The organism is Chryseobacterium sp. KMC2 (assembly GCF_016756935.1).
GTDB classification, from domain to species: Bacteria; Bacteroidota; Bacteroidia; order Flavobacteriales; family Weeksellaceae; genus Chryseobacterium; species Chryseobacterium rhizosphaerae.
On sequence record NZ_JAESIT010000005.1, the window covers coordinates 57,672 to 288,357 of the forward strand.

Here is a 230,686-nt window from a genome sequence, read left to right on the forward strand (position 1 = left end):
ACGAAAAACCTTTTTGAGTTTATTCCACAGGAACATTCGCATAGTTCCGATTTGGGATTGTTCAGCCTGTTACCCGATGCACAAAGAGTGGATTACGAAGAAGAACAGTTTGCTAATCGGATGAAGAAAAAGAAGAAAGGGAGGAGATTGTAAGCCCTCCATTTCAGAGGAGTTGGATAGTATATTAAGTAAATTTTTATTCTTTCTCTAACCCCATTTTTAGAGCCTCAACAGCCTGTGTCAGTTCTTTTTCATCCATCGAAGCAAAACCAAACCGAAATGCGTTTTGTTCCGCATTCCACCTGATAATTTTAAACTGTGTATTGGCAACAAGTCGAGCAATAGAATAGTCAGGATTTAGTTTGATCCAAATAGCCATTCCGCCTGTCGGCAACGTATAAGAAACGTACTTGCCTAATTTTTCTTTCATCAACGCATCTAAAAAATCTCTGCGTCCGTGATAACATTTCTTTGCCTTTTTCAGATGTCTTTTAAGTTCGCCTTCTTTTATCAATGTAGCCAAAGCATTCTGCATATAGCCATCGCCACCTACGTCTATTATTTTTCTGAAAGCCGTACATTGTTCAATAAAATTTTTCGAAGCTACCATAAAACCAATACGTAAAGCAGGGTCTAATAGCTTGGAAAAAGAGCCAATATAGATCACATTCCCATTATGATTGCCACTTGCCAAAGGCAGGTAAGGCGAAGATGTATAATGATAATCGTAGTCGTAATCATCTTCGATAATGGCAAACGAAAATTGTTTGGAAAGTTCCAGTAATTTCACTCGCCTTTCTACGCTTAACGTTACGGTTGTAGGGTAATGATGATGCGGAATTACATACACAGCATCAATCTTTCTCCGTTTGCATATCTTTTCAATGGCATCTGTGTCAATGCCCTTGTGTTCAGTTATATAAATTGTATCATTACATCAAATTGGCAAAGCAGTGGTTGTTGAGCGATTTGTTTGTTCACCCCGATTACAGAGGAAAAGGGCTTTCGGTAGCATTGATAGACCAGGCAAAACAATGGTGCGATGAGACTGGGGCTTGCGGATTGATGCTTGAAACCGAAAAAATAAACGACATAGGCAACAAGCTCTATCCACGTTGCGGATTTGAGTATGACGGCAATCACAATTATTACTATTGGTGGAAATAGCGGACAGGCGGACTTAATCGGTTCGCCTTTTTTCATAAAGTTAGCTAAATGAAATTATTTGATGTTTATAAAAGAATAAAGATTGTAAAAAGAAGCAGAACTATTTCATCAGCAATGGAAAGTAAAAACAATTATACAAACTACAATTGATAACAAATTTGATTATTTGTTATTCATCATTGGAATGCTTTAATAAAACCTTTCCCCACTCGTTCAATTGCCAAAGCACCTCTACTAACTGTTCGCCAAGCGGAGTAAGTGAATATTCTACTCTTGGAGGTAGTTCGTTAAATGATTGTTTGGTTAAAATTCCGTCTGAAACCATTTCGTTCAATTGTTGGTTCAAAACACGTCTGTCGACCTTGGCTATACCTCTTAACATTTCGCTCGGACGTTTTTCGCCTTCGTTTATACGCCATACAATCGGGATTTTCCATTTTCCGCTAATGGCATTTACAGCTATTTCCAGCGGGCAAATTTTTTCTTCTATCGCTCGTTCCTTTGTTTTCATAAAATTGACTTTTTTGTCCCATAGAGGCAATTATGTGTGGTATTGTAGCTCTCAATTTAAGCACACATATTTGCAAAAATAGAAAATTTAATATGGTAAACTTAGCAAAGCAAATAGAAGAACTAAATGAAAATTTAGCAAAACAACTTCCTGCAGAAGTTTTAGAGGTATTCGGGAAATCTATTCAGGATTTTAAAATCAAGAACATCGAAGAAAACAACATCACCACAGGCAATACGTTTTCTGATTTTAGTCTTCCAAATACAAACAATGAAATTGTAAAGTTAAAAGAGCTTCTACAAAGCGGAAAAGTAATTGTAGTTTTTTTTCGTGGCAGTTGGTGTCCTTTTGGCGACTATTCTGTTTTCTTTATGCGACCTGGGCAAAGTGCATCAGCTTACACTAGAACAAGGGAACAAGGGATACTTAATACAGTTTAATCGTGAATTTTATACTCCAAAAGAAAAGCCCGTTAATTTCGTTTTACGGAAAGTAAGCTATAAAAATCACTGCCCAATTAGTTGGATCAAGACCATAGTTCTTTTCCCATGAATCAGGTATGCCATCCTGATCTGAATCTTATGGTGCAGGAAATGTGTTAGCGTAGGATTTAAAGAGGACGATCTTAGCTTTTTTTCAGGTTAGCCCGAATCAAACGTTTAAGCATACTCCTTACCACTATGCTATGAAAAAGTTCAATTGAGTAAAAATAGAGGTATCCAAACCAGTTATGAAAGTGGACAATAGTGCATACAGTAACTCTTTTCAGGTCGTCTTCTGCTTCTGCTATTGAAATTGATACATACGCCTTCAAATGCTTATCATCCAATAAAAGGATGGTTTCATTTGGAGATCTATCCGAAACCGAAGCAATATGATGGCTAGTACCTTTTTCGATACATGCTGCAATACTTCCAGTATCTTCTTTTCTTGAGGTTTTTAAACCAAAAGGTTTGACCAACATGTTACGCAATTTGAATAATGCTTTTATCCAACTTTTTTCTGATCCCCAAAAAGCAACCTGCAAATGGTCGGGAGTTACATGATTAGAAATCGGAGCGATACATTCAAAGGCATCAGCATAATTTGCTGGAAGATATTTATTGACTAAAAACGCCTTATCTACGTTAACCTTATTTACTTTTAAATTCATACAATTATCTCAAAATGATTACTTACCATTAGACCTTTTTATCCGTTTTATTTTTAATAAGAATTTGATATAACTCATTAAACTCATCTTTTGATATATCAGGAAGTAATTGTTGTATTCCTATTAACGTTCCATATTGCACGATTGCGGAATTTTTAGCTTGTTTTGGATCTAGACCTTTTTGAATATTTAAATCAGTAAGATATTCCATTCTCATATCGTCAACCTGTTTTACATATTCTTTCACAGTTTCATTCGAGAAGCTCCACGCACGGATCACCTGCTCGACTTTATGGGATGAGGAGCCAGCCAAATCATTCAGTATGAAATATTTCGTCTGAATATCAGATTGTTCTTCAGTATGTTTAATAAATTCAAGTGTGTTTTTATTCTGCCAATATTTCATCAATGCTTCAATGTAGCCCTCGGTATTTTTAAAATGGTGGTAAAATGAGCCTTTGGTTATTTTCAAAGACTTGCAAAGATTGTCTATGGTAATTCGCTGGAAACCTTCTGTTTTCAAGACTTTAATTCCATTTTCAAACCAATCTGTTTTTTCTATTTTTTTCATGTTCTATTTCTTGAATTAATTAAACATAATGTAAAGCAAAGTGTTGCGGATAGTAAGCAGGTATAAGCCAAGGGATGGAAGTAAATCACCGCAATAATGGATGCTATAACCGAAAGGAAAATATTTGCAAAAATAGCAGACCTATTAGGTTGTTTAATCATAAATGTTTGAAAACCAAATGAAAAAAGCATAAATCCCATCATGACACTGAATCCCGTATAGAATTGCATCACGGTATGCTCTCCCATAAAATCAAATGTCGTCCTTTCCATTTTTAAATAGATTTGCATTACATTTTCAGGACGCTTTGGTGCACTAATTAAATAAACAAGATGTAATGCACCCAGCAACATATAAGATGACGCTCCGATTTTAAAATAGTTCAACCTTTTCATTTTACTTTGAATTACCATACCATATCTTATGGTATACTTTGCAAATGTATTATATTTTATTGAACAATTACTTAAACTGATTCAAAAATATCTGATTAGTTTAAACCGGCGCCTCATATACCTAAATTAAACTGATTTTTGATTTACGTTAAATGAATTCATAAATACCAAGTACAGTTACAGTATAAGTTTATGGTTGTTTTTTGCGTAGTGTAGTATTGCATTAACAGCTATTTCCAGCGTACAATTTTTTTCTTTTACCGCTCGTTCCTTTGTTTTCATAAAATTGACTTTTTTGTCCCATAGAGACAATTATATGCGGTATTGTGGTTCTGAATTTAAGCACACATATTTGCAAAAATAAAAAATTTAATATGAGGGATTTAGAAAATCAAATAGAAGAACTAAATGAAAATTTAGCAAAACAACTTCCGACAGAAGTTTTAGAGGTATTCGGGAAATCTATTCAGGATTTGAAAACCAAGAACATCGAAGAAAACAGCATCGCTATGGGCGATACGTTTCCTGATTTTAGTCTGCCAAATACAAACAATGAAATTGTAAAGTTAAAAGAGCTTCTACAAAACGGAAAAGTAATTGTGGCTTTTTTTCGTGGCAGTTGGTGTCCTTATTGCAATCTTGAATTGAAAGCACTACAAGACAGCCTAAAACAGATTACCGACAGAAAAGCAACACTTGTGACAATCTCACCGCAAACGCCCGATTATAGCGAAGAATTAAAGGGTAATCACATTTTAGATTTTGAACTATTGATGGACAAAAACAATGCTTTGGCTAAACAGCTTGGCATTTCATTTGGTCTTCAGGATTATGTAATTCCGGTTTATAATAGTTTGGGAATTAAATTATCCGAATACAACGGAAATGATAATAACGAATTGCCTGTTCCTGCCGTTTTTGTAATAGATACGGATGGTAGCATTACATACAAGTTTGTTGATACCAATTATATGAACAGGATAGACATCCAAGAATTGATTGAACAATTATGACAGAAATAAAAAGAAAAGGAGCAAGAAGCACAAAGGATATTCCAACAGATATTTTAGTACAGCTGAATCGTGGGGAAATTGAAACAGCCAATCTCGTAGAGTGGTTGGCTGTTGACCAACGGCTTTTATTGGAAAACTTACTTGTAGAACATCAAAGAGCGGATTATTTAAAACCTATTCTATTTAAAATCGACCAACTGAAAAAGCAAACCGTCAATACGATAAATGAAGCTATCGGAACAGGACTATTTGAACAGGCAATACAAAATAATGACAAAGAATTTTTAGCAATTATATCAAAGCATAGTGCCGATTTAGTTCGTTGTTGGGCAACTTATACCATTGGTAGAAATGAAAAGCTGAACATTACAGAAATGCTTAAACAAATTCAATCTTTTTCAGCTGACAAACATTTTGGCGTAAGGGAGATAAATTGGTTGGCTGTAAGAGCGAAAATTGCTCAAAATCTCACCAAAAGTATTGATATACTTTCTGCGTGGACATCAAACCAAAACGAAAATATAAGAAGATTTACCACAGAAGCAACCCGACCTCGTGGTGTTTGGTGTGAACATATCGAAGAACTGAAACAAACCCCCGAATTGGCTTTGTCAATTTTAGAACCTTTAAAGTCAGACACATCAAAATACGTTCAGGATAGTGTAGGTAATTGGTTGAACGATGCAAGTAAAACGCAACCCGAATTTGTACAGAAACTTTGCCAATGTTGGGAAAAAGGAAGCGGAACAAAAGAAACGAAATACATTATCAAAAAGGCATTGAGGACTATTAACAAAGAATAGACAATATTCAAGTAGCTATACGAATTTTTATGCTTCATATAATCCATTTTACCACATATTAAATAAATAAACCACCTGAAATGGCATCTTTCATTAAATAATATCATCTCGGAGATACGGCGAAAAGAAAACGAAATCTCGCTGTCTGCAACCAATATAATTGAGGAAGCGTACCAAATGACTATAACCTACAAGAATTCTTGGGGTCGATAAGAGAGGATATTACGAAAAGCATTAAAAACCATTGGGAAGAAATCAATTTCTTTTGCAATATTAAGTCATATATCCTCTCCAAACTTATTTACCACAATAAGATATTTCGTATACAGACCGCTTGTCCTGTTGATGGAGAGAAAATGTATGTAAGTTATTTTTCAGAACAGTTACAGGAATTAAAACAGGAATACAGTGAGCATATCTATTATTCAGATTTTTACAGATATTATCGTTGAGGAAGAACCGACCGTGATGAAACCTATTTTAGTACGCTCTTTATGCGAATGGTTCTCCTTTCTATGGTAAAGTAGGAATACGAAAAATCAGTTTGACTTTAGAAAAACTGTTTCAGATTACCTTAGGGTATTGCATAATTCTTTCCACCGAATGAAATATCGTACCGGTACCCAAACTGTATTTTTAGACCAACTGAAATCTTCTTTGGAAGAATATATGGGCAAGGATTTATAGAAGTTTCAAAAACAAACAAAAAGGGAACAACTAGGACGGAAGATAGGGTTTGTCCTATTTATACAATAAAAAAAGGGCTTGTTTGCAATGCCCCCAAAAAGTTAGACACTTTCTGGGGGCATTTTTATGAGAAAAAACAAAAAACATAGTTGGGTATTAAAAATATTTGTATGAATTTGAGAAAAATAAATTTTGTATATTTGCTATGAGCGAACGGAAACACGTTGAAAAACAAAGCAATAAGCACCGTTACTAAATCGTTACCTGACTTTTTTGATTATCCTTATAAAAGCTTAGTATTCAACCGATACAGCTTTTTCCTGAAAACTTTAAAATAAAAATACCTGCAGGTTTCATCCGCTTTTAACAGAAAATCCCCTTTTCTGTATGTTTTGGATTCTAAACCTGAAACAAGTCCGTTCATCACTTCCTCTTCTGGTTTTAAGATCTTCTCAATGGTCTGGATAAACTGGGTATGAGGCATAAGAATAGTCTGTTTGAAAAAAATAAAATTAGTAAAAAAGCTCTTATATTTTATGGGATACCTCAAAAAAGAATTTTAGCTTTGTTGAAGCAATATGAACGACCATTATCTTAAAAAACTAGATCGGGTAACCGCTATTCTCACCCAGCTTCAGTCTAAACCTATTGTCAGGGCACAGGATCTGGCAATGAAATTTGATGTCAGCATCAGAACAATTTACCGTGACGTAAAGACGCTGGAAAATGCAGGTATTCCTATTATAGGAGAGGCCGGAAACGGATATTCCCTGATGGACGGTTACAAGCTTCCGCCTGTGATGTTTACCAAAGAAGAGGTGCTGAGCTTTATTACTGCAGAGAAACTCATGCAGAAATTTTCTCATCAGAGCTTAGGAAACCACTATCAGAAAGCGATGGAGAAAGTACGTTCAGTACTGAGGCATTCGGATAAGAGCTTGATTCAGAATATTGAAAAACAGATTGATGTTTTTAATTTTCATGCCCACCCGGAAGATTCTCTTAAAAATGTTATTCCTATTATTTTAGAAAGTATTGCAGAGAAAACTCAGCTCGTTATAGAGTATAAAACGGTGGATTCTACGGTGAGTAAAAGAACAATTGAAACTGTTGGAGTCTTCTTTGAATTCAATTTCTGGTATATCATGGCATTCTGTACCTTGAGAAAAGATTTCAGGCAGTTTAGGGTAGATAGGATTTTGCAGATCTCCAAAACAGAAACTCCTTTTTTACAGGAGTACGGGCAGGTGAATGATTACCGTAAAAGATCGAATGTAAATAAATCTATTGCAAAACTATTAGTAGATAGAAAAATAATGTCTCATCTGGTCAATTCAAAAAAATATTATGGACTGATTAATGAAGTGGAAACTGACAACGGTGTGGAGCTGACTTTTGAAACAGAATGGATCAATGATGGTTTCCCCCGATGGTTAATTACTTTTGCCGATTACGCTACTGTTTTAGAACCTGAAAGTCTTCGGATAAGGCTCAATGAGTTGCTGATAAAAATGACGGAAAGACATCAATAAACCTCAACATGACTGCTGAGGTTTAATATAGGCAAAAAGATGAAATGGTTATAAAATGAAATTGAGAATGTTATTAAAAATAAAATAACCTTCCTGGTGTATTAAAATCTCTCCCAGAAGAAAGGTGGTTCAATTCCCAAAGCTCTCAGGTAAACGTATCCCTGTCCACGGTGGTGAATTTCATTGTCCACAAAATAAAGAACATTCTCATATACCGGGAATTCATACTGTCCGAATAAATTGAAAGTTTCCTGGAAACGCTCTTCTGAAATCTGACCAAAATAGTGATTGATTACTTCTGTTTCTTCATCCCATTTCTTTAAGATATCTTCTTTAGTTTTTGGAATAAAGCCCTCCTCATTATAAGCTTCCGTATTTTTTTCAACAATTCCTTTTAAAGCAACTCCGCCAATACTGATCAGCTCTACTGCCAGTTTTGCGAAAGGTCTCATACCCCCTATTGAAAATTCAAATAATTCTTTTTCAGGAAAGGCTTCAATAACTCTTCTTGTAAGATTTCTATGCCCTTGCCAGTGCTTTAATAATTGTTCAGTTGTCATAAATTGTTTTGTGGCTGTTGCTGTAGTTGTCATAATTGTATGGTTTTTGTTTGTTATTGTTGAAACAAAGGTAAGACCGGGTTATGACAACAGTTTGTCAGTAGGATTTTTTGATCCTGAAAAATATTTTATTCCTTTGTTAAAATATCTTGACCTACTTTTCCGTTAAAGGAAAAGTATAGTAATAAAAAAAGAAATTGATCATTAGAATTATGAAGAAGTATATTTTGCCAGTTATTACTGTTCTTTCATTAGTTTCATGTAATAAAATTGAAGAAAAAATAGACCAGACCGTCCAAAAAACAACGGAAACGGTACAGCAAAAAGCCCAGCAGGCAGTAGAGGAAACAGTCAAAAAAACAGTCAGCGAATCTATCAACTCATTCACAAACTCTCAGGATGTTAAGTTCAGTGAAGTTTTTCCGAATGCCGGAGCCGGTATAGTTTCAGAAGAAAAAGGAAAGAAGTTCAAATTTCCCAATGGTACTGAAGGCTATATTTTTAAATATAAAGCAGATATCGCTGCCTTATTACCTCTTTTGGAAGGGCAGCCTACAAGGGATGAAAGTAAGTCAGATAAAACAGCCCGCAAAATTGATGGACAAAGCCTTATTGATAAAATAAGTTTTATTTCGAAATTTCTTCCTGAAAATACCTTTGATACAGGTTTTTTAGAAGATATTAAGAATGACAAAAGTATAGAATATTATAAGTTAAAAAGATTCCCAAACAGTAGTACTATTATCTACAACCCAAAAAATCAGACCATAATACAATATGTAGAGGTAAATAAATAATTTGGATTGGCCGGCTTTTGCCGGCCATTTTTATGGTCATTGAGAGCCATAGCTGATGCAATTTTAATCTATTTAAATTGATTATCAAAAAAAGAATAAAATTATGTTTATTTGTAATTTTAGTTAATTATTTTTCATATAGAATAGGAAATTGTTACTGTATTTCTTTTTTAGATTATTAATAAGCAATTTTATACTTTTTAAATTATTTCTCGTTTTTGTAAATTAGTAATGTTTTATTGATTATTGAATATAATTCTTATTATTTATTTTGTTTTTATGTTTAGTATTTAATTTTTTTATAAATTTATTTAATTATTAATACTTGACATGAAAAAGAAAATCTTTAAAAAGAAAATCTATGCATTAGTTTTAAGCGGAGCCGGTACTATGGCATATGCTCAGGAAACTGTAAAAGAAAACAATATAGATGAAGTTGTGGTTACTACGGGGAGAACTAAGCCCAGAACCATAATTACCTCTGCAATTCCTATTGATAATATTTCAGCTGTACAGCTAAAATCTACAGGGCAGGTTACCTTTGATAAAGCTTTGACGTATGCTGTACCCTCTTTTAATTCATCACAGCAAACCGTTTCTGATGCAACAGCTCATTTTGATCCTGCAGATTTAAGAGGATTAGGACCTTCCAGAACATTAGTTTTGGTGAATGGGAAAAGAAAAAATCAAAGTGCTTTAATTTATGTAAATGATACACCGGGAAAAGGTGAGGTAGGTACGGATCTGAAAAGTATTCCATCTGCCGCTTTACAGAATGTAGAGGTATTGAGAGATGGAGCATCTGCACAATATGGTTCTGATGCTATTGCAGGAGTAATTAATATTATTCTTAAGAACAGTGTTGGAAAAAGTACAGTCAATCTTTTTTCAGGTATTACTTCAAAGGGAGACGGCTTTAATATCGGAGCAGATTTTAATACAGGAATCCGAGTTGCAAAAAATGGAAGTTTGAACCTTACATTGGGGTATTCTTCCCAAAATAAAACTAACCGTGCAGGATCTACTACAAAAGATGAACTTTTTGGGGTAGAGAATGCCTGGACTCAAGCCAATCCGGGATTAGGAATGACTATAGGACAGCCAGAGACAAAAGTTGCCAATATGTTTGTAAATTTTGAATTGCCAACAGGTGAAACGGGCAAATTCTATGCTTTTGGAGGGACAACTTACAGGAATGGGACAAGCTATGGTTTGTATAGAACGCCCTATTGGGTAACTTCAGATTTTGGTTTATTAACTCCAAAAGGACAGCCTTATAATGGATTTCAACCAGAATTTAAAACAGATGTTTATGATTATAACTTAACCTCCGGGTGGAAAGGCATGTTTGGAAAATGGAGTTTTGATGGGAGTGCAACCTTTGGCTCTAATGCAGTAGATTATGTTGTAGGAAATACCATTAATACATCTTTGGGTGCCAATTCACCAACCCGTTTTAAAGCAGGTGGTCATCAGTTTAGTAATATTATAGGAAACATAGATATCAACCGAAATTTTGGAACGTTTGTTTTAGGAGCTGGTGTTGAAGTACGCAATGAAAACTATCAGGCAAAGGCAGGAGAGGAAGCATCCTATATAGGAACTGGTGCAGAATCATTTCCAGGGCTGCAGCCTCAGAATGAAGTCAATAAAAATCGTCAGAATATTGGCGCTTATGTGAATGCTGAATGGGATATTACAAAAAACTTATTACTTGGAGGAACTGTGAGGTATGAAAACTTTAGTGATTTTGGAAATAACGTTTCCTGGAAAGGAAATGCAAGGTATAAGCTGTTAGATGATAAATTAGTTTTCCGTGGGTCTGTTTCTACAGGATTCCGTGCGCCTTCATTACACCAAATTTATTATTCTAATGTTCAAACCAAAATTACAGGGAATACTGTAGCTAATCAGGGTACTTTTAATAATGACTCTCAAATTGTAAGATCAGATCTTGGGGTACCAAAATTAAATGCTGAAAAAGCCTTTAACATTACTGGAGGATTTGCCGTAAAACCTTTTAAAAACCTTACTGTTACAGCAGATTATTATAGAATAAAAATTAAAGACAGAGTACTTTTCTCAGGAGATATTGGTTACAAAACCGGGGCTCCTGGTAATCCGGATACAACAAACCCTGTAGAAGTAATATTAGACAATAATAAAATAACCTCCTTGAAGTTTTTCACCAATGCTGTAAATACAGTTACTCAGGGAGTAGATTTTGTAGCTAATTACTATACTTCCGCCATTGGTAAAGGAAGATTGGGAATTATTGCTGCTTTCAATTATAACGAAACTAAAATAGTAGATAATATTGCAGTTCCACCTATTTTGGCTGAAAATGGGTACTCAGAAAACTTTTTTGATAGAAAAGAACAATCCAGAATTATCTCTGCAAGGCCAAAAACAAAAACTATTCTTAGTCTTTCGTATGACATTTCAAAGTTTAATTTTAACCTTAATAATACTTATTTTGGTTCTGTTACATGGCAGCATGCTACTGATCCTGCCAAAGATCAGACATTTTCAGGTAAGGTAGTTACAGACATAGTTTTAACATATAAAATCACTCAGGATCTTAAAATTTCCGGAGTCGTAAATAATTTATTTAATATTTATCCGGACGTAATAGATAGCAAAGGAGATATAGTAACAGATCTTGGAGGAAGGTTCAAATATCCTTGGGAGGTTAATCAGTTTGGATTTAACGGAACAACTTTTCAGCTCAATGTTAATTATACTTTTTAATCTATAAATAAAGGAATTGGAATTTGCTTTGTCTTGCTTAGCAAAGGACAAGCAATCTCAAAACATATAAAACCACGTATGCAAATATTAACTGACATTAGCTCCTAATGTCAGTTAATTATTTTTTCAGATAGAATAGGGATTTATTACTACGTTTTACTTTTCAAATTGTACAAAAAAAAGTATTTTAGTAGTATGAAAATTTATACCAAAACAGGAGATAAAGGCCAGACGGCACTTTATGGCGGAACAAGAGTTTCCAAAGCCAGTGCAAGGGTAGACAGTTATGGAAATATAGACGAATTGAATTCATTTATCGGAATTTCAAAAAGTCATATTGAAGATGAAGAAGTATTAAGACAACTGAAAAAAATACAGTTTGATTTGTTTACCGTAGGCTCGGAAGCCGCTACACCAGTAGATAAACTCATGTTGGCTAATGGAAAATCCCGCCTTCCCATCATTATTTCAGAAACAGAAATAGAAGAACTGGAACAATGGATGGATGCTTTCGATGAAAAACTGGAACCGCTTCAGTATTTTATCCTTCCCGGTGGAGGAAAATCAGCTACTTTTTTGCATGCTGCAAGAACTATCTGCAGAAGAGCAGAACGGTCATTGGTATTTTTGAATGAATCGGAAGAAGTACGTCCTGAATTAATTAAGTATTTAAACAGACTATCCGATTACCTTTTTGTATTGGCAAGGTATGTTTCAAAACTGAACAACGAACCGGAAGAATACTGGAACCCGAATGAGAGATAAAGTATTGCTTTTCATCAACGGAGATGCTCCGAAATCTTTACCCAATCCTGAAAATTATGGTTTAATTGCCTGCACAGACGGGGCTTTTCACTATCTTAAAAGAATGGGCTTCCCTCTGGACAAGCTGGATTTTATTTCCGGTGATTTTGATTCGCATTCCGGATCAGATGAAGATATGTATCAGGAGAAATTTATACTTACACTGGATCAGGATAAAACAGATTTTCATAAGGCTTTGGAAATCATTATAGAAAAAGGTTTCTCTGATATAGATGTTTTTGGCGGAAGCGGAGGAGAACAGGATCATTTTCTTGGAAACCTTAGCGTTGCCTATACATTTAAGGACCGTATGAGCCTCAGGTTCTATGATGAGTTTTCAGAATATTATTTTATTCCTAAAAATGTTACACTGAAAGGGGTGAAGAATAAGATGATTTCTCTGTATCCTTTTCCGTCAGCGGATAATATAACAACTAAAGGGCTGAACTGGCCTTTAACAAAGGGGAATTTAAGCATTACTACAAGAATAGGGACCCGGAATTTTGCCGTTGAAGAGGAAGTTTCAGTGGAATATGAATCAGGGGATCTGCTTATTTTTGTAGGGATTAATGAAATAGAATATCCCTCAATATATTAAAAATAATCTTTTACCGATAACTGATAACTATTAATGGAAACGGGCTTTGGCCCGTTTAACCGTAAATGACCATTCCAAAACTTTGGAATTTTAAGTTAAAAAAAAATTGTAACTTTTGTGGTGAAACAAAAGAAGTATTGAATAAGTTTATCAAAATATCACTGGTCAGTCTTTCATTATGCTGTATTTTCTCCTGTAAAACACAGCATAATGAAGCACCGGAGTATGGAAAAAATGAAACAGAGAAAGCGATCAGGATCAAAAAGGTGATTAACTTCCGAACGGTAGGAAATATTAAAAACACGGAAGGGCGTACCTTAAAACAAGGCTTCTTTTACAGAAGCGGGCATCTTCATAAGCTTAAAAAAAGTTCTTTTGACGAAATCCAAAATCTGGGAATAAAAGAAATTATTGACCTTAGAAATTCAAAAGAAATTGCCCAGAAACCGGATCATCTTCCATCAGAAATTAAGTACAAGAATTATTCGGCCTTTGAAGATCAGGGTGATCAGCTGGATCAGGCTAAAAAACTGGTGCTAAAAGGAAAAGTAAATGGTGCTGATGCAGATAAAAGGATGATAGATTTCTACCGGGAGTATGTCACAGAAAATCCGGAAACCATAAAGACCATTATTACCGAGATTCTGGAATCCAATGAACCTGTTCTCTACCACTGTACTGCCGGGAAAGACAGAACGGGGATTACTACAGCTCTGATCTTAACGATCTTGAAGTTTGATAAAGAGACTATTTATAATGAGTACCTTTTATCCAATAATTTTAGAAAAGATCTTGTGCAGAAAAGACTGAGACTGGCCAATAGTCTTCATTTTATGTATCCAAAGATGGATGTGCAGGTTTTAGAAAAGCTGAGCTGGGTCGAAAAAAGGTATCTGGATGCAGCTTTTGGGGAGATCAATAAAAAGTATGGCTCTATGGATGCCTATATTCAGCAGGCCCTGGGAATTTCTGAAAGTAAAAGGAACGAATATATTCAAAAGTTTACGTATTGATTATCAGAGAGAAAAATATTTATGGGGTAAGATCATCTTATTATAGAAAATTATAATAAATTTAACACCCAAAAATCAAACTTTTTTAGCAATTTTGCATTTCTTAATTCACTTGTTTAGAAATGAAAATAAAGTACTCGGAACTTATTGATCAGACATTATATTTTCCTACAGAGGAGTTTAATGTTTCTGAGAACAATTTGTTGTTCCATGATGTCCCATTGATGGACGTTGTAGAACAATTTGGCACTCCGCTAAAGATTAGCTATCTGCCGAGAATTTCTCAAAATATCCAGAAAGCCAAGAGCTGGTTTAAAGAAGCTTTTGAAAAAACCGGATATAAAAAGAATTACACCTACTGTTACTGTACAAAATCCAGTCATTTTAATTTTGTATTGGAAGAAGCTCTTAAAAATGAAATTTCTATAGAGACTTCTTCTGCTTATGACATGGATATTGTAAAAGCTCTTTATGAAAAAGAGAAAGTAGATAAAAATATTGAAGTGATCTGTAATGGATTCAAAACCGATGATTATCTGACGAAGATTTCAGATATGATCAATAATGGTTTTGAAAATATTACTCCGATTCTGGATAACTACCGGGAGTTGGATAAACTTACGGAAAGTATAGATTCTACTTTTAATATAGGGATCAGAATAGCTTCGGAAGAAGAACCGAAGTTTGAATTTTATACTTCGAGATTAGGAATCGGATATAAAGATATCATTCCTTACTACAGTCAGAAAATAGCTGAACACCCGAATGCAAGATTGAAAATGCTTCACTTCTTCATTAATACGGGGATTAAAGATACTTCATACTACTGGAACGAATTGTATAAATGTCTTCGTGTATATGCACGTTTGAAGAAGATTGCTCCTGAAGTGGATTCCCTGAATATCGGAGGTGGTTTTCCTATTAAAACTTCTTTGAATTTTGATTATGATTACCAGTATATGGTAGAGGAAATTGTTTCTCAAATCAAAAAATTCTGTGAAGAAGAAGGAGTAGAAGAACCTAATATTTATACTGAATTCGGAAGCTTTACAGTTGGAGAAAGTGGAGCGAATCTTTATAAAATTATTTCCCAGAAACGTCAGAACGACAGAGAAAAGTGGAATATGATTGACTCTTCTTTCATGACTACACTTCCTGATACCTGGGCAATTTCAAGACACTTTATTATGCTTCCGCTTAACCGTTGGGAAGATTCTTACGAAAGAGTATTCTTAGGAGGGCTGACGTGTGATTCAGATGATTATTACAACTCTGAACAGCATACCAATGCGATTTACCTGCCGGTTTTCAGTGATATAAAACCTTTATACATTGGATTCTTCCATACCGGAGCTTATCAAGAGACTATCGGAGGTTACGGTGGAGTACACCACTGCCTTATGCCTCAGCCGAGACACGTCCTGATTCAGAAAGATGAGAACGGTGAGCTGCAGTATGAAATTTTCCGTGAAAAACAGGAACCTGAAGATGTATTGAAACTTCTTGGTTATAAATAGTTTTACGATCAATAGGCTTTAGCCAAAACTTATACAAAACAAAAGCTCTCAAATTTTTGAGAGCTTTTTATTTTAAAAATATTTTGAAATTTTATCCAGTTCCAATTCTTCATAATCCGAAACTACAGTATCTGCTAATGTATAATCCTGATTTTTTGAATGTGGACTTCTGTAAGCAGCACAGAAGATTTTAGCCCGATGTGCCGCCAGTATTCCGTTGGTAGAATCTTCAATCACCATACAGTTTTCTACCGGTTCACCTGCCATTTCTCCGGCCAATAGAAAAACTTCAGGATGAGGTTTTGATTCTTTTAAATCTGCACCACTGATTTTCCCGCTGAAGTATTTTTCAAGTCCGAATTTATCAAAAACCATATTGATAGTCGTCATGGTTGCAGAAGAAGCCAATATCAGCTTTATACCGCTTTCATGATAATGCTCAATCAGTTTTCTTACTCCCGGAATTAAATCAAATTCATCATCGTTATAGAAATAATCCTTAAAATGAGATCTTTTGATCGCTGAAATAGCTTCATGCGTCTGGTTAAGATGATATTTCTGAATTAATGCTTCACAAACTCTTTTGGTAGAAGCTCCGGTAAAAGAAGTATATAAATCTTCGGAGACCAGAATTTCCAATTCATCAAAGGTTTTGAAATAAGCTTTTCTATGCAATGGTTCTGTATCTACAATAACTCCATCCATATCGAAAAGAACAGCTTTTAAAGACATATTCTAAGTTTTTCACAAAAATAGGAATTTGAGTTGAAAGAGGAAAGCTGAATAAGGCTGGAAGTCTGAAGAGGGAAGCTGGAAGTTATTGTAGCGTAAGTTTTACTGTAACTTTGATAAATGAATTGAAAAAAATTAATAAAATGGAATTCAATTTATTTTCTTGACCTTTATGACTTCCCACTTCCAGCCTCCAGCTTCCTGGCAAATATTTATGGCTCAGATTAACGGATAATTATCATTTACAAACTCTCCCAGCTCTTACTCTCCAACTCGTAAACTCTTCGTATCTTTGCCATCAATTACAACATTAAAATTTTTAAATAAAGCATGAGAACATACGCAGGAATTCCCGAAGAAAACGCAACGTTAGAGAATTCGAAAGTAATGTTGGTAACGGTTCCTTATGATGGAACTTCAACATGGGGAAAAGGAGCTGATAAAGGCCCTGAATTATTCTTAGACGCTTCTGAAAATATGGAGCTTTATGATATTGAAACAGGTACTGAACCTTACCTTGAAGGAGTATATTTGGCTGGAGAAGTTTCTGAGAATTCTAGTCCTGAAGCCATGACTGAAGCGGTTTACCAAAAAACAAAAGAGCTTTTGCAAAATGAAGGAAAAGTATTTACCCTTTTCGGTGGAGAACACTCTGTGTCTATTGGATCTATCCGTGCAGTAGGGGAGAAATATGAAAATTTAACTGTTCTTCAGTTGGATGCTCATACAGATTTACGTCCTGAATTCCATGGATCAACATCTAACCATGCTTGTGCTGTTTTTGAAGCTAACCAGAAACATAACCTAGTTCAAGTGGGAATCCGTTCTATGGATGCTGAGGAAGCTGAATACCTGCCTGAAGGAAGAGTATTCTTTGCTCATGAAATTGCCAACAATGAAAACTGGATCAATGATGTATTGGAAAAAGTATCAGGAAATGTGTATATCACTATTGACTTAGACGCTTTTGACCCTTCAATCGCGCCGTCAACAGGAACTCCTGAACCAGGTGGATTACAGTGGTATCCAACATTGGAATTATTAAGAAAAGTATTTGAAAAATGTAACGTAGTGGCCTTTGATATTGTAGAATTAATGGATTCTCCAATGGCCAAACCAACAGCTTTCTTGGCAGCTAAGTTATATTACAAGATGCTTGCTTATAACAATATTTATAACAACAACTAAATTCCGCAAGAATCGGATTTTTTCTGCCGTATATTCTTAGGAAATTTGTGAGGTAAAACAGAATAAAAATGTCCACACAAAATCAAATAGATTATAACAGAATTGCCAAAGCGATAGAATATATCCAGAGCAATTTCAGGCTTCAGCCAAGTTTGGAGGAAGTGGCAGAGAATATTCACTTGAGTCCGGCTCATTTTCAGAAGATCTTTACAGATTGGGCAGGAACAAGTCCGAAGAAATTTTTGCAGTTCATCAGTCTTGAACATGCTAAAAATTTATTGAAGGAAGAAAAGGCAAGTTTATTTGACACCGCATATGAAACAGGGCTTTCCAGTACCAGCAGACTTCATGATCTGTTTGTAAAAATAGAGGGAATGTCTCCTGCAGAGTATAAGAACGGAGGAAAAAGTCTTGTCATTAATTATAGCTTTTCAGAAAGCCCATTTGGAAATATAGGGGTTGCTTCCACAGAAAAGGGAATCTGCTATATGGCTTTTGAAAACGATAAAGAATCAGCATTAGGGAATTTGAAACATAAATTTCCTAATGCTTCTTTTTTTGAAAAGCAAGATGCACTTCAGAAGAATGCATTGTCCATATTCGATAAAGACTGGACAAAACTCAATACCATCAAACTTCACTTAAAAGGAACTGATTTTCAGCTTAAAGTTTGGGAAAGTTTATTGACTATTCCGATGGGGAAGCTATCTACGTACGGTACTTTGGCAGAAAAAATAGGAAACCCAAAAGCTTCCAGAGCGGTAGGAACTGCCATAGGAAGTAATCCGGTAGCATTTCTTATTCCTTGTCATCGTGTTATTCAGTCTACCGGACACCTTGGTGGGTACCGATGGGGCAGTGAGAGAAAACAGATGATTGTGGGCTGGGAAAGCTCACAGCTTTACTCCTAAGTGTTTTAGCCACCATAACCTATTTACAAAAACATTACGTAATTTGTATTAACAAAAACAGAAATTAATGCTCAGCCTGTTCGACGAAACACCAAATTATCCTTTAAGCCTTCTTCCGTATGACGGAACGGTTCATTATTATGGAAAGGTCTTTTCAAAAGAAGAATCTGATGTGTATTATGATTATCTGTTCAATCAGATTCCCTGGGAACACGATGAAGCGATGATCTTCGGCAAACTGATTCTTACCAAACGAAAAGTGGCCTGGTTTGGGGAAAAAGCTTTTGAATATACCTATTCAAAGAGAACAAAATATGCAAAATACTGGACCCCTGAGCTGCTGGAATTAAAAAAGAAGTGTGAAGAAGTGACAGGTGAAACGTACAATTCATGCCTGCTTAATTTATACCATGACGGAAGTGAGGGAATGGCTTATCACAGTGATGGGGAAACCGACCTTAAGAAACATGGTGCTATTGCTTCTCTTACCTTTGGAGCGGAGAGAAAGTTTTTATTTAAACATAAAACAACAAAAGAAAAAGTAGAAATCTTCCTTGAACAGGGAAGTCTAGTGGTTATGAAAGGAACAACTCAGGATCACTGGCTTCACAGGCTTCCCCCAAGTACAAAAGTAAAAACCCCCAGGGTGAATCTTACCTTCAGAACCATTGAAGATTAAAAGAAATCACACCTATTGATCAGATGCGTAATATCAGTTCAATCTGCAGGTGATAAAAAATAAAAGCTGTTCATCAGAACAGCTTTTTCTCTTTATTTTAAAATCTCAGCTTCAATAGAGCTGTCATCATAAATTTTGATTAATGCTTTAGTATAATCTTCTTTAGTAGCAAAATTAGGATTATCCAGGAACTTCTGTGGATTAACAGCAAAAAGAGGAAACCAGGTACTGCTGATCTGGATCTGGATTTTATGTCCTTTTTTGAAAGTGTGAACAACATCCTGAAGTCTGAAGTTGACCGCTGTTTTCTGATTCGGAACTAAAGCTTCTCCTTTTTCTCTTGTATTTCTGAATCTTGCCGGCATAATTTCACTTCTTACCATCTGATGATAGTTTCCATAGATTACCCCGTCTTTCTTCTCTGCAGGTTTGAAATCTTCAGGATATACATCAATCAGTTTTACGGCAAAATCAGCATCTGTGGAAGTAGAGGCAATACTAAGCTTAGCCATAATTTCCCCGGCAAAAGTAATATCATCTGTCAGTACATCAGTGGTGAACGTCAATACATCAGGTCTTCCTTCTGCAAATCTCTGATCTTCCGACATATAATTTTTAGGCGTAAAGCCATTAAAATCTTTTAAGTGATCGGAACTTAAAACCGGGTTTTCGGGATCACTGTAATATTCTGAATATCCTGAGCCGGAAGTTTTCTTTAAGGTTTTGTCTGATAAATAGAAATTAACCTTCTGTGCATTTTTAGGAGGATAGGAAGCAAATTCTTTCCATTCTTTGGCTCCGGTATCATACATTAAAGCTTCAGGAAGTCCTGCATCTTGTTTTGTATTTCCTTTCAGGTAGTGATTGAAGAATTTAGTTTCAATATTTTTCTGATAATACGTCGCAATGCTGTCTCCGAAATAAGTTTCACTGTGGAAATGTTTTCCCTGTTCCTGAGACCAACCCCCATGAGAGAAAGGTCCCATTACAATAGTGTTTTTCGCTTTTGGACTTGTTTTTTCAATCGTTTTGTAAATATTCAAAGGACCGGAAAGGTCTTCTGCATCAAACCATCCTCCTACGGTCATCACGGCATGATTGATGTTTTTCAGGTGAGGAAGAAGGTTTCTTTTCTGCCAGAATTCATCATAGTTGGTATGGTTCATAATTTCTGTCATGAAGAAATTATTTTTGTAATATTTTTCATAAGCATCTTTTAGGGTACCAAGGTCTCTGTAGAACTTGAGGCCATCTTCAGAAGTTTGCTTAATGAATGAATCCATATACCAGGCTTGTTTTTCAGGTTGTGTTTTCTGAACCCCAAAAACAGGGAATGTTCTGAAATAGCCTAGCATAAATCTTCCGTTATGAAGGAAATCGTCGTTCCAGAAATCCGAGATCGGAGCCTGAGGAGAAGAGGCAACCAAAGCAGGATGCTGTGCTAATGTACCTACAGCAGTATAAAACCCCGGATAAGAAGTTCCAAACTGTCCCGCTTTACCATTATTATCTTTAACGTTTTTCAAAAGCCATTCTATTGTATCATACGTATCGGTACTTTCATCCACATCTTTTTTTGTTTTACGTTCTACCTGAGGAGTCATATTGGTAAAAGTACCTTCACTCATATATCTTCCGCGGACATCCTGATAGACGAAGATATATTTATCTTTCATCAGATAAGTATTAGGGCCTACCTTTGTTTTATATTCATTTTCTCCATAAGGAGCAATGCTGTAGCAGGTTCTCTGCATCAGAAAAGGATATTTGTTTTTAGTTGAAATATCTTTCGGAATGTATACTGCTGTGAAAAGCTTCACCCCGTCACGCATAGGAATATAAAATTCTTTCTTGGTGAAATTATCTTTAACGAAATTGTCTTTCTGCTCTGTTTTTTGAGCTTTTCCAAGAAGGAAAAAAAGAATACATAAAACTGAAATATGGAGTTTCATAAAAAAAATTTACGGCTAATTTAAAAATAAAAATACGTTTATTACTAAATCTTCTTTTAAAAGGTTTTTATCATAAACATTTACGTGAATAAGCATGAGAGGATATTTTTAAACCACCTTGTCAAATTTTCAATTGGCCACCCCTCCAGAGGAAGGGATTCTCAGGTCTTCAATTGTAATATTATTCAAGATTACAATTCTGTATGTTCATAAAAATAGCCGGAAAGAACCGGCCATGATCAAAATGATATATAAAAATATAGTCTTGCTTTATTTCCTTTTTTTACCGGCAAATTTATTAAGTTTCATACTCAGCGAAAACATAATGTACCGTTTCAGGATCAGATCTTCACGATCTTCAAAATAAGAATCTGTGATGGTTCTCCTTACACTTTGATTCTGATTTAAGACATCATAAATTTTCACTTTTGCTGTCAGCTGTTTTTTGAAAAAAGAATAGCCCAGACTGGTATTCCAGAAATAAAAATCCTTTTTGAATCCGGGAGCGATATTGGAGTTGGTATTGTATTCAAAATCATTTCCGAAAACCAGCCTGCTCTGGAAAAGATAGTTGGTAAGTTCCAGTTTTAATGACTGATTGGTGGTATTGACTCTGTCGATATTGTAATTGGAGTATTTTGATATATTATATCCGATCCTGTATGAGGGTTTAATGCTAAACTTTTCCTTGATCTCAAAGCTGAGGTTAAGTCCAGGATTAAAACTGTATGAGTTGCTTTTGAAAGCCTGTCCGTTGATAAAACCATTATTGTAATTGTAATTCAAACTGAACCTTGGGGTGATGGTAAGTTTCTTGTCCTGCCACTTAAAAATCTTAGTTAAACCTGTACCCACCGTAAAATTTTTATTTCCACTTATATTATCATATGTGACAATCTGCTTTCCGGCGTCATCATATTTAGTATAATTAATAACATCATTATTTCTGTAGATAAAGCCTACGTTGATATAATAGTTGAAATTTTTGATAATATTAAATCTGTTAAAAGAAACATTGCTGTTTGTCATCCAGGTGTTCTTTAAATCGGGATTTCCTGTATAGGTAACCAGCGGGTCTGATTCATCCTTATAAGGAGTCAGCTGTCCTGCCCCGGGAATATTGAAGCTGGAAGAATTGGATACGGTAAGTCTGGTACGCTCAGAAAAAACATACTGAAAACTCATAGTATATCTGGGAAGGACAAAGTTTTTCTGAAGATCATACTGCTGTCCTTTGAAAACAGAACTTACCGTCATTTCCGAAATGTCAAGATTGGCAACGCTCCAGAGATTAAACTTCTTTTTGAAAAGAGAAAAAGAAAGTTCAGGTGATAGCTGGTTGATGGTTTGGTTCATACTGTTGGAAAGAACAGTATTGTATTTGGAATATTGTCCTGTAACAGGATCAAAATCATTGAAATCTCTGGAATTCCGGGATACTTTTGAACTGTATTCCAGCTGAAGGCTTACAATTGCTGAATCTGAGATAGGTTCTGTATATCCCGCACTGAAGCTATAATTATTATTTTGGGTCTTATTCTTCTGCAGCTGGTCACGGTTATCTGTGGTTGTGCCGGTTTGGTTATAAAATGTATTTTGTGACTGGTTGATATTATTATCGTTGGACTCAGAAATACTGGTGTTGATGGTAGCGGAAATTGACCTTCCTTTTTTCTTTAAGTTTTTCGAAAAATAAATATTCGGGCTAAACGTATTGCTTTCTCCATTGGTACTGCTGGAGGATGTACTTTCATTAAGCCGTTTATCATCTCTTAACGTTGAAGACTGTGATCTGTTGAAACTGAAGTTTTCCGATTTTGAAAAAGATGGAGATATATAAATATTGGTTAGAGAATCCAGTTTTATTCGGGCTGAGCTGTCAAAATTATACTGTCTGGTTTCATTGTCACCATTGCTTTCAGAGTTGGTTTTGAGTGTATAGCCGGGAAGAAGGGTTGTTCTTGAAACTTTAGACCGGGTTTCCAGGGTAGAATTGGAGTATTTTACACTGAGGTTATCAAGATCTGCGTCTCTCCCCAATTTGTCATTGTAGTTAAGACCAATAGTGGTAGATCTTTGGATTCCATTGCCTCCGGTTTGGGTCCCGGCACCTCTGATGCGCCCCATATTATCAAAAACATCATCAGCAGAAACACTTTTAGAATTGATATTGTTGGAAGAAGCCAAAATACTGATTTTAGTGTCTCCTTTAAAATAACTTAGAAGCCCGCTACCTTCATATCGTTTATCAGAACCATAGCCCAGGGTAAGTCTTGAAAGAAATCCTTTATTCTTCTTTTCATCAATATTAAAATTGATCGTGGTATTCTGAGATTTGGGAGGCTTTCCGCTAAGTTCTTCTTCTTTTGTTTTTGTTGTCGTAAACTGAATATTTTTAATAATATCTGCCGGAAGATTTTGTAAAGCCATTTTACCATCTTTATCAAAAAATGGTTTGCCATTGACCATAACCTGATCTACATCTTTTCCATTCACTGTAATTTTATCATCATTACCGACTTCCACTCCGGGGATCTGTTTTAAAAGCTCCAGAATTTTGCTGTCGGGGCGTACTTTGATTGCTGATGCATTAAATTCTACGGTGTCATTTTTTATTTTTACAGGAGAGACCGTAATTTTGACCTCATCAATATTGATTACGGCTTTTTTCTCAAGCTGAATATCACCCAACGATAAAGACTGGTCAATTTTTTCAAATCGCTTAGAATAAGATAGGTTTTCAGCATCAATTCTCAGAATAGATGGTTCTTTGAGCTCATCCATTTTTAGTGAAAATTTTCCCTCCTTATTGGTAGCAGTATAATTGACAATAGATGAATCTTTTGTCTTCAGCAGATATACCGTTAGATTTTCTACAGGTTTCTTTCCCAGATCCGATACTTTTCCGTCAATATGCAGTTTTTGGGCATGTACAATCACAATATTGCATACAAAGAGCAATAGCAGTAAGACTTTCTTCATTTAGTTTTTCAAAGACGTAAAAATAGAAAAACATCCCAATATAGGGATGTTTCTCAGTATATTTCTGAAATTAATTTTTGTAAAATTAATTAAGCTCTCAAATATCTTGAATAAGCATATCCTTCCTGACCGTCAGCAGTTTTCACTTTCCACCAGTCATCAGAAGTCTGCTCAATTAAAGTTACTGAAGAACCTTTTGCCGCTTTTCCTACAACAGCAGCTTCCGTAGAAGGCTCTTGTCTGATATTCAGGTTAGAATCTTCTGTTGCGATCGTTAAAGAAGCACCTGCAGCAAGACCTGCTACCTGTACATCAATATTGATATCTGAAGAAGAATATGTAGAATCAATAGCACCTAAAGCATTCCATACTGCATCTTTTGCAGCAGTGTTTGAAGCATTTCCGGAAACATAAAGAATTCCGTCCTGCTCCTGAACCTGAAGGTTTGAAATTCCTGCAGACTGAGCTGCTGAAACTACACTTGAATATTTATCTTGTAATTCGCTCATCTTAAATTATTTTACAGTTAGGTTATTGTTATATTTTCCAATTTTCAGAGCATCTACAGATTCTTTGATCTTTCTAGCCTGTAAACCTGAAACATTTCCTGTAAGGGTAAGTTGTCCGTTTACAACTTCTACTTTTACAGTTGGGAAATCTTTTACAGCATCCTGAACTTTTTTCTGAACAGCAGGATCTACAGCAGAAGTTGTTTCAACAGGTGCCGCTGCAGGCGCAGGTGCTGCTATAGTAGACATATCCATTACGTCTTTTACTCCACTGATCGCTTTTAATTGTGTGATCATTGCATCCTTAGACTGCTGATCTGCAAAAGTTCCGCTTAAGTGAGCTACGCCTTCTTTTACTTCAACAGAAGCATTGGGATTAGAAGTTACTACAGTTGTAGCCTGAGTCTGAAGATCGGCATCAGATACTTTCTTTTTACAAGAAACTGCTCCGAAAGATACAGCTACAGCTAATGCAGCCATTGCGATAGTTTTTTTCATATTGTATATTTATTAATGTTGTTATACAATCAAATGTAATAATAAAATTTGTACCAAAAGAATAAAAAATCAATAAATGTTTCTTAAATTTTTTACAATATTTTATAAACCAGGGATTTAATTTTTAAGTGTTATGCATCTTTTCTAAGGTCTTTCCGATCTTTTTTGTTTAGGATTATTAAACAAAATGTTCAATAAAGAATTTCCACTTCATTGGAGAAAACATGTAAACAGCCCTCTTGTTTGTTACAGAATGTTTTACTGTTCAACTATTGTAAGTGAATTATAGGCCCCACTTCCTGAAGTATCAAACTGGCTGACTGTTCCATCAAATGCTACTGTAATCCAGATAAAAGGTCTTAATTTGTCTCCTTTATTTAAATACACACTTACTGTACAAGCTGAGCCTACAGGTACTGCATTAGGACTTCCTCCTGTATCAGAAGCATATCCATTATTTGTTTTTACTCTTTGGGTAATAGTACCCGCTGAGTTTCTAACTTCCCAAATTGCCTCTGTTTGATTATTGGCTCCAGTATTCACCTGGCTGGATTGTAATGCGAACGTAAAAGTCGCAAAGTATACACCGTCACGTGGTGCTATGAATTCACCGGTAGCCGGGTTAAAATTTGCAGTCGGAACACCCGAATCAGAGTCTAATTTCTCAGCCCAGTTAGTTAAGTATGAAGATCTTCTTTGAACCACCCCGGATTTAGTTCCTATTTCCGAAGGTACTGCACTTTCAAATACGTATGTATCCTGAGTAATCTTACTTGCCATTACGATGATACGAGGTTTTCCTTTTGGGAAAAAACTAACCCAGGAAGAACCGTCGGAAAATTCTAAATAGCCTTTTACCCCAATAGCAGGACTTGCAACATATCGTAAGGTACCTGCACCTGCTTCGGCAGCTGTTTTCGTAGTATTCCCGATAGCCACAGACCCATTGGTGCCGCCACGCAGATCCATAGCTACCTTCGGATTAGCTACCAGCACACCCATTCTTCCGGAAGGGTCAACCACAATATTACCCGCATTTGTTTTAATTTCTACAGGATTTGTCGGATTGGGTACTCCAATTCCTATTTGAGCATTTATATAGCTTACTTTAAGTGATACAATAAGTAAAGTACTAATACATCTTTTTATTTTATTTTTTGATACCATCATTAAGTGTTTTTATAATTCGCTAATGCTTAAATTATTTAATTTGCTGTCATTTAGTGTGTTTCGCGCGCTGCCAATATTATGCCTTACGCTAAACTTTATAGTATCATCTTTCTTGAGATTGAAAATAGCATTACAATTTCCACTTATATAATTGCTTACTGCACCAGCCTGAAAAGCGGGATAAGAATTTATTGTTTTAAATACCGGAATATTATTAGAGCTTTGGCTGCTTTCTATGGCCGTTTCTATAAATGTATTTTTAGGGATATTTCCATTAGATAATGTGATGCTGAAAGAAACCAAATAAAAACCATCGCGTGGAGCTTTGAAAACTCCGCTGGAAGGATCGAAATCCCCACCGGTGCCAGCACCTAAATCAACTGTTTCTACCCAACCGGTAATGACCGTTGATGCAGCACTCGGAATGCTTTGGGCAGAGCTTTTATTAGCGTTTACAAGGGCCTTGGTAGGGGGAGTAAGTGGTAATGCTATCCATTGTTCACCATCAGAATACTCTAAAAATCCACCGGAATTGTAACGTATGGCACCTCCACCTGCGGTAGTAGAACTTTGGGTATTACTGCCCAAACCGATAATTCTTTCGTTACTTGAAGATCGAAGATCAACTTTAGTAACCGGATTTAAAAGGCCAACACCTAACTGACCGGTTGATGTAACGACGATGTCGTTAGATATTTTTGTTGCATCGGGTGTGGAACCATCATCTTTTCCTGCGTCAATGTGTAAAGGCTGTGCAGGATTCGGGATAAAAAACCCTACCTGTGCAGTAGTTTTTATGATAGAAAAAACTAAAATACAAGTGAATAATTTAATTATATTGATTTTCATATTCTATATCTTAATGTTCTATTACGGTTAAATTATTAAATCCATCATCAGGATTTGCGGGATTCAGAGGGTCGGTGGTAACCCGAAGTGGAATAGCACTTGAGGCAAGGTTCTGATATAATCTGACACTTACTCTGGTACCTGCATCCAATGTGAGTGTAACAGTACTTGAGCCTCCAGCCTGTGTGGAGCGTGTAGCATTGGCATCATCAGATGAACCCGTCATAGATTGGCCAAAAGTTTTGTAGACACTGGCCAGAACCGTGCTTGTAGCAGGATTATAAAACTGTGATTCCACTCTGGAGCCATCAGTAATAACAGTACCGTTAAAATTAAATGTTAGTAAAAAAGTATAGGTTCCATTGCGGGGAGCTGTAAATTCACCCGAACTAGGGTTAAAGCTATTGCTCATGTCACGTACCTCATTCCAATTAATAATAGTTGTTGCCGAAGCTGTAGGTATTGACTGACTTACAATTTTCCGAACTACGACCACAGCCTTTTGAGGGGCAACGTAAGCTTTATGCCATACTGTACCATCAGACACTTCAATTTTGGCTCCTACCGGCGTATTATTTACATCATAGCGTACCGCACCTGCCCCTGCTGCATTGGCCAACATACTCGTAGTACCGATACCCAGAGAATTTTCATTTGCTGTTGATCTCATATCTAATTGGACCTGAGGGGTAAGAACTCCCGCTCCAATAAAGCCTGTTACTTTATCGATCACAATATCATTAGAAAGTTGTGCCGGAGTTGGCGTTCCTGAAGTTGGATTATCCTTGGCACCGTCTACGTGGAACATTCCTTGTGGATTACCTGTGCCTATACCAATTTGTGCATTAAATATATTGATAAAAAAACATAAGGGAAGTATCAATATTTTGTATTTTTCTTTTTTCATATTCTCATGTAGAATTTCAAGCAATTAATTAAATGTAGTAAGCGTTAATCATTACCTGTCAATCAGCTTATTTTAAAAATTTCATAAACTGGTTTCAAAAATCAAAAAATGTACATTAAATCTCATGGATAGTATTTTGATTTTTAATGATGCAGTACCTTTAAATGGTTGCGTTTGAGGGAATAAGCAAAATTTAAAGTTTAAAAATTAATTGTACTGCATGCTCTTAAAAACAGATATAAGTTTCATCATAATAAATTTAATTTCTTATAAATTAATGTGTTTTTAGAATCTTATTAATGTAAACGTTAGGTTCTAATCGTTTTATAATATATTTTATGCAAAACTGATAATTTTATGCAATCAATCAAAAAATAACGAATCGATATATTTCGAGACGTTTATAGATTTTAGTATTGCAATTAAGGGCGTTTTAATTGATTGATGGTTAGTTGAATAGATTGTAAACTGTCTATTGTTTTTTTTATTTTCAAAATACCCGACGGGTTATTAAAATTCTACTCTAAAATTAATCCGTTTTGAAGAAAATCTTATGCCAACTGAAAAACCATTATATTTGCGCAAATTGAACTATATATGAAAGGACAGAATAAACTTTTTATAGCAATTATCATTGCACTTATCCTGGGAGTAGGAATTGGAGGAATAGTACATGTAAAATATCCGGAAAGTGCGGAACCTTTTTCCAAGAATATAAAATTATTGGGAACTGTTTTCATCAGATTGGTACAGATGATCATTGCCCCATTGGTATTTACCACTTTGGTTGTTGGAATAGCCAAAATGAGTGATATCAAAATGATTGGAAGAGTAGGGACAAAAGCCATGCTTTGGTTTATTTCTGCTTCTCTGATTTCCCTTTTTATAGGCTTGATGCTGGTAAACTGGCTGGAACCGGGACATGTAACAAAGCTACCAATCCAGGATGTTGCTTCTGCTGAAGACCTTCTTAAAAGCAGCAAAAGTTTTTCTTTGGAAGACTTTGTGAAGCATATGATTCCTAAAAGTTTATTTGAGGCTTTTGCAACTAATGAGGTATTACAGATTGTAGTATTTGCTATTATGTTTGGAGTGGCTTTGGCAAATTTAGGAGAAGAATATGCTCAGCCGGTCGTTAAACTTTTCGACATTATTGCGCACGCTATCCTTAAAATGGTAGGATATATTATGTGGTTTGCTCCTCTGGGAGTATTAGGAGCTATTGCAGCAGTAGTGGCTACCAATGGGTTTGAAATATTTAAAGTCTATGCCATTTATTTAAGAGATTTCTTCTTCGCATTAGGAGTTCTGTGGCTCGTTCTTTTACTGGTAGGATATATGATCTTAGGAAACCGTCTTTTTGATCTATTGAAAAGAATTAAAGAGCCTTTATTGATTGCATTCTCCACAACAAGTTCGGAAGCTGTATTCCCAAAATTGGTGGAAGAGCTTGAGAAATTCGGATGTAACAGCAGAGTAGTATCTTTTATTCTGCCTTTAGGATATTCTTTCAACCTGGATGGAAGTATGATGTATATGACATTTGCCTCTATCTTCATTGCCCAGATCTACGGTATTGAAATGACACTGGGGCAGCAGATCACGATGCTTCTGGTATTAATGCTTACTTCGAAGGGTATTGCCGGAGTTCCAAGAGCTTCACTGGTGATTATTGTGGCTACCTGCTCGATGTTTGGTATTCCTCCGGAAGGAATTGCTTTAATTCTGCCAATTGACCACTTCTGTGATATGGGAAGAAGTATGACAAACGTATTAGGAAATACACTGGCTACTTCTGCAGTCTCTAAGTGGGAAGGACAGTTAACCGAGCCCTTAGATAAAATTTAAAGATTTATCAATGAGTTTAAAAAACTTAGAAATATATAAAAGCCATATTCTTGAATATGGCTTTACTGTTATAAACACTATTTTTTCTCCTGAGGAAATTGATAAAATAAGCTGTGTTCTTGAAAATATAGATACTTCAAAAGAAAATTTCAGGAAATCTGAAGACCTGTTTGCTATTAGACAGTTTTTAAAAGAACTTCCGGAAATAAAAGACCTCATCTTTAATGAAAATATTCAAAGAGTGGTTAAAGAAATTTTTGGAGAAAAATATTTTGTGGTAAAAAGTATTTATTTTGATAAGCCAGAAACCTCTAACTGGTATGTAGCCTATCATCAGGATCTCACTATTTCTGTAGATAAAAAATTGGATGTACCCGATTTCGGCCCCTGGACCACAAAACAAAACCAGTTTGCCGTTCAGCCTCCGCTACCTATACTGGAGAATATTTATACCATCAGAATTCATCTGGATGATACGGATGAAAATAATGGAGCCTTAAAAGTGGTTCCAAAATCCCACTCCAAAGGAATTTACAGACCTGAAACTATCGATTGGAAGGTGGAAACTGAAGAAATATGCAATGTGGAAAAAGGGGGAATCATGATTATGAAACCTCTTACCCTTCATGGTTCCAACAGGACCACCAACGGTAAAAAGAGAAGGGTGATCCATATAGAATTTTCTGACATGGAACTTCCGGGGGTCCTGCAATGGTCTGAAAGAATGTATTGAGATAAAAAACAAACCCCTCTTCAAATTCTGAAGAGGGGTTTGTTTTAGCTTTAATCAGAGTATAGTATTTCGCTGTCAGGATCTTCAATACTTTCCTGATCGTAACAGAAAAACAATAGAAATTCTTTTTCTCGTTTTATTTTGCAGAGATTTCATCAATAAAGATATAAGCATCTCCACCGGCGCCCTGATGCCATTCCGGAAGCTTCCCGAAATAATAAGCTTTTACTTTGAGATATCTGGCTTCGGTAGGAAGTATTTCCGTTGTAAAGTCTTGTATCTGAACCTTTTCGTCTTTAGGATCGATCGTATTATCTATTGTTTTCAAAAGAATAAAGTCTTTACCATTCATAGAAACATAATATTCCACTTTTTTGGGCATCAGGATCCAGGCTTTACTGTCCTGAAGATAGGTGGAAGATAGTTTTGTGATCTGCTGAGGAGATTGGAAATCAATAATTGCTTCGAAATTCTGCCCCTGATATCCATGCCATTCCCCTTTTCGCCAGTTGATATCTCCTCTGATTCCGTCAATTAATGCCAGTTTTCCATTAGCTGTATACTGAGGCGTGGCTTTTGAAAGAATATGGATATCCCAATAATTCGGTCTTCTGTTAAAATTGGCTACTGTCGCAGAGCTTTTCTCACCATTTTTTTCGGCATATGCGAGAACCTGAGTCGTTTTTGTGATAGAGAAAGGTCCTTTGTAAGGAATGAATGTTTTTCTTTTATTGGCATCACTTTCATCCATAGTCATATAATACACTTTATCACCGGGGTGTAATGGAGTAATCTCAACCTTTGTAGAAAAGTCAAAAATCCGGTCAGCTGAAATTATAGGGGAAGCTGTGATCTGATCATACTTAAAATCTTTAAATGATTTTACATTTTCAAATCCCAGTTTTTTAAGTTCTGCCTTACCTGTATTTTTGGTAATGGTTTTCGTAGTTCCGTCTTCAAGATGAATTTTAACCTCATCAAAATAAGGAGTAGTTGTTGCCCATTCAGGTAATCCCGGGGTTACAGAATAAATTCCCATCGAGCTTAGCACATACCAGGCACTCATCTGTCCGCAGTCTTCATTTCCAATAAGTCCGTCCGGTGTATTTTTATAAAAATTATCAAGGATATATTTAATTTTAGCATCTGTTTTTTCAGGTTTATCTACAAAATTGTAGAGATAAGCAATATGATGACTCGGTTCATTTCCCTGCGCATACTGCCCCATTAACCCTGTAATATCTACCTGTTCTCTGCCTGTTGTCTTATCCGGAGCAGCGAAGATGGCATCAATGAATTTTTCAAATTTCTCTTTTCCGCCATGAGCTGCAATAAGACCGGGAATATCCTGTTGTACGGAATACGAATAATGCCATGAATTTCCTTCTGTATAATTATTGTTTACCTCTCTCGGATCGAAAGGTTCATACCATTTTCCATTCTTTCTGGGTTGCATAAATCCGTTCGTAGGATTATAGAGGTTTTTCCAGTTTTGAGAACGTTTCATGAAATACTGATAATCTTCTTTCTTACCTAAAATTTTAGCCATTTGAGCAATACACCAGTCATCATAGGCATATTCTACTGTTTTGGAAACACTCTCAGACTCATCATCTATGCTGATGTAATTATTATGCTTGTAGGCATTTAACCCAAAAATATCCAGCATGGCAGAATTCTTTGACGCCTGAAAAGCTTTTTCATAATCAAATCCCTGAATTCCTTTAGCCATAGCATCGGCAATTACAGAAACAGCATGATAACCGATCATGCATTCTGTTTCATTGGAAGCCAGCTCCCATACAGGAAGTTTTCCTCCCTGCTCATATTGTTTGATAAAGGTGTTGACAAAATCGGCGGTTCTTTTTCTGTCGATTAAAGTCATCAGAGGATGTGCTCCCCTGAAGGTATCCCAAAGCGAAAACACGGTATAATAATCGAAGTCTTTGGCTGTATAAAGCTTATTATCACGGCCTCTGTATTTTCCATCAGTATCCATATTGATATTAGGCTGTGTAAAAACATGGTACAATGCCGTATAAAAAACAGAGAGTTTGTTTTTATCCTCAGACTTTACCTCTATTTTTGAAAGCTCTTTATCCCAATCTGTTTCAGCCTGTTTTTTTACTGTTTCAAAATCCTTCGTCTGTCCTTCTGCCAGCATATTTTTTTCTGCCCCTTCATAGCCTGTAGGGGAAATGGAAACTTTTATATTGATTTTTTCTCCCTTTTTAACCTCTGCAGAAAATGCCAAAGCCAGTTTTGTTCCGGTATAAAGGTTGGCCTCCTGTTTTCCGTTAACTTCCTTCTTAGAGATTTTCATAGGTTTAGAAAATTCAATTCTGGAGTAGATATACTGATTGGTTGCCCAGGCTTCACTTCTTCTGAAAACTTCAATGGTTTTATCATCAATGATTTTTACTTCACCTTCCAGCAATTTGTCTCTATGGTTGAGGTCCAGAATAATATTAGCATTTCCGGCATTATTGAAAGTATACTCGTGATAGCCAACTCTTTTGGTAGTGGTAAGGCGGACGTTGATGTTGTTTTTATCTAATTTTACAGTATAAAATCCGGCAGTAGCTTTTTCGTTTTTATGTGAAAATTTTGAAGAATAGTCTTTACTATTCAGACTTGGATTGCCCATCGTAGGCATAAGCATAATATCTCCGTAATCAGAAACCCCGGTTCCATTCAGGTGAGTATGGGAAAACCCATAGATCACCGAATCCGAATAATGATATCCGCTGCATCCGTCCCAGCTTCCGTCTATTCTGGTATCCGGAGAAAGCTGTACCATTCCGAAAGGAACTATAGCGCCCGGAAAAGTGTGACCATGACCTCCTGTCCCTATAAACGGATTGACATATTGTGAATAGTTCTGAGCAGAAATAATCTGGGTAACAAATAAAGAAAACGTGATGAGCCCTTTTTTCATATTCTAATTTTATAATAGCGAATATATTGAAAAACAGCAAAACAGATGTAATAAAAGAATAGTATAGCTTGTCCTATAAAAAACGATCATAATTCATGAAGAGAATATTTTTGTCAGGAATACTCCTACTTCCGGCAATTGCTTTTTCACAAAGTATAACGGGAAAAATCACACAAACCGGACATGAGGTTTCCTACGTTGAAGTAGTAGCTGTAAAAGGTGAGAAGAAACAAACTGTTATTTCGGATGAAAAAGGAAATTATTCACTGAAACTTTTGGAGAAAGGAAATTACCATATACAACTTATACAGGAAGGAGTGGAAGTATTCAATAAGGACATTACGGTAAGTGGAGATCTGAAACAGGATTTTTTTATTGAAAAAAAGAAAGAACAGCAGATCGAAGGAGTTAGTCTTACCGCCAGAAAAAAACTGATTGAGAGAAAGGCAGACCGATTGGTTTTCAATGTTGCTAACTCCATTGCCTCACAGGGAATGGATGGGGCAGATGCTCTTGCAACAACACCATTGGTTAAAATAGATGATAATACAGGAGTTTCCATTGTTGGGAAAAATGGGGTAGCGGTAATGGTAAACGACAGGATACTGAACTTTTCACCCACCGAGCTTGTAACCTACCTTAAGAGTCTGCGATCTGAAAATATCGAAAAAATAGAAGTCATTACCTCACCGCCTGCCAAATACGAAGCACAGGGAAATAGCGGACTGATCAATATTGTGTTGAAGAAGAATCAGAACCTGGGATGGAGCGGAAGTTTTACGACAAGTCTTCAGCAGCAAACGTATACAGGAACATCCAATAGTGTAACCGTCAATTATCAGAACGAAAAGCTCCGTTCTTCATTGAAATTAAGACAGAATAAATATGACAAACATTCATATGAAAATTACTGGATAGAAGGTGCAGATGGTCTTAAAAGTAACGACAACAGAAAAGATTTCGGTGACGGGTTGGGTGCTAATCTAAGTATTGACTATCAGTTGGGGAATAAGTCTAATATAGGCTTTATCTATGATTATGGATTCGGGCATTCCAATATGAATATCACAAATACGTCGAACTATTTTCAGAATGACAACTATACGAATACACTACTTACGTATGCAGAACACAGAGCAACAGGGAAGCAGCATACGGCAAGTGCCTATTATGATCTGAAATTCGGAAAACAGGATCATAAGCTGAGCATTACAGGAAATTATTTTTCCAATGTTCCTGAAACGACCATTGATTTTACAACAACGGAGAACCTGGGAGACCGCTTTGTGGTAAAATCTCCTTCAACGGTAGATTATAAAATCTATTCCGGGCAGGCCGATCTTACCTTACCTTATCAGTTTGCAAAAACCGAAACAGGTGTGAAGTTCACTAATTTTGATAATAATTCCAATATATCCTATCAGAATCTGATCAATGGAAATTATGTGACAGATCCATTAAAAAGCAATCAGTTTGAATATAATGAGAAAAACTATGCCGCCTATATCAGCTTTGAAAAATCTTTCAATGAAAAATGGTCGGCAAAAGCTGGGCTTCGCTATGAATACGCTGTTGTTAACGGAAATTCGTTAACCTCAGGACAGCAGACAGAGAATTCTTATGGGAAATTTTTTCCAACGGCTTATGTCACCTATAAAAGTAATGAAAATCATACCTTCAATCTTAATTATTCCAAAAGGATCAACAGGCCTGGATTCCGGGCGATCAATCCATACCGCTGGTACATCAATATCAATTCTTACTTTACGGGGAATCCGTTTCTGAAACCTTCTATCAATCACAATTTTGAACTGTCCTATGTCTACAAAGGAAAACTGTCAGCATCTGCTTATTTTCAGAGAACTTTGGACGCATTTGGTCAGCTGGCGAACCTGAAAAATGAAAACAGGATCAGTACTTTTGAAAACTATTACAATCAGAACAGTATGGGAGTTTCCCTCAACTATTCAGATACTTTTTTCAAAATGTGGGAAGCGAATTATTCAGCCAATTATTCTTATATGAATACGGATGTTTTTGCAACCGATGCCGCTTCCAGAAAAGGAAACAGCTATGATTTCGATGTTCAGAATACTCTGGGACTTACTAAGAGCAAAACAATTCAGCTGATTCTCAATTACTGGTTCCGTTTACCTTCAAATTCAGGAAATGTGTATATGGATTTTGCCGGAGTTTTTACGTCAGGGCTTAAGTTGAACTTTATGGAAAGGAACCTTCAGGTGAATGTAATGGTTTCCGATATTTTTAAGCAGGGAAAAAGTATTGGTAAAATTTATTATACGACAGGAACCCATTCTTACAATAATTATTACGATGCCAGAAGACTAACAGTATCGGCCACTTATACTTTTGGAAATAAAAAGGTAAAAGGAGCCAGCCGTCATGTGAATTTTGATGAGAAGAACAGAGCGAATTAGGAAAGGAAGTTAGAAAAAGGCCATTATTATTGGACTTTTAAATTGCTGAAAACTATAAGTTATTAGGATACTCCTTTGCATTCAAATCTATAGGGTTTCGCAAAAATAGCTTTCAAAAAATCCGGAGTAATATCTATACTTCTCCCTCAAAGAAATCTTGAAGATACAGCTCCTGATCATTCTCTCTTCTTTCTGTTCCCAGGTATTTTTTCCATGCCCGGGATTCATAATATACAATTCCCATTTCCCAGACACAATAAGTGGGGAGATGGGTTTTATTTCTGTCCCATATTTCAAATGTTCCCGAACCATCATAGTATACACTTTCCCATAATTCATTTTCACTTCGCCATGTGCAGACCAAAAGAAGATAGTTTTCTCCACACCGATGCATGATAACAAAGCCAAGATCATCGATATCCTGAAAATTTTCACCTGCATTTTCTATTGCAAGTTGGGCATTTTTGATGTCTTGGGAAGAAATTTCGGAAAGATTTCCGGCAAGGTCATACCATTTGAACCTGGTCTTTCCAACGTTGAAAATTCCTTTGGGAGAAGCGTATTTGGATGGGTAAGCAGTATTTTCCATACATTATTTTGTGTGACGGAGAAAAAGCCAGAATGAAAAAATAGAATAAACAACATTTTTAATCATCTGATTTATCACCTGATATTATAGATTTTATTGATTCTAAATTACCGAAAAAATCCGTAAATTTGTAAACAATTTATATTTATATGTTGACGAAAGAAAAGGTTCAAAATTTCCTTAAAGAAATAGAAGTAGACGATTTAGTGAATAATTTTCAGATTATGGGTGAAGATGTTTATATTGACATGACCGCTCATTCGCCTGCAATGCATGAAAAGAAAAAGCTGGAGGCTGCAATGAAGCAGGCTTTTGCCAGTGAGTTTGGAGAAAATGTTCATTTAAAACTTAAAATCGTTTCTCCGGAGCCTAGTGAAATTCAGCAAAGTCAGATCAAAGGAAAACAGATTCCCGGGATTCAAAATATTATCGCTATTGCTTCCGGAAAAGGAGGAGTAGGAAAGTCTACTGTTTCTGCAAATATGGCAGTAACATTGGCTAAAATGGGCTTTAAAGTTGGGTTATTGGATGCCGATATTTATGGACCATCAGTACCTACCATGTTCGATACAGAAGGAGCAAAACCCATTTCTGTAGATGTTGGTGGTAAAAGCATGATGAAACCTATTGAAAATTATGGGGTGAAAATGCTTTCTATAGGATATTTCTCAGGAGCTAATCAGGCTGTGGTATGGAGAGGTCCAATGGCTTCAAAAGCATTGAATCAAATGATCAGAGATGCAGCGTGGGGAGAATTGGATTTCTTATTAATAGATCTTCCTCCGGGAACAGGTGATATTCACTTATCAATTATCCAGGAAGTTCCTGTTACAGGTGCTGTAATTGTAAGTACACCTCAGCATGTAGCATTGGCAGATGTAAGAAAAGGTATTGCAATGTTCCAGATGGAAAGTATTAATATTCCTGTTCTTGGATTAATCGAAAATATGGCGTATTTTACACCGGATGAACTTCCTGAGAATAAATATTATATCTTTGGAAACCAGGGAGCACAGTACCTTGCTGAAGATCTTGGAATTCCGGTGCTTGGAGAAATCCCTTTGATCCAAAGTATCAGAGAAGCCGGAGATGTAGGAAGACCTGCAGCCCTTCAGGAAGGTTCTAAAATTGAAGAAATCTATACAGAAACAGCAAGAAAGATGGTTGAAAGCTTAGTAGAAAGAAATAAGAATATTCCTCCTACTGAAGCTGTAAAGATCTCAACAATGGCAGGGTGCTCACCAAAAGCAAAATAATAATAACTTTCAATCAAATTTGAAAAAACCGAATTGAACTGAAAAAATATGGAAACAAATATAACGCACGAAGATACAGTAACAAGAGTAATGGAAGCTCTGGAAAGCATCAGACCGTTTCTGAATAAGGACGGAGGTGATATTGAGCTTATTGATGTGAAAGATAACCAGGTTTTTGTGAAACTTTTAGGTAACTGTTCCGGATGTTCATTGAACTTTTCAACCCTTAAATTAGGTGTTGAAAATACCATTAAACAACATGCCCCGGAAATTGAAAAAGTAATCAACGTAGAGTAAAAACTACATCGGAGATATTTTTAAGACAGATCTTTTTTAAAGGTCTGTCTTTTTTGTTTTCTTTTTTATTTATCATTAGCTACCAATAAACCTCACAGGTTTCTAAAATCTGTGAGGTTTGGGTCTGGTAAAGATATTATACCGGGATGTAGGTATGCCCTACAGGAATAAAAAAACCTGGCAATTATCCATTGCCAGGCCATTAAAACAATAGTAGAAAAATATAAACTATGAATGCTGAGTTAAAAACTTTTTATAGTTTTCCTCATTTTCAAAATAAGCCACCTCACCTTCATCACTTATCATCACAATATAGGCATTGGCTTTATCTACTGTTTTGCCGGTATACGGATCTACAGCTTCTCTTACAGTTTTGTCCTTGGGAATACGTTCTACACACATCTCACAGCAGCCGTAATATATTTTTCCGTCGTGGGGAACTTCTATTTGTTTTTTACCCATATAGGCATTGTTCACCATACAAACGGTTTCATTAGGAACTTTGTCCCCTTTTGCATATCTTCCTGAAGCTACAGGCTGCATTTTTTGTATTGTAGAAGCTTCCTGACTGTTCTTTTTAGGTTTTTCATTGCTGCATGCAGACCAGGTAACAGCACAGAAAATAATGATGAGTGGGTTTCTGATAATTGTTGTCATTATTGATATTATTTAATTATACTTCCTTCTAAAATTTCTTCACTTCCTTTCTTAATAATTTGATCACCTTCAGACAGATCACCGAACACTTCGATGGTGTCATTTAGAATCCTTCCCTTTTTTACAGGGATGAACTGAGCTTTCCCAGCCTCTTTTCTGATGATATAAATTCCCATATTGCTTTCTACCAGAGCTGACCTTGGGATGAAGAATGTAGCTTCATTATTTTGTAAAGGGATCCTTGACTCTGCAATCATAAAAGGTTTCAGCTCTCTGGAATGATTAATGAAATCAGCTTCTATTTTCTCAGAACGAAGCTTCATATCTAAAGAGCCTGATTTTCTTGATATCCTGGCTTTAAAACTTTTTTCCGGAAGAGCATTGATTCTGAATGAAATGGTATCTCCCAGATTCAAGTAAGGAACATTAGCTTCGGGAACGGATAAACTGAGACGTAATTTCGAGGTGTTCTGTATCACCATCAGTGGAGCTCCTCCCATAGGGCCAACATAGGCTCCCACGTCTACATTTCTTTCTGTAATGACTCCGCTGAAAGGAGCACGGATAACCAGATATTGGTTGATATCCTGAATTTCACGGTATGCCGACCTTGCTGCATTAAGCTGTGCTTCATCAGAAAGTTTGCGCGCAGTGATCTGATCCAGGGCATCTTTGGCAATTGCTCCTTTGGTTTCATTGGCCCTGTACGTTCTGTCATAATTGGATTTTGTGGCAGTATATATGGCCTCCTGGGCCTGCCATTTAGCTTTTGCATTGGCTGCCTGAGACTGTATTTCCGGTGCTTCCAGAATCATAAGGATTTGTCCTGCATTTACATAAGAACCGATGTCCACATTAATTTTCTTGACATAGCTCTGTATTTTGGCAAATAAAGCAGTTTCCTGATCCGGAACAAGCTCACCGGGAAGTGTAAGATCAACTTTTGGATTACTTTTTTTTATCTCCACAGTTTCCATGGCAGGCATCATCATAGATTTTGTTTCCTGCTTTGGCTCAGTTTCCGTTTGATCTTTGCAGGAAGCCGGAATAACGATAAGACTTAAAGTAATGGCGGTATATAAAATGTTTTTCATTGGATATAAAAATTATGGATTGGGATTAGAATAATGGATACTTTCTTTGTCTTCAGGATCTAACGAAGGAGAAATAATGCTGGTATTTTTTTGCATCCATCCGAAAACAAGAGGAAGGATAACCAGAACAGAGAACGTAGAAAAAATAAGTCCTCCGATGACAGCCCGACCTAGTGGTGATACCTGATCACCACCTTCTCCAAAACCGATAGCCATAGGAAGCATTCCGGCAACCATAGCTAGTGTGGTCATAATGATAGGACGGATACGCAATCTGGCAGCTTCAATACCTGCTTCTAAAGCATTTCCTGTTGATTTCCTGATTGTTTCAGCATTACTGATTAATAAAACAGCATTGGCAATGGATACTCCTACAGACATAATGAGTCCCATATATGACTGCAGATTTAAAGTAGAGCCTGTAAGTTTCAGTAATGCCAATGAACCGACAATTACAAATGGAACGGTTGTCAGAATTACCAGAGAGACTCGGAAAGACTGGAAGGTAGCAGCAAGCATCAGAAAAATAACTGCAGCAGCAATAAGCAATCCCGAAGAAAGGCTATCCAATGTTTCATGCAATACCGGAGACATTCCCGCCACTTCAATATTAACTCCTTTTGGAAGATCACCGAGAGATTCAATTGCTTTTTTCACATCTTTGGAAGCCTGCTCCAGATCTGTTTTGTGGATATTGGCTGTCACGGTAGTGTAGCCCATCGTTCCCAAATTGTAGCTTTCGCCTAATTCTTTTGTGGGGGTAATGGTGGCTACATCTCCGAGAACAGGTCTGTCAGAATTTTTTGACAGTGGAAGGCTGGCCAGCTCTTCTTTGCTGTTCAGAATATTCTGGGGAGTCTGAACCTGTACATCATAGGCAATCCCCATCATTCCTCCTACCCAGAAGTTTTTATTGGTATAGCGGGTGGAAGCTGTGGCTGTTACCAGTGATTTTGCAATATCCTGGGCATCCAGTCCTAATTGAGCAGCTCTCGTTCTGTCTATATTAATCTGTAAAGCAGGGTAATTCATCGATTGAGGAATTTGCTGATCACGCATGTAGTCTATATCTTTCAGTTTTGCTAAAAGTTTTTCGGCATACATACGGTTCATTTTTTTCATCATTCCGGAAATCCTTATTTCTACAGGATTATTGGTTCCCTGGCTCAGAATTTTTTCTGTCAGTTCTATAGGCTCAAAAGAGAGCTGAAGATCCGGCATTTTTTCCTTGTAATATTTTCGTAGCTCATCTTTGAACTCGTCTGAATTTCCGTTGAATTCTTTTAGGGCAACCTGCATCAATGCTTCATGTGGGCCGGCATTATACAGATAGATAGGGCTCACCGCAAATGTAGAAGGATGCTGCCCGATAAATACGGAAGAAATAGCAATATTGTCTTTTCCTACTTTATTTTTCAGATGTTCCAGAAATTTTTTCACTTTGATTTCAGTCACTTCAATACGGGTTCCTTCAGCCGCTTTTATACGAACCTGAAACTGGTGTGAGTTGGCTGTCGGAAGGACATCTTTTCCTGTACCCTGATAAAGTCCGATTCCGATACACAAAATAACCGCAAGACTTAGACTTACTATGATCCTTCTTCGTTTCATCAGTGAAGATAAAAATCTGGCAAAACGGTCCCGGAAACGGGTAAACCAATTGGGTTTATGATTCTCACAGACTTGTGGATCGTGTTTCATCATCCAATTGGCCATTACCGGAACAAAAGTTTGGGATAAGATGAAAGAAACAATCATTGAAAAACCAATAGCCATCGCCAGTGGCATAAATAATGATCCCGGAATACCACTCATCATAAAGGCCGGAGCAAAAACGGCAAGAATACAAAGCATGATTAAAAGCTTCGGAAAGGCAATCTCCTGACAAGCATCCCATATTGCCCGTGCCCGGGTTTTACCCATTGCAAAATGCTGATGGATATTTTCAATGGTCACCGTACTTTCATCAACCAGGATTCCGATGGCTAAAGCAAGGCCTGATAAAGACATGATATTAATAGACTGTCCGAATAATTTCAGAAATAATACTCCCGAAATAATGGATATCGGAATAGTCAGAACAACAATTAGCGCAGCACGGCGGTCATTTAAAAATAACATCACCATAAGCCCGGTTAGTAAAGCTCCTAAAATACCTTCTATAACTAAACTTTTTAAAGCATTTGAAATATAAACGGACTGATCAAATTCATAGGAAATATTGACATCATCGGGCATATTCCGTTGTATTTTAGGCAGGGATTTTTTCAGCGTATTGACCACTTCCAGAGTAGAAGCATTACTAGCTTTGGCGATATTAATATAAACGGATCTTTTCCCGTCTATCAAAGCATATCCTGTTGCGATATCCGCCCCGTCTTTTACGGTAGCTACATCCCGGATATACACATTATCTGCTGTCCCCTTGAAAAGAGGAATGTCTCCAAGTTCTTCAACCTTTTTTACAGTATTGTTGGTGGGGGTAAGATAATTGGTTTCTCCTATATACACATTTCCCGAAGGTGAAGTGATATTATTTCGGCTTATGGCTTCCACTACCTGTTCCGGAGACATATGGTGCGCCCGGAGTTTAACGGGATCTACATTAACCTCTATGGTACGCGGACTTCCTCCGAATGGCGGAGCAGTAGTAAGCCCGGGAATAGCAATTAAAAAAGGACGTGCATTGAAATTGGCAATATCCTGAAGTTCATTATTGGTTTTTGTATTGCTTCGGAAAACCAGCTGTCCTACAGGTTGTGAAGAGGAGTCGAACCGGATAATAAACGGTGGTGGAGCTCCGGGAGGTAAAAATACCTGAGAACGGGTGGAAAGCGCATTAATCTGTGCAATGGCTTCCCCCATATTTGTTCCTTCATAAAAATTGACTTTCATTAAGGTGAGCCCCTGAGTGTTTTTAGATTCAATACTCTTGATTCCGTTGGTAAATAAGAGCATATTCACATACATTTTTGTGAAGTATCCTTCCATCTGCTGTGGGGTATATCCATTAAAAGAATGGGCTACATATACAACGGGAAGATTCATTTCCGGGAGGATATCCACTTTAACGTCTTTAGCGGCTTTTATTCCAAAAAACAGCAGACCCAATACCAATACCATTACAGATATCGGTCTGCGTAATGCAAACTTTATAAGATTCATGTTTAAATTTTTGGTTAGTGGGTAATTGCTTTTGTAATGATCGAGATGTCACCTTTTGAAGCCGCAATAAGGATTACTGCCTGCCAGGAATTATTTTGTGCAATTTCATAATTGATCTCAGCACGGTTCAAAAGATAGAGAGCCTGGGTGAAGTCTACAATGGTTGTCAAGCCATTTTCATATAAAGCTTTTTGTTGTTGAAAAGCGTCTGTGGCAGCCTGCATCTGTATTCGGGACTCTTTTACTTTTATAAGTGCATTTTTATACTTTGATTCAGAAAGGCTCTGCTGGTTAGATAACTCCTGTTGTAGTTGCTGATAATCAAAATCCAATGCTTTTGTGATCAGTTTCTGTTCATGGACTTTGAAGCTGGTTCTGTAGAAGTCCGTAAGGTTCCAGCTGAGGTTTAAGCCAACAATGTAATTCATTCTGTCTACTCCGATTCCTTTTAGGTAAGACGATGAAAAAGCAGCATTATCCTGAACATAATTCCATCCAAAACCTGATCCACGACCCTGAAATACTCCAAAAAGTGAGAGTGACGGAAGTTTCAATGTGTGTAAATGGTCTTCCTGTTTCCTGCTTTTATTCATTTTCTGAGCAATAAAAAGCATGCTTGGATGCATTTCAGAAGATGATGCAGTTTCCTGAGTCAGAGATGGGGTATTGCTACTGAAATAATGATCCAGCTGATAATCTGTAAAGTCTTCCACCAGCAAATCAGCTAGTTTTTTGTTGTAGTCCAGTACGTGATCATTAGCATTGATCGTTGCTGTCTGGGCACTGGACATTTCCGCTTTGGCGAGTGAGGCATCTACTTCCGGAATTAATCCACTTTCTGCTCTTGCTTTCGCGATGGTATAAATGACTTCTGAACGGGTATGATTTTCGTGCTGAACCTTTTCAAGGCGTTGGCTGACAAGAAGATTGAAATAAGCGGCGGCTGTTTTGATCTGGTGTTGGAAAATTTCCTGGTGCAAATCTGCTTGATGAACTTCTGTATCGGCGATTTCTATATTTTCTTTGGAGGCAAGCTTTCCAAACGTGTAGATATTCCAGTTGACATTAGTAAGATATAAGCTTCCAAATGCAGCATTCCAGTTCTGTTCTGCCAGCGGCATTGATGTAGCGGCTGTGCCAAGTCCCCCCTGGCTGTACATAGGTCCGTTTTGTGCGTTAATAGTCCCAAAACTCTGTTGAGCCATTAACGTAACTTCCGGAAGGTAGTAGGTTTTTTGAAGCTGAAGCCTTTCCTGAGAGGCCTGTATATTGATTTCCTTTTTTTTGATGGACTGGTAATTTTTTTCGGCCCTAAGTAATACGTCTTCTAAGCTCGTTAATTGAGCAAAGGACAGGGCAGGGCAGCCCAGCCATAAGATGAGTGCTCTGAATGATAAATTCATATGGTATATTTAGAATTAAAATTGAAAAATAGTTGTCCCTATTGGGATCATAGTATGATTCAACAGTATTCTAAATTCTGTAAACGCAATGAAGGATGAAAAGGGAAGGGTAGTTGAGATGGTATTTTGAAGGATCAAAATAAGAAGTATGATTCTCAGGATCAGCAGCAGGTGCACTGTCAAATACTGTCCCTAAGTTATAATAAGGAATGGATGCTGATAAAAATTTAACCGGAGAGTTTTTGTAAGAATGTGGCAGGTTGTCTTCTTTACAGATTTTTTTAACTTCCAGCTTACAGCATCCACTATGATTTTTTTGTTTATTGGCACTGCATTTCGGGCAGTCCAGATCAGAAAGCTTTTTCAGTCCTACATGGATTTCACTTGAATTTCCTTTGCATACATGTTTGCTGGTAGTAAACCCTGAAGATACCACCATATAAAGAAAGAGAAATAATATGTGAAAGACGCTTTTCATTTCGCGTGATAAAATTAGCCTGATTAGCGTTGATGATATTATAGAATTATGGAAAAAGTTTATACTTTATGGGAAATAGGTCTCATTTCTATGGATAATCATTGTTTTTAACCATTAAAAAAGACCCAAAGATATCTCTGAGTCTTAATTAATTGTTTAGTTATAGTGATACCGTTCGATTATTTATTGTTTCACAACCTTATTTCCCACTCCTGTAAGAGAGGCATTAGGCTTTCCTGATTTTGTTCCGGAAGTTCTGTAGTATACTGTATTGTTGCCACCTTCTATGGCAACGTTATCCACTTTATCAATGTATATCTTGTTACCGGTTCCTGAAACAGAAACCTTTCTTGCGCTTCCTTTAACTGTTACTGTATTATCACCACCAGAAACCTCTACATTTCCACCATTAAGGGTATAATTTAGAGTATGTCCAACGCCATCTACCTGTATTGTTTTACCATTAGACTGTTCTACCCCTTTCATGGATTCTGTTTTTCTGGATTGAGAAAATGCAGTACCTCTTCCTAGTAACAGGATAGCTAAAATACCTGCTGTTTTAATACTTTTCATATTGAATTTGGTTTTTGTTGGAGGTAAATATAAGTACAAAATAATTTTCTCATTGTTAATCAAAAGTTAAATGATTGCTTTTTTTGGATGTGAAGAGAATCTGTCTCAAAAGTCAAGGGAAGATTCCTAGGCGACATCCTTGGATATCCTTGTCAAGGTTTTAAACCTCTCTTCTTTAAGTTAAAATTATAAACAAAAAAGCCTCTAAAAATAGAGGCTTCGATCAAATCGTAAAATGTAGATTACTTGATAATAATTCTTTTAAGATGTCCTTCAGAAGTTTTCATAAGGTAGACTCCTGTAGAAAGACCGGAAGTATTGATGGTTAAAGCGTTCTTTTCTTTTCCAATCAGTTTTCCTGACATATCATACAGCTCATAATCCTGTTTTCTGTTAAAATAAAGGGTATTTCCTTTATTTACAGGATTAGGGAATACATTGAATGTTGCAGTTTCAGGTTGTATTTCGCCCGTTCCCAGGGTTGGAGCCTGGGCTACCTCATAGATCGATAAGGTACCACTGATCTCATTGGCTACAATGACATACCCTTTGTGGGATGTCGTATTTTCAGGAGCGATATAAATAATACCCTCAGGCCCGTTATCACCACCATAGGCAGAAGTAGAACGGGAATGTTTATAATCTGTAAAAGTAGGATTGTTAGGATCTGTAATATTGTAAACCATTACTCCTCCTGTTCTTTCCAAGGTAATGAAAGCGAAGGTTTGCCCGTTGATTGTCCCTAAGGTAACTCCTTCCGGCTCCGGACCTTTTGCACGGCTTCTGTTTTTAATGGCATTGGATTCATTATCCACATTGAAAAGCATTGGATAATAGGTTGCAATGTATCTTTCAAACTGGTCTCCACTGTCATAGACTCTTTGTTTTGTATCTGCATTGAAAATGGAGAATGAGCGTGCTCCTAATGCTGCTATTTCCTCAAAATCTGTATCTCCGTCTGCATTCCCTGTAGCCGATGAAACTCTGAATCTCCCTAAATTATGAGAAGCTTTTAGTATGGCTGACTGAGGAAAAGCAGTTGGATCTAAAGTGTAATTATTAGCACCTACAGTGGTTCTTTCGCTGTATCCTGAAAGGTCTTTCTCATCCCCTTCATTGGCTGTTACAATATAATGGGTATTTCCTACTTTATAGTTCTGTACAGCATCAGGAGTGTAATAAGCTTTTACAGGCCAGTTGGCAATTAATACCTCTCCATTGTTATCAGAGGCATCAAAGCCATTCCCCGGTAGGCTCATGTCCTTTTTACCTAATCCCCAAATCCCTGTAATAGATTTGGTGGTAAGGTCAACTTCTGCAATAGCATTGTTTTCCTGAAGTGTTACCCAGGCCTTTTGGCTGTCTGCACTTACGGTGACATATTCAGGTTCTAAATCCTGAGAAAGGGTATTGTTGGTTCTTACTTTTCTTAATCCGGTTGCTGTTAAGGCTGAAACCTGAGAATCAAAACTGTTAAAATTAAGAGTAGCTACATGAGTTTGGGTAAGGTTACCAATTCCTCCTGATATATCAATGATGCTGACAGTACCTTCAGGGTCTACCGTATAAGCATCGTTTGGCTCTCCTTCATTGGCTGTAATCACTTTTGTACCGTCAGGAGTGAAGGTAATCATATCGGGTAAAGCTCCTACGGTAACCTGTTTCAGAAAGTTTCCGTTAATATCGAAAAATACTACAGAACCGTTCTGTTGAGGATTGGTGTTTGGAGATGCTGCCGCTATGATTCCGTTTTTCACAGCGATACTTGTAATTCCGCCGTAAGGAGCCATATTGACTGTTTTGATAACTGATGGAATGTTAGGATTACTGAAATCAATAATATCAAATACATCGGTAATGGAGCTGATTGTAAATAAACGCTGTGTAGAAGGATCGTGAACTACAATTTCTGTGGAACTGTTATTATTTCCTGAAGGATCAAAACTTCCGATATAATTCAGCTGGATCTGATTGGATGGAACAGGGGCCGGTTTATCATTGTCTATAATATAAACTGTTGCAGAATTATCTCCCGAAATGGTTGCTCCGGTTGGGTTTTCAAGGCTTACCACAAAATATTCTGCGTGCTGCTCTTCCGTTGCATCATCAATAATAGGAATATTGACAGTATAACTTGTTGTGGAAGGCGTAATAGTAATGGTCTGGTTAGCTAAACTAAAATCATTACTGTCTGCTGTACTGAATGGAGCAGGTTTAACCACTACATTAACTGTTGCCGTTGAGGGATTGGCTACGTTAATTTTGAAGGCCAGGGTTCCTATATTTTCATTGACTTTAATGAAATTCTTATCTAATGAAATTGTAGTTCCTGCTGTTGTAAATGTACTGGATGTAACTGCTGTGACTCCATTATCGCTGAAATCTTCAATTGTATTGGGTTTAAGAGCTACATAATAAGTCTGCCCCGGCACTAAGCCGGAAGTTGGGATGACGGTAATGATGTTGTTGCTGAAGGCTGTAGTAAAGGGAACTTGTGTACCAGTAGAGTTTCCCAGATGAAACTCTACCAGATTTTGTGCATTAGAATCGTTAATCGCGGAATTGTCTGCCCATCTTACATTTTCATTAAAAGAAATAGTAGGGTTGACAGTTGTTGAAGCATTATTTGTGTTGTTTATAGGAAGATAAGTGACGGTGGGGGGAGTAGTGTCAGCACTTCCTGTGGAAGTCGCATCTACCGTAAAATTATCAAAGCGATTGTTTCCACCTGTTCCTCCACCTGTTGCAGAAAATTCAACTTTTAATTTAAAATTCGGGTTATTGGAAGCTCCTGCTACAGCCGAAAAGTCAAAGGTAATGAGCTGTGGGTTGATATCCTGAGGATTTACAGTCTGGTAGGGGATAAAGGTGGTTCCATCCGTGGAATAAGACCATGCCTGTGTTCCTGCTCCCTGACCTGATCTTCTTGTCGTGAATTTTATATTCACATTATTATAACCTGTTGTAGGAAGGTTGAATTGTAATGCACCCCCAATAGGATTATTAAATCTTAAATGGGTTCCGGATGGATCTCCATTTCGGGCATTCAGATTAGCCGGATCGAAGTTTTGTCCTGTACCATTTGCAAAATCTATTATACTGCTGCCACCTGCTAAAACATTCAGTGAGCCATTAGTAAGTGTAGAAGTAGGTGTCGTGATGGAAGCTGTGGAAGCATTATTATTAAAATTCCAGTAATGAATAAGGGTTTGCCCGAAAAGTCCGCTCTGAAAAAAGAATGCGGCAATGACAGATCCTTTTAATAGGTAGTTGTTGATCATTTTTTACTTTTATTAGATAAATGCAAAAATGAACTTTATGTTTGTTAACTATTTTAATGGAATTTTAAGAAATGTTTAAGAAACAGGTTCATACCATACCCAATATGCAATAGAGGATAACCTATTATAGAATTTACTTACTGACAGACTTACCGGAAAAATTGAGAATAGTTCCGGATTTATTTCCTTCCAGAGGGTGTTGCTGCATGTAAAAAAATCCTGAAACTGCAGTCAGGAGCAAGAGTACAAAAATAACCAGAACAATTCTTTTTAACATGTCTCTCATATCGCTAAATTTTTAATATCTCTAATCTCTAAAGTGGAGGTTGGGTATCCTTTTTGTACAGCATTGATCATAGCTTTCCCCACTTCGTGTAAAGATAATGATTTTGACGGTAAAAAAATAGGAAAAAACCAAATAAAAGGTTTGAAAAACCATTTTACATTCAATTGACCTTCAACGGGTTTCATAAATCCAGGACGAAAATTATAAGCGCTTTTGAAATTCATCTTTTTTAAAGCGTTTTCTGTTTTCCCCTTCACTCTTGCCCACATTAGCTTTCCACTTTCCGTGCTATCAGTCTGAGCTCCTGAAACATAGGTGAAGACCATTTCCGGATTCTGATTCAGAACAGCTTTTGCCAAATGCAGAGTGGTATCGTAAGTAATTTTAGTATAGTCTTCCTCATTCATCCCGACACTGCTGATCCCGGCACAGAAAAAACAGGCATCATAGCCTTTCAGGTTTTCATCATCGATATGTATTGACAAAAAGTCAGAAACAAGATATTCCTTTAGTTTTGAATGCTTTTTTCCGGAAGGTTTTCTGCTTATGCTCAGTATTTCAGAAACGTTCGGGTTTTCCAGGCATTCCAGTAAAACACCTTCACCTACCATTCCGGTAGCTCCTGTAAGAATTATTTTGATTGGGTTCATTGTTTTGCTATTGATAGTTGTATGACGGATGAGGGATCGGGTTTACTTTAAAGTTAGGGATTTTTTTTGTTTAAAAGATAAAAGATAAAAGATAAAAGATAAAAGATAAAAGATATTGGATATTAAAATTCAATAGGAGCGGACTTTAGTCCGCTTTCATAGATAAATACAATTCATTGGGCTTTAGCCCAAACTTAAATTTTAGATGATGAATGAGAATTTCATAGCCCTGATTGCAGCGATATCCTTTTTCCGGAATGGCTTTTAAAAGTGGCTGTAGAAAAAGATACAGCGGAAAGCAGGAATAGCTTCAAAAAAAGAAAAACCGGACCAATACGGCCCGGTTTTCAAATATAATATTGTAAAAATTATTCTTTATGGTGTAGCTGACTGTAAATATTCTGGATCAATCCATCTGCCACAGAGATCTTAGGAACGAAAATCCTGTTGATATCGGACCATGACATTACATTGTTGAAAATGCGTAAGGCAGGAACTAAAACATCTGCTCGGTCTTCTCTCAGGCTATAGTTTGTCATCCTTTCTTCTACTGAAAGTTCATTAAATTCCTTATATACCTTTTTAAGATGAGATAAAGACATTGGTTTGCCTTCTTTTGTTTTGCTCATGGAGAAAATCTTGTTGATATTTCCTCCAGAACCTATAGCAACAATAGGTTTTTTACTGACAATATTTTTTTTGATCTCTTCTTTCATCTCTTTCCAGTTGTCTGCCGTGACAAGGTCATTAAGCAGACGGATGGTTCCGATATTAAAGGATCTTTCGTAGAGCATTTTACCGTTTTCGTAGAAGGTAAGTTCTGTAGAACCTCCACCTACATCGATGTATAAATAAGCAAAATCTTTGTCGAGCCCTTCAGCTACGTGGTTTTCATAGATCAGGGTAGCCTCTTCATCTCCGGAGATAATTTCTATATTGATTCCGGATGTCTCCTGCACCTGTCTGATGATTTCATCACCGTTTGCCGCATCACGCATGGCACTTGTAGCACAAGCCCTGTAATGGTCTACTTTATAGATCTTCATGAGGTCGCTAAAGATCTTCATGGAATCGATGACCATTTTTTCTCTTTCGCTGCCTATTTTTCCAATGGTGAACACATCCATTCCCAGCCTCAGAGGGATTCTTAAGAGGTTGAGTTTAATGAATTCAGGTTTTCTATTATTTATTTTTACTTCATTAATAAGAAGTCTGGCTGCGTTACTTCCTATGTCTATCGCTGCGATCTTCATTTTTTGTTGGTTTTAGCTTTTAAATATTTATAGGTTTCTATTTGAGAGCGACATTCTTTCTTGTCATTTCTTACATATTCGTTGCTCAGTTTCTTATCTAAAATCCGGGCTTTTACATTGTCTCTGAGCTGAATGTCGAGAATATCTTTTATTTCTTTTTTTAGATTTTTATCTGTAATTCTTGCTGCTGCCTCAATTCTGTAATCGAGGTTTCGGGTCATCCAGTCTGCAGAAGAGATGTAGATGTCCTCAGAGCCTTTATTGTAAAAATACATTACTCTGGCATGTTCCAGATATTCATCAACGATACTTATCGCTTTTATTTTTTCTTTAAAGTCTTTTTGATTGACTGCGCAGTAGATTCCTCTTACAATAAGCTTTGTCATTACTCCTGCTTTTGCGGCCTCATAAAGTTTTTCAATTAAAGATCTGTCACTTAGAGAATTGGCTTTAACAATAATTTCGGTTTTTCTTCCGGCTTTAGCCTCTTCAATTTCTTTATCAATATGGTGAATGATTTTTTCACGCATAAATTGTGGACAAACCAATAGATTTTTGCAGGTTTTCAATACCGGAAGATAATCATCTTTTGGTTTTTTCAGGACATTGAAGACTTTATTGATGTCTGCCATAATGCCACGGTCAGCTGTCAGCAATAGATGATCTCCATAGATTCTGGCTGTTTTTTCGTTGAAATTTCCAGTGCTTACAAATCCATACTGAATGGTTTTGTTATGGGCTCTTTTTTTGATCACACAAAGTTTGGCATGCACTTTTTTGTTGGGAAGTCCCACCAGTACTGTAATTCCTTCGGGTTCCAGCATGTCTTTCCATTTCAGATTGGATTCTTCATCAAATCTTGCCTGAAGCTCCAGCATGACCGTTACTTCTTTGCCATTTCTTGCGGCATAGATCAACGCATTGATGATCTTTGAGCTGCTTGCCATACGGTAGGCTGTGATCTGTATAGATTTTACATCCGGGTCCATAGCAGCTTCACGAAGAAGATCGATGACCGGATTATATTTATGGTAAGGAAAAGTAAGCAATATATCTTCTTTTAAAATGACGTCTGTTACCCTTTCACCGTGTTCAAAAGCCTGATGGGTGAAAGAAGTTCTTTCCTCGGGTCTTGCATAGGTCTCAAAAACATCGGGAAAGTCCATGAAATGTTTGAAGTTATGGATTTTTCCTCCCGGAATAATACTGTCTTTTTTGGTAAGGTTAAGCTTTCTGATCAGGAGCTCCAGGAGTGCCTTATCCATATCTTTATCAAACACAAAACGGGTAGGTTTTCCTTTTCTCCTGTTTTTGAGTCCTTTTTCTATTTTTTCTGCGAAGTTGGTACGGATGTCATTATCAAGGTCCAGTTCAGCATCTTTTGTTACTTTAAAAGCATTGGCTGCAAATTCGTCATACCCGAAATAAGAGAAAATATGGGGTAAGTTGAAGGTGATGACATCTTCCAGCAGCATTACATTTTTCTCTTCCGGATCTTCAGTAGGAAGCAGTACAAATCTTCCGACAAATCGTGAAGGAATCTCAATAATGGCATAGTTGCTGGAATACTGCCAGTCTTTTTTTCTCATGGCAACACCCAGATAAAGACTTTTATCTCTTAGATAGGGCATGGGAGTATTCTCATGAAGCAGGATAGGGATCACATTAGATTCCACCACTTCATCAAAATAATTTCTGACAAATTCCTTTTGTTTGGCAGTCAGATTTTTAGAATTCTTAATGAAAACTTTATGGTCAGCCATTTCTGCCTGGATTTTTTTCCAGGTTTTATCAAAATTCAGCTGGTGTCTCATCACAATGTCGTTAATGTGCTGAAGAATTTTGGAAGGAGGCTGATAGAAAGATTCAGCAATCACTTTTTCCTTAAAATCCATGGCACGCTTTAATCCGGCAACACGTACTCTGAAAAATTCATCCAGATTATTGGAAAAAATGCCGAGGAAACGTATTCTCAAATGAAGAGGGACTTTTTCGTCCATAGCCTCCTGTAAAACTCTTTCATTGAAGGCAAGCCATGTAATATCTCGCGGATTAAAGTGTAATGACATTCTTAAATGTATATAATTTATCAAAAATAATAATTCGTAAAGTTTCTGACTCTATTTATAAGGTTAAACTTTGATTAATTTTTAAGGAAGAGTGAATTATTGCTCCTGGGTTGATAGTAATTATCCGGAGATCATTGTGAATCAGTGTGTTTTTTATATTTTTATTTTCTAATAACCAAATATCATGAAAAAAACAATTGTACTGAGTGTATTACTTTCTGTGGGGTTAATGAATGCCCAGCAAAAACAGAGATACGGTCTTTTTGCAGGAGTAAATATCAGCAGTCTTTCAGGCTCTGATGCAGAAGGTTTCTCTTCCAGAACAGGATTTCACGCCGGTGGTTTTATCTGGAATTATCTGTCTGATAAAATTTCTATCGATGTAGAACTGGCCTATTCACAGATGGGATCAGATTTTAATGCCAATATTCCTCATAAGATCAATGATATGAACCCTTCCTCATTTTCATTAAGTGGGAAATTAAAAGCAGATTATCTGAGACTGCCCGTATTGTTCAGTTATCATCCGATAAATGACCTTTCTGTTTCTTTAGGACCGGAAATTGGGATTTTAATCAACAAGGAACTTGAATATAACCAGAGCATCAATGGGACAACGAAACAAAAACCGGATAATATGCAGCAATTTGATGCCGGAATAAAAGTAAAAGCACAGTATATTTTCGCAAAACATTATCTGGCCTCAGTGGGATATTACTTTGGAATGACAAAAATTTATAAAAGCACTGCAGTATATGCTTCCAATTCTTTGAATTTTCAGGATGCCCCTAAAATATATAATTCCAATCTTGGAATATCTGTAGGCTATGTTTTTTAAATTTTCCCGCACGAATGCAGGCTATTGTCTGCTGATTATCTGAAAAAATTTCCATATTAATCTATAGAAAACCTCGATGTAACGGGGTTTTTATTTTTATTGTGTCATTTTGTCACAAATCTTTGAATGGTACAGATATTGAGAAATTGAGAGTGTAAATTAAACTTAAAAATTAGAAAAAATAAAATATTATGAGTAAAATAATTGGAATTGACTTAGGAACAACCAACTCTTGTGTTGCTGTTATGGAGGGTAAAGACCCTGTTGTTATCCCAAATGCAGAAGGTAAAAGAACAACACCTTCTATTGTAGCATTTACAGAAGATGGTGAAAGAAAAGTAGGTGATCCTGCAAAAAGACAGGCTGTAACGAATCCAAAGAAAACTGTATACTCTATCAAAAGATTTATCGGAACTCACTTTAAAGAAGATGCTAAAGAAATCTCAAGAGTACCATATGAAGTAGTAAGCGGACCAAACGATACGGTAAAAGTAAAAATTGACGATAGAGAATATACTCCACAGGAAATTTCTGCAATGACTCTTCAGAAAATGAAGAAAACTGCTGAGGACTACCTTGGACAAGAAGTAACAAGAGCGGTAATTACTGTTCCTGCATACTTCAATGACGCGCAAAGACAGGCTACTAAAGAAGCTGGTGAAATTGCAGGTCTTAAAGTAGAAAGAATTATCAACGAACCTACAGCTGCAGCGTTAGCATACGGTCTTGATAAAAACCATAAAGATCAAAAAATCGCAGTATATGACCTTGGAGGTGGTACTTTCGATATCTCTATCCTTGATTTGGGAGATGGTGTATTTGAAGTATTATCTACAAACGGAGATACTCACTTAGGAGGTGATGACTTTGATGATGTGATCATCAACTGGATGGCTGATGAGTTCAAAGCTGAAGAAGGTGTAGATTTAAAAACAGATGCTATTGCTCTTCAAAGATTGAAAGAAGCTGCTGAAAAAGCAAAAGTTGAATTATCTTCTTCTGCTCAGACTGAAATCAACTTACCATATATTACAGCTACAGCTACAGGTCCTAAACACTTAGTGAAATCTTTAACTAAAGCTAAATTTGAGCAATTATCTGCTGATTTGGTAAGAAGATCTATGGAACCGGTTGCTAAAGCATTAAAAGATGCAGGTTTATCAACTTCTGATATTGACGAAGTAATCTTGGTAGGAGGTTCTACAAGAATCCCGATTATCCAGGAAGAAGTAGAAAAATTCTTCGGTAAAAAACCTTCTAAAGGTGTTAACCCGGATGAGGTTGTAGCAATTGGTGCAGCTATCCAGGGAGGTGTATTGACAGGAGACGTAAAAGACGTATTACTTCTTGACGTTACTCCACTTTCTTTAGGTATCGAAACTATGGGTTCTGTATTCACTAAATTAATTGAAGCGAATACGACAATCCCAACTAAAAAATCTGAGGTATTCTCTACAGCTTCTGACAATCAGCCAGCTGTAAGCATCAGAGTAGGACAGGGAGAAAGATCTATGTTCAACGACAACAAAGAAATCGGTAGATTTGATCTTACAGATATTCCACCAGCACCAAGAGGAGTTCCTCAAATTGAAGTAACTTTCGATATTGATGCAAACGGTATCTTAAGTGTATCTGCTAAAGATAAAGGTACAGGTAAAGAGCAAACAATCAAAATTCAAGCTTCTTCAGGTCTTTCTGACGAGGAAATTGAAAGAATGAAAAAAGAAGCTCAGGAGAACTCTGCAGCGGATGCTAAGAAAAAAGAAGAAGTTGAAATTTTCAACAAAGCTGACGGATTGATCTTCCAGACTGAAAAGCAGTTGAAAGAATTCGGTGAAAAGCTTTCTGCTGACAAAAAAGCAGCTATTGAAGCAGCTCACACAGAATTGAAAACAGCTTTCGAAGCTAAAAATGTTGATGATGTAAAAGCTAAAACTGAAGCTTTAGATGCAGCATGGATGGCCGCTTCTGAAGAATTGTATGCAGCAGGTCAACAACCGGGTGCTGATGCAGGAGCAGGAGCTCAAAACCCTGGAGGTAGCAATGCAGGAGGTGAAGATGTACAGGATGCAGACTTCGAAGAAGTAAAATAATCGATGTAGTAAGAAATACGAACATCTATTTATAAATAAAAACCGCAGTAAACATTGTTTGCTGCGGTTTTTTATGATTGATAATAAAGGTCTTAATGTGTAAATTTATTTTACAAGGGCTGCGTAAATAATCAGATTTAAAGAATTTCAACTTCTTCAGGAACAATAAAGAGAATCGTACAGCCATTTTCAGAGGTCACGGAATGCTTAAAAGTAGGCGGAGTATATAGATAATCTCCTTTTTCCAAATGGGCACCCGCTATATGGGCACTTCCTTTTAAGATGAAAAGCTCTTCTCCGGCAGGGTGATTGTGATAAGGATAACTTGCTCCGGGTTCAAATTTTAAAAGAATAGTGGTAGAGCGGTTTTTCTCCGGATCAAATTTCAGCGATTTTACGAAAATACCTTCGTAATGAATTCCTTTTTCAATGAGAGGTTGCCATTCTTTCTGTTCTGTTTTTACGATATAATCGTGAATGTTTGTGTTCATAATATTACATTTTAAATTGTTATTGAGGTAGAAATTGTTCTAAGGTCCATTTGTAATGGGAGAAAGTGCTTAGCAGGAATGCCCCGGTACTGAAAACAAAAACCGAATAATCCAGGGGTTCTTTAAGTCCAAAGGAAATACTCATGGCAACAGCAAATAATAGGGTGAGTATAGATGCACAAAAGGCAACTTTCTTGATACGGTATCCTACAAGAAGTAAGATCCCGATCAATACTTCGGCAACTGTGGATAATACTGCAATGCCCGGCGCAAGAGACTGAGGTAAAAAAGAATTGGTTTCTGCGGTATAGTGTACAAAGTTTTTCCAGCCGGAAGATTGAGATCCCCAAAGGTTTAATCTGCTTGCTGTCGCCGATAAAAATCCTGCGGCTAATGCTATTCTTAATGAAAAGACGGCTATGTCCTGTTGAGTTTTCATACTTATTTTAAGTCTTAATTATAAGTACAAAGTTCAGGGAAAGAGACCTTCTAAAGAATAGAGAATTCCGGGAAAAGCATATAATATTTTAGTTTTTCACTGCTTTCTGATAGTCTTTTGGAGAGTGAGAAGTATGCTTTTTAAAGAAATTGGAAAAATAAAAAGGATCATTAAACCCAAGCTGGTAAGCAATTTCCTTTACACTCAACTTTTCATAAAGTAAAAGTCTTTTCGCTTCGGAAATAACAAGGCTGTAGATGACATTCTGTGCCGTTTTATGGGTATGCAGTTTTGAAACCTCATTCAGTTTAGCTTCAGTAGTCCCTAATAGATCGGCAAAACGAGATACCGGATAATTGTCAGCAAAATGATTCCGTACGCTTTCAAGGAATTTTAAAAACAAAGCGTCGGGTTTCCAGATTTCATCTCCGTTGGCAATTTTACTGCGGTTGATTTCTACTAATAATAGTTCAATTAAGGAGTGGGTGGAGATCAGATATTGATAGGGCTTTTCTTCAATTTCTTTTTCAATCCGGCTGAGGGTTTCTGTAAAAAAAGATGGATGCTGAATACTGATCATTTCATTCATTCCAAAATGACAAAAAAGACCGTTGTGGAAAATAAGTTCAATATCACGGTCACTTTTACTGAAAAAATCCAGAGTAAATTCCAGGACAGTCAGTTCTCCTTCTGCCATCATGAGCTGGTGGAACTGTCCGGAAGTAATCGTGATGGTCTGTCCGGCTTTCAGGATAAAGATGTTTTCATCAATCAGAATTTCTGCACTTCCGCTTTGGCACCAGAAGAGTGTATATTTTATAACCCGTCTTGGCTCAGGATGTCCCGCCTGATGTGAATATTTTTTTATTTCAATCATAATAGGAATATATCGATAACTTCTGATTTTCAGTCTTTGGTTTAGCTCAGACTAAATTACAAAATTGCTCATGTAAAGATCATATATACCCATTATTTTTTAAACTTTTTCATGAAATAGCTAAGTTGCTTTTATAGCTGTTGAAACTTCAGTTGGAGCCGTAAAAGATGTTGTAGTATTTTTTTTTATGTATTTAATTATTTGATATTCAGTGTTTTTCATGTTTTTGATGAAAATCATAATAATGAAATCAATTATCTACGTTTAATTTATATATTTGTTTTTATTTAGAATAAATAAAAAATATTAATATAAAAAAATAGAAATGGCATACAATCCCTGTGAAATAAGGAATTCATGAACAAGTAGATTATTTGTTATCAAAAAAATAAACTAACAAAATTTTAAAATTACTACAAAAATGGCTGCCGGGCATACTTAAAAAGTGTAATTCCCTATGTGAAATGCAGCTTACGCTTTAAAAACTAAAAAAATTATGGAACAACAAAGCAAAAGGATCCTGGCACTGGATTTAATAAAAGGAATGAGTGTTATAGGAATGGTGATTATACATACCTTACTCATATTTGCAAATGTAAAATCACAATCAGAGTCGGTTATTGGAAGTTTTATTGTGTTTTTGGGAAGAGGAACTTCCATCTTTCTGATCTGTATGGGAATAACGTTTATGACGTCGAGCCATCAAAGCCTTAAGAGTGCATTAAAGCGCGGGGTTTTACTCGTATTTGCAGGCCTTTTTATGAATTTCATGAAGTTTATGATTCCTGTGATTTTTAATTTTGCTCCGGATAATTTTATCCAAAAATATGGCTGGCACGCTCCCATAGAACAACAATATGTGTACCTGGTACTGCTGGGGGATATTTTACAGTTAGCCGGGATGTCCTTATTATTCGTAGGCTTTATCAGAGAATATGTCAAAAATAAATATGTAATTCTTGCGATAGGATTATTGGTAGCGCTTGTATCCCGGGAAGTAAGTGGAATCAATATGGATTATCCTGTTATTAATTATGTTTTAGACCTTCTTTTTAATAATGATTATCCTGCCTATGTTTATTTTCCTGTTTTCCCATGGATGTCTTTTATTATTATCGGGATGTTTTTCGGTAAATGGTTTCTGGAACTTAATCATAACAGCAGGCAGCTGTTTAGAAATATGCTATATGTGGGACTGTTGTTTATAGCCATTGGGGCTCCTTTGGTTTTCTTATACGGTAAATACCACTACAATGGTTTTTATCACATGGGACCCGGAGGTGTTATTTATTTTGCAGGATGGACATTAGTTTTTCTGTGGCTTATTTTTAGGATCACCTTACATACGAAAGAAAATAATGCGATCAGAATTTTAAAATACTGCAGTAAAAATCTAACATCAATGTATATGATACAATGGATATTAATTTCCTGGGGTAAAGGTATCTTCGGGTATAGACAACATGGAATTGGGTATGTGCTTGTACTGATCCTGTTTTATATTGTCCTCACATTTGCTGTTCAGATTTCATTAGATATACTAAGAAAGAAGAAAACATTAGTTCTCTTTAGAAGAGCATCAATGGATGAAACCGCTCTGAAATAATACTGAATGCTTATTGGGTTTCGGAAAAAAGGGATACCACACCGGATATTAATATTTTACAAGAAATACAATAATGTGATTATCATATTTCTTGTAAAATACTTACATTCGTGTAGATAAAAAACAAAAGTATTAATGAAATATTCTAAAATTATTGTGGTGGCAGCCTTACTGTTCTTTCAGTTAGGTCTGGCACAGGAGAAGGCAGGTATCGTATTAGACAAAGCGCTTAAAGAAGCTAAAGTAAGCCATAAAAATGTATTGCTGGTGTTTCATGCTTCATGGTGCAAGTGGTGTAAAGTTATGGAGAAAAATATGAACCTTCCGGAAACCAAACCTATTTTTGAAAAGAATTTTGTTACTGCATATGTAGATGTTCAGGAAAGAGGAGAAAAGAAAGCACTGGAAAATCCGGGCGGACAGGAGCTGATGAACAAATACAAAGGAGAGAATGCCGGACTTCCTTTCTGGCTGATCTTAAATCCTAAAGGAGAAGTGCTTGCCGATTCTTTTGATGCCAAGAAACAAAATCTGGGGTCACCCTCTACCCCTGAGGAAGTTGCCATTTTTAGTGCAAAACTGAAGAAAAGCTCAAAACTGAGTAAAGAAGAACTTCAGATCATTGAGAATGTTTTTACTAAAAAAGATAATTAGAAAAATCCCGGGTTAGACGCCTGGGATTTTTTATGTTCCTTCCCTAATTTCCATAAAATATAACTCCCCGAACAACTAAAGTTGTCCGGGGAGTCTTTTCAAATTAAACTATTTTATTTACCAAAGTAGATCTGATCCTGTTTTTGCTGTTCAGTATAGATGATCTGGAAACTTACGGGCATATAACGGTAAAGAAGCTTCCAATGCTGGATTTTAGCATGCTTTTTAAAGCTCTCAAAAGACCTGATGAAGATATTTTCGATCATCGTTCTTACATAAGAATTTCCATTCCTGTAAAGCCCGTCCATAAGTTTGATGTGGTGAGCTATAATGCTGATCTTCGATTCTTGCAAAAGACCCTTCAGGTAATTAACGGTAGCCTGCATGATTCCTGCAAAATTATCCTGAACAGATAACTGTGTGATTTCCCTGCGAAGGGGCGGATAGAAAAATTTTAAGTATTCAACAGCTATTTTTTGATTAATAGTTTGCATTTGTACTTTCATCATAATTTAGAATTTTTCAAACACTTAGTATTGCAGCGAAATGTATACCAAAATTTATAAACATGCTGCAAAAATGAAAACACTTACGATCACAGCAATGTGAGTGAGTAATATCTCGGAATTATGTTTGTTAGTCGTGGTTTTCCAGGTTTTCCAATCTGAAATTTTTCTTATTTTATTTTTCATAATCTATTGATTGTGAGTTATTTTGATTTTTGTTTAATTTAAACACTTTGTAATGAAACGGGTCAAAAATGTAATAAACTTATATCCCGTGACTGTAAATTTGTCTTGAATAGATCTTTTGTAGGTCTATGGAAATATGACTAAAGATCATTTTTTTATATTCTTCACTGCAGAATGCTGTAAAATTGTCCAGAGAATAGATAAAAGTATGCTCAATCGCATTTTTTAGGACTGTATCTCCATCGCTGTACATTTTGTCCATCTTTTGTAAACTCCTCAGCAACAGATTTCTGTCATTCTGGCGGATCATATTTTTAATACGTTCGGTGAAAGCCCGGACTATAGCATAAGGATTTTGATTTTTCTCCTCTTTCAATTCACGTTCAAAGTCGGGAACGAGTTCTGTGATTTCCTGTGCAGCCTGTAAATAGTTCATATTATTATGATTTTAATGATTTTGTTCCAGTATTTTGATGATAGCACCAAAAATAAAAACGGTTAAAAAAGCAAAGAAAAGCAGATGATAGGGTTTCAGCCATTTCGGAGTTTTTGGTCCTCTGCTTTTTAATCTTCTCAACTTGTCTATTCTGTTTAATGTTTTTAAGTCCATTTTTGTATGTTTTGAAACTAATGATGCCAAGACTGTTCCTTTGGGGTTTTATTGTGTTTATTTGATTGTAATACAGTTTGTTATATTGGTTTTATCGAGCTTTTGGAATTGAAAAAGCATGTCAAAATGATAAGGATTTTATCAAAATGAAATAAATTTTCTAAAGTGAAATTTTATTTTTGATGAATTCAAAAATTAGAGTTGTTTCTTCCATCGATGTTTGTTCAATTCTAAAGTACTGAATCACAGAAACCTTGATAAATTCTATAATTACTTGTTTCAGAAGGATTTTGCAATTTGTCATAAAAAGTTTTCTGGAAAAGTATTTTTTGACTAAAATTTTAGAAAGGACACAAATTCAATAATTCAATTTATTGATAATCAGTGTTTTAATTTTTATTTTGTAAATTTGATTGAAATGGTGGAGTGGGTATTTGTTTGGTTGTCAGTTTGTTGCTGTTTTGATCGGCCATTTTTTTGACCCATTTTTGTGACAATTTTACACAGGTGTATCTATATGATGGAAAGAATAGAATGAATATCTTTGCAGTCCAAATATTCAGAAGATGTTTTCAAAAATTATAGTACACAGAGTCGGAAATAAAATCAATGGAGATTCCTTAACGCTTTCCCAGGAGGAACTGAAGCTGGAGGAAGGAATGGCAGAATTGCTTGAAGATTACTTTTTAGGATCATTCAAATCAGAAGAAACTTTTCATTTTTACAGTGATACCTATCTGGTAAACAATCCGGTTTACAGTGCGGTTTCTGAAATTTTTGAAGATAAGGCCAAATTTATATGGGAATCTGAAAATATTGCAAAACACCTTTTCGAAGCAGCGGAGAACCCTAGAGTTCAAAGTGGAGAGCTGTTTATTGTACTTTTTGAAGATGAAAGTGACCGTCCGGACAGAGTGGATAAGATAGGAATCTTTAAAACCGAAAAAAGAGAATCTTTCCTGAAAATTAATCCTATAGAAGAAACATTTGATATTGAAAAAGATCAGGGAATCGGCTTATCCAAAATTGATAAGGCAGCTTTAATCTATAATAATGATAAAAATACAGGCTATGTACTTTCGGTAGTTGACAACAACAAAAACGGAGATATGTATTACTGGTTTGAAGATTTCCTGAAAGTAAAGCAGCGCGATGATGAATATTTCCATACTCAGGAAGCGTTGATGGTTTATAAAGATTATATCACCAAGCAACTTCCACAGGAATTTGAAGTTTCTAAGGCTGATCAGGCAGATTTCCTTAATAAATCTATTAATTTCTTTAAGGAGAAAGAAGAGTTTAAGCTGGATGAGTTTGCCAGTGAAGTATTGGGAGACGAACACGTCATTGAAAGTTTTGTGAATTTTAAAACAGATTATGAGCAGGATATGCAGGTGAATATTGCTGAGGAATTCCCCATCAGTGAAGCCGCTGTAAAGAAAACTCAGAGACATTTCAAAAGCATTATTAAACTTGATAAAAATTTCCATATCTATATCCACGGGGACAGACAGAAAATTGAAACAGGAGAGGATGATAAAGGAAAATACTACAGACTTTATTTTGAAAAAGAAGTATAATAGAAATCAATTCATTAAATAATATCATAACTTTATTGCTGATTACAAAATAGCAGTTATGAAATTTATGATCGTTTTCTGGGGAGCTTTCCTCTTTTTCTTCTGCGTACCTTTTCCGATTTTCATTTATATGGTGACGGAGGAAGTCGCAACAGGACCGAGAAATTCATTAGCGGTGAGCTATGGATATCTCGGTCTTTCTTTATTACTATGGGGATATATTCTCGTATTCTTCATTAATACTCTTTTCATTAAAACTTTTAAGCAGAGGAACACCATTCATTCCATTCTGAGAAATGGTATTCCCAGAGAGGCTAAGGTGATGCGTTACCAGCTTTTAAAATACTTTCCGAAAACCAATATGAATGCTATTCAGATTGTTCTTTCATTTCCCAACCTTAGGAATACCATGATTGAACATGAGATGATGTTTCATGATTCCAAGCCACAGGAAAAAAGGTTTGATGTAGGAAATCATGTGAAGGTATTGTTGAATCCTAATGTTTCACAGGAACCTTACTTCATTTTAAGTGATCAAAAGGTTAGTTTCAATGCATCGGGAATGGTTTTAAGAATAGTATTTATCATATTGTTAATCGCTTATATTATCGGTCTGTACTCTTATTTCTATAGGCGGGAATCCTTTGATTTTGGCTGGCAGTTTCTCACTTTTATGCATCCTATTATTTTCAGTGGAGTGATGACCCTTATTTATGTATTGGTTTTTCAGCTGATTATAGGGAAGTTTTTTAAGAACAAAAAAGAAGAACGTATCCTCTTTGTGGGAAGAAGTGCCGAAGCACAGATTATCAGTGTGAATCAGACGGGGCTGACAGTTAATGACCAGCCGCAGATTATGTTTCAGGTCAGTTTTAAGGATTTTAGGGGAAAAGAACATATTGCGGTCTATAAAAAGGTGATCAGACTTCTGGACCTTTCCTCAATTCCCAAACAAGGTGCTGTTGAGATCTTATATGATGAGAATGATCCGGGTACAATTACGATTCCCAGAGTTTAAATAAAGGAATACTACAGCATATTGAACCTGGAAAACCCATGTTCAATCTAAAGATAAAAAAGAGCGGATTTGTAATGGACAAATCCGCTCTTTTTATGATGATTTTTTTGTTCACTTATTTTTTCTGAAAAAACAGCGACCTGTTGTATTCAAAATTCATTCTGGCGATATTGAGTACAGAAATTCCCTGTGGACATTCTACTTCACAGGCTTCTGTATTGGAACAATGTCCGAATAATTCGCTGTCCATCTGGGCTACCATATCCAATACCCGTTTGCTTCTTTCCTCTTTTCCCTGAGGAAGCAGAGCCATATGGGTAATTTTTGCTGAGGTAAATAAAGCGGCACTTCCATTTTTACAGGTTGCCACACAAGCACCACACCCGATACAGGCTGCAGAGTCAAAAGATTCTTCAGCAGTCTGATGGGTAACCGGAATGGCCGTGGCATCAGGAGCCTGACCGGTATTCACAGAAACGAAACCTCCTGAAGAAATAATTCTGTCGAAAGCGGAACGGTCTACCTTTAAATCTTTCTTCACTGGAAAAGCGCCTGCCCGGAAAGGCTCTATCAAGATTGTTTCCCCATCTTTAAAAGATCGCAGGTGAAGCTGGCATGTAGTCGTATTTTTTAAAGGGCCATGAGCGATACCATTAATCATCATTCCGCACTGTCCGCAGATCCCTTCACGGCAGTCGTGGTCGAATTCTACGGGCTCATCTCCTTCAGTGATCAGTTTTTCATTTAACGTATCAAGCATTTCTAAGAAAGACATGTGAGAATTTAATCCTTTCAGGTCATAATTAACCAGTTTTCCTTCACTTTGTCTGTCTTTCTGTCTCCATATCTTAAGGTGTAAATCCATAATTTTTTGTTTTTTATTTGTAGCTTCTTACCGTTGGCTGTATTTCTTCGAATATCAGGGGCTCTTTGATCAGTTCAGGTTCTTTGTTTTCGCCTGCCCAAGCCCATGCAGAGATAAACTGATATTCTGAATCGTTTCTCAATGCTTCACCATCCGGTGTTTGAAATTCTTCCCGGAAATGAGCACCACAGGATTCATTACGGGTTAATGCATCATAACACATAAGCTCGCCAATCTCAAAATAATCAGCAACACGGCCTGCTTTTTCAAGTTCGGAATTCATTTGATCTCCCTGTCCGGAAACTTTTACTTCTTTATAGAATTCCTGTTTCAGTTTTCTGATCTCCTCGATGGCATATTTCAGACCTTCCTCATTTCTTGCCAGTCCGCAATAGTCATATAATAATTTTCCTAATGTTTTATGGAAATGATCTACGGTTTTGGTTCCTTTGATATTGATCAGGTCCCGAATCTGGTTCTTAACTGCATTTTCGGCCTGTTCAAACTCAGGCGTATTCGGGGATATTTTTCCGGTATGAATCTCATCTGCCAGGTAATTGGCAATGGTATAAGGAGCAATAAAGTATCCATCTACAGAAGCCTGTAAAAGGGAGTTTGCTCCTAAACGATTGGCGCCATGATCTGCAAAATTGGCTTCTCCCAATGCAAAAAGTCCCGGAACGGTAGTCATCAGCTCATAGTCTACCCAAAGGCCTCCCATTGAAAAGTGAGCAGACGGAGAAATCATCATCGGTTCTTTATATGCGTCATATCCTGTTATTTTAAGATACATATCGAATAAATTTCCGTATTTCTCTTTAATCTTATCTTTTCCCTGTTCCTTAATAGCCTTTGAAAAATCAAGATAAACAGCATTCTTTAACGGTCCGATCCCATATCCTGCATCGATTCTTTCTTTTGCAGCACGGGAGGAAATATCTCTTGGCGCCAAATTTCCAAATGCGGGATATCTTCTTTCCAGATAATAATCCCTTTCGTTTTCAGGAATATCGTTAGGCTGTCTGTTTTCATCCAGTTTAGCAGGGACCCAGATTCTCCCGTCGTTACGCAGAGACTCGGACATCAGGGTTAATTTAGACTGGTAATCTCCGGATTGCGGAAGGGAAGTAGGGTGCACCTGAATCCAGCTTGGAGAAGCCATTAATGCTCCTTTTTTATGAGCTCTCCAGATGGCAGAGCCATTGCATCCCATAGCCAATGTAGAAAGGTAGTAGATCTTTCCGTAACCTCCTGTTGCCAGTACTACAGCATGGGCTGCATGTCTTTCAATTGCTCCGGTATCTAAATTCCTTACGATGATTCCTCTTGCTTTGCCGTCAATAGTCACCAAATCGAGCATTTCATGTCTTGAAAAAAGTTCTACAGAACCTTTTCCAACCTGTCTCATTAAAGCCTGGTAGGCTCCTAAAAGCAACTGCTGTCCGGTTTGCCCTCTGGCGTAGAATGTCCGGCTCACCTGAACACCACCAAATGAACGGTTGTTGAGATAGCCTCCATACTCACGTCCAAAAGGAACGCCTTGTGCTACGGCCTGATCGATGAGGTTTAAAGAACATTCAGCCATACGGTAAACATTGGCTTCACGGGCCCTGAAGTCTCCTCCTTTCAGGGTGTCTACAAACATTCTGTAAACACTGTCACCGTCATTTTTATAATTTTTGGCGGCATTTACCCCTCCCTGTGCAGCTACGGAGTGAGCTCTTCTCGGACTGTCCTGAAAACAGAATGACTTGACATTATATCCCATTTCTCCCAAAGATGCAGCAATAGAACTTCCTGCCAATCCTGTTCCCACCACAATCACGTCCAGTTTTTTACGGTTGGCAGGGTTTACAAGTCTGGCTTTCTTTTTATAATAATCCCATTTTTGTTCTAATGGGCCTTGTGGTATTTTTGAATCTAAAATCATAACGGGGGTTTTAATGATAAGTAAAGAATACATAAACCGGCATCAGGGCAAAACCTAAGCTGATAATGATTGAATAAGCAATTCCAATGGTCTTGAACCACTTTACAAATTTAGGGTGATACAATCCCAGAGTTCTTACCGCACTGTGTATTCCATGAATCAGGTGATAGCAGAGTGCAATCATAGATGCTACATAAATGAGCACATACCACCACTCTTTAAAAACTGTAACCACCAGAATATACAGGTCTTTATTTCCATTCTCGTCCAAAGGTGGATTTCCGAATTTGTAGACATACCAGAAGTTTTGAAAATGAATCACCAGGAAGATTAAAATCAATGTTCCCAGGATTCCCATATTCCGGGAAGCCCATTGGCTGGCTCTTCCACGTCTGTCATTCCGGTAGTCTCCTCCTGATTTTCTATTCTTTAGAGTGATCACCAATCCGTCTACGGCATGCAGAATAATACTGGCATATAAAACGTAAGACACTATTTTGATAATGATATTTCCGGATAAAAAATGGGAATAGGCATTAAACTGAAGATGTGCCTGCTCCTGAGGAAGGAACAGTTGGAGATTTCCCAGAAAATGAATCAGCAGAAAGAATCCCAGAAACAGTCCCGTAAGACACATCAGCATTTTTCTTAACAATGTTGATAACATAAATTTGATTTTATAATTAATAATATCCTAAAACTTTCATCCATAATCCTCCTACAACCATGTAGATAATTAATAATACAATCCCTATTTCGAGACCTCTGAGCCACCAGACTTTCAGGTCTACATATCCGCTTCCGAAGAATACCGGAGCAGGGCCGTGTCCGTAATGTGTAAGTACACCATAGATTGAACCTAAGAAACCAAGCATCATGGCAAGTAACATGGGTGGAATTCCCAAAGAAACACCTACTCCCAGTAATGCAGCATACATCGCTGCAACGTGAGCTGTAGCACTGGCAAAAATATAGTGACTGAAAAAATACACAACGATAATGACAGGAAAGGCTACCTGCCAGCTGAGACCTCCGATTTTCATTTTGATAAGGTCACTGAACCATCCGATAAAGCCTAATTCATTCAAAGAACTTGCCATCATTACCAGCACAGCAAACCAGACAATAGTATCCCAGGCTCCTTTTTCCCCTTTTACATCTTCCCATGTCAGAACTGAGGTCAATAACAAGAGAGTTAATCCAATAAATGCTGTTGTAGTAGCATCAATAGATAAGGTTCCCCCAAATATCCAAAGCGCTAAAAGGATGAAGAACGCCAGCAGCATCAGCCATTCGTTTCGGGAGATAGGTCCCATTTCTTTTAATTTCTGAGCAGCCATTTTCGGGGCATCTCCTGTTTTTTTCAATTCCGGCGGATATAATTTGTATAAAACCAAAGGAACGACAAAGAATGCTACGGCACCAGGCAAGAAACCGGCTGCTGCCCAGGACATCCAGGTAATATCAATGCCCAGGTTGGCTGCAAATTTCTGACACATCGGATTACTGGCCGTACCTGTCAGAAACATGGAAGAAGCGATGAGGTTCATATAGTAGCTGTTCAGCGTTAAAAAAGAACCTAATTTTCTATGGGTTTCGGGTTTTTCAGGAACGGAATCGAAGCTTATGGCCATAGATTTCATAATAGGGTAGATAATTCCGCCACCTCTTGCCGTATTACTCGGAATAGCCGGTGCCAGGCAAACATCTGCAAGGCCCAACCCATATGCTAATCCCAATGAGCTTTTTCCGAAAACCCTGATGAATAAAAAGGCAATGCGATTTCCAAGGCCTGTTTTGATAAATCCTCTGGCTATAAAGAATGAAATCCCAATCAGCCAGATCACTTTATCTCCAAAACCTGAAAGGGCTTTGGTGATTGATTTTCCGGCATCTCCCGGAGCCACCACCTGTGTAAGGGCCGTAAATGCGATAGCCATCATACACATTGTGCCCATGGGAGCAGCTTTAAGGATAATTCCTAAAATGGTTGCAGCAAAGATGGCGAACAGGTGCCATGCATCCTGAGTAACACCTTCGGGTACAGGAATGAACCATATAATCAATGCCACGATAAATGTAATCGCTACATTTTTGATATTAATTTCTTTCATGATAATAACTATTTAAAGGTTTAGAATCTACTCTGTACCTGAACAATGAATAGATTGTTGTTGTATTGTGAGGTGTTTGCCACCTGATATTTGTAACGGTCAAACTGCACTCCCAGCTGGATTCTTGCTCCGTAATTTTTCAGAAACTCCAGTCCAACCATTGGGGTGATCGTCTGTCTTGGGTTGGAAGCCAATCTGAAGTTGGTATCCAGATATTCATAGCGGCATGAGAGTTCAAAAGCGCTGAGGTTTTTATGGTTAATCTCATATCTTAGATTAGGAAGAAAGTAAACCCCGCGAACCAGGTACTGATCCGGGTTTTCAGGTCTTACTTCAGGGGCTATAGAATTGTATAAAACGTGATTGGTAGCTTGTTTGGCTTCCAGTTGCATATCAAGGCTCCATCTGGGATCAAATTGTACCAAAGAGTTCAGGTCAACTCCTAAAGCATATACTTTTTTACTGAATACTTCACCAATACCTCCATTAAGGCCTACGTTGAAATTGTATTTTTTAGACAGTCCAAAGACCAGGCGGGTAGAATACTGCTTTCCGTTGTCATTGTCATTGACCTGGTTTTTTCCGTTTCCATTCACTACGGACACGGCATACTGGAAGGGGACTTCTCCAAGCTGAAGCTGCCCGGTTGCAGACATTCCGATCTGGAAACTTGTCCAGCCCAGCTTTCCAAATTCAGAATACTGATTAGACCAGTCCAAAGATTTAATAATATCGATAGGGTAGGTTTCCTCGATCCCGAACCAAGGTCTGAACTGTCCGACTGTAATCGCTAATTTAGGATTAAAAGTATACTTCAGATAAGCGTTTTCTAGGACCCTGCTTTTAGGATCATTTTTAAAATCTGCAAGGTTGGCCAAAACAACAACTTCAGTACGTTTACTGATCTGCGCCCGGACCTGAACTCTCATGTATTTGAGCATGAAATTATTGCTGGTTCCGGAACCATCTGCGTGATGAAGTCCGTTTACATCCACATCTTTGCTCATGCCTACCAGATAACGCGCCTGGAAAAGGCCTTTGATCTGAAGCTGCGGGTATTTTACATTATCTTCTTCCGGTTGTGGTTTGGTCTGTAAAGAATCCTGTATCTGCGCATGAGCTGAAAACCAGCAGGCAAGCATGCAGAGCAACAGGCTTCTCTTTTTGAGTGAAAAAAAGGCCATATCTTTTTGTTTGTTTTTTGTTTAAACCCACCTGTCAACTCTTCGAATTACCACATCTCCCAAGGAAGAGAATGGTCACCTATCAAGTAATTGTCTTATAGACAAACCTCTGATATGAAGAAAGGGGGTGTATTTCTTATGTGTTGAGGTGAGCACTTAAATGACTTAAGTGTTTTATTATTTTATGGTCTTGGGATAGTTTTTATTCTAATCCCAGAAATTTGAATGGTATTGATTCCTTGAAATCCGTATTGGATTTCCCATTATAGGTATGAAAGCTGCCCAGGTCCAGTTTCATTACTTTTCCTTTTGGGCTGAGATCAAAATCTTTAAGATCTACCCAAAAAGTATTAGGAGTGAAAACGGTTTCAAAATAGTAAACCAGATTCTTTTGATCCGAAACAGAGCGCCATCTTGTGGAAGAGATATTAGGTTCCGTTGCTGAGGTAATTCCATAAGGTACAGAACAGTTTCTGATGACACTGAAAACACTGGCCACTGCCGTACGTGTATCAGCACTTCTTGGGATCGCATTGATATAATAAGAGGCTCTTACAAATCTGTCTGCAGCGCGGTTGGTACCCGGAAGCATAACGTTACCGGGAATCCCTTTCCAGTAATTATTAAGGGCCAGCTGCTCCTCAAAGATCGGAGAGTTGGTCATCACCGTATAGGAAGGGTCATGGTGAATCACCAGTTTTCCATTGATATACTCAAATACCGCGTTGTCTCCTGAAGCATCAGAAATGGAAAGGTGTATGGTGGTGAATTTTTCGGTTCCGGGAATATAATCGCTTACAATAACGAAAGGCTCCTTTTTTGAAAATTCTACCGCTTCTTTTACAGTGGCAAAATTATCGAGATAATATTGTGCCCATAAAGAAATGGCAAGTCCCTTTTTATTTCCTTTAGGATCGAATTTTGGGTACTGGGATTCACCAAGCCATAGCATATTGGCAACCAGTCCTTTTTCATTCATTCCGTCTGCTGAGGCAATATCCCAGCTGGAGCTGATGATACTTCCGTATTTTGAAGTCCATTTTACAGATTTAGGCCCTGTTTGTCCGGTATGTTCTATTCCTTTTGGAAAAACCCACAGATTGGCTGGGATTTCATCACGCCAGTCCATAGAACGGGCTGTCAGAATAGTGTTTTGTGGACCTTTGTAGACTACACGGGTACATGCTTCAGACGGATTCCATAATCCTATTGAAAGGACAAGAGAAAATAAAATTAATGGGAACTTTTTCATAATAGTATTATTTGAATTTAAATTTTATATTGAATTTATTGTGAATAATTCAATGAATTTTTCATCATATTCATTATTTGGTGATATAAATTTAGTTAAAATTGTTTAAATGTCACAATTATTTTAACTGATAATGTGTAATTCATGTTATGAATCATGAAGTATGGATGGTTAACATTATTATTAGATTTTTTTTTGTATATTTTAGAGATATCTTATTAAAACAGGGGTAAAATAAAGAATGTTTCAAAGTGATTTGTAGTGAGTTGAGAAGCATGACAGATAGAGATTATAGCCTGAAACAAAGGAAAATAGATACCACACAGCTCCCGCTGTAGAAAAAAAGACCTATCTTTGATAGATTGACTGACAGACATATTATGAATTTTGTAGAGTGCCATGAGGAACCCATCCATATTCCAGGCTATATACAGAGTTTTGGCTATTTGATTGGCATTGATGCGGAATCCCATTCCATTACTTTTTTCAGCAGGAATATTTTGGATATATTGAATATTGAGAGTTCAGATGAACTTTTCAACAGAAAACTTACGGACTTTCCTGAAAGTTTTCAAAGCATTATTGATTCAGATATTTATACTTCGCTGGATAAATTTACCAGAAGGGAGAATGAAACATATTTCGATAAGATTTTTATTGATGATAAAGAATATCACTTTTCTGTTTTTAAAAGCGGAGGGTATATCTTTTTAGAATTTGAAGAAGTCCTGATCAATCCCAATAAGCGGATATCCAACAAATATGACAATTTTTATACTATAGATAACCAGCAGGAGCTTTGGAATCATCTGTTGGAAACACTTTCCAAGGTTGTGAATTATGACCGGATGATGGTGTATAAATTTATGATGGATGGTTCGGGAAAAGTGATCGCAGAAAAAAAAGGGGATACTATGGAAAGCTTTCTGGGACTTCATTACCCGGAATCTGATATACCCAAGCAGGCAAGGGAGCTTTATCTTAAAAAACGAAAAAGAATATTCAGCAATGTTGATGCTGAAACGGTTCCTCTTTTAAGCAAAACAGAGAAATATATTGATCTCAGTTTTGCGGCTTCAAGGGGAATGTCTCCTATTCATGGGCAGTATCTTAAAAATTCGGGAGTATCTTCCAGTTTCAGTATTTCCATTATCATTGATGATCACCTTTGGGGGCTGGTTACCTGTCAGAATATTGAGGCCAAGCATATTGACCTTGAAGACAGGGTACAGGCCGGTATTTTTACGGCTCTGGCCGCGAATGCCTATTCATCTTTTAAATCTAAAAATGAACTGAATTACCGCCTGGAACTGAATGAGAAATTATCCCATCTTAAAACGGATTTTTTAAAACATAATAATCTACTGGATTCGCTGTCCGAAAATAAAACGGAAATAAAGGATTTGCCGGAAGCTGATGGTCTTGTGGTTATTTCGGATGAAAATATAGTGACAGACGGAATAACTCCGGATTATGAGACGATCAATACCATTGTAGAATGGGCTTTTGAAAACTGCGAAAACACGATTTATATAAGCCGAAGTTTTCTGAAAGATTATGGTGAGAAATTAGGTTTGTCTGAAAATGAGGCAGGCGTGATTATCTATTTTATTGACAGGGACAAAAAAGAAATGCTGATCTGGTTCCGGAAAGAATTTGATGAGCACATTAACTGGGCAGGAAACCCTGAAAAGAACATCGGGGTATTTTCTCAAAATGGGGAAGAAAAACAGATTGTTTCTCCGAGAACTTCTTTTCAGATTTTTACAGAAAACATAAAAGGTCATTCTAAAAGATGGAATTCCCGAAATATAAGTTCTGTTCATGCAATCCGCGACCTGATCCTGGAAAGTTCCCACAAAAATTATATTGCAATCAAAAGACTGAATGATGAGCTTAAAAAAGTAAACGAAGAGCTGGACAGTTTTTCTTATACTATCTCTCATGATTTAGGAACTCCTCTGACCGTGATGAAGCTTAATGCACAGATGCTTTTGGGAAATTTAGCTGACGATTCTGAAAAAAGTAAAGGGAAGATCCATACGATCATTGAGGAAATTGATACTATGGCGGAGATGATGCATGATGTATTGCAGCTCAGCCGTGCCAAGCACAGTGAGATCCAGCTTGAAACCCTGAAAACCGGACATACCATTCATAAGATTTCTGAAAATGCTAAGATGACGTATGGAAGTTCGAAAAGTGAAATCATCATTAAAGACTGCCCTGATGTAATGGGGGATAAAACCATGCTTCATCAGGTATTTTTAAATATTATCAACAATGCTGTAAAATACTCTTCCCATAAAGATCAGCCAAAAGTGGAGATTGAAGGGGTAGAGGATGGTTCTGCTATTGTGTACCGAATTTCAGATAACGGTATCGGAATTCCTGAGGAGGAGAAGCATAAAATGTTTAAAATTTTCAACAGGATGGAAAATGCGAAGAAATTCAAAGGAAATGGAATAGGGTTGTCTATTGTTCATCGGATTATGAAAAGAATTGGTGGGAATGTAGATTTTGAGAGCAATAAAGAAGGGACTTCTTTCATTTTAACGTTTAAAAAGCCTTAAATTTGAGAAACTTTTAAAACGTTATTATGGTATCAGAATATTTAAAACAGAATACAGCCAATTATCACGATGCAGCAGAAAAGCTTTTTAATTCTGAAAAAATTTTTAATAAAACTTTCACTTTAGAAGATTATAAAAAAATCATTCATACCAATTATCTGATGCTTCTTCACAGCGAGGATAAAATATTCACCAGTCTTTCTGAGAAATATTCGGAAAAACTTCAACTCAACGAGAGAAAGAAACTCTCTCTTATTGAAAAAGACCTTAAAAGCCTTTCCCTGAACAATCAGGAAGTTTCCCATGATCTGGAATTTAATAATGAACATGAAGCGTTGGGAGCAATGTATGTAATTGAAGGTTCTACATTGGGAGGAAACGTAATCGCCAAGCAGCTTTCTAAAACAGAGGGTTTTGATGAGGTTACCTTCAATTTTTTCGGATGTTATCAGGAAAATACAGGACCTATGTGGAAGAATTTTAAGGAGGTGCTGGATACTGAAGTTCGTGAAGAAAACTACAATGAAGTCCTTTCCGGCGCGAAAAAATTATACTCGTTTTTACTGAACGTCAATTAATTTCTTTTAATACCTAATAAAATTCCTGAAAAATTGCCCACTTTTTCAGGAATTGTTAAATTTGGGGAGTTTCAATTTTAAACTTAACTTAAAAAATAAATAATTTAAAAAGTATACAATATGAAAGTAACTGTAGTAGGTGCAGGCGCTGTAGGAGCAAGCTGTGCAGAATACATCGCAATGAAGAACTTCTGTTCAGAAGTAGTTTTAGTAGATATTAAAGAAGGATTTGCTGAAGGTAAAGCAATGGATTTGATGCAGACAGCGTCGCTGAACGGATTCGATACAAAAATTACCGGTACAACAGGAGATTACAGCAAAACTGCAGGTTCTCATGTAGCAGTGATCACTTCAGGTATTCCTAGAAAACCTGGAATGACAAGAGAAGAGTTGATTGGTATCAACGCAGGAATCGTAAAAGATGTTACTGAAAATTTAGTAAAACATTCTCCGGAAGTAATCATCATCGTAGTTTCTAATCCAATGGATACGATGGCTTATTTAGTGCATAAAACTTCAGGTCTTCCTAAGCACAAAATCATCGGAATGGGTGGTGCTTTGGATTCTGCAAGATTCAAATACAGATTGGCTGAAGCATTAGAAAGCCCTATTTCTGATGTGGACGGAATGGTAATCGCTGCTCACAGTGATACAGGTATGCTTCCATTATTGAGCAAAGCGACAAGAAACGGGGTTCCTGTAACTGAATTCTTAGACGAAGAAAAACAAAAATATGTAATTGAAGAAACTAAAGTAGGAGGAGCTACGCTTACTAAACTATTAGGAACTTCAGCTTGGTATGCACCAGGTGCAGCTGTTTCTGTAATGGTTCAGGCTATTGCATGTGACCAAAAGAAAATGATCCCTTGTTCTTTAATGCTTGAAGGTGAGTACGGTCAAAACGATATCTGCTTAGGAGTTCCTGCTATCATTGGAGCAAACGGAGTAGAGAAAATCGTAAACGTTACTTTAACTGCTGAAGAGCAATTGAAATTCGCTGAAGCTGCAAATGCAGTAAGAGAAGTGAACGGAGATTTGAAATTCTAATCATTAGATTTTACATAAATGAGAACCGCACCTACAGGCTGCGGTTCTTTTAGTTTACTATTTATTGAGACTTGCTAAATTTGTTGAAAAACTCTTTTCTTCCTTTTTTATCGTAAACATAAGGATCAATAAAATTTTTTGTCCAGTTATTTCTGATTTGGGGAAAGTCTCTTCCAATAAATTTTTCAAGTTCAGTTTTTTTAACATCAATCGCATACACTTTATTTTGGAACGGGAGTGTAATTTGTACTTCATTAATAAAATCAAGGTTTTTCATTAGTCTTACCGATCCATCTACTAGTGCTTTTTGAATAGCATCTCCGCTTGACCAGTATCCTTTTAAATCATCTTCACTTAGATTAGATTGTGGGTTTAATTGTTTGTATTCGGCATAGTTTTTTACATAGGTAATTATTGCTATTCCATTTTTAAATTCAACAGTTTTAATTGAACCTCCCCCCCTTAATCTTGATACCTCTGTTTTCAATTGTTCTAAATTTGATTCTTTTGGGTGAGATTGGATTGTAATTTTAGAATCTTCAGATCTTTCAGTTTTTTTATCAGTGTTGCAGCTTGCTAGTATGCATAAAGTAATAGTTAAGAATATCTTATTCATTGTAGGTTAAGTTTTCAGATTGTCTTTGTTTGTCTATTGAACCATTATATCTTATTTGATTTCAGATCTTTGAGTAATGCCTTCCCAATTATTTTTCTCATAGTAGTCTAATTGTTTTATAGCACCTCAAAACTAAAAAAAAACTGTAATAATTAATTACGGGAAACCATAACCAGAATCAGCGCGGCCGAAGGCCGCGCTGATTCTGGTTTACAATAAATAACTTATTTCATTCTATGTACAAACTCTCCAATCGTATTCACAAACTCTTGGTTTTTCTCATAATACAGCAGGTGTCCGCCATCAATGGAAGCTATTTTCTGATTGGGAAACTGAAAGGTTTGATAATGCTTTGTTCCTACGGCTTTATCTTTTTTTCCTGTAATAATTAATACCGGGACTCTGATGTCTTTTGTAAGAAGAGTGTAGTCCGTATAATATTCAGGGTATTCTTTGGGCTTTGTAATCACAGCCATCCCGAAATCGATGATCCTTGGATGAAGAGAGTCTATTTTATCCATTTGTTTAATGGTTTCAATATCATCGGTAAGAAATTTATACCCGATACGCTTTTTTCTCATTAAGCTGCTGACTTTTGCAATTTCTGACTGAAGGCTGTCTTTAGAAATATCTTTGGCAGGAGTGTGGAGAAGTTCATTTCCATATTGAATCTGTTCTTTTAGTGATTCATCATTGAGAAAATGTAACGTGACATTGGCTAGGATAAGTCCTTTTGTATATTGAGGATATTTTTTAGCATAATTCACCGCAATAATCCCTCCAAAAGAATGTGCCAGTAAGAAAACCCTGTTCAGTTTCATATGTTGTCTCAGCTCTTCAATATCCTGGATCATTTTGTCAAGGTGATAATCTTCTGCCTGAGCTGATCCCCCGGAGCCGCGCTGATCCATATAGATCATTTTCATGTTTTTTTCAAGGTTATTTCCTCCCATCAGTTCAAATGAGGGATATCCCTGTCCGGGTCCTCCCGGAACATAGATGCAGGCTTCTCCTTTTCCGGAGACTTTATATTTTATTTTGATATGGTCGGAGGTTTCAAAAAAGCCTTCAGAACTGTTGCCTTGGGCGGAAACAGAAATGATAGATAAGAAGAAACAGAGAAGTAGCGAGATGGTTTTCATATACTAATAACAGTTGAGAGAACCTGTTTATTACTTTTTTTTATGAATTATTTTCTTAAAAAAGACTCAACGGTGAAAGTTGAGCCTTTTTCTAATTATTGATGATATAATTACAGAACGGCTAAATATTTGAGATAGGGTTCCAGAATATCTTTGTTGATCAATGGGGGATATGGCATATCACTGTCCTTTATAAAATCGAGAGTATTTTCTGCATCATAATAGTATGTGTTTTTATATACCTCTTTTAAAGTTGCTTTTCCATATACTTTATCTGTGAACATTCCCAATAGAGGGTATAGTGGATCTTCCTCATTATTTTTCCATGTATCCAGCCATTCATTATAGGGAAGGGGTTTCATATCAAATCCGAAGTATTGATTGATCCTGTCAAAAAAATCTGTGATAGAAACATCTCTTTCGGCTAGAGGAGTCAGATGGAATTTCTTGCCCAAAGCATTTTTCTGTCGGGATATATGAACAATTGATTTGGCCATATAATCTACCGGAACCAATTGAGATTTGAAGCCTAAAATAGTAGGGTAAGCCTTATTGGCGATACAGCTTTTTACCAATGCTCCCCACCATTGATAGACGGCTGTAGAGCCTGTCTGTGAATTACTCAATGCGTATCCCAGTCGGAAAACAATCACCGGAACTCCTTTTTCCTCTGCCTTTTGCATAATCTGTTCCATTACCCATTTACTTTGTACATACCCCAAATCTCGGCTTACCGCCTGTAAATCCTGGTGGATATCATCATTTTCATACACCCATTTTTTATGGGTAAACTGATGGCCAAAGCTAAAGACTGCACTTGTAGAAAATAATGAAACCGGTTTTACTTTTTCAGCTGCTGCAAATTTAATGACTTCCTGAAGTCCCAGAATATTAGCTTTTCGGATAATGGAATAAGGTTCAATAAAATTCACAGAACTCCCTGAATGATAAATACAGTCTATTGTTTTTGCTAAATAATTAAATTGTTCCTCTCCAAGACCCAGTAAAGGGTTGTTTAAATCTCCGGTTACCACTTTTATCCTCCCTGTTTTCAGCCAATGGGTAGGAAGTAAAAATTGTTCAAATGCCTGGTGTAAACGTTTTAATGCAATCTGTTCATTTTCTCCCCGAATAAGGCAATAGACAGTGGCTTCGGTTTGCTTCATCAGTTCATCAATAATATGCACTCCCACAAAACCATTGGCTCCTGTCAGCAGTACATTTTGAGGAGAGTTCATTACTGAAGCATCTATATCACCATCGGTTACAGAGATTTCAGGGACAAGCTGGGCATCTTCTAAGAGCTGCTTGATCATACTTTCATTTTGAGCATCATCCTGATGAGAAATATTCTGCATGGTCCTGTTTTCTATAATATTTGCTTGTGATTCAATTGTTTTGTGAATAAACAGATCCTGTAGTGATATTCTGTCACGATAAGAATCGGGTAACCTGTTATAGAGTTTAGCCAGGAGTAAAGAATGGCCCCCCAGTTCAAAAAAATTATCAGTGACTTCAATGAATGGGTATTGTAAAATTTCTGTCCAGATTCCGAATACTGTTTTTTCATAATTGTTTCTGAACTCTTTTTTCTCGTCTACAGAAACGAATGCTTTTTTATAATTGTCCAATAAAGCCTTCTTGTCAATTTTTCCATTCGAATTTATAGGGAGTTTTTCCATGATCACAAAGTCATGGGGAATCATATAAACAGGTAGGGTCTGTTTAAGCTGCTCGCGGAAGTTTTTGATCAGCAGATTTTTATTTTTATCATCAAGGGGCATTCCGGGATATTCTAAAAATCCGATTAATTTTTTATCATAATCGCTTTCAGGTTTTACTTTTACCACTGCTTTTCCTACACCTTCCAGTTTTGAAATATTTTCTTCTATTTCCTGAAGCTCAATACGGTATCCCCTGATTTTAACTTGATCATCTATTCTGCCTGCATATTCTATTTCTCCGTTAGGGACCCATTTGCCAAGGTCACCTGTTTTATATATTTTTTCTCCTTTTTTTAATGGATGGTCTATAAATTTGGAATCAGTGAGTTCCTGATGTCCAAAATATCCTCTGCTTAGATTTATACCACCCACACAAATTTCACCGGTTTCGTGGATAGGTAGAATTTGATCATTTTCCATAATATAAATATCAGTGTTGGCAATAGGGCCTCCGATGGTCATAAGGTCCTCTTCTGACTTTATAATTTTTGACGTTACCCAGATCGTGGTTTCTGTGGGTCCGTAAACATTACATATGGTGTGTTTTCCTTTTAATAATGTTTTGCCTAATGCAGGGGATAAATACTCTCCGCCACAAATGATCATCATGGGTTCTATTTTCTCCCAATTTACGGTTTCTGCCAGCATAGACCAGGTACTCGGTGTGGTCTGAGCTACCGTGATTTTATATTTTAAAAGTAATTCGACTATAGCTTCGGGATTCAGCTGATCTTCCTGTGAAGCGACAACCAGTGTGTTTCCGGTCATGAGTATTGAAAATATTTCCAGAACAGAAATGTCAAAAGCGTAGGTGCTTACAGCAAGCATATGTCCTGCAGATCCGGGAATTACCTTTTCTATGAAATAACTTAATGCATTAACCACATTGATATGTTCCACGGCTACTCCTTTGGGTCCTCCTGTAGAACCGGAGGTAAACATAACGTACATCAGATGATGGGGTTTCAATGTTCTTTCAGGTTTTTCTGCAGACATCGTTTCCCAGTATACATTTTCCCAGCATAAAGATTTTTCAGCCACTTCCTTTGCGGTCTTTTCAAAAGCATTTTCAGTTAGTAACAGTGATATTTTACTTTCACTGCTTATATTTTTCAATCTGTCCTCAGGGTATAAAGGAGGCATCGGAACATAGGCTGCTCCTGTTTTCATAATAGCTAAAAGTGAAATAATAAGCTTTTCACTACGGTCAATCATAAGGCCTATACGGTCATCTGGTTGTATGGAAACGATCCTCATCATATGGTTGGCTAGCTGATTGGCCATTTCGTCCATTTCGCGGTAAGTAAGTTCTTTGTTCTGGTAAATGATGGCAGTTTTATCCGGAACCATTTTTACCTGTTCTTCTATCAAATCTATAATAGTTTTGTGTAGAGGATAAGTGTCATTTGAGGTGTAATTGAATTCAAGGATCTGTTTTAGTTGTTCATCCTGAATAAGTTGTCCTTTGATCATTTTTGGATCAGGTAATGCATTTAAGTTCATGGTTTGTGATATGGGTTTTTAAAAATATTGATAAAAGATATGCTGTACTCTTAAAAAGTAAGAGCAGAATCAGTATGTTTTAATTAATGAAATGATAGAAAAATGCTGAGTCAATCAGTTATTTTATTTATTGACTCTATTAATTTTAAACGTCTGAGATAAAATGATGGGTACTGAATTTAAATTCAGAAAGTATTTTCAGATTTTCATCTCTTATGGGATTGTGTATCATCTTTTTTTGTGGTTTTCATGGTTAGTGACAGGAAATAGTAACAAAAAAATGAGTGTTTCTGTAAGAATAAAATAGAATTTTTTTCGCTGGAAAATTAATGAAGGATAAAGTGAAATTCGCGATCACTTAAAGGGAATATTCACATTTTTATTCTTAGAAAGAACGGGGTACAATCTTGATTATTTAATGATATGTAAATGTATTGATAAAAATTATAATATTTCTATTAATATTGATTTATTTTTCAACATATTTGTTTTATGATTTAAAAATAAATAATTATTATTTAAATAGGAGGTTACTTCTGAAAAATTATGAGATTAGAATCTGGAATTACTTTTTGTAAAATTAGAGCTGGTTTTTATTGTCATGACTTAAACAATCATGTAGTATTAAATTGTCGGTTATATAAGATTTAAGCAAGCTCAGCAATTTTTTTAAACAACCCGGGATAATGGATAACCAATCCGTCTTCATCCACTAAGATGTCAGCTTTAAAGTCGGTCTCAATATTTTCGTACAGATATCCTGTAGGGCTTGTTTGGGTATACTGTTGCTTGGCTGGTTTAATATGATTGTTTAAAATATCAATATAAATAACTTCGATCTTCTGCGGATGGTTTTCAGTTAGAATCAAATTATTTATTGGCAGTGTATTGGTAAAAGGGGTTAAAGAGATATCGATATATTTAAACCCTTTCAAATCAGGATGTATAAGGTCGTTGATCTCCCAATGATCCTGTTGTTTTTTTCCTATTATCTTAGTCTTTATGGTATTGACTTCAGATTCAATTAAAAATTCCAGCATTGTCCAATCTTTATTAAGGATGAGTTGATAATCTACAGTATACATTTTATCCTGGTAACAGCCGATGATTTTTGATGTTACGGTGTAGTTTTTATCATCCTCCTGTATATTGAAATATTCGAGAGACTGATAAATTATTCCTTGCCATATTAATGTTTTCATTTTACTTTGGTGTATTGTATGATCTGTTTTAGAATGTATTGAACAAAATATTGATTAATGGGAGATTCTTCGTTTTCTGATCCTGCTTAATGTTTCCCTTGCTACACCTAAGAAAGATGCCAGTTGGGTAAGTGATATCCGCTGTAGCATTTCTGGGTATCTGTTTTCAAGATATTCCAGCCTTTCCTGAGCAGAATAGAGTTTGAAAAGATTGGAAAACTCTTCCTGTTTTGTGGCAAACTGACGGATACAATGCCGTCCCAGGCTTTCAATTTCATGAGATTCTTTAGCAATTGTGAACAGTTTTTCTTTATTGAAAATAACCGTATGTACTTCTTCACATGCAGCCATATTGAACTCAGATGGCTGTCCGCTGCCAAAGCTGCTGATATTGGTAGCTATTTCATTTTCAAAGAAAAATCCGGTGTTCTTTGTCACTCCATTTATCTCATAATACGTTTTAGAAAATCCTTTATCAATAAAGAACAGAGAATGGCAAACCTCTCCTTCCTGCAGCATAAGTTCATTTTTTTTAAAACTTTTTTCAGAAAGGGCAGGCTGGAGCAAAGACCAGCTTTCATCAGAAAAAGGAGTGAGAGAACGGAGATAGCTTAATAGGTTTTCCATGCTTAGTTTTTTGCTCTTAAAATTATTAAAAGATTAATATGATTTACTTCCTATTATTCCAGATCCAATGTCATAAAAAGGGCAATCTCGTCGGAATTATTATACAATCTTGTGTTCATACCGGTAATATTGAAGCCCATTCTTCTGTAAAATTGTATTGCAGGATAATTGGTATTCTGGGTTTCAAGTTCAATAACGCGGCAGTTTAATCTTCTGGCTTCTTTAATGGCATTTTTGATCAGCTGTATCCCTGCGCCCTGTCTCCGGTGTTTCTCATGGATCAGAATGTTTTCGATATAAAAGCTGTTGTTCCAGGTTCTTTGCTCACCAATAATCCAGCCTACCAGCTCATGATTCATATACGCTCCGAAAGAATTTCCTTTTTCAATGACTGTATTAAGGGCTTCAAGCTCATCAAGTTCTGTTTCCCATAATTTGGTATAGGAAAACGCTTTTTCTTTTACCGTAAATTCAAAAACACCGGCATATTCTATAGAAGAGACAGAATATATGGTATCCGTAGTATAGCCATTGTGCCCCCAATTTGTGGTGGGATTGTTGGTGAGCTTTTCCAGTTTTTTTATTTCCATAAGATAATTTTAATAGGAAGTTTATGACATTTCGGTGCAGATCTCTACCAGATAATTATCCAAATCTTTGATGTAAGCTGTTTTTTGTCCCCAGGGTTTTACTGTAATATTCTCATATAGAATGGCACCATTTTTAACGGCTTTTTCTACCAATGTTTCCACATTATCTGTAATAAAACCCAGTTCTATCCCGAAAGGTTTAGTTTCCGATTTCGAGGATAAAAAACCTTCTTTTAAATTGGAACTGGCCAGACTGATCGATGCAAAAGAAATAGTAGTTTCTCCGGTTATCAGCTCACCATAGTCCTTTTCTGGAGTGATGAATTTTATTTCTGTATCAAAAGTATTTTTGTAGAAATTCATTGATTTTTCTACCTCTTCTACATACAGGATGACATATTTAAATTTGATCATAGTATAGGTTTAACAATTGTTGGATAAAATTATTTTTTCTTAATAATATAGTCTTCATCTACCATGAGTTCGATATGAGGCCCATTCAGCGGATAATATTTCATACCTCCAAAATGACCGAAGCGAAACGGGTATTTTTGGCTAAGTTCCCTTATTTTCGTTCCAAAGGAATTAATATCAACGTCTATACTCTGGTCTTTATACTGTCTGCCATTGGTAAAGAAGAGCATCAGATTACACTGATCATTAAAGTCGAAATCGTGGTAATAAAATACGCTGAGGTTTTCTTCACGGCATATTGCAGCTAAATCACTAATACAATCTTTTTTGCATACCAGAGGAAGGTTACAGTCAATTCTTATTGAAAAATTTTCAGCGTTATTCTGCCTGAAGTCAGAACCTGTCATCTGAATAAACCGATGTTCTATAGTCCAGAATATTTCTCTTTCCGGATCATAGTTTTTGGTATACTGAACTTCAAAAGGAATATGTTCATCCAAAAGTACTGCATTTTGATCTGTCAGTAGCTCTTCCATTTCAGCAGCTAACTGAAAGTAATAATCAAAAAGCTGATCGTCTCCGATGGTAATCATCACCTGATTGCCATTGATTTTTAGCTGTAAATAGGTTTGAGGGAATTTTGCTTTCAAAATTTCCAGTCTGTTGAGGAAATTTTTAATATCATCCACCTGAACTTTTGTCTCCAGTTCGGCAAGACTATCGGTATGACCACCATATCCCTGCATGAAGCTGAAAAATTTGAAATGATATAAATTTTCAGGAAATTTAAAATACCAGTATACTCCTAAAATCATGGATGAATTGATTGGTGAATTGAATATTGATCAAAATTAAATAAAATTTCACACTCCAAAACATTCAAAACCCTTAAATTTGTGGTCAATAAAAATTTACTTGGATGCTTAGGAAAATTTCAATTGCGGCAGCTGCTGTTTTGTCCGTAGTTACAATCAATGCGCAGAAGAACAAAAATACTCAACTGGAAAGACCGAAATTAGTAGTAGGTTTGGTAGTAGACCAAATGCGTTGGGATTATTTATACCGTTTTTATGGTAAATATGGAAATGACGGTTTCAAAAGGTTGCTGAATACAGGATATTCTTTAAATAATGTACATATTCCTTATGTTCCTACGATTACCGCTTTGGGGCATACATGTATCTATACCGGGTCTGTACCTGCCATCCACGGAATTGCAGGAAACGACTGGACAGATAAGGAAACAGGTAAAGGAGTGTACTGTACGGCAGATGACAGCGTTCAGCCGGTAGGAACTACCAATACTAAAACAGGAAGCCACTCTCCAAAAAATCTATGGTCTACCACAGTAACCGACGAGTTGAGGCTGGCAACGAACTTCCAGGGTAAGGTAATAGGAGTTTCTCTGAAAGACCGTGCTTCTATTCTTCCGGCAGGACATACGCCGAACGGAGCTTTCTGGTTTGACGACAGTACCGGGAACTTTATTACAAGCACATGGTATATGAAGGAGCTTCCACAATGGATCCAATCATTCAATGCTCAGAATTTACCTGAAAAATTGGTGGCTAACGGTTGGAATACCTTACTTCCAATCAATCAGTATACAGAAAGTTCACCTGACAATTCTTCATGGGAAGGTCTATTGGGAAGTGCAAAAACACCTACATTCCCATATACCAATCTGGCGAAAGATTATCAGACAAAGAAAGATAATATCCGTTATACTCCTTTTGGAAATACATTGACATTAAAACTGGCTGAAGCTTCTGTAGAAGGAGAGCAGTTGGGTGGAGACAATATTACAGACTTCTTAGCTATCAATTTGGCTTCTACAGATTATGCCGGTCATAAATATGGACCGAATTCTATTGAGGTTGAAGATGTTTATATCAGACTGGATCAGGATTTGGCTCAGTTTTTCAGCTACCTGGATTCAAAAGTAGGAAAAGGGCAGTATACTGTTTTTCTTTCAGCTGACCACGGAGGAGCTCATTCTGTAGGATTCCTTAAAGAGCATAAAATTACTACAGGCTTTTTTGGAGAAGGAATGGAAAAAAATCTTAATCAGAAACTGAAAGAAAAATTTGGGGCTGATAATTTAATCAATGCTATAGACAATTATCAGGTATATTTTGATAGAAAAGTATTGACAGATGCTAAACTTGAACTGGATGATGTGAGAAACTTTGCGGTAAAAGAGCTTGAAAAAGACCCTACTGTTTTATATGCTGTTTCTGTAGACAGAGTTCAGGAAGCCAGCATTCCGGAGCCTATCAAACAAAGAATCATCAATGGGATCAACAGACAGAGAAGTGGAGATATTCAGTTAATCTCTCATGACTCTATGCTTCCTCCTTATTCTAAAACAGGAACTACACACAGTGTTTGGAACTCTTATGATTCCCATATTCCATTGATTTTTATGGGTTGGGGAGTTCAGCATGGGGAAAGCAATAAAGAATACCATATGACAGATATTGCACCTACGGTTTCTTCTTTATTGAAGATTCAGTTCCCAAGTGGAAATGTTGGAAATCCAATTACAGAAGTGATGGGTAAATAATTAAATAACATCAGTATATATAAGTGGCTGCCTTCAACTATTGGAGGCAGCTTTTATTTTTATAGTATTCATAAAGGTCAGGTTTTATAAAGGGTTTCTATGTTTGAATTTTTCTACACCTTATTCATACGCCTTCATTTTTCACCCGGTATTTCACTTTTTGTCTAATACATTTAAAAAGCTATCTTTGCAAAAATTATGGTTTCCAATATATTGGAATGAAAAGGGAATCGGGTGGAACTCCCGGACTGTCCCCGCAACTGTAAATCGCAACAAAAGTTTCTGTAAAAAACCACTGTGTAAAAACGGGAAGGTACAGAAGGCGAAAGTCAGGAGACCTGCCAGAATAATAATCAAAATATATATTGCTTTCGGAGGAAGAGTAAATTAGTATGGATATAAAAAGATCTTTAGTACTGCTTTTTTCGTCTTATGGCTGCTTTCTTTTTGGACAAGAGAAGGCCTTAGATACTATTTATATATTCGACAGCCAGATGAACAAAGTAAAGCTCTTCCATCACGTAACGAATATTACCAATGAAGATGCTGAAAAAAACTCAACTAACCTTTCCGAATTACTGAGATTTCAATCTTCAGTCTATATCAAAGAAAATGGACGGGGTGCTGTTTCTTCACCTTCTTTCAGGGGAACTACCGCCCAGCAGACTGCTTTTGTATGGAATGGAATTAATATTAACTCCAGTTTTTTAGGACAAGGGGATGTCAATAATATAGCCTTGTTTGGATATGACCAGATCGGAATTAAACCTGGTGGAGGTAGTGTCATTTACGGCAGTGGTGCCATCGGGGGAAGTATTCATTTGAATAACAGCCTTGATTTTAATAAAGGGTTCCATGCTGCTCTGTTTTCAGAATTTGCATCTTTTAATACTTATAATAATGTTGTTAAAGGTTCTTACAGCAATGATAAGTTCAGCTTTAAAGTTTCCGGAAGCCATTCAATAAGCCAGAATGATTATGAAGTAGAAGAAGCGGGCGGAAAGAGGTATACGAATGACAACGGAAAATACTATAATACCAATTTCAATATAGCAGCAGCTTATAAAATTGCTCCCCATCATCAGATATCATGGATATCAGAGACTTTTAACGGAAAGCAACATTATCCTGTTCGTTTTGGTGACCTGGAAACCAAGACAAAGTACCATACCCAGAATTTCAGAAACCTGATGGCCTGGGATTGGAATACTACGCGTTTCAGCAATTCATTTAAAGCAGCTTATACTGAAGAAAATTTTCAGTATTTTGGAGATATTGCAGGACCAGAAACCAGTGGAGGTGCCGGAAAGAATTATATTTTAAAAAATGATTTCAATTACTTCCTCAATTCAAAATGGAATATCAATATTATCGGGGAATTTCAAGTGAATAAAGGTAAGGGCGAAGGAAGTTCAAAAATAGGTGATATCAGTAGAAATGCTGGATCTATTGCCGGATTACTTCGTTATTTTCCTACCAAAGACTTAAGGTTTGAAACCGGAATCAAGAAAGACTTTGTGGAAGACTTCAGCTCGCCGGTCTTATTTTCTTTTTCAGGAAAATGGAATGCCAACAAATGGTATGATGTAGGGCTAAGTATTTCAAGAAACTTCAGAGCTCCTTCATTTAATGATCTTTACTGGACTCCAGGAGGAAATCTGGATTTAAAACCTGAAACTTCTTATCAGTTTGAATGGAGAAATCAGTTTAAATTAGGAGACTTTAAATTATCTGTAGCTCCTTACTATATGAATATCCGTGATATGATCCGGTGGCTTCCAACAGCTTCAGGATATTACGGAGCGACCAATACCAATAGAGTAGAGTCTTATGGAGTAGAGTCGCAACTGGAATTTGAGAAAAAGTTTGGAAAGCATATGTTGAAATCAAATCTTGGATATTCTTATACAAAATCTAAAGACCTTGATGTTCAGAAACAGCTGATGTATGTGCCTTTCCATAAATTTACAGGAGGTATAGACTACCAATATGATTTTGTGAAGGTATATGTACAGGGAATGTTTAATGGGCTTACCTATACAGATTCCAATGAAAAAAGAAGTGATGCTTTAGATCCTTATTTTGTGATGAATGCCGGTGCCGGAGCTACATTTCTTACAAATTATACCCTCGGTTTTAAAGTAAATAATATTTTAAATGAAACCTATTATACGATGCTTTCCTATCCGTTACCCGGACGAAATTACAGTATAAGCCTTACTATCAATTTTTAAAATAAATTAATTATATGAATATCAGAAAAATTTTACCTCTTGCGTTTGCTTCCATGTTACTTTTCAATGTTTCATGTAGCAGCGATAGCGACATTGTAGAGCAGCCAGTTACTTACGAAGCCGGAGTGCTTATTTCCAATGAAGGCGGATTTACAACCACTACAGCTGAAGTTTCTTTTGTGAGCAGCAATCTTGCTAATCTGTATGACAAAATTTATGCTTCTAATAACAATGGTGAACCTCTGGGGAAAGTTCTTCAGAGTATAGGTTTTCAGGGAGACCGTGCTTATTTAGTGTCTAATGTTCCCAATAAAATTGATATCGTAAACAGATATACTTTCAAAAAACAAGCTACTGTAACCGCTAATCTTGATGGCGCAAGATATATCGCTTTCTCAGGAAACCAATATTATGTAACCAACAACAACTTTACAACTAATAAAAGAAAGCTGAATGTTTACAATACAGGAGATAATTCTTATGTAAAGAGTATTGATTTTACAAATGCTGCTGAAAAAGTGGTGGAAGCTGAAGGAAAAATTGTTGTACAGACTGATGGTACAGGATATGACGCGAGTTGGAATCCAATTGCAACAGGATATACTATCTCTGTGGTAAATCCGTCTACAAATACAGTGAGCCAAACAGTAACTCTTCCTGCCAACGGGATTATTAAAGATCTTATTTCTTATAAAGGAACTGCTTATGCATTGGCTTCCGGGGATACCAATTCTTATATCTATAAGATCAATACTGCAGATGGAACGTTTACAACAACAACTCTTCCTATCCCTAAAGTTCAGAAGCTTAGAGCAGAGGATAATAAATTCTATTTTATTACAGATACCAACAAAATATACGGAATGACTATTGGTGCTGCTGCTGTACCAACAACTCCTATTATGACTGCTACAGGTAATGTATATGGATTTGATGTAATTGATGGCAGAATCTTTGCCTCAGACGCAAGTTTTTCAGCAGACAGTAAAGTGAATGTTTACAGTGCAAGCAATGGAACTCTACTGAGAAGCTTCACAGCAGGAATCGGAACAAACGGTTTCTATAAAAACTAACATACAAGGCTTTGGCCTGTATACATAAATTTTATTTTTTCATCATTTGTGTTTTTTTTCGGTCGGTCTCATAGAGCCGGCCGATTTTGATTCACATATTAAAATAAAAACCCCGGGCTGGAAATCTTTCCAGCCCGGGGTTTTATGATTTAAACTTATATTTTTAATCCTAATTTTTCTGCTTCAGCAATCACAAATTTTGTTGCCTCGTCTTTTTCATTAGGAATTTCTCCTTCAAGAATAGCTTCCTTTACCTTCTCTTTTAAGATACCGATTTCACGGCCTGGTTTAAGCTGGAACATTTCCATGATCTCTTCTCCGGTAATAGGAGGCTGAAAATTCCTGACCTGATCCTTTTCCTCTACTTCTTTGATTTTGACAGCCACATATTCGAAATTCTTTTTAAACTTATCCTGCTTTTTAGAATTTTTTGTGGTGATATCGGCCTTACAAAGAGTAAAAAGATCTTCAAGGTTTTCACCGGCATCAAATAACAATCTTCTTAATGCCGAATCAGATGCATCATCCGTGATCAAGGCAATAGGTCGGGAGGAAAGCTTTACCATTTTCTGAACATACTTCATATCGCTTCCTAAAGGTAATTTAAGTCTTTGAAAAAGAGCTTTTACCATTTTTGAACCTAAGAATTCATGTCCGTGAAATGTCCATCCTGTTCCTTCAACAAATTTTTTAGTAGGAGCTTTTCCCACATCGTGAAGAAGTGCTGACCAACGCAACCAAAGATTATCTGTATTCACAGAAATATTGTCTACAACTTCTAGGGTATGGTAAAAGTTATCTTTGTGAGTCTGCCCTTCCACTTCTTCCACTCCCTTAAGCTCTATAAGCTCGGGAATAATAAGTTTTAAAAGGCCTGTTTGTTCCATTAAACTTAATCCTACAGAAGGTCTTTCAGACAGCATGATTTTGTTAAATTCCACCATGATTCTTTCCATGGAAACAATTTCAATTCTTTTGGCTTCCTGCTTGATAGCCTCCAGAGAATTTTCTTCAATGGTAAAGTGTAATGTAGAAGCAAACCTTACTGCTCTCATCATCCTCAACGGGTCATCAGAATAAGTCTGTGCAGGCTCTAGCGGAGTTCTTAAAATTCCTTTTTCCAGATCCTCAATTCCATGAAAAGGATCAATCAGTTCGCCGAAATTATCTTTATTTAAAGAAATGGCCATGGCGTTGATGGTAAAATCCCTTCTTTTCTGATCATCCTCTAATGTTCCACCTTCTACTTCAGGCTTGCGGCTGTTTTCAGTATAACTTTCCTTTCTCGCTCCTACAAATTCAAGATCAAGGTCCTTGTATTTGATCATAGCCGTTCCATATGTTTTAAACACAGAAACTTTTAGTTTAGGATCAATATCCTGAGCTACAGTCTGAGCAAGCTCAATACCATTTTGTTCGGTCACAAAATCTATATCTGTAGAAGCTTTTCTTTTCATTAAAAGATCCCGGACATAGCCCCCAACAATGTATACGGACTGATTATTCTTTTCCGCAGCCTCAGAAATTATTTTGAAAAGTTTTAAATTTTTATTTTGGTTAAGATTAATTTTCATCGTTAGTAAATAGCGTCAAGTTGTACTCATATCACCCATTAATCATAATGAGCATACATTTTATTAATTTTTCCTTCTTCATTAAAAAACATGACTTCAACAGCCTGTTTGTCCATAATAGATTTGTAGAATAATGCAACAGAATCAACTCCTGCAGTAGATTGTATCAGCTCGAAGTGAAGATTAGGAAACTTTTTCAGCGCCTTTCTCCAGTAATCACGAACGGATTGTTTTCCCTGCAGTGAACTTTCCTTTCCTCCTGTAGCCATCGAAATCATTGGAGTGGTGATTTCAATATCATCAGAATAGTGGGATAGAATAGCTTCTAAATCATGAGAATTCCAGACATGTATCCACTCCCTGGCAAAATCTTTATGGTTTATCATATATTGTAATGAGTTGGAATTTTGCAAAGATAGAACTAAAAAAAGAAATCCTGCCGATACGAACAGACAAGACTCTAAAATAAACAGATCAATATATTTTATTCACGAAGAACTTTGATTCGGTTGTCACTCCATATTTTGATTACCGAAGATCCTGAATATTTTGACACTTTATCTCTATCTTCTTCCACAGCATAATCTACAAGACTGATCATCTCATTTGAAATATCTGAAAACTTCAACGGACTTTTCTCACCACTGAAATTAGCTGAGGTAGAAACCAACGGTTTATTCAGTTTTGTAATTAATTTTTTACAAAAGTCATTTTTTACCAATCTGATACCAATACTGCCATCTTCGGCAAGTAATTCTTTGGGCAATCCGCGGGGATTTTCATAAACAATGGTAACCGGCTTTTCACTAAGATCAATAATTTCCCATGCCATTTCCGGAACATCCACCAGATCCTGAAGTCTTTTTTCAGACTCCACTAAAATGATCATGGATTTATTTTTTTCACGCTTCTTAATGTCAAAAATTTTATTGACAGCCTCTATATTGGTAGCATCACAACCAATTCCCCAAATAGTATCTGTAGGATAAAGAATTGTTCCGCCGGATTTTAATACTTCGATAATATGTTCCATAATGGTATTGAATTCAAAACAGTCTATAAAGGTAGAGAATCTGGGAATTTCAGACAAAAAATTGAGGAGTAAATGATATGGTAATTTAATTTTTTAGGCTTTGGCTAAAGCCAATGGAAGATTTTTTCATAGGAAAACGGGCTAAAGCCCGTTCCTATTGATGATGGAGATGTTTTGTATTAATGATTTATGATTCCAGAATGAAATAGACATTTTCAAAATGGTTATACATTATGTATTGAATTCAATAGAAATGGGCTTTAGCCCATTTTAACAAAGGATATATGCATTTGGCTTTAGCCAAAACTTATTCCTTAAAATTATATTTTTCAATAAACTCTTTGTATTCCTCAATAAAACTCTTTTTCTGATGATGTCTTTCTTGATTTTTAATATAATTCCTTACCTGATCTACCATTGATTCAGAAATGGAAACTGCAAAATATTCATCCTGCCATGAAAATTTATCTTTTGTAAGCTTGTTTTTATTGATCCAATGAGAAGATTCACCTTTTATTAATTGGGTTATTTTCTCAATATTTTGATCCGAACCCAACGAAATAAGACAATGACAATGGTCAGAATATCCATTAACCACATCTAGAAAGATTCCTTTTTCTGTAGTATATTCTTTAATATGTTTCCATACTTTTATTCTTATGTCAAAGGTATTAAGGAAGGGGGCTCTATTTTTTGTAGAGAAAACAAGATGAATAAAAATTTTGATAAATGACATTTGTGTTGTTTTAACCAAAAATAATGTTTTTTCAGGTTTCGGCTCTAAAGCCAATGGAAGTTTTTTTAATAAGAAAACGGGCTAAAGCCCGTTCCTATTGATGATGGAGATGTTTTATATTAATGATTTATGATTCAAGGGTGAAATAGACATTTTCAAAATGGCTAGATATTATGTATTGAATTCAATAGAAATGGGCTTTAGCCCATTTAACAGGAAAATAAACATGATATGGTTTTAGCCAAAACTATACGGGTAGAGAATCAGGGAATATCAGACAAAAAATTGAGGAGTAAATGATATGGTATTTTAATTTTTTTTAGGCTTTGGCTAAAGCCAATGGAAGTTTTTTTTAATAAGAAAACGGGTTTTAGCCCGTTCCTATTGATGATGGAGGTGTTTTGTATTAATGATTTATGATTCCAGAATGAAATAGACATTTTCAAAATGGTTATGCATTATGTATTGAATTCAATAGAAATGGGCTTTAGCCCATTTAACAGGAAAATAAACATGCATCCGGCTTTAGCCAAAACTTAGAAAATTCTTATGGATATAATTACATCCATCCCAACTTAGATAAATATCTTTCCTCAATAATATTCAGATGATGATAGTTGTGCCCAACGATCAATTTTCCAATGGTTTCTACTGAAATTTCGTTGCCATTAGCGATTCCTGTGTTTTGTAAAGCAGAGGGATTAAGACTTTCTAATAAGATCTGAGAAGATTTTCTTACCAGTTTATATTCTTCGATCAGAGACTCTGGTGTTCTTTCATCTGCGAAAGAGTTATTGGCATATTCATTTTCATCAAATCCCGGAAGATTGTTTTTGTCACCTCTTGCAAAGGCTAATATTCTGTATTGAAAAACTCTTTCGGTATCTGATAAATGCAACAGAAGTTCTTTCAGTGTCCATTTGCCTTCGGCATAAGCAAACCTGGATTGTTCTTCCGTAAGGTTGGAATAAATTCCTACTGTTTTCTCTTCTGATATTTTTAATTCTGCCAACCAGTTTCCTGTTGGCACCTGATCTAAATATCTTTGAATATATTTTTGAAAATCTGTCATGTTTTTAATTTTTTTAAGTTAGATAGACTGTACATTATACAAAAAATCATGAATTGCTCCACTCATAGAAATTGACGGAATCATACAATTCAAAACCACAGGCAGGGTATAATTGATTTCCGATATCATTACTTTTACCTGTTTCCAGTAATATACCACAGGCTTTTGATGATCTGCATAGTTCTTTAGATGCTTCGATCAGTGCTTTAGAATATCCTTTTCCTCTGTGATTTTCATTGACGTATAAGTCATTAAGTAGCCAGTAACGCTGCATTCTTGTGGATGAAAATAGGGGATATAATTGTACAAAACCTGTCAGTTCACTGTTCTCCTCTGCAACAAAAATTTCAGAGTCTTTATTTTCAAGTCTTTCCTGAAGAAATTTTTCTGCTGAAGGAATATCTGATTCTTTATGATAAAAAATCCGATACTGGTCAAATAATGCAGCTAATTGAGGAAGGTCATTAGCGACCGCTTTTCTTATGTTTTTCATAAATATTTGGTGATAATAGGTAAATAAAAAGGAGTATTTTATATGATAAATACTCCTTTTTACTATTGTATGTTAAGAAAAAGCTTTCTCTAAATCTGCAATAAGATCTTCTGCATCTTCAATACCAACACTTAAACGAACCAAGTCATCTGTAATTCCTAATTCAGCACGTTTTTCTGCCGGGATAGAAGCGTGAGTCATTAAAGCCGGGTGATTGGCTAAAGATTCTACACCACCTAAAGATTCAGCTAAGGTAAATACTCTTACTTTTTCCAAAAACTTGATGGCATCCTCTTTTTTTCCGGATTTGAAAGTGAATGATACCATTCCTCCAGATTCTTTCATCTGAGATTTTGCAAGCTCATACTGTGGGTGAGATTCTAATCCAGGATAGATCACTTTATCTACAGCAGGATGTGTTTCAAGATATTTTGCTACGGCAAGACCGTTGTCAGAATGTCTCTGCATTCTTAATGCTAAAGTTTTAATCCCTCTCAATACAAGATAAGAATCATGAGGTCCTAAAATACCACCGCTTGCAAACTGAATAAAGTGAAGTTTTTCTCCCAATTCAGCATCCTTAGCGATCAGTGCACCTGCAATCACGTCAGAATGTCCTCCTAAATATTTCGTAGCAGAATGCATCACAATATCAGCTCCTAAATCAATTGGTCTCTGGATGTAAGGTGTAGCAAAAGTATTGTCTACAGCTACTAGAATATCTTTTCCTTTAGCAATTTCTACTACAGCTTTGATATCTACCAACTTCATCAATGGGTTCGTTGGTGTTTCTACCCAGATTAATTTTGTTTTATCTGTAATTACGTCAGCAATTTTAGAAACATCATCAAAATTCACGAAAGTAAACTTCAGTTGATATTTTTCAAAAAGCCTTGTAAACATTCTGTAAGTTCCACCGTAAAGATCATCTACAGCAATAACTTCATCGCCTGGGTTTAATAATTTTAAAACACAGTCGATAGCAGCAAGACCTGACCCGAAAGCTAAACCTCTTGCTCCATTCTCAATGCTTGCTAAAGAGTCTTCCAATGCCTGTCTTGTAGGATTGGCAGCTCTTGAATATTCATATCCGGAATGCACTCCCGGGCTTTTCTGTGCAAATGTAGACGTTAAAAATACAGGTACATTTACAGAACCTGTTGCAGATTCATGATGCTGCCCTCCGTGAATTACTTTTGTATTAAAATTCATATTTATATAATTTGATACTTTAAAAATGGGGTAATTTGAAGATGAGATAATGGTTTTTGATTGTATTATGATCTCATCCTATTTTCAAATTATCAAAGAACCCTATTTTCAAATTGTTTTTATTTTATTGCCGACTTTACTGCAAATTCTTCTGCAATTTCTTCCATCCACTGCGCTACATCCTCCTCTCCGGTAGCTCTCTGGTATGTACTTCCTAAAGATACTAAGATCTGGTGGATAAACATCTTCATTTGATCTACAGGCATTTCTTTAGTCCAAAGGTCTATTCTCAAAGCTTCCATTGCTTTATCATCCCATACAGAGATCATGGTTGCTTTAGTTTCTTCCTTTTCAACTCCGCCATCCTGTGCATTCCATGTTATACTTTCAGGGATGTGGTTTTCATCCAGCTCTACATCTATCGTAATCTGAGTCTTTCTCATTTTTCTATTTTTCTAAATTCTAAATTTTCTATTATTTAAGTTTCGGTTTATAACCGGACTGATTAAAGATTGTTGTCGCGTCCATTTTAAGGAAAGCAGTCAGTTTTGTTTCAGGTTTTTCTTTAAGATAAGCTTTACAAATCTGCCATCCTGTAAAAATTCCAATTTGTGGTGAAGATTCATTATCAATCTCTGTATAAAATTTGGAGAAGGGTCCCGGAGCAATAAAACGTTCTCCTAACCTTGGATCATCCCCAAAAAGCAGATTGCTTTCCACAAAATAATTCCAGATATTCGCTTCATTTACCTTAGCCCATTCATATTGTTTCTGGGTATAATTCATTTTAAGGTAATCAGGAAAATCCGGTAAGAAAGCATCCTGAAGAGTCATTACCTTTCCGTTCAGAATCACCTGGTCAATAAATTTCTGGTGATCCGGAGATTCTGTAACAATATTTTCAGCAAATAACTGTGAAACCTTAGGAACAATATTCTGAGGATTCATCGATTTCTGGAAATACAGTTCCAATCCTTTGTAATGAGGATTGCCATCACCCATAAAACCAGTAATATCTATAAACAACAGATTCCCTTTTTCATCATAAAAAATAGGATCCTGTACCATCTGTAATGCAGATGAAAAAAGATATACTTTAGGACTTTTGAACTGTGGAAAATAATATTTGATATGTGAAAATAAATCCTGCAGTTCCTTCTGAAGTTTTACTCCATCAATTTTTCCAATCGCTTCTTTATAGATTTTTATTTCTTCAGTATCAGCTCTTCTTTTCTGAAAGTCAGCATCAGAAACACTTCCCTGAAACCAAGGAAACTTAGCTTTAAACTGATCTAACGGAATTCCCGGATTGTAAAATTCTTTTGAAATATCCGTCACTTCAACTTTTTCAGCGGTATTGGTTATTTCTACCTTCCATTGATTTTCCGGTTCTTTTTTACAGGAATCTAAGCCCAAAACTAAAACAGAAGAAAGCGCAATAAATCTAAAAATCTTCATTATTTTTACATGAAATTAAGTTTACAAAAATAAGGATTAAAAAGACAATTAATGATGAAAATTAAAATATTTACAGCACTATGTCTTATTTTGGGATTTTCTTTTTTCTACGGTCAAAAGCTTGAGTTTAAAGATAAAAACTTTGAAAAAGCAGTCCTTGAGAATTTTGATCTGAATAGGAATGGAATATTGGAAAAGACCGAAATAAGTATGATCACAAACTTATTTTTAGTTCAGAAAGGAATAACATCAGCAGAGGATTTACGTTTTTTTGAGCATGTAAAAATGGTTATTCTGGATGATAATATTATTTCCAATATAGCGATAAGCAATATGGATAATCTGGAACTGTTCTCATGCACAGGATGTAAGGTTTCCTCATTCAGTGCTGAAAACCTGAAAAGTATGACCTCGTTATATCTTGACAATAATCTTTTGGAAACAATTTCATTAAAGGCAGCGCCAAAAATTAATCAATTAACATTATCTTTAAATCAACTAAAAACTATCGATTTGACTTCATTTAAAAAATTAAGAAAGTTGAATCTTGAGCATAATAAACTCCAAAAACTGGATATTTCAGAAAATACTGATCTTCAGACAGTGAACGTTGGCGGAAATAAAATGAAAGATGCAGATATAAAGAAGGGAATGAAAACCAATATTACTATTTTTGGAACCGAAGAATAAACTAATGATATGAGAATAGAGACGGATCGACTGATTTTAAGACAGCTTGAGGATAATGACTGTGAACGGATGTTTCTTATGGATTCTGATCCTGAGGTGATGAAATATCTTGGAACACCGGTAGCAAGCATCCAGGAATCAAAAGAGATGATAAAAATGATTCAGAAGCAGTATGAGGAAAATGGAGTGGGAAGGCTTGCTGTTATAGAAAAAGAAAGTGGGCTAATGATAGGGTGGAGTGGACTGAAATTATTAACCCAACCCATCAATAACCATGTCAATACATTGGATCTTGGATATCGTTTCATCCCTGAATTCTGGGGAAAAGGCTATGCCATGGAAACAGCGATAGCTGTTCTTCATTATGGTTTTCATCAATTGAATGCAGATGCTATATACGCTTACGCAGATTCCGGAAATACAGGATCCAATTATATTTTAGGCAAATTGGGGTTTGAACGAACCGGAGAGTTTGAGGATTCTGGAGTACTCTGCTGCTGGTATGAACTGAAACGTGAAAAATATCTTTAATATAAATATGACAATACGCAAAGAGGAAGAAAAAGACCATAAAAAAGTATTTCAGCTTATAGAAGAAGCTTTTAGGAATATGGAACATAGCGACCATCAGGAACATTTTCTTGTTGAAAAATTAAGAAAATCGGATGCTTTTATCCCCGAACTGTCTTTGGTAGCAGAAGATGAGCAGGGTGAAATTACCGGTCATATTCTCTTCACAAAAATCAAAATAGATAATGGCCCAGAATCTTATGAATCATTAGCATTAGCTCCTGTTTCAGTAAAACCTGAGTTTCAGAATAAAGGAGTGGGTGGCAAACTTATTCTTCAAGGACACGCGATAGCCAGGGAACTTGGCTATTCTTCAATTATACTTATCGGACATGAGAATTATTATCCAAGATTTGGTTACGAAAAAACCAGTAATTTTGGGATCTCTTTTCCATTTGATATTCCGGAAGAAAACGGAATGGCTATTGAGTTGACAGAGAATGGATTAAAAAATAAAAAAGGGGTGGTGAAATACCCTAAAGAATTTGGAATAGACTAAAAAATATAAACAATGCAGACACAAAAAGTGATAGATCATATTGTAAGCTGGTTAAAAGATTATGCAACAAAAGCTAAAGTAAACGGGTATGTATTAGGTGTTTCCGGAGGCGTAGATTCCGGAGTGGTTTCGACTCTGGCGGCAATGACCGGTCTGAAAACATTATTGATCGAGATGCCTATCCGTCAGAAAGCTGATCAGGTAGATAGAGCAAGGGAACATATGAATGATTTGAAGTCAAGATTCCCGAATGTGGAAGTGATGTCTGTGGATCTTACGCCTGCATTTGAAGAACTTTATAAAACTTTTGATGTAAAAGATGATTTATATCCCAATGAAAAATTAGCTTTTGCCAATACAAGATCCCGTTTAAGAATGCTTACCCTTTACTATTATGGGCAGCTTAACGGACTTTTAGTATGCGGAACCGGAAATAAAGTTGAAGATTTCGGAATAGGATTTTATACAAAATACGGAGATGGCGGTGTAGATGTTTCTCCCATTGCAGACCTTTATAAAACAGAAGTTTATACCCTTGCAAAAGGATTAAACCTTATTAAAAGTATTCAGGAAGCTATTCCTACGGATGGACTTTGGGATGTAGACCGTACAGACGAACAGCAGATTGGAGCTACATATCCGGAACTGGAAAAAATTCAGAAAGAATATGGATCCAAAACGGCAGAAGATTATGAAGGAAGAGATAAAGAAGTCTTTTTAATCTTCGACAGAATGCATAAAGCAGCCAAACATAAAATGGATCCCATTCCCATCTGTGATATTCCGGAAGAGTGGAGAGGCTAGTAAAATTGTTGTATTATTAATAGAGTATTACCATGAACAGTAAAATAAGATCAGTTTTTTTTATATGCCTGGGACTTCTTTTTGGAATGTCTGTCATGTATATTTACAATAATTTTATTGCAGATAAAAAAGACCAGGCCGCTACAAAAAAAGAAACTGTAAGCTACGGAAGTACATCTGCTCAAGATGGGTACACTAACGGAACATCATCAGCCCAGATTTCCATTGATAAGTTAACAGAAGAAAAAACCGTTATTACCTATGTGAAACAAAACCATAGGCTGCCTGATTACTATCTTACAAAAAATGAGGCCCGAAAACTGGGATGGAATCCTTCAAAAGGAAATCTTTGTGAAGTGCTTCCCGGGAAGGCTATTGGAGGAGATAAATTCGGAAACAGGGAAGGACGGTTGCCGGGTGGCGGAAAATACTTTGAAGCCGATGTTAATTATCAATGTGGAGGTAGAAATGCAGACCGAATCATATACACAGAAAATGGCGACGTCTACCTTACTAAGAATCATTATAAGAGTTTTGACAAACAGTAAATAGTCATTGCTTTATCACTTACGTTCCTCGCCATGACAATGGATATATTGTATTTTAAATTATTGTATTAATTTTGAAAAATAATAATCTCTTTTATCTGCTATTGGCTTTGCTCCTGATTATCTCATGTTCGGAAAAACAGAAGATGAAGATCAAGGAAAGGCATAAACCCGCGATTACCATTCTTATACAGCCATTTAAAGATGTTAAACCTGAAAGTTTGGAAACCGTGGCAGAAGGAATTAGGGAGGTTTATCCGAATGTCAAAGTGCTTGATGCTATAGATTTTCCGGAAAATACTTATTATAAAGAGAGAAACCGGTACAGGGCTGATTCAATTATCAAGTTCTTGAGTAAAAGGACAAAAGAAGGTTTTGTAACGATAGGATTAACCTCGAAAGATATTAGTGCTACCAGAGGGGAAATCAAAGACTTTGGAATCATGGGATTGGGATATACTCCCGGAAAGGCCTGTGTAGCATCAAAATTTAGGTTAAGTAAAGAAAATTCTGATGAACAGTTTTTTAAAATAGCCATTCATGAGCTTGGCCATACGCAGGGGCTTCCACATTGCCCGGAAAAAATGTGCTTTATGAGAAATGCAGAAGGTAAAAACCCTACCAATGAGGAAACCGGGTTCTGCAAGAAATGTAAAAGTTTTTTAATCAAAAAAAATTGGAAATTCAGTTCAATATGAAGACAGTATATATAGATTTTACAGACATAGGCGATTATGAAGATTTTTACGCCCAATTAAAGGAAAAAATTCAGCTTCCTGAATACTTTGGGGATAATCTTGATGCGCTTTATGATACCATTACAGGAGACCTGGAAATGCCACTCCACATTGAATTCGTAAATATGACAGTAGATCAGCTTGAAATTTTCGAAGATCTGCTTACCAGTTTAGAAGATGCTGAAGAAGAAGTTGAAGACTTTAGTTTCAGTTATTATCTGGAGCAATATGAAGATGAAGACGATGAGGATGTAGAATCAGAAGAAGAAAAATAAACGAAAAATAGAAAGAGGTTGTTTCAAAAATAGAAACAGCCTCTTTTTTTGATCTGTGGTTTTATTTACCATGTGATGCAAAATTGATTAAAAAATAAAAACCTGCAGAGTTTTCTGCAGGTTTTTATAAGTCTATTTGTCTTGTTACAGATTCACTCTTTCTTACAAGAACGTTGAATCAAAATAAAAAGGAAGAAGATCTTTTACGGCGTGTACTTTTACAACCTCATCATTCATGCTTGAAAAATAGAGATCAATGTCTTCACTTTGTTTTGTTTCATATTCTATTAAACTCTGACGGCATGCTCCGCAAGGAGGAATTGGCGGATTGCTTTCATGAAATTCTTTAGGACCTCCTACGACGAAGATCTTTTTTATTTTCACATCCGGAAAATTAGCAGCTACCCAAAAAAGAGTGGTTCTTTCAGCACAAAGTCCTGATGGAAATGCAGCATTCTCCTGATTATTGCCGGAATAGATTTCTCCATTTTCCAATAATACGGAACACCCTACCAAAAATTGGGAATAAGGTGCGTAAGCGTTTTCACGAGCCGCTTTGGCTCTTGCTAATAATGTATTTTCTATATCACTCAGCTCACTGCTATTTTTAAAATATTCGTAACTGATCTGTATGTCTTTTTTCATATATTGTAGACTAAAAAAGGGGGGTAAAATTACTTCTTTTTAATGAAGTGGGCAATATTTATTCTTCTGGAGTTAAGTTGAATTTTTTTAAAAAGATAAAATGTTATATACACCAATACAATTCAGAAATGTAGAGCTAAAAAACCGATGGGTAATGTCACCTATGTGTATGTATTCATGTGAAAACGGAATGGCCAATGATTTTCATTTTGTACATTATGGAAGCAGAGCACAGGGAGGCACAGGACTGATTGTGATAGAGGCTACAGGAGTAGAACCCCGGGGAAGGATTACCAATCATTGTATGGGAATCTGGAATGATGAGCAGGCGGAAAAACTACAGAGAATAGTAGAGTTTGTACATACCCACTCAGATTCCAAAATAGGAATCCAGCTGGCACATGCTGGTAGAAAGGGCTCTACCTGGAACAATCATCAGATCTCTATTGAAGAAGGCTGGGAAACGATTGCTCCTAGTCCTATTCCTTATCATCCTTCAGAAAGAATTCCACATGTGCTGACTACTGATGAGGTAAAAGGGCTTGTGCTCAACTTTAAAGAGGCAGCAAGAAGAGCTGTAAAAGCAGGTTTTGATATTATTGAACTTCATGGGGCACACGGATATCTTATCCATCAGTTTCTTTCGCCACTTTCCAATATAAGAACCGATGAATATGGCGGAAGTTTTGAAAACAGAATCCGTTTTCTGTTGGAGATTGTAGAGGCCGTAAATGAAGAACTGAATGCAGAAACGGCACTTTTTGTAAGGATTTCCGGAACAGAATATGCTGAAAACGGATGGGATATTGAAAGCAGTGTGGCTTTAGCTAAAGTTTTAAAAGACTATTCCGTTGATCTGGTAGATGTATCGAGTGGAGGAAATATTCATGGAGCTAAAATTTCAGTTTTTGATGGCTATCAGGTTCCATTTTCTTCACAGATAAGAAATGAGGCCGCTGTTAAGACAGGTGCTGTAGGTTTGATTACTGAAGTCGAACAGGCTGAAGAAATCCTTCAGAATGGAAATGCCGATCTTATATTTGTAGCACGGGAAATCTTGAGAAATCCATACATAGCGGTTCAGGGGTCATTTGAGATGAAAGAAGAATGTTTTTTTCCTCATCAATATACAAGGGCGAAAATCTCATCATAAATACGTGTAATATAGTTTAATACTGCAGAAATGGATATTGAAGATTTCATGCTGACCTGTCCCAGTAAAAAATTTCTGGGAGTAGAATGCCTTGGGTGTGGTGCTCAAAGAGCTATTGTGCTGGTATTTGAAGGAAAGTTTTCAGAGGCTTTTCATATGTATCCTGCCGTATATACTTTATTATTGTTTTTCTTTACCCTTGGCTGGAGTTTCATCGACAAGAAAAGAAAATATGGTGTTGCTTTAGGGATTATGGTGGTAATCAATCTTTTAATTATGATTGCCGCTTATATTTATAAACATAATATTTTTGAAACCGTTTAACGTTTTGTAATTAATTGTTAATCATTCTTATAATGGTCTACAGAAGACTGAAAAATCCAATATGAAAACTTTCCTGTTGTTTGTTTTGTTTCCGGTGATTCTATTTTCACAAACGAGTACCATGATGAAGAATCTGGATGATACTCAAAAGAAAATTCTTTTGAACCTGGTAAAAGAAGATGCTAAAGTATCCATTTTCTCTATACAGCATCAGCAATACCTTGATTCCATTCTTATTATTTTACCTAAAGAAGCCTTTTTCTGGCAACAAAAAGCAATGCCGCTGTTCAAACAAAAAAAATATGAATTGGGTATGGTATATCTGAATAAAGCCGTTGAATTAGATAAAACCAATCACTACAAAGAATACAGGGCATTTATAAAATGTGTATTTCAAAAAAATTATACGGAAGCCCTGAATGAATTTAAAGCTCTTTCAGAAGAAAATGAGAATGGAGTTATTATGGATCATCCCTATACGTTTTGGATGGCTTTATGTTACCTGCAGTTAAATCAATTTGATATATCCAAAAGATATATGGAAAAAGCTGTTGCTTTCGGAAAGAAATACAATGAGGTGAATCCTTATGAAATGTTTTATCTGGGAGTTATAGAATATGAAAAAGGTAATTATCAGGAAGCCATAAAAAATCTGGATATATCCTTGAAGTACTATAAAGATTTTGCTGATGCTAAATATTATAAAGCTTTGTCATTAGCCAGAACTGACAAAAAAGAAGAAGCCGGCAAATTACTTCTGGAGTCAAAAGAGAATTTTGAAACAGGAAAATCTTTCAATGAAGGAAATTCTTTATACGAGACGTTTCCCTATCAGGTTTCCAGGCTTAGCTACATCAGTATGGAGGCATTGTAAAAGAAGAACAGCAAATCATCAATAAAAACATATGAAATTATTGAATGAAATATAAGCTTAAAATCACAGAGTTAGAGGAGAAATCCTCTTGAATTAGAATTCAAAATCCGGCAAAAAGTCGTAGAACTACTACAATTTATGAAACTGTTGCTTAAAAACTTTTTAGATTAGAACATGAACTCTATCTTTGTTATATAAATCCTATATACGGGAACAATCATTAAGGATAAAATTTAAGAAATGGCAGGAAATTCAAGAGGAATCTTAAAATTCAATGGAGGTGAAGGTCAAAAGTTATTAAAGCTTAATTACAGCGTATCAAGAGCTACAGATGTTTCAGGACGTGTAGCATCTGATCCGACAAACGCCCTTATTAAAGTAACGATTGAAGCAACAGAAAAATCTGATGTTTTGGAAAGCTTACTCAACAGCAAATACAAGCCTACAAACGGAGAAATTAATTTCAATAAATCTCATGAAGAGGGAACATTGATCTCTTTAAAATGGGAGAATGGATATGTGATCCAGCACGAAGTAGATTTTGATGCTTTAGACAGCAACAATATGCTGATCAGCTTTGTCGTTAGTGCAGAAAGTATTACGTACGGAAATTCATCTTATGACGGACTTTGGCCTATGAGCTAGGTTCTCAGTGTTGAGATATAAAAAGGCTGTCCTCTTAAGACGGTCTTTTTTTACCTATTATAAAACCTGATTTCAGGGATTATTATTTACTAAGTCCCGTTTTATAAAAAAATTAAAAACCTTAACAAATCACTACAAAATATGTCAAACACATCTGGAAGAAGTGCAGGATCTTTTCGTCCGACACAAAATGCAGACGGTGTATCTGAAAATCACCATACTGGAATTAACCGCCTGGTAAAGCTTTCTTTGGTTATAGAAGGAAAGATGATCAAATACTATAAACACTTTAAACTTAAGCAAAGTACAAGACGCCACCATGAGTTTACCCTTACTCTGGCACATGATGCGCTGGGAGACAGGCAAACCCATTCACTGGAAGAGGCTAATAAGTTTCTGGGTAAGCGTCTTACGGCAGTACTCTCCTATAAAGACATAGACAACAGTCCGGAAAGAACTTTTGTGGGAGTTATTACGGGAGTAGGATTCAGCCAGGAGAAAATGAGTCTGGGAAATGTCGTGCTTACGGGTTGTAGCCCAACCATTCTGCTTGATGGGGCACCACATATTCAGAGTTTTGGAGGTACTCAGCCTGTTAATATGGGAATTATTGCTGATGAAGTGATTAAACAGGGGATTGACAAAGGTCGTTTTGATATCAGGGTGGATGCCAATAATTTTTCACAGATTATCTACAGCAGCCAATATGACGAAACCCATTACAATTATCTGGCGAGGATGGCAGAAGCCTATGGAGAGCAATTCTATTACGATGGGGAAGTGCTTCATTTCGGAAAACTGCCTCCACAAAACAAACCTATTGTATTGACTTATGGAAGCAGTGCCAATGATATAAAGGTTGACCTGAAAGCTGTTCATACCCGACCGCAATTCTATGGCTACAACAGTAATAAAGATGAAAAGCTGAGTTCAGGATCTACCCCGATTAAGCATGTAGGGGATCTGGCTAAAACAGCATACAGCCATAACGATTCTATCTATAAAACTCCTGCATTACAAATAGCTCCTGTAAAAGCAGCTACGCATCTCGATGTTGAATATTCGCAGAAAAGCGCTTCAGGAAGTGAAGCGGTAAATGTTTTTTCTGTCTCAGGAAATACAACGGTTCCTTTTCTGCATCCCGGATGTGTAGTAGATATGCAGATGCGTAAACCGGATTCTAATGAAACCTCTTATTTCACTAGAATTATGATTACAGAAGCAGAACATGAAATTGATACTATAGGTCATTATCAGGGAAGCTTTGTAGGAATAGCTTCAGATACGGGATTTCTTCCCAAACCGGAATACACGGTTCCAAAAGCAGAGCCACAGACCGCAACGGTAATCTCCAATACGGATCCTGAAGGACAAGGAAGAATACAAGTGAGATTCGACTGGCAGACCAATGACACTACCCACTTTATCCGAATGATGAGCCCTGATGCCGGAGGAACGGATCAGATTTCTCAAAACAGAGGATATGTAGCCATTCCTGAAGTAGGAGACCAGGTGATGGTTAATTTTGTTCACAGTCATCCGGACAGACCTTTCGTAATGGGAGGAATGTTCCATGGAGGGGTAGCGTTAGGGGGAGGTGTTAATAACCATTTGAAATCAATACAAACCCGAAGTGGGATCAGAATCTTAATGAATGATCAGGAAGGAAGTGTAACGATCCTTGATCCAAGTGGCAATAGCTATTTTATGGATGGTAAAGGAAATATCAGCATGAAAGCTCCGAAAAATTTCACGTTAAATGCCGGTGAGAATATCAATATCAGTGCAGGAAAGGAAATCTCTGTGAGTGCAGGGGCAAGCATTACCAGTACTGCCAATGAAGATATTATTTCTACCGCAGGAAAAGATATGAAGCTAACGGCATCGGGGGATATCACAGAATCTTCGGATACCAGAACAGAAATGGTGGAAAAAGAATTTAAAAGACAGTCTGAAACGTCTAATGAAATAGCCGGTGAAATTTCTATGTTTAGCGAACTTGAGAATATGACCATGCAGAGCGGAAAAATTGTAGAATTCAACAGTGCTGAAAAATCAAAATTATTCTGATATGGCCATTATTAAGACAGCAACCAATATAAAAATAACGGTCAAAGATTCTTATCATCTGAACGTGGGGAAAAAAGTTGAAAAAATAGCAAAGAAGATCAACGTTGAAGCACAAAGAGATAACCTTGTGTTAGCAAGTAATAAGAAAATCATGTCTCATGGGAATAAATAAATTCAAAATACTGATTCTTTTCGTTGTATCTACTTTCTCATTAATAAGTTGTCAAAATAAAAAAATGGAAGAAAAATTTAAATGGACCGGAACATTATCGGCTCCTAAAGAATACCCAATGCAGGCCTATTATGGGCAGATTATCGCAGATGATTATCAGTTTCCATTTTCTGACATCTGGGGAATAGTAGATGGAGGTTGGGGAGAACCCGGAAAATATGGTGGTGGAACAGATAACCTGGTAAAGATTCCCCATACTTTGGAGTTTACCTGGTATTCCCTGGCAGAAAATAAATTTTATGCCGGACATTGGGAGCTTGATACCAAAAAAATCACACACCTATTTAATGAAGGGTTCAGTCAGACCTATTTTGATTCCTTAAAAAAAGGAACTTATGATACGTTTGTAATCGGTTTGGGTCCAGAAGGAAAGCTTATTCTTTGGTTGTATGGAGATGGACATCAGGTAGAGGTAGGAACTTTTAAAGGAAAAGAAATAAAAATTACAAAGGAAGAGGCCTACGACAAGTTTAAATATATATTTGAACCCAACTATAGAGAGGATATCCTGAATGATCCAGGGATAGTAAACCCTATTATAGCCAAGAAAATAAAAGAAGAAGGCTATCCTGATCCTAAGTTATATGAGACTTTTAGAGAAAAATTGAACTGGAGTCCTAAAATTATCCTGCCGGAAGGAAGTACGCTTGAGAAAAGAAATTTGTACATGGCCAACGGGGAACGTGAAAGTACATTGCAGGATCATCCCGAACTTAGCTTACCTTATCAAAAAAGGGCGGTACCTTACCTTTTGTATTTCCAGTGGAAAAATAAAGATGGGAAAAAACAAAGCTCCCAAATTGTATTTACAGGAAACCAGCAATATACCAAAGAAGCCAATACCATATTTAATGGAACCTTTCTTCCGTTGGATTTCGAAAAAACAGATATGTTCAAAACATTTAATGAAAAGCTGGATAAAGAAGCCAATACAGATATTGTAGTGGATATAAGTAATGGAAACGATGTGGAAGTGTATATAGACCAAAATGGTAAGAAGTTTCCTGTAATGCAGACTGCTAAGTATATTAAATATGTTAAACAGCATTAATAAAAGCCTATGTCGAATATAGTTTTTGGAAATTATAATCCCGTAGAAGAAGAACAAGATGAATCAATAGATGCTGTTTTTGGACTTTTCTTTGATGGAACACTTAATAATAAAGTGAACACCAAAGAACGAGAAAGTAATACAAAGATTTATCAAAAACATGGGATTAAGAGTTGGTCTAAAAGACAGCTTAGTGAGAAGAAGGATACCAGCTATGACAATGACTGGAGTAATGTAGCCCGGATGTCAGAAGCTTGTAGTTCAGATTATGGAATTTACATTGAAGGAATCGGAACCGAAAACCGCGGAGAAGATGCCAATGGTGGTTTCGCTTTTGGTAGCGGAGATACAGGTATTCGGGGGAAGGTAAGGAAAGGATGCGAAGAAACCGTTAAGAGAATAAAAGAAAAACTGGGAAGCAAAACTACTGTAAAAGTGCTGACACTGGATGTTTTTGGTTTTAGTAGAGGAGCAGCGGCGGCCAGAAACTTTGTATACGAAGTCAATAAGACAAAATATGCAGCCAAAAAGAAAACATACAGCAAAAGAAGGGTAAATGTTACTTTCTATAGCGATGATGACGGGAATGAGGTTCCTATCAAAGAACTTCCGCCAAGAGGACATTTTGGGTTAAAATTAAAAGAAGCAGGAATTACTGTGGAAAGAATTGTAATTCGTTTTTTGGGAATATATGATACCGTATCCTCTTATCATCCTAATTTTTCTGTAAGCCCTAATTTCAGTAATGATATTGAAGAATTACATCTTGATGACATTACTGCAGCAAAAAAAATAGTTCATTTTATTGCTACAGACGAGCATCGGGAAAATTTTGATCTTACGAATGTTGCTTATGATAAAGACGCTCGTGGTAAAAAACAAGTCCCTGTTTATTATGGGGAAGAAAAAACCTTTCCGGGAGTACACTCTGATATTGGTGGAAGTTATTTATCAGAAACAGAATGGGTTCGGGAAATTGAAACAACATGGACTAGTTTAAATAATCTCAAACCTTTGGAAGATAGGCTTGTCGCTGAGGGCTGGTATACCAGAGGACAGTTGTCCTATATTGGAGGAAATGTGTATTGGGCATTAAAAGGAGTCCGCGAGTTGTTACAGACATATAGTTTTATCCCGTTGACATTTATGACAGAAAAAGCTAATAATGCGAATTGTGTACAGATTTCGATGATTAAGATCAAGAAAGGATACGACTTTTCAAAAGATGCATTATTGGTTCGTGTTGAAAAAAAATTGCGGGAATATGTATTTAAAAGTGGGAACCCTTATGATTTTAAGTGGGTTGCTGATTTAAATAAAAAATACAATAACAACAAAACAAATCCGGACTATATAAAAGAACTGTCAGAACAGAAAGATCTTAGAGATCTAAGAAACAAATACCTCCATTGGTCCGCAGACAGATATGCCATTGGAATGGATCCAAGGTCTAACAGAAAAAGAGTAGTACATTAAATGATCTGAACTGATCAATAATGTGTTTTTGAAGCAGGATAATTATGCAGAAATTTAATAAACATATCGTTCAACAAGAAGAAACTTTAAAAAGCATTGCCGCTTTTTATGACCTGGATACGGATGCTTTAAAGCTATTTCACAATAATCTTTGTCAGGTAAAAGATATGATCCTCATAGAACTGACCGGGCAAAAGGAGCTCTTTATTCCAAGAACGGCAGTAGCAGACAAAACTAAGCTGGTGAAGTTCGGGAGAGGAAACAGCCTGATTTTTCAACCAGGTAATTCATTTTTTAAATATGGGGTGATCATTAATCTGGAAACAGGAGATCATAAAAATGAACTGAAATACGAAACCTCAGTACGCTGGCTGAAAAGTGAAAATAACCTGCATTTTTTTGAAATTGACCGAACCTCTAATCTGTTTCTGAATGCAGAAGAAGTAAATGAGATTGCTGATACCCTGGCCTATAAAACATCAAAAGTTTTATATCCTTTACAGGTAAGTGTAGATCAATATGGAAAATTCAGTGCAGTTGAAAACCTTTCCGTTTTCAGTGAGCGGTGGCCGGATGTTAAAAATGAAGTCTATAAAGAATTTGAAGGAGAAATAGTGGATGAATATTGCAGAAAGATTGAAGCAATACTGGATGAGCCGGATGTAATCAGCCTGTATCTTAAAAATGATTATTTCATCAGAACACTATTCTTCGGAGTCTATCAGCGTTTTGGACAGAATTATCAAATTGAGGGAACAGAAAGTTTTCCTGTTGTAAATAACCCTATAGAGCCCCAGTATAAAATAAAACTGGAGATCGACCCGCTGAAGGATGAATACGATCTTGTGAATATTGGAGGAGAAGGAAAATTGCATGATGAAAGAGATGTATATGACTTTATCAACGAATCACCTTTTTCATTAATTATTGATGATAACCCAACAATCAATCACCAGGGGGATTTCAGGATAAAATATTATCTCAACGGAAAACTCCAGCTTCCCGAATCCATGTATATGGAGTGCAGTATTATGCTGAAGGAAGAAAAAAAAATATCAGTAGTAGTATCCGCCCTGACGGAACAGTAAAAAACAAAATAAAATGAAAATAAAATTAAATCATAAACTTCTTACACTGCTTTTTATGGCCTTTTTTGGCATGTGCTTTGGGCAGAAAGTAGAATTTACCGTACCTAAAAGTATTGAAACATTACAGAATTCTATATTTTATTTCAGTAATGACTTTACAAAAGATGAAGCCAAAGCGGCAGCAGCATCTGATGACAATTTTTCAACGACTGTTGATCTTTATAATTTAAAATACGATACAGACTACAAGAACCCTTATCTGAAACTGGCATTGAAAAACGGAGCAAAACCTAAGCAGTTTATTCAGCAGGCAGTATGGAATGTAACCATGAAAAAAGTGTCCGGGAAAAGTACGAAAGTCAGTGTTTTCCTTGAAACTGTTACTCCGGACCGTTGGTCAAAAAAAGATATTGATGTAAAACAAACCCAGTCTACAGGAAAAGTAGAACAGGAAATCAAAGAATTTCTTTTAAATTATAATGAACCAAAGGTTTCTGAAGCTTTAGAAGCAGCGGCAGATGCAGCTGACGTAGCCGCTACAGAAGCTATGGCCACAGCTCAGGTTGCTGATTTTGAAGCCAGAAATTCAATAGAGAAGGTAACATCAAAAAAATTGCAAACCTTATTCGGTAAAAAGCAGTTTATTTCTCTGCCCGCAACATCCGGAACCTTTACGAAGCTTTTACAGATCCAACCCAGCGAACTTGAATGTGGAGATTGTAAAAACGGGAAATACTCCAGTTGGGATTTTGATGATTTTAATATGATCTACACTCAGATGACGACAGGATTAGAATATTATGCCCTGCAATATTATGGCAGTCAAAAAGTTTCAGGACTACCATATGGTCTGGTATTCAATGAAAGTTCACCCACAGAATGTAAATCAAAATTTGCAAGATATAATGCCCAGCTTTACCAGACAACGGTGGATACCGATGAAAACTCATCAAAGGCACTTACAGTAGTTACTTTTAAGATCAACACCAGTTTTGTTCGTCTTGAATTTGGAAATGAATATTTAACCAGACTTGTTATCTCAAATAAAGAATTCTAACCATGGCTGAAAAACATATTGTAGTACAGGGCGCGATGTGCAAATGTCAGTTTGGACAGGCCCCGGATAAACTCAAGGTGCTTACGCACCAAAAAGAATATGCAAACGATAAAAGTGCATCCAAAAAACTGATCGTTACCACAAAGGAAATAGGAGGTGCCACTTTTGAAAAAAATACATTCGGAAACTGTACAAAAAACGGGGGACCACCACCGCCATGCAAAATAATGGTTACCGAATGGCAGAAGTTTTATGATAAAGTACAGCTTAGTAATGGTGGATTTATCATCCTTGAAGACAGTAAAGCGGTCTGTGCTGTGGCAGGAACTCCATGTATTGAGATTATAGACCATGGGCAGAGAGCCGAAGCCGGGCAGCAGAATTTTAAGAATGCTGATAAAGATGTACAGCAGCAGATCAATCCTTTGGTGAATGCTGAAGAAATGTATAAAAAAGAACCTGTTTATGACACATCAGGTGATAATTCAAAGAATACGGGATGGCAAAAGGAATAAAGAAAATAAATATAGCTACGACTCAGGACAATACAAAAGTGGTAGTCACCCAGGGCGACTTTATAGGAGTTGAGCCCGGAAAACCTATTTGGTTTAAAGTTTCAGAATGGTTTCCCGGTACCCCTGAAGCAGACAAAAAAAAGGAAGTGATCTGGATACGGCAAGACAGTGCACGGCAAAAAGTGATTAACCAGCTTAGAAGACCTGCAGGCTATATATACTGCTATACATTCAGTAAAAAAGAATGTGGAGTTCTCTCTTATTATATAGAAGCAAGCCTGGGAGGAAAACCGGATAAAGTAAATAAAGTAGGAAAATATATCTTTGGACATTGCCCTCCGAGGATTGTAGACTCCAGATGGAGTACTCAGGAAGGGGGAAAAGATGTCAGACAGACATATTATTTCAGCTATGGACATATTATTCACCTTTACCTGGGAACAGAAGGGCTGAATGGAAGAAAAGATCTTATCGTTGAAATCTACAGAAGAATCAGAACAGGAGGAGGAGCAAAAGATGATCCTATGATGAGAAGATGGACAGATGTGGAGGTCAATAATGGGGAGATTAATGTGAAAGTTCAGAATACATCACAATGGAAAGGAACCATCAAGAATATAAAAAATATAGAAGAGCTGTATGTAAAAGTTAAAGATCCCAAGACCGGAAAATATATTGTAGATGATAATAATGATGACATCCACGCAAGGTTTTTAAGGATGCAAAATAACTTGGTGGCTGAAGCACCTCAGCCGCCTCAGAATGTTGTTCCTACCAAAATCTATGCACCGGATAAAAACCTGGCAAGGTATGAACCCTGCAAATTTGAAACAATACAGATCAGCGACATTGTTTTTGAAAAAGATAAAGAAGTTAAAAAGCCAATCATGCTTTTTAATAACGGGGTTGGCGTTAAAAATATAGCAGAAAGAGAAACCATACACGCGACTATTTTTTATGAATTCAATTCTGCAATCATTGAAGGTGACGGAGAAAAGAAACTGAATAATATTCTTCGTTTTTTACTGGAACACCAACATTCTACAATAACTGTAGATGGATATGCCTGTGTGATTGGTAAAATGCAGTACAACCAAAGCCTTTCTCAGAAAAGATCAGATATTGTAAAGAAATTTTTTACGGACGGAGGACTGGACAGCAAAAGAATAAAATCCCTGGGAAAAGGAGAAGTCCATGCTACAGATGATAAAAACGGTAAGGACAACATCAAATATAAAGACGAAAAAGAATATAAAAATAACCGAAGAGTAGATATTTATTTTGATTATTATCCACATGATGCGAATACCATTATTTATCATACCATTGCACCATCTTCATCCACCAAAAGGAATATAACGATAGATGTTTCGGCATTTGATACAAAAGCCTGTTTCAGGAATAATGATCTTCATACCAAAGAAATAAGATTACTGGATGTAGGTCAGGCTATTGATGCCGGAGATAAGGAGAAAAAATTTGCCCCACCCACATTCGATTATCCGATATATTCAGATTTATCCAGAGCAAATGCTCTTCCGCTGCAGTATATCTGGCCGGAAGCAACCACTCCGAATAAAATACAGATGTATGCCCATAGCTGTAGATTTTATAGCAATAAAAAACGTACGACGGTTTTAATAAAAGCCTATCCTGATATCAAATGGGATTTCCATTTTTTCCTGAATCTGAGTAATGATCTAAGCGTTAAATGGCAAAATCTTTCTGCTGCAAAGCATAAGGAGATGCAGAGCAAAGCCGGAAAAATAGGAGCAGAAAAAAGATGGAAACAGACCGAAATAGATTTTGGGGTAACAATGGAAGCCAACTGGGACAGAACAGCCGCGGATAAATATAACGGTCATGCTGATGCCACCTTAAAATTTGAGGATAAAATAAAGTGGATGTATAAAGTCTTTAGCTCACTGAAAGAATTTTCAAAAGGAGTGACAGACCAGACCAAAGGTAAAATCAGGAAAAATAGTTTTACCAGTAAAATGCCGTTAACAATAGAAATGAAACCACCCAATTTCTGTCTGGGAGCAGAATGGATGCTGGAAAGAGGGAAGAAAAATAAAAAATCCCTTTCTACTATTGGAACAGATCTGGAGTTTTATTTCAAAGCTTCTCCGATTGTAGGTATTGAAATGACTATAGACCTCCTTGATATGCTGATTCAGGCCGGAGTAGGAGTGGTAAGCGGAGGAACCGCCAATGTGGCCGCAAAACTGATCCTTGATGAGGTGAGAGCCTGGCTGGCTGATGAAGACCATCCTATATCTCTGAATATGTATATTGACCTGAAGCTCTTTGGAAATCTTTCCGGAGAGTCAAAAATTCGTTTTAATACCAATTCAGACGAAAGTAAAGGAAATGGAAAACTGGAAACTCAGATTGGTATTGAATTGGATGCCGGTATTGAGGTAAAAGCAAAATTTGTAATCATTGTGGCTGAAGCCTATGCCGAAGGTAAAATAAAAGCAACCGGTAAAGCAACTGCTACTTTTGGACATAATCTTATCTATGACCAGAAGAGCAGCACCCAGAAAACTTTATACTACAAACCGGATGTAAAGTTTGATGGTCTTGTAGCCACCGTAGTCGTGAAAGCAAGTGTTGGTTTATATATTAAAAAAGGAATTTTAAAAGGAGACCGGAAAATGGATTTGGCGGATTTTGATAAAACATACGAAATCCTTCCGGAATTCGATGTTATAGAAAAGCTGGAGAAATATACCGGATTCTCTCCAACGATACCGTTCATTCAGCAGGGATAATATGAAAAAAATAATAGTAACAGGTGTGCTTATGCTGTTTAATTTCTGCAGCTCACAGTCAAAAACAGATCTGACAGCTTTACAATTGGGAGCTGCCAATGAAATAGTGATCAAAAATACCACTAAGCAAGTTGACCTTGAACAGACCACTGGATTTCCCTATTATAATACCTACAAAGTAGACCAATATCAATATGGAGATATCAGTTTTGTGCAGGATTACCCCAAAGAAAGAAAGTACATAAAAAGTGAGGTCGGATTTTTAGTAGAAAACCAGAAGCAGAATGCACTGTCAGGATATTATATAATGACCAAAAACTTTAAGGAAAGTGACGCATTGTCAGCTGCATTGAAGAAAAAATATGGTGAGCCTAAAATAATTATTGAAGCTACCGACAGATGGCCATATTCGGGGTATTACTGGCAGGGTACTAAAGATGGTTTTGATATTATGCTGGAGCAGGTGAAAAAGAAAATTAGTGTTGATCAGAAAGAAATAAAAGGTTTTGAAACCAACCTGTATTTTATAAAAACAGGATCACATTACGGAAATATGAAAGACAGAGAGACTGTATTGCAGAGCTTTATAACCAGACATGAACAATAATATGAAAAATTTAAAATACGCATTAATACCAATAATCTGTATGGGATTTACATCATGTAACCAACAGGACAAGAAAAGCAGTGAAGCCCAAATTGAAGCCCGGAATGATACTCAAACGGGACCTTTCAATCTTGCTGCTCTGACGATGGGACAAAATATCAATGATATTTTAAAATCGGGAGGAATGACCTCTAAAGATACCGTACAAACCGATGAGGTAACTCTGATTGGAAATGAGAGATTAGCTTTTTCTTCAGAAGCATTATTACATTTTAACGGGATCAGTTTAGACGGTAAAAACAATAAAAACATCAATAAAGTGATTTTACACTTTGGAAAAGTAGATCAAGAAATTGGACCTCTCGCTAATGAAAAGGATGACGAGCTGGGAATGTACCAGCTGGATATTTATACCGAACCTGAAAAAAAAGCTCTTTTTGAAAACTTAAACAAAACCCTTCAGAAACCTGTTTTTACCACAGTACATGAAAGTTTTGAATCAGATGTCAAAGACAATGAGATCATACAGACTCAAAATAAATTCAGACAGGAAGTGGCTATATGGAAAAATAAAGGAATGATCTATTATTACTGTGAAACCAAAATAGATAATAAACCTGATGAATACAGATGTAATTTATTTGTGTTTAAAAATAAAGAATGGAAAGATCTGCTGAAAGGATCAGGATATCAGGATCTCGATAAAATTTCTCTTAATTGATCCGAACAGATAATATTTCAATTTCAATAAAATAAAACCAGTAAAAAAATAGTATATATTTCCCATGCAGCAGCCTTATTATGTAATTGACTTCAGTGCATCAGCATGTATGTTTGAGATCAGGATTAATGATTATCCGGTTATCCATATGAATGCTACCAATCAGGTATCTACCATGATCCCTGTTAACTATGCCATACTGGAAAAAGGAAAACAGACGATAACAGCCTCTATTTTACCGGTGGCAGGGCAAACCGAAATTGATAAACAGGCTGAGCTGAAATTCAATATCAAGCTTTTTGATGTTACCAATAATTTTGTGTTTGATAAACAGTTTGGAGACTATCAGTCTAAACCCGTAGAAGATAAAAAATTACCGGTGATCAGGTATGAAAGTTCGTTTGATGCCGATGTTCCTTATAAGCTTACTGCATGGCAGGACGGAATGAACCTTAAGGATGTTAAAGACTGCCGGGAAAAACTGGATCTGGCCTATAATAAAATCATCAGGCTGATTCAGAATGCCAAATATGATGAGTATAAGAAACTCATTTTAAGAAGAGAAGGAAATATGGCTCAGTCGATGTATCTGTCTCCACAGGAATCCGAAGGAAGATTCAAAGAATTACTTAATGAGTTTATGGGAGGCATGAAAATTCAGCCGATACCTGCTGATGCCATGATGATCCTGTATGCAGACAACAGAACAGCTGTTTTAAAAAGGCCAAATGGTGATGCCGTATTATATTTAATAGATCCTAAAACAAAGGAAGAGCTGATGCTCGATATTACCTTCTATATTCCGCAGGGAAAAAATGAATTTGAGATCATATAATCTTGGAAATAAAATGTATTTTTGAAGGCCATCCCCATTCTTAATGAATGTTTTAATGGGCTTTCAATATCCAAATCATCTATGAAGAGCGAAAAGAAAACGTCATATACGGGATATATTGTTCTGGGAATAATAGGATTTTGTTTTCTCTATTTTATTCTGTGGACTATTTTTAAAGAGAAAATGCCGTTACATAAGTATCTGTATGAAATATCCAGTAATTATGATGCTTATGCAGAAAAAGCATTGTTTATTTTTCCTGTAGTATTTTTTGTTTTCATTTTTCTTACCTTAATGAAACCTACTTCTGCTAAACGTTTTTTAAGGTTGCAGGAATCTCTTCCAACCTCGAAAATAAAATCCTTAGCTAAAGGACTTGTAGAAGTGGAAGGAACATTGGTCATGAAAAACCCTTTACTTTCTCCGGTAGACAATGAAACCTGTATCGGATATTATTATACCATTGAAGATATTGATAAAGATTCAGACGGTAAAGAATCTTACAGAACGATACATAGAGAAACCCAGTGCAATCCTTTTCAGATAAAAGATGAAACGGGAATTATAGAGGTAGAACCCGAAGGAATTGAATTGATCCTTCTCGGAGAAACAAATATTAGCAGCAACAATAGTAAAAGACACAAAGAAACCCTTCTGAAAGACGGTCAGAAAATGTTGTTGGTAGGCTATGCCGATGTTAAAAACGGACAGCCATTTATCAGAAAAGACGACCATTATAAAGTGCTGGGAATCACCTCTGCATCAGGAATCACGGTATGGAATAAATATCAGCCGTTGTTGAGGTCTTTTCTGTTTACCTGTTCCGTTATCCTTTTAATAATCATATTTATATTTACACAATAATGAACCAAACTGTTGCAATTATATTACTGATCCTGCTGGGTGTTGCCGTTATAAGCTTCTTCATCAATTTGTATAATAAGCTGGTGATGCTCAAATTCAATGTAGAAAAAGCCTACGGTAATATTGATGTGGTTTTGAAACAAAGAGCAGATGAAATTCCTAATCTAGTGAACGTAGCCAAACACTTTATGAGCTATGAAGAAAAGCTGCTTACACGCCTTACAGAACTGAGAACCTTTTATAACAGTACTACAGATGCTGATAAAAAGACCGAACTGGCCAATGAAACTTCAAAGGCTTTATCTTCATTCTTTGCCGTTTCTGAAAACTACCCGGAGCTTGCTTCCAATAACAACTTTTTGGAACTGCAGAAAAGAATTTCTGAACTTGAAAACAAAATAGCAGACAGAAGAGAATTTTTTAACGACAGCATTAACCTTTACAATATAGGAATTCATGAATTCCCCAATGTAATACTGGCAAAAATGCTGGGTTATAAAGACAAAACTTTACTGGAAGTAACAAACGCCGAAAAACAATATGACGGAGTTCAGTTTTAATACCTTTTTCGGACTCGAAAAACAAATGGCAGAATATCCTGAAGTCGCGATATTTGGAGCCCTGTTTTTACCTTTGCTTTTATTTATCCCTGTAGCTGTAATAGGCTGGATATTCAGAAAGCTGAAATTCAATATGTATATTATTCATGTATTGCTGTATACGCTGATGTTTACCTTTGTTATAGGAGCTCTTGCCGTATTTATACTCTTCTTTATCACGGATAGAAACGGTGTGAAATTAGCGTATTGCTGGCTCACTGTATTGATAGGGATGTTCTTTTTCAGTATGATGAATACCAATACCATTACCAAAATGTTTACCGATTGGTCAAAGATTATTAAAGAGAAGGATAGCAAGTAATTGAGGAAAGATAAAGAATAAAGAGTGCAATTCACGGCTGCTTGGTCAGATTAGCCTGCGGCTATTTCTTAGGTTTAAACATTTTAAAAATAAGCCTTTGCGTCAAAATTAATACTGCATTCAGGAACAAGAGAATCTCTGTATTGGCAAACACGAAAGGCGTAAAATAAAGGCTGGTCTCTGAAAATAGAGACCAGCCTTACTTATTGTTATCAATTCAAGATTATTTTACCAAAAACTGCATCGTTGTATTATCCAGTTTTAAAATATAAATTCCCTGACCAAGATTTTGGGTCTTAATAGAATTTCCATTTTTAAAAGGCTGAGTAACCGTTTGCATTACTTTCCCCTGTACATTATAAATCTCTGCTTTTTTGATATGCTGTACATCTCCACTTACAAAGATTTCCTGATTAGTGATCGGGTTAGGAGAGATTTTAAAATTTTGAACTTTTGTTTCTAAAGCTGCAGTTTGAGCTTTTCTGGCAGTTCCACCAGGATAACATGTCCATTTAAGATCGTCAATAGCAATTCTGTTACTTGCAGAACCATTAACCAGACTTACAGTTACATTACCAGAAATATCAATATTGTTAATCGTAGTAGTCGTTGCCGTTGCACTGTAAGGAATACTTCCTACTGTAGTTCCGTTTACTTTTACATCAAGATTTCCATTACTTCCGGAAAACTTCAGCTGGGTAGTTACTGTTAAAGAACCAATACCATTGCCTGAATTACCTGATGTTAAAGAACCGCTTCTTATGGTAATGGCTTTATTGTTGATCGTTTGGTCTGTTCTGGCATCAGTAGCTGTCCAGGAGATCCCGCCGTTGCTCCATGTTCTTGTAGAATAAGAGGCACTGGTGGCAGGGATGGTTTCAAAAGTTTCATTGACACAGTCTGTAGATGGATTGGTTGATCCTGCATTGGTTGTTCCTGAAACAGTAGAGCTGTTTGCGGAAGAATTTCCAGCAGCATCTTTAGCAACCACATAGAAAGTATAGGTAGTAGAAGGGTTGAGACCTGAAATGGTAGCTGTAGTAGAATTTACTGTAGTATTCAGGCTTCCGTTCATATAAACAGCGTAAGAAGAAACACCTACGTTATCAGAAGAAGCATTCCATCCAAGAGAAATACTGTTAGATGTTTTTCCGCTAACCGCTAACCCTGTAGCCGTTGTTGGAGCCTGTGTATCATTGCTTGGCTGTTGAGATCCCCAGATAAGATTCACATAGCTTGGATTATCAATAAACGGGTTTCTATTACCCTGGTAAGTATAGGATGCATTATTTCTGTTGATTTCAGCCTGAGAAACAGGATCCTGGTTGTTCCAGGCTAAAAGAACATTAAGCTCCCATGTCTGTAAGCCCGGAAATGCAGAACTTCCCAGCATATTTCCTGAAGAAAAAGAAGAAAGCTTACTCTGATAACGGGTTACAAAATAAAAGATCATACGTGCCACATCACCTTTAAACTCATCGATCGGTTCGAAAACAGTTCCTGAATATCCTGAAGATGCAGAATTTCCAAGCTTAGATCCGTTTTTAGATGTAAAAGTAGCACTTCCCACCTGTCCGAAAGGATAGTTGCTTCTCATACCGTTTACCTTTCCGTCAGTAGCTCTGATGAAATGAATATCAGAAACCATAGGGGAAGATTGATTAAATAAACTTTGAGGAACAATATGCTCTCTGTTATAGCAATTCCCTTCTGTAGAATAAGTACCACACTGATTGGTGCCCGGAGTATATTTGTAAGGATCTGCTCCTACAGGCTTTTCTGAGTAAATATCAAGGATAGACCCGTCATTTTCATAATTTTTATCAATATCAGTGGTTTTATAGCCGGTCCACAATCCACTGTAGCCTTTATCCTGATGTCCATTGGTAATAATGGTGCTTAATTCCGTTTTCAAAGCAGCACCACTCAGTCCGTTGGCAGAATTGTAATATCCTGCAGGAGCCTGAGCATTGGCAAGGCCTGCAAAAACAGAAAATAAAATGATTTTTTTCATACTAATATTATTTCCAGCAAGAATACTACATTTTTATGAATAAAAAATTACATAATTATTAATTTTCAACAAGCAATATTGTGCTTTGCATAATAAGCAATTGAACAACATTGTTCATTAAAATGGAGTAGGGATGCAAGGAGAATTTTTTAGCAAATCGGTATGTAAAAATAGGATAAGTGATGAAAGTCTGCATCATAATTCAACAGGATCAGACTACAGTTTTGTTTGTTAATTAAAATCATCCTGTATCAGAGTTATTCTAAATCTGTTCTTATAGCCATCATAAAAAATGCCGGCACAAAATGTACCGGCATCTATAATAAGTGCTTTAATTTATTTCCTTTGTGGCGGATAATTTTTCATGATCTCAGCAAGAATTTCCGGAATTTGTCTCTGTTTGGATTTTGGTGAATCCACAGAAATCCCACTTCCGATACCCTGCCAAACCAATTTGTTTGTTTTTGAATCGATAAGATCTACGATCAATGCTCCTTCATTATAATTGCTGGTCCATGTTCTGCTCATTCCTACACCCCATCCGAACGGGCCTCCCCAGCCCCACATTCCGTAAGGTGATGAAGAATTGATATCCGTTACTTTTTTATGATTGGCTTTTACGTTGACGATCAGATCAGGATTCTCTCCGGACTGAAGTCCTTTGCTTTGAAGCTGTCTTGACAATTCATTCAAAACCCTGTCTTTATCAATATCATTCAATTTCAAATCATCAATTCTTATTTTATAGGTTTTATAAGAATTGAAATTGGCTGTTTCAGCATAATCAGAACGTACCTGAAAAGGGCTACATGAAGTAAGACCTAATGTAGCAGAAGCCAACAAGATAAAAATATATTTTTTCATTTTATTTATTTTTTTTATCGTTTTTAATGAATGTATCTGTCTTTTTATCATACCCGTAAGGACAGTGTCTGCAGCCGCTTTTACAGCAATGTCCTCTTTTCAGATGAAATTTTTCTGTAAAAACCTTGTATCCCTGTTCGTTGTAGTAAAAGTCCTCACCTTCTTTGATGTCAAAATGGGCCATAAGTTAAACGTTAGTCAAAAAACTTTTTATATTTGTTGTTATGATAATTGTATGCCAAAAGCCTTTAAAAAAATTAAAAATTAACGGCATTGCTCTCTTTCCCTTTATCTTCATTAGGAAACCCGAAGATAAGGAAAATAAAGTACTTATCAATCACGAAAAGATCCATTTAAGACAGCAGCTGGAGATGCTCATTATTTTCTTTTATGTTTTCTATGTCATCGAATATTATTATTGGCTTTTCAAATTAAAAGATGGATATCTGGCCTATAAAAGGATTTCATTTGAAAGAGAAGCTTACGCAAGAGAAAAAGATTTGAATTATCTCAAAACAAGAAAGCTGTGGGGGTTTTGGAAATATATAAAATGATAAAGTTCTATTTTTTATTTTTCCATTCATTATCAAAATCCTGTTGAGTTTTCTGAGGCTCAAAATACTTGTTGTGATTTCTCTTGATATCATAGAGAATTGCTTTGTTTATTAAGATATCCAAATCAGGTATAATCCATTCCGGAGAACCTTTCTTTTCCTGTCCGTTTGTAAATATTTTAATGGCTTTACCCTCTTTCATTTCCACTTTCATCAGTAAGCAGGGAGACAGATAACCTGAACAGGAATGTCCTGTGTATACTTCTTTGACAACACTTCCATCATTGAAAGTGATTTTCAGCTCAAGCTGATTTCTGGGTTGGGTAGACTGTACACCGTAGCGGGTTGAGCTTTCGATAAAATGAAGTGTTTTTAAATATTCAATGGTATTTTGTCTGCTTTCAGGAATATATCCTGGATACATCATACTCTGAGTATGGTTTTCTATTTCCTTTTCAACCTGGGTGTTGAACATACTTATTATTTTGTCGTTGGGCTTATCGGGGATATCCAATTCTGAACGGGAAAAGAACTGATTTCCAAAAAAAATGTAAAACATTCCTGCCATGAAGACGATGACAACAAGTGCAGATATAATGGTGATCAATATTTTTTTCATACCCGGCCTTTTAGTTTTGTGGTAACCAAGTTAGAAATTATTATTTAAAAACAGAATCTTAAAATAATGGTCTTTAAACTACAGGAACCCGCTTACAAATAAACATTCAACCATTGGCTTTAGCCAAAACCTAGTAAATACATTCTTCAACGAAAATACCTCATCAGAATTTCGACAGCTGTTGAAACCTATAAGGAAATAAATCTTTTGTTATTTTTGCAATCAATAAACCTTGAGTAGTTCAAAAATAAACATGTTATTACAACTTCCCACCGAGCCTGTTCCCATTCAGGAAATTTTCACTGATAAAAAGGTGAGCCTTTTTATCAAAAGAGAAGACCTTATCCATCCTCAAGTTTCAGGAAATAAATACTGGAAACTTTTCTATAATATCAATAAGTATCTGGAAAAAAATCCTGAAAACCCTTATGTTATTACCTTTGGAGGAGCCTTCTCGAATCATATTTCTGCAGTTTCTGCTGCCGGGAACATGGCGGGTATTCCAACATTGGGAATTATAAGAGGGGAAGAGCTGCAGAATAAATGGCGGGATAACCCTACTTTGGTTTTTGCCAAAAGAAATGGGATGAACCTGAAATTTGTCACCCGTGAGGAGTACCGTCATAAAGAAAAACTCACTGAATTCCTGCAACAGGAGTTCCCTGATGCGTTGATCGTTCCGGAAGGAGGTACCAATGAAGAGGCCGTGGAGGGGATAAAAATGATGCTCAATGAGCAAACAAAAGATTTTGACTATCTTTGCACCGCAGTGGGAACAGGAGGGACCATTGCCGGAATCTCAAGATTTTGTAAAGAAAATCAGAACGTTATAGGATTTAAGGTCGTTGACGATACTTCACTGGAGAAAAAAATAGGAGAATTAACTTTGAAACATAATTTTAATCTAATAGATTCAAGTTTTGGAGGTTATGGTAAAATAAATGATGAAAACATTCGTTTTATCAATGATTTTAAAGAGAAATATAATATTCCTTTAGAGCCGATTTATACAGGAAAGATGATGCAGAGGGTTTTTGAATTGATGGAGCAGGACTACTTTCCTGAAAACAGCAGGATATTGTGCTTTCATACAGGAGGATTACAGGGGATTGAGGGAGCAAATCTGCTTTTAGAAAAACAGAATAGAAATTTAATTATATAAGTAAAATTGAAAAACATGAAAAGACTTTTCTTATTAATAAGCCTTTTAGTTTTATCAAAATTTTCTGCCCAAAATTGGGCAACTGAAGATCAGTATATCCAAAAATTCGCTAAATATGCGGTAGAGGAGATGGAAAAATATAAAATTCCGGCTTCTATTACCCTTGCACAGGGACTGCTGGAAACAGGAGGTGGACAAAGCAGGCTGGCGCTGGAGGGTAAAAACCACTTTGGAATAAAATGTAAGGAAGACTGGACAGGTAAAACAATGAAACATACAGATGATGCACCTAATGAATGCTTCCGTGTGTATGAAGATCCAAGACAGTCTTATGAAGACCATTCCATATTTTTATCTACAAGGAAATACTACGCCAATCTTTTTAATCTGGATATGAAGGATTACAGAGCCTGGGCTTATGGTCTTAAAAAAGCAGGATATGCCACCAATCCACGTTATGCTTCCATCCTGATTACTAAAATTGAAAAATACAGATTATACGAATACGACAATACCAGTTCTAATGAAGTATTGTATGCCGTTCTAAAAATGTATCCGGACCTTAAGGATGACAGAGCTTTCATGGCACAGCTTGAACCTTCAAAAATGGGTAAAAAAACTAAAGATCCTGTTACTGTAGAAGTTCCTTACAAGCAAACCTCTTATGCACAGCAGCAGAAAAGAGTGGAGAGAATCAAAACAAAAGCGGAGATTCTTAATGCTATTCTAATCAAAAGCCATCCAAATGATGGTCTGAAATATATTGTTATTCCTGAAGATACTAACGTACAGTTTATTGCCAATAAATTTAAAGTGAGCGAAAGCAGACTGATGAAATGGAATGAGCTGGAAAACGATGTATTAAAGAAAAACGATATTGTTTTCCTTGAGTCTAAAAATTCTTCAGGAAATACGGCAACTTACAAGGCTGCATCAGGGGAAGATATGCATGATATCGCCCAGAAATTCGGAATCAAATTACATAAATTATATGCTAAAAACAGAATGGATGAAGGACAGCAGCCATCTGCAGGACAGTTAATTTATTTAATAGATAAAAAACCAAGAAATTAATTTTTGTTGATAAAGGATCATTAGCGGTTACTTATTAACTGTTGATCAATTCTTGTCAACCCGTAACTAATATATGAAGTATCAAAGAAGTTCGGCTTTATTTGATGAAGCCTACAAATACATTCCGGGAGGAGTAAACTCTCCGGTTCGCGCATTCAAATCAGTGGGAGGAGTTCCTGTTTTCATGAAATCGGCAAAAGGAGCTTACCTTACCGATGCAGATGATAATACGTATATCGATTACATCAATTCATGGGGCCCTGCCATCTTAGGACATACCCATCCTGAAGTTTTGGAAGAACTGAAAATTCAGGCTGAGAAAGGTTTTTCTTTCGGTGCTCCTACAGAACTGGAAACAGAAATTGCAAAATTCATCATTGAAAATGTACCTAATATTGACCAGATCAGAATGGTTTCTTCAGGAACTGAGGCATGTATGAGTGCCATCAGACTGGCAAGAGGGTATACAGGAAGAGATAAAATTGTAAAATTTGAAGGTTGCTACCACGGACATTCAGATTCATTCCTGATTAAAGCAGGAAGTGGAGCTGCTACCTTCGGAAATCCCAATTCTCCGGGAGTAACAGCAGGAACAGCTAAAGATACTTTATTAGCCCGTTATAATGATTTTGAACAGGTTGAAGATCTGTTCCGTCATAATCAGGGTGAAATTGCAGCAGTGATCATCGAGCCTGTTGCAGGAAATATGGGTTGTGTTTTACCCGAAAATAATTTTCTTCAAAATTTAAGAAGAATCTGTGACGAAAATGGGGCTTTACTTATTTTTGATGAAGTAATGACCGGTTTCAGATTGGCTTTTGGTGGAGCTCAGGAGCTTTTCAATGTGAAAGCTGACCTGGTAACCTATGGAAAGGTAATCGGTGGAGGTCTGCCGGTAGGTGCTTTTGCGGGAAGAAATGAAATTATGGATCATCTGGCTCCAAAAGGAGGCGTATATCAGGCTGGAACGTTAAGTGGAAATCCACTGGCTATGAGAGCAGGATTAAAAACCCTTCAGCTTATTAAAAATGATTCGGAATTCTTCAACAGACTGAATAAAACAACAGAAACTTTAGATTTTGAAATCGGAAAAATTTTAAATGAAAAAGGAATTGCTCATAAGATCAACAGAAAAGGGTCTATGATGTCTGTATTCTTCCATATCAACAGAGTTTCAAATTTTGATGAAGCTCAGGAAGCCAATCATTCGTTATTTAATAACTTCTTCCATCAAATGCTGCAAAATGGAGTGTATCTTCCACCAAGCGGATATGAAACTTATTTCATCAGCGATGCGATCAAGGAGAAAGAAATTGATATGACGCTGGAAGCAGTAAGGAAATTTGAATATTCTAATAAATAATAAAAAAGACCGGATTTTAATCTGGTCTTTTTTTTTGGGTAACAGGACTCAATCTATCGTTTTTTTTAAAGGGGAATCTCTACTTCTAGAGTTAAAGAGCCTGTTTAAATTTTATTCAGGAATTCTTATATATTTTGTTGACAAGACTCAATAGGTCAGTTTGAAATTATTTTTTTGATCAAAAAGATGAACGCAAAGTTTATGAATAATTCCGCTTTATTGTAAGTGGGCAAAGTGATGCGATTTCATCGCTGATGAAGACATATGCTTATCCATACGCTTCGACGAGTCAACGAAGTTGATTCTATCCTTTGCTCCCTTAAAATATGGATAATGTTTGTGTTAGAAAAACATATCATCAGTACATTAGAAATTTAAACAGACTTAAAGTCATCGTTTGTTTTTTACCTGTTTTTAGATCATACCCTATAAAAACAAATTTTCAAAGCATAAATCATACAGATTTTGTAATAAACCATACACTTTGTTCCTGATCATTCTTTTTAATTTTGTCATAAATAGATTGGAAATGATGACTTCAGACAATAATATATCCCGTAAGGATTTTATCAGGAATTCTGCATGGGCAATGGCCGGATTAACTTTACTCCCTAATATCATGACAGCATCACCTTTTTTGGATGAGAAAAATATATTGGCGAAAGGAAAATTAAGCCTTAAAAATGTTCGTTTGGAAACCGGGTTTGAATATCAGGAAGGAGAAGTTGCATCCACCAAAACGGATCTGTTTTATATAGAAGTTGAGCATGGAAAGATCACAAAAATTGCTCCCAACCAACCTCATGCTAAAGCAGTAGACGGAAAAGGATTACTTATGCTTCCCGCATTTAAAGACATGCATATTCATCTCGATAAAACATTTTATGGAGATCAATGGCAGGCCGTGAGAAAAAGAACTGGCGGTATCAAAGGGATGATAGAACTGGAGCAGAAAATGCTTCCTGAGATGTTGAAAAATTCAACTTTTAAAGCCGAAAAACTGATCGAACTGTTGCAGTCAAAAGGAACCTCATATGCCAGAAGCCATGTGAATATTGAACCTACTTCAAAACTTCAATCATTAAAAAACCTTCAAAAGGCTTTAGAGAATAAGAAGAAAGGTTTTGGAGCAGAGCTGGTTGCTTTTCCTCAGCATGGGGTATTCTATACCGATTCAGCTCCTTATCTGAAAGAGGCTGCGAAGATGGATATTGATTTCATTGGGGGGGTAGATCCATTCAATATTGACGGAAATATTGAAAAAGTAATGGATTTTACCGTTCAGTTGGCATTGGATCATCAAAAAGGAATAGATATTCATTTGCATGAAACCGGAGATTCCGGATTGAAAACCGTAGAATATCTTATTAAAAAAGTGAATGAAAACCCTTCTTTAAAAGGGAAAACTTATATAAGTCACTGTTTCATCCTGGCTAAGCTGGAGAATACAAAACAGGAAGAAATAGCCGAAAAATTAGCAGAGGCCCAAATAGGAATTGTTTCTACGATTCCTTTTGGAAGAATGATTATGCCTATTCCAACCTTATACAAGCATAATGTAAAGGTATTGACAGGTAATGACAGTATTGTAGACCACTGGAATACTTTCGGAACAGGAAGTGTGCTGGAGAAAGCCAACCTGATGGCCCAGTTATATGGGTATTCTACAGAATTTTTACTGTCAAGAAGTTTAAAACTGGCGACAGGAAATATCCTTCCATTAGATGATAAAGGAAATCAGCAGTGGCCCAAAACAGGTGACCAGGCAGATTTTGTATTGCTGAAGGCAAGCTGCTCTGCAGAAGCTGTATCTAGGATTTCAAATATTGAATCATTGGTGTATCAGGGAAATGTAGTCTTTTAAGTTTTCGACCTAAAAATAAACGATTATGAAAGTTTTAGTATTTCTTTTAACATTCGGAAGTATGAGTGCCTGCGGAGAGAAACCGGTTGATTTCTCAAAAGAAGATACGAGACCTCAGGAAAATATTATAGAAAAGGTGAAAAACAATGATCTCACGGCCGTAAAATCTGCTTTAGAAAATGGAGCGGATGTTAATACTCAGGATAAAAGGGGACGTTCTTTATTACTGCTGGCAACAGTAGAAAAGAATATAGAAATGGCAAAGCTGCTTGTTTCGTATAAAGCCGATGTGAACCTCCAGGATCATCAGAAAGACAGTCCGTTTTTATATGCAGGAGCAAGCGGGCAGACAGAATTGGTTATATTATTTCTGGATAACGGAGCCCGTTTTGATTTGTATAACCGATATAATGGTACCGCATTAATTCCGGCATGTGAACGGGGATATGTAGAAACTGTAAAAGTTTTAGTAAAGGCAAAAGGTTTCCCGATCAATCATGTGAACCGCTTAGGATGGACGGCATTAATGGAAGCCGTGATCCTTGGAAATGGTACCCGGAAATATCAGGAAATCGTGCAGATTTTAAAAGATAATGGCGCAGATATCAACATTCCTGACCATTCAGGGAAGACTCCTTTGGAACATGCAGAATCACTAGGTTTTAAAGAAATAGCTGAGATCTTAACATCATAGCATATACCGTAGGAGTAGGCGTAGAAGTGCAAAGAGTTAAGCTGTATTGAGTTTTATCCTTTTGTCTTTGCATTACTTAATATCCTGTAATTGATAAATTTAGATATATTTTAGTTTGTGTTTGAACCACAAAGGATTCAGTATTTGTTTCTTTTGTGGTTATTTTAATTTTTCTCTCATAATTTTTATTAATTTTAGGAGAAATTCAGGTAGTGTGGGTTATCATACGGATCATTTTCCCATTTTAGGAATTCAGGAGTTTAGTGAGAATCAGCTTAAGGGCTGCAATCTGCTGTTTAACGAACTTTACGGGGCACGTTCTATTGATGATCCCCATAAACACGATTTTTTTATCATTAATCTTTTTGAAAAGGGAGTTGGTTCTCATACGATTGATTTCGTAGAATATCAGGTGAAAGATTTCCAGATCCATCTTGTTTTTCCGGATCAGGTGCATCAATGGGTGATTGAAAAAGAAACAATAGGGTACCAGCTGATGATCAGCAGGGATTGGTTTGAAAGTTTTCTGCCTTCATTAAGATTTTCCGCATCCTATTACCAGAACCATCCGGTGATCAATCTTTCCCAGGATATTTTTACCACTTTCAGATATGAATTTCAGGCAATCCAGAAAGAACTGAATGGAGAAAAGGTTTTTTGGGAACTGATCCAGAAGAGAAGTGAGCTGATAGGCCTGTTGGTAAGTAAGTCTGTGGAAGGTGCTTTCAAAGATTTTGAAGTCTATAATTCAAATCCTATTATTTCAAAATTCTTACATCTGATTGATGAACATTTTAAAACTGAAAGGTCCGTTTCTTTCTATGCAGATAAACTTAATATTTCTGCCAATTATCTGAATATTGTCTGCAAAAAAAATCTCAATGCTTCAGCATCATCCCTTATTCAGGACAGAATTTTATTAGAAGCAAAACGTCTTCTGAAAGTTTCTGAAATGTCTGTAAAAGACATTGTATATGATCTTGGTTTTTATGACCATGCCAGCTTTTCGAAATTCTTTAAGGCACAAACCGGGATGACTCCCTCTCAGTTTAAAGAATAATTTGTACAACATATGACATAATTGATACACCGGTTTTGAGGAAGAGCTGATGTAATTTTGTATTGTTAAAATTTTAAATCATGCAATTTCCATATCAATTAGCTGCAAAAGGAAAATACTCACTGAAAAATGTCCGCCTGGAGACAGGTTTTGAATACGAAAATGAAGAGGTAACAGGTACAAAAACAGATCTTTTCAGTATTGACATTGAAGATGGGAAAATAAAAGCAGTAAAAATTAATGAACCGGCTTCAAACGCTATAGATGCTAAAGGATATCTGATGCTTCCTGCTTTCAGAGATATGCACATCCATTTGGATAAAACATTATACGGACTTCCATGGCAGGCACTCTCTCCGAAAAGGAGAACGGTAAAAGATATGATTGCCTATGAACAGGAGATTATTCCTGAACTGTTAAAAACTTCTGTAGAAAGAGCTGAACAGCTCATCAACCTGCAGCAACATTATGGGACTCATTTTGCAAGAACTCATTTTAATATTGATCCTACTTCGGGATTACAATCACTTGAACATCTGGAGCAGGCCCTTGAAAATAAAAAAGACTCTTTCAAAGCTGAGCTGGTGGCTTTCCCACAGCATGGAGTATATTATACGGATACAGCTCCTTTACTGAAAGAAGCGGCACAGCTGAAAAGTGTAGGCTTTATTGGGGGACTTGATCCTTTAAGTATTGATGGAAGTATCGAAAAGGTAATGGATTTTACCGTTCAGTTGGCTTTAGATCATCATAAAGGAATTGATATTCACCTCCATGAGGTAGGAGAATCAGGTATGAAAACCATCAATTACCTGATTGATAAAGCTATTGAAAACCCGGAACTTCAGGGGAAAACATTTGTAAGTCATGCTTTTGCTTTAGCCCATCTTTCTCCAAAAGAAACAGAACAGATTGCTGAAAGGCTGGCTGAAGGGAAAGTGGGAATAGCATCTTCTGTCCCGTTCAAAGGAACTGTAATGCCGATACCTACCTTAAAGAAATATGGGGTGAATGTATTGATAGGAAACGATAATGTACAGGATTACTGGAGTACTTTCGGATCAGGAAATATGCTGCAGAAAGCAAACCTGATCGCTGAACTGTATGGATATGCGACAGAGCTGGCATTATCAAGAGCATTGCAGTTTGCTACCCAGAGTATTCTTCCACTGGATGAAAAAGGAAAACAGCAGTGGCCTAAAGCAGGAGATGAAGCAGCTATTGTTTTTACCAATGCATCATGCTCCGCAGAAGCTGTTTCCAGAATGACCACAATAGAAGCCCTGATGAATGACGGGAATCTGTTTTGGAGAAATTAGAAAGAATATATATTTTTTATATACACTTGTTTTTTGTAGATCAGCCATCGGATTTTTCCGGTGGTTGATTGTTTACAGCTTGTCTGAAAGTATATGACTTGTATATCCAGAGCAAAAGTGACAGTAGTAAAAAAGCCTTCAGAATTTTCTGAAGGCTTTTTTTAATAATTTGATATGATATTAACTGCTAATAAATAAATTATAAGTTATAGTTAGTCCAACCAGCATACCAAGTATCATTAGTGTCTTTTACAGCTCCTCTGTACGTTACAGGCGTGAACCAAGATGCTAATTTAGTATGGGTGAATACACCTCCAGTCAATAATGGTGACCCAGCAGCAGGGGAGAAGTTAGGAGTCGTTCCTGCAGGAGCCCATGCATTGGTGAATTTTACATCAGCTGTATAGGTAAGGCTTGTATTTCCTTTAGCATTAAAGAAAGTCGTAAGATCAGTGATAGAATATCCTGTTGGAGAAGAAGTAGAAGCTCCGTATTTTAAAGGAGTTACACTTCCTGCCAAAATATTATTTTCGAAAGCAAGACTTCCACTAGTGATGTTTTTATCTGTAGGCGTTCCTTTGGTAGCATCAACGAATAAACCAACCGGGAAACCTGTGAAAACAGAGTTAAATACTGAGATAGAAGAATTTCTTCTGATCTGTAAACCATTTTGGAACAATGAGTTGATTGAACCTACATTGGTACTTGTGCTTGAAGAGTTGATTGGCCCGATAATCGTCATATTTGAGAATGTAGCAGAGCTCTGAGGCGTTAAAGCAGAACCGTTGGCATCATTATCAGATTCAAATCCGTTAGAACCTGAAACGTCAGCTACCTGAGCATCTCTTACCGCAATACCGAACTGTACTTTTCCTGAATAACCGTTATCTGTATCAAAGTCATCATCAAGACCTTTATAAGAAATAAGGTGAGAGCAGTTTACTGTTCCTCCGAACCACTCAAAACTGTCGTCATTAGCGTAAGCAACTTCTACATAATCTACAGTAGTTCCGCTACCTACACCTCCGAACGTAAGTCCGTTGATCTCCTTGTCCGGTAAGAATGCATATCCTGCATATTCAATTCTTACATATTTTAAGATACCACTGTTGTCAGCAGCATTATTTCCTCCGTAAAGACCATGTCCTTCTGTATTGTTGATACCTCCTTCAATCTCTCCAACTCCTTGTTGGTTGTTGAAAGAAGCATTCGTAGGAGCATTTCCTAGGATGACAACACCTGCCCAGTCCCCTCTTTTTGGGCTTGGTTTTTCAGAAGTAAAGATAATAGGGTTGGCAGCTGTACCTTCTGCCATGATTTTACTTCCTCTTGTGATAATCAAAGCACCATTTTTATCAGCTTCACCTACAATCTTCGTTCCTGGCTCAATGGTTAAAGTTGCTCCGTTTGTTACATATACTAATCCTCTTAACTTATAAATTTTATTAGCTTTAAGCGTAACATTGGATGTGATCTTTCCTGAGAGAATAAGGTTGTCAGTTTCTCCATTTCCGGAACCACCCTGAACGATGGTTTGCCCGTCTTCTTCTATATTTCTACATGCAGTAGTTGTAGCAAGAGCGCCAAGCATTAAAGAATATAAAACGAATTTTTTCATGTTATAAAGAATTAAATTATTTATTAAATATTGAATGTGTTAAAAATTGTATCCCAGTGTTAAACTGATATTGGTTCCTGTTACTCTTTCTATAGCAAGAGCATCAGAGTTGTCATATTTCTTGTTTCCGTTAAGGTCATGATAAAATCTTGCACGACGGTTAAGGATATCAGAAACATTTAATTTGATTTCTCCTTTGTTTTGCCAGATCTTCTTAGCAATCTGGAAATCTAAAAGAGGTCTCGGAGCTTCCCAGATTGGTGGCACCTGATCATTACCTACATAAAGAATTCTTCTTCCGATCATATTGAAAAGTACTGTAGAAGACCATCCTGTTTTTTCAGCATCATACTGAAGACTTAAGTTAATGGTGTAAGGAGACTGTCCCTGCATTGGTCTGTCAATATTCGTAGCTTCATCCGTTACTTTATTTTTGATGTAAGCGAAGTTTCCACCTAACGTAAAGTTTTTAAGAGCGCTTGCGAAATCAAGTTTTTTTCTGAATTCCAGCTCTACTCCATAAGCATCGGCTTTATCTACATTAAGATAGTTGAAGGTATTACTGGTTCCTACTCCGGATTGATTGAAGTACAATTCGATTGGATTTTTGAAATTCTTGTAGAAACCTGCTAAGGAAAGGATCTCTCCGTTTCTTGGATAATATTCCCAACGAAGGTCTACGTTGGTAATTTTTGTTCTTTCAATGAATTTGTTACCGATTACAGTAGCTCCCAAATCGAAGTCATAATAAGCTAAAGGTGAAACCTCTCTGAATTCAGGTCTTACAACAGTTTGAGAACCTGCAAGGCGGACATTCATTTTAGGGTTTACCTTGAAGGTTAAGTTAACAGCTGGTAAAAAGTCTGTTACACGAGTATTAACAAAACGGTCATCACTTCTTTTTGTACTTCCTACCAATTGATCAAAGTTTTCAACTCTTAATCCCCAAACAGCTCTTAACCATGGAGCAAAGTTGTTGTCAAACTGTAAATATCCTGCATTAAGGATTGTATTGGCAATATATCTGTACTGATTTCCGGCAATTTCATCAAATGTAAACTTACCATCTGTTCCGAAATTCTCAGAATTGAAGATACTTTCAAAAGGTTGGGAAAGTAATCCCTGGTTGTATTTTTCAAGCCTTACAGAGAATGGTCTTGAGTTATAGATTCTGTCTTTTACCTGGAATAAGTACCCCCCTTTAACGGTTTGCTTTTGTCCAAACATGGTAAAAGTCTTTGATACATCTCCACCTGCATTATACAGATAATCGCTCAATGTAGAATAGAAAACACTTCCTGATTTTTGAGAAAGACCATTAGAGATTAGAGCTAAATAAGGACTTCCGTCAAGGTTTGTATACTGGTTGTATTGTAAACGTTGCAATAACGGAATATACTGATCAAGGATTCCAAAGCTTCCATACCAGTTTACGGTAAGACCACCAAGAGCATCTATCTTATGAGTTCCGTTAAGGGTTGAATTATAGAATGTAGTTTGCTTAAATCCTATCTCTCTTGCGATAATGTTGGTTCCGTTGATAGGATCAAATTCAAAATCTTTTCCTGTTCTGAAAGACATATGGTTCACTGTGTTGTTTGTGATAATGTTTTTCAGGGAAATTTTGTTATTGCTATTGAGTTTTAAAGTAAGGTTTAATAACCCTCCTAAAATAACATCATTTGTGTATTTTTCAGTGTAGTAATCAAAGTTGGTGTCAGCAAGCTGGTCATTAATCGTAAAGAAACGGTTTTTAGATTCTGTTCTTCTTTTGTTGTTGCTGTAGTTAAGAACAGCAATAACCCCTAAATCTTTTCCGAAAATTTTGGTATTAAAACCTCCGTCAAGCTGTAAACTTATGTTCTCAGGATAACCAACGCTGTTGTATCCGAAGTTTTTTGTGAATCCCTTACCAATATCTGTTTTCTGAGCTTCATTCAGAATACTGAAAGCATTTTTAGCAGGCATATTTGTAGGGATCTTTCTGTATCCGTCATCAATACCCAAGAAATCCCATTTTCCTCCTTTCTGCATAAGAAATTCTTTATTCATTGTAATAGAATTTCCTCCTACACCTACTTGTACATTGAAGAAGTTTTTATTGGGAATATCTTTAGTATTTACCTGAATCAATCCTCCGGCCCATTCACCACTGTATTCAGGAATAAAAGTCTTATTGATTACCAGGGTCTCAATAACGCTGGCAGGAAAAAGGTCAAAAGAAAAAGTTTTTCGGTCAGGCTCAGTACTGGAAAGTTGAATCCCATTTAACATAGCCTGGTTATAACGGTCAGATAAACCTCTTACAACAATATATTTTCCGTCAAATAAACTCACACCGGATACTCTTTTCAGAACCTCTCCTGTGTTTCTATCCGGACTTCTTTTAATAGCTTCAACACCTATAACCTGTGAAACCACACCTGCATTCTTCTGCAAACCGATAGTAGAAGCTATCGTTTCTTTTCTTGCATTGGATTTGATAACAACTCCTTCAATTTCCTTTTCCTTAGCGGATGGCTTTTCCAGAACAATATCAAGGTGAGTGTTGGCGTCATTTTTTACAATAACTTCACTGATCTCTTTTTTGTTATATCCGTTAGAACTTACCGTGATAATGTAGTTGGTTCCAGGAGAAAGATTGATAGAGTAGTATCCGGCAATATCAGTTACGACCTCCTGGTCATTTACCTTTACCTTTACCCCCTCAATAGGTGTGTTGTCTTTCTCATCCAGTACTCTACCTTCTAAGATCTGACTTTGTGCAAATGCGTAGCCGGCAGAAAACAAAGCAAGTAGCATAATGCTCTTGTGGAGTTGTTTTTTCATTTTACTTCTTTTTCAGGGGCAAAATAAGGGCTAAGTTTTCACTAAACGTTTAGGAGAATTTTAATTAATTGTGAAGTTTGTATTAATAGAATTGATCAATCATACACTATGAATGTTTGTTTTTTATATTTACATTTTTTTGCTTTATTTCAATTATTCTTTTGTATATTTGTTTAATATGTATTTATTTATCTGTTTTATTAATGATTTTCTAATTCAAATTGACGTATCTGTTTTTTAATAATTAGTTAACATTGCCCGGATAGATAAAATCAATGAAAATAATTAATTTTGTGGGAATTCTTAAACTAGAAGATGAGTAAAAAAATTCTTTTAATAGACGATGAACTGGACATTTTAGAGATTCTGTCTTACAACTTGGAAAAAGAAGGTTATAGTATCTATACTGCTACTAACGGTAATGAAGGTATAGAAAAAGCAAAGGAAATTATTCCGGACCTTATTTTGCTGGATGTAATGATGCCTGAGAAAGATGGCATTGAAACCTGTCAGGAGCTTCGTAAAGTGAAAGAACTACAAAAAACTCTTATCGTTTTCCTTTCAGCAAGAAGCGAAGAGTTTTCACAGTTGGCCGGGTTTCAGGCAGGTGCTAATGATTACATCGTAAAACTAATCAAACCGAAAATCCTTATTTCTAAAGTAAATGCACTGTTACAACTGACTTCTCAGGTTTCAGATAATGCTAAACTTATTGAAATCGGAGACCTTATTATTGATAAAGATAATTTCAGGGTTTCCAAAAGCGGACAGCAGTTTTTGCTTCCTAAAAAAGAATTTGATCTGCTTTATCTGCTTGCCTCCAATACCGAGAAAGTTTTCAAAAGAGAAGAAATTCTGGAAAAAGTATGGGGTAATGATGTAATTGTAGGAGAAAGAACTATTGACGTTCATATCCGAAGATTAAGAGAGAAACTGGGAATCAATACCATTCAGACATTAAAAGGGATAGGCTATAAACTGATCGTTTAATCACTTAAAAAACCTACCTTTACGTTCAATCCTAAAACTTTGTAAAATTGAAATTTTACAGACTTACCTTCGTTGCTTCCTGTCTGCTGACACTGGTAATGCTTTTCTTAGTAGTTGTTTTCGACTCACTAAAAGATATCTATTATGAAACCCCTTTATTCAAAGCGGGGGTTTTTGTTTGTGTAGTCATGATCTTTATTATCAACTATGTTGTATTAGAACTTCTTTTCAGCTATTATGGAAGAAAACAGGTGAGAGGGCTTTCTCAGCTTCTTCCACAGGAAATTGTTCACGATCATGACGAAAATATTACCATTAAAGAATTAGGAGAACGTTTTTCGGATCTTAATCAGCAAAAGGTAACAGAAATTGACATGATGAAGGAAATGGAAAGTTACCGTAAAGAATATATCGGAAATGTTTCCCATGAGCTTAAAACTCCGCTGTTTTCTATTCAGGGCTATGTAGAAACCCTAAGAGAAGGTGGGGTGGAAGATCTTATCATTCGGGACAAATACCTTGAAAGAATAGATAAATCTGTTGAAAGACTTATAGCCATTGTTACAGATCTTGATATGATCAACAGGCTTGAGGCAGGTGAAATTAACCTTAATATTTCGAAATTTGATGTTAACCTTCTGATCAAAGAAATTTTTGACCTCCTTGATCTTGAGGCAGAAAAAAGAAATACAACATTACAAATCCAGACCCTTCATCCACAAATTTTTGTGGATGCCGATAAACAGAAGATTTCACAGGTTTTTATTAATCTTATTTCGAATGCTATCCACTATGCAAACAGGCAGGAAGCAAAAGTAATTGTAAAAACAAGTGTCTTAAAAAACAAAGTGCTGATAGAAGTTATAGATAATGGAATGGGAATAAAATCTGAAATTCTTCCAAGAATCTTTGAACGTTTCTACCGTGTAGAAACCAGCAGAAGCAGAAGAGAGGGCGGATCCGGATTAGGATTGGCCATCGTAAAACATATCCTTGAAGCTCATAACGAAAACATTACCGTAGAAAGCGTATACCTTGAAGGGACGAAATTCAGTTTTATGCTGGAAAAAAGTAAATAACTTTGGCAAAATGTAAGAAAAAAAAATATTTTAAAAAATCCTGAAATATTTTTTTGTCACCTCTCATTTATTATATATTTGCACCAGAGATTTATCATAATTATAAAGGCAAAAAAGTAATTTAAGAAACTGATATGGTTTACAAAATCCGCGTAATATTAGATGCGAAAGAGGATATTTTCCGAGATATTGAAGTTAAGGGAAAACAAACGTTATGGAACTTACATTTAGGTATTAAAAGTGCATTCAGTCTGCAGGGTGACGAGCTTTCTACTTTTAATCTGTTGGAAAATGACGGAACAATAGTAAAAAGTGTCCCATTAGAAGATATGAGTGATGATGGTGATGGTGAGATTATGTCAGACGTATACATTGATGAAGCTTTTGAAAATGTAGGCGACAAAGCACAGTTCCAGTATGGACTTCTTGATTTATGGGAATTCTTCTGCGAGCTGATAGAAGTCATCGAAGAGACAAAAGGTGTTAATTATCCAATTACTGTATATAGATTTGGAAATGTTCCATTGAAAGCACCAAGTAAAAGTGGAAACACGGGATCTAAAAAGAAATCAGCTACCCCATTAATGGATGATGATTTTGGATTTGAAGATGATTTCGGATCAGGTGGAAATTTTTCAGATGAAGATGACAGCTTTGATGATGAGGAAGAAGATGACTACAATGATGACGCTTTCGATGACGAAGATGACAATGACGACGAAAGATAAGAGATAACAATACAATATAGGCCCCGGATTTTTGATCCGGGGCTTTTTTTATTGAAGAGAAGATGAAAGAATACGGAATATGTCACCTTTTAATTGTTAACATGTATTCACAATTCACTTGCATAGCAAATGGAGTGTTAAGGATAATGGGGCCATATTCCGGATAAGTTTTCCGTGATTTTGCCTTTTCCCACTTTTACTTCCCAAAATCATTACTTTTGTTAAAAATAGATTAATGAAAAAATTAATTTTATTAAGCTTAATTGGTCTGGGAATTGTTTCCTGTACCACTCAGAAAAATACCCGGAAAATGACAGAGCTGCCAAAAGATTGGAAATACACTACAAATATCTACGAAGTAAACATAAGACAATATACCAAAGAAGGAACTTTCAAAGCTTTTGCCAAAGAGATGCCCCGTCTGAAAGCAATGGGTATAAAAACACTTTGGCTAATGCCTGTTACCCCAATTGCACAGCAGAATAAGAAAGGAAGTTTGGGTAGCCCTTATGCTGCAGCCGACTATACTTCAGTGAATCCGGAATTCGGGACATTTGAGGATTTTAAAGATATGGTGAATGAAGCCCACAGGTTAGGGTTCAAAATCATCATAGACTGGGTAGCTAACCATACGGGCTGGGATCATGTATGGACCCAAGCACATCCTGAATTCTATTTAAAAGATCCTGACGGAAAATTTCATATAGCCTCCGGAATGGATGATATTATCGAACTGGATTACAAAAATCAGGAAATGCGTCTGGAGATGATCAAAGCTATGAAATTTTGGGTGCAGGAAACAGATATTGACGGTTTCAGATGTGATCTTGCTTCCTGGGTAGAAGTAGATTTTTGGGAACAGGCGCGTCCTGAAGTTGAAAAAGTAAAACCGCTTTTTTGGCTGGGAGAATTTGATGAATTGGAAAGTCCCGAATATGGAAAAGTTTTTGATGCCAGCTATTCGTGGAAATGGATGCACAAGTCTGCCGATTATTACAAGAAAAATGAGCCACTTCAGGAACTGAAAGATTTATTGATTCAATATTCCAATATAGGAGACCAGTCTATGAGGGCGTGGTTTACCTCCAATCATGATGAAAACTCCTGGAATGGAACGGAATATGAAAAATATGGTGTTATTACAAAACCCATGGCCGTATTTTCAGCAACATGGAACGGGGTACCATTGGTATACTCAGGTCAGGAGCTTCCCAATATGAAAAGACTTGAATTTTTCGAAAAAGATGTGATCCAATGGACCAATACCTACCAGGTTGCAGACTTTTATAAAATATTATTGGATTTAAAAGCTTCCAATCCGGCTTTAAGAGGTGGTGATGCTAATGTGATCACGTATTTTCTGAATACAACAGCAAATGATAAAATTCTGGCCTATATAAGAAAAAATGGAAAGGATGAAGTGCTGGTAGTCCTGAATATGTCCAAAGAACCTGTACATTTTACTATTGAAGACGATCATTTATCAGGAATTTTCAAAAATGTTTTTGATAAAACAAAAAGAGATTTCAGCAACGGCAAAGATTTTATTTTCAAAATATCAGACTATGTTGTTTTTGAAAAATGAATCCTGAAACCATTACAGCACTGGCTGAAATTGTGAAACCTTAATTATCAGTTTTCAAAGGTACTCCATTCCCCTCCGGCGGAGGGGTGTCAAAATCTTTGATTTTGGCGGGCTGGTTTTACTCATCCATCATAAAAATAATATGACTTACAACAATGAACAAACAGGAAATACTAAATAGAATCAATACAAAAATTACCGAAAAGATCAAAAATTTTGAAACCCTGATTGCAGAAACCCGAGCTTCCAATAATGATACAAAAAGTTCGATGGGGGATAAATATGAAACCGGACGTGAAATGCTTCAGCAGGAAATTAATAACCTTCAGAGACAGCTTAACGAAACGTTAAATCAACAGGCTATCCTGCAGAAAATAACTTCTGATCCTTCTGAAAAAGTTCAGAATGGAGCTTTGGTGAAAACCGATAAAGGGCTTTTTTATATTGCAGCTTCGATAGGGGAAATTATAGTTGAAAATCAGAAAATCATGACTGTTTCAGCAGAATCGCCACTGGTAAAAGCAATGTTTGGCAAGAAAAAGGGAGATGTATTTGCAATCAATACCATGACTCAAACCATTGAAAATATCTGGTAAATAACGATGAAATTTAAATATATACTTTTCTTTACTTTCTTATGGTGTAGCATGACCCTGCAAGCACAAATCCGTGCTAATATCTCAGGGAAAACCTATGATCTGGAATCTGTAAATCTTAAAGTGGGCGGCTTTATCATTACAATCGATGCTCAGGGGAAAATCACCGATTTTCACAATCCTGATCTGAATGGAGAGCTTACCTATTATGAAGACCCCTATTTTGACCAGTATAAATATGGCAAGCTTAAAAGCATAGGTGACGTCAAAATAGATTATTGGGATGATTTGAATAAAAGCAGTGCCAGATACGGCCAACTGAAAAAGATAGGAGATATTGATGTGGAATATTGGGACGACACGATTTTTAATAAAGAAAAATGGGGCAAAGTAAAGAAAATAGGAAACTTAACCATCGATTACTGGCCCAGCGATGTTATTGATAACAGCAGAATGGGAAAACTGAAATCAGTAGGAGATATCTCTGTCGACTATGGGATAAAAGATATCATTGATGAAAGTAAGTACCAGAAACTTATAAAATTCGGGCCGGTAAGCTTGGAATACTGGAATGATAAATTCATAGAGAAAAATAAATACGGTCAGTTGAAATCAATGAAAGGAAACAGTGATGATGTCAGTGTTTTTATTCTGTAGTTACGTAAAATAATTATTTTCCAGATAACAGATACACAGTTCTTTAATAGAAATTGAGTATCTGACTTATAAAAAGCATTCATAAAAAGGGATGCTTTTTTTGATCATTTTTAGTAAATTTGAACCATAAAATTCCTTTCAAAATGCAAAACTACCTAGATCTTTTACAACATATCTTAGATAACGGAACAGATAAAACCGATAGAACAGGTACCGGAACAAGAAGTGTATTCGGATATCAGCTAAGATATGACCTGTCAAAAGGTTTTCCTTTGGTGACTACTAAAAAGGTGCATTTGAAATCAATAATTTACGAATTACTTTGGTTTTTGAAAGGAGATACCAATGTGAAGTACCTTAACGATAACGGCGTGAGCATCTGGGATGAGTGGGCCAATGAAAATGGTGACCTTGGGCCGGTGTATGGTGCACAGTGGAGAAGCTGGAATGGTGCTGACGGTAAAATTGTAGATCAGATCACAGAAGTGATTGATCAGATTAAAAAAAATCCGGATTCCAGAAGACTGATTGTCTCTGCATGGAATGTTGCGGAAATTCCTAATATGGCATTGGCTCCTTGCCATGCTTTATTCCAGTTTTATGTAGCGGATGGCAAATTATCCCTACAGCTGTACCAGAGAAGTGCTGACGTATTTCTTGGGGTCCCTTTCAATATTGCCAGCTATGCCCTTTTATTAATGATGGTGGCTCAGGTTTGTGATCTGGAAGTAGGAGATTATGTACACAGTTTCGGTGATGTTCACATTTATAACAATCATTTCGAACAGGTAAACAGACAGCTTTCAAGAGAAACAAGACCTCTTCCTACTATGAAGCTAAACCCGGAAATCAAAGATATCTTCGATTTTAATTTTGAAGATTTTACCCTTGAAAATTATGACCCACATCCGGGAATCAAAGCTCCTGTAGCGATATAATGATATTTTCCCGTGTTTTTGTAGTTGCCCTGGCACTGATTCTCTTCGGCTGTGCTCAAAAAGAGAATAAAGAACAGGGATATGATATTCTTGTTGAAGATCTGAACTTTTCTAAAGATGCAGTCTTTGATTCTGTACAGGTACCTCATCATTTAAGAAGGATAGTAAGGGATATCTCTACTTTAAATACGTATCAAACAGAGGCTTTGGCAAAAGGTGCTACTGAAAATCCTAATTTTGAAAATGCAAAAAAACTGTATGATCTGGCCTCAGAAGGGGAATTACTAAGCCTTACCGACAATAGAAATAATGCAGTTGCCCTATATGCAGCAGTGGGACTTTTAGAAATAAATCCTCAGTATGCTACAGCCATTTTTCAAAAAATTCTCAATAGAAAAGGGAAGGTTCATACTCAGAACGGATGCATCATCGGCTATGAATACCTTGCTGAACCTTTATATCAACACTATTCCAATACACTGAAATCTGAAGAGGTGAGATCAGATGCTGGTCTGCAAAAACTGGACAGTATGCTTTTGTTTGCTAAAAATTCCTCCGAGCCTATGCTCGTAATGGCATTCAGAAACAGGACCTATTCTGATCATCTGAAAAAGCAGATCGAAAAACTGGCATTCCAGGAGCATAGAGGTCCGGCAATTCTTTATCTCAGCAATTGGCATAAAAAAGAATACACTCTGCAGTTAGAACAGGAATATCTTCATTTTCTTGCCAATGATACTATTCATGAAATTCAGAAGAGGAAATACCTGTATCACTTGATGTCATTTAATAATCCTGATCATAAAAAAGCAATTCTTGATTACATAAAAAAAGACAGTGCTTCAATAGATGACAGTGGAATCAGACATCAGCTGGAAAATAACGGAATCTACCCAACAGATTATTAACTATCTTCTGTTGTATCTTTAAAGAGGTACTCAATTCATTTTTTTGAAATCTTTAATCTCATTCTTAGATTTCCTTCATCTGTAATTAATAAATACAGGTATCGTTGTAACAAATTCCTCTTCCCATGAACTTATCATGCAGCTCCCGTAGGCTGCCCCAAAAGAAATTTGTAATTTTAAAGGAAATTACCTCTCATGAAATATTTAAAAGTAGATCTTGAAAAAACTGCTGATATAGAAGTACTGAAAAATGCATTACTTCAATTGAAAGGAGTGGCTTCCGTAGATATCATCGATGATGAAAATCCGGAAAGTGAACTGAAAAAAGCTTTTGCCAAAACAAAAGAACAGTTGAAAACAGGTGACTACGAAACGCTTGTTAATGATATTTTTGAAATAATAATAAAAAAATAATTCTAAAAATAATAATAAAATAGAAGAATGAAAAAGGCCATTTTATCCATTGCAATACTTGGGATTTTATTTTCCGCTACTGTATCGGCACAAACTGAGACTTCAGGAAGAGAAAAGGTGTATAGAGCCACTCATACTAAAGTAACGGAGCTTAAACATACCAAGCTGAAAGTAAACTTTGATTATCAGAAAGAACAGATGAACGGGGAAGAATGGCTGACCGCTTCACCCTATTTTTATCCTACCAATGAATTGACTCTGGATGCTAAGGGAATGCTGATTCATGAGGTTGCTCTCGAGACTAACGGAAAGAAATCTCCTTTGCAGTACCAATATAAAGATGAAACACTAAAGGTTACCCTTGATAAAACGTATCAGAAGAATCAGGATTATACCATTTATATCAAATATACAGCCCGTCCGAATGAGGTAAAACAAAAAGGAAGCATGGCGATTAATGATGCAAAAGGACTTTACTTCATTAATGCCCAGGGTACGGAGCCTGATATGCCTACCCAAATTTGGACACAGGGTGAAACCGAATCATCTTCTGCATGGTTCCCCACAATTGATAAACCCAATCAAAAGACGACTCAGGAAATCTATATGACGGTTCCTGACAAATATGTAACCCTTTCAAATGGTATTCTAAAAGATTCTCAGAAAGAATCCAATAACCTGAGAACTGACCATTGGGTAATGGATAAAAGACATTCTACCTACCTTTTCTTTATGGGAGTAGGAGAATATGCCGTAGTGAAAGACAAATGGAAAAATATTGCAGTTGATTATTATATCGAGAAAGAATATGAACCTTATGTAAAACAGATCTACGGAAACACTCCTGAAATGATCGAGTTTTTCTCCAAAAAAATGAACTATGATTATCCATGGGCAAAATATGCACAGATTTCCGGAAGAAAATATGTAAGTGGGGCTATGGAGAATACTACGGCGACCCTTCACGGAAGTGATATTCTTCAAAAACCGGGGCAGCTGATTGATGAAAATAAATGGGAAGATACTATTGCCCACGAATTATTCCATCATTGGTTTGGAGATCTTGTGACCGCAGAAAGCTGGAGCAACCTTACCGTGAATGAATCCTTTGCCAATTATTCCGAATATCTTTGGAATGAATATAAGTATGGGAAAGATCAGGCAGATTACCACCAGATGAAGGATGTGAATATGTACATTCATAACCCTGCGGATTTTAAGAAAAACCTGGTAAGATTCAATTATGAATCCCGTGAAGATGTTTTTGATCTGGTAACCTATCAGAAAGGAGGCGGAATCCTTCATATGCTAAGAAATTATCTGGGAGATGATGCTTTTTTTGCCGGTATGAATGATTATCTGAAAACCAATGAATATCAAAACGCTGAAGCCCATCAGTTGAGACTTTCTTTTGAAAAAGTTTCAGGAAAAGATCTGAACTGGTTCTTTAACCAATGGTATTTTGGAAGTGGAAATCCAAAATTGAATTATTCATTTACTTTTGAACCTGTAAAAAAACAGATTGCTGTAACAGTTAATCAGACGCAGGATCAATTATTCGAGTTTCCTTTAGCTATTGATGTATATGATAATGGCAAACCTAAAAGATATAATGTTTGGGTGAATGCTGAAACCAAGAATACTTTTAATTTCGATGTATCCAAAACACCGGATCTTATCAATATCAATGCAGACGGAATATTGCTAGCTGATATCACGGATACCAAAACACCGGAGCAGAACCTGCTGCAGTTTACCAATTCTAAAGAATTTAAAAGCAGATATAAAGCTCTAACTGGAATTAAAGACCAGGCAGGGAAAAGTCCTGCTGCTATAAAATTATTGGCGGCTGCCTTAAAAGATCCATTCTTTAGAATAAGAATTAAAGCGTTGGAATTAATGGATCTTACCAATTCCGATCAGATGAAAGCGCTGGGAACAGAAGTTGAAAAAATAGCTTCGAATGATCCTAAAACATTAGCTCAGGCTGCGGCTATTGGTGCTTTGGCGAAAACAAAAGATAAGAAATACCTTCCGATATTTGAAAAAGGAGTGAATGCAGTTTCCAATGCGGTTAAAGGAAATTCTTTAAGTGCTGTTCTTACCATTGATCCGTCACGGGCGAATGCCTTAGCTGATAAAATTGAACTGGATGGGGCTTCAGATGAATTGCTTGCCCTTTTACTTCCGGTTATTGTGAAGAATAAAATAAGTTCTCAAATGGAACATATTGCTCCACTTGCTGCATTTTACCCGTTTGTTAAATTCCAGAATCCGGAATTGGGGAAAACTGCAGAAGAAGGATATAACTGGATCATGAGTTCTGACAATCTAAAAGCAGTGGAAAATATCACGAAAATGTTGGATTATGCAAAAAGTGATATGGGAAATAACCCACAGGCTAAGATGATGATTGTTCAAATGCTGAAAGACGGATTAAGCAAAAAAATGGAATTGCTGAAACAAAACCCACAGAAATCGGCGAGTATCAATAAACAGATTGATGCCCTGAATAAAGCTATTGAAAATTTCAGATAGGTTTCGCAGATCTGATTAAAAATAAAAAAGCAGTATTACAATTTTGTGATGCTGCTTTTTTTGTGATTGATAGCCAGAAATAAAAAGTTAAATTATGAACAAATAGTTAAAAAGTCATGATATATTGACCGGTTATTCAGACTACATTTTCTAAATTCGTATAAAAATTAGAATAAAATGACTTTTGGAATTGAGGCGGCGAGCTATTATGTACCTGGTTTATATTTGGAAATTAAGGATTTAGCTGAAAAAAGAGGGATTGAACCTGCAAAACTGGAGAAAGGATTGGGACTGCATAAAATGGGGCTTCCCGATGTTCACGAAGATGCAGCAACATTTGCAGCAGAAGCATTATTACGACTTATTAAAGATTATACAATTGATCCCAGAGAGATTTCAAGAGTCTACTTAGGAACAGAAAGTGCCCTGGATGCAGCAAAGCCTACTGCGTCATATGCTGTACAGATGGTAGAAAAAGTGTTGGAGGAAGAATTCGGAACAAGAGCTTTTAAACATTGTGATGTTGTAGATATGACCTTTGCATGTGTGGGAGGGGTGGATGCCTTGCATAATGCTCTTGATTTTGTAAGGGTAAATCCAGATAAAAAGGCTGTGGTTATTGCCAGCGATTATGCAAAATATGAATTGGCTTCTTCAGGAGAATATACACAGGGAGGCGGAGCCGTTGCTCTATTGATCTCTTCTAAGCCAGATCTCCTTGAAATAGAAAATCATTGGGGCGTAGCATCAGAAAGTGTTTTTGACTTTTTTAAACCAAGAAGACAGTATAAAAAGGAAGATTTACATAATGCACCTGAAATGTACCCGGATACCATTGAAATATTCACGGATGAACCTGTTTTTGATGGTCAGTATTCCAATCAGTGTTATCAGGACAGAATAAGAGAAGCCTATCAGCATTATAAAGAAGTTACAGGACAGGAAAAACCTTATGAAAACTGGAAATATATTATTTTCCATCTTCCTTACGCTTTTCATGGGAAAAGAGTATTTACAGAAATCTACAGTCTTGAAAACGAACTTGCTTATACCAGCCCTGAGGAGCAAAAAGCAGTGGCAAAATCTGAAAGTTATATGAATCTAATCAGTGATAAAATAGAGAAAACACAGCGTGCTTCTTCCGAAATCGGGAATATGTATACCGCTTCTATTTTCATGGCATTTCTTTCTGCTTTACAGACTTCCTTTGATGATCATGAAGAATTATCAGGAACAGAAATCGGTTTCTTCGGTTACGGAAGTGGTTCAAAATCAAAAGTTTTTGCAGGTAAAGTTTCTAAAAACTGGAAACAAGTGGTCGAAAAATGGAATGTATTTGAAAATCTGAACAATAGAACTTCTATTGATTTTGACACTTACGAGAAATTGCATAGAAAACAGGTAGATCAATCTATAAACCCTGATTATAAAGGATTTGGGCTTACCTCAATCGAATCTGAAAATCCTGTTCTTATAGGAGCAAGATACTATACCTATCAGAGTTAGAATTTTGGAATAAAGAATAAAGAATAAAGAATAAAGAATAAAGAAGAGCTGTAGATATCTGTTCTTTCTAACTTCATTTAAGTGTACATTTCAGTTTTCAGGAAAAAACACCTTATTGTAAACTCAATGTATTTTAATAGTATATAAAGCATTTCAATGGATTGGAATGCTTTGCTTTTTTATAAGTTTTTAGCAATTCTTTTTATCCATTTTTTACTGTTTTGTTGATTTTAATAAGGATCTGCTGTAATTGTTTTTTGGATTTTTTATACTTAAACCATTATTTTACATTAATTTTTTTTGTTCCTTTTTATAATTAAGTGTAAGCTAACAATATTTTTAACGGTTGTTAAAATTCTGTTAATATATTCTTGGGCTAAATTTTTTTTATCATTTTTTTTAATTCACTATTTTTTTTTATACTATTATTTATTTACAATGAAATTATTTTGTAATAACATGTTGTTTTTCAGTGTTTTATAAGTTGATACTATTAATGTTTATTGGGATATTTGTTTTCTGAAAATATTAAAATGTGTTAAATATGAATGTTAAACTACATGTATTAAGTGCAGGAGTTTTGTTCTTCTTAGGACAAACTGCTTTTGCACAGACAACAAAAAAGGATACAACTACTACCCAGATTGATGAAGTGGTTATGGTAGGTTTTGGCCAGAAAAAGACAGTGAAGGAACTTACAGGAGCTGTAGGGACTGTTTCAGGAAAGGCTTTAGCTCAAAGTTCTTCTTCTGCTTCTATTGAAAAAGCGTTAGCAGGGACTATGGCTGGAGTTCAAACAGGAGCCGCTTCAGGGCAGCCCGGAGGATTTGCCTCAATTCGTGTAAGGGGTGTTAGCTCCATCAATGGAAATAATAACCCAATCATCGTTATGGATGGGGTTAGAATTAACCAGGGAGACTTAACGCAAAATTCTACAACGGCTAATATCCTTGCTAATTTAAATAGCTCAGATTTTGAGAGTGTAACTATTTTAAAAGATGCGGTGTCTACGGCAATTTATGGAGCTGATGCCGGTGCTGGAGTTGTTATTATCACAACCAAAAAAGGATTGAAAGGAAGACCAAGGTTTAGTTTAAACTTTGAACAAGGAGTAGCAGCTACGGCCATTAAAATGCCTAAAGGATTAAATTCCCAGGAATGGAAAGATTTAATGGCTGTTCAAATTGCCAATAATCCTGCAAGAATTACTGCAAATCCGGGATTAACTGCTTCCATGGTTCCTGATTTAGCTGTAAATGGTAAGCTTGGAGAGTTATATCAATATATTTATTCTCAAAATCAGGATACAGATTGGTTAAACGCGGTCCGAAATAAAGGAGGTGCCTATTTCCAGAATTTTAATGGTTCCATAGCAGGAGGAAATGATAAAATATCTTATTATACTTCGTTAGGATATTACGATCAGAACAGTGTTGTTAAAAACTCATATTTTAAAAGAGTTTCCAATAGTAACCGTATAGAATATAAAGCAACTGATAGATTTACCCTTGCAACCGATATTCAGATGTCTTACTCAGAAATAAGTACCTTGAGTTCAGGTGGGGCTTTTTCAAACCCTATGCTTGCTTATCTGTTTAATTATCCCATTGACCCTGTCTTCAATCCTGACGGAAGCTATAATTTAGGTGTGGAAGGAAGTCTTTCTAACGGCTTATTTAACTCTGCATACTTACAAAATGTAAATTCTCAGAAAGCAAAAACAGCTAGAGTATTTGCTAACCTTCAGGCTGAATATAAAATCTTAAAGAATCTAACTTATAGATTTGTTGCAGCTCCTGAATATATTAATATAGAAGAAGATTCCTATAACTCACCTCTACATGGAGATGGATATAATTATAAAGGAAGGCTATATTCCTATACCACCAGATATTTCAACTTTAATATACAGAATATTTTATCCTATAACACAAGTTTTGGTGATAAGCATAATATCAATGCAAGTTTGATTCAGGAAGCATATTCTAGCCAGCAAAGAAGTATAGGAGGAGGTGCAAGTAATGTTGGAGCTCCATTTCTACAGACCTTAGACAGCTTTGTGATTCCTATTTCAACGATTGGAAACAGATCAAAAAATTCCAGAGCGGGATATGCTGCTACCATACACTACGACTATGATAAATTGTTATTATTGGATGCTTCTGTAAGAAGAGATAAATTGTCTAATTTCTGGCCAGGTCAGAAGGCAGGTACTTTCTGGTCTCTTGGAGCCGGAGTAGATTTGGCCAGAATGGATGTCCTGAAAGATTCTAAAACAGTTTCACAGATGAAATTTATTATTTCTTATGGTCAGGTAGGGAATCAATTGCCTGTTTATATGTCTCCTTATACCCTTTACAGATATTCTACTAATTATGATAACAATGCGGCAGCAACTATTATCAATGTAGATAATCCTAATTTAAGTTGGGAAAAAGTTAATCCTTTTAATGTTGGATTGGATGTAGGTTTATGGAACAATAATTTGACACTAAGTGCTGCTTACTATCACAAAAAAACAAAAGATCTGGCCACTTTCGTGCCGCTTTCCCCGTCTCAGGGAGGAATATCTGAAACATCACCAGGGGGTGCAACCACTTCCAGTGTAAGAATCGAAAATGTAGGAGATATGGTAAACAAAGGGTTTGAATTAACCATCAATGCCAATATCATTAATAATCGTGATGGTTTCAGCTGGAAATTAGGAGTGAATGGAACCTTTAATAAAAACGAAATCACAAGTCTTTATGGCGGGACTGATGTCATCTCAGGAACTAATATCCTAAGAGTTGGTGAGGCTGTAAATTCTTTCTATATGAGAAAATGGGCTGGAGTAGATCCTTCTAATGGTAATCCGCTTTGGTATATCAATGGAGTGGACGGAGCAACAACTTCTAATTATAATCAGGCTCAAAGAGCAGTTCAGGGTACCAGAATTCCTAAGTTTTTTGGAGGAGCTAATACTCAGCTAGCCTACAAAGGGTTTACGCTAGATGCACAATTAAGTTTTGGATTTGGAAACAAAATCTATGATTCATGGGCCAATTATTTGTTCAGCGATGGGCAGTATACATCTAATTATCCAGGATACAGGGCTCAATTAGATTATTGGACGCCAGATAATCCTAATGCTATGAATCCAAAACCTATTGAGGGAGGGAACAGAGGAACAGGTTCTACCGGAGCAAATTCAGCATCATCGAGATTCCTGTATAAAGGCGATTACTGGAGATTGAGAACTTTAAAAATAGCATACAACTTTAAAGGAGATCTTTTAAGAGGGACAGGCTTGAATAATGTAGAAATATATGTATTAGGAAATAATATATGGACCAATGTAACAGATAAGAATCTTCAGTATGATCCGGATCTTCAGTTGGGAGGATCATCTACTGCTTTAGGGGGGACCTCTAATCTGGATTTGCCGACATTGAAAACGTATAGTATAGGTGTTAATTTATCTTTTTAATGTAAACTTTAAATCAAAAAAAATGAAAAAAATATTTTCAGCTAGCATATTAGTCTTTTCTATACTATTTGTTGCTACCTCTTGTAGTGATGATTTTGTAGAGACAACTTTCTATCAGGAAAAAGAAGCAGCTCCTATAACGAGTGTTGAAGAGTTAACTTCTTTTGTTTATGGTACTTATGGGAGAATGAGGGCGGTCAGTTATTATGGCAGAAACTTTATAGCCTATGGGGAAGTTCATACAGATGAAGCATATACTACAGGAGCTTCAGGGCGTAATGTAGCGTGGGGAAATTATGCCTTCACATCTTTAGATGGTGATGTAACCAATACTTGGAGAGATATGTATTTGACAGTTGCCAATGCTAATGTCGTTATCAATACTCAGGAGGCAGGACTTACGTGGTCCGAAAGTGTGGATTCTAATGTGATTAAAGAAAAAGCAAGATACCTTAAAGGTCAGGCATATGCGGTAAGAGCACAAGCTTTTTTTGATCTATTAAGATTATATGGTCAGAAATATTCAGGAGGAAATTTAGGGGTTGTTTTACCTTTGGTTTACAATCCTACAACAAAGATGAAAAGAGCTACAATCGCAGAGACCGAAGCCCAGATCGAAAGTGACTTTGCTAATGCTTTGCTTTATATGGGGAGTAATGCCACTTTACAAAGTGATAAACCAACGGTACTCAATCCCATTTCTGTAAAAGCATTAATGTCAAGGTATTATTTATACAAAGGAGATTATGCTAAAGTCAGATCTTATGTAGCAGATATAAAGGCTTCAGGTAAGTATGAAGTCACCCCAGCAAATACGCTTGTAAAATCATTTGCTACTAATGAGAATACAAATAGTGTTTTTGAAATTGCAGTAGGTACCGCTTCAGCGCTGTCGTTTGATAGTTATTCTAACCTTGTAAATAGTGGAGGATATAAAAACATAAGAGTATTACCAGCTGTAGTAAGCATGTATAATAGTGTTACTGATCCAAGATTTAAGTTAATTAATGCAAGATATCTGGATGGTAAGTACCCTGATAAAACAGGAGCAGGCAATATCAAAATGGTCAGATATGAAGAAGTATTGTTAAATGGAGCAGAAGCTGAATTGATGGGAGGTTCAGCAGCTACAGCTCTTGAATATCATAATATGATTTTACAATCAAGAGGCCAGGCCCCTTTAGTATCTACGGATATTAATTTGGTTAAGGCTGAAAGAATGAAGGAGTTATTAGGAGAAGGATTCAGATATTGGGATTTATTGAGATGGGGTCAGACAATACCTTATTATAATACTTCAGGTGTTCCAGATCCAGCTCGAAACAAAACTATTCCGGATCAGAAATTAACATTCCCTATCCCGCAGTCAGAAACAAATGTAGCTGGGAATTTGGTAGAATCCAATCCAGGATATGATAATTAACAAATTTTGATTTAATTTGAAGGGGTTGCTTTTAGGGCAGCCTCTTTTATTTTCTTAGAATGAATATAGTTTTTAATCAAAAGAAAATAATCATTGATTAGAACATCTTATCTCGAAAATATAATTTTATTCTGATAATTCTTGGGAGTAGTGCCTTCAAGTTGTTTAAACACCCGTGTAAAGTAATTGGTGTCTGAAAAGCCGGTCTGAAAAGCTGTTTCTTTAATGCTGTTTTGATCTGCCAGTAATTCTTTAGCTCTGTTGATTCTTTCTTGCAAAATAAATTCATTGGGAGAAGTTCCCAGCTCATCCTTGAACATTCTAAAAAAGTTAGATTTGCTTACATAAGCCAGCCTTGCAATGCTGTCAATAGAAAGTTTCTGATGAAGGTTTTTCTTAATATAATCTACAACAAAGCCTATCCTTGATTTATTTTTCACCATGTTTTTTTCCACCATGCTTCTTGCCTGGGTTTGCATTAGCCTGATCAGAAGTTCTTTCAGGGCAAAATCAGCCATGATATCTTTTTGAGAATTATCATCCATAGCAATTCTCATGATATTATTGGTTGCAGAGGCTAGGGCCTGGTTATTAAAAAGAAAATACTCATCCAGCTGAATATTCCACTGTGAGGTTTCATCCACTTTGGGGAGATTATAATTCAGGTAATTCAGGGAGTCTTCTATAAACTCAGGATTTAGACTCAAAGAAATACATTGGGTCGGAGTTTCATCAGCTTCAGGAAAATCGATGACCATGGTTTCTCCCGGAGCAACCAGAATACTTTCACCGGGGAAATAATCAAAATAGTTGGTCTTATTATCCAGTTTCATATGTTTTTTGCCTCTCAGCATTGCTGTAAATGCTATATTATCGAAGTGAAGTTTTACATCAAAAGCCGCTTTGTGGGTTTCATAGATACTGAATTCACAATTGTTTAGATTGAATTTTGTCTGGTTCTCAACAATGTTCAATAGCTGGTTTTCCTTCGTTAATTCAGGAGTATCTATTAAATATTTATTATTGTTATTCATTTCTAAACATTTTTATGAAGCAGGTAACTCAAATATAGAGAATTTGGCTGTATGTTGCTGTTAATAAAATGATAAAAATTGAACATATGCACTATTCTGCACTTTTTTTATACGATTGTGCTATATGTTTTTAGAGGTGTACTTGTAATTTGGCATTACAGAAAAATGTAAAATATACTAATATGAGCACTATTACAGAACCAAGATCAGCGACTCTTTTACAGCGTCCTGAATTTAAAAACAAATACGATAATTACATTGACGGAAAATTTACACCGCCTGTTAACGGGCAGTATTTTGATGTAGTCTCTCCCGTAGACGGTAAAAATTTCACTCAGGTAGCCCATTCCTCCAAAGAAGACCTGGAACTTGCGGTAAATGCTGCAGACAAAGCATTTCAAACCTGGAAAAATACCTCATCTACAGAAAGAAGTGTTATCCTGAATAAGATTGCAGACAGAATAGAGCAAAACCTGGAATATCTTGCCATTGTAGAAACCATTGATAATGGAAAAGCAGTAAGAGAGACGTTGGCGGCAGATTTACCGCTGGCTATTGATCACTTCAGATATTTCGCTTCTGTAATCCGTGCAGAAGAAGGTTCTCATAACGAATTGGATAAAGACACTGTATCCCTTATTGTACACGAACCTCTTGGCGTTATTGCACAGATTATCCCATGGAACTTTCCTATACTGATGGCGGTATGGAAGCTGGCTCCGGCATTGGCCGCCGGAAACTGTGTCGTATTAAAACCTGCGGAAAGTACTCCTGTATCCATTATGGTCCTGATGGAGCTTATTGGTGACCTTCTACCTGCAGGTGTTATAAATATTGTAAATGGATTCGGAGCAGAATTGGGAAGAGCTTTAGTAACCAATCCTAAGGTCTCTAAGGCGGCTTTCACTGGTTCTACAGCTACAGGACGTCTGGTGATGCAGTATGCTACAGAAAACATTATTCCTGTCACATTGGAGTTGGGAGGAAAATCACCAAACGTTTTCTTCAACTCGGTAATGGATGCCGATGATGCATTCTTGGATAAAGCGATTGAAGGAGCTGTTCTTTTTGCCCTTAACCAGGGAGAGATCTGTACATGTCCTTCAAGGTTGCTGGTTCAGGAAGATATTGCAGATGCTTTTATCGAAAAGGTGATCGAGAGGGTAAAAGCGATTAAAGTTGGAAATCCATTGGATAAAACGGTGATGATGGGAGCTCAGGCATCACAGATTCAAAAAGATAAAATACTTTCTTATATCCAACTCGGAAAAGAAGAAGGAGCAGAAGTACTGGTGGGAGGTCATGTCAATGATTTGGGAGAAGATCTTGAAGACGGATTCTATATTCAGCCAACAATTTTCAAAGGTAACAACAGAATGAGAATATTCCAGGAAGAGATCTTTGGTCCGGTACTGGCTTTTACAACTTTCAAAGATGAGGAAGAAGCCGTGAAAATTGCGAATGATACCATTTACGGTCTTGGAGCCGGAGTTTGGACCAGAGATGCACACCAGCTGTACAATATTCCGCGTCAGATTGAGGCAGGAAGAGTTTGGGTAAACCAATACCATTCCTATCCGGCAGGAGCCCCTTTTGGAGGATACAAGCAGTCGGGAATCGGAAGAGAGAACCATAAAATGATGCTTGATCACTACCGTCAGACCAAAAACATGCTGATTTCTTATAACAAAAATAAATTAGGCTTCTTTTAATATTTAATGTAGGACGTGCCCGATTGCTTTGGCTATTCCAGGGCAAAACGGTCGGGCTATTCAGGGCTTCACTTCGTTTCGGTGCTCCATTACATTCTGCACCGGCTCGTACCTCGCCGCCCTTACTATCCCTCACGCGGAGAAATACCGTGTGTACCGGGATAGCAGCCTATTTACTCATGAAATAGAATAACCCCAAAGAAAACAACTCAAAACATAGAATATGATCCCAAAAACAATGAAAGCCGCAGTAGTTCAGGGCTATGGACAGCCACTGAAAATTGAAGAAGTACCCGTAAGAGAACCCGGAAGGTATGAAGTTTTGGTAAAGGTGATCGCCTGTGGAGTCTGCCATACAGATTTACATGCTGTAGATGGCGACTGGCCGGCAAAGCCTAAAATGCCACTTATTCCGGGACATGAAGGAGTAGGAATTGTAGTAGCCTGCGGACCCGAAGCCTTTGTAAAAGAAGGAGATGCTGTAGGAGTTCCCTGGCTGTATAGTGCCTGTGGCTGTTGCGATTATTGTATAACGGGATGGGAAACACTTTGTGAAGCTCAGAAAAATGGAGGATACAGTGTAGATGGAGGTTTTGCAGAATATGTAATTGCCGATTCCAGGTATGTAGGACATTTAAAATCCAATGTCAACTTTCTGGAAATAGCCCCTATTTTATGTGCTGGAGTAACGGTCTATAAAGGATTAAAAGAAACAGAAACAAAACCCGGAGAATGGGTAGCCATTTCAGGAATCGGAGGATTGGGACATGTAGCGGTTCAGTATGCTAAGGCAATGGGAATGCACGTTGCAGCTATTGATGTAGCTGATGATAAACTCGACCTGGCAAAAAAATTAGGAGCAGACCTGGTAGTCAATGCAAAAAATACAGATCCTGGAGCATATTTGCATAAAGAAGTTGGCGGAATGCACGGCGCATTGATTACAGCAGTATCTCCTATTGCTTTCAAACAGGGAATAGATGTTTTACGAAGAAAGGGAACTATTGCACTGAACGGACTTCCTCCCGGATCTTTTGAACTTCCGATTTTTGAGACCGTTTTAAAAAGAATAACTGTGAGAGGCTCTATCGTGGGAACCAGAAAGGATATGCAGGAGGCACTGGATTTTGCCAATGAGGGACTTGTAAAAGCTACAGTAACCCCCGCAAAGCTCGAAGATATTAATGATGTTTTTGATAAAATGAAGAAAGGGCAGATTGATGGCAGAATCGTATTAGACATTGCCGGCTCAAATTAAACCATAATGAGTACCTATGTCCGGCAGATTCATCTGCCGGACTTTTTTCAATATAAAAGTAAAAAAATGGAAGGAAAAATAGCAAGACTTTCAGCAACTGAAAAGGCACTTGAGGTCATTCGGGAGCTTGAAAATAAATATGGGGCGCTGATGTTTTATCAGGCCGGCGGATGCTGTGAAGGAACGCAGCCTCAATGTTTTGAGAAAGGAGGTTTTTTTCCCAGAATGAATGATGCTATGATCGGAACCATCCATGGATATGAATTCTGGATAGACCGGGATTTATTTGAATATTGGAAGTACTCACACTTTACCCTGGATGTGGCAGAAGGTTTCGGACCGGGAGGCTTTTCACTGGAAACACCTTTGGGGAAGACCTTTAAAATTCAGTACAGGCTTTTTACTCCCGAAGAATATGAAAACCTGGAACCCGTACTAAGGAGTGAATAGGATAGAGTCTAAAGACTGGTAGAATAGGGGTAGTGGAGAACTGTATTGCTGCTTTTTTGAACCATATGGTCCAACTCTCTTTTAAAATCGTATTTTCCTTTTATGATCTCTCTTTTTAAAACAAAATATTGAGTTCCCAGCATTAGAGCAGAAACGGCAATGAAAGAAAAATCCTGAACCCCATTTTTTATATTGACAGTGACTGCAACTAAGAAAAAGCCCAGTAACAATACAAGAGTGACAATCTGAAAAAAAGAGGGAATACACGCTGTGGAAACAGTAGTTCTATTATTCTGATCATACAGACTTCCCTTAATCACCGGATAATTCAGGTTGATATCAAAAAAACGCCTTCTTTTCTTAATCGTGAAGTTTTTTTCATACACCACTCCTCTGTATTTAAATCTTGTGGGAATTGCCGGATCTGAAATCAGGGATATAAAAGTAGTATGGGTTGGATAAGTAATTTTCCTTAGCCTTTCGATAACCTCAGCTGTATTGATATCAATTTCAATATTTTTATGCGTGTATAAACCAATACTTTGACAAAAGGAATTCATGTAAAATAAAGCTTAAACGGTTATTATAGTTATTTTTATAGGAAAGGTTGGCCGGGGATCATTCTACAATCAGGTCTTCACAAACCGGTTGACAAACATTGCGGCAACGACGTCGCCCACAGCATTCAGAACAGTGGCTAACGGGTCTACCAATGTTCCGATGATCATTACAGCAGGGATAGCTTCCTGAGGCAATTTATATACCGAAATCATCAGCATTTCACCAATATATCCACCATTGGGAATCCCTCCGGCTACAATACTTACAAAAACAGTAATTCCCAATGCCAACAATAGATTCGAAGGATCAAAAAAGTCTTTTCCGATAATTAAAAAAGCAACATAGATTTTTATAATGGAAGACATAGAAGATCCGTTTTTATGGAGGGTTGTCCCAATAGGAATAACCAGGTTGGCAATAGAATTAGGTATTCCAATTTTAGACGCTGCCTGTAAGTTGGCAGGCATGGTAGCAAAACTGCTGCAGGTACTTATGGCAGTAAGGCTAGGATAAATGGCGTTGGTCCAGAAACTTTTTACTCCTTTTTGACCATTGGCCATAAAAGCATAAATAGAAAAAAAGACAAAGAAATAAATAATTCCTGCAATATAATATAAGCCTAAAGGTTTAGCGTAAAATCCAAACAGCTGAGGTCCTAAAGTAGCTACCTGAAAAGCAAAATAAGCCCCAAGACCAATAGGAGCCAGATTCATGATCAATAAAAGAAGCTCTTTCATAACCTCATAACCTGAGGCAATAAAAACCCTGAAGGGTTCTCCTTTTTCTCCCGTTTTTCGGGCAGCAAAACCCGTCATAAAAGCAAATATAAGAAGAGCCAGCATATTCTGTCTTGAAAAAAGAGCCGTAAATTCTCCCACGGTGAAAAAGCCTACAATCCTGTCACCCCATGTATCATTGTTTGCTGCTTCTGTAATAGCTTCAGAGCTTCCGGAAACCCCGGAAACAGGGAAGAGATAGACTGCACAGATCGTAAAAATGGCGGCTGTCAGGATGAAAAATAAAAAGGTAAGAGCCATGATAAGAATAATCTTTCCAAATTTTGACTGCTGCTCCAGAGAAGCAATAGAATTGGAAACGGCAAAGAATACCAAAGGTACCACACTTACAAAAAGAAGATTAAGGAAAATATCTCCCAGAGGTTTTATATACTCTACAATACCGGGAGCAGTAATTCCTATAATGCTTCCGACACTAATTCCTAAGAGCAATAATATAATTCCGGAGTAGTTTTTCAATACTTCTTTCATATGGGCTTTTTATCAAAGATAGCTTTATTTTTAACATTTTCTTATATAACTTTCAGAGGTAAATTTCATAAATTTGAGTAAACATCATTTCTATGGCTTATATAGATTACTATAAAATTTTAGGCGTAGATAAAAACGCAACACAGGATGATATCAAGAAAGCCTACCGAAAACTGGCCAGAAAGCTACATCCTGACCTTAATCCTGACGATAAGGAAGCAGAAAAAAAATTCAAAGAACTGAATGAAGCCAATGAAGTGCTCAGTAATACTGAAAACCGTGCGAAATATGATAAGTACGGAGAGCATTGGAAACATGGCGAAGAATACGAAAAAGCCCAGCAACAGCAGAAGCAATATCAACAGCAGCAGAATTATAACGGAGGATATTCCGGAGCAGATTTTGGTGAAGGGGAAGATTTCTCAGATTTCTTTCAAAGTATGTTTGGAGGGGCCGGAGGCTTTAGCAAAAGTTCACGGGGAAGTGCTTCCGGAAAATTTAAAGGAAAAGATGTTCAGGCAGAACTGAACCTGAATTTAAGAGATGCCGCTACCACTCATCCGCAAACTTTTGAAATCAATGGTAAAAAAGTGAGAATTACTATTCCGGCAGGGGTTTATGATGGACAGCAGATTAAGTTGAAAGGACATGGAAATCCCGGTTTTAACGGTGGACCTCATGGGGATCTGTATATTACCTTCAATATTCCGGCTGATCCGGATTTTGAAAGAATAGGGGATGACCTGAAAACTAAAGTCGTTATCGATATGTATACCGCTGTTTTAGGGGGAGATGTAAAAGTAAATACCCTGGATAGCAGTGTCAATCTTAAAGTGAAACCGGAAACTCAAAACGGGATGACCGTAAGGCTTAAAGGAAAAGGTTTTCCTATCTATAAAAAAGAAGGACAGCATGGCGATCTTTTTGTAACCTATGAAGTGAAATTGCCGGTAAACCTTACAGACAAGCAGAAAGAACTTTTTGAACAACTAAAAAATTCCTAGGCTATGAGTGAAAGAATATCACGGGAAGAACTCGTAAAAATCTATAATATAGAAATCACTTTTTTTGATGATCTTGTAGAGTATGGTCTGCTAAACATTCATATTGAAAATGATATTCATTATTTGATGTATGAAGACCTGCAGGATCTTGAAAAGTTTTCCAACTGGCATTATGATCTTGAAATCAATCTTCCCGGTCTTGAAGTGATTCATAATATGCTGAACAAACTGAATGCCCTGAAAAACAGAAACAGGGAACTGATGAACAAACTTGCTGCTATAAGTGATCAATATGAAGATATTTAGCTAGCTTTGCAGCTTTATAAAGCAAAGTATATATTTATATTATGAGTGAAGAAAAGGTGATTGTCTTAAGACCTGACAGAAAGACGTTTGAAGAAATCTATTTTAGCGGAAACCAGGGAAGTTTGCTTTTCTCACCTACTACCAGAAGTAAGACCATAACCACCATGGTGGCTGCTGCTATTCTGTTTATTGCATTTCTTTTGAAAGACAGTTTGAGCAAAGACAGTGTGGGAATCCTATATTTTCTGAGCTTTATATTCCTGCTTTGTACGGTTTTTCTGTCTGTAAGCATTAATAAAGTATCCCGATGGAAGAAACAGGTGAATCATTACCTGGGTGTGCTTGAAAAGTGTAAGGTCTACGAAATAAGATTTGATTCTCTTTTTTTTACGGTCAATATTGACGGAGAGAAAGAAACCAGCGAATGGAAGGATTTTGAATATTTTGATAGCAATAATGAATTCATCGCTCTGGAAGGTAAGTACAGTTATATGTTTCCAAAGAAATCAATGAGTGAAAAGGAGTATAGCCTACTCAAAAAGACACTCAAAGAAAATATTAATAAAGAATAAAAAAATCAGAGCATTTTGCTCTGATTTTTATTTTATCGTAAAGTAATCCGCTTATTAATCAAGCCAACCCATTTCCTTCATCCACTCGTCATTGTAGATTTTTCCTACATATCTTGAACCGTGGTCATGAAGTAAAACAACAATGATATCATCTTTCGTGAACTGATCTTTCATCTGGATCAGAGAAGCAATAGCACTTCCTGCAGAATATCCACAGAAAATTCCTTCTTCTTTAGCCAGCTTTCTTGCATAGATCGCTCCGTCTTTATCTGTAACTTTTTCAAAATGATCAATGACAGACATATCATAGTTCTCAGGAATGATATCTTCGCCAATCCCTTCCGTAATATAAGTATAGGCATGGTCATAGTGAAGTTCTCCTGTTTCATGGAATTCTTTCAGGATAGAACCGTAAGTATCTACTCCGATTATTTTGATGTCCTGATTTTTTTCTTTGAAGAATGTTCCACATCCTGTAATCGTACCTCCTGTTCCTGCACCAGCTACAAAGTGAGTCAGCTTTCCTTCTGTCTGTTCCCAGATTTCAGGCGCTGTAGACTCATAATGAGCCGTTCTGTTCGATAAATTGTCATACTGGTTTACATACCATCCGTTCTCCGTTTCTTTAGCCAGTCTTTTGGAAACTGAATAATAAGAACGCGGGTCAGTAGGCTTTACGTCAGTAGGGCATACAATAACCTCAGCACCTACAGCACGAAGGATATCACATTTTTCTTTTGATTGTTTGGAATTCGTTACAAAGATACATTTGTAACCTTTGATGATTGCTGCAAGCGCTAATCCCATTCCTGTATTTCCTGAAGTTCCCTCAATGATGGTTCCTCCAGGCTTTAATCTGCCGTCTTTTTCGGCATCTTCTATCATTTTAAGAGCCATTCTGTCCTTTACTGAATTTCCAGGATTGAAAGTCTCTACTTTTGCTAAAACTAATGCTGGAAAGTCTTCTCCTAATACATTGTTAAGTTTTACCAGCGGTGTATTACCTATAGTTTCAAGAATATTTTTTGCGTATTTCATAAATGGTTTATATGCGGAGCAAAGATAAGGCTTTTAAAATTATTCATATTGTGGATAACATGTGGATAACGTGTTGGTAATAGGAATACTTACCTCCAAAATATGATCAGCTGCTTATCGATCCTTTCCGTTACTAATTATATTTAATTGCCTTTACCGGTGAAATTTTACTGATCAGATAACTAGGAATGATTAAAGCAAGCCCTGAAATAAACAGAATTCCCACTGAAATAGAAATAATGGCAATAGGGTTAAGATCTACCGGAACTGTACTTACATAATAATTTTCAGGATTAAGCTTAATAACTCCGAAGAATTTTTGAATCAAAATAAGCCCTAATCCAATGGCATTTCCATATAAAAGCCCGGGAATCATAATAATAAGTGTATAGTTGATAAAAGTAGCCCGGATCTGGGAATTGCTGGCTCCCAATGTTTTAAGAAGTCCTATGGAATTGGTTCTTTCGATGATAAGGATCAGAAGGACCATAATAATATTAATAACCACTACAATGAGCATAATAATGATGATTAAAGCAATATTCGTATCGAAAATGCTTATCCAGTCATTGATTTGCGGAAATTTTTCCGTCGCTTTTTCCGCATAATTTTTATACCCAATCAGCTTTTCAATATCTGGAAAATCTTTATCTATATCGTTGACGTTTTTGAGGAAAATATCAAGTCCTCCCACCTCATCAGGTTTCATTTCCTGAATTCTTCTTACATGATTAATTCCTCCAATTACAAATTGATCATCAATCATCTTAATATCCGTTCTGTAAATTCCCAGTACACGGAACTTACGATAGACCGGCTTTTGATCTGCCTTTGAAAAAACAGTAACAATACTGTCGTTGAGCTTCAGGTGTAAGTCGTTGGCTGTTTTCTGTGAAATAGCGACGTCGTTGTTGAAACCTACCTCTGTTACCTTGGGAGTGGTGCCGGCAATTAAAAATTTCTTAAACCTAAGGCTGTCAAAGTCTTTTCCAACTCCTTTAAATATAATGCCTGCAAAACTATGCTCATTACGCATAATTCCGGTCACAGTTGCATATTTCTGGATGCTTTCCACGTCGGGAAGTTCTTTGATCTTTGGAATATTAAGCCCTTGGTTATCAAGTACCGAAGTATTATAGGAAGAATTGGATCGCGTAGATCTTACGGTAATGTGTCCGCTGAAATCTGCCAGTCTTTCTTTAATAGCTTTTTTAGAACCAAAGCCGGTGGCTACGGTAATTAAGGAAACAATGATTCCCAAAGCTACAGAAAGTCTGCCAATGAAGATGATAACTCTTGAAAGGTTATTTTTGTTATCTTTGGAAAATGCTATTTTTCTAGAGAAATATAAAGGAAATTTCAAGCTTATGAATTTAGATTTCAAAATTAAAAATTTACTTCTTATTTGCCTAATTTTTTTAGGAGTATTCAACCAATATTATTCTCAGACTCAAGTTCAACAGGATTTTAAAACCGGAGCCGATCAGCCTGAATTATATTTACCCTTGTTAAAAAACAAAACCATCGGGATTGTGACCAACCAGACAGGGCTGATGAGTGACAGGAATCATTTGGTAGATTTTTTAGTAAAAAATAAGATTAATATTAAAGCTATTTTTGCACCGGAACATGGATTCAGGGGAGATGCTGATGCCGGAGCGAAAGTGAAAAATGGAGTAGATGTAAAAACTGGAATACCCATTGTTTCGTTATATGGTAATAATAAAAAACCAAAACCTGAACAATTAAAAGGAATTGATATTGTTCTTTTTGATATCCAGGACGTAGGGGTAAGGTTCTATACTTATATTTCTACCTTGACTTATCTGATGGAAGCCGGTGCTGAGAATAATGTTGAAATCATGGTTCTTGATCGCCCCAATCCCCATGACGGTTATACTGACGGCCCTGTTTTAAGGAAAAAATGGGCAAGCTTTGTAGGTATGCATGAAGTTCCTGTAGTATATGGACTGACAATTGGAGAATATGGAAAAATGGTAAATGGTGAAAAGTGGCTGAAAAATGGAGTTCAGGCTAAATATACCCTTATTCCAATGAAAAATTACCATAAAAAACAACGGTATACAATTTTAGATAAACCCTCCCCTAACTTACCGAATGATAAAGCCATTAATCTTTATCCCAGCCTATGTTTTTTTGAAGGAACTCAGGTTTCAGTAGGAAGAGGGACAGATATGCCTTTCCAGATTTATGGTTCCCCATGGACAGAAAAACTGCCTTTCGAGTTTACTCCGAAACCAAGTTATGGAGCTAAAGATCCTTTTCTTAACGGAAAGCTTTGCCACGGTGAAAATCTTTCGAAATACCCAAAAGATCTGAGAGAACTGAATCTTGAGTGGGTTATAAAAGCATATCAAAACTATAAAAATCCACAGCAGGATTTCTTCCTGAAAAATCTATGGTTTGATACATTATCCGGAACCGATGAATTCAGAAAGCAAATTATTGCAGGTAAAACGATTCCGGAAATTAAAGCTTCATGGAAAAAAGACCTTGCCGATTTTGAAAAGATCAGAACCAGGTATGTGGTTTATGAAAATTAATTAATCAAAATGCTGAGGTGGGTTTTTGTCATTTTTACCTTTGTTAAGGATAAATAAACCGACAGTTAATCCGACAACTCCCGCAAAAGCGGTGAGAAGAGCTCTTTGCAGTTTATCGGGAAGGTCATTCCCAAGGTAGTTCATTAAAAAAAGGATCACAAAAGTGATCACTGAAATGATAATATGATTTCTTCCGAATGGTTTCATTGTATTATTTAAATTTGTAAGAGACCATGACTCCTCCTCTGTAGGGGATGAATTCGCCACTTTTATTAAGACCGCTTGCCTGGTCATATCTTTTTCCTGTTGTTTTGTCATAGCCTTTATAAAAACTCTGGGATGTTCCCACAGTACCATAAATGTCAAGATTCCAACGGTCAGATAACTGAAACTGATAACCGGCAGTCAGCCCTAGCATAATAGAAAATCCTTTTTGGTAAAGATTGGAATTGATATAAGTATCACCATTTTCTCTAACAATAACTCTGTCATTCCAATAGTTCCATTTTTGAACATTATAGGCTGCAAAAGCAAGATTCGCTCCCAGATACCAGTGCTTAAAAGCTTCTTTGAAATAATACCTTCCTTCTACGGAAGCCGAGTAATACTGAAGCTTATGTCCGGCAAAAGATTTCCATGGGGAAATAAAAACATCTCCCTGAATGGTATATTTTGGACTGATCTGTTTTTCTACACCGGCGTTAATGATTCCTATAGGTAGAAAAAGAGCATTCCCTTTTATGTATAAACTTTTATCCTGTTCCTGTTCCTGTTCCTGTTCCTGAGCGTGTAAAGTACCTATTGCCAGGAAAGCTAAAACGCCTGTTAATAATTTATAATTCATCAGTATATGTTAGTGTATTTTATTTAATAGCTCTTCGGCTAGTTTGGAATCTTTATGGGTTTGAACGGCTATATTTTTAGACATTTCTGCATAATTTTTTGCCATTTCTTTATTACCAGTCAGGAAATACAGTTTGGCGAGAATATAAGTGTTTTCAGAGGTCTCACTTCTCATTACAGACTTTTCTGCCCATTCTGTAGCCTTCTTTAATGAGGCTGGTGTTTTGATATGATCACTGAAGATCCATGCCGCTCTTAAAAGCTCATTAGGTTCAAAGGCATCAGCGTTTTTATAATAGTCTAATGCTGCTTTTTCAAATTCCGGAAAGTTGGCATTCTGCTCATAGTAGCTAAGTTTGGTCTGATTAAGCTTTGTGGTAGCTGCTTCTTTTCCTACTAAAGGCTCGGCTGCTTTCATAAAGGTATCCTCATTGATTCTTTTGTTTTTTTCATCAATGGACTGTTCTACTATTTTAGATAATTTCAGTTGAGCATCAAATTCTTTATAGGTCTCTTCAGGTAGAAACTTAATGATCTCAGCTTTTCTTGAAGTGAAAACACTATAATTGCGGTCTTCTGTTGACTTTACAAAATAAAGCAGGAGACCAATTTCTTCTTTTGAAAGTTCTTCAGTCTTTTTTTTATTTTCAAAATATCTTTCCGAAGCTTTTTTAGCAAAATCAAAATCACTGCTGGAGTTTAGTTTCATAACATTGATCAGAAATTCAGGATCTTTTTCACCATTAGCAAAACGTTCTTTCAAAGAACCTTTTTTATTGCCGGGAGAATTGATGTCCTGAGCCATAGTGACAAACATACCTGCTTCCATATACCCTGAGTTTTGAGAAACAAGTTCTCCTTCACCATTTAAAAAAAGATAAGTAGGATAGGAACGTACTCCATATTTAGCTGCAATTTCCCGTCCTTCTCCTTTTTCCATGTCGAATCTTGCATTGATGAAACTCGCATTAAAGTAATCTCCAACGGATTTTTGGGTGAAAACATTTTTTTCCATCATTTTGCATGGCCCACACCAGGAAGCATAGGCATCTAGAAAGACTAATTTCTTTTCCTTTTTAGCCTTTGCGATAATATCCTTGAATGGTAATTCCTGGAATTGAATAGACTCTTGAGCTGAGATAATGATAGAACAAAAAATAGATATCCCGGAGATGATCTTCTTCATTTTCAAATTAGATTTGTAAGCGAAGATAATTAATTTTCAAAACATAAAGAGCTGATTCCGCTTCCTGATAGAGTATATTAACTAATTTTAAGATTTAAAGCAGCTTTTGGTTGACGGACCCTGTGAAAAATTACAGCAGGAATTTAACACTTAAGTATTCTGAATACAAACTTTAATTTCTAACCTTAATCGCAACATTTTTAACTTTCATAGTTGCTTTTTAACTAGGATGGTTCGTTATTATTTTTTTTTGCATTTTTATGCTCTTTCCCCCAAATTTCCAAATGGTTCAGGATGGGGATTAATCTTTTACCAATCTCAGATAATTCATACTCTACCCTTGGAGGAACTTCTGCATAAACACTTTTTATAATCAAATTTTCCTGTTCCATTTTTTTCAGCTGAAGGGTAAGCATTCTTTCGGAAATATTGGGAATACTGTTCTTCAATTCATAGAATCTCAGCTTTCCGTGTTTAAGATGATAACAAATGGAGAGGATCCAGCGTCCGCTGATCAGATTAACAGCATATATTTCTGAACAGCATTGTTCCAGTGTTTTTTTATTTTCATTATTGGTGGATGATTCTTTAATACTCATTACTTACATTTTTGTTCGTTTCATACAATCTAATGTATACTTGCACAGCATAGTACCTATCAGTTAAATTTACAAATAAAACAGGAAATATCTTGTTTGAAGGTGTCATTTGTAATACAAAATATAACAGCATGGATTTTAACAGAATTGATGAAGATTTAAGAACAAGTATAGAAAATACTCCTTATTCATTAGAAATTGACGAAGAAGTATTTTTAAATAATCCCGAGCTCATCCAACGGGAAAGAAAAGAATTTGTAGAAGCTCACCCTTTTAAGAATCCCGATCATATCCTTACAAAAGATATTTTTATAGAAAGTTCTGTGGATAGATATGAAATCAGATTACACATTTATCAGCCGAAAAAATATAATAGGGATAAAACACTCATTTATTTTCATGGAGGAGGATATGTTTTTGGGTTACCCGAACAGGTGGATGATCAGATGTTTGAAATTTCGGATAATCTCAATGCAACTATTGTATCAGTAGATTACAGACTATCTCCTCAGTATCGGTTTCCAATTCCCATTCTGGATGGTTTTGATGCTTTACGATGGGTGATTAGTGAAGGGGAAGCTCAGTTGGGAATTAATCCGGATCATATTACGGTTTTCGGAGCCAGCGCCGGAGGTCATCTGGCAGCGGCGGTTACCCAGATGGCTGTAGATCATCATATTGAAAATATAAACCATCAGTTTTTATTGTATCCGGTAATCCATAACCGGTTAGACACTCCTTCGATGAAAGAGTTTACAGATGCTCTTTTATGGAATAGGGTATATGCCCAGGCAGCTTGGCTTCATTTTTTGGGGAAAGAGAATGTAGATAAGAGTATCAGATATGCAGATTTAACTCATTATGATAATTTTGCTCAATTACCTCCCACGACTATTATTGCCTGTGAACTGGATCCTTTAAGGGATGAAGATATTGAATTTGCACAGTTGCTGTATAAGGCGGGTGTCAAGACTGAATTATGGGTTATTCCGGGTGCCTTGCATGTTTTTGATCTATTTGATTCTCCTATGAACAATCAGTATAAAGATTTTATGATGAACAGGCTTTTCTGTAAAAACAAATAAAAGGAAAAAAATAATATTAAAAACCGTCTTCATGAAGACGGTTTTTATTTTTCTGAGATGATTTTTGTACGTATTTTGATTATATATTTAATTCACTTTATGGTCCTGAAATCTTTGTTATAATTTTGCAAACGAATAATTTACCTGTAGGAGGAAACAAGAATTTAGAAAAAATTGAATATTAATTTTAAACGCGCACTGTCTCAAAAATCTGTTTATATAGCTGCTTTATCTGTTTGCTTAATTGCGGTTGTAGCGCTTGCTATTTTGAGCTTTTTAATTACGCGTGACAGCCAGAAAAATACTGAAGATTTTGCAAGAAAAACTTTTGTCCGCAAATATGAATCCGTTGAAAATGAATTCAGAAATATTGAGGATTATCAATATTTGCTTCGTGCACTGATCCAAAAAGACGGTTTAAAAAACTATAAAGATTATTCTTCAGTTTTAAATGACCTCAACAAAAAACGTAATCTTTTAGCCTACAGCTGGTATTATTACTATAATGAAGTTTCCGGAAAAACAGAGACCAATAGCCCTTTGTCCGAGGTTTTTAAAAAAACAGGAAATATAGAAAAGTCTGTTCCCTTACAAAATAATGCAGCCGGACATTTCAAAGATCTCTTAATGACGCGTAAAGACAGCCTGTATTGGGTGAGCTATGATTCTTTGTTGCTACCAGATAAGAATACATTGTATTACGGTTCTGCCGTAAGCCTGGATGATCTTCACCAATATTTTATCAATGTAGATAAAAGCTCGAATACCTACGCCTATGTTTTTACGAAAGAAGGTATTTGTATCACCCATCCTGAAAAGAAATATTTAGGTAAGAATATTTTTGATTTTACAGATATTAAGCCCAAAGATACGTTGACGGGTAAAACAAAATCAGGATATACAGAAGGTATTGCAATCTCTGAGTATCTGGGGGTTGAAGTTACCCGGTTTATAAAACCTCTGAAAACGGATAATTTTGAAGGGTATACCGTTGTTAACCACGTCAATTTTATTATCGATGAAAACGTATATAAAGTAAAAACCTATACAACCTATATTTTTCTGGCAGCCTTGTTTCTTATTGTAACGGTCTTTATATTGTTTCAAAGATCTGCCCATATTGCCTATAAGGAGAAAGAAAAGATACAGTCTGAAAAGAATTTACTGTTGGTTGAGAATGAAAAGATGCATAAGGCAGAAGTCATTAACCAGCTTCAGCAGCTTAAAAATAATATCAACCCACATTTCCTGTTCAATTCTCTGAATTCCCTATACATGCTGATTGGGATTAATAAAGACAATGCACAGAAGTTTACCATGAATCTTTCAAAGATCTACCGGTATCTTATTGTACCTCCAAAAGAAAATATTGTTTCTGTTGCCCAGGAGATCAATTTTATACAACAGTATATGGAGCTTTTGAAAAGCAGGTTTGATGAAGAATTGAATTTTAAAGTAGTGATTAATCATCAGGAGAGTTTAGAAAAAAGAATTCCCTATCTATCCCTTCAGATTGTAACGGAAAATGCTATAAAACATAATATAGCAACCATAGATCAGCCTTTAGAGATTATCATTACCATTGAAGAAAATGGGATCATTGTAAAGAATACCTGGCAGCTCAAAACAGAACCTGTTCAGGGAGAGAAGTTCGGAATTGATTATTTGAATCAAGTTTATGGATATTTTAAGAATAATTTTGTTAATATTTCTGTAGATGGTGAATATTTCATATGTTTTTTGCCATTAATGAAGTGAAAATAAAAATCCATTCACTCCCGAAATATCCCCTCTCACTCCCTAACACTATATATATGATTCTCTTTACCTATAGCTTTGCCCGCTGAAACTAAGATATTTACTATTTGGAATGAATCGGACTATTTTAATGAAGAATTACAGGCTGGCACTGTATTTAGGACTTGCTGTGGCTTCGCCGGCGGTTCTGGCACAGAAAAAAGATTCTGTAAAAACGACTAAAGAAAAAACTGAAAAAGCTGACGTTTCTTCGAAAAAAACAAAAAAAATTGAAGACCTGATCAAAAAAGGGACTTATAAAAAAGGACTTTTTAATACTATTCAGGTAAAAACGGATGTCTATTTTGAAATCCCTGACAGCCTGATGGGTCGTCAGTTTTTGGTGGTTAATAAGCTCTCTCAGGTACCTATGCAGGTAAATGAAGCAGGCTTAAATAAAGGAATGAATTATGAAAATAAGATCATTTCTTTTCACCGCGATACGGTAGCTAAAAAAGTTTGGGTGAGAACTTCAGAGGCGAAAGTCTCTTCCCCTAAAAATGATGCTATTACAAAATCGGTAAAAGATAACTTCTCAGAATCTATTATTGAAGTTTTTGATATTGAAGCTCAAAATTCTGATTCTACTGCAGTAGCCATTAAGGTTAACAAAATTTTTGACGGAAATCAGAAAAGCTTTAATGATGTTCTGGCTAATGTAGGATTGGGAGGATCAGTAAAATCTAGTCTTTCTTACATTGAAGGAGTGAAGACCTTCCCTCAAAACCTTGTGGTGAAATCCCAGCTGTCAACATCTGTGAATGAAGGAGGCGTTGATCTGCCGGTAACATTGGGGGTAACCACTAATCTTGTCCTGCTTTCTAAAATTCCAATGAAACCGAGAGTTTCTGATCCAAGAGTTGGTTTTTTCACAGAAAAACACTGGACATTTAACGATGGCCAACAGAAAATGGATGAGAAATTCTTTATTACCAAATGGAATTTGGAACCTAAAGATGAAGATAAAGAAAGGTATTTGAAAGGAGAATTGGTAGAGCCTAAAAAACCGATTGTATATTATATTGACCCATCCACTCCAAAGCAATGGCGTGAGAAAATTATAGCAGGAGTTCATGACTGGCAAGTGGCTTTTGAGCAGGCTGGTTTCAAAAATGCGGTTATCGCAAAGATGCCGGATGAGAAAGATGAGGATTTTGATATTGATGATGTAAGATATTCGGTGATTACCTATGCGGCTTCCCCTAAATCTAATGCGATGGGACCTTCCGTAGTGGATCCGAGAAGTGGTGAGATCATAGAAGCGGATATCATCTGGTGGCACAATGTAATGACTTCACTTCAGGAATGGATGAGAATTCAGATCGGACCTATAGATCCGAAAGCCAGAGGAAATAAATTCAGTGATGAATATATGGGAGAGGCTATCCGATTTGTTTCGTCTCATGAAGTAGGACATACTTTCGGATTGAAGCACAATATGGGATCTTCCTTTGCATTTCCTGTAGAGTCACTCCGTTCCAAAGAGTTTACCGATAAGATGGGGGGTACCGCACCTTCCATTATGGATTATGCCCGTTACAACTATGTCGCTCAGCCGGAAGATGGAGTTACAGCTATTACTCCAAAAATTGGAATTTATGATAAATATGCTATCGAATGGGGCTACCGTTGGTATCCTGAAGAATTTTCCGAGAAAAAAGCGCTGAGAAATTTAATAGAAAAACATGAGGATGACCCTCTGTATTTTTATGGAGAGCAGCAAAGCTATCTGGAAACCATAGATCCTCGTTCACAATCTGAAGATTTGGGTGACGATGCCATGAAGGCCAGTGAGTACGGGATGAAAAACCTGAGAATTGTGGTAGATAATCTTTTAAAATGGACCTATGCGGATGGTAAAGATTATACGGATGCCGGTAAACTGTATTTAGGAGCTATCGGACAATGGGATCTGTATACCGGTCATGTCATGGCGAATGTAGGAGGAATTTATCTGAACAATACCAATTTCGGAAACAAGAAAAAAGCTTACGAAGCAGTACCTGCAGAGACCCAGAAAAGAGCTGTTGATTATCTTGTGAAAAATGCGATCAACCTTCCGGAATGGTTATTCTTTAATCCGATCTCAGAGAAAACATATCCTGTTAAAAATTCTCCAATGGGTCCGTTTGAACAGACGCCGTATACCTTGGCAAGAGGAATGCAATATGCGAATATTTATTCCCTGTTGATGGATGACAGACTGTTGAGACTCCTGGAGAACGAGTTAAAACATGAGGTTTCAGGATCAAAAGACGGAATATATACTGTTGAGAATTTATTTGATCAGGTAAGAGCTGCTGTTTTCAGTAAAAAAGGAAGCCTGACTATTCTTGAAAAGATGACGCAGAAGAACTATGTGGATGCTTTAATTGTTTCGGTGAATAAATTATTTGAAAAGACTGCAGTAAAGGCACTGAAGGTAGACAATACCCTGAAAATGCCAATGATCTGTAATTTCCATGAAGATGATAAGGATCTTAGAAACATTAATTATTCCTCAATGAAAAGAGTATCTGAAGTAACGACCTATAAAAGGGCAGAACTGCATAAGGTACTGGATTTACTGAACAGAACCAGATATAAAGGAGATGATGCCTCAAGGGCTCATTACACAGACTTAATTATTCGAATTGAAGAGGCTTTAAATAAATAATCGGCTATGAAAAAAACTCTAATACTTTTACCTCTTTTGGCTGCCAATATTGCGCTGGCCCAACAAAAGAAAACAATCACAGGTAAGGTCCAGGATGGCAATACCTCACAGATCATTGCAGGAGCATCTATAAAAATAGAAACACAGTCGGTTTCTTCAAAAACCAATCAGGAAGGAATTATTGAAAGTGTTTCAATAGGTACTGTAACAGATAAGAACGGGAAATTTGTTTTGGAAATTCCTGAAGGTACAAAATCCGTATTGGTAAGTTATCTTGGATATGAATCCAGACTGATTCAGATGGATGAAGATCAGACAAACTATAATGTGAAACTGATGGCTGTTTCGGATGAGGTTTCTGATAAAAATAAGATCCAGGAAGTGATCATTACCGGATATCAGAAAATTGAAAAACGTAAGCAGACCTCAGCCGTTTCAACGGTTAAGATGGATAATATTAACCAGGCAGGTGTTGCCAGTGTTGACCAGATGTTGTCAGGGCAGATTGCCGGGGTAGTGGTTACTCCTGAAACAGGAGCTCCGGGAGGACCTGCCAAGATCAGAATCAGGGGAACAGCTTCTTTATCCGGTCCTCAGGATCCGTTATGGGTAGTAGATGGTCTTCCTTTGGAAGGAAATGATATTCCAAACTTTAGCGATAAAGATAATATTGATCAGCTTCAGAACTTTTCAATTGCAGGGCTGAATCCAAATGATATTGAAGATATCACCATCTTAAAAGATGCAGCAGCTACAGCTATTTATGGAGCCAGAGCAGCTAACGGAGTAATTTCCATTACTACCAAAAGAGGAAAGAAGGGGAGTATGAGACTTAATTTTTCAGCAGATACATTCATTACATCCCGTCCTGATTTTGACAAGCTTAATCTTTTGAACTCTAATGAAAAAGTAGATCTTGAGTTAATGCTTGCCAAGCGTGCAGATCTGACGTATCGTGCCGATAAGGGGGAGGTAATGAGAATTTTAACCAAAAACGGGCAGCTGGATGCTTTCAGAACCGGAGGTTTAGATGGGCTGGATGCACTGACCCGTCAGCAGATTGATGGCCTTAGAGGCAATAATACAGACTGGGGAAAGCTGCTGTATAGAAATGCGATCAACAGACAGTATGGACTAAGTCTTTCCGGAGGGAGTGACCGTTCGGATTACTATTTCTCATTAGGATATTTTGATGAAGAGGGAACAACAATAGGTACAGGGTTCAAACGATATAACCTGACCTTGAAGAATAATTATAAGATAAGCGATAAATTTAATGCAGGAATCTCTATTTTTGGAACTCAAAGTGAAAAAGAGTCTTTCATGACGGATGCAGATGCTGCAGCTAATCCTATTAATTATTCTAGAAATGCCAATCCTTATCTGACACCTTTCAATGCAGATGGAAGTTATAAATACGATCCGGATATAGACGGTACAAGAGATGCCTATATTCCTTTCAACTTTTTGGAAGAAAGAGCGAATACAAGCTATACCCTAAAAAATTATTCATTAAAAGGGATATTGGATTTAGAGTACAAGGTATCCAAAAACCTTAAGTTTACCTCACAGTTAGGTATGCAGTATGATACCAATAAAACGGAAAAATTTGCTGCTGAAAACACCTATTTTACCAGAAAAATGAGAGAGGGAACCCGTTATTATAAAGACGGAGCAGCCCGCTACTTCTTACCGGTAGGAGGAGTAAAACAAAATTGGGATAATGATTTCTTTCAATACAACTGGAAAGTACAGGGGTTGTATAGTACAAGAATCAATTCGGTACATGAGATTGATTTAATGGCTGGAACTGAAATTCGTAAAACAGAGGATAATACCAGAGTTACCAGAGCTTTTGGTTTTAATAGCCTTACCAAAACAGGAACTCCGATTATATTTCCTAACTCTGACTTTGCTGGAGATAAAAAATACGAAACCTACCGTGAAATGCCTACGGTAGAGAATGCTTATGCTTCTATGTTTGCAACGGCTTCTTATACCTATGACCAGAAATATACGTTTTTCGGAAGTGTAAGATATGATGGTACCAACCTTTTTGGAGTCAATAAAAAGTACAAATACCTGCCAATCTGGGCCGCTTCAGGTTCCTGGTTGGTGACCAAGGAAAACTTTATGAAGAATGTACCACTTATTTCTAATCTTAGATTAAGGGCTTCTTATGGTTTACAGGGAAATATTGACCGTAATACATCACCATTTTTTATCGGAGAATATGGGGAGGCAACCATTCTTCCAGGAAAAAAAGAAGAAATTATTAATGTAATAACTTCTCCGAATGACAAGCTTCGTTGGGAAAAAACAACCAATGTGAACTTCGGAATTGATCTGGGATTGTTTAAAAACCGTATCAACCTTACTGCTGATGTATACAACAGAAAAGGAACAGATATGATCAGTATGAGAGAAACACCGCTTGAAACAGGTTTCAATTATACGATGATGAACTGGGGAAGTTTAACCAACAAAGGTTTTGAGGTAGCCATTTCAACCAGAAATATCGAGAAAGAAAATTTCAAATGGTCAACCACTATTAATTTTGCTCATAATAAGAGTAATGTTATTACCGAACAACCTCGTCAGAACTCAATGCTTCCTTCAAGAGAAGGCCTTCCTGTAAATGCCGTATTTGCTTTGAAAACGGCAGGGATGGATGAGAATGGAAATCCTATGTTCTGGAAAGGGAATGAAAAGATGAAAATTGAAGACTTCTTTAAACTGTATGATGTGTATGAAGAATTCCTTCCAGGTCAGCTGGTAGGGACAAAGCTTACCGCTGAAGAAATGAGAGGTCTGTTCACTTACATTGGAGACAGAGACCCTAAATTTACCGGTGGTATTATAAACACCTTTAAAGTACATAATTTCGATCTTACTGTTTCAGCAGCCTTCAGCTTTAAACAGACTGTGATGAGGTCGCCTTCTTACAGAGGAATGGATCTGGACAGAGGAAGAAATTATACAAGGGATATTTATGAAGCAGGAGTTTCTCTTCCGGCGATAACAAGTCCTAATATGGAAAATAACCCGGGATGGATGGGTAACAAATGGCTTACCGATAGCCCGAATAATGCATATGGGCTGCTTGACATATGGGCGAAAGAGATCAGTTACCTGAGAATCAGTAGTATCCGTTTAGGATATACACTTCCTAAAGAATTTACGAGTCCTATGGGAATCAGCAGTCTGAGATTGAGTGTGGAAGGTCGTAACCTTTTTGTATTCAGTAACGGATATAAAGGATATTTTGATCCGGAGACCTATGGTAATATTTATGCACAACCTATTGCCAAATCAGTTACAATTGGCTTTAATGTTTCTTTTTAAAACTTGAAAAAAATGAGAAAAATAACTACATTCATTGCTCTTGCAGTCATTAGCTTTACAAGTATAGGATGTGACCGGTTTCTGGACATCCAGCCTGAAGGGAAAGTAATCCCGGTTAGTGTTGAAGATTATAGAAAAATACTTACATCAGCATATTCCAAATATCCTATTCATAAATCCCTTTCTGCACTTCGTACAGATGAGATGGTGATCGATGAAGATACCAGTGATTTTCCTTACTACCGTGAACTTTCAATGTGGAAGGATAGCAATTATGATGCTGAAACAAAAGAATTTCAGTGGGCTGATTTTTATACGGTAATCTTCTACCTGAACCAGGCTATCAACGAGGGAAGTAAGACCATGAAAGACTCTCCCGAAAAAAATCAGATTTTGGCGGAAGCTTACGCGTTGCGTGCTTATTCCTATTTTGATTTGATTAATTTATATGCAAAACCTTATAATGGGGCTACAGCTTCTGCAGACAGGGGAGTTCCCATTAGCCTGATAGCTGATATGGAAGCCGTGTTAAAGCCTTCTTCAGTACAGGAGGTCTACAACCAGATCCATGAAGATATGGAAAAGGCGAAAGAACTTATGGTAGAACAGAAGCAGGCTGCCGGTGCAAACTATAAATTTTCCAAAAATGCACTGATGGCTTTCAGTGCAAGAGTTGCTCTTTATCAGGGAGACTGGAATAAGGCGCTGCATGAAGCACAAGAGCTATTGACTGTAAAAGGGGAATTAAGTAATTTAAATACCAGCAATACCGCCCCTAACCATTATGCTTCAGTGGAATCTATTTTAGCATTAGATAATCCGTTGAATACCAATGTGCAAAATGTAATTTTTGCGTCTCCGGAATTGATTGCACAATATAATACCGCTACAGACAAAAGATTTGGAATCTATTTTGAGAAAAGTAAGAACAAATATAAAGTGATCAAAGGAGGAAGTAATGATTTCAGAGTGTCTTTCAGAACAGCTGAATTATACTTTATAAAATCTGAAGCATTATTGAAATTAAACAGGCTTGATGAAGCTAAAGAAGCATTACTTCCGGTTTTAAAAAACAGATATACAACAGATGGATACACTTCTGTTCAGAATCAGCTCAACGGGATGAATACAACAGACTTTATGAGTTTTATTCTGGATGAAAGATTCAGAGAATTTGCCCTGGAAGGTCACAGATGGTTTGATTTGAGAAGAGCGAATCAGAAAAAAATAACACATACCGTACTAGGTAAAGAATATATTCTTCAACAAAACGATCCGAGATATACCATAGAATATCCGATGAGTGCGAAGAAGAATAATCCGAATTTATAACACTTCATATTAACACCCTTTGAAACCGCTTGAACTTGATTGTTTAAGCGGTTTTTTTGTACTTTTGCCAATAGTATGAAAATTGCCATTATAGAAGATGAATTGCTGGCTGTTAATTATCTGAAAACCCTTTTGGATAATCAAAGCATAGTCCCTGTTACAGAGACTGTTATTCTTCGTTCCAAAAAACAGGCAATAGATTTTTTCAAAAAAGATTCCGCAGATCTTATCTTCATGGATATTCATCTTGGCGATGGAATGAGCCTGGAGATCTTTGAGCAGGTAGAACTGTTTACTCCTATTATTTTTATCACGGCATTTGATGAGTATGCGATGCGGGTTTTCAGACATTTTACCATTGACTATCTCCTGAAACCTTTTGAAGAAGAAGACTTACACAAAGCATTACAGAAATTTATCTCCATCAGGAATAATTTTGATCCGGAATCAACTTTAAAATCCATTTCTACCCTACATCAGGGAGGTTCTGAAATGATGAAACGTTTTATGGTAAGAGAAGGAAATAAGCTTAAATCCATAGATGAGCATCATACGGCCTATTTTTTTGCATCGGGTAAATATCTTTTCTTAACGACAAAGGATCACCAGACGTATATTTATGATGATACCATTAAGGATATTATTCAAAAATTAAACCCTAATGTTTTCTTTAAAGTGAACCGAAAGTTTATCATTAATAAAGCGGCAGTCACTGAGATTATTAAACATTCAAGCCAGAAAGTAGAACTTAAGCTTTTCCCCGAACCTGAAGTGAATACCGAGGTTTTTATCAGCAAAATACAGATTGCTGAATGTTTAAACTGGCTGAACAGCTGATATACTTTGTAAAATATCCTCATCTATCTTAGAGCCTTTCCACAATAAGGTGTCTTATTTTTTTGTATTTTCCATCCTTCAATTAATGATTAACCATTGAATCATGAAAATATATCTATTAACTGCTTTATTATTTTCTTCTTTAGTATGGTCTCAAAAGATACAGCTGAAGAAAGAAAAGATCCTGGTCAATGAAAAAGAAGCCGGAATTCTGAAATCTCCTTACCGGGATCACTTTGAGTTTTATACCTTAGCCAACGAAAAAGTTTTCGATGCCGATCTCAAAGGGGTTACCCTGGCAAAGGACCAGTTTCTGTATTACCTGGATATGAAATCGGCAGATGGAAAGACCACTCAGATTCCATATGAAGTATTAATCACCTCTTTTAAACCGGACAGAATTGTTGCCCATCAATTAGCTGTAAAATACCATCTCTTCGGTGAAAATGGTTTTGATAAAAATGAGGTGGAGAATTTTTTTGCAACACCGAGAGAAAATTTAGCGGATAAATACCTTACCGCAAAAACCAACAGCATTGCAGAAGATAATGAAAGAAAGAGCAGACTTGATAATATCAGAAGTCTTTATAACCCAAGATTGGGATCAAAAGGTGAAATTCTGATCAATAACGGAAATTATCCCGCTAAAATAATCGGCTATGCGAAAGGGTACAACTGTGCTGGATTTAATACGGCAGACTCATGTCTGGAGGTAAGTGATCTGGATGGGATTAAGGTAGCTTCAATGTATCAGACACAGGGGATCAAAACATATGCAGTAAGAACTTTTGATCATAATGAGTTTACTTTTACTGCGACAAGACCGTACGCCCAGTCGGATTATGCTTTTGTTAACGAGTTTATTGCCAACCTTTTTATCCAGGGTTATACACTGGAACATCAGGCGTATTATAAAAATCAGGAGCTTCAGCATGCAAAAGTGACAGATGCCGTCAACCGCAGTATCAATTTATATGATGCTCCGGGGTATCTGGTAGAAAAATCAGGGAAGAAGACAGAAGGAACGATCACGATCTGGTTTGAAATGCTGGATACTGAAAGAACCGGTCAAAAGCTTCCTGAAGGAGGGGCCGACTTTTTTGGGCAGCGGGTTACTTTAAAGAAACAACTGCCGGGAATAAGAAGTATGGCCACCAAAATTTATGATGCAGACTCCGGTGTACATTTTTGTGTTGTTGCCAATGGAAACGAAGAATGCTATTACGGATTGGATGTAAAAGGGGAGTTCATGAAGAAAATGCAGAACTATGGAAGCCTGCACGGTAACAATTCCTATTTCTACAGGCTGATAGCGAAAGAGAATAAAATCATGCTGCTCCAGGATCCTGTTGAGCTGCAAAAATATGTCATCAAAACAGACCTTCAGCCCAAAGGGCAGATGCTTGATAACAGATCGAACGATAAACTTTCAGAAAAGCTGGCTGATTATCTCAAAGATTGTAAAACAGTTTCTGATCAGTTGAAAAAAGAAAGCTTTGATCTTAAAAACGAAGAAAACCTGATGCAGATTATTTCTGACTACAGTAAATGTAAGAAGTAAATCACAGATCAATATACAACCCGTAATCCGGCAATAGAGCTCTCATTCTATTGCCGGATTATTATTTATAGGGGAAATCATAAGGTTTTAATTTTCTTTCAGAAAAAATTTAATGCGTCAAGTTTTGACGTTGAGGGCCTATACTTTTGTTTCAGAAATAAACAACAAGCTATAATGATGATACCACTTTTTATGAAAATGATATTCACATGTCCGAAAATCAAAGATCATAACAAAGGGGTGTAAAATTTTCACATTTTTTTATTACAAAATATAACACGTCAAGTTTTGACGTCAGCCTGAAATAGCTTTGCTTAAGAATCAAACACCAAATCACAAAATAGTAATCATCCATGGATAAACCAAGTGAAAACAGAATAAAAAATCTCCATCCATTGGTAAGGCAAGAAGTCACACAAATTGTAAAAGAATGTGATGAAGCCCTTACCGGGAGAGCAAGAGTGAGGATTACCCAGGGGTTAAGATCCTTTAAAGACCAAGATGCATTATATGCGCAGGGAAGAACAAAAGCCGGAAAAAAAGTCACCAATGCCAAAGCCGGACAAAGTATTCACAATTACGGATTAGCGGTAGATATCTGCCTGATTATCGACGGAAAAGTAGCAAGCTGGGACACTGCGAAAGACTGGGATAATGATGGCGTAGCCGACTGGTACGAATGTGTAAAGATCTTTGCAAGACACGGCTGGGACTGGGGCGGAAACTGGAAAACCTTTAAAGACCTGCCACATTTTGAACGAAGCTCCATCTGGAAAGGGGAGCGAAAGATCAAAGCATCCTGGAGAAACTTACAAAATTTACCAAAAGATAAAGACGGATATGTAATTTTCACCAAATAATCCCGGGATTATTTCACAGTGAAAATCAATAATACAATCAACCGGAATGATTGTACAGGAAGGGGTTTGTCTTTACCGGAAAAAAAATAGACCTCTTCTTATTGAACAGTAGGTAAAATCTGAAAAAATTCTGAATAATAAAATTATTGAAGCAGCTAAGATACATGAAGAAAAATCATATTGCCTTTTTAAGGAAACACTACTTAAAAAGCAACCAGGCTTAGTATTCTTAAAGCCCTAATTGACCTTAATCGTTCAGAATGCTTTTCAGTTTTTAGGAGACTGATCATTACTACCGTCTTATCTTTTATTAACACCAAAAATCACAAAAATGCCACAAAATATTCCATCGGGAAGCTTGTCAACAGCTCCCGACAGCAAAGGGCTTAACGTACGGCCTGATCTTCTGCCGGAATCTTTCTTCTTCCTGGAGAAAGGGCAGATAATTAATCAGGAAGTGAGCGGAAAATTTGGAGCTAACGGGACTGTATTCAGGACCACCTCCAAACTAAGCTTTACCGGCAAAGTATATACCATTTGCCAAGGGCAGGTATTTTTACAACCTTGTGGTGCAGATACCACTAAAGTAAATGCGATCCTGAAGCCTTTTAATCAGCCGATTAAAGGACTAGCGATCAAATATATCGTATACAGAGGCCTGAACAGGTCAGATTTCTTTGAAGGCGACCTGATCAAATCGACAGCTACCACAGGTTTTGTAGACGTCATCAGAAAAGAGTTCACAGGTCTTTATAATATGTTGGGAATTACTGTGCCTCCGTTTACCGCTCAGCACATCGGGTTTCCGGCAGGAACTAATCAGTCAGTAGATGATCTTATTGATGATTATTTCCTTAAGATTTCTAAAGTTGAAGTCACGGGAGGTACTGCTACTGAACAACCTAAAAAAGCTTTTGAACTGCCTATGATCCCAAGAGGAACGCATCTTGGAAATGTCACTGGAAGTATAGGAATTGATATCGTATTGAACGAAGGAGATTATACGATAGCAAATGATCCCAACCCATTTCAGTTGAATCTGGCTTTTGCCCGAAGTGCTGATCATGTCTTAGATCAGGCTATTGGTAATACAGCTTTTAAAAAGAAACTGATTAGGGAAACAGCTACCCAGTTCCTTGATATTGCCGCCTTTTATGGCTTACATACTCAGGGAAAAGGAAAAATTCATATGAGTGACAATTCTGTCCTGCAAACTCCAGATGAAATTTATAATCAAATTCAGAAGTTTCTGACAGCACAAACTACATATCTGTACATCCAGGGAAGCAGACAAAGATCCTATAATTTCTATGGAAATCAGAATCTGGAAGGAAGTACCCATAATATTAAAATCGGACCAACAGCTAGCAACCTTTCCTTAGAGCAGTTTGAAGCAGGCTGGCCGGTAAAAGAGCTTGCTGCACAACCATCATTGGTACTACAGCTTACAACTGATAACAATGATGCCGCTGCCATGTACGTAAAACAAGGTGTTTTACATGCAGATACAGCCAATGAAGATTATTTTATCAGAGGTAAAAACTTATTGCAGGAAGAAGAAAATGGAGTAGATACCAATTTTACGAAGCCTATTACTTTCAGTTTAAATAAAACAAGTGCCAATAAAACGGTTGCTTCATTTGTACAGTTGATTTATGAAGGGAAAACAGTGAAAATCACTTCTGAAACGCCAGGTCCAAACCCTGGTGATCCTGCTGTAAGTACAAGCTACGATTTGAAGGACATTGATGACATCTTTGGATTGATTAATGTAACTCCTAAAGTTCAGTCTAAAGGAGGTAATGAGCTTGCTTATGTAATTGATCAGAATTTATTATTGATTGATTTTGAAAGTAAAACACGAAGAAAAGACATTGCAACGGTGACCACTAAAAAGGTTGAGGATCTGATCATGAAAAATGATACAGAAAGTTTGCCAAGAGTTACTTATGAAACCTTGTTGAACAATATCCGCCAGAATGTAGGTGGTTTTTTTGAAAGCAGAGCAGCTTATCAGGATAATTCTAATAGTGGAACAATTTCATATAGTGATAAAAGAAATAATTTTTATCAACTTGCTTTTCCATATTATTTGCAAACAGAGAAATATTTAGGAGCGAATGGGGTACAATTTACTGGAGTATCATTATATATGGATAATGGGACATTACCAAGTAAAAAAGTTTTGGGAATCACTGAAGATGAAAATAATAAAATTAAAACTCTGATTTCAGATAAACTTCTGAATAATCCAAAATTTTATTTTAAAAATGAACTTGAAGATGAAAGTGCTTTTTATCAATCTTCCGAAGGAATAGAGTATAAAAAATATTTTCTGGCAGTATTAGGAGAGGATCAAGAAGGAAAGCTCACTATTGCTTTTCCTGATACTCCTGTATATGTTACAACTTTAGATAGTCTTGTTTTTTGTTCAGAGGAATATGGCAAATGGCTGCCAATTACAAATAGTATTAACACAGAACCCATTAATTTAAAAATCTTATAACATTATGGAAGCATTATTTTTAGCAACCAGAATTGCTGTAAGAAAAGAAGGTAAAACACCAAATGGAGGATCATATAATCTTTTGCCGACCGGAGCTAATAATACATTTGTATTAACGCCAGAAGGGCAAGTACTCGAATTTAGAATTCAAAAAAGTCCAACTACTTTTCTTACCTATATTTACATTGGTTATGAACTTATTCTGGATACGGATAAACCATTATTAACAGATAAAAAAAAGTATAAATTCGGACAGTTCGGTGGATTTTGTTTGAATACAGTATATGAACAATATAAAAATTTTAAGTTATCACTGGAAAAATTTTTACAGAGCGATAATTGGTTTGATAATAATTTTGAGTATGCGCAGAACTCGGATAGTATAACAATAGATAGACTAGAGTTTAATGAACCGGCTAAATATTATAAACAAAAAAAATACTTTTTAACGGTTACAGAACCTGACATGGACTTTTTTTCGCCGGAGAAATATACGGATTTTGTATTAGACCGATCGGAAAATTTATTACCAACTCCATCAGGAAGATTTTATCAAAAGAATATTCCTGCTATTGACAGTGAGCCAATTAAGAAACAACGTTATACCAAAACGATCACACTTATTGCCTTTCGTGCAGACCTTATTTGTAGAGATATTTTTGGAATTATTTCAAAGGAAAATATTTCTACTATTAAACAAGCTGTTTTCAAAAAATATCAACAAGGTGACGGCTCACAATATAACAGCCTTTTGAAAATTGATCAGATCATTGGAGAGCTATTAAAAGATTGGGGATATATAGATCAGGTAGAACCTACTTATATTTTTGATGGTAAATCTTGTGAGTTTGCAGAAGCCTATTATAATTCGATGTCAAGTTTTTATAGTTCGCTGAGAGGAGCTGATAAAAATACATATTTTGGATATGATAGCCACAATAATCCGTTAGATTTTAATGGAAGACCTATAACTAACGATGGTATTATACAACCGGGAGGAGCTATGGGACAGGCTACTCAACAGGAAAAAAATAAAGCAGATAATGAAAGGAGAATTAATATTTTATTAAAACATCTTACAACTGCGGGAATTGGTTTATTAGACTATGACACAAGGTTGGGCTTTGTTGCTGATATTCTTAATAAGCCTTCATTACCAAAAGAAAGTGGAAGCGAGCTTACCCAAAATAATATTTTAAAAGTTATTTCAACGTTTGCAAATCCAGATGATGCAGATCCTTTTTTAAATTATCTTCTAAAGAAAAATAATGGAAATTTATTAAATTTTCAAAATCTTTATTACAAAATTATTGAATATATTATTGAGATAGACATTCCTGTATTGGGTATTCCGGTAGGAAATAAGGAAAGAAGTAGAAAGGTATTGGTTTATACGCTATTTACAATATGGAATTATTCTAAGTATAATCCCAGCTATATTCCTGCTGGAGTAACACCCAATTCAGAAGGACTTAATCCAAATAGTTTCTTTTTAACAACTCCGGGAAAATATTATTTTGAAAAACAAAATGGAGAGCCTGCAACAGATAAGAGTTTGGAATTTGAGGCTATTGAAGTAGGGCAAGATGTCATATTTAATTATTATAAAGTTGACGAAGAATTTCATCAGGAAAAAATTCGTATTAGAAAATATGAAGGAAGGATTTATAATACTCAAGACAAAGTTACTGATTTATGGTATCATCTGTATCAGCCGATATTTATTATGGGTTACCAGAACGTAGAATCAGACAAAAAAGAAAAATTCTGTATACCTGAATTTCCAAGAGTTCCTGCGTTTATGTTCTTTTATTTTAAAGAACTTGAAGAAAAGAAAAATACGAATGCTCTTATTAATCTGGGAGTACAGGTTACTTCTGATCTCTTATTGATGTATTTGACAGGAGGAGCTTCTGAATTATTGGAAGTGAGATATCTTAAGTATTTATCAGAATCAGGGAAAATCCTTTTAAATCCAAATCTTTATAAAAATGCAACCAATGTAGTCAGATTATGGAATATTGTAAATACATCTGAACAGATATCTTTCATTGCATCTACATTTGCAAATTTTGCAACTTATCTGAGTGAAACCTCCAATAATCCCAAAGACCAGGAATTTTACGAAAGAATGAGAAATTTAGCATTTTTGGTAATGCTAGGGACAGGTTTCGGATCATTAATAGCACAAGGGAAGGCTGTAAAAGAAGCTGACGTCATTTTGGGTATGTTAGGCTTGCCAGAAGTTACTGTTATTCTGAATGACGATGCTAAAAAGTTTCTGATATCTCTTGCACAAACAGAAAAATACTTAGATAGTATTGTTGATAAAATTTCAATGACTTTTGTTCCAAGTACAGGAATTGATCCTGCACCTCTCTTAAATGCAGTTCAAGCTTTGACAAAAAAGGAGAAAATTGCTTTTTATTTTGATTTTATTCATTTGGGGAAAGAAGATCTTCTTAAGATGGGAAAGGTTGTGAATGGTGAAGTTATTGCTGTGTCGAACTGGAAAAAATTACTGGCAGTAGGTTCGTCTGATCGTAATACTATAGCTATCATTACTGATATCTCAAAAACTAATCTGATGGAAAGGTTTTATAAAGAAATTCCAATCAAAAAAATTCTTGAAGCATCTGGATATGATAGAAGATGGAGTTTTTTTAATAACTTTAAAAATGTAGATTCTACAACTTTTAATAGGATTAAAAATTATCCTGAATCTCTTGAAGTTTTTTTCAGATACACTCCTATATCTCAAAAATTGTTAGGAGAAAATGCAGACATTTGGATGAAATATTTTGAACTAAGAACATTATTGAAAAATAAAAATTATAATGAGATATCTATATTGTTCAATAAACCAATAACAAATGCATATGTAAGAAATGGGTATAAATATGTCATAGACTTATTGGATCCAATTGAGCTTCCTTATATTAATGCTGGAATAGACATGGCAATTCCAATAGCAAATCGTATTGATGATGTAAGTGTTATTGCAAATAAATTAAATATATCTGAACATATAATTCAGAGAGCGAAAAAACATTTTTTTATTGATGAACATTTTATTCTTAACCCGAAGGAAGGTTTACAACTTGGACGATTTGAAAGATCAACGACTGATTGTGAAGATTGGCTTAAATTTGTTGATCTTCCCTTAAAAGATATTTCAAATATAGAAATTATAAAATTTAAATGGTTGATAGCTCATGAATATATAGAATCTAGACTTATGGAAAAAGGGATGAATTTTAGAAGTTTTATAAATGCGGACCATATGCTATCTTACGATACAGGGGCTCATTTTGAAAGCATTAATATGAATAACTCTTATAAGTATGAGTATTATAATTTAGGGAAATTAACAAATGCTGCTTTACCGAATGATGACTTATCAAATTTGGATCTTATAGTGAGCCAATTAATAGAGATTAACAAATTAAAATAATTAATAATGCAAGATCAATTTAATAAAATACTACAAGAATTTTTAGAGAATAAAAATATCACAAATAATAAAGTAAACACAGCAAGTGTATTATTATTTAAAGAATATTTAAAAAGAATGCATGTTTGGTATGAAAAGCTTAACATGGGTGAAAAATGGTTTTTTATGTACAGATTGGATGAGGCTCATAATATTGTTCATTTTGTTGATTCACATTTATTAGATTCAGTTATTACTTTAGAGGATTTTAGGAAAACGTTTGATATAGGTATGTTTTATGTAGACAATAAAGGGTTAGATATACCAATTCTATATGGATATATTTGTTGGGAATTATTTAAAGAATATCCTCAGTTTAATAAATATAAGGATTTACCTGATCCTTATGAACCAGTTATTAAGATTTTAAAGAGAGGGAATAATATAAGAAGAGGAGAAATGAAGTCAATTGAAATAAATGGTCAGGTTATTTTTAAAGATTTAGATTTTACTAAAAATTATCTACCATCATTTGATGATGAGTTTCTCAACTATCTTGATAATAACTGTGAACGATTGGCAGATAAAGGGATTCCCAATTCAGAAAAAATACAAGATATGTGGAAAGAATTTAGAGAAATGGAATAATACGTTTGATAAGTTATAAAATTTAGTAAATTTTAAACTTAGCTATCTTATCTAAAACATTTTACCCCACGAGAAATTAAGTAAACCCTACTTAATAAGGCTTTTGTTTGCCTAAACGAAAGCCTTCCACTCACCCAAACACAAAATTATTTTTATGTCAAATCAAACACCGGTAACACACAGGTATTACCCGAGGTTATCCTCTGTGGTTACACAAGACGACATCCCGGACATTCTGGGATTCTTAAAACCGGGGATTACGAACCTCCTCGATAAAATCTATTATAAAGATTTACAATATAGTAAAGGGCCGAAAGGAGATTCGGCGTTTTACAGTTTATCTGTCGTTTCGAAGAGAATCGATATTGAAATTCCCGGGACCGGGATTTCATTAGTCCTGAACGGAACAGATGACACTGCCATCTCCGCATTTCCGATTACTGTTGAATACCAATGGAAGATTCTGGCGTATTTACGCTACTTCAGCTTAGGAAACTTTTCCTTTGAACCTCAGCAGATCTTCGAGGTAGCACTGAGAGTGCTTAACGTAACGGAAGAACAGGCCATCGCGCACTTTGTGAATACATTTGTCTCTCCTGCTAATCAGAATATCACGCCTCTGATGCAGTTTGTGAAGGATATTAATGACTCACATAGTTTGGGGCTTACATTACCATCCGATGCTACAACAGTTACAGATGTGGTACAGGATATTTTTAATAAATCAGCAGGAAAGTATGCTTCATTAGTTGCTTTTGCAACCTACTTGCTTTCCAATAACCTTCAGGATACAGCAGAAAAAGTAAAAACCTTTTTCAAAGCTTTAATGCCGCAGGATATTGACGAGTTCATTAAAGAGGTCGCTATTCCGAAATTTAAGGCAACCTTAATGTTGTCCGCAGCCATCGAATTTCCAAGAAGTATTTTAAAACCGGTAAATCCGCTCAAGCACCCGACTGCTCCTTTGGAAGTTATAGAGGATGAAAATGAGAAAGTAAGCATGAGTTTCGGAGAAGCTTTATTTTATGCCGATACGGAGAAAGGTTTTGGATATAATATGGACCTGGTTCTGAATATGAACCATCCTGCTCAGATTGGAAATACAGGTTTTGTGATCGATATTCACAATCTGAAGATTGACCTGAGTAAAACAGAAAATATTGCCGAAGCTGACGCAGACGGAAGACCCAAGGAATTTATGGGTGTATATATGGAATATACAGAAATCTTCCTTCCGAAAAAATGGTTTAAAAAGAAAGATCCTGCATCAGACAAAAAGCAGACCATTGGTATTTCAGCAAACCATATGTTGATCGGAACAGGAGGACTCTCCGGAAATATTTCCATTAAGCCTACCTATGCTGTTAAAACGGTAGGAACACAAACACAAGTTGTAGACTATTTCAGTGAATTTTTTACGCTTAGATATCAAAATCTAAAAGTAAAATCAATGTCTGATTCCACAGAACATGCCATTGCCGATAAAGGTGCACTGATTACCTTTATGAACGGACTGGACTCTCCGTCTCAGCTTAAGTTTGTATATCCGATGGGACTGACAACAGCGGCTGGAGATTACAGGGAATTTCAGAAAGAAGAAGATTATTATAAATTCCTGGCTAGCCTATCACTAGACAGTCTTGGCGAGAAAGACCGTACATTATGGTTCGACCTTGGAAAAGACCCTGAAAAAGCATGGGAATTAGGATTCAGCCATTTTGATATTGATTTCCACCAGGGACAGGTCGTGCGTTCATCACTGGAAGCGGGGTTGAAAATCAAGAAATTTAAATTGTATGATGGTACTACAGACCTGATTATTAAAGTGAACGGAGAATGGGAAAGTAAAGAGAATTTCAAGCTTTCTGCTGCCTTCCTTCCATTTGGTCTTCCACTGAACCTTTTCGATATCCTTACCTTCAACTTACAAAGAATAGAAATTGGTAAGAAAAATGACAACTTCTTTATTGAAGCAGATACTAAAATTACCTTCCCTACAGGTTCATTTGGAGAAAAACTCTTAGGAGAAGAAGGAATTGATCTGCCGGCAGTCCGCTATTACGCCAGCGGTAAATTTGAAATTGCCGGTGGAAGTTCTATCATTCCGATCAACCTTCACCTGAATTTAGGACCTGTACGTATGGCAGTAACAGCTATCCATATAGGGACTATACAGCGAATGTATAAGGATAAAATGCGTACTTATAATTATATCGGATTTGATGGTGGAATCAATATCAACCCATTAGGTCTTGATGTAAGAGGAAACGGGGTTAAATTCTATTATACCGCTGATAATGATGAGATGGTTGAGAAATATGGAGGCGATGAAGAATTATATAAAGATTCTTATTTCCATATTTCGACTCTTGAAGTAGACCTTGTGATTCCGGGAACAGCAAGTGCAAGTGCTGCAGTAGCCATTATCAAAGGAGCCCTTACGATTCCGGAACCAGGAAAATCTACAGAATACAGAGGAAAAGTTTCCCTTCAGTTGCCGAAAATGAATATTTCAGGTTCTGCAGAAATGGCTTTTGATCCAAAATATCCTGGATTCCTGGTGGACGCAAGCGTTGAACTTCCGTTTGTGATTCCGTTAGGCTCATTTGGTATTTTCGGGTTCAGAGGACTTATTGGATACCGATATGTGGCCCATAAGAAGGCTATCGGAATGACAGAAAATGATACCTGGTACGACTATTATGTACATCCGCAGCGAGGAATCAATACGGATAAATTTATCGGACCTCAGTTTACCCAGGAGTATAGCGCACCATTCTCCTTTGGAGCAGGGGCTTCCCTGGCTACCTTAGACGGACGTCTTGCCTCATTACGTGCCATGGTATTGCTTTCAGTACCGAGTATGTTCGCCATTGATGCCGGATTAACGATCATCAGTGAGCGTCTCGGACTTACCGAAGATGACCCTAAAGTTCCGCCATTCTATGCATTCGTTATCGTAGGTGACAATTCACTTGAAATTGGAGCAGGAGGTAACTTCCAGCTTAACAAAAATAATGGGTCATTCATTGACATTAAGGCTGAAGTGCAGATGGGCTTCTTCTTTAAAAATCAAAGACCATGGTATGTCAACTTCGGAACAAGGGATAAACCAATCAGGGCCAGCCTGTTTAAAGATTCTGTGAATATCAAGGCTGAATCTTATCTGATGATTGCCGCCAAGGGAATTGAAGCCGGAGCAAGGGTAGATTTTAACCTGAACCTGATTATTGTAAAAGTTTTTGCCGCTATTGAAGTAGGAGCCCATATCAGTTTCGAAAGACCTCAGGTAGGAGGATACATTTACGTGGAAGGAGGAGCAGAGATCAACCTTTATATTGTAAGTGTTGCCTTATTTATCTCGATCTATTTCAGAGTGGAACTTATATTCCCGTTCCTGATCCTGGCAGAATTTAAATTCGAACTCAAGATCAAACTGGCGATCTTTAAAATTAAGCTTAAAGTTCATTTAAGTATTAAATGGGAGAAAGGAGAGAATCAAGTAGATACAAGTGCTGTTCCACCTCTTACCTACAAATCAGACCCACCAGGGATTGATTATCCGAAAGAAGAGCGATTGAAAAATGCCGTGAAAGGGGTTCATATGTTGACCAACGAGACATTTGACCTTCCTGTCGTTCAGGTTTTCAATGCGCCGGAACCATCCATTAAAGATGATGATAAACTACCAACAATCCCATTGGATACCTATATCGATATTAAAATTGAAAAAGGACTTATTCCAACGCCGGTTGCAGGTGAGAAAATTGGAGGACATACCAGTGGAGCGACTGAATTTACAGATCTTATCCCACCTCAGAAAACTCAGCCGGGAGGACATGTACTTCGTCAGGTGAAACACCAGTATTCCATTGAAGATGTAGAGATTAAAATTCTTGCTAAAAAGAATACTATCCCTAATAATGATGAGTGGGAATGGAAAAAATATAATCCTTACAGGGCAGTATTGACTAACGATGAAGCAAACAGCATCGCTAATATTGATAAATTCAAATTAGGATTCTGGCAGAAAATCAATGATAAGTATGACACGATCAGAATTTTGGCGTCTACACCATTCTCATTCTTGGATTCTGCACAGCCGGGATGGTTTATTCCTGAACAGTATGGAATTACGGCTTCTTCATTATTCTGTACACAAACTGAGCCTGTATGGCATGAGTCTAATGTACTGGATAAAACAGTAGGAACGGTATATTACCAGCCGGCGGGAGCACCGTTTAACTTCATTAATGGAGCTTATTACAATCTCTTAGGAACGGTATCAGATGCTACGGATTATATGGCGGTTTCGAATGCTTCCAATCCACATAATTATGCGAAGTCATTGAAGATCACCAATGGAAATACCATGGTTGTTCTTCTTCCGGAAGCCTCTGCTAAAGTAAGATTATTACTTTCTACAATGGCAAGTACGGTGACGATCAGATATTATAAAGATGTATTCTCTACTGCCATTTATCAGAACTATGCTTTAATTGATGAGGTAACGAAGACAAAAGCAGAATTAGGAGCAGAACTGATGTATGATGCAGCTAATTTCGGAGGACAGTATGTAAGTAAGATTGAAATTATTCCATACAACGCCAATCAGCAGGAGATTGATGATATCAATGCACAAATAGATCTGATTTGGGCGAATGCTACAGCCAACACGACAGGTGAGGTATCCAGCGTAGTTCTTTCTCCAACGCAACAGGCTGAATACGATAAGCTTGTCGAAATAATGAAGGAATTGAAAGCCGGAGGATGTACCACTGCTCAGTGCAACGAACTGGACTTTGATGTGATGCATGTTGAAAATGGATATAACGGTGCTTTCGGATCAGGTATTGTAAACTTTGGACTGTCTAACGTAGCCACTAAGTGGGCAGATTATGAAACACAATATATGATGGTAACAGGAGATACTCCGCCATATGTTGACTTTAATACCCATTCTGTGATCTTCTTGTTTTTACCTGACAGCCCTCTTGCTCAATTTATCAAGCATAATAGTGTTGTCTCGAAAATTACAGACAAAGCCGATGGTATTGATATCTGCTATTCAAGTGATTATCCGAAAGAGAGAACCAACAAAGTAGCGATCATTAAAGTGAGTAAGACCACTCAGAAGCCTCTTAATCTGAAGTTTACCCCTGATTGCGGTTGTGATGCAAAACCGGAACCTTGTACAAAAGATGTGAGACTTTGTGATTTCCTTGCAGGGCTTATGTATAATCTTAAACAGTGTGTTCAATATCATGGAGTAGATGATGTAAGCGAACTGAGGTATAATATGAAGTGTTTCTTAATCTTCATCGATGCGATCAATAGTTTTGATAAAGAGTTCCCACAATATAACCTGGTTCAGGGTATTGGATATGTAAGAGCACATTTAAAGAAACTGACTGACTATCTTAATACTGAAGGATCCACATTATCAGGAGCACTCCAGTTAACAGAACAGATTCGTGAAATTATCTTTAATCTTGGAAACTGTGGATGTGGTGATGACGATGATAGTGGAAATACAGTTACCCAATGCTATACTTTATTCCATAGAGTGAACTGGATGACTGTTACAGACTACGAATATCAGCAGACGATTCCGTCACAACCAGCCATACAGGCAGATATGGGACTGATGCAGGAAGCGATGAGTAAAGTGATACAGCCGGTTTGGAGACCTAACAGTGTCTATTACATCAATCTTAAACTGAAAGATAATGTGAACGGAGATACACCAAAGATTATTGACTATTACTTTGCCTTTAAAACAGCAGGGCCTATCGGACATTTTGAAAAGAAAAATGAGAAATATATCGAATACCTTAAAGATGCCAATGGAAATCTGACAGATAAGAAGAAAAATGCAGATGAATACCCAATTACCACTCTGAAATCATATATCGATATGAAAAAATCATATCCGAATGCAGACGGAGATCTTCTGATGGCAAAACCATTATTCTATGGTAATGAGCAGTGTAAAATAGAATTTTTCTTTACCAAGCCTTATATCTACAATATGCTTAAGACATGGCCTGCCCATACAGGAATGGGAGTTAAGGAGATCATTGGAAGTATTAATATTATGATTAAAGATCCTGTAACTAATGTTAGTCTTGAATATCCTTTACCTCAGAACTGGACAACGCAGGAAACAGTACCGGTAACTCAGGAAAGCTGGGCCGAAGATGATCCAAACTTACCGTTGGGAATCCAGCAGATGCTTAACTATGTGAACCATGTGAATCAGGGGAACACAGGCATGGCTTGTGACATTGATCTCGGAGACCCTGTTGTGCCAAAATCATATAAATATTCAGTTGAGCTCACGAATCTGAATCCGGAAAAATTATATACCGCTATTGTATACAATGCCTTTGACGATGATGGAGACGGACATTATAAACCACAGATTACACCGGTACCGGGAAAACCTGATAAGGTATATGAAGAAAACCAGAAGATCCACGAGTTTGTATTTAGAACTTCAAGATATAAAGACTTTAAAGAACAGGTGGAAAGTTATAAGCTGAAAGAATATGATGATAAAGGACTTGTCGTAATAGGACAGAAGGATGCAATATATGAAGTGAAAGCAGATCTTAAGCAACAGCAGCTGGACGACCTTTATATATTAGCTTCAAAAGGTACCGAAAACCCATATTTAAAAGGGCTTGCCAATACCTATTCAGAAGTATTTGACCGTGCATTTGAAGGTGTGATGGGATTAAAACCATTAAATCCACCTACCAATACAGAATTTGTCAAGATTGTCAATACCAATAATGACGTAGTTGCCTTACTGATCAGAAATCCGGAACCATTCAATGATCCTAAAATTCCATTGGATGATATGGCAGACTGCTTTAAGGTTCTTAACGCTGCGGGTAATAATGATGACAATTTCAAAGTAATCTATGCTAAAGATTATTCTCAGATTTTAGTGATGCACAAGAGCAAAAAGATCAGAGATCCAAAATTAAAACTGGAATTTATCTATAAGACCTGGGATGGAGTAAAATACGCTAAACAGGGATTGCCAGTAACAATCAATGAATTACAACTAAACAATTAATTAAATCTAAAATGAGTTTTTTTAAATATCATAATTATTTCAATTCCAGTGCCAATTCAGGAATCAATTCTTCTACGAAAAACCAGGGAAATGTAATGCAGGTGGGAGCGATGGACACATCAGGATTGATTACAGTTCTGGATGAAAGCGGTAGCCTGAAATGGAATAAAGTGTTTACTTCTCTTCTGGGAGGAGATACCAAATTTATCAAGGTAATGCCATTTACAAACGGTGAGTTTGCGGTTTTGGGAATGACCTCCTATAAAACTCCTGTTGTGATGAGAATCAAAGGAAATGGAGAAATACTATGGTGTAAAAGTTTTCCATCGATTGAAACCGATGAAAAACGCATTTATGCTGATATATTTATCGATTCAATGGTTTATCTTACTTTTTATAATGTAAACACAAAGACCAGCGGAACTCTTCTGTTAGGCTGGGACGGAAAAATAGAGTCAAGAACAGATATTATTAATAACGGTACTCCAGGGGCAACCCTGGAAGTTACCGGAATCAGTACCTACAGTGAAATAGTTCATATAAGCGCCAATGAAACCCTTAATGGAGTAAAACGTGGAGTATCATTATATGGGCAGGTTAGTGCACCGGTACTCACTGCTGATTATGTATCAGCCGGTGGAACTCCTATTGTTCTGAATGGAGTGCATTGCCGCCTTACTCAAGGCGGATATCAGCTGCATATGTCCGGTAAGTTAAATACAACTCCTGTTTTGTTGGGAGCTGATAAAAAAGTATTTTTATATGAAGCCTGGGAAGGTCAACTGGTAACATTTACCTATGGAAAAGACTTTTTCTATGCCCGTACAGGTGCTGGTCAGAAGTTTTGTTTCTCTTCTTATGATTATATTCCTCAATGGGTGAAAAAATCAGAAGGTAAAGAATTTGTGATTGATCAGATTGTAGGTAATGAGGTAACAGTTAGAGGTTTGTATAACTCTTATTATACAGGGCTTGTTGCCAATACAATTAATACTTGTAACACTTCGCCGATCAGTAATTTCCAATTGTCAAAAAAAGATCTTCAGACAGAAAAGGCCCCTTATGGTTATTCCACAGTAAATGTTAAGGAAGAGGATATCAATTTTAATATTACCGATAAACCTTATACCAATACAAATGCGTGTGGTTCAGATGGAGGTGATGGAACGACAGTTACTTTCAATGAATTTTCAGGATTGCAAACCCCTAATTTATATCTTCAGGCTGCCGGATCCAAAGGAGACGACAGTACAAAAGGAATTCACCTGAGATGGGGATTCGGAGGAAAATTAGGAGAAAATCACCTTCCTAAAGGGAAACTGGCATCTACTAAAAATAATTTCAACAAACCTGATGACTTTGTAAAAGTATACAGAACCCTTTATACAAAGGAAATTTTTACCCTAGACTTTAAACAGGCTCCTCAGCTTATTGATGAAAGTAAGAAGATGTGGATGTATAAGTTTAATAATGACAATAGAATTTTTTATGTCTATTTCAAAAATAAAACAAAATACGCACAGGTAAGACAGTCTGTCAATCCGATGGTTGATCCACTTAAATTCATGCAGCTATATGGTAATGAGATTGTGGAAGTTCTTTGTAAGACAGATATCTTCTTTGCTGCAGAACTGGATGTGGTTGATCAACAGTCAGATTCAATTGTGGAATTTGAAGCTCTTTCTCTTGCAGAACCTAATAACTTTACCCAACAGCAACTTGCTTACAGATCATACCGTTACGGTAATGAAGTTTCAGAAACATATTTTAATGCTGAGAACGGGAAAACATTGCGTTTTAGAGCAGATAAATGTATGGTTGCAGGGGTTAAATTCGAATTCTATTCAGATTTTATTATCAGCAGAAACCAGGCAAATGCATGGAAATTGATGGGAGAGTTTGCTCTTACCGATGAGAGAGACTTGGCTTTGGAGAGGTTAGATCCTTTACCTAAGGAGAATCCTGTTCATGGAGCTTGGTTGAGATACAATGATGAAGCTCATGTCAATGTTGAAAATTATCATAAAAAATGGGAACATCCATCTATTGGGCCTTTAGACAGAGATATTCAGACGGTAGTTAAGAGATATGTAGAGCTGAGTAATGATCAGCCGAATCCAAAAGGGAATGAAACGATTTCAATTAATCTTTCGCCTACCGGTTCACAACAGGTGGTTGATATTAGTACGAATCTTCCTCAGGAAGGGGATATGCAGGTTTCCAATCTGGATATTTTAAATATTGCCGCTCTGGATTATCATGTGGCAAGAATGCTGGGATTAGGATATCTTGATATCAAGGATGAAGTTTTCGGAAACGAATATATTTATATCACAGAATATTATACCAATAAAGACCTGGATATCAATTCGGATGATAAAACGTATCAGTTACTTTCAATGTCTCTTCCTGTTTCTACTGAAATCGAAAGGCTTTCATTGCCGGTAAAGCTGATGAAACTGAATAAGGGAATGGACTCTGGTAATCCACAGTCTGCAGGTTTATACGATGCAGAAGGTTATTCTCATAATGGAAAATACCGTTATATCAGTATTTATAATCAACAGGTTCCTGAACTCGAAGTAAACCCTGCATTTATGGGGTTGTATGAAAAATTTGATGCATCTTCATTCACATTTCCTGTATACGGAGGTTTGGAGTATCGCGTCGTAGAACCTGGTAAAACAGATGATTATATCTGGATTAAACCGGAGTTGTGCCACGACACCAAATATCTGAATGTAGATAACTCAGCGAATGCAGCTAATTCTTGGGAAACATTACCTCTTCAGATTCCGGATACCTATGCACCACTGTATATGCATAAGCAGGATAAGAGCGGAACCTATTTTTATAAAGGATATGGGATCAACTGGTTCTCAAGAGCACAGATTGGTGGAGAAGAACTGTCAATTGATACGAAGATTAAACCTAACAACAGGTTATTACCTCCTACAGCCACTACAGCTTTTCTTATTCAGAAAGAATATCCTGTAACTTTAACTTCTCAGGGAGAGCAGGACCGCAGAAACGTGATTGCAGGTACAGATAAGACATTGGTAAGACTTGGTTTTGATCATCATATTTATCAGGATGAAATCGTATATCCTATTTCATTTGACTCTACATTGCCAGATGATTATTATCTGGATCCGAATACGATTTTCCCGGATGATAAAGAAGTAATGGCAGATGAAGTGGAGATCTTCTACAGAAATTATACCATGAAGGAAATTTCTGCAAAAGTAATAAACATAGCGCACCATCCTGTTAACCAGCTTCTGGCGGATATCAGAACAGCAGATTATACTCTTCCAAGTTCAGGAGGAACTATTCCTTCAGGATCAGCCACACCTGCTCAGCCTTCCATTCCAACCCATATTTTAAAATCAGAAATTCCGGCAGGAACTACCATTAATGATTTTATCGGAGGAATTTTCTTATTGGATTCTGTAAATTATATCATTAACGGGATCGAAGTGGAGCCCTCGGGATTGAAATTTACCGTGTTCAAAAAAGCACCAAGTGCGGCTATTATTTCAGGAACGTCACCGGTAATTGACCAGAGCAGTCTGGTACTGCCTACATTCAGTCCCGGGACTGAAGGATTGTTCAGTGCTACGGAGAATATGCAGAATACATCAACCTGGGGAGTGAAAAATCCGAACTCATTGAAAGTGAAGATTGGAACCAATGATTGGGGAATTCACAGAGAGATTATTCATACACAGCAATCGGACGGATCTGTTCAGAGATTCCTTGAAAAAAGCAGGGGGTTCTGGAAAGCGGCCAACATAGAATTGCATTATGAACTCTTGGATAAATATCAAAATAAAAAAAATGAGGTTATTGATAACCCGGCTTATGGCTGTAAGGTTCATAGAGGAGTCTATAAAATAACATTTCCAGGATTCCAAATGGCAGAGCATACGCAGTTTTTAGATAATGCTGATTCTGTAGAATGGATGAATGGTATTGTTAGGCTATTCACCAGAGAAAATTACAATGGTGGTTTGCCTAAAGAATCGAGATCAATTTTTAAAGTGGTAAAAACCGAAAACATTGGAAAAAATCAGGATCTTGTACTTTATGTTTATGATGAAAATTTCAGAATTTTTGAAGATGATAATACCCATTTACCAATATTTACTTATGATCCCAATGATATAAGCTCATTGCCGACGCCGCCACCGCCACCGCCAGCTCCGCGTCTTACCGATCCATTTATGGGAAAAAATATCTCTGTGAATTATTACCCTTCGTACAGAATTTATCTGTATAAAAATCCAGCCAATAACTTAATAGAAGAAGCTGTATTACCACCAGAAGGTGTAGATGTAAGATATTCGATCTTTGGATTTAAGAGTGTAGATTATGACAATGTGGATATGCAGGGAGTTCAGTATAAATCTAAATTTAGTGTTCCAGCTGTGATGTTTGCCAATAGAATTGTAGAACCTGACCAACCACAAAGGCCTACAGGATCTAAATATGCAACAAGACCGGATAAATTTGGAAAGTCTACCTATAGCTTTATTACCAAATATAATCATAAACCGTATTCCGTACAGTTTTTCAGAGCGAATAATACCGTTTTATTGGCTGCTCTATATGAACCAAAAACGATTGAGAAAATAAAAATAGGTCTTGATTATGTTGGGGGGACAGAAGAATTATTTTTTAATGACAGATGGATGAACTTTGTAGATTTTGATTTCTTGACAGCTACATCGAGTCAATATTATACACAGTTTCCACCAAAAGGACTAGCAAAGTTTAGAATGCCTATCCCCGATAGTAAGATTTTCTTTGATGCTATTAATTATTTTATTGAAGAGCATAATGAACATTTTAGTCTGATGGCGGGACAAAGTGGATATTCTCAACCATTGGATCTATTAAAGTGGAAAAGAGGAGAGTATCCGATTAGCTATACTGTAATTGACGCGGTTCCGAATCAGGCTGGTTCATTACGATTAGGACATTTTATCAAAGAAGCGATTACCAATTGCTTCCTGCCACTTACAGAAGTTCCGATTATCTATCAGCAGATTGAAAAGTTTGATTTCACTAACCTCTCAGGGCACAGACCTAAAAATAAAAAACAAAATATCAGGGATGCTTCAGGGTACTTATTACCTATCACTGACCCGGATTTTGATATGGCTCCAATGGCAGCAATATATAGCGAAACTCCTGAACATTCGACATTGTTTACCGATTTTACCCTTGACGGGGCCTCGGATAACTTCTACTTCTATGGAGTAAGAGAATTAGGAAATCAGATGCAGATGAGCGAATTCAGTAAATTCCAGGGACCCATTAAACTGGTGAATACCAACCCTGCTGAACCACCAAAGATCTTAAGCTTATTGCCGGTTGTAGACAATGCAACATTAGGAATCTCTGCCAAAGTAAGAATTGAGGTCAATTCTTATACAGATGTACACAAGATCAATGAGATTTCGGTGTACAGGGCAACCAATAAACTGGATGCAGATTCAATATTAAGTATGAAACACATTAAGACAGTGAAGATTACTGATGTAGAAGTGAATCCTGTAAACGGATCATGGACAGTGTATGATGAATTTGAAGATCTGGATGAAAAACCTTATGGTGATCCTCTTTTCTATCGTGTCGTTGCTTCAAGAAAAGTAGAGTACACAACCACAAATTATGCTGTTTCACCTCCGGCGACTAAAAATGTACAGGAACAGGCTCCGTCGTTACCTTCAAAAACTACGGTAACGATGCTGGTAGAAAATTATAACCCTCCAGCACCAGTATTGAGATATCATTCCGAGCCGGTAGACTCTGATGTGATCAATTGGGTGATTCTGTCCTGGGATCAGGTTTGCTATAAAGGGAAATATCACCTTTATAAAATGAGCCCTCAGGGGAACTGGAAAGAAATGGCCAGAATAGATACAGATGAAAAAGATACTTCAAAAGCAAAATTGTATCTGTACGGTAATAATCCGGCAACTAATAAAGAAGAATGGTTCTTTAAGGAAGCATTTGATATGACAGGAAACGAGTTTTTCCTTCCTGTTGAAAAATTAGGACTGGACCCTATGAAAATTAAGGATGCAGAAGGAAGAGTACTTTACCATCATTTCAAAATGGTATCTCAGAATACTTCCAATATGTTCAGTACCGAAGAAAAAATCCTTACGATCTATAAAGAAGAAACCTGGACGGATATCGGAGGTATTTCACATGACGGAACAGACGGAATGATCTTACAGGGAACATTCATTGTAAGACCCTAACTAAATCCTATGTATTAATAAGATGAAAAAAGTTCCTCCTTTCCTATTCGGTGAGGAGGAACTGATCATCAACAAACAACAAATTATGGCAAAAAAAACAATAGCTGCTTTAAAAGAATATTTTAGAGCAGGAAAAAGACCAACAGAAAGCCAGTTTAGTGATTTGATTGATAGCTATGTGCATATGGATGCTTTTAATCCTAATGCTTATTTGCCGCTATCGGGAGGAAAAATGTCAGGAGTCTTAAGTTTAGGGAATACAAGTACAACGTGGATTTCCAGGGATTTATCAGATGTATCGGTTAATAGTAATTTTTCCAGATATTTTACAAAACTGACAGGTTCTAATGGAGATGTTGACAGTTTTGGATATTATGGAGCGGTAACCAATACTGGATCGGTAACGATGAATTGGGGATTTATTGGTGGAATTGCCTATAATGGGAAAAATGCCATCAGATGGACTCCGGATCAGAGAGTCGCCATAGGAGGAAGTGCTGCCGTAATTCCAACTACCGGATATGCATTAGATGTAATAGGAAATGCGTATGTAAGAGGAGATGTAACCTTTGCCGGTGGCCTGAATACCTATCAGGGTTCGTTGCAGGTTCAGCATCTAAATGTTAATAAACTAAGAGCAGACAGTGCTAACACCATATTATCGGCAGGATCCAATAGTGGAACAAGTGGAATATTTTTAAGACCTGCAGGAGATACGGTTACCACCAATCAAGTTATCGTTAATGCGAACGGAACTCAATATGTAGATAATTATAACGTACTTTTTGGATCTCAAACAACCACAGGATCATCTGTTTTTCATACCAATGTTTCAGGAGTTAATACCCCTGGTTATGGTATATGGATGGCACATAATCTTCAGTTTAACGGAACAGATTTTATTCAGCCAAGAGCCTCTTTGAATTCCTGGGCTTTCACAGTTAATAATCATAAAGGTTTTTCATTTAACAGAGCGAATAACAGTACAACAAATGGTTCAGCAGTATCACTTATTGAATTGGTAAAGATATCAGGCACAGGAGTGATCAGTACTTTAAATAATGGAAGTTCTGACCAATGGAATGCAGCTTATGGCTGGGGAAATCACGCAGGAAAATATATGCCCATAAATCATGCTACTCCGGTTAGTGCGTTACCTTATCAAAACGATATGTTAGCAGTACCGGTAGGAACGTATGTTGCAGCAGTGAGCTCGGGATCTCCCAATTTACCTTACACACAGGCAGGTGGATTGATCTCTTTTGGTAATACAGCTGTTTCAACGAGATTACTTGGAGCCAGGGATAACTCAGATAATCTGTGGTTTCAATCCGGTGATGGTAAAGGAGCATGGAGACAACTTGCATCAAGAGATTGGGTGATTACCCAGCTAGCTTCGGCATCCAAAGCTAAAATGTCATCAGCTGAAATATCCTCAGCACCGGTCAGGGAAACGAGTATACCTATTAAGAAAGAGTATGAAATTGATTCAGCATTTTATCTGGAGCTAAACGATGAAACAGAGTTCATTACTGTTACAGGTAATCAGCCGTCCGATATGATTTGTAATATAACGGAAGTATATTCTCAACAGGAAATTAAAATTATCAATCTATCCACTTCTTCTTTGATTAAACTTCAGATAAAAGGAAGTTCAGCGGTTGTAATAGAGCCAATGAAATACATGAACATCTATATCACAGGGAATGTAAAAGTAATTAATCTTGGACAGTTTGCTGTAGAAGTTTTGGCTTAAATAAATTAAAACCTTTCCTGTTACGCCAATAAAAGGAAAGAATAATCATCAAAAAACAACAAATTATGGCAAAAAAAGTAATTACGGCTTTAAAAGAATATTTTAAGGCTGGAAAAAGGCCTACAGAAAGCCAGTTTAGTGATCTTATAGATAGCTATGCCAATTTAGAGGATAAAACTATTTTCCCGGATAACTATAAACATAAAGATTTATATTTCGAATTTCCTGATCAACAAGCCGATATGGCAATAGATGTCCTTCTGGGAAATAACTATCTGAACGGAAGTTTAGTAATTGAAGTTGCAGGTACATTTGCATATCAGACAAGTGTTGGTATTATAAAAAAACAATTTGAGATCGGGCTTAATCCTGATGGAAATCTTTGGTATCCCACTACTTCCAGAATTGTAGAAGCGGAAGGAACTATTTTATATAATATTTACATTGGAGATATTGTATGGGATTCAGCAAGAAATGAATATAAACTAACTATTTACCATACAAGTAACCGACTGAATCCATATGCTATAAGAATCACACAGTTTTCTTATGATAAAGCATTTGTAGACCAGGCGAGACTTTCTGATGTGTATCATAAACCACTTATCGGACAAAAGAAACACTCGGTACATTATAATGAAAATATAGGTATAGGAACAGATAATCCTAAGGCCAAATTAGATGTACGGGGAACCGTTTTTGCAGGCCAAGGTGATGGTACACAAGGAATCAATGCATTTGCTATACGATATGAAAATGGCTCAGTAAATAACTGGGGCTCATTAAGAAGTGGTGCAGAAACCTATATGAGCTATGGTGCTAAAGCTGATAATCAGACTGCTTATGGTTGGGTCTCAGGTGATGGTACTTTCGCTGGATGTAAGACTGCTGTAACCCTTGGTAACGAAGGGATTAAATTTTTATCTTCTAATTATCTGCAAGTACCCCAGGACTCACCGGTGGCAATGTCAGAGCTTATGAGAATAGTTCCAAACGGAAATGTAGGAATTGGTACAGAAAGCCCACAACAAAAGCTTGATGTACATGGAACTATACTATCTCAGATAAACAGCAATGAGGGAGGAGCTCTTTTTTTAGAGAATCATAGTAAAACAGCTCCGGGTACAGCCAACAGATGGGCACTCTATAATATGACAGGAGGTTATGGGAATGGCCTTCAGTTCTGGAGCTATTCTGCAGATGGAACATATGGTCCGAAATTATTCTTGTCAGATGCCGGTAATATGGCATTATATGGTAAAATCGAAGCAAAAGATGTGGTCATCACAGCAACACCTACAGCAGATCATGTGTTTGCTTCAGATTATCATTTAAGGGGAATAAAAGACCTTGGAAAATTTATTACTGAAAATAATCATCTTCCTGAAATTCCTTCAGCTAAAGAGATGACAGCTGATGGGCTTTCCGTGGGAGATTTCCAGATCAAACTGCTTCAGAAAATTGAAGAAATGTCCCTCTATATTATTTCTCTGGACAAAGAGATTGATAGGTTAAAATCAAAATAATCATGGCAAAAAAAAATAAACAAGAATTAAAAGAATATTTCAAAGCTGGAAAGAGACCGACTGAAAGCCAGTTTGAAGATTTTATTGACAGTTATGTACATGCAGATGAATCATCAGAATATTCCACTTCCGTTGAATTTCCTGCCAATTATAAAGTAGGAGACTATATAGAGTTTTTACAGTTTGAGCCGGCGAGTGCCCGGGCAGCTGGTTTTTTTGAAGTTTCTATTGCATACACCCGAAATAATACAGCCAGTGCCGCGACTCATATTACTGCGGTTTCTCACGCAAATCCGGATATATGGAGAGAAAGTGGTACGGTTAATAAAAATAATTATGTAGACGGTGCTGAAAATAATAATCTTACCGTCGATATCAATGGTGGCATTTGCAGGTTCCGTCTGAGAGCATTGCGTACCTATGGAGCTACGGATCAGAAATTAAAAGTATTTATTAAAGTAAGATCTGTTAATAAAAATGAAGTGTGGACAAAAATAGATAACAGAGGTAATAGTCTTGCCGCTGTTCCTCTTCAGCCCATGACCAATGAGTGGAACGTCTGGGTGGGAAATCTGAATTCTGCAGAAACAGCAAAAATAGGACTGAAAGTAAATGCACAGGGAAATGTTGGAATAGGAACAGCAAATCCTGAGACAAAGCTGAATGTAGTGCATGAAAACTCGTTGAATCAAAATTCGACGATTGCTAAATTTACTGCAAACGGTGCTACCGGAGGAAGTAATATTGTGAGCCTTTCTTACCATAGCAAAGCCAATCTGGAATTAAATTCTGGATTCTCAGGCTTAGGAAGAAGATATGGGGATTATTTTGACTTTAATATAGAAAATGATAATTCTTATGACCCAAATTTTGGGTCTATCAATCTTGTGACAAGCCAAAATGTTCAAATGACCGTAAGACCTAATGGAAATGTAGGAATTGGTACAGTGAATCCTCTGGCTAAATTAGATGTTGTAGGAGGGGTCAATATTGCAGCTGGATTTCCTATCCAATTAGCCGGACATGCTTCATCTCACGGTTTGAAATATAAAAGGTATAACAGTGACAACTCTTTGCTGGATGGCCCTTTTCTTTATGGTTGGACAGGAGGTGCTTTAGGAATTAAGAAAGATGATAATGAATTCAATGTTTTGACCTGGAAAGAAAGCGGTAATGTTGCTGTCCAGGGCAAGGTAGAAGCTAAAGATTTTGTAGTGTCGGCTACGCCTACAGCAGATCATGTTTTCGCATCAGACTATAACTTAAGAGAGATCGGAGAACTTGAAAAATTTATTTCTGAAAAAAGCCACCTTCCGGAAATTCCTTCTGCTAAAGAAATGACAGACAGTGGATTGTCAGTAGGAGATTTTCAAATCAAATTACTTCAGAAAATTGAAGAATTAACCCTATACATGATCTCGATGAAAAAAGAGATTGATGTTTTAAAATCAAATTAATCATGGCAAAAAAAGATATACCGGAGTTAAAAGAATATTTCAAAGCAGGGAAAAGACCCACCGAAAGTCAATTTGGGGATGTTTTAGACAGTTTTGCCCATTTGGATGACGCCAATGTATTTTCACCTCATTATAAAGAAAAAAGTAATCTGAGATTTGTCTTTCCTGAGCAGCAGGCAGATCAGGCAATAGACATACTGTTAGGAAATGTGATCATTCATGGATGGATTGAAATTGAAGTGGCTGGGTTTTTCAATTTTCAGAATAGTGTAGGGACGATAAAAAAACAGATTGTTATTGGAGCTTTTAATGATAATTATATCTGGAGACCTCCTGTATCAAGAATCATTGAGGCTTCAGGAGAAATTGTAGATAATATTTACCTCAGTGATATTATTTGGGATGATGTCATTAAACAATATAAAATTACAATTTATCATACCAGCTCCCGGGGAAATGACTATGCAGTAAGGATGGTTCATCATTCAACAACGAATGCGGTTGTCGACAAAGCTATACTTTCAGATATTTATACAAATCCGCTTACAGGACAGCGGAAACATTATGTACATTATAATGAGAATGTAGGGATAAAAACAAAAAATCCTGGTGCTCCGCTGGATGTTCAGGGAAGGATATTATTTGATATCGATTCTCCTGCTGTAGGCGGAGTTGCCATCAGAGGGTATGAGACCATGTGGGCAAGAGGATATAATTTTGTTTCATCCGATGGAACTCAAAATACAGGAGGTTTTGGAGCTGTGGGAGTACAGAATAAGATTAACGAATATTATATAGGACAGTACGAAAACAGGGTTGTTACATTTAATCCTGAAAATAAGCAAAGTTCATTTGGTGGAAATATTAACACGTACGGTGAAGTAACATCCAGAAGCCAAAGAATTTTTGATTATTCACCAACTATTTATTTAGATAGAAGCGAAAATTTTGGTGGGTATATTCAAGGAATCCAAACAAGATTATCGGATGGTACCAACAATTGGTTCTTTGGAAATGCACATGCAGATACGTTTGTTATATCAACTGGATCATATAATGAAGGAAGGCAGCTTGTTATTAATAGAAATGGTAATGCAGCTTTTCAGGGCAAGGTGGAAGCTAAAGATTTTGTAGTATCGGCTACGCCTACAGCAGATCATGTTTTCGCATCAGACTATAACTTAAGAGAGATTGGCGATCTTGAAAAATTTATTTCTGAAAAAAGCCACCTTCCGGAAATTCCTTCTGCTAAAGAAATGACAGACAGTGGATTGTCAGTTGGAGATTTTCAAATTAAACTACTTCAGAAAATTGAAGAACTAACATTGTATATCATCTCTTTGAAAAAAGAGATTGATTTAAAACCTAATTAATCATGGCAAAAAGAACAATTACACAATTAAAAGAATATTTTAAAGCAGGGAAAAGACCTACGGAGAACCAGTTTGGGGATCTTTTGGATAGTTATGCACATTTGGATGACCCTAGCGTATTTCCTAATAGTTTTAAGCATAAAGACTTATCTGTTAAGTTTCCCAATCTGGAAAGTAACTTGGCGGTAGACATCTTGCTGGGAACTATCATTAATGGAAATATAGAAATACATGTTGTAGGTGCCTGGAACAGCGAAAATACTGTAGGGGTTATCAAAAAGCAAATTATCATAGGAGCTAATCCTAATGGAGGTATCTGGTATCAGCCTTTATCGAGAATTATAGAGGCTTCGGGACCTATCACAGATCATATTTATCTTAGTGATATCGTATGGGATAGTACTATTGCACAATATAAACTGACGCTGTATCATACACGTCAGTCTGGAAATGTATATGCAATCAGATTGATACAGCATTGTAATTCAACTGCTGTAGTTGATAAGGCAGTATTGTCTGATATTTATACCAACGTCCTTACCGGCCAGAATAAGCATTATGTCAATTATAATGATAGTGTAGGAATAGGTACCAAGAAACCACTTGCTCCCTTAGATGTTCAGGGACGGATTTTGTTGAATGCAGGGTCTAATGTAGTAAGCGGTGTGGGAATTGTTGGGTACACTACCCAGTGGGCCAGAGGATATAACTTTGTCTCACCTGATAATACACAGCATCTGGGTGGTTTCGGAGCGTTGGGGACCAATAACCAGATTGATCATTATTTTATAGGAAAATATGGTGGAAGTATCGCTAAGTTTTTCGTGGGAGATGATCGTACTTTCCTTAGGGGAAATGTAGGAATCGGAACCGAAGCTCCCGCAACAAAACTAGATGTAGTGGGGGAAGTACTGGCAGGAAGCAGATCTGCAACAGAAGGGGTTAATGCTTTTGCCGTACGATATGAAAATGGATCTTTTAATAACTGGGGTTCTTTAAGAAGCGGGGCAGAAACCTATATGAGTTACGGGGCAAAAGCATCATCTACCACAGCTTATGGATGGGTATCAAGCAACGGAAGTTTTTCCAATTATAAAAACGCGGTTACTCTGGGAAATGAAGGAATAAAGTTCCTGGGAAGTGCCAGTGCACAAAGCGCTATCAATTCACCTGTTGTTATGAACGAATCGATGAGAATCACTCCTAATGGAAATGTCGGAATAGGAACAAAGAATCCTGATCAGAAGCTTGCTGTAAAAGGAAAAATCCATGCTGAAGATGTTATCGTTGATACCAATGTTCCTGCTGATTATGTTTTTCAAAAATATTTTGACGGACAATCTTCTATCAGACCGGATTATCAAATGCCGACCATCAGTGAACTGGAGTCTTTTGTAAAAGAAAATAAACACCTTCCGGAAATTCCTTCCGGAGAAGAAATAACAAGAGATGGTGTTACCTTAGGAGATTTCCAGATGAAATTACTTCAGAAAATTGAAGAGTTGACACTTTATATCATCTCTCTGAAGAAGGAGATGGATTCAAAACTAAATTAATCATGGCAAAAAAAACAAGTACAGAATTAAAAGAATATTTTAAAGCAGGGAAAAGACCCACAGAGGCACAGTTTGGTGACGTAATGGATAGTTTGGCCAATCTGGAAGATCCACAGCTATTTCCTAAGAATTACATTAAAAAAGGACTAAGTATTGACTTTCCTCATCAGGTATCTGATCAGGCTGTTGACATCCTGCTTGGAAATAGGGGAATGTCAGGGTCGATTGAAGTAGAAATTGTGGGAACATGGATGTATACAAATACTGTCGGTAATATAAAAAAACTGTTTCAGGTGGGATTCAATCCTGATAATTCAGTGTGGTATACGCCAACGTCAAGAATTGTGGAAGCAGCAGGACCTATTCTTAATCATATTTATATTGGGGATCTGGTTTGGGATGCTAATACTAATCAATATAAGATAATTATTTATCACACTAATGATACAGGGAATATATATGATGTCAGAATTACTTATCATTGCCCGTTTAATACACAGGATTTTAGTGAGGTAAAAATCTCAGATGTCTATACCCATCCTCTTGTAGGGCAGAGGGTACATTATATCCATTATAATGATAACCTGGGAGTGGGTACCACATTACCGGAAACAAGCCTTCATGTAAAGGCACCAAAAGATCGGGGACATTCCAATGTTGTAGGCGGGCTGTTTGACAGAAGTGAAGCTGCTGGGGGAAGTAATATCGTACAATTGAAGTATCATTCCACTGCCGATCTTGAACTGAACTCCTTTTTTACAGGAACTAATTTCAGATATGGCTCGTATGGTGATTTCAATATTGTTAATAATATTGATGGTGGTGTTCATGGTGCTGTTAATATGGTAACCAACGGGCAAACAAGATTAAGCGTAATGCCTAACGGAAATATTGGTGTGGGAACTTCAACGCCGCAAGCAAGAATGAATATTGTTTCACCAATGCATACTGCGGATCAGGAAGGGACATTGATAATAGGAGATGTAAACCAGGCTAATTTAAGATTGGGTTGCAGCGAAAATCATACCTGGATACAGGGGCATGCAGGAATGCCGTTGCATATTAATCCGATTGGTAACAATCTTATTTTAAACAGAGATGCAGGAAATGTAGGAATAGGAACCAACAATCCGGATCAGAAACTTACTGTAAAAGGAAAGATCCATGCTGAAGATGTTATTGTGGATATGAATGTTCCGGCAGATTATGTGTTTCAAAAATATTTTGATGGTGAATCTTCTATCAGACCAGACTATCAAATGCCAACCATTAGTGAACTGGAATCTTTTGTAAGAGAGAATAAACACCTTCCGGAAATTCCTTCAGGAGAGGCTATCATGAAAGATGGTGTCAATTTAGGAGATTTCCAGATGAAATTACTTCAGAAGATTGAAGAGCTGACTCTTTATGTCATTTCTCAGAATAAAGAAATAGAAGATCTGAAAGCTATTATTAAAAAATAGTACTATTCAATGTAATGTTTAACAGTATTTAAAATAAGAACTCCCTCAAATTAATTTGAGGGAGTTTATAGTTTATCAGGATTGCTTATCATAAATGCAAAAAAACCTCTGACTAATCAGAGGTTTTAAAGTGGTTTCTCCAGGAATCGAACCAGGGACACATGGATTTTCAATCCATTGCTCTACCAACTGAGCTAAGAAACCATTATATTTTTGTTTGACTTACTTCGTTGTTTTAAAGTGATGCAAAAGTATAATATTTTGTAATACCGTGCAAGTTTTTTAGGTTATTTTTTCAAAAAAAGATATTTATGAGGAGATCTTTTTTTTAATGAGTTGAGGCACAGTTGATTTATTTTTTTCTAAGAAACTTATTAATTACAGGCTGAGGATAGCTAATCGGGAAAATATTTAGTGAGATTCTTTGGTGTGAAGCCCTAAAAACAGTAATTATTTCAAGAGTAAATATTACTTCAAACAATTGTTTTATTATATTCTATATAATCTGTTTATGGTGGTTTTATTGGGGTTAAATATTGCAATATTTAGAATATTTAATGCTAAATATCAAAATATTGTGAAATAAATTAAATTTGTATTTGTAATATTTTTATATTAGTAATCAGTAAGTTAATACTAAAACCATAATCATGAATACTGAAAAATTTAGTACACTTGAGCTGCTCCATAAACAGTTCAGGTACCCGTTCCCAACGTTAAAAAATCCCTATGCAGAACAGCTGCAGGAAATTACCGAAAGTCAATGGATTGATGGTGAATACCTCTGGCTTTATGAGCAGAATCCTGATCTTCGCAAAAAGTACAAGAAGACCAAGACAGCACATATTGCTGCTCAGTGGTTTCCCACCGCAACCCCAGAACGATTCAAGCCTATCTGCAGATTGATGCTTTGGACACTTTATAATGATGATTTGTACGAAGAAAGTGAACCTGAAGATATTGGATATGTCCATGCACAGTCAATAGCAGTATTAAAAGGAGAAGTAAGTGGTGAAGATTCAGGAATTCCTTTAGGAAAGATGCTGGCTTCTCTAAGATTGGAACTGCTGCAGTTTATTCCGGAGGAATCAATCTTCCGTTTCACACAAATGATCAGTAGATATTTTATAGGCTTAGAAACTGAGTTGAAATACAAGAAAAATAAAACGTATCCTAGCGTGTCAGAATGCATTGCATTGCGTGAAAATTCCATATGCTTATATCCGTTTCTTCAGCTTACAGAAGTAGAAACAGGTGTCACTCTTCCTCCGGAGATCCACAATCATCCGGTGATCCAACGCTTGCAGGCCTTAGCCTGTCATTTGGTTACTTTTTTCAATGAAGTACAGTCCGTAATAAAAGATGAAGCAACAGGCAGTATTTATTACAATATTGTAAAAGTAATCCAGAACGAACACCAAATGTCTTTGAAAGAAGCATGTCTTGAAGATTTGCGCCTGCATAATAAGGACCTGAAAGAATTTTTAGAACTACAAGCTTCTCTTCCTGATTTTGGGGTATGGCAGGAAGCTGTGGTCAACTGGGTGCATTATATGAGTATGGTGCTCAGCGGTTGGAAAAATATTTCTACCAAACTGGATCGCTACAATAGCATGGAGTTTCCTGATGCTGCTGAACTCCGGGAAAAACTGAACAAAATATAAATAAGAACGAGGAATAAACTTAACCATTACTATATCATACAAAAACTAAAACAAGATGAAACCCGAAGAATATCATTCAAAAGATTACTTGCCACGTGGCCATTATCCATGGCCGGACCTTATCAATCCACATGCAGAACAGATGGGGAAAGATATGGATGAATGGATTGATAATGACTATACTTTCCTGACAGAAAAACAGCGTGAAACATACAAAAAAATGAGACTGCATATGTGTACTGCACGTATGTGGCCTGATCTAACCTATGAGCAGACCATCCCATGCAACAGATTTATGCTTCAGTATGTGGCTCTTGACGATCAGGTGGAAAATTCTTCTCTGGAAGAGATTCAGCAGTTACGGATTCGTTGTGTTGATATCCTTAAGGGGGATCAGCCAAGAGCAGATGAAAACGCACTTTATCAGCATATGGCGCTCATAAGGGATGAGTTCCGTGCGCTAATGCCTGATCTGTGGGTTGAACGTTTTATTTATTATTTCTACCAGTCTTTCAGATATGGGATTGAATTGGAGTATCCTTATAAAATAGCGCAACGTCCACCGTCACTTACTCTTTTTAAAACCATTCGCGAGTATTCCGTTCTGATGCGTCCATACCTGATCTTAGGTGAAATTGAATCAGGTCTTGTCCTTCCGGAGCATATTTTTGAGCATATTGTTGTTCAAAAAATGATATCGCATATGACTCTGGTAGTTGCCTGGCAAAATGACATTCATTCTCTGCCAAAAGAAATGGCAAAGGGAACTGAGGTTTTTAACCTGGTTTTTGTACTCCAGCAGGAATATAATCTTTCGCTAAAGGATGCTTGTGACCAGGCATTTCGGATACATAATGAAGAACTGGCAAAATTACTTGCCTTACATGCTGAATATCGTGAGTTTGGAGAGTATCAGGAGCATGTAGATCAATTCGTTTATTATGCAGGAGTGGGCCTTCAGGGAGTGAATTCCTTTTATCTGGAAACCGAAAGGTACCGGCATGGAGGGGTGGGGTTTGCCTGGCCGGAAATCAGCAAATGACGACCGAAATCCAAAAATCTGGATGACCTTGTTGGTGAATGCTGATAGGTAGACCATAAGAAATACTGAGATTATTTTATATACCCCTTAAAATTAAATTTTGAGGGGTTTTATATTGAAGCTGGCTATAGCAGATTGTTTACATCTCATATCCTGGATGAGAATCAGAATGATAAGCACTTTAAACAATCTGTTAAAAGATATTACTGAAAAGGATTATTCATAATATTCTTTCATAAGGCTTTTCCGTTCTTTAGTTTCCAGATTGATATATTCAAACTTTTTATATTGGCAGAATGATCCCATATCTTTATCACCATTAATAAAAATACCTCCTACCAAAATGACATACTTGCAGGGATAGCTGGTTTCTTTTACCAATACCTCGATACGTTCATCTATAGCTTCATACATCACTTCGGTAGCTTCGAAAATCTGATTCTCTGCATTCAGGATCCTGTCTTTGCTGTGGAGGAATATCTGCTCAATGGTATTCATCTGAAAATCCAGTGAAGTGATATTGCTCTCAATGATTTGCCCGGCTTCCAACTTTCCCAATGCTCCTTTTGCTGCTCCACAGCAGGCAGAATTATTTTGTTGTCCTATTCTGCTTATTTCTCCAATTTGCCCGCTTTTGGTAATCCCAATATGAGGGGCGTAAAAAATGACTACAGCACCATCCTCAGGAACATGATGAGCAAAAGCTCCCATTCCTGTAAGGCCGGCAAAAGGGAAACCATCAAGTCCTCCCAGATGAAATGGGCCAAGCATTTCATAAGCCCTAGGTGGATACTGTATTGCATTGACATCATCACAACACATACTGTCGGCATGCATCAGCTGATTAGGTTTTAGTTCTAAATGCTTTTCAAGGGTATCTAATAGTCGGTTGACTGTATCAATAGATGTTAAAGCTTTTGGGTACCATTTTCTTACAGATTCTATACTCATATTTTTGTTTTTTTTTTGTACTCAATTTTACCAGCGATATATTCCTGATTTTTACATTAAAATATTATTAACAGGCTGTATAGCAGGAGGCAGTTCTTTTTCTCCAAACATTTCACGTAAATCAATTTCTATATTCCTGCTGATTTGTGTAATTGAAATATCATTTGCATTTCCTTCGAATGGGTTTTCTGTATTTTCGCCAATCTGTTCCAGAACCAAAAATACCCAGCCCAGCAATACACTGAAAGGAACTGTAAACCAGATGATGCCTTCACCAAATTTTTCTACCATTTTTGAAAATTCGCCTATAAACCCCAGGGGCAATAGCAAACACAGAGCATTTGTAAAATACAGATTAATGCTGGAGAATTGCCGTGGATAAGGAAAGTTTTTGATCCTTTCACATTTCCCCTGCTGATCATATAATTCTTTAAACTGATTCTCCAGAGCTGTATAATTATAATCTGAAATCTTGCCCTCTTCATTCAAGGTTCTCAAATGAGTAGACTGTAAAGAAATGATTTGAGTCGCCCGGTTTTTTGTTGTAAGGATATAGTCCAGCTCAGCTTTATTTAAAAAAGGTTTCAGCTCTTCCTCAATAGTATTTTCCCATTCCGGAACTGTATAATATTTTAAATATTCTCTGTTATAGCTTTTTGTTTTTACATGTTCCCAGCTCTTGGTTTCTCTGAGCTGAAATCTTAATGCCGTAAGCCAGGCAAAATGGCGGTAGATAATCTGCTGATGTATGGCCACTTCTTGTGTTTTATCATCAACTCTTATAAAATCCTTTACCAGCATGCCGAAACTGCGGCTGTTATTGATGATTGCACCATAAATCTGCCGGGCTTCCCAGCTTCGGTTGTAGGTTTGGGTGTTTTTAAACCCCGAAATGAATGCTGCAGCAGTTCCCAGCAGTGCTACAGGAACCCATGGAATGGCCAGCCACTTCCATCCGAGAAAATAAAATAAAGCTGTAGGAATAATGCTTACAATAAGCATTTTATAGATTTTCTTCCTTGTCCATGGAATGAAGTGATAAAGCTTGTAATGTGAGCCTGTATTCATAACAAATTAATTTTTTGATGAAAATTTACTGATCAGAATACCCACGAGCACTACCGTATAGAACTGCCCGGCTATACCCACAAAAGCTGTTATCAGTTTTGTAACATGAGTATTAGGGGTGATATCTCCAAACCCAATACTTGTAAATGTTATAGAGCAGAAATACACCAGATCAATAAAGGTAAGAGCAGGAGAAGATATATCAACCCCCTTAAAAGAAGCGTGGTTGCGGTATTGGAAAAACTGCAGGGAAAAAACTGCAATTTCAATCAGCAGCATATAGCCGCAGATGGAAGCAGAGATAATATCCGTATTGATGTATCCCGGTTTTATAAGAAACCGTAAAACTTCCATAAAAAGAAAACAGAAGAAGACTACATAATTAATGTTCAAAAATGTAAAATACCAGGAAATGTCTTTAAAAAATGGAATGCCAATAGGCAGTAATAAAATAACAATGAAATGTAGATTTCTAAACCAATGTTTCCAGCTATGCTTTCCAATAAATAAGAAAACAGACCCCAAACCTAGAATCAACATATTAATGGGCCATATGACATGGGTGTAAAAGTCCATGTCTGTAAGAAATACTCCCACAAATAAATGCTGTAGCAAAGCGAATAGAAGGATCTCATATTTTCTTTCCTGTAACTTTTGGCTGGTCTTTCTTATAAAACCCAGACTCTGCTGTGGATCTTCACCATGTATGGTAATCATTGTATTTTTTTAATATCATCAAAATACAAAAGTGAACTATTAAAATTAAAATAACATGGTGAATTTTTCTGAACTTTCAGTTCCCTGATTATTTGAATCCGATCATGAAGAGATGGCTGATTAATCGAGAAATCACAAGAATTGTTACCTATAAAATGATAAAGGCTAAGAGAGGGGGCGAAATTTGGAATTTCAGGTGTTCAATTGCTGAATATAAAAAACAAAAAAACCTCTAAATAATTTAGAGGTTTTAAAGTGGTTTCTCCAGGAATCGAACCAGGGACACATGGATTTTCAATCCATTGCTCTACCAACTGAGCTAAGAAACCATTATGTTTTTGTGTGTCTTACTTCGTTGTTTTAAAGTGATGCAAAAGTAGTAAGTTTTAGTATACAAAGCAAGTATTCATCGTACTTTTTTTCACTAAAGTTAAAAACCTACTGATTATCAGCTGGATTATTTTCCTGCTCTTTTCTGATTTGTTCACTCATCTCTTCCAATACCGGTTTAATGGTGTTTTCCGGAAGATCACTGATCCTGATATACATTAATCCGTCAATGGCATCATTGAAGTTCGGGTCAACGTTGAAAGCAATTACTTTGGCGTTTTGCTTAATATATTTTTTAATCAAAACAGGCAATCTTAATTCAGGCTCTAAGTCATCAATAATCTTATCAAGCTTATTAAGATCAGACTCCATTTCTTCAAAGAAGATATTCTTATCCCTGTCACGTAGCTTTACCTTATATTCATTTCTTGGAGTGATATATTGAGCCACCGCCGAGTCAAAATAATTGGAACGCATAAATTCAATCATCAGAGATTTGGAGAACTCCGAAAACTTATTCGAAATACTTACCCCACCCATCAGAAATTTATGATCAGAATTTCTCAGGCAGACATGTACAATCCCTCTCCATAAAAGGAAAAGAGGAAGTGGTTTTTGCTGATACTCCTGGCAGATATATGCACGTCCCATTTCAATCACCTTTTTAAAGAAAGGATGAATGTCCTGTTCAAATTCAAATAAAGAACTGGTGTAAAAGCCTTTGATGCCATATTTTTTCATGACCTCTCTACCCAGAGCCATTCTGTAAGCTCCCGCCAGCTTCTTTTCACCATTGTCCCAAAGGAAAAGGTGATGGTAATGTTTGTCATATTCATCAAGGTCAAACGGAAGATTACTCCCTTCACCTACGGCACGGAACGTAAGCTCTCTCTGACGTCCTATTTCCCTCATGATAGAAGGTATCTCTTCATAAGTGGTAAAGTAGATTTCGTAATTTCCATTACTGAATAACATCTTATCAGTACCTCTTAATTTGTCAACATCCTTGATGATGTCCTCTTTAGGCGTTTCATCAATAATGTTCTGAACAATATTTTCTTCTTTTAATAAAGGAAACTTTACGGACAGATTCTGAAGATTGATGCTTTGGGCCAGAGATTTTCTTTTTTCATAATAAGATTTCATCATATAAACCTTACGCTTCAGAAACTCTCCCAGTTCTTCAATCGTTTCCATTTCGTCCATTGCCTTTAATGTGATAGGCCTCCCGATTCTGATTCTGATAGGTCTTTCCCTGTCATTCATCATTTCAGCAGGCAGCATCAGGGTCTGTAAACTTGGATGAAGTTTGGCAACCTGATAAAAAAGACGGCTGTTTTTAGCATGGAAATACATAGGAACTACCGGCACTTTAGCCATTCTTATAAGCTTAAGTGCCGTTTTTTCCCAGTCTTTATCTAAGATTTCTCCGTAAGGGTTATTTTTATTGGAAACTTCCCCTGCCGGAAAAATACCTACACAGCCTCCGTTTTGGATATGCTTGAGCGTTTCACGCATTCCCGAAGAACTGCTGTAGACTTCTTTTCTGTTTTCAAAAGGGTTTACAGGAATTACGTACGGTTCCATAGGCTTGATCTTTTCCAAAAGGAAATTTCCCATGATTTTGAAATCCGGACGAACCTCTGTAAGGATCTTGCACATTAAAATTCCGTCAATAGCACCCAGTGGATGATTGGACACCAGAATAAAAGGTCCCGTTTTGGGAATTTTTGCAAGATCTTCTTCAAAAGCTACATAGCTTAGGTTTCTTTCTCTCACAAATGAGTCGAAAAAGTCTTTACCTTCCTTATCTTTTAGTTTGTCGTATAGTTTATTTACTTCGTTTATTTTAGCAATGCTCATCACAGCAGATGCTACTGGATTCTTTAGAAATCCAATTTTACTTAAGCCGGAAGCTTTGATCAGATCGTTTTTCGAAATTAAACTCATGTGTGTTTAGTCGCAATTAAAATTATTGTGTTACCATTTGAAGCGTATTCTTGGAAATTTGCTCCAATAATACATTTTTTTCATGGTAAAATTTTTCAATATGATCCATCTTCGCATTTCTTACTGTGAATAAAGATACATTTTTAATTGCTTCGGTTTTAAAAATTTTATGAAGCTCTTCGTTAAGTTCTTCAATGTGGTTAAATTTATCCTCCAGACATAAAGCCAATGAAATAGCAGAATTCTGCATCAAGGAAACTTTAATTTTGTACTTGGATAAATAGCCGAATATAAGGCTCATATGATCCTCTGCAATGAAAGAAAAATCTCTTGTTGAAATCTTCAATAGAGCCTGGTTTTCTTTTAAAATATAAGTTTCTTCCTGTTGGTTTTTGTCTGAAGCGCCTACTTTGGTTCCTTCTTTTGTAGGATCTACGAAAGATTTTACATAAAAAGGAATGTTTTTCTGTTGTAGCGGCTGTAATGTTTTTGGGTGTATTACACTCGCTCCGTAATAAGCCATCTCAATAGCTTCCTCATAAGAAATATTGGAAAGAAGAGTTACATCGTTGAATTTTCTTGGATCTCCGGTCATTACACCCGGTACATCTTTCCAGATCGTCATTGCTTCTGCATCTAAGCAGAATGCAAAAATAGCAGCAGAATAGTCCGAACCTTCTCTTCCTAAAGTTACCGTGAAATTATTATCATCTGAACCAATGAATCCTTGGGTAACATAGCAGATTTCAGAATTTAAATTTGAAATAAAATCCTCAGTTTTTGTCCAATCTACATTACCTTCCCTGTAAGAATTATCTGTTTTAATGTAATCTCTGGCATCCAGCCACTGATTGGTAAACTGGATCTCATTCAGGTATTCACTTACAATTTTTGTTGAAATCATTTCTCCGCAACTCACCACCTGATCATATACAAAACTGTAATTAGGAGATTTGTTTCTTCTTAAAAATGAATCTATATCATCAAAAAAGAGATTGATTTCTGCAAAAACTGCATGATTTTCAGGAAAGAGACCTTCCGCTACCTCAATGTGTTTTCGTTTTATCTTTTCAATCTCTGTTTGATAGTTATCCTTCTTGAAATAAAGTTCTACAACCTTTTCCAACTCGTTCGTCGTTTTGCCCATTGCTGAAATTACCAGCAAGCATTTGGCAAATCCCTGGCTTTTTAGAACCATAGACACGTTTTTTACACTTTCGGCATCTTTTACCGATGCCCCACCAAACTTGAAAATTTTCATTAAATTGTTAAAAATAAAATTGTTAGATAAAAAATTACATGAGTTTTTTACGGACGTCAAAATTATAAATTTACAACGAGATATGAAATAGTCTGGGCATGTGATGAAATTAAGATTTCCTTAAAATGAGAATAATATGGCCTTAATGACAGAAATTTGGGTAGGGAATGAGCCGTTATTACTCAATGTTATATTGTTTTTAAGGTGTATAGTGTTGAAAAACAGCATGTACCGTCTTTTGTAATTAAATTTTCCTAATGCGATAAATTTTCCGAAATTTGGGGAAAACGTAAAAAGAAAAATATGTCAAATCAACCATTACAGACTTTAGGAGAATTTCTTATAGATAAACAGGACGATTTTCAATATTCTACAGGTGAATTTTCTCGTCTTCTGAGCGCAATAAGATTGGCTTCGAAAGTGGTAAACAGAGAAGTAAATAAAGCCGGAATTGTAGATATAACAGGAGCTGCCGGCAACCAGAATATTCAGGGTGAGGAACAGCAGAAGCTTGATGTGATCGCTAATGAAATTTTTATTACGGCTTTGTCTCAAAGAGAGGTTGTTTGTGGTATTGCGTCTGAGGAAAATGATGATTTTATTGATATTAAATGTGGGGAGAACGGTCACTTAAGTAAATATGTAGTACTTATTGATCCGCTGGACGGATCTTCCAATATTGATGTAAATGTTTCTGTGGGAACGATCTTCTCTATCTACAGAAGAGTTACTGAACCTGGAACTCCTGTACAGCTGGAAGACTTTTTACAGAAAGGGATCAATCAGATTGCAGCAGGATATGTTATTTACGGTTCCTCTACAATGATCGTTTATACTACCGGAAACGGAGTAAACGGATTTACACTGGATCCTTCTTTGGGAACTTATTACCTTTCTCATCCCAATATGACTTTCCCAAAAACAGGTAAAATCTATTCTATCAACGAAGGAAACTATATCAAATTCCCTCAGGGAGTGAAAAACTACCTTAAATACTGTCAGATGGAAGAAGGAGACCGTCCTTATACTTCAAGGTATATCGGTTCTTTGGTTGCCGATTTCCATAGAAATATGCTGAAAGGTGGAATCTATATTTATCCGTCTTATTCTCAGGCTCCGAATGGTAAACTGAGATTATTATACGAATGTAATCCTATGGCATTCCTTGCTGAGCAGGCAGGTGGAAAGGCAACAGACGGATTCAGAAGAATTTTGGAGGTAGAGCCAACAGAACTTCATCAAAGAATTCCATTTTTCTGTGGAAGTGTAGACATGGTAGAGAAAGCAGAAGAATTTATGCGTATCGATAGTGTGAAATAAACAGCATAGTATGGAAGCGTCTTATTTTAGATATCTATTACAATTTAAACGCCCGAGTGGAACATCTCGTGGCGTTTTGCTTGATAAGGAAACCTTTATTCTTGAAATTTCAGAAAATGGAAAAAAAGGAGTAGGAGAGTGTGCCATTTTCAGAGGATTGAGTTTTGATGACCGACCGGATTATGAAGACAAGCTAAAATGGCTTTGTGAAAACATTAAAAAGGATTTTGCTGATCTAAAAGAAGAACTGAAAGACTTTCCGTCAATATGGTTTGGTTACGAGCAGGCGATTTTGAATCTGAAGCATGGAGACAGTCTTTATTTCCCAAGTGAATTTACTGAAGGGAAATCTGCTATTACCATCAATGGTTTGATATGGATGGGGGAGATCGGGTATATGGAAGAACAGATTGAAGAGAAACTTGAAAAAGGCTTTCATTGCATCAAACTGAAAATTGGTGTCAACTGGAAAGAAGAACATATCATTCTTCAGAAGCTTAGAGAGAAATTTTCTAAAGATCAGTTGGAACTGCGTGTAGATGCGAATGGAGGATTTAATAAAGAAGAAGCAGTACTTGTTTTGCAACAGCTGGCAGATCTTGATATTCATTCTATTGAGCAGCCTATTAAAGCAGGAAATTGGCATGATATGAAAGAATTATGTTCAAAAACGCCTACACCAATTGCATTGGATGAAGAGTTGATAGGTATAACTGATCCCGATAAAAAGAAGCTTCTGCTAGAAACAGTAAAACCACAGTATATTATTTTGAAACCTGCTTTAGTAGGAGGTTTTTCCGGCTCTGATGAGTGGATTTCTCTGGCGGAAGAACAAAATATAGGGTGGTGGATTACCTCCGCACTGGAAAGTAATATAGGATTGAATGCCATTGCTCAATATACAGTAACTAAAAAAAATCCAATGCCTCAAGGGTTGGGCACCGGATCTTTATTTGTTAATAATTTTGAATCAAGCCTGGATCTCAGAAATGAGTTGCTGTGGTTCAAAGCTGAAAAGAAAATTAATTAGGACAGGTCGGGTTATCCCAGTGATCATTATCCCAGGCTCTGCAGCATTTGTTTTTCGAATCCCAATTGTTGCAGCCTATGGGAATGGGAGGAGGATTACCGCCGTTAATTGTTTTTAGTGCCCTCTTGCCCAATTTCTTCATGTGGTCTTGTTGATTTTTCATAATTGATAGTAATGGTTTGGTCAATAAATATCGAAAATTTTTTCCACCTGAACAATTTTATGGGATGTATATTGTTGGTATTGTGTGAATTATTGATATGATGGCATTTGTTCTGTACTCTTCAATGATCATATTTGAATTTTTCCAGAACCACAAAGATGAGTAAGAAGTGCTTATTACGTGAATGAAACATTCTGCATGTTTTCCGATTTCAATCCGAACGATCGGTGGAGATATTGGTGTCCTCACAGGTTAGAACATAAAAACACATTCCTCCAATACATTTGTAGGAACATGATGATATTTTCGACTCTATTTAAGGGATAAAGTAATTTTAGGTTCGGATATTCTGCTTTTTTTGGCGTTATTTTTTTATTAAATCACATTCTTTGCGAAAATTGCTTTCTTAATATATTCTACAATAGAAGAAAACTTGGCTTTAAATTTTTTCATAATAAAAGTGTAATTCTCTACTATTTGAGTTGGCAATCATTATGCCATTCTCTTAAACCTTAGCAACTTTAACACATGCTCATTTTTATAGTATTTTTTTAATTTCTTGTTAAGAAATAATTGTGAAAATATTTTCGTTATTCTTTGTTCTGTTGCTGATAAGATTTCGGTCTATTCCGTACAGATTTTGGAAAATATCCCTCTGAACCTGTGAACTGGAAAGGTATCCCCAATGTTTTCCAATCTCAAATTTAAAACTGTTTAAAATATCATCTTTAACGAATGTACAGTCGATAACGGAGACAATATCTTTAAAGCGTTCAATATCACTGGGACCATTTTTTCCAAGTCGGGGGGTGAGGATGTTTTTGGTAAATTGAGAAATACCAAGAATGACATCCTGACGGTTGAGGTAAATAGAAATGCGGTTTGCAAGCAAAGGAAGTTTATTAAAAGAATCTTCAGAGTCTTCAAATACTTTATAAGTAACATCTGCATTCAGCAGGATTACCTGATCAATCACTCTCAGGATATTTTCTTTTTTCAGACTGTATAGCATACTCTGAAGGACTCTGTTTCCCAAAGAATGAGTCATAATATGGATTCTTTGGTTGCATGGGATAAGGTCCCGATTGGAAAAAATATCTTTTAAAAATTGAGTGTAAAAATAAAAGAGCCTTAATAATGAGGTTCCGGAATTGATGCTTGCTGCTTTATCATCAAAATAAGTCAGAGGAACAATACTGCTTGAAGCCGGCCAGCTTACAAATAAAATATGCTCAACAGGAGATTCCGGATTATCAATAAACAGCTTTTTAAGATCAATTATAGCCTTTAATTCATCATCAAAATCATAGGCATATCCATGAATGAATATGAGTACATCACTCCGTTCTTTGGTGGAAGACATATTTTTATATAGCTCGTAGAACATTCTTTGGGTGCCACCGAGGTTCTGAGCTGTTAAAGATGATTTTTTGATGCCTTTTTCACTCAGAAGGACTTCTAAAACCTCTTCGTAGCCTTGTTTTTCGGGTTCCGAAAACAGTTGGTAGTTGAGGATGTTCCTGTTCGTGTAATCTTTCTTCTTTTTGGCCTGTGCAGTAGGTTCTTTATAGCCGTCAAAATCACATTTGGCAATTCTGAAATTAGGAATTGAATATTCTTCATTGGAAAAAGAGTCCACTCTTTCACCTTTATGACGCACAATCTTTCGATTGCTTAAGATATAAACAGCCATGATAGTCAGGTTTGTAACTTTCCCTAAGATACAGAAAAATACCGAATTACTAAGCATTGCACTTTTTAATTATCACTTTCGTAAGCCCCAAATTTTCCGTAACTTTGTGCAACTTTTTTTGCTAAAAACAAAAGCTAATTTAATGGAAGAAGAAAAAAAATCACTCAATTTTATTGAGCAAATTATAGAAGATGATTTGGCAAACGGTCTGAAAAGAGATCAGATTCGTTTCCGTTTTCCCCCTGAACCGAATGGGTATCTGCATGTAGGCCACACAAAGGCGATCTGCATCAACTTTGGCCTGGGAGAAAAATACAATGCACCCGTAAACCTTCGTTTTGACGATACCAATCCTGAGAAAGAAGAACAGGAATTCGTAGATTCAATCAAGAAAGATGTTGAATGGTTAGGTTTCAAATGGGACAAAGAATTGTATGCATCAGATTACTTCCAGCAGCTTTATGAATGGGCAGTACAACTGATTAAAGAAGGAAAAGCTTATGTAGATGAGCAGCCGTCTGAAGTGATTACCGAACAGAGAAAAAATCCTACGGAACCAGGAGTAGAATCTCCGTTCAGAAACCGTCCGGTTGAAGAATCATTGGATTTATTTGAAAGAATGAAAAACGGTGAGTTCGAGGAAGGGACAATGTCACTTCGTGCAAAAATCGATATGGTTTCTCCCAATATGAATATGCGTGACCCTGTGATGTACAGAATTCTGAAAAGACCACACCACAGAACAGGAACTGCCTGGAAAATCTATCCGATGTACGACTGGGCACATGGGGAATCAGATTATTTGGAGCAGGTTTCACATTCTTTATGTTCACTGGAATTTGAAAACCACAGACCCCTTTACAACTGGTATCTGGAGCAGGTATCCGATGAAACTAAAGTAGCTCCTAAGCAGAGAGAATTTGCAAGGATGAATGTTTCTTATATGATCACTTCTAAAAGAAAGCTGCAAAGACTTGTGGCTGAAGGAGCTGTGACTGGATGGGATGATCCTAGAATGCCTACTATTTCAGGGATGAGAAGAAAAGGATACACTCCGGCTTCTATCAGAAACTTTATTGAAAAGGTGGGAGTTGCAAAAAGAGAAAATCTGATTGAGATCCAATTACTTGACTTCTGCGTACGTGAAGACCTTAATAAAGTAGCTAAACGTGTAATGGCGGTCGTAGATCCTGTTAAATTAGTGATCGAAAACTATCCTGAAGACAAGGAAGAATGGTTGGAAACTGAAAATAATCCTGAACAGGAAAATGCAGGAACCAGAGAAGTTCCTTTTTCAAGAGAACTATACATCGAACGTGAGGATTTCAAAGAAGAGGCTAATAATAAATTTTTCAGACTGAAGTTAGGCGGGGAAGTTCGTTTAAAGTCTGCGTATATTATTAAAGCAGAAAGAGTAGAGAAGGATGAAAATGGAGAGATCACTACGATCTATGCTTCTTACGATGAAAAGAGTAAATCCGGAAGTGGGACAGAAGAAAGCTTAAGAAAAGTAAAAGGAACATTACACTGGGTATCTGCCAAACATGCTATCCCTGTAGAAGTAAGGGTTTACAACCAATTATTTACAGTGGAGCAGCCGGATGCTGAAAAAGATGTTGACTTCCTGAACTTTATTAATCCTGAATCGGTAAGTACTATTCAAGGTTTTGCTGAACCAAGCCTTAAAGATGTTGCCGTGGGAGAACCCCTTCAGTTCCAGAGAATCGGGTACTTTACCAAAGACCAGGATTCTACAGATGCTACATTGGTTTTCAACCGTACAGTAACTCTAAAAGATTCTTATAAGCCTGAATAATTTCAGGTGATGATCAATATTATATAAAAGCAGGACTTCACTGAAGTCCTGCTTTTCGTTTTTTATATGTGAACCATTAAGAACGTATTTACCCTTTTACGCCTTTGATCCAATCCTGGAATTTACCTACCTGTTCCATAAAGAAAGATTCATGTTCTTCTTTTTCCTCAGGACGGTTGACCAAAATGTGTTCAAAATAACTTCCTTTCAGTACTTTTCTTAAAATGCCTTCTCCTAAGAATGGTTTATAGTCATTAAGAGCCTGGGTAGCTTTCAGTAAATGTCTGATGTCATATTGTAACGGATTGATGTCCGGAACCTGTTTGTTGAGGTTCAGAAGTTTGTATACTGCTATTCTGGCTGTTCTTACTGAACTTTCCATAGTAAATACAACATCATTATTGGTTTCCACAAACTGTCCTACCAAACCTAGATTGGTACAGCCTTCGGGAACAACTCTCGGACGGTCACCCTGAGCTCTAGGCATAAACATAGAGGTAATATAAGGCATAAATGCGGTACGAACGATTGTATTTTCTATAACATTATCAAGCTGGTCTGTCATTCCCAAATGATGACATAACTCTGCAAGAATTTCATTTCCGGTACATTGAGGCATTGTTTTTTTGATGTAATTCCCTTCTTTGTCCATCAGTAAGGCATATACCCATACGACAAGGATATCATCCGGCTGGGTAGGGAAGTGTGGCTGTCTGTTGCAGGTAAAGCTCATTACCCAATTGGAATCTGTGATGGTGATAATACCTCCTGTAGCTGTTCTTCCGGAATAAGGATCATTCACGCAGAGTTCTTTAAGTTTCTCTGTGAAAGCAGAAGGTCGGCAGGTTAATGTAGCAGATTCCCACGAAGATTTCTCAATATGGCTACAGAATTTTTCAGGCTTACCAAATACTTCAGATTTGGCAGCGAGATTTTTCCACAGTTTCCATCCTGCACTCTGTCCCGCACTGCTGTTATCTATAGTGATTTCAGGAACCGTATTATTATCTGCGTAGAATGTACTCTCAGTCATTGAACCTGTGGTAACGATCACATAATCATCTTTACCAACAGGTATTTTTACTTCTTCGCCATTTTGTTCAGTAATAATCCCTTCTACTGTTTTACCTTCAGTATTAATATGGATATCAAGGTCTTTTACTAATGTATTAAACTGGATCTGTACTCCTTTCTCAACAAGGAAATTTTTAAGAGGAGTCACATATGTGTCATATTGATTGTATTTAGGGAATACAAGACATGAGAAGTCTTTCATCCCGTCAATGGCATGCAGGAATCTGTGCATATACAGTTTCAGTTCAAGTAAGCTGTGCCAGTTCTCAAATGCAAACATGGAACGCCAGAAAAACCAGAAATTACTGTTAAGGAAAGATTCTGCGAAATAATCTTCAATAGTCAGATCATCAAGCTCTTCTTTTTTCTTCAATAAAAGCTTAACAATTGCCAGCTGGTCTTTTTTTTCAAGTCCGAATTTACTGAAATCCTGGATCTGCCCCTGGTTATGAATCAATCTTGCTTTAGAATAATTAGGGTCATTGTCGTTAATAAGACGGTACTCATCCAATACACTGTATGGAGCGGGTAATTCCAATGCGGGAATATCCTGGAACATGTCCCATAGATTTTCATAGGTCATATCCATTTCCCTTCCGCCACGGATGATATAGCCATCTTTTGCGTTTCCTGCTCCATCCAGAGAACCTCCTTCAACATTCAGCTGGTCAAGGAAAATGATGTTTTTATCCGGAACCCGGCCATCACGGATGAAATAATAAGCGGCAGACATCCCTGCAATTCCGCTTCCTACAATATAGATTTTACTGTTTTCATAAGATTGTAAAGGAATCCCTTTATTACGTTGATAGTTTCCGATCTGGTCAGAAAAAGGCATCGTTTTTTCAGGAGTGTTAATCTGAACTTCTTTACTTGAATCCGGTTCGTGGTTTACTTTTCCAAACTGCTCAGAAGCATTTAAAACTTTCTCGAATTTTGAATTGATCGTACTCATTTTTTGTTTTGTTTTTAATTAACAGGTTAAAGGTACACCTATTCAAAAAGCGGTACATATCCCCAATGTCGGAATTATTATCCCCAAATTCTTATGACTGAATATTTTCTTTTGTCCGATACTCTGAGGGAGAGTATGAAGTCTGTTTTTTGAAAAAACGGCCGAAAGCTGATGCTGAATTAAACTGAAGCTCAAAGGCAATTTCTGAAATGGTGATATCGGGATTTCCCAGCATGACATAAGCTTCTTTCAGCAAAGTTTCATCAATGACTTCATGAGGAGTTTTTCCACTGGCTTTTTTAATAATCTCTATAAGGTGCTTATTGGAAATACAAAGCGCATCAGCATAAAACTGAACGGTTCTCTGCTGTCTGATATTTTCCCGGATCAGTTTACTGAACTTCAGGAAAAGATCTTTTTTTCCTTCCTCTTTCTGAGAAACCGTATTGATTTCTTTTTCTATGATTTCTGCGGTCTCAAGCAACAGGTTGAAAATAATGGTACGGATAATCTCTTCGGTAAATTTGCCTTGTTTTCGGGATTTTTTCTTAAGATAGTCCAGTAGGTTCTGTAACTGCAGAGAATTTTTTTCTGTTGTTTTTATAATGCTGTAGGAACCCTTAGAGAAGAGATTCATTTTCTCAATGATAAAAGGGTTGGATATATTTTTGATGAGAAAATTTTTATCAAAAAATAAGAGTTTCATCATAAAATCCTTACTGGTTTCAAGGAATCTTACAATGGTAGAAGGAGCAGCTATAAAGAAACTGTGGGTAGTTACTTTATATTTTTTACTGTCTATTTCAATATTGATTTCTCCCGCCGTACAAATACAGAGAGCATAATAATCCATTCTGAACGGCGCTTTTGGAAAATTGAAAATAGGATTCCCGGAGGAGATATAATAAGACTGGCGGCAATCAATCCTGTAAAAAGAAAGGGTATCATGTAAATTTTCGTAGGTTACCATGTTACGGATTGCTTGAGTTTTTGTTGTTTTTTAGATATTCCGGCCCGGAGATATTGGCTCTTACTGCAATTTACAAATTTTATAAGATCTTTTTATGCTTTGTATATCAAAAATATTCACTTTTTAGCATGTTGTAGAAGAAATTTTACAAATGAGAGAACGTGATGCCGACCTTTTAAAGCTGAATAATTTCTTGAGTAAGAGTAAAACTTAATGCTTCAATTTTTTTAACAATAATAACATTAGTATTTTTGCAGCAAATTAGTCACATGCAAAATTATTTAGAATTCAATTTCAAAATTTCTCCACTGCAACCTTGGAATGAGATATTAATGGCAGAGCTTATCGAGATAGGTTTTGACAGCTTTACAGAAGAAATTCACGGAATTTTAGGATATATCCAGACAGATCTGTTTCACGAAGAGGAATTAAAAGCGCTTCCTATTTTTGAAAATGAAAATGTAAAGATTGAGTACTCTTTCGAGGAAATGCCTAATATCAACTGGAATGAAGAATGGGAAAAGAATTTTTCTCCTATCAATATCGATGATAAAGTATTGATCAGAGCAGAATTTCATGAGTCTGTACCGGGAATGCATGAAATTATTATTCAGCCCAAAATGTCTTTCGGAACAGGGCATCACCCTACCACACACCTGATGATCCAGCAGATGATGGATCTTGACCTTACTGGAAAGAAAGTATTGGATATGGGTTGTGGAACTTCTGTATTGGCTATCTATGCAAAACAACAGGGTGCCGGAGATACAAAAGCTATTGATATTGATGAATGGTCTGTAGAAAATTCAAAAGAAAATGCGGTAAGAAATGGTGTTGAACTGGATATTGAACTGGGAACAGCCGAAAACTTAGGAAAAGAAAATTTTGATGTTATTTTAGCGAATATCAACAGGAATATTCTGATTTCAGATATTCCAACATATGTTTCCGTACTGAATGAAGGTGGAAAACTATTGCTTTCCGGGCTTTGCTTCTTTGATGTAGATGATATTCTTGAAGTGTGTAAAGAAAGTGGTCTTGAACTTAAAAAACAAATACAACGAGAAGAGTGGGTAAGCCTGCTGTTGGAAAAATAAATAAAAACAAATACGAATATGAAAACTTTATGGACCGCTTTATTATTACTGATGCTGCAGTTTTTTTCAGCACAGGAAAATGAAGTGTATACGGATGGGATTTTTGGTTTTGAAGAAAATAAAAGCCAAAAGATTTTTACAGATTGGACAAGAATCAGAAAAGAGCCTAATGTCAAATCTCAGGTTATAGACTCATTGCAGACTAATCAACAGGTGTTAATCCTTAAAAAAGAAGAAACCATACTAAGACTGGGGGAAAGAGGTGCCAACTGGTACAGGATCTCTTATCAGAAAGGAGATGTAACCTCTGAAGGATATGTTTGGGGAGGTAACCTTTCTGTAGGATACCGTAATAAAAACGGATATGATTTTCTTTTTGGACTTTCAAAAACTGTAGACAGAAAAAACAAAGAGGTTACTACTCTTGAGAAACAGAATATTGCGGGAATCAAAGTAATGGAAGGTAATATGCTTGTGGATGAGGTTTATTTTGATACCGGAAAAGGAGAGGAGCTGAGCTATGCTACATTCAATATTGAAAGCAATCATAAACTGCAGAATGTGGAACTTACTTTAAAGGCATTGGTTTCCGGTGAAGCTTGTGGTATTGCTAGCTATGACCAATATGTTCTTTTTAAGGATAAGAAACTCATTGCTCTTCCGCAGCTGATGAATGTAGGGGATGCAGATGTTTTTTACCATAGTGAACAATATATTTTCCCTAATGATAAAGGAGGGATGCCTGATGCTTTTATTTTTAAAGTGGAGGAAATGGAAAAAGATGACAAAGATCGGGAAAAGAAGAAACGTTCTTCCAAAACTTATCTTTGGAATGGAAATTCTTATAGGTTGAAATAAACTTTTTTGGTCTTAAAAAATAGAAGTCCTTACTGATGAAGTAAGGACTTTTTCTATAATTGGATACAGACAAAAATAGGACGGAAATCAACCTGTCTTATTCAGCAAGGAATTCCAACGTACATTGAGAACAACCTATTCCAGATTGAGTTTAAATTCCTTCTGTCCAATTGCTGAGTGTAATGACATCAGCTTGTCGGGGGAAAATTTTACTCATTAATACACGATGCACTTCCTCATCTTCATCTTTACAGCAGTCTTCAATGACAGTCAATATATAGTCCTTATCTGCAGCTTCTCTTAATGTGGATAAAACAACGCCACTGGTTGATATACCCGTCAATACCAGATGTTCAATATTCAACCCCCGAAGCACAATTTCAAGATCACTTCCTGTAAAAGCGCTAAAACGTTTTTTGGTGATGATGATATCCTGTTCATCAGGTAAAAGATCAGGATGGATAGAAACCCATTCTTTCATATTTACATGAATCATATGTTGTTTTATGGCTGAAAACGCTTTGTTATTTTTACTGATTTCCGGCATTCCCTGTCTGAATCCTACGGTAATATATATAACCGGGATTTGTCGCTTTCTTGCCGTTTTGATAGCCTCCTGTGTATTGGAAATCAATTTTGTTGCATCAGCTAGCCTGCTTAGAATAGATGATTGCATATCCATCACCAATAGGGCTGTTTTTGCTTTTTCCATTTTAATTATATTTTATTAATAAATTGTTCTTCAGCTTCTTCTAATAACTGTTCGTTGACAGGTTTGGTTTTTCTCTTCTTGAATAATAAGTTTCTAAAGATAAAAGCAATTAAGATTCCTGATATCCCTTCCAGGAGTAAAGTCTTTGGAGCTCCTATTTTTTCTGAAAGAAATCCAATGAATATACTTCCCAAAGGCAGCATTCCGAATATTGCAGTCAATAAGATACTGATGGCTCTTGAACGCATTTCAGGAAT

193 protein-coding genes, 2 tRNA genes, 2 pseudogenes and 1 riboswitch (2 of these 198 only partly in view) are annotated in these 230,686 nt (G+C 36.5%); of the genes and pseudogenes, 111 read left to right on the plus strand and 86 right to left on the minus strand.

The features are described from left to right. Positions 1-153 carry the final stretch of a conjugal transfer protein MobB gene (gene mobB / locus JML65_RS07345; RefSeq protein ID WP_202270400.1) on the plus strand. Its footprint begins 1,110 nt before the window's first position, so 153 of the gene's 1,263 nt are visible here — the last part of the coding sequence; the start codon falls outside the window, past its left edge; its stop codon occupies positions 151-153. A gap of 43 nt (positions 154-196) precedes the next feature. Here mobB and JML65_RS07350 read toward each other — a convergent pair whose 3' ends face one another. Then, positions 197-925 carry a PLP-dependent aminotransferase family protein gene (locus JML65_RS07350; RefSeq protein WP_202270521.1) on the minus strand — a complete coding sequence of 243 codons (729 nt, stop codon included), beginning with the start codon at positions 923-925 and terminating at the stop codon, positions 197-199. Here JML65_RS07350 and JML65_RS07355 point away from each other — a divergent pair. Continuing rightward, positions 910-1,167 (plus strand): annotated as a pseudogene (locus JML65_RS07355) (GNAT family N-acetyltransferase); the annotation flags it as partial. The gene JML65_RS07350 and the pseudogene JML65_RS07355 sit on opposite strands and share 16 nt — an antisense overlap. Positions 1,168-1,336: 169 nt before the next feature. Here JML65_RS07355 and JML65_RS07360 read toward each other — a convergent pair. Then, positions 1,337-1,678: a winged helix-turn-helix transcriptional regulator gene (locus tag JML65_RS07360; protein WP_202270401.1), complete on the minus strand. Its 342-nt coding sequence runs from the start codon at positions 1,676-1,678 to the stop codon at positions 1,337-1,339. A 92-nt stretch (positions 1,679-1,770) separates the two neighbouring features. On the opposite strand from JML65_RS07360, the gene JML65_RS07365 reads away from it, so the two are divergent. Next, positions 1,771-2,118, plus strand: a complete 348-nt coding sequence (locus tag JML65_RS07365) for a peroxiredoxin family protein (RefSeq protein WP_202270402.1) — start codon at positions 1,771-1,773, stop codon at positions 2,116-2,118. Between the two features lie 185 nt (positions 2,119-2,303). Here the strand turns inward: JML65_RS07365 and JML65_RS07370 are convergent, their stop codons facing one another. From JML65_RS07370 to JML65_RS07380, 3 genes are read right to left on the minus strand one after another with little or no spacing between them, the layout of a single operon-like run. Further along, positions 2,304-2,831 (minus strand): DUF2867 domain-containing protein, encoded by a 528-nt coding sequence (locus JML65_RS07370; RefSeq protein ID WP_202270403.1) that lies wholly within the window; start codon positions 2,829-2,831, stop codon positions 2,304-2,306. A 28-nt stretch (positions 2,832-2,859) separates the two neighbouring features. Beyond that, positions 2,860-3,402, minus strand: coding sequence for a TetR/AcrR family transcriptional regulator (locus JML65_RS07375; RefSeq protein WP_202270404.1), 543 nt, complete (start codon positions 3,400-3,402; stop codon positions 2,860-2,862). Then, positions 3,399-3,797 carry an LIC_13387 family protein gene (locus tag JML65_RS07380; RefSeq protein WP_202270405.1) on the minus strand — a complete coding sequence of 133 codons (399 nt, stop codon included), beginning with the start codon at positions 3,795-3,797 and terminating at the stop codon, positions 3,399-3,401. Before JML65_RS07380 ends, JML65_RS07375 begins: the two co-directional genes overlap by 4 nt. Positions 3,798-4,171: 374 nt before the next feature. Here JML65_RS07380 and JML65_RS07385 point away from each other — a divergent pair, with 374 nt between their 5' ends. The 3 genes and pseudogenes from JML65_RS07385 (at position 4,172) to JML65_RS07395 (ending at position 6,300) form a co-directional block, all read left to right on the plus strand. Continuing rightward, positions 4,172-4,810, plus strand: a complete 639-nt coding sequence (locus JML65_RS07385) for a peroxiredoxin-like family protein (protein WP_202270406.1) — start codon at positions 4,172-4,174, stop codon at positions 4,808-4,810. Further along, positions 4,807-5,613 carry a DNA alkylation repair protein gene (locus tag JML65_RS07390; protein ID WP_202270407.1) on the plus strand — a complete coding sequence of 269 codons (807 nt, stop codon included), beginning with the start codon at positions 4,807-4,809 and terminating at the stop codon, positions 5,611-5,613. Before JML65_RS07385 ends, JML65_RS07390 begins: the two co-directional genes overlap by 4 nt. A gap of 75 nt (positions 5,614-5,688) precedes the next feature. Beyond that, a pseudogene (locus JML65_RS07395) lies at positions 5,689-6,300 on the plus strand (RteC domain-containing protein). A 283-nt stretch (positions 6,301-6,583) separates the two neighbouring features. Here the strand turns inward: JML65_RS07395 and JML65_RS07400 are convergent. After that, the gene (locus JML65_RS07400; RefSeq protein ID WP_202270408.1) at positions 6,584-6,784 is read right to left on the minus strand and encodes a hypothetical protein; all 201 of its coding nucleotides are present in this window, start codon (positions 6,782-6,784) and stop codon (positions 6,584-6,586) included. A gap of 94 nt (positions 6,785-6,878) precedes the next feature. On the opposite strand from JML65_RS07400, the gene JML65_RS07405 reads away from it, so the two are divergent. Further along, positions 6,879-7,832, plus strand: coding sequence for a helix-turn-helix transcriptional regulator (locus tag JML65_RS07405; protein WP_202270409.1), 954 nt, complete (start codon positions 6,879-6,881; stop codon positions 7,830-7,832). A 101-nt stretch (positions 7,833-7,933) separates the two neighbouring features. Here JML65_RS07405 and JML65_RS07410 read toward each other — a convergent pair whose 3' ends face one another. Continuing rightward, a complete protein-coding gene (locus tag JML65_RS07410; protein ID WP_047488466.1) occupies positions 7,934-8,425 on the minus strand; it encodes a DinB family protein in 492 nt (163 codons plus the stop codon). A gap of 179 nt (positions 8,426-8,604) precedes the next feature. Here JML65_RS07410 and JML65_RS07415 point away from each other — a divergent pair, with 179 nt between their 5' ends. The 6 genes from JML65_RS07415 to JML65_RS07440 all read left to right on the plus strand — a co-directional run bounded on the left by JML65_RS07415 (position 8,605) and on the right by JML65_RS07440 (position 15,872). After that, on the plus strand, positions 8,605-9,189 hold the full coding sequence (locus tag JML65_RS07415; RefSeq protein WP_084085175.1) for a hypothetical protein: 585 nt from the start codon (positions 8,605-8,607) through the stop codon (positions 9,187-9,189). A 330-nt stretch (positions 9,190-9,519) separates the two neighbouring features. Continuing rightward, the gene (locus JML65_RS07420) at positions 9,520-11,940 is read left to right on the plus strand and encodes a TonB-dependent receptor plug domain-containing protein (protein WP_202270410.1); all 2,421 of its coding nucleotides are present in this window, start codon (positions 9,520-9,522) and stop codon (positions 11,938-11,940) included. 195 nt (positions 11,941-12,135) lie between these two features. After that, positions 12,136-12,705, plus strand: coding sequence for a cob(I)yrinic acid a,c-diamide adenosyltransferase (locus JML65_RS07425; RefSeq protein ID WP_047488474.1), 570 nt, complete (start codon positions 12,136-12,138; stop codon positions 12,703-12,705). After that, positions 12,695-13,342, plus strand: coding sequence for a thiamine diphosphokinase (locus tag JML65_RS07430; protein ID WP_115918789.1), 648 nt, complete (start codon positions 12,695-12,697; stop codon positions 13,340-13,342). Before JML65_RS07425 ends, JML65_RS07430 begins: the two co-directional genes overlap by 11 nt. 137 nt (positions 13,343-13,479) lie before the next feature. Next, on the plus strand, positions 13,480-14,355 hold the full coding sequence (locus JML65_RS07435) for a tyrosine-protein phosphatase (RefSeq protein WP_202270411.1): 876 nt from the start codon (positions 13,480-13,482) through the stop codon (positions 14,353-14,355). A gap of 122 nt (positions 14,356-14,477) precedes the next feature. Next, positions 14,478-15,872 (plus strand): decarboxylase, encoded by a 1,395-nt coding sequence (locus JML65_RS07440; RefSeq protein ID WP_047488479.1) that lies wholly within the window; start codon positions 14,478-14,480, stop codon positions 15,870-15,872. Between the two features lie 72 nt (positions 15,873-15,944). Here the strand turns inward: JML65_RS07440 and JML65_RS07445 are convergent, their stop codons facing one another. After that, on the minus strand, positions 15,945-16,604 hold the full coding sequence (locus JML65_RS07445) for an HAD family hydrolase (RefSeq protein WP_202270412.1): 660 nt from the start codon (positions 16,602-16,604) through the stop codon (positions 15,945-15,947). A gap of 330 nt (positions 16,605-16,934) precedes the next feature. On the opposite strand from JML65_RS07445, the gene speB reads away from it, so the two are divergent. The 3 genes from speB to JML65_RS07460 all read left to right on the plus strand — a co-directional run bounded on the left by speB (position 16,935) and on the right by JML65_RS07460 (position 19,382). Continuing rightward, on the plus strand, positions 16,935-17,792 hold the full coding sequence (gene speB / locus JML65_RS07450; RefSeq protein WP_047492008.1) for an agmatinase: 858 nt from the start codon (positions 16,935-16,937) through the stop codon (positions 17,790-17,792). A 68-nt stretch (positions 17,793-17,860) separates the two neighbouring features. Beyond that, positions 17,861-18,703, plus strand: a complete 843-nt coding sequence (locus JML65_RS07455) for a bifunctional helix-turn-helix domain-containing protein/methylated-DNA--[protein]-cysteine S-methyltransferase (RefSeq protein WP_047492011.1) — start codon at positions 17,861-17,863, stop codon at positions 18,701-18,703. 67 nt (positions 18,704-18,770) lie between these two features. Next, the gene (locus tag JML65_RS07460) at positions 18,771-19,382 is read left to right on the plus strand and encodes an alpha-ketoglutarate-dependent dioxygenase AlkB family protein (protein ID WP_202270413.1); all 612 of its coding nucleotides are present in this window, start codon (positions 18,771-18,773) and stop codon (positions 19,380-19,382) included. Between the two features lie 92 nt (positions 19,383-19,474). Here JML65_RS07460 and JML65_RS07465 read toward each other — a convergent pair whose 3' ends face one another. From JML65_RS07465 to JML65_RS07495, 7 genes are all read right to left on the minus strand, one after another. Then, entirely contained in the window at positions 19,475-21,334 is a 1,860-nt protein-coding gene (locus JML65_RS07465; protein WP_202270414.1) for a CocE/NonD family hydrolase, read from the minus strand. 270 nt (positions 21,335-21,604) lie between these two features. Then, entirely contained in the window at positions 21,605-24,316 is a 2,712-nt protein-coding gene (locus tag JML65_RS07470; RefSeq protein WP_202270415.1) for an outer membrane beta-barrel protein, read from the minus strand. 89 nt (positions 24,317-24,405) lie between these two features. After that, positions 24,406-24,825, minus strand: coding sequence for an SH3 domain-containing protein (locus JML65_RS07475; protein WP_047492023.1), 420 nt, complete (start codon positions 24,823-24,825; stop codon positions 24,406-24,408). 6 nt (positions 24,826-24,831) lie between these two features. Further along, positions 24,832-25,323 (minus strand): BON domain-containing protein, encoded by a 492-nt coding sequence (locus tag JML65_RS07480; RefSeq protein ID WP_047492027.1) that lies wholly within the window; start codon positions 25,321-25,323, stop codon positions 24,832-24,834. 258 nt (positions 25,324-25,581) lie between these two features. After that, on the minus strand, positions 25,582-26,493 hold the full coding sequence (locus JML65_RS07485) for a hypothetical protein (protein ID WP_115918780.1): 912 nt from the start codon (positions 26,491-26,493) through the stop codon (positions 25,582-25,584). A gap of 9 nt (positions 26,494-26,502) precedes the next feature. Continuing rightward, positions 26,503-27,342, minus strand: a complete 840-nt coding sequence (locus JML65_RS07490; RefSeq protein WP_202270416.1) for a hypothetical protein — start codon at positions 27,340-27,342, stop codon at positions 26,503-26,505. Between the two features lie 10 nt (positions 27,343-27,352). After that, on the minus strand, positions 27,353-28,249 hold the full coding sequence (locus JML65_RS07495; protein ID WP_047492038.1) for a hypothetical protein: 897 nt from the start codon (positions 28,247-28,249) through the stop codon (positions 27,353-27,355). 597 nt (positions 28,250-28,846) lie between these two features. Between JML65_RS07495 and JML65_RS07500 the strand changes: the two genes are divergently transcribed. Continuing rightward, on the plus strand, positions 28,847-30,097 hold the full coding sequence (locus JML65_RS07500; RefSeq protein ID WP_202270417.1) for a dicarboxylate/amino acid:cation symporter: 1,251 nt from the start codon (positions 28,847-28,849) through the stop codon (positions 30,095-30,097). Between the two features lie 10 nt (positions 30,098-30,107). After that, positions 30,108-30,830 (plus strand): phytanoyl-CoA dioxygenase family protein, encoded by a 723-nt coding sequence (locus JML65_RS07505; RefSeq protein WP_202270418.1) that lies wholly within the window; start codon positions 30,108-30,110, stop codon positions 30,828-30,830. A gap of 136 nt (positions 30,831-30,966) precedes the next feature. Here the strand turns inward: JML65_RS07505 and JML65_RS07510 are convergent, their stop codons facing one another. Further along, positions 30,967-33,768 carry a GH92 family glycosyl hydrolase gene (locus JML65_RS07510; RefSeq protein ID WP_202270419.1) on the minus strand — a complete coding sequence of 934 codons (2,802 nt, stop codon included), beginning with the start codon at positions 33,766-33,768 and terminating at the stop codon, positions 30,967-30,969. 95 nt (positions 33,769-33,863) lie between these two features. Here JML65_RS07510 and JML65_RS07515 point away from each other — a divergent pair, with 95 nt between their 5' ends. Then, complete coding sequence (locus tag JML65_RS07515) at positions 33,864-36,206, plus strand: TonB-dependent receptor domain-containing protein (RefSeq protein WP_202270420.1); 2,343 nt, start codon at positions 33,864-33,866, stop codon at positions 36,204-36,206. Positions 36,207-36,339: 133 nt separating this feature from the next. Here JML65_RS07515 and JML65_RS07520 read toward each other — a convergent pair whose 3' ends face one another. Beyond that, the gene (locus tag JML65_RS07520) at positions 36,340-36,795 is read right to left on the minus strand and encodes a hypothetical protein (RefSeq protein ID WP_047492054.1); all 456 of its coding nucleotides are present in this window, start codon (positions 36,793-36,795) and stop codon (positions 36,340-36,342) included. A gap of 149 nt (positions 36,796-36,944) precedes the next feature. Here JML65_RS07520 and JML65_RS07525 point away from each other — a divergent pair, with 149 nt between their 5' ends. Both JML65_RS07525 and JML65_RS07530 read left to right on the plus strand, forming a co-directional pair. Next, the gene (locus tag JML65_RS07525) at positions 36,945-38,051 is read left to right on the plus strand and encodes an Mrp/NBP35 family ATP-binding protein (protein ID WP_047492057.1); all 1,107 of its coding nucleotides are present in this window, start codon (positions 36,945-36,947) and stop codon (positions 38,049-38,051) included. Positions 38,052-38,099: 48 nt separating this feature from the next. Then, positions 38,100-38,348 (plus strand): NifU family protein, encoded by a 249-nt coding sequence (locus JML65_RS07530; protein ID WP_002977212.1) that lies wholly within the window; start codon positions 38,100-38,102, stop codon positions 38,346-38,348. Positions 38,349-38,576: 228 nt separating this feature from the next. Here JML65_RS07530 and JML65_RS07535 read toward each other — a convergent pair whose 3' ends face one another. The 11 genes from JML65_RS07535 to ppk1 all read right to left on the minus strand — a co-directional run bounded on the left by JML65_RS07535 (position 38,577) and on the right by ppk1 (position 53,257). Beyond that, a complete protein-coding gene (locus JML65_RS07535) occupies positions 38,577-39,005 on the minus strand; it encodes a hypothetical protein (protein WP_202270421.1) in 429 nt (142 codons plus the stop codon). Between the two features lie 8 nt (positions 39,006-39,013). Then, positions 39,014-40,099, minus strand: a complete 1,086-nt coding sequence (locus JML65_RS07540; protein WP_202270422.1) for an efflux RND transporter periplasmic adaptor subunit — start codon at positions 40,097-40,099, stop codon at positions 39,014-39,016. Positions 40,100-40,111: 12 nt separating this feature from the next. After that, positions 40,112-43,264: an efflux RND transporter permease subunit gene (locus tag JML65_RS07545; RefSeq protein ID WP_202270423.1), complete on the minus strand. Its 3,153-nt coding sequence runs from the start codon at positions 43,262-43,264 to the stop codon at positions 40,112-40,114. A gap of 14 nt (positions 43,265-43,278) precedes the next feature. Then, a complete protein-coding gene (locus JML65_RS07550; protein WP_202270424.1) occupies positions 43,279-44,667 on the minus strand; it encodes a TolC family protein in 1,389 nt (462 codons plus the stop codon). 70 nt (positions 44,668-44,737) lie between these two features. After that, the gene (locus JML65_RS07555; RefSeq protein WP_123863317.1) at positions 44,738-45,145 is read right to left on the minus strand and encodes an HYC_CC_PP family protein; all 408 of its coding nucleotides are present in this window, start codon (positions 45,143-45,145) and stop codon (positions 44,738-44,740) included. A 183-nt stretch (positions 45,146-45,328) separates the two neighbouring features. Next, entirely contained in the window at positions 45,329-45,718 is a 390-nt protein-coding gene (locus JML65_RS07560; RefSeq protein ID WP_202270425.1) for a DUF3060 domain-containing protein, read from the minus strand. Between the two features lie 242 nt (positions 45,719-45,960). Further along, positions 45,961-48,999: a choice-of-anchor I family protein gene (locus tag JML65_RS07565; RefSeq protein ID WP_202270426.1), complete on the minus strand. Its 3,039-nt coding sequence runs from the start codon at positions 48,997-48,999 to the stop codon at positions 45,961-45,963. A gap of 133 nt (positions 49,000-49,132) precedes the next feature. Continuing rightward, complete coding sequence (locus JML65_RS07570; protein WP_156126086.1) at positions 49,133-49,285, minus strand: hypothetical protein; 153 nt, start codon at positions 49,283-49,285, stop codon at positions 49,133-49,135. Then, the gene (locus tag JML65_RS07575; protein WP_047492077.1) at positions 49,282-49,935 is read right to left on the minus strand and encodes an NAD-dependent epimerase/dehydratase family protein; all 654 of its coding nucleotides are present in this window, start codon (positions 49,933-49,935) and stop codon (positions 49,282-49,284) included. The genes JML65_RS07570 and JML65_RS07575 overlap by 4 nt, the downstream gene beginning before the upstream one ends. Before the next feature lie 368 nt (positions 49,936-50,303). After that, a complete protein-coding gene (locus JML65_RS07580) occupies positions 50,304-51,188 on the minus strand; it encodes an exopolyphosphatase (RefSeq protein WP_047492080.1) in 885 nt (294 codons plus the stop codon). Next, complete coding sequence (gene ppk1 / locus JML65_RS07585; protein ID WP_047492083.1) at positions 51,185-53,257, minus strand: polyphosphate kinase 1; 2,073 nt, start codon at positions 53,255-53,257, stop codon at positions 51,185-51,187. Before ppk1 ends, JML65_RS07580 begins: the two co-directional genes overlap by 4 nt. 184 nt (positions 53,258-53,441) lie before the next feature. On the opposite strand from ppk1, the gene JML65_RS07590 reads away from it, so the two are divergent. Beyond that, complete coding sequence (locus JML65_RS07590) at positions 53,442-54,095, plus strand: porin family protein (RefSeq protein ID WP_202270427.1); 654 nt, start codon at positions 53,442-53,444, stop codon at positions 54,093-54,095. 191 nt (positions 54,096-54,286) lie between these two features. After that, positions 54,287-56,188 (plus strand): molecular chaperone DnaK, encoded by a 1,902-nt coding sequence (dnaK, locus tag JML65_RS07595; protein ID WP_047492086.1) that lies wholly within the window; start codon positions 54,287-54,289, stop codon positions 56,186-56,188. A gap of 137 nt (positions 56,189-56,325) precedes the next feature. On the opposite strand, the gene JML65_RS07600 is transcribed toward dnaK, so the two are convergent. The 3 genes from JML65_RS07600 to JML65_RS07610 all read right to left on the minus strand — a co-directional run bounded on the left by JML65_RS07600 (position 56,326) and on the right by JML65_RS07610 (position 57,995). Next, a complete protein-coding gene (locus tag JML65_RS07600; protein ID WP_202270428.1) occupies positions 56,326-56,679 on the minus strand; it encodes a cupin domain-containing protein in 354 nt (117 codons plus the stop codon). A gap of 19 nt (positions 56,680-56,698) precedes the next feature. Then, a complete protein-coding gene (locus JML65_RS07605; protein ID WP_202270429.1) occupies positions 56,699-57,118 on the minus strand; it encodes a DoxX family membrane protein in 420 nt (139 codons plus the stop codon). Positions 57,119-57,206: 88 nt separating this feature from the next. Then, positions 57,207-57,995, minus strand: a complete 789-nt coding sequence (locus JML65_RS07610) for an AraC family transcriptional regulator (RefSeq protein ID WP_202270430.1) — start codon at positions 57,993-57,995, stop codon at positions 57,207-57,209. A gap of 496 nt (positions 57,996-58,491) precedes the next feature. Here JML65_RS07610 and JML65_RS07615 point away from each other — a divergent pair, with 496 nt between their 5' ends. After that, complete coding sequence (locus JML65_RS07615) at positions 58,492-59,601, plus strand: heparan-alpha-glucosaminide N-acetyltransferase domain-containing protein (protein WP_202270431.1); 1,110 nt, start codon at positions 58,492-58,494, stop codon at positions 59,599-59,601. Positions 59,602-59,736: 135 nt separating this feature from the next. Further along, positions 59,737-60,255, plus strand: a complete 519-nt coding sequence (locus JML65_RS07620; RefSeq protein ID WP_202270432.1) for a thioredoxin family protein — start codon at positions 59,737-59,739, stop codon at positions 60,253-60,255. Positions 60,256-60,368: 113 nt separating this feature from the next. On the opposite strand, the gene JML65_RS07625 is transcribed toward JML65_RS07620, so the two are convergent. From JML65_RS07625 to JML65_RS07635, 3 genes are all read right to left on the minus strand, one after another. Further along, positions 60,369-60,764 carry a hypothetical protein gene (locus JML65_RS07625; protein ID WP_047492103.1) on the minus strand — a complete coding sequence of 132 codons (396 nt, stop codon included), beginning with the start codon at positions 60,762-60,764 and terminating at the stop codon, positions 60,369-60,371. A 262-nt stretch (positions 60,765-61,026) separates the two neighbouring features. Beyond that, on the minus strand, positions 61,027-61,383 hold the full coding sequence (locus tag JML65_RS07630) for a hypothetical protein (RefSeq protein WP_115918742.1): 357 nt from the start codon (positions 61,381-61,383) through the stop codon (positions 61,027-61,029). Between the two features lie 12 nt (positions 61,384-61,395). Then, positions 61,396-61,557, minus strand: coding sequence for a hypothetical protein (locus JML65_RS07635; RefSeq protein ID WP_167449368.1), 162 nt, complete (start codon positions 61,555-61,557; stop codon positions 61,396-61,398). A 566-nt stretch (positions 61,558-62,123) separates the two neighbouring features. Here JML65_RS07635 and JML65_RS07640 point away from each other — a divergent pair. After that, a complete protein-coding gene (locus tag JML65_RS07640) occupies positions 62,124-63,137 on the plus strand; it encodes a nucleoid-associated protein (RefSeq protein ID WP_202270433.1) in 1,014 nt (337 codons plus the stop codon). Positions 63,138-63,195: 58 nt separating this feature from the next. Next, positions 63,196-64,155, plus strand: coding sequence for a hypothetical protein (locus JML65_RS07645; RefSeq protein ID WP_202270434.1), 960 nt, complete (start codon positions 63,196-63,198; stop codon positions 64,153-64,155). 115 nt (positions 64,156-64,270) lie between these two features. Here the strand turns inward: JML65_RS07645 and JML65_RS07650 are convergent, their stop codons facing one another. The 6 genes from JML65_RS07650 to JML65_RS07675 form a co-directional block, all read right to left on the minus strand. Next, the gene (locus JML65_RS07650; protein WP_047492116.1) at positions 64,271-65,020 is read right to left on the minus strand and encodes a succinate dehydrogenase/fumarate reductase iron-sulfur subunit; all 750 of its coding nucleotides are present in this window, start codon (positions 65,018-65,020) and stop codon (positions 64,271-64,273) included. A 13-nt stretch (positions 65,021-65,033) separates the two neighbouring features. Beyond that, on the minus strand, positions 65,034-66,950 hold the full coding sequence (locus tag JML65_RS07655; protein WP_202270435.1) for a fumarate reductase/succinate dehydrogenase flavoprotein subunit: 1,917 nt from the start codon (positions 66,948-66,950) through the stop codon (positions 65,034-65,036). Positions 66,951-66,960: 10 nt separating this feature from the next. Next, positions 66,961-67,617 (minus strand): succinate dehydrogenase cytochrome b subunit, encoded by a 657-nt coding sequence (locus tag JML65_RS07660; RefSeq protein WP_047492118.1) that lies wholly within the window; start codon positions 67,615-67,617, stop codon positions 66,961-66,963. A gap of 16 nt (positions 67,618-67,633) precedes the next feature. Then, a complete protein-coding gene (locus tag JML65_RS07665; protein ID WP_047492120.1) occupies positions 67,634-69,064 on the minus strand; it encodes an anion permease in 1,431 nt (476 codons plus the stop codon). Between the two features lie 20 nt (positions 69,065-69,084). Beyond that, positions 69,085-70,248 (minus strand): porin, encoded by a 1,164-nt coding sequence (locus JML65_RS07670; protein WP_202270436.1) that lies wholly within the window; start codon positions 70,246-70,248, stop codon positions 69,085-69,087. 202 nt (positions 70,249-70,450) lie between these two features. Beyond that, a complete protein-coding gene (locus JML65_RS07675) occupies positions 70,451-71,500 on the minus strand; it encodes a linear amide C-N hydrolase (RefSeq protein ID WP_047492125.1) in 1,050 nt (349 codons plus the stop codon). 380 nt (positions 71,501-71,880) lie between these two features. On the opposite strand from JML65_RS07675, the gene JML65_RS07680 reads away from it, so the two are divergent. From JML65_RS07680 to JML65_RS07690, 3 genes are all read left to right on the plus strand, one after another. Further along, complete coding sequence (locus JML65_RS07680) at positions 71,881-74,073, plus strand: ATP-binding protein (protein WP_202270437.1); 2,193 nt, start codon at positions 71,881-71,883, stop codon at positions 74,071-74,073. Positions 74,074-74,099: 26 nt separating this feature from the next. After that, complete coding sequence (locus JML65_RS07685; protein WP_047492131.1) at positions 74,100-74,651, plus strand: biliverdin-producing heme oxygenase; 552 nt, start codon at positions 74,100-74,102, stop codon at positions 74,649-74,651. Positions 74,652-74,771: 120 nt separating this feature from the next. Then, a complete protein-coding gene (locus tag JML65_RS07690) occupies positions 74,772-75,698 on the plus strand; it encodes a malate dehydrogenase (RefSeq protein ID WP_047492134.1) in 927 nt (308 codons plus the stop codon). Between the two features lie 61 nt (positions 75,699-75,759). On the opposite strand, the gene JML65_RS07695 is transcribed toward JML65_RS07690, so the two are convergent. From JML65_RS07695 to JML65_RS07730, 8 genes are all read right to left on the minus strand, one after another. Continuing rightward, positions 75,760-76,314, minus strand: a complete 555-nt coding sequence (locus tag JML65_RS07695) for a hypothetical protein (RefSeq protein WP_202270438.1) — start codon at positions 76,312-76,314, stop codon at positions 75,760-75,762. A gap of 224 nt (positions 76,315-76,538) precedes the next feature. Beyond that, complete coding sequence (locus JML65_RS07700) at positions 76,539-77,456, minus strand: alpha/beta fold hydrolase (RefSeq protein ID WP_202270439.1); 918 nt, start codon at positions 77,454-77,456, stop codon at positions 76,539-76,541. A gap of 110 nt (positions 77,457-77,566) precedes the next feature. Continuing rightward, positions 77,567-80,683, minus strand: a complete 3,117-nt coding sequence (locus tag JML65_RS07705) for a non-ribosomal peptide synthetase (RefSeq protein ID WP_202270440.1) — start codon at positions 80,681-80,683, stop codon at positions 77,567-77,569. Positions 80,684-81,330: 647 nt separating this feature from the next. Then, complete coding sequence (locus tag JML65_RS07710; RefSeq protein ID WP_202270441.1) at positions 81,331-81,885, minus strand: putative glycolipid-binding domain-containing protein; 555 nt, start codon at positions 81,883-81,885, stop codon at positions 81,331-81,333. Between the two features lie 54 nt (positions 81,886-81,939). After that, complete coding sequence (locus JML65_RS07715) at positions 81,940-82,512, minus strand: Crp/Fnr family transcriptional regulator (RefSeq protein WP_202270442.1); 573 nt, start codon at positions 82,510-82,512, stop codon at positions 81,940-81,942. A gap of 53 nt (positions 82,513-82,565) precedes the next feature. Next, complete coding sequence (locus tag JML65_RS07720) at positions 82,566-83,102, minus strand: GNAT family N-acetyltransferase (RefSeq protein ID WP_202270443.1); 537 nt, start codon at positions 83,100-83,102, stop codon at positions 82,566-82,568. A gap of 21 nt (positions 83,103-83,123) precedes the next feature. Further along, entirely contained in the window at positions 83,124-83,516 is a 393-nt protein-coding gene (locus JML65_RS07725; protein WP_202270444.1) for a VOC family protein, read from the minus strand. 29 nt (positions 83,517-83,545) lie between these two features. After that, positions 83,546-84,331 carry a hypothetical protein gene (locus JML65_RS07730; RefSeq protein ID WP_202270445.1) on the minus strand — a complete coding sequence of 262 codons (786 nt, stop codon included), beginning with the start codon at positions 84,329-84,331 and terminating at the stop codon, positions 83,546-83,548. A gap of 104 nt (positions 84,332-84,435) precedes the next feature. Here JML65_RS07730 and pafA point away from each other — a divergent pair, with 104 nt between their 5' ends. From pafA to JML65_RS07745, 3 genes are all read left to right on the plus strand, one after another. Further along, positions 84,436-86,082, plus strand: coding sequence for an alkaline phosphatase PafA (gene pafA, locus JML65_RS07735; RefSeq protein ID WP_084085099.1), 1,647 nt, complete (start codon positions 84,436-84,438; stop codon positions 86,080-86,082). 182 nt (positions 86,083-86,264) lie between these two features. Continuing rightward, a riboswitch (cobalamin riboswitch) is annotated at positions 86,265-86,443 on the plus strand. Between the two features lie 31 nt (positions 86,444-86,474). Further along, a complete protein-coding gene (locus tag JML65_RS07740; protein ID WP_202270446.1) occupies positions 86,475-88,316 on the plus strand; it encodes a TonB-dependent receptor plug domain-containing protein in 1,842 nt (613 codons plus the stop codon). 14 nt (positions 88,317-88,330) lie between these two features. After that, positions 88,331-89,389 (plus strand): hypothetical protein, encoded by a 1,059-nt coding sequence (locus JML65_RS07745; RefSeq protein ID WP_202270447.1) that lies wholly within the window; start codon positions 88,331-88,333, stop codon positions 89,387-89,389. Between the two features lie 155 nt (positions 89,390-89,544). Here the strand turns inward: JML65_RS07745 and JML65_RS07750 are convergent, their stop codons facing one another. The 9 genes from JML65_RS07750 to JML65_RS07790 all read right to left on the minus strand — a co-directional run bounded on the left by JML65_RS07750 (position 89,545) and on the right by JML65_RS07790 (position 96,967). Beyond that, positions 89,545-90,963, minus strand: coding sequence for a CCA tRNA nucleotidyltransferase (locus JML65_RS07750; RefSeq protein WP_084085093.1), 1,419 nt, complete (start codon positions 90,961-90,963; stop codon positions 89,545-89,547). Positions 90,964-91,001: 38 nt separating this feature from the next. Beyond that, positions 91,002-91,349 carry a nuclear transport factor 2 family protein gene (locus tag JML65_RS07755; RefSeq protein ID WP_202270448.1) on the minus strand — a complete coding sequence of 116 codons (348 nt, stop codon included), beginning with the start codon at positions 91,347-91,349 and terminating at the stop codon, positions 91,002-91,004. Positions 91,350-91,447: 98 nt separating this feature from the next. Continuing rightward, a complete protein-coding gene (locus tag JML65_RS07760; RefSeq protein ID WP_047492175.1) occupies positions 91,448-91,996 on the minus strand; it encodes an L-threonylcarbamoyladenylate synthase in 549 nt (182 codons plus the stop codon). A 307-nt stretch (positions 91,997-92,303) separates the two neighbouring features. Beyond that, positions 92,304-92,732 (minus strand): IS200/IS605 family transposase, encoded by a 429-nt coding sequence (gene tnpA / locus JML65_RS07765; protein ID WP_115918710.1) that lies wholly within the window; start codon positions 92,730-92,732, stop codon positions 92,304-92,306. 559 nt (positions 92,733-93,291) lie between these two features. After that, entirely contained in the window at positions 93,292-93,804 is a 513-nt protein-coding gene (locus JML65_RS07770) for a DinB family protein (RefSeq protein WP_047492181.1), read from the minus strand. Between the two features lie 46 nt (positions 93,805-93,850). After that, positions 93,851-94,297: a GNAT family N-acetyltransferase gene (locus JML65_RS07775; protein WP_047492184.1), complete on the minus strand. Its 447-nt coding sequence runs from the start codon at positions 94,295-94,297 to the stop codon at positions 93,851-93,853. Positions 94,298-94,369: 72 nt separating this feature from the next. Continuing rightward, complete coding sequence (locus tag JML65_RS07780; protein ID WP_047492187.1) at positions 94,370-95,509, minus strand: cystathionine gamma-synthase; 1,140 nt, start codon at positions 95,507-95,509, stop codon at positions 94,370-94,372. 119 nt (positions 95,510-95,628) lie between these two features. Continuing rightward, positions 95,629-95,952: a gliding motility protein GldC gene (gldC, locus tag JML65_RS07785; RefSeq protein WP_047492191.1), complete on the minus strand. Its 324-nt coding sequence runs from the start codon at positions 95,950-95,952 to the stop codon at positions 95,629-95,631. A 31-nt stretch (positions 95,953-95,983) separates the two neighbouring features. Continuing rightward, entirely contained in the window at positions 95,984-96,967 is a 984-nt protein-coding gene (locus tag JML65_RS07790; protein WP_081989115.1) for a gliding motility protein GldB, read from the minus strand. Between the two features lie 51 nt (positions 96,968-97,018). Between JML65_RS07790 and JML65_RS07795 the strand changes: the two genes are divergently transcribed. The 7 genes from JML65_RS07795 (at position 97,019) to JML65_RS07825 (ending at position 101,090) form a co-directional block, all read left to right on the plus strand. Beyond that, positions 97,019-97,657 carry a leucine-rich repeat domain-containing protein gene (locus JML65_RS07795; RefSeq protein WP_202270449.1) on the plus strand — a complete coding sequence of 213 codons (639 nt, stop codon included), beginning with the start codon at positions 97,019-97,021 and terminating at the stop codon, positions 97,655-97,657. 9 nt (positions 97,658-97,666) lie between these two features. Continuing rightward, positions 97,667-98,188 (plus strand): GNAT family N-acetyltransferase, encoded by a 522-nt coding sequence (locus tag JML65_RS07800; protein ID WP_047492199.1) that lies wholly within the window; start codon positions 97,667-97,669, stop codon positions 98,186-98,188. Positions 98,189-98,195: 7 nt separating this feature from the next. Next, on the plus strand, positions 98,196-98,726 hold the full coding sequence (locus tag JML65_RS07805; RefSeq protein WP_115918805.1) for a GNAT family N-acetyltransferase: 531 nt from the start codon (positions 98,196-98,198) through the stop codon (positions 98,724-98,726). Positions 98,727-98,738: 12 nt separating this feature from the next. Further along, positions 98,739-99,530, plus strand: a complete 792-nt coding sequence (gene nadE, locus JML65_RS07810) for an NAD(+) synthase (RefSeq protein ID WP_202270450.1) — start codon at positions 98,739-98,741, stop codon at positions 99,528-99,530. Between the two features lie 32 nt (positions 99,531-99,562). Continuing rightward, positions 99,563-100,078: a ribonuclease domain-containing protein gene (locus JML65_RS07815; RefSeq protein ID WP_228450439.1), complete on the plus strand. Its 516-nt coding sequence runs from the start codon at positions 99,563-99,565 to the stop codon at positions 100,076-100,078. Positions 100,079-100,224: 146 nt separating this feature from the next. Then, entirely contained in the window at positions 100,225-100,776 is a 552-nt protein-coding gene (locus JML65_RS07820; protein ID WP_115918699.1) for a Zn-dependent protease, read from the plus strand. After that, the gene (locus JML65_RS07825) at positions 100,773-101,090 is read left to right on the plus strand and encodes a barstar family protein (RefSeq protein ID WP_047492213.1); all 318 of its coding nucleotides are present in this window, start codon (positions 100,773-100,775) and stop codon (positions 101,088-101,090) included. Before JML65_RS07820 ends, JML65_RS07825 begins: the two co-directional genes overlap by 4 nt. A gap of 162 nt (positions 101,091-101,252) precedes the next feature. On the opposite strand, the gene JML65_RS07830 is transcribed toward JML65_RS07825, so the two are convergent. Beyond that, positions 101,253-101,735, minus strand: a complete 483-nt coding sequence (locus JML65_RS07830) for a cytidine deaminase (RefSeq protein WP_084085075.1) — start codon at positions 101,733-101,735, stop codon at positions 101,253-101,255. 100 nt (positions 101,736-101,835) lie between these two features. On the opposite strand from JML65_RS07830, the gene namA reads away from it, so the two are divergent. The 18 genes from namA (at position 101,836) to JML65_RS07920 (ending at position 118,945) form a co-directional block, all read left to right on the plus strand. After that, positions 101,836-102,888, plus strand: a complete 1,053-nt coding sequence (gene namA, locus JML65_RS07835) for an NADPH dehydrogenase NamA (protein WP_202270451.1) — start codon at positions 101,836-101,838, stop codon at positions 102,886-102,888. A 30-nt stretch (positions 102,889-102,918) separates the two neighbouring features. Beyond that, on the plus strand, positions 102,919-103,212 hold the full coding sequence (locus JML65_RS07840; RefSeq protein WP_084085071.1) for a DUF2752 domain-containing protein: 294 nt from the start codon (positions 102,919-102,921) through the stop codon (positions 103,210-103,212). Between the two features lie 61 nt (positions 103,213-103,273). Further along, a complete protein-coding gene (locus JML65_RS07845; RefSeq protein ID WP_143330477.1) occupies positions 103,274-104,086 on the plus strand; it encodes a tetratricopeptide repeat protein in 813 nt (270 codons plus the stop codon). Between the two features lie 240 nt (positions 104,087-104,326). Next, a complete protein-coding gene (gene tssD, locus JML65_RS07850; protein WP_047492225.1) occupies positions 104,327-104,731 on the plus strand; it encodes a type VI secretion system tube protein TssD in 405 nt (134 codons plus the stop codon). A gap of 141 nt (positions 104,732-104,872) precedes the next feature. Then, positions 104,873-106,801, plus strand: coding sequence for a type VI secretion system Vgr family protein (locus JML65_RS07855; protein WP_202270452.1), 1,929 nt, complete (start codon positions 104,873-104,875; stop codon positions 106,799-106,801). Position 106,802: 1 nt separating this feature from the next. Continuing rightward, positions 106,803-106,973 carry a hypothetical protein gene (locus JML65_RS07860; protein WP_156126088.1) on the plus strand — a complete coding sequence of 57 codons (171 nt, stop codon included), beginning with the start codon at positions 106,803-106,805 and terminating at the stop codon, positions 106,971-106,973. A gap of 64 nt (positions 106,974-107,037) precedes the next feature. Then, the gene (locus JML65_RS07865) at positions 107,038-108,084 is read left to right on the plus strand and encodes a DUF2931 family protein (protein WP_237390810.1); all 1,047 of its coding nucleotides are present in this window, start codon (positions 107,038-107,040) and stop codon (positions 108,082-108,084) included. Positions 108,085-108,093: 9 nt separating this feature from the next. Then, on the plus strand, positions 108,094-109,560 hold the full coding sequence (locus JML65_RS07870) for a phospholipase effector Tle1 domain-containing protein (RefSeq protein ID WP_202270454.1): 1,467 nt from the start codon (positions 108,094-108,096) through the stop codon (positions 109,558-109,560). A 44-nt stretch (positions 109,561-109,604) separates the two neighbouring features. After that, positions 109,605-110,648 carry a hypothetical protein gene (locus JML65_RS07875; RefSeq protein ID WP_202270455.1) on the plus strand — a complete coding sequence of 348 codons (1,044 nt, stop codon included), beginning with the start codon at positions 109,605-109,607 and terminating at the stop codon, positions 110,646-110,648. A 13-nt stretch (positions 110,649-110,661) separates the two neighbouring features. Further along, positions 110,662-111,705, plus strand: coding sequence for a hypothetical protein (locus JML65_RS07880; RefSeq protein WP_202270456.1), 1,044 nt, complete (start codon positions 110,662-110,664; stop codon positions 111,703-111,705). Positions 111,706-111,707: 2 nt separating this feature from the next. Further along, the gene (locus JML65_RS07885; RefSeq protein ID WP_047492247.1) at positions 111,708-112,220 is read left to right on the plus strand and encodes a DUF4280 domain-containing protein; all 513 of its coding nucleotides are present in this window, start codon (positions 111,708-111,710) and stop codon (positions 112,218-112,220) included. Continuing rightward, positions 112,205-114,997 carry an OmpA family protein gene (locus JML65_RS07890; RefSeq protein WP_202270457.1) on the plus strand — a complete coding sequence of 931 codons (2,793 nt, stop codon included), beginning with the start codon at positions 112,205-112,207 and terminating at the stop codon, positions 114,995-114,997. The genes JML65_RS07885 and JML65_RS07890 overlap by 16 nt, the downstream gene beginning before the upstream one ends. 1 nt (position 114,998) lies before the next feature. Continuing rightward, the gene (locus JML65_RS07895) at positions 114,999-115,604 is read left to right on the plus strand and encodes a hypothetical protein (RefSeq protein WP_084085057.1); all 606 of its coding nucleotides are present in this window, start codon (positions 114,999-115,001) and stop codon (positions 115,602-115,604) included. A 1-nt stretch (position 115,605) separates the two neighbouring features. Beyond that, on the plus strand, positions 115,606-116,325 hold the full coding sequence (locus JML65_RS07900) for a hypothetical protein (RefSeq protein ID WP_143330476.1): 720 nt from the start codon (positions 115,606-115,608) through the stop codon (positions 116,323-116,325). Between the two features lie 64 nt (positions 116,326-116,389). Then, positions 116,390-117,160, plus strand: a complete 771-nt coding sequence (locus tag JML65_RS07905) for a hypothetical protein (RefSeq protein WP_202270458.1) — start codon at positions 116,390-116,392, stop codon at positions 117,158-117,160. A gap of 81 nt (positions 117,161-117,241) precedes the next feature. After that, on the plus strand, positions 117,242-118,024 hold the full coding sequence (locus JML65_RS07910) for a hypothetical protein (RefSeq protein ID WP_202270459.1): 783 nt from the start codon (positions 117,242-117,244) through the stop codon (positions 118,022-118,024). Further along, the gene (locus JML65_RS07915; protein ID WP_047492265.1) at positions 118,024-118,584 is read left to right on the plus strand and encodes a LemA family protein; all 561 of its coding nucleotides are present in this window, start codon (positions 118,024-118,026) and stop codon (positions 118,582-118,584) included. The genes JML65_RS07910 and JML65_RS07915 overlap by 1 nt, the downstream gene beginning before the upstream one ends. Beyond that, entirely contained in the window at positions 118,565-118,945 is a 381-nt protein-coding gene (locus JML65_RS07920; protein WP_084085051.1) for a hypothetical protein, read from the plus strand. The genes JML65_RS07915 and JML65_RS07920 overlap by 20 nt, the downstream gene beginning before the upstream one ends. A 223-nt stretch (positions 118,946-119,168) precedes the next feature. Here JML65_RS07920 and JML65_RS07925 read toward each other — a convergent pair whose 3' ends face one another. The 3 genes from JML65_RS07925 to JML65_RS07935 form a co-directional block, all read right to left on the minus strand. Then, positions 119,169-120,959 (minus strand): endonuclease, encoded by a 1,791-nt coding sequence (locus JML65_RS07925; RefSeq protein ID WP_202270460.1) that lies wholly within the window; start codon positions 120,957-120,959, stop codon positions 119,169-119,171. Between the two features lie 336 nt (positions 120,960-121,295). Further along, positions 121,296-121,823 (minus strand): DUF4136 domain-containing protein, encoded by a 528-nt coding sequence (locus JML65_RS07930; RefSeq protein WP_047492272.1) that lies wholly within the window; start codon positions 121,821-121,823, stop codon positions 121,296-121,298. Position 121,824: 1 nt separating this feature from the next. After that, a complete protein-coding gene (locus JML65_RS07935; protein ID WP_047492275.1) occupies positions 121,825-122,007 on the minus strand; it encodes a DUF5522 domain-containing protein in 183 nt (60 codons plus the stop codon). A 40-nt stretch (positions 122,008-122,047) separates the two neighbouring features. On the opposite strand from JML65_RS07935, the gene JML65_RS07940 reads away from it, so the two are divergent. Next, the gene (locus tag JML65_RS07940) at positions 122,048-122,377 is read left to right on the plus strand and encodes a hypothetical protein (RefSeq protein ID WP_202270461.1); all 330 of its coding nucleotides are present in this window, start codon (positions 122,048-122,050) and stop codon (positions 122,375-122,377) included. A 7-nt stretch (positions 122,378-122,384) separates the two neighbouring features. Here JML65_RS07940 and JML65_RS07945 read toward each other — a convergent pair whose 3' ends face one another. After that, positions 122,385-122,996 carry a hypothetical protein gene (locus JML65_RS07945; RefSeq protein WP_202270462.1) on the minus strand — a complete coding sequence of 204 codons (612 nt, stop codon included), beginning with the start codon at positions 122,994-122,996 and terminating at the stop codon, positions 122,385-122,387. A gap of 253 nt (positions 122,997-123,249) precedes the next feature. Here JML65_RS07945 and JML65_RS07950 point away from each other — a divergent pair, with 253 nt between their 5' ends. The 7 genes from JML65_RS07950 to JML65_RS07980 all read left to right on the plus strand — a co-directional run bounded on the left by JML65_RS07950 (position 123,250) and on the right by JML65_RS07980 (position 131,532). Continuing rightward, positions 123,250-124,158 (plus strand): 1-aminocyclopropane-1-carboxylate deaminase/D-cysteine desulfhydrase, encoded by a 909-nt coding sequence (locus JML65_RS07950; protein WP_202270463.1) that lies wholly within the window; start codon positions 123,250-123,252, stop codon positions 124,156-124,158. A gap of 15 nt (positions 124,159-124,173) precedes the next feature. Further along, positions 124,174-125,232, plus strand: coding sequence for a glucosaminidase domain-containing protein (locus tag JML65_RS07955; RefSeq protein ID WP_202270464.1), 1,059 nt, complete (start codon positions 124,174-124,176; stop codon positions 125,230-125,232). A 73-nt stretch (positions 125,233-125,305) separates the two neighbouring features. Further along, a complete protein-coding gene (hemL, locus tag JML65_RS07960; protein ID WP_115918667.1) occupies positions 125,306-126,595 on the plus strand; it encodes a glutamate-1-semialdehyde 2,1-aminomutase in 1,290 nt (429 codons plus the stop codon). 529 nt (positions 126,596-127,124) lie between these two features. Next, positions 127,125-128,459 (plus strand): amidohydrolase, encoded by a 1,335-nt coding sequence (locus tag JML65_RS07965; protein ID WP_202270465.1) that lies wholly within the window; start codon positions 127,125-127,127, stop codon positions 128,457-128,459. A gap of 25 nt (positions 128,460-128,484) precedes the next feature. Then, positions 128,485-129,153, plus strand: a complete 669-nt coding sequence (locus tag JML65_RS07970) for an ankyrin repeat domain-containing protein (protein WP_047492293.1) — start codon at positions 128,485-128,487, stop codon at positions 129,151-129,153. A 214-nt stretch (positions 129,154-129,367) separates the two neighbouring features. After that, complete coding sequence (locus tag JML65_RS07975; protein WP_202270466.1) at positions 129,368-130,213, plus strand: AraC family transcriptional regulator; 846 nt, start codon at positions 129,368-129,370, stop codon at positions 130,211-130,213. Positions 130,214-130,293: 80 nt separating this feature from the next. After that, entirely contained in the window at positions 130,294-131,532 is a 1,239-nt protein-coding gene (locus JML65_RS07980; RefSeq protein WP_202270467.1) for an amidohydrolase, read from the plus strand. A 199-nt stretch (positions 131,533-131,731) separates the two neighbouring features. On the opposite strand, the gene JML65_RS07985 is transcribed toward JML65_RS07980, so the two are convergent. Both JML65_RS07985 and JML65_RS07990 read right to left on the minus strand, forming a co-directional pair. Beyond that, positions 131,732-133,150: a hypothetical protein gene (locus tag JML65_RS07985; protein WP_202270468.1), complete on the minus strand. Its 1,419-nt coding sequence runs from the start codon at positions 133,148-133,150 to the stop codon at positions 131,732-131,734. A 39-nt stretch (positions 133,151-133,189) separates the two neighbouring features. Further along, positions 133,190-135,979 carry a TonB-dependent receptor domain-containing protein gene (locus tag JML65_RS07990; RefSeq protein WP_202270469.1) on the minus strand — a complete coding sequence of 930 codons (2,790 nt, stop codon included), beginning with the start codon at positions 135,977-135,979 and terminating at the stop codon, positions 133,190-133,192. A gap of 315 nt (positions 135,980-136,294) precedes the next feature. Between JML65_RS07990 and JML65_RS07995 the strand changes: the two genes are divergently transcribed. The 13 genes from JML65_RS07995 to JML65_RS08055 all read left to right on the plus strand — a co-directional run bounded on the left by JML65_RS07995 (position 136,295) and on the right by JML65_RS08055 (position 152,810). Then, positions 136,295-136,969 (plus strand): response regulator, encoded by a 675-nt coding sequence (locus tag JML65_RS07995; RefSeq protein WP_047494769.1) that lies wholly within the window; start codon positions 136,295-136,297, stop codon positions 136,967-136,969. Between the two features lie 47 nt (positions 136,970-137,016). Beyond that, entirely contained in the window at positions 137,017-138,048 is a 1,032-nt protein-coding gene (locus tag JML65_RS08000; protein WP_047494772.1) for a sensor histidine kinase, read from the plus strand. 134 nt (positions 138,049-138,182) lie between these two features. Continuing rightward, complete coding sequence (locus tag JML65_RS08005) at positions 138,183-138,776, plus strand: IS1096 element passenger TnpR family protein (protein WP_084085034.1); 594 nt, start codon at positions 138,183-138,185, stop codon at positions 138,774-138,776. Between the two features lie 235 nt (positions 138,777-139,011). Further along, positions 139,012-140,361: an alpha-amylase family glycosyl hydrolase gene (locus JML65_RS08010; protein ID WP_202270470.1), complete on the plus strand. Its 1,350-nt coding sequence runs from the start codon at positions 139,012-139,014 to the stop codon at positions 140,359-140,361. A 155-nt stretch (positions 140,362-140,516) separates the two neighbouring features. Beyond that, on the plus strand, positions 140,517-140,957 hold the full coding sequence (locus JML65_RS08015) for a hypothetical protein (protein ID WP_202270471.1): 441 nt from the start codon (positions 140,517-140,519) through the stop codon (positions 140,955-140,957). 6 nt (positions 140,958-140,963) lie between these two features. Next, positions 140,964-141,614, plus strand: a complete 651-nt coding sequence (locus tag JML65_RS08020) for a hypothetical protein (protein ID WP_237390812.1) — start codon at positions 140,964-140,966, stop codon at positions 141,612-141,614. Positions 141,615-141,757: 143 nt separating this feature from the next. After that, the gene (locus JML65_RS08025) at positions 141,758-142,552 is read left to right on the plus strand and encodes a thymidylate synthase (protein WP_202270473.1); all 795 of its coding nucleotides are present in this window, start codon (positions 141,758-141,760) and stop codon (positions 142,550-142,552) included. Beyond that, positions 142,552-143,460, plus strand: coding sequence for a hypothetical protein (locus JML65_RS08030; RefSeq protein WP_202270474.1), 909 nt, complete (start codon positions 142,552-142,554; stop codon positions 143,458-143,460). The genes JML65_RS08025 and JML65_RS08030 overlap by 1 nt, the downstream gene beginning before the upstream one ends. Positions 143,461-143,655: 195 nt before the next feature. Further along, positions 143,656-143,874 (plus strand): hypothetical protein, encoded by a 219-nt coding sequence (locus tag JML65_RS08035; protein WP_047494792.1) that lies wholly within the window; start codon positions 143,656-143,658, stop codon positions 143,872-143,874. 27 nt (positions 143,875-143,901) lie between these two features. Then, on the plus strand, positions 143,902-146,412 hold the full coding sequence (locus tag JML65_RS08040; protein WP_047494795.1) for a M1 family metallopeptidase: 2,511 nt from the start codon (positions 143,902-143,904) through the stop codon (positions 146,410-146,412). Between the two features lie 177 nt (positions 146,413-146,589). Then, complete coding sequence (locus tag JML65_RS08045; protein ID WP_202270475.1) at positions 146,590-147,918, plus strand: hydroxymethylglutaryl-CoA synthase family protein; 1,329 nt, start codon at positions 146,590-146,592, stop codon at positions 147,916-147,918. A 544-nt stretch (positions 147,919-148,462) separates the two neighbouring features. Further along, complete coding sequence (locus JML65_RS08050) at positions 148,463-151,387, plus strand: SusC/RagA family TonB-linked outer membrane protein (protein WP_202270476.1); 2,925 nt, start codon at positions 148,463-148,465, stop codon at positions 151,385-151,387. A 22-nt stretch (positions 151,388-151,409) separates the two neighbouring features. Further along, positions 151,410-152,810, plus strand: coding sequence for a RagB/SusD family nutrient uptake outer membrane protein (locus JML65_RS08055; protein WP_202270477.1), 1,401 nt, complete (start codon positions 151,410-151,412; stop codon positions 152,808-152,810). A gap of 107 nt (positions 152,811-152,917) precedes the next feature. On the opposite strand, the gene JML65_RS08060 is transcribed toward JML65_RS08055, so the two are convergent. Then, positions 152,918-153,844 (minus strand): AraC family transcriptional regulator, encoded by a 927-nt coding sequence (locus tag JML65_RS08060; RefSeq protein ID WP_047494808.1) that lies wholly within the window; start codon positions 153,842-153,844, stop codon positions 152,918-152,920. Between the two features lie 182 nt (positions 153,845-154,026). On the opposite strand from JML65_RS08060, the gene JML65_RS08065 reads away from it, so the two are divergent. The 3 genes from JML65_RS08065 to JML65_RS08075 all read left to right on the plus strand — a co-directional run bounded on the left by JML65_RS08065 (position 154,027) and on the right by JML65_RS08075 (position 157,264). Continuing rightward, positions 154,027-155,556, plus strand: a complete 1,530-nt coding sequence (locus JML65_RS08065) for an aldehyde dehydrogenase family protein (protein ID WP_202270478.1) — start codon at positions 154,027-154,029, stop codon at positions 155,554-155,556. A gap of 223 nt (positions 155,557-155,779) precedes the next feature. Beyond that, on the plus strand, positions 155,780-156,814 hold the full coding sequence (adhP, locus tag JML65_RS08070) for an alcohol dehydrogenase AdhP (protein ID WP_047494811.1): 1,035 nt from the start codon (positions 155,780-155,782) through the stop codon (positions 156,812-156,814). Positions 156,815-156,880: 66 nt separating this feature from the next. Continuing rightward, complete coding sequence (locus tag JML65_RS08075; RefSeq protein ID WP_202270479.1) at positions 156,881-157,264, plus strand: DUF779 domain-containing protein; 384 nt, start codon at positions 156,881-156,883, stop codon at positions 157,262-157,264. 8 nt (positions 157,265-157,272) lie between these two features. Here JML65_RS08075 and JML65_RS08080 read toward each other — a convergent pair whose 3' ends face one another. Both JML65_RS08080 and JML65_RS08085 read right to left on the minus strand, forming a co-directional pair. Next, a complete protein-coding gene (locus JML65_RS08080; protein ID WP_202270480.1) occupies positions 157,273-157,824 on the minus strand; it encodes a hypothetical protein in 552 nt (183 codons plus the stop codon). 69 nt (positions 157,825-157,893) lie between these two features. Continuing rightward, entirely contained in the window at positions 157,894-159,093 is a 1,200-nt protein-coding gene (locus tag JML65_RS08085) for a dicarboxylate/amino acid:cation symporter (RefSeq protein WP_202270481.1), read from the minus strand. A 92-nt stretch (positions 159,094-159,185) separates the two neighbouring features. Between JML65_RS08085 and JML65_RS08090 the strand changes: the two genes are divergently transcribed. Genes JML65_RS08090 through JML65_RS08100 form a run of 3 tightly spaced genes read left to right on the plus strand, consistent with a single transcriptional unit; the run spans position 159,186 to position 160,975 of the window. Continuing rightward, complete coding sequence (locus tag JML65_RS08090; RefSeq protein WP_047495001.1) at positions 159,186-160,097, plus strand: DnaJ C-terminal domain-containing protein; 912 nt, start codon at positions 159,186-159,188, stop codon at positions 160,095-160,097. Positions 160,098-160,100: 3 nt separating this feature from the next. Next, positions 160,101-160,403 carry a chaperone modulator CbpM gene (locus JML65_RS08095; RefSeq protein ID WP_047495005.1) on the plus strand — a complete coding sequence of 101 codons (303 nt, stop codon included), beginning with the start codon at positions 160,101-160,103 and terminating at the stop codon, positions 160,401-160,403. Positions 160,404-160,444: 41 nt separating this feature from the next. Beyond that, on the plus strand, positions 160,445-160,975 hold the full coding sequence (locus tag JML65_RS08100; RefSeq protein WP_202270482.1) for a hypothetical protein: 531 nt from the start codon (positions 160,445-160,447) through the stop codon (positions 160,973-160,975). A 54-nt stretch (positions 160,976-161,029) separates the two neighbouring features. Here JML65_RS08100 and JML65_RS08105 read toward each other — a convergent pair whose 3' ends face one another. Together JML65_RS08105 and JML65_RS08110 are read right to left on the minus strand one after the other, a co-directional pair. Further along, positions 161,030-162,013: a PLP-dependent cysteine synthase family protein gene (locus JML65_RS08105; RefSeq protein ID WP_047495013.1), complete on the minus strand. Its 984-nt coding sequence runs from the start codon at positions 162,011-162,013 to the stop codon at positions 161,030-161,032. 133 nt (positions 162,014-162,146) lie between these two features. Then, complete coding sequence (locus tag JML65_RS08110) at positions 162,147-163,376, minus strand: ABC transporter permease (RefSeq protein ID WP_047495016.1); 1,230 nt, start codon at positions 163,374-163,376, stop codon at positions 162,147-162,149. Between the two features lie 4 nt (positions 163,377-163,380). On the opposite strand from JML65_RS08110, the gene JML65_RS08115 reads away from it, so the two are divergent. After that, on the plus strand, positions 163,381-164,577 hold the full coding sequence (locus JML65_RS08115) for an exo-beta-N-acetylmuramidase NamZ domain-containing protein (protein ID WP_047495046.1): 1,197 nt from the start codon (positions 163,381-163,383) through the stop codon (positions 164,575-164,577). Here the strand turns inward: JML65_RS08115 and JML65_RS08120 are convergent, their stop codons facing one another. The 4 genes from JML65_RS08120 to JML65_RS08135 all read right to left on the minus strand — a co-directional run bounded on the left by JML65_RS08120 (position 164,578) and on the right by JML65_RS08135 (position 167,205). Next, positions 164,578-164,784, minus strand: coding sequence for a hypothetical protein (locus tag JML65_RS08120; protein ID WP_047495019.1), 207 nt, complete (start codon positions 164,782-164,784; stop codon positions 164,578-164,580). 4 nt (positions 164,785-164,788) lie between these two features. Further along, positions 164,789-165,421: a DUF3575 domain-containing protein gene (locus JML65_RS08125; protein WP_202270483.1), complete on the minus strand. Its 633-nt coding sequence runs from the start codon at positions 165,419-165,421 to the stop codon at positions 164,789-164,791. A gap of 9 nt (positions 165,422-165,430) precedes the next feature. Beyond that, positions 165,431-166,606, minus strand: coding sequence for a thioredoxin fold domain-containing protein (locus JML65_RS08130; RefSeq protein WP_115919180.1), 1,176 nt, complete (start codon positions 166,604-166,606; stop codon positions 165,431-165,433). 224 nt (positions 166,607-166,830) lie between these two features. Continuing rightward, positions 166,831-167,205 carry a winged helix-turn-helix transcriptional regulator gene (locus JML65_RS08135; RefSeq protein ID WP_202270484.1) on the minus strand — a complete coding sequence of 125 codons (375 nt, stop codon included), beginning with the start codon at positions 167,203-167,205 and terminating at the stop codon, positions 166,831-166,833. Positions 167,206-167,336: 131 nt separating this feature from the next. On the opposite strand from JML65_RS08135, the gene JML65_RS08140 reads away from it, so the two are divergent. The 15 genes from JML65_RS08140 to JML65_RS08210 all read left to right on the plus strand — a co-directional run bounded on the left by JML65_RS08140 (position 167,337) and on the right by JML65_RS08210 (position 203,909). Then, the gene (locus tag JML65_RS08140; RefSeq protein WP_202270485.1) at positions 167,337-168,290 is read left to right on the plus strand and encodes an alpha/beta hydrolase; all 954 of its coding nucleotides are present in this window, start codon (positions 167,337-167,339) and stop codon (positions 168,288-168,290) included. A 174-nt stretch (positions 168,291-168,464) separates the two neighbouring features. Next, complete coding sequence (locus JML65_RS08145; RefSeq protein ID WP_047493457.1) at positions 168,465-170,048, plus strand: histidine kinase; 1,584 nt, start codon at positions 168,465-168,467, stop codon at positions 170,046-170,048. Positions 170,049-170,160: 112 nt separating this feature from the next. After that, complete coding sequence (locus JML65_RS08150; protein WP_202270486.1) at positions 170,161-172,743, plus strand: zinc-dependent metalloprotease; 2,583 nt, start codon at positions 170,161-170,163, stop codon at positions 172,741-172,743. Between the two features lie 6 nt (positions 172,744-172,749). Beyond that, entirely contained in the window at positions 172,750-176,088 is a 3,339-nt protein-coding gene (locus JML65_RS08155) for a SusC/RagA family TonB-linked outer membrane protein (protein WP_202270487.1), read from the plus strand. Between the two features lie 12 nt (positions 176,089-176,100). Next, positions 176,101-177,420: a RagB/SusD family nutrient uptake outer membrane protein gene (locus JML65_RS08160; protein ID WP_202270488.1), complete on the plus strand. Its 1,320-nt coding sequence runs from the start codon at positions 176,101-176,103 to the stop codon at positions 177,418-177,420. Between the two features lie 75 nt (positions 177,421-177,495). Then, positions 177,496-178,257 (plus strand): LytR/AlgR family response regulator transcription factor, encoded by a 762-nt coding sequence (locus tag JML65_RS08165; protein ID WP_047493446.1) that lies wholly within the window; start codon positions 177,496-177,498, stop codon positions 178,255-178,257. A gap of 103 nt (positions 178,258-178,360) precedes the next feature. Beyond that, positions 178,361-179,818, plus strand: a complete 1,458-nt coding sequence (locus tag JML65_RS08170; RefSeq protein ID WP_202270489.1) for a hypothetical protein — start codon at positions 178,361-178,363, stop codon at positions 179,816-179,818. A gap of 353 nt (positions 179,819-180,171) precedes the next feature. Continuing rightward, positions 180,172-180,678 (plus strand): M15 family metallopeptidase, encoded by a 507-nt coding sequence (locus tag JML65_RS08175; RefSeq protein WP_047493437.1) that lies wholly within the window; start codon positions 180,172-180,174, stop codon positions 180,676-180,678. A gap of 331 nt (positions 180,679-181,009) precedes the next feature. After that, positions 181,010-183,184, plus strand: a complete 2,175-nt coding sequence (locus JML65_RS08180; RefSeq protein ID WP_202270490.1) for a hypothetical protein — start codon at positions 181,010-181,012, stop codon at positions 183,182-183,184. A 4-nt stretch (positions 183,185-183,188) separates the two neighbouring features. Beyond that, a complete protein-coding gene (locus JML65_RS08185) occupies positions 183,189-186,638 on the plus strand; it encodes a hypothetical protein (protein WP_202270491.1) in 3,450 nt (1,149 codons plus the stop codon). Between the two features lie 6 nt (positions 186,639-186,644). Next, positions 186,645-187,265 (plus strand): hypothetical protein, encoded by a 621-nt coding sequence (locus JML65_RS08190; RefSeq protein WP_202270492.1) that lies wholly within the window; start codon positions 186,645-186,647, stop codon positions 187,263-187,265. 154 nt (positions 187,266-187,419) lie between these two features. Beyond that, positions 187,420-194,352, plus strand: coding sequence for a hypothetical protein (locus tag JML65_RS08195; RefSeq protein WP_202270493.1), 6,933 nt, complete (start codon positions 187,420-187,422; stop codon positions 194,350-194,352). An 11-nt stretch (positions 194,353-194,363) separates the two neighbouring features. Beyond that, a complete protein-coding gene (locus tag JML65_RS08200) occupies positions 194,364-200,627 on the plus strand; it encodes a hypothetical protein (protein ID WP_202270494.1) in 6,264 nt (2,087 codons plus the stop codon). 22 nt (positions 200,628-200,649) lie between these two features. Then, positions 200,650-202,383 carry a hypothetical protein gene (locus JML65_RS08205; protein ID WP_202270495.1) on the plus strand — a complete coding sequence of 578 codons (1,734 nt, stop codon included), beginning with the start codon at positions 200,650-200,652 and terminating at the stop codon, positions 202,381-202,383. A 65-nt stretch (positions 202,384-202,448) separates the two neighbouring features. Beyond that, positions 202,449-203,909 carry a hypothetical protein gene (locus JML65_RS08210; RefSeq protein WP_202270496.1) on the plus strand — a complete coding sequence of 487 codons (1,461 nt, stop codon included), beginning with the start codon at positions 202,449-202,451 and terminating at the stop codon, positions 203,907-203,909. A 904-nt stretch (positions 203,910-204,813) separates the two neighbouring features. Here JML65_RS08210 and JML65_RS24105 read toward each other — a convergent pair. Continuing rightward, the gene (locus JML65_RS24105; protein ID WP_202270522.1) at positions 204,814-204,918 is read right to left on the minus strand and encodes a hypothetical protein; all 105 of its coding nucleotides are present in this window, start codon (positions 204,916-204,918) and stop codon (positions 204,814-204,816) included. Between the two features lie 450 nt (positions 204,919-205,368). Between JML65_RS24105 and JML65_RS08220 the strand changes: the two genes are divergently transcribed. Genes JML65_RS08220 through JML65_RS08230 form a run of 3 tightly spaced genes read left to right on the plus strand, consistent with a single transcriptional unit; the run spans position 205,369 to position 209,758 of the window. After that, a complete protein-coding gene (locus tag JML65_RS08220) occupies positions 205,369-206,739 on the plus strand; it encodes a hypothetical protein (RefSeq protein WP_202270497.1) in 1,371 nt (456 codons plus the stop codon). A 2-nt stretch (positions 206,740-206,741) separates the two neighbouring features. Then, entirely contained in the window at positions 206,742-208,295 is a 1,554-nt protein-coding gene (locus JML65_RS08225) for a hypothetical protein (protein ID WP_202270498.1), read from the plus strand. A 2-nt stretch (positions 208,296-208,297) separates the two neighbouring features. Next, positions 208,298-209,758, plus strand: a complete 1,461-nt coding sequence (locus JML65_RS08230) for a hypothetical protein (protein ID WP_202270499.1) — start codon at positions 208,298-208,300, stop codon at positions 209,756-209,758. 131 nt (positions 209,759-209,889) lie between these two features. On the opposite strand, the gene JML65_RS08235 is transcribed toward JML65_RS08230, so the two are convergent. Then, positions 209,890-209,962: transfer RNA gene (locus JML65_RS08235), tRNA-Phe, on the minus strand. A 446-nt stretch (positions 209,963-210,408) separates the two neighbouring features. On the opposite strand from JML65_RS08235, the gene JML65_RS08240 reads away from it, so the two are divergent. After that, entirely contained in the window at positions 210,409-211,422 is a 1,014-nt protein-coding gene (locus JML65_RS08240) for a terpene synthase family protein (protein WP_084084982.1), read from the plus strand. Between the two features lie 55 nt (positions 211,423-211,477). Then, the gene (locus JML65_RS08245) at positions 211,478-212,464 is read left to right on the plus strand and encodes a terpene synthase family protein (protein WP_202270500.1); all 987 of its coding nucleotides are present in this window, start codon (positions 211,478-211,480) and stop codon (positions 212,462-212,464) included. A 216-nt stretch (positions 212,465-212,680) separates the two neighbouring features. Here the strand turns inward: JML65_RS08245 and JML65_RS08250 are convergent, their stop codons facing one another. The 6 genes from JML65_RS08250 to JML65_RS08275 form a co-directional block, all read right to left on the minus strand. Then, positions 212,681-213,415 (minus strand): hypothetical protein, encoded by a 735-nt coding sequence (locus tag JML65_RS08250; RefSeq protein WP_202270501.1) that lies wholly within the window; start codon positions 213,413-213,415, stop codon positions 212,681-212,683. Between the two features lie 51 nt (positions 213,416-213,466). Then, on the minus strand, positions 213,467-214,483 hold the full coding sequence (locus tag JML65_RS08255; protein WP_202270502.1) for a bestrophin family protein: 1,017 nt from the start codon (positions 214,481-214,483) through the stop codon (positions 213,467-213,469). Between the two features lie 6 nt (positions 214,484-214,489). Further along, a complete protein-coding gene (locus JML65_RS08260) occupies positions 214,490-215,200 on the minus strand; it encodes a potassium channel family protein (RefSeq protein WP_081989177.1) in 711 nt (236 codons plus the stop codon). A gap of 256 nt (positions 215,201-215,456) precedes the next feature. Next, a tRNA-Phe gene (locus JML65_RS08265) sits at positions 215,457-215,529 on the minus strand. A gap of 109 nt (positions 215,530-215,638) precedes the next feature. Further along, a complete protein-coding gene (locus tag JML65_RS08270; RefSeq protein ID WP_047493407.1) occupies positions 215,639-217,480 on the minus strand; it encodes a lysophospholipid acyltransferase family protein in 1,842 nt (613 codons plus the stop codon). 22 nt (positions 217,481-217,502) lie between these two features. Then, positions 217,503-218,741 (minus strand): aspartate kinase, encoded by a 1,239-nt coding sequence (locus JML65_RS08275; protein WP_202270503.1) that lies wholly within the window; start codon positions 218,739-218,741, stop codon positions 217,503-217,505. A gap of 303 nt (positions 218,742-219,044) precedes the next feature. On the opposite strand from JML65_RS08275, the gene fbp reads away from it, so the two are divergent. Beyond that, a complete protein-coding gene (gene fbp / locus JML65_RS08280; RefSeq protein ID WP_047493402.1) occupies positions 219,045-220,061 on the plus strand; it encodes a class 1 fructose-bisphosphatase in 1,017 nt (338 codons plus the stop codon). 10 nt (positions 220,062-220,071) lie between these two features. Continuing rightward, positions 220,072-221,091 carry an o-succinylbenzoate synthase gene (locus tag JML65_RS08285; protein WP_202270504.1) on the plus strand — a complete coding sequence of 340 codons (1,020 nt, stop codon included), beginning with the start codon at positions 220,072-220,074 and terminating at the stop codon, positions 221,089-221,091. Positions 221,092-221,816: 725 nt separating this feature from the next. Here the strand turns inward: JML65_RS08285 and JML65_RS08290 are convergent. Then, on the minus strand, positions 221,817-222,947 hold the full coding sequence (locus tag JML65_RS08290; protein WP_202270505.1) for an alpha/beta hydrolase: 1,131 nt from the start codon (positions 222,945-222,947) through the stop codon (positions 221,817-221,819). A gap of 142 nt (positions 222,948-223,089) precedes the next feature. On the opposite strand from JML65_RS08290, the gene JML65_RS08295 reads away from it, so the two are divergent. Continuing rightward, complete coding sequence (locus tag JML65_RS08295; RefSeq protein ID WP_084084972.1) at positions 223,090-224,763, plus strand: glutamine--tRNA ligase/YqeY domain fusion protein; 1,674 nt, start codon at positions 223,090-223,092, stop codon at positions 224,761-224,763. Positions 224,764-224,851: 88 nt separating this feature from the next. On the opposite strand, the gene JML65_RS08300 is transcribed toward JML65_RS08295, so the two are convergent. Both JML65_RS08300 and JML65_RS08305 read right to left on the minus strand, forming a co-directional pair. Further along, complete coding sequence (locus tag JML65_RS08300) at positions 224,852-226,792, minus strand: oleate hydratase (protein WP_202270506.1); 1,941 nt, start codon at positions 226,790-226,792, stop codon at positions 224,852-224,854. Positions 226,793-226,883: 91 nt separating this feature from the next. Next, positions 226,884-227,762 carry a helix-turn-helix domain-containing protein gene (locus JML65_RS08305; protein ID WP_202270507.1) on the minus strand — a complete coding sequence of 293 codons (879 nt, stop codon included), beginning with the start codon at positions 227,760-227,762 and terminating at the stop codon, positions 226,884-226,886. A gap of 269 nt (positions 227,763-228,031) precedes the next feature. Between JML65_RS08305 and prmA the strand changes: the two genes are divergently transcribed. Continuing rightward, positions 228,032-228,859 carry a 50S ribosomal protein L11 methyltransferase gene (prmA, locus tag JML65_RS08310; protein ID WP_202270508.1) on the plus strand — a complete coding sequence of 276 codons (828 nt, stop codon included), beginning with the start codon at positions 228,032-228,034 and terminating at the stop codon, positions 228,857-228,859. Positions 228,860-228,877: 18 nt separating this feature from the next. Next, positions 228,878-229,717, plus strand: coding sequence for an SH3 domain-containing protein (locus JML65_RS08315; RefSeq protein WP_202270509.1), 840 nt, complete (start codon positions 228,878-228,880; stop codon positions 229,715-229,717). 151 nt (positions 229,718-229,868) lie between these two features. Here JML65_RS08315 and JML65_RS08320 read toward each other — a convergent pair whose 3' ends face one another. After that, entirely contained in the window at positions 229,869-230,429 is a 561-nt protein-coding gene (locus JML65_RS08320; protein ID WP_202270510.1) for a cysteine hydrolase family protein, read from the minus strand. A gap of 5 nt (positions 230,430-230,434) precedes the next feature. Continuing rightward, positions 230,435-230,686 carry the 3' portion of an MFS transporter gene (locus JML65_RS08325; protein ID WP_202270511.1) on the minus strand. The gene runs 1,029 nt beyond the window's last position, so 252 of the gene's 1,281 nt are visible here — the last part of the coding sequence; its start codon lies off the right edge, out of view — the gene reads right to left on this strand; its stop codon occupies positions 230,435-230,437.

Excerpts from the sequence above, each read along its gene's own strand:
- JML65_RS08165 (WP_047493446.1), top strand. The coding sequence starts at position 177,496 with ATGAAAATTGCCATTATAGAAGATGAATTGCTGGCTGTTAATTATCTG.
- nadE (WP_202270450.1), top strand. The coding sequence starts at position 98,739 with ATGCAGACACAAAAAGTGATAGATCATATTGTAAGCTGGTTAAAAGAT.
- JML65_RS07685 (WP_047492131.1), top strand. The coding sequence starts at position 74,100 with ATGGTATCAGAATATTTAAAACAGAATACAGCCAATTATCACGATGCA.
- JML65_RS07365 (WP_202270402.1), top strand. The coding sequence starts at position 1,771 with ATGGTAAACTTAGCAAAGCAAATAGAAGAACTAAATGAAAATTTAGCA.
- JML65_RS08170 (WP_202270489.1), top strand. The coding sequence starts at position 178,361 with ATGAAAATATATCTATTAACTGCTTTATTATTTTCTTCTTTAGTATGG.
- JML65_RS07830 (WP_084085075.1), bottom strand. The coding sequence starts at position 101,735 with ATGAAAAAAGACATACAGATCAGTTACGAATATTTTAAAAATAGCAGT.
- JML65_RS08210 (WP_202270496.1), top strand. The coding sequence starts at position 202,449 with ATGGCAAAAAAAGTAATTACGGCTTTAAAAGAATATTTTAAGGCTGGA.
- JML65_RS07425 (WP_047488474.1), top strand. The coding sequence starts at position 12,136 with ATGAAAATTTATACCAAAACAGGAGATAAAGGCCAGACGGCACTTTAT.
- JML65_RS07415 (WP_084085175.1), top strand. The coding sequence starts at position 8,605 with ATGAAGAAGTATATTTTGCCAGTTATTACTGTTCTTTCATTAGTTTCA.
- JML65_RS07530 (WP_002977212.1), top strand. The coding sequence starts at position 38,100 with ATGGAAACAAATATAACGCACGAAGATACAGTAACAAGAGTAATGGAA.
- JML65_RS07550 (WP_202270424.1), bottom strand. The coding sequence starts at position 44,667 with ATGAATTTATCATTCAGAGCACTCATCTTATGGCTGGGCTGCCCTGCC.
- JML65_RS07695 (WP_202270438.1), bottom strand. The coding sequence starts at position 76,314 with ATGAATAAGATATTCTTAACTATTACTTTATGCATACTAGCAAGCTGC.
- JML65_RS07505 (WP_202270418.1), top strand. The coding sequence starts at position 30,108 with ATGAGTTTAAAAAACTTAGAAATATATAAAAGCCATATTCTTGAATAT.
- JML65_RS08195 (WP_202270493.1), top strand. The coding sequence starts at position 187,420 with ATGTCAAATCAAACACCGGTAACACACAGGTATTACCCGAGGTTATCC.
- JML65_RS08175 (WP_047493437.1), top strand. The coding sequence starts at position 180,172 with ATGGATAAACCAAGTGAAAACAGAATAAAAAATCTCCATCCATTGGTA.
- JML65_RS07820 (WP_115918699.1), top strand. The coding sequence starts at position 100,225 with ATGAAGATCAAGGAAAGGCATAAACCCGCGATTACCATTCTTATACAG.
- JML65_RS08115 (WP_047495046.1), top strand. The coding sequence starts at position 163,381 with ATGAATTTAGATTTCAAAATTAAAAATTTACTTCTTATTTGCCTAATT.
- JML65_RS07630 (WP_115918742.1), bottom strand. The coding sequence starts at position 61,383 with ATGAACTATTTACAGGCTGCACAGGAAATCACAGAACTCGTTCCCGAC.
- JML65_RS08020 (WP_237390812.1), top strand. The coding sequence starts at position 140,964 with ATGAAATTTAAATATATACTTTTCTTTACTTTCTTATGGTGTAGCATG.
- JML65_RS07570 (WP_156126086.1), bottom strand. The coding sequence starts at position 49,285 with ATGAGAGACATGTTAAAAAGAATTGTTCTGGTTATTTTTGTACTCTTG.
- speB (WP_047492008.1), top strand. The coding sequence starts at position 16,935 with ATGAGAACATACGCAGGAATTCCCGAAGAAAACGCAACGTTAGAGAAT.
- JML65_RS07760 (WP_047492175.1), bottom strand. The coding sequence starts at position 91,996 with ATGGAACATATTATCGAAGTATTAAAATCCGGCGGAACAATTCTTTAT.
- JML65_RS07650 (WP_047492116.1), bottom strand. The coding sequence starts at position 65,020 with ATGGATTTACACCTTAAGATATGGAGACAGAAAGACAGACAAAGTGAA.
- JML65_RS08035 (WP_047494792.1), top strand. The coding sequence starts at position 143,656 with ATGAAATATTTAAAAGTAGATCTTGAAAAAACTGCTGATATAGAAGTA.
- JML65_RS08320 (WP_202270510.1), bottom strand. The coding sequence starts at position 230,429 with ATGGAAAAAGCAAAAACAGCCCTATTGGTGATGGATATGCAATCATCT.
- JML65_RS07895 (WP_084085057.1), top strand. The coding sequence starts at position 114,999 with ATGAAAAAAATAATAGTAACAGGTGTGCTTATGCTGTTTAATTTCTGC.
- JML65_RS07665 (WP_047492120.1), bottom strand. The coding sequence starts at position 69,064 with ATGAAAGAAATTAATATCAAAAATGTAGCGATTACATTTATCGTGGCA.
- JML65_RS08050 (WP_202270476.1), top strand. The coding sequence starts at position 148,463 with ATGAATGTTAAACTACATGTATTAAGTGCAGGAGTTTTGTTCTTCTTA.
- JML65_RS07485 (WP_115918780.1), bottom strand. The coding sequence starts at position 26,493 with ATGATGGTATCAAAAAATAAAATAAAAAGATGTATTAGTACTTTACTT.
- JML65_RS07410 (WP_047488466.1), bottom strand. The coding sequence starts at position 8,425 with ATGACAACTACAGCAACAGCCACAAAACAATTTATGACAACTGAACAA.
- JML65_RS08135 (WP_202270484.1), bottom strand. The coding sequence starts at position 167,205 with ATGAGTATTAAAGAATCATCCACCAATAATGAAAATAAAAAAACACTG.
- JML65_RS07840 (WP_084085071.1), top strand. The coding sequence starts at position 102,919 with ATGGATATTGAAGATTTCATGCTGACCTGTCCCAGTAAAAAATTTCTG.
- JML65_RS07900 (WP_143330476.1), top strand. The coding sequence starts at position 115,606 with ATGAAAAATTTAAAATACGCATTAATACCAATAATCTGTATGGGATTT.
- namA (WP_202270451.1), top strand. The coding sequence starts at position 101,836 with ATGTTATATACACCAATACAATTCAGAAATGTAGAGCTAAAAAACCGA.
- JML65_RS07805 (WP_115918805.1), top strand. The coding sequence starts at position 98,196 with ATGACAATACGCAAAGAGGAAGAAAAAGACCATAAAAAAGTATTTCAG.
- JML65_RS07790 (WP_081989115.1), bottom strand. The coding sequence starts at position 96,967 with ATGAAGATTTTTAGATTTATTGCGCTTTCTTCTGTTTTAGTTTTGGGC.
- JML65_RS07980 (WP_202270467.1), top strand. The coding sequence starts at position 130,294 with ATGCAATTTCCATATCAATTAGCTGCAAAAGGAAAATACTCACTGAAA.
- JML65_RS07985 (WP_202270468.1), bottom strand. The coding sequence starts at position 133,150 with ATGAAAAAATTCGTTTTATATTCTTTAATGCTTGGCGCTCTTGCTACA.
- JML65_RS08220 (WP_202270497.1), top strand. The coding sequence starts at position 205,369 with ATGGCAAAAAAAGATATACCGGAGTTAAAAGAATATTTCAAAGCAGGG.
- JML65_RS08300 (WP_202270506.1), bottom strand. The coding sequence starts at position 226,792 with ATGAGTACGATCAATTCAAAATTCGAGAAAGTTTTAAATGCTTCTGAG.
- JML65_RS07465 (WP_202270414.1), bottom strand. The coding sequence starts at position 21,334 with ATGAAACTCCATATTTCAGTTTTATGTATTCTTTTTTTCCTTCTTGGA.
- JML65_RS07420 (WP_202270410.1), top strand. The coding sequence starts at position 9,520 with ATGAAAAAGAAAATCTTTAAAAAGAAAATCTATGCATTAGTTTTAAGC.
- JML65_RS08045 (WP_202270475.1), top strand. The coding sequence starts at position 146,590 with ATGACTTTTGGAATTGAGGCGGCGAGCTATTATGTACCTGGTTTATAT.
- JML65_RS07860 (WP_156126088.1), top strand. The coding sequence starts at position 106,803 with ATGGCCATTATTAAGACAGCAACCAATATAAAAATAACGGTCAAAGAT.
- JML65_RS07870 (WP_202270454.1), top strand. The coding sequence starts at position 108,094 with ATGTCGAATATAGTTTTTGGAAATTATAATCCCGTAGAAGAAGAACAA.
- JML65_RS07995 (WP_047494769.1), top strand. The coding sequence starts at position 136,295 with ATGAGTAAAAAAATTCTTTTAATAGACGATGAACTGGACATTTTAGAG.
- JML65_RS07640 (WP_202270433.1), top strand. The coding sequence starts at position 62,124 with ATGTTTTCAAAAATTATAGTACACAGAGTCGGAAATAAAATCAATGGA.
- JML65_RS08140 (WP_202270485.1), top strand. The coding sequence starts at position 167,337 with ATGGATTTTAACAGAATTGATGAAGATTTAAGAACAAGTATAGAAAAT.
- JML65_RS07770 (WP_047492181.1), bottom strand. The coding sequence starts at position 93,804 with ATGACAGATTTTCAAAAATATATTCAAAGATATTTAGATCAGGTGCCA.
- JML65_RS07940 (WP_202270461.1), top strand. The coding sequence starts at position 122,048 with ATGATAATTGTATGCCAAAAGCCTTTAAAAAAATTAAAAATTAACGGC.
- JML65_RS07670 (WP_202270436.1), bottom strand. The coding sequence starts at position 70,248 with ATGGCCTTTTTTTCACTCAAAAAGAGAAGCCTGTTGCTCTGCATGCTT.
- JML65_RS07890 (WP_202270457.1), top strand. The coding sequence starts at position 112,205 with ATGGCAAAAGGAATAAAGAAAATAAATATAGCTACGACTCAGGACAAT.
- JML65_RS07555 (WP_123863317.1), bottom strand. The coding sequence starts at position 45,145 with ATGAAAAGCGTCTTTCACATATTATTTCTCTTTCTTTATATGGTGGTA.
- gldC (WP_047492191.1), bottom strand. The coding sequence starts at position 95,952 with ATGAGAAAGACTCAGATTACGATAGATGTAGAGCTGGATGAAAACCAC.
- JML65_RS08155 (WP_202270487.1), top strand. The coding sequence starts at position 172,750 with ATGAAAAAAACTCTAATACTTTTACCTCTTTTGGCTGCCAATATTGCG.
- JML65_RS07615 (WP_202270431.1), top strand. The coding sequence starts at position 58,492 with ATGGAACAACAAAGCAAAAGGATCCTGGCACTGGATTTAATAAAAGGA.
- JML65_RS07440 (WP_047488479.1), top strand. The coding sequence starts at position 14,478 with ATGAAAATAAAGTACTCGGAACTTATTGATCAGACATTATATTTTCCT.
- JML65_RS08255 (WP_202270502.1), bottom strand. The coding sequence starts at position 214,483 with ATGAATACAGGCTCACATTACAAGCTTTATCACTTCATTCCATGGACA.
- JML65_RS07950 (WP_202270463.1), top strand. The coding sequence starts at position 123,250 with ATGTTATTACAACTTCCCACCGAGCCTGTTCCCATTCAGGAAATTTTC.
- JML65_RS07515 (WP_202270420.1), top strand. The coding sequence starts at position 33,864 with ATGAAGAGAATATTTTTGTCAGGAATACTCCTACTTCCGGCAATTGCT.
- JML65_RS07925 (WP_202270460.1), bottom strand. The coding sequence starts at position 120,959 with ATGAAAAAAATCATTTTATTTTCTGTTTTTGCAGGCCTTGCCAATGCT.
- JML65_RS08065 (WP_202270478.1), top strand. The coding sequence starts at position 154,027 with ATGAGCACTATTACAGAACCAAGATCAGCGACTCTTTTACAGCGTCCT.
- JML65_RS07375 (WP_202270404.1), bottom strand. The coding sequence starts at position 3,402 with ATGAAAAAAATAGAAAAAACAGATTGGTTTGAAAATGGAATTAAAGTC.
- JML65_RS07845 (WP_143330477.1), top strand. The coding sequence starts at position 103,274 with ATGAAAACTTTCCTGTTGTTTGTTTTGTTTCCGGTGATTCTATTTTCA.
- JML65_RS08130 (WP_115919180.1), bottom strand. The coding sequence starts at position 166,606 with ATGAAGAAGATCATCTCCGGGATATCTATTTTTTGTTCTATCATTATC.
- JML65_RS07525 (WP_047492057.1), top strand. The coding sequence starts at position 36,945 with ATGTTGACGAAAGAAAAGGTTCAAAATTTCCTTAAAGAAATAGAAGTA.
- JML65_RS07745 (WP_202270447.1), top strand. The coding sequence starts at position 88,331 with ATGAATATCAGAAAAATTTTACCTCTTGCGTTTGCTTCCATGTTACTT.
- JML65_RS07660 (WP_047492118.1), bottom strand. The coding sequence starts at position 67,617 with ATGTTATCAACATTGTTAAGAAAAATGCTGATGTGTCTTACGGGACTG.
- hemL (WP_115918667.1), top strand. The coding sequence starts at position 125,306 with ATGAAGTATCAAAGAAGTTCGGCTTTATTTGATGAAGCCTACAAATAC.
- JML65_RS08225 (WP_202270498.1), top strand. The coding sequence starts at position 206,742 with ATGGCAAAAAGAACAATTACACAATTAAAAGAATATTTTAAAGCAGGG.
- JML65_RS08055 (WP_202270477.1), top strand. The coding sequence starts at position 151,410 with ATGAAAAAAATATTTTCAGCTAGCATATTAGTCTTTTCTATACTATTT.
- JML65_RS07815 (WP_228450439.1), top strand. The coding sequence starts at position 99,563 with ATGAACAGTAAAATAAGATCAGTTTTTTTTATATGCCTGGGACTTCTT.
- JML65_RS08105 (WP_047495013.1), bottom strand. The coding sequence starts at position 162,013 with ATGAAATACGCAAAAAATATTCTTGAAACTATAGGTAATACACCGCTG.
- JML65_RS08205 (WP_202270495.1), top strand. The coding sequence starts at position 200,650 with ATGAAAAAAGTTCCTCCTTTCCTATTCGGTGAGGAGGAACTGATCATC.
- JML65_RS07470 (WP_202270415.1), bottom strand. The coding sequence starts at position 24,316 with ATGAAGAAAGTCTTACTGCTATTGCTCTTTGTATGCAATATTGTGATT.
- adhP (WP_047494811.1), top strand. The coding sequence starts at position 155,780 with ATGATCCCAAAAACAATGAAAGCCGCAGTAGTTCAGGGCTATGGACAG.
- JML65_RS07580 (WP_047492080.1), bottom strand. The coding sequence starts at position 51,188 with ATGAAGATCGCAGCGATAGACATAGGAAGTAACGCAGCCAGACTTCTT.
- JML65_RS07510 (WP_202270419.1), bottom strand. The coding sequence starts at position 33,768 with ATGAAAAAAGGGCTCATCACGTTTTCTTTATTTGTTACCCAGATTATT.
- JML65_RS07635 (WP_167449368.1), bottom strand. The coding sequence starts at position 61,557 with ATGGACTTAAAAACATTAAACAGAATAGACAAGTTGAGAAGATTAAAA.
- JML65_RS07720 (WP_202270443.1), bottom strand. The coding sequence starts at position 83,102 with ATGGAAATAAAAAAACTGGAAAAGCTCACCAACAATCCCACCACAAAT.
- JML65_RS07625 (WP_047492103.1), bottom strand. The coding sequence starts at position 60,764 with ATGATGAAAGTACAAATGCAAACTATTAATCAAAAAATAGCTGTTGAA.
- JML65_RS07575 (WP_047492077.1), bottom strand. The coding sequence starts at position 49,935 with ATGAACCCAATCAAAATAATTCTTACAGGAGCTACCGGAATGGTAGGT.
- JML65_RS07545 (WP_202270423.1), bottom strand. The coding sequence starts at position 43,264 with ATGAATCTTATAAAGTTTGCATTACGCAGACCGATATCTGTAATGGTA.
- JML65_RS07955 (WP_202270464.1), top strand. The coding sequence starts at position 124,174 with ATGAAAAGACTTTTCTTATTAATAAGCCTTTTAGTTTTATCAAAATTT.
- JML65_RS07535 (WP_202270421.1), bottom strand. The coding sequence starts at position 39,005 with ATGACAACAATTATCAGAAACCCACTCATCATTATTTTCTGTGCTGTT.
- JML65_RS08075 (WP_202270479.1), top strand. The coding sequence starts at position 156,881 with ATGGAAGGAAAAATAGCAAGACTTTCAGCAACTGAAAAGGCACTTGAG.
- tnpA (WP_115918710.1), bottom strand. The coding sequence starts at position 92,732 with ATGTCATTTATCAAAATTTTTATTCATCTTGTTTTCTCTACAAAAAAT.
- JML65_RS07400 (WP_202270408.1), bottom strand. The coding sequence starts at position 6,784 with ATGCCTCATACCCAGTTTATCCAGACCATTGAGAAGATCTTAAAACCA.
- JML65_RS07565 (WP_202270426.1), bottom strand. The coding sequence starts at position 48,999 with ATGATCAACAACTACCTATTAAAAGGATCTGTCATTGCCGCATTCTTT.
- JML65_RS07405 (WP_202270409.1), top strand. The coding sequence starts at position 6,879 with ATGAACGACCATTATCTTAAAAAACTAGATCGGGTAACCGCTATTCTC.
- JML65_RS07715 (WP_202270442.1), bottom strand. The coding sequence starts at position 82,512 with ATGGAAAACCTATTAAGCTATCTCCGTTCTCTCACTCCTTTTTCTGAT.
- JML65_RS08270 (WP_047493407.1), bottom strand. The coding sequence starts at position 217,480 with ATGAGTTTAATTTCGAAAAACGATCTGATCAAAGCTTCCGGCTTAAGT.
- JML65_RS07915 (WP_047492265.1), top strand. The coding sequence starts at position 118,024 with ATGAACCAAACTGTTGCAATTATATTACTGATCCTGCTGGGTGTTGCC.
- JML65_RS08080 (WP_202270480.1), bottom strand. The coding sequence starts at position 157,824 with ATGAATTCCTTTTGTCAAAGTATTGGTTTATACACGCATAAAAATATT.
- ppk1 (WP_047492083.1), bottom strand. The coding sequence starts at position 53,257 with ATGTCATTACACTTTAATCCGCGAGATATTACATGGCTTGCCTTCAAT.
- JML65_RS07865 (WP_237390810.1), top strand. The coding sequence starts at position 107,038 with ATGGAAGAAAAATTTAAATGGACCGGAACATTATCGGCTCCTAAAGAA.
- JML65_RS07560 (WP_202270425.1), bottom strand. The coding sequence starts at position 45,718 with ATGAAAAGTATTAAAACAGCAGGTATTTTAGCTATCCTGTTACTAGGA.
- JML65_RS07705 (WP_202270440.1), bottom strand. The coding sequence starts at position 80,683 with ATGAACTTAAATGCATTACCTGATCCAAAAATGATCAAAGGACAACTT.
- JML65_RS08090 (WP_047495001.1), top strand. The coding sequence starts at position 159,186 with ATGGCTTATATAGATTACTATAAAATTTTAGGCGTAGATAAAAACGCA.
- JML65_RS07795 (WP_202270449.1), top strand. The coding sequence starts at position 97,019 with ATGATGAAAATTAAAATATTTACAGCACTATGTCTTATTTTGGGATTT.
- JML65_RS07905 (WP_202270458.1), top strand. The coding sequence starts at position 116,390 with ATGCAGCAGCCTTATTATGTAATTGACTTCAGTGCATCAGCATGTATG.
- JML65_RS08060 (WP_047494808.1), bottom strand. The coding sequence starts at position 153,844 with ATGAATAACAATAATAAATATTTAATAGATACTCCTGAATTAACGAAG.
- JML65_RS07380 (WP_202270405.1), bottom strand. The coding sequence starts at position 3,797 with ATGAAAAGGTTGAACTATTTTAAAATCGGAGCGTCATCTTATATGTTG.
- JML65_RS07800 (WP_047492199.1), top strand. The coding sequence starts at position 97,667 with ATGAGAATAGAGACGGATCGACTGATTTTAAGACAGCTTGAGGATAAT.
- JML65_RS07825 (WP_047492213.1), top strand. The coding sequence starts at position 100,773 with ATGAAGACAGTATATATAGATTTTACAGACATAGGCGATTATGAAGAT.
- JML65_RS08120 (WP_047495019.1), bottom strand. The coding sequence starts at position 164,784 with ATGAAACCATTCGGAAGAAATCATATTATCATTTCAGTGATCACTTTT.
- JML65_RS08240 (WP_084084982.1), top strand. The coding sequence starts at position 210,409 with ATGAATACTGAAAAATTTAGTACACTTGAGCTGCTCCATAAACAGTTC.
- JML65_RS07755 (WP_202270448.1), bottom strand. The coding sequence starts at position 91,349 with ATGATAAACCATAAAGATTTTGCCAGGGAGTGGATACATGTCTGGAAT.
- JML65_RS07490 (WP_202270416.1), bottom strand. The coding sequence starts at position 27,342 with ATGAAAATCAATATAATTAAATTATTCACTTGTATTTTAGTTTTTTCT.
- JML65_RS08185 (WP_202270491.1), top strand. The coding sequence starts at position 183,189 with ATGGAAGCATTATTTTTAGCAACCAGAATTGCTGTAAGAAAAGAAGGT.
- JML65_RS08095 (WP_047495005.1), top strand. The coding sequence starts at position 160,101 with ATGAGTGAAAGAATATCACGGGAAGAACTCGTAAAAATCTATAATATA.
- JML65_RS08260 (WP_081989177.1), bottom strand. The coding sequence starts at position 215,200 with ATGATTACCATACATGGTGAAGATCCACAGCAGAGTCTGGGTTTTATA.
- JML65_RS07780 (WP_047492187.1), bottom strand. The coding sequence starts at position 95,509 with ATGAATTTTAATACAAAAGTAATTCACGGAGGGCAGCATCATGAATCT.
- JML65_RS07385 (WP_202270406.1), top strand. The coding sequence starts at position 4,172 with ATGAGGGATTTAGAAAATCAAATAGAAGAACTAAATGAAAATTTAGCA.
- pafA (WP_084085099.1), top strand. The coding sequence starts at position 84,436 with ATGCTTAGGAAAATTTCAATTGCGGCAGCTGCTGTTTTGTCCGTAGTT.
- tssD (WP_047492225.1), top strand. The coding sequence starts at position 104,327 with ATGGCAGGAAATTCAAGAGGAATCTTAAAATTCAATGGAGGTGAAGGT.
- JML65_RS08275 (WP_202270503.1), bottom strand. The coding sequence starts at position 218,741 with ATGAAAATTTTCAAGTTTGGTGGGGCATCGGTAAAAGATGCCGAAAGT.
- JML65_RS07990 (WP_202270469.1), bottom strand. The coding sequence starts at position 135,979 with ATGAAAAAACAACTCCACAAGAGCATTATGCTACTTGCTTTGTTTTCT.
- JML65_RS07500 (WP_202270417.1), top strand. The coding sequence starts at position 28,847 with ATGAAAGGACAGAATAAACTTTTTATAGCAATTATCATTGCACTTATC.
- JML65_RS08250 (WP_202270501.1), bottom strand. The coding sequence starts at position 213,415 with ATGAGTATAGAATCTGTAAGAAAATGGTACCCAAAAGCTTTAACATCT.
- prmA (WP_202270508.1), top strand. The coding sequence starts at position 228,032 with ATGCAAAATTATTTAGAATTCAATTTCAAAATTTCTCCACTGCAACCT.
- JML65_RS08030 (WP_202270474.1), top strand. The coding sequence starts at position 142,552 with ATGATATTTTCCCGTGTTTTTGTAGTTGCCCTGGCACTGATTCTCTTC.
- JML65_RS07480 (WP_047492027.1), bottom strand. The coding sequence starts at position 25,323 with ATGAAAAAAACTATCGCAATGGCTGCATTAGCTGTAGCTGTATCTTTC.
- JML65_RS08015 (WP_202270471.1), top strand. The coding sequence starts at position 140,517 with ATGAACAAACAGGAAATACTAAATAGAATCAATACAAAAATTACCGAA.
- JML65_RS08160 (WP_202270488.1), top strand. The coding sequence starts at position 176,101 with ATGAGAAAAATAACTACATTCATTGCTCTTGCAGTCATTAGCTTTACA.
- JML65_RS08295 (WP_084084972.1), top strand. The coding sequence starts at position 223,090 with ATGGAAGAAGAAAAAAAATCACTCAATTTTATTGAGCAAATTATAGAA.
- JML65_RS07655 (WP_202270435.1), bottom strand. The coding sequence starts at position 66,950 with ATGATTTTAGATTCAAAAATACCACAAGGCCCATTAGAACAAAAATGG.
- JML65_RS07475 (WP_047492023.1), bottom strand. The coding sequence starts at position 24,825 with ATGAGCGAATTACAAGATAAATATTCAAGTGTAGTTTCAGCAGCTCAG.
- JML65_RS07430 (WP_115918789.1), top strand. The coding sequence starts at position 12,695 with ATGAGAGATAAAGTATTGCTTTTCATCAACGGAGATGCTCCGAAATCT.
- JML65_RS07875 (WP_202270455.1), top strand. The coding sequence starts at position 109,605 with ATGCAGAAATTTAATAAACATATCGTTCAACAAGAAGAAACTTTAAAA.
- JML65_RS07445 (WP_202270412.1), bottom strand. The coding sequence starts at position 16,604 with ATGTCTTTAAAAGCTGTTCTTTTCGATATGGATGGAGTTATTGTAGAT.
- JML65_RS07855 (WP_202270452.1), top strand. The coding sequence starts at position 104,873 with ATGTCAAACACATCTGGAAGAAGTGCAGGATCTTTTCGTCCGACACAA.
- JML65_RS08125 (WP_202270483.1), bottom strand. The coding sequence starts at position 165,421 with ATGAATTATAAATTATTAACAGGCGTTTTAGCTTTCCTGGCAATAGGT.
- JML65_RS07370 (WP_202270403.1), bottom strand. The coding sequence starts at position 2,831 with ATGAATTTAAAAGTAAATAAGGTTAACGTAGATAAGGCGTTTTTAGTC.
- JML65_RS07675 (WP_047492125.1), bottom strand. The coding sequence starts at position 71,500 with ATGAAAAAGTTCCCATTAATTTTATTTTCTCTTGTCCTTTCAATAGGA.
- JML65_RS07495 (WP_047492038.1), bottom strand. The coding sequence starts at position 28,249 with ATGAAAAAAGAAAAATACAAAATATTGATACTTCCCTTATGTTTTTTT.
- JML65_RS07965 (WP_202270465.1), top strand. The coding sequence starts at position 127,125 with ATGATGACTTCAGACAATAATATATCCCGTAAGGATTTTATCAGGAAT.
- JML65_RS07885 (WP_047492247.1), top strand. The coding sequence starts at position 111,708 with ATGGCTGAAAAACATATTGTAGTACAGGGCGCGATGTGCAAATGTCAG.
- JML65_RS08025 (WP_202270473.1), top strand. The coding sequence starts at position 141,758 with ATGCAAAACTACCTAGATCTTTTACAACATATCTTAGATAACGGAACA.
- JML65_RS07540 (WP_202270422.1), bottom strand. The coding sequence starts at position 40,099 with ATGAAAAACATTTTATATACCGCCATTACTTTAAGTCTTATCGTTATT.
- JML65_RS07970 (WP_047492293.1), top strand. The coding sequence starts at position 128,485 with ATGAAAGTTTTAGTATTTCTTTTAACATTCGGAAGTATGAGTGCCTGC.
- JML65_RS07700 (WP_202270439.1), bottom strand. The coding sequence starts at position 77,456 with ATGAAAACCATCTCGCTACTTCTCTGTTTCTTCTTATCTATCATTTCT.
- JML65_RS07930 (WP_047492272.1), bottom strand. The coding sequence starts at position 121,823 with ATGAAAAAATATATTTTTATCTTGTTGGCTTCTGCTACATTAGGTCTT.
- JML65_RS07645 (WP_202270434.1), top strand. The coding sequence starts at position 63,196 with ATGAAATTTATGATCGTTTTCTGGGGAGCTTTCCTCTTTTTCTTCTGC.
- JML65_RS07590 (WP_202270427.1), top strand. The coding sequence starts at position 53,442 with ATGAAAAAAACAATTGTACTGAGTGTATTACTTTCTGTGGGGTTAATG.
- JML65_RS07605 (WP_202270429.1), bottom strand. The coding sequence starts at position 57,118 with ATGAAAACTCAACAGGACATAGCCGTCTTTTCATTAAGAATAGCATTA.
- JML65_RS08010 (WP_202270470.1), top strand. The coding sequence starts at position 139,012 with ATGAAAAAATTAATTTTATTAAGCTTAATTGGTCTGGGAATTGTTTCC.
- JML65_RS08200 (WP_202270494.1), top strand. The coding sequence starts at position 194,364 with ATGAGTTTTTTTAAATATCATAATTATTTCAATTCCAGTGCCAATTCA.
- JML65_RS07750 (WP_084085093.1), bottom strand. The coding sequence starts at position 90,963 with ATGAAAATTAATCTTAACCAAAATAAAAATTTAAAACTTTTCAAAATA.
- JML65_RS08040 (WP_047494795.1), top strand. The coding sequence starts at position 143,902 with ATGAAAAAGGCCATTTTATCCATTGCAATACTTGGGATTTTATTTTCC.
- JML65_RS07600 (WP_202270428.1), bottom strand. The coding sequence starts at position 56,679 with ATGAACACAAACATTCACGATTATATCGTAAAAACAGAACAGAAAGAA.
- JML65_RS07725 (WP_202270444.1), bottom strand. The coding sequence starts at position 83,516 with ATGATCAAATTTAAATATGTCATCCTGTATGTAGAAGAGGTAGAAAAA.
- JML65_RS07360 (WP_202270401.1), bottom strand. The coding sequence starts at position 1,678 with ATGAAAACAAAGGAACGAGCGATAGAAGAAAAAATTTGCCCGCTGGAA.
- JML65_RS07520 (WP_047492054.1), bottom strand. The coding sequence starts at position 36,795 with ATGGAAAATACTGCTTACCCATCCAAATACGCTTCTCCCAAAGGAATT.
- JML65_RS07620 (WP_202270432.1), top strand. The coding sequence starts at position 59,737 with ATGAAATATTCTAAAATTATTGTGGTGGCAGCCTTACTGTTCTTTCAG.
- JML65_RS07935 (WP_047492275.1), bottom strand. The coding sequence starts at position 122,007 with ATGGCCCATTTTGACATCAAAGAAGGTGAGGACTTTTACTACAACGAA.
- JML65_RS08305 (WP_202270507.1), bottom strand. The coding sequence starts at position 227,762 with ATGGTAACCTACGAAAATTTACATGATACCCTTTCTTTTTACAGGATT.
- JML65_RS07690 (WP_047492134.1), top strand. The coding sequence starts at position 74,772 with ATGAAAGTAACTGTAGTAGGTGCAGGCGCTGTAGGAGCAAGCTGTGCA.
- JML65_RS08245 (WP_202270500.1), top strand. The coding sequence starts at position 211,478 with ATGAAACCCGAAGAATATCATTCAAAAGATTACTTGCCACGTGGCCAT.
- JML65_RS07455 (WP_047492011.1), top strand. The coding sequence starts at position 17,861 with ATGTCCACACAAAATCAAATAGATTATAACAGAATTGCCAAAGCGATA.
- JML65_RS07680 (WP_202270437.1), top strand. The coding sequence starts at position 71,881 with ATGAATTTTGTAGAGTGCCATGAGGAACCCATCCATATTCCAGGCTAT.
- JML65_RS08290 (WP_202270505.1), bottom strand. The coding sequence starts at position 222,947 with ATGGCTGTTTATATCTTAAGCAATCGAAAGATTGTGCGTCATAAAGGT.
- JML65_RS07775 (WP_047492184.1), bottom strand. The coding sequence starts at position 94,297 with ATGAAAAACATAAGAAAAGCGGTCGCTAATGACCTTCCTCAATTAGCT.
- JML65_RS08230 (WP_202270499.1), top strand. The coding sequence starts at position 208,298 with ATGGCAAAAAAAACAAGTACAGAATTAAAAGAATATTTTAAAGCAGGG.
- JML65_RS07460 (WP_202270413.1), top strand. The coding sequence starts at position 18,771 with ATGCTCAGCCTGTTCGACGAAACACCAAATTATCCTTTAAGCCTTCTT.
- fbp (WP_047493402.1), top strand. The coding sequence starts at position 219,045 with ATGTCAAATCAACCATTACAGACTTTAGGAGAATTTCTTATAGATAAA.
- JML65_RS07730 (WP_202270445.1), bottom strand. The coding sequence starts at position 84,331 with ATGATTTTAGGAGTATACTGGTATTTTAAATTTCCTGAAAATTTATAT.
- JML65_RS07910 (WP_202270459.1), top strand. The coding sequence starts at position 117,242 with ATGAAGAGCGAAAAGAAAACGTCATATACGGGATATATTGTTCTGGGA.
- JML65_RS08085 (WP_202270481.1), bottom strand. The coding sequence starts at position 159,093 with ATGAAAGAAGTATTGAAAAACTACTCCGGAATTATATTATTGCTCTTA.
- JML65_RS08100 (WP_202270482.1), top strand. The coding sequence starts at position 160,445 with ATGAGTGAAGAAAAGGTGATTGTCTTAAGACCTGACAGAAAGACGTTT.
- JML65_RS08005 (WP_084085034.1), top strand. The coding sequence starts at position 138,183 with ATGGTTTACAAAATCCGCGTAATATTAGATGCGAAAGAGGATATTTTC.
- dnaK (WP_047492086.1), top strand. The coding sequence starts at position 54,287 with ATGAGTAAAATAATTGGAATTGACTTAGGAACAACCAACTCTTGTGTT.
- JML65_RS07880 (WP_202270456.1), top strand. The coding sequence starts at position 110,662 with ATGAAAATAAAATTAAATCATAAACTTCTTACACTGCTTTTTATGGCC.
- JML65_RS07610 (WP_202270430.1), bottom strand. The coding sequence starts at position 57,995 with ATGATTGAAATAAAAAAATATTCACATCAGGCGGGACATCCTGAGCCA.
- JML65_RS08190 (WP_202270492.1), top strand. The coding sequence starts at position 186,645 with ATGCAAGATCAATTTAATAAAATACTACAAGAATTTTTAGAGAATAAA.
- JML65_RS08285 (WP_202270504.1), top strand. The coding sequence starts at position 220,072 with ATGGAAGCGTCTTATTTTAGATATCTATTACAATTTAAACGCCCGAGT.
- JML65_RS08150 (WP_202270486.1), top strand. The coding sequence starts at position 170,161 with ATGAATCGGACTATTTTAATGAAGAATTACAGGCTGGCACTGTATTTA.
- JML65_RS07710 (WP_202270441.1), bottom strand. The coding sequence starts at position 81,885 with ATGAAAACATTAATATGGCAAGGAATAATTTATCAGTCTCTCGAATAT.
- JML65_RS07920 (WP_084085051.1), top strand. The coding sequence starts at position 118,565 with ATGACGGAGTTCAGTTTTAATACCTTTTTCGGACTCGAAAAACAAATG.
- JML65_RS07740 (WP_202270446.1), top strand. The coding sequence starts at position 86,475 with ATGGATATAAAAAGATCTTTAGTACTGCTTTTTTCGTCTTATGGCTGC.
- JML65_RS07945 (WP_202270462.1), bottom strand. The coding sequence starts at position 122,996 with ATGAAAAAAATATTGATCACCATTATATCTGCACTTGTTGTCATCGTC.
- JML65_RS08180 (WP_202270490.1), top strand. The coding sequence starts at position 181,010 with ATGCCACAAAATATTCCATCGGGAAGCTTGTCAACAGCTCCCGACAGC.
- JML65_RS08315 (WP_202270509.1), top strand. The coding sequence starts at position 228,878 with ATGAAAACTTTATGGACCGCTTTATTATTACTGATGCTGCAGTTTTTT.
- JML65_RS07390 (WP_202270407.1), top strand. The coding sequence starts at position 4,807 with ATGACAGAAATAAAAAGAAAAGGAGCAAGAAGCACAAAGGATATTCCA.